Annotated in this window: 172 protein-coding genes and 2 pseudogenes (2 of these 174 only partly in view); 101 read left to right on the plus strand and 73 right to left on the minus strand. The window is 45.7% G+C overall.

The genetic code is table 11. The features are described from left to right. The 3 genes from QE390_RS11760 to QE390_RS11770 all read left to right on the plus strand — a co-directional run. A protein-coding gene (locus QE390_RS11760) for a TrmH family RNA methyltransferase (protein WP_307142274.1) crosses the window boundary here: on the plus strand, window positions 1-224 show its 3' portion. The gene continues 316 nt to the left of window position 1, outside the view; the window shows 224 of its 540 coding nt (coding positions 317-540); the start codon falls outside the window, past its left edge; its stop codon occupies window positions 222-224. Window positions 225-257: 33 nt separating this feature from the next. After that, window positions 258-728, plus strand: coding sequence for a hypothetical protein (locus QE390_RS11765; protein WP_307142275.1), 471 nt, complete (start codon window positions 258-260; stop codon window positions 726-728). Between the two features lie 74 nt (window positions 729-802). Continuing rightward, window positions 803-1,696 carry an SMP-30/gluconolactonase/LRE family protein gene (locus tag QE390_RS11770; RefSeq protein WP_307142276.1) on the plus strand — a complete coding sequence of 298 codons (894 nt, stop codon included), beginning with the start codon at window positions 803-805 and terminating at the stop codon, window positions 1,694-1,696. 125 nt (window positions 1,697-1,821) lie between these two features. Here QE390_RS11770 and QE390_RS11775 read toward each other — a convergent pair whose 3' ends face one another. Further along, a complete protein-coding gene (locus tag QE390_RS11775) occupies window positions 1,822-2,352 on the minus strand; it encodes an acyl-CoA thioesterase (protein WP_307142277.1) in 531 nt (176 codons plus the stop codon). Between the two features lie 199 nt (window positions 2,353-2,551). On the opposite strand from QE390_RS11775, the gene QE390_RS11780 reads away from it, so the two are divergent. Continuing rightward, window positions 2,552-3,190, plus strand: coding sequence for a DedA family protein (locus tag QE390_RS11780; protein WP_307142278.1), 639 nt, complete (start codon window positions 2,552-2,554; stop codon window positions 3,188-3,190). Window positions 3,191-3,267: 77 nt separating this feature from the next. Here QE390_RS11780 and QE390_RS11785 read toward each other — a convergent pair whose 3' ends face one another. Together QE390_RS11785 and QE390_RS11790 are read right to left on the minus strand one after the other, a co-directional pair. Further along, window positions 3,268-4,317, minus strand: coding sequence for a tetratricopeptide repeat protein (locus QE390_RS11785; protein WP_307142279.1), 1,050 nt, complete (start codon window positions 4,315-4,317; stop codon window positions 3,268-3,270). Between the two features lie 485 nt (window positions 4,318-4,802). Next, the gene (locus QE390_RS11790) at window positions 4,803-5,417 is read right to left on the minus strand and encodes a class I SAM-dependent methyltransferase (RefSeq protein WP_307142280.1); all 615 of its coding nucleotides are present in this window, start codon (window positions 5,415-5,417) and stop codon (window positions 4,803-4,805) included. A gap of 200 nt (window positions 5,418-5,617) precedes the next feature. Here QE390_RS11790 and QE390_RS11795 point away from each other — a divergent pair, with 200 nt between their 5' ends. The 5 genes from QE390_RS11795 (at window position 5,618) to rny (ending at window position 10,722) form a co-directional block, all read left to right on the plus strand. Next, window positions 5,618-6,421: a phenylalanine--tRNA ligase beta subunit-related protein gene (locus tag QE390_RS11795; protein WP_307142281.1), complete on the plus strand. Its 804-nt coding sequence runs from the start codon at window positions 5,618-5,620 to the stop codon at window positions 6,419-6,421. 13 nt (window positions 6,422-6,434) lie between these two features. Then, the gene (pheT, locus tag QE390_RS11800; protein ID WP_307142282.1) at window positions 6,435-8,045 is read left to right on the plus strand and encodes a phenylalanine--tRNA ligase subunit beta; all 1,611 of its coding nucleotides are present in this window, start codon (window positions 6,435-6,437) and stop codon (window positions 8,043-8,045) included. 86 nt (window positions 8,046-8,131) lie between these two features. Continuing rightward, window positions 8,132-8,491, plus strand: coding sequence for a hypothetical protein (locus QE390_RS11805; RefSeq protein ID WP_307142283.1), 360 nt, complete (start codon window positions 8,132-8,134; stop codon window positions 8,489-8,491). A 288-nt stretch (window positions 8,492-8,779) separates the two neighbouring features. After that, on the plus strand, window positions 8,780-9,061 hold the full coding sequence (zapA, locus tag QE390_RS11810) for a cell division protein ZapA (RefSeq protein ID WP_307142284.1): 282 nt from the start codon (window positions 8,780-8,782) through the stop codon (window positions 9,059-9,061). A gap of 89 nt (window positions 9,062-9,150) precedes the next feature. Further along, window positions 9,151-10,722, plus strand: a complete 1,572-nt coding sequence (gene rny / locus QE390_RS11815; RefSeq protein ID WP_307142285.1) for a ribonuclease Y — start codon at window positions 9,151-9,153, stop codon at window positions 10,720-10,722. Window positions 10,723-10,781: 59 nt separating this feature from the next. On the opposite strand, the gene QE390_RS11820 is transcribed toward rny, so the two are convergent. Beyond that, entirely contained in the window at window positions 10,782-11,576 is a 795-nt protein-coding gene (locus QE390_RS11820) for a hypothetical protein (RefSeq protein WP_307142286.1), read from the minus strand. A 1,092-nt stretch (window positions 11,577-12,668) separates the two neighbouring features. Continuing rightward, window positions 12,669-13,044, minus strand: a pseudogene (locus QE390_RS11825) (Rid family detoxifying hydrolase). Window positions 13,045-13,250: 206 nt separating this feature from the next. Between QE390_RS11825 and QE390_RS11830 the strand changes: the two are divergent. From QE390_RS11830 to QE390_RS11875, 10 genes and pseudogenes are all read left to right on the plus strand, one after another. Next, window positions 13,251-14,366 carry an AI-2E family transporter gene (locus QE390_RS11830; RefSeq protein ID WP_307142287.1) on the plus strand — a complete coding sequence of 372 codons (1,116 nt, stop codon included), beginning with the start codon at window positions 13,251-13,253 and terminating at the stop codon, window positions 14,364-14,366. Window positions 14,367-14,390: 24 nt separating this feature from the next. Further along, window positions 14,391-15,326: a DMT family transporter gene (locus QE390_RS11835; protein ID WP_307142288.1), complete on the plus strand. Its 936-nt coding sequence runs from the start codon at window positions 14,391-14,393 to the stop codon at window positions 15,324-15,326. A 286-nt stretch (window positions 15,327-15,612) separates the two neighbouring features. Further along, window positions 15,613-16,639: pseudogene (fbp, locus tag QE390_RS11840) on the plus strand (class 1 fructose-bisphosphatase). Window positions 16,640-16,810: 171 nt separating this feature from the next. Next, entirely contained in the window at window positions 16,811-17,287 is a 477-nt protein-coding gene (locus QE390_RS11845; RefSeq protein ID WP_106636174.1) for a PA2169 family four-helix-bundle protein, read from the plus strand. Window positions 17,288-17,623: 336 nt separating this feature from the next. Next, window positions 17,624-19,462 (plus strand): glutamine--fructose-6-phosphate transaminase (isomerizing), encoded by a 1,839-nt coding sequence (gene glmS, locus QE390_RS11850; protein WP_307142289.1) that lies wholly within the window; start codon window positions 17,624-17,626, stop codon window positions 19,460-19,462. A gap of 407 nt (window positions 19,463-19,869) precedes the next feature. Beyond that, window positions 19,870-23,007 carry a TonB-dependent receptor gene (locus QE390_RS11855; protein WP_307142290.1) on the plus strand — a complete coding sequence of 1,046 codons (3,138 nt, stop codon included), beginning with the start codon at window positions 19,870-19,872 and terminating at the stop codon, window positions 23,005-23,007. A gap of 11 nt (window positions 23,008-23,018) precedes the next feature. Further along, the gene (locus tag QE390_RS11860; protein WP_307142291.1) at window positions 23,019-24,866 is read left to right on the plus strand and encodes a RagB/SusD family nutrient uptake outer membrane protein; all 1,848 of its coding nucleotides are present in this window, start codon (window positions 23,019-23,021) and stop codon (window positions 24,864-24,866) included. A 1-nt stretch (window position 24,867) separates the two neighbouring features. Further along, on the plus strand, window positions 24,868-25,536 hold the full coding sequence (locus QE390_RS11865) for a DUF3823 domain-containing protein (RefSeq protein ID WP_307142292.1): 669 nt from the start codon (window positions 24,868-24,870) through the stop codon (window positions 25,534-25,536). Window positions 25,537-25,783: 247 nt separating this feature from the next. Next, entirely contained in the window at window positions 25,784-27,319 is a 1,536-nt protein-coding gene (locus QE390_RS11870; protein ID WP_307142293.1) for an alpha-N-arabinofuranosidase, read from the plus strand. Between the two features lie 19 nt (window positions 27,320-27,338). After that, window positions 27,339-29,300, plus strand: coding sequence for an alpha-L-arabinofuranosidase C-terminal domain-containing protein (locus tag QE390_RS11875; RefSeq protein ID WP_307142294.1), 1,962 nt, complete (start codon window positions 27,339-27,341; stop codon window positions 29,298-29,300). A 154-nt stretch (window positions 29,301-29,454) separates the two neighbouring features. On the opposite strand, the gene QE390_RS11880 is transcribed toward QE390_RS11875, so the two are convergent. Beyond that, window positions 29,455-29,790 carry a YegP family protein gene (locus tag QE390_RS11880; protein WP_307142295.1) on the minus strand — a complete coding sequence of 112 codons (336 nt, stop codon included), beginning with the start codon at window positions 29,788-29,790 and terminating at the stop codon, window positions 29,455-29,457. A gap of 467 nt (window positions 29,791-30,257) precedes the next feature. Here QE390_RS11880 and QE390_RS11885 point away from each other — a divergent pair, with 467 nt between their 5' ends. The 8 genes from QE390_RS11885 to QE390_RS11920 all read left to right on the plus strand — a co-directional run bounded on the left by QE390_RS11885 (window position 30,258) and on the right by QE390_RS11920 (window position 39,501). Beyond that, the gene (locus QE390_RS11885; protein WP_307142296.1) at window positions 30,258-31,190 is read left to right on the plus strand and encodes an arabinan endo-1,5-alpha-L-arabinosidase; all 933 of its coding nucleotides are present in this window, start codon (window positions 30,258-30,260) and stop codon (window positions 31,188-31,190) included. 89 nt (window positions 31,191-31,279) lie between these two features. Then, a complete protein-coding gene (locus QE390_RS11890; RefSeq protein ID WP_307142297.1) occupies window positions 31,280-31,975 on the plus strand; it encodes an NUDIX domain-containing protein in 696 nt (231 codons plus the stop codon). Window positions 31,976-32,049: 74 nt separating this feature from the next. Next, complete coding sequence (locus tag QE390_RS11895; RefSeq protein WP_106636183.1) at window positions 32,050-33,714, plus strand: ribulokinase; 1,665 nt, start codon at window positions 32,050-32,052, stop codon at window positions 33,712-33,714. Window positions 33,715-33,888: 174 nt separating this feature from the next. After that, window positions 33,889-35,373 (plus strand): L-arabinose isomerase, encoded by a 1,485-nt coding sequence (gene araA, locus QE390_RS11900; RefSeq protein WP_307142298.1) that lies wholly within the window; start codon window positions 33,889-33,891, stop codon window positions 35,371-35,373. 153 nt (window positions 35,374-35,526) lie between these two features. Further along, entirely contained in the window at window positions 35,527-36,228 is a 702-nt protein-coding gene (locus tag QE390_RS11905; RefSeq protein ID WP_106636185.1) for an L-ribulose-5-phosphate 4-epimerase, read from the plus strand. A 44-nt stretch (window positions 36,229-36,272) separates the two neighbouring features. After that, window positions 36,273-37,931: a sodium/sugar symporter gene (locus QE390_RS11910; protein ID WP_232793641.1), complete on the plus strand. Its 1,659-nt coding sequence runs from the start codon at window positions 36,273-36,275 to the stop codon at window positions 37,929-37,931. A gap of 197 nt (window positions 37,932-38,128) precedes the next feature. Next, window positions 38,129-38,785 (plus strand): HAD family phosphatase, encoded by a 657-nt coding sequence (locus QE390_RS11915; RefSeq protein WP_307142299.1) that lies wholly within the window; start codon window positions 38,129-38,131, stop codon window positions 38,783-38,785. 206 nt (window positions 38,786-38,991) lie between these two features. Continuing rightward, the gene (locus QE390_RS11920) at window positions 38,992-39,501 is read left to right on the plus strand and encodes a DMP19 family protein (RefSeq protein WP_307142300.1); all 510 of its coding nucleotides are present in this window, start codon (window positions 38,992-38,994) and stop codon (window positions 39,499-39,501) included. Window positions 39,502-41,092: 1,591 nt separating this feature from the next. Here the strand turns inward: QE390_RS11920 and QE390_RS11925 are convergent. The 6 genes from QE390_RS11925 to folP form a co-directional block, all read right to left on the minus strand. Further along, a complete protein-coding gene (locus QE390_RS11925; protein ID WP_307142301.1) occupies window positions 41,093-41,242 on the minus strand; it encodes a LuxR C-terminal-related transcriptional regulator in 150 nt (49 codons plus the stop codon). Between the two features lie 291 nt (window positions 41,243-41,533). Then, a complete protein-coding gene (locus tag QE390_RS11930) occupies window positions 41,534-42,700 on the minus strand; it encodes a metallophosphoesterase (RefSeq protein ID WP_307142302.1) in 1,167 nt (388 codons plus the stop codon). A 114-nt stretch (window positions 42,701-42,814) separates the two neighbouring features. Beyond that, complete coding sequence (lysM, locus tag QE390_RS11935; protein ID WP_106636188.1) at window positions 42,815-43,294, minus strand: peptidoglycan-binding protein LysM; 480 nt, start codon at window positions 43,292-43,294, stop codon at window positions 42,815-42,817. 110 nt (window positions 43,295-43,404) lie between these two features. After that, the gene (locus QE390_RS11940) at window positions 43,405-44,454 is read right to left on the minus strand and encodes a M15 family metallopeptidase (protein ID WP_307142303.1); all 1,050 of its coding nucleotides are present in this window, start codon (window positions 44,452-44,454) and stop codon (window positions 43,405-43,407) included. Continuing rightward, window positions 44,451-45,272, minus strand: coding sequence for an aminotransferase class IV (locus tag QE390_RS11945; RefSeq protein ID WP_106636189.1), 822 nt, complete (start codon window positions 45,270-45,272; stop codon window positions 44,451-44,453). Before QE390_RS11945 ends, QE390_RS11940 begins: the two co-directional genes overlap by 4 nt. Before the next feature lie 93 nt (window positions 45,273-45,365). Further along, a complete protein-coding gene (gene folP / locus QE390_RS11950; protein ID WP_307142304.1) occupies window positions 45,366-46,226 on the minus strand; it encodes a dihydropteroate synthase in 861 nt (286 codons plus the stop codon). A 176-nt stretch (window positions 46,227-46,402) separates the two neighbouring features. On the opposite strand from folP, the gene atpD reads away from it, so the two are divergent. The 4 genes from atpD to QE390_RS11970 all read left to right on the plus strand — a co-directional run bounded on the left by atpD (window position 46,403) and on the right by QE390_RS11970 (window position 49,627). Then, entirely contained in the window at window positions 46,403-47,920 is a 1,518-nt protein-coding gene (atpD, locus tag QE390_RS11955) for a F0F1 ATP synthase subunit beta (RefSeq protein WP_106636191.1), read from the plus strand. An 83-nt stretch (window positions 47,921-48,003) separates the two neighbouring features. After that, window positions 48,004-48,246 (plus strand): ATP synthase F1 subunit epsilon, encoded by a 243-nt coding sequence (gene atpC / locus QE390_RS11960; protein ID WP_106636192.1) that lies wholly within the window; start codon window positions 48,004-48,006, stop codon window positions 48,244-48,246. A gap of 135 nt (window positions 48,247-48,381) precedes the next feature. Further along, on the plus strand, window positions 48,382-48,972 hold the full coding sequence (locus QE390_RS11965) for a hypothetical protein (protein ID WP_307142305.1): 591 nt from the start codon (window positions 48,382-48,384) through the stop codon (window positions 48,970-48,972). A 16-nt stretch (window positions 48,973-48,988) separates the two neighbouring features. Further along, window positions 48,989-49,627, plus strand: a complete 639-nt coding sequence (locus QE390_RS11970; protein ID WP_307142306.1) for an OmpA family protein — start codon at window positions 48,989-48,991, stop codon at window positions 49,625-49,627. A gap of 384 nt (window positions 49,628-50,011) precedes the next feature. On the opposite strand, the gene QE390_RS11975 is transcribed toward QE390_RS11970, so the two are convergent. From QE390_RS11975 to proS, 9 genes are all read right to left on the minus strand, one after another. Next, on the minus strand, window positions 50,012-51,664 hold the full coding sequence (locus QE390_RS11975) for a hypothetical protein (RefSeq protein ID WP_307142307.1): 1,653 nt from the start codon (window positions 51,662-51,664) through the stop codon (window positions 50,012-50,014). Between the two features lie 66 nt (window positions 51,665-51,730). Continuing rightward, window positions 51,731-54,208: a hypothetical protein gene (locus QE390_RS11980; RefSeq protein ID WP_307142308.1), complete on the minus strand. Its 2,478-nt coding sequence runs from the start codon at window positions 54,206-54,208 to the stop codon at window positions 51,731-51,733. Between the two features lie 276 nt (window positions 54,209-54,484). Next, on the minus strand, window positions 54,485-54,655 hold the full coding sequence (locus QE390_RS11985; RefSeq protein ID WP_106636198.1) for a twin-arginine translocase TatA/TatE family subunit: 171 nt from the start codon (window positions 54,653-54,655) through the stop codon (window positions 54,485-54,487). A 163-nt stretch (window positions 54,656-54,818) separates the two neighbouring features. Further along, window positions 54,819-56,189 (minus strand): TolC family protein, encoded by a 1,371-nt coding sequence (locus QE390_RS11990; RefSeq protein WP_307142309.1) that lies wholly within the window; start codon window positions 56,187-56,189, stop codon window positions 54,819-54,821. Between the two features lie 80 nt (window positions 56,190-56,269). Next, a complete protein-coding gene (locus QE390_RS11995) occupies window positions 56,270-57,637 on the minus strand; it encodes an HlyD family secretion protein (protein WP_106636200.1) in 1,368 nt (455 codons plus the stop codon). A gap of 71 nt (window positions 57,638-57,708) precedes the next feature. Further along, window positions 57,709-59,835, minus strand: coding sequence for a peptidase domain-containing ABC transporter (locus QE390_RS12000; protein WP_307142310.1), 2,127 nt, complete (start codon window positions 59,833-59,835; stop codon window positions 57,709-57,711). Window positions 59,836-61,212: 1,377 nt separating this feature from the next. After that, the gene (locus QE390_RS12005; RefSeq protein WP_307142311.1) at window positions 61,213-63,672 is read right to left on the minus strand and encodes a glycoside hydrolase family 95 protein; all 2,460 of its coding nucleotides are present in this window, start codon (window positions 63,670-63,672) and stop codon (window positions 61,213-61,215) included. 115 nt (window positions 63,673-63,787) lie between these two features. After that, entirely contained in the window at window positions 63,788-65,302 is a 1,515-nt protein-coding gene (locus QE390_RS12010) for a sialate O-acetylesterase (RefSeq protein ID WP_307142312.1), read from the minus strand. A gap of 108 nt (window positions 65,303-65,410) precedes the next feature. Further along, complete coding sequence (proS, locus tag QE390_RS12015; protein ID WP_106636202.1) at window positions 65,411-66,883, minus strand: proline--tRNA ligase; 1,473 nt, start codon at window positions 66,881-66,883, stop codon at window positions 65,411-65,413. 229 nt (window positions 66,884-67,112) lie between these two features. On the opposite strand from proS, the gene QE390_RS12020 reads away from it, so the two are divergent. Both QE390_RS12020 and QE390_RS12025 read left to right on the plus strand, forming a co-directional pair. Further along, window positions 67,113-68,213 carry a hypothetical protein gene (locus QE390_RS12020; RefSeq protein ID WP_307142313.1) on the plus strand — a complete coding sequence of 367 codons (1,101 nt, stop codon included), beginning with the start codon at window positions 67,113-67,115 and terminating at the stop codon, window positions 68,211-68,213. A 153-nt stretch (window positions 68,214-68,366) separates the two neighbouring features. Beyond that, entirely contained in the window at window positions 68,367-70,013 is a 1,647-nt protein-coding gene (locus QE390_RS12025; protein ID WP_307142314.1) for an OmpP1/FadL family transporter, read from the plus strand. Window positions 70,014-70,749: 736 nt separating this feature from the next. Here the strand turns inward: QE390_RS12025 and QE390_RS12030 are convergent. Genes QE390_RS12030 through QE390_RS12045 form a run of 4 tightly spaced genes read right to left on the minus strand, consistent with a single transcriptional unit; the run spans window position 70,750 to window position 74,006 of the window. Beyond that, entirely contained in the window at window positions 70,750-71,271 is a 522-nt protein-coding gene (locus QE390_RS12030; protein WP_106636207.1) for a shikimate kinase, read from the minus strand. A 38-nt stretch (window positions 71,272-71,309) separates the two neighbouring features. After that, a complete protein-coding gene (locus QE390_RS12035; RefSeq protein ID WP_307142315.1) occupies window positions 71,310-71,900 on the minus strand; it encodes a hypothetical protein in 591 nt (196 codons plus the stop codon). A gap of 1 nt (window position 71,901) precedes the next feature. Further along, on the minus strand, window positions 71,902-72,912 hold the full coding sequence (locus QE390_RS12040; protein WP_307142316.1) for a hypothetical protein: 1,011 nt from the start codon (window positions 72,910-72,912) through the stop codon (window positions 71,902-71,904). After that, entirely contained in the window at window positions 72,909-74,006 is a 1,098-nt protein-coding gene (locus QE390_RS12045) for a BT_3928 family protein (protein ID WP_307142317.1), read from the minus strand. Before QE390_RS12045 ends, QE390_RS12040 begins: the two co-directional genes overlap by 4 nt. A 352-nt stretch (window positions 74,007-74,358) precedes the next feature. On the opposite strand from QE390_RS12045, the gene QE390_RS12050 reads away from it, so the two are divergent. Then, window positions 74,359-79,452, plus strand: a complete 5,094-nt coding sequence (locus tag QE390_RS12050; protein WP_307142318.1) for a translocation/assembly module TamB domain-containing protein — start codon at window positions 74,359-74,361, stop codon at window positions 79,450-79,452. 36 nt (window positions 79,453-79,488) lie between these two features. Further along, entirely contained in the window at window positions 79,489-81,828 is a 2,340-nt protein-coding gene (locus QE390_RS12055) for a BamA/TamA family outer membrane protein (RefSeq protein ID WP_307142319.1), read from the plus strand. A 435-nt stretch (window positions 81,829-82,263) separates the two neighbouring features. Here the strand turns inward: QE390_RS12055 and QE390_RS12060 are convergent, their stop codons facing one another. From QE390_RS12060 to QE390_RS12070, 3 genes are read right to left on the minus strand one after another with little or no spacing between them, the layout of a single operon-like run. Beyond that, window positions 82,264-82,974, minus strand: coding sequence for a phosphatase PAP2 family protein (locus tag QE390_RS12060; RefSeq protein WP_307142320.1), 711 nt, complete (start codon window positions 82,972-82,974; stop codon window positions 82,264-82,266). A gap of 18 nt (window positions 82,975-82,992) precedes the next feature. Further along, complete coding sequence (locus QE390_RS12065; protein WP_307142321.1) at window positions 82,993-83,544, minus strand: DUF1599 domain-containing protein; 552 nt, start codon at window positions 83,542-83,544, stop codon at window positions 82,993-82,995. Window positions 83,545-83,601: 57 nt separating this feature from the next. Further along, a complete protein-coding gene (locus QE390_RS12070; protein WP_307142322.1) occupies window positions 83,602-84,180 on the minus strand; it encodes a hypothetical protein in 579 nt (192 codons plus the stop codon). Between the two features lie 129 nt (window positions 84,181-84,309). Between QE390_RS12070 and QE390_RS12075 the strand changes: the two genes are divergently transcribed. After that, complete coding sequence (locus tag QE390_RS12075) at window positions 84,310-86,751, plus strand: lipopolysaccharide assembly protein LapB (protein WP_307142323.1); 2,442 nt, start codon at window positions 84,310-84,312, stop codon at window positions 86,749-86,751. A gap of 48 nt (window positions 86,752-86,799) precedes the next feature. After that, window positions 86,800-87,507, plus strand: a complete 708-nt coding sequence (locus tag QE390_RS12080) for an ABC transporter ATP-binding protein (RefSeq protein WP_106636217.1) — start codon at window positions 86,800-86,802, stop codon at window positions 87,505-87,507. A gap of 16 nt (window positions 87,508-87,523) precedes the next feature. On the opposite strand, the gene QE390_RS12085 is transcribed toward QE390_RS12080, so the two are convergent. From QE390_RS12085 to QE390_RS12095, 3 genes are all read right to left on the minus strand, one after another. Next, the gene (locus QE390_RS12085; protein WP_106636218.1) at window positions 87,524-87,910 is read right to left on the minus strand and encodes a response regulator; all 387 of its coding nucleotides are present in this window, start codon (window positions 87,908-87,910) and stop codon (window positions 87,524-87,526) included. A gap of 132 nt (window positions 87,911-88,042) precedes the next feature. Next, window positions 88,043-88,471 (minus strand): peptidylprolyl isomerase, encoded by a 429-nt coding sequence (locus tag QE390_RS12090; protein WP_106636219.1) that lies wholly within the window; start codon window positions 88,469-88,471, stop codon window positions 88,043-88,045. Window positions 88,472-88,502: 31 nt separating this feature from the next. Beyond that, window positions 88,503-88,640 (minus strand): hypothetical protein, encoded by a 138-nt coding sequence (locus QE390_RS12095; RefSeq protein WP_307142324.1) that lies wholly within the window; start codon window positions 88,638-88,640, stop codon window positions 88,503-88,505. 53 nt (window positions 88,641-88,693) lie between these two features. Here QE390_RS12095 and QE390_RS12100 point away from each other — a divergent pair, with 53 nt between their 5' ends. Next, window positions 88,694-90,019 carry a DUF4876 domain-containing protein gene (locus tag QE390_RS12100; protein WP_307142325.1) on the plus strand — a complete coding sequence of 442 codons (1,326 nt, stop codon included), beginning with the start codon at window positions 88,694-88,696 and terminating at the stop codon, window positions 90,017-90,019. A gap of 739 nt (window positions 90,020-90,758) precedes the next feature. Here QE390_RS12100 and QE390_RS12105 read toward each other — a convergent pair. Further along, entirely contained in the window at window positions 90,759-91,226 is a 468-nt protein-coding gene (locus QE390_RS12105; protein WP_307142326.1) for a hypothetical protein, read from the minus strand. Window positions 91,227-91,430: 204 nt separating this feature from the next. Here QE390_RS12105 and QE390_RS12110 point away from each other — a divergent pair, with 204 nt between their 5' ends. After that, window positions 91,431-92,927: a S41 family peptidase gene (locus QE390_RS12110; RefSeq protein ID WP_307142327.1), complete on the plus strand. Its 1,497-nt coding sequence runs from the start codon at window positions 91,431-91,433 to the stop codon at window positions 92,925-92,927. Between the two features lie 66 nt (window positions 92,928-92,993). Here the strand turns inward: QE390_RS12110 and QE390_RS12115 are convergent, their stop codons facing one another. The 6 genes from QE390_RS12115 to rplS form a co-directional block, all read right to left on the minus strand. Further along, window positions 92,994-93,512, minus strand: coding sequence for a DUF6702 family protein (locus QE390_RS12115; RefSeq protein ID WP_307142328.1), 519 nt, complete (start codon window positions 93,510-93,512; stop codon window positions 92,994-92,996). 3 nt (window positions 93,513-93,515) lie between these two features. Next, window positions 93,516-94,910, minus strand: coding sequence for an RIP metalloprotease RseP (gene rseP / locus QE390_RS12120; protein WP_307142329.1), 1,395 nt, complete (start codon window positions 94,908-94,910; stop codon window positions 93,516-93,518). 268 nt (window positions 94,911-95,178) lie between these two features. Next, the gene (gene fucP / locus QE390_RS12125) at window positions 95,179-96,534 is read right to left on the minus strand and encodes an L-fucose:H+ symporter permease (RefSeq protein ID WP_307142330.1); all 1,356 of its coding nucleotides are present in this window, start codon (window positions 96,532-96,534) and stop codon (window positions 95,179-95,181) included. Window positions 96,535-96,614: 80 nt separating this feature from the next. After that, entirely contained in the window at window positions 96,615-97,403 is a 789-nt protein-coding gene (locus QE390_RS12130) for an SDR family oxidoreductase (RefSeq protein ID WP_307142331.1), read from the minus strand. A gap of 108 nt (window positions 97,404-97,511) precedes the next feature. Then, window positions 97,512-98,339: an amidohydrolase gene (locus tag QE390_RS12135; protein WP_307142332.1), complete on the minus strand. Its 828-nt coding sequence runs from the start codon at window positions 98,337-98,339 to the stop codon at window positions 97,512-97,514. A gap of 134 nt (window positions 98,340-98,473) precedes the next feature. After that, complete coding sequence (gene rplS / locus QE390_RS12140) at window positions 98,474-98,830, minus strand: 50S ribosomal protein L19 (RefSeq protein ID WP_106636230.1); 357 nt, start codon at window positions 98,828-98,830, stop codon at window positions 98,474-98,476. A 214-nt stretch (window positions 98,831-99,044) separates the two neighbouring features. Here rplS and QE390_RS12145 point away from each other — a divergent pair, with 214 nt between their 5' ends. The 8 genes from QE390_RS12145 to QE390_RS12180 all read left to right on the plus strand — a co-directional run bounded on the left by QE390_RS12145 (window position 99,045) and on the right by QE390_RS12180 (window position 108,255). Next, on the plus strand, window positions 99,045-99,722 hold the full coding sequence (locus QE390_RS12145) for a head GIN domain-containing protein (RefSeq protein WP_106636231.1): 678 nt from the start codon (window positions 99,045-99,047) through the stop codon (window positions 99,720-99,722). Window positions 99,723-99,954: 232 nt separating this feature from the next. Further along, a complete protein-coding gene (locus QE390_RS12150) occupies window positions 99,955-100,191 on the plus strand; it encodes an acyl carrier protein (RefSeq protein WP_106636232.1) in 237 nt (78 codons plus the stop codon). Window positions 100,192-100,363: 172 nt separating this feature from the next. Further along, window positions 100,364-101,611 (plus strand): beta-ketoacyl-ACP synthase II, encoded by a 1,248-nt coding sequence (gene fabF, locus QE390_RS12155; protein ID WP_106636233.1) that lies wholly within the window; start codon window positions 100,364-100,366, stop codon window positions 101,609-101,611. A gap of 53 nt (window positions 101,612-101,664) precedes the next feature. Further along, window positions 101,665-102,444, plus strand: a complete 780-nt coding sequence (gene rnc / locus QE390_RS12160; protein ID WP_232793647.1) for a ribonuclease III — start codon at window positions 101,665-101,667, stop codon at window positions 102,442-102,444. Between the two features lie 75 nt (window positions 102,445-102,519). Then, window positions 102,520-102,996, plus strand: a complete 477-nt coding sequence (locus QE390_RS12165; RefSeq protein WP_106636234.1) for a DUF456 domain-containing protein — start codon at window positions 102,520-102,522, stop codon at window positions 102,994-102,996. A 94-nt stretch (window positions 102,997-103,090) separates the two neighbouring features. Further along, complete coding sequence (hemB, locus tag QE390_RS12170) at window positions 103,091-104,065, plus strand: porphobilinogen synthase (protein WP_106636383.1); 975 nt, start codon at window positions 103,091-103,093, stop codon at window positions 104,063-104,065. Between the two features lie 305 nt (window positions 104,066-104,370). Continuing rightward, complete coding sequence (locus tag QE390_RS12175; RefSeq protein WP_307142333.1) at window positions 104,371-106,857, plus strand: DUF3857 domain-containing protein; 2,487 nt, start codon at window positions 104,371-104,373, stop codon at window positions 106,855-106,857. A 27-nt stretch (window positions 106,858-106,884) separates the two neighbouring features. After that, the gene (locus tag QE390_RS12180; protein ID WP_307142334.1) at window positions 106,885-108,255 is read left to right on the plus strand and encodes a dihydroorotase; all 1,371 of its coding nucleotides are present in this window, start codon (window positions 106,885-106,887) and stop codon (window positions 108,253-108,255) included. Between the two features lie 126 nt (window positions 108,256-108,381). Here the strand turns inward: QE390_RS12180 and QE390_RS12185 are convergent, their stop codons facing one another. After that, complete coding sequence (locus QE390_RS12185) at window positions 108,382-108,609, minus strand: hypothetical protein (RefSeq protein WP_106636237.1); 228 nt, start codon at window positions 108,607-108,609, stop codon at window positions 108,382-108,384. A gap of 69 nt (window positions 108,610-108,678) precedes the next feature. Here QE390_RS12185 and QE390_RS12190 point away from each other — a divergent pair, with 69 nt between their 5' ends. The 3 genes from QE390_RS12190 (at window position 108,679) to QE390_RS12200 (ending at window position 113,135) form a co-directional block, all read left to right on the plus strand. Further along, window positions 108,679-110,088, plus strand: a complete 1,410-nt coding sequence (locus tag QE390_RS12190; protein ID WP_307142335.1) for a BatD family protein — start codon at window positions 108,679-108,681, stop codon at window positions 110,086-110,088. A gap of 90 nt (window positions 110,089-110,178) precedes the next feature. Next, entirely contained in the window at window positions 110,179-111,261 is a 1,083-nt protein-coding gene (aroC, locus tag QE390_RS12195) for a chorismate synthase (protein ID WP_106636239.1), read from the plus strand. Continuing rightward, the gene (locus tag QE390_RS12200) at window positions 111,261-113,135 is read left to right on the plus strand and encodes an ABC-F family ATP-binding cassette domain-containing protein (RefSeq protein ID WP_307142336.1); all 1,875 of its coding nucleotides are present in this window, start codon (window positions 111,261-111,263) and stop codon (window positions 113,133-113,135) included. Before aroC ends, QE390_RS12200 begins: the two co-directional genes overlap by 1 nt. A 58-nt stretch (window positions 113,136-113,193) precedes the next feature. Here the strand turns inward: QE390_RS12200 and QE390_RS12205 are convergent, their stop codons facing one another. From QE390_RS12205 to rsmH, 4 genes are all read right to left on the minus strand, one after another. Next, a complete protein-coding gene (locus tag QE390_RS12205; RefSeq protein ID WP_307142337.1) occupies window positions 113,194-114,687 on the minus strand; it encodes a capsule assembly Wzi family protein in 1,494 nt (497 codons plus the stop codon). Between the two features lie 267 nt (window positions 114,688-114,954). After that, a complete protein-coding gene (locus tag QE390_RS12210) occupies window positions 114,955-117,219 on the minus strand; it encodes a penicillin-binding protein (RefSeq protein WP_307142338.1) in 2,265 nt (754 codons plus the stop codon). A 26-nt stretch (window positions 117,220-117,245) separates the two neighbouring features. Next, window positions 117,246-117,632 (minus strand): FtsL-like putative cell division protein, encoded by a 387-nt coding sequence (locus QE390_RS12215; RefSeq protein WP_106636242.1) that lies wholly within the window; start codon window positions 117,630-117,632, stop codon window positions 117,246-117,248. A 46-nt stretch (window positions 117,633-117,678) separates the two neighbouring features. Next, entirely contained in the window at window positions 117,679-118,602 is a 924-nt protein-coding gene (rsmH, locus tag QE390_RS12220) for a 16S rRNA (cytosine(1402)-N(4))-methyltransferase RsmH (protein WP_307142339.1), read from the minus strand. Window positions 118,603-118,876: 274 nt separating this feature from the next. On the opposite strand from rsmH, the gene QE390_RS12225 reads away from it, so the two are divergent. Further along, window positions 118,877-120,088, plus strand: coding sequence for a TlpA disulfide reductase family protein (locus QE390_RS12225; protein WP_307142340.1), 1,212 nt, complete (start codon window positions 118,877-118,879; stop codon window positions 120,086-120,088). 199 nt (window positions 120,089-120,287) lie between these two features. Here QE390_RS12225 and QE390_RS12230 read toward each other — a convergent pair whose 3' ends face one another. The 4 genes from QE390_RS12230 to QE390_RS12245 form a co-directional block, all read right to left on the minus strand. After that, entirely contained in the window at window positions 120,288-121,538 is a 1,251-nt protein-coding gene (locus QE390_RS12230; protein WP_307142341.1) for an efflux RND transporter periplasmic adaptor subunit, read from the minus strand. A 16-nt stretch (window positions 121,539-121,554) separates the two neighbouring features. Further along, entirely contained in the window at window positions 121,555-125,895 is a 4,341-nt protein-coding gene (locus tag QE390_RS12235) for a CusA/CzcA family heavy metal efflux RND transporter (protein ID WP_307142342.1), read from the minus strand. 139 nt (window positions 125,896-126,034) lie between these two features. After that, window positions 126,035-126,370: a DUF6660 family protein gene (locus QE390_RS12240; RefSeq protein WP_106636245.1), complete on the minus strand. Its 336-nt coding sequence runs from the start codon at window positions 126,368-126,370 to the stop codon at window positions 126,035-126,037. 103 nt (window positions 126,371-126,473) lie between these two features. After that, the gene (locus tag QE390_RS12245; RefSeq protein WP_307142343.1) at window positions 126,474-127,298 is read right to left on the minus strand and encodes a T9SS type A sorting domain-containing protein; all 825 of its coding nucleotides are present in this window, start codon (window positions 127,296-127,298) and stop codon (window positions 126,474-126,476) included. A 377-nt stretch (window positions 127,299-127,675) separates the two neighbouring features. Here QE390_RS12245 and QE390_RS12250 point away from each other — a divergent pair, with 377 nt between their 5' ends. Both QE390_RS12250 and QE390_RS12255 read left to right on the plus strand, forming a co-directional pair. Next, window positions 127,676-129,547 (plus strand): sensor histidine kinase KdpD, encoded by a 1,872-nt coding sequence (locus tag QE390_RS12250; RefSeq protein WP_106636247.1) that lies wholly within the window; start codon window positions 127,676-127,678, stop codon window positions 129,545-129,547. An 88-nt stretch (window positions 129,548-129,635) separates the two neighbouring features. Further along, the gene (locus QE390_RS12255; RefSeq protein ID WP_232793650.1) at window positions 129,636-130,322 is read left to right on the plus strand and encodes a response regulator transcription factor; all 687 of its coding nucleotides are present in this window, start codon (window positions 129,636-129,638) and stop codon (window positions 130,320-130,322) included. A 355-nt stretch (window positions 130,323-130,677) separates the two neighbouring features. Here the strand turns inward: QE390_RS12255 and QE390_RS12260 are convergent, their stop codons facing one another. Then, window positions 130,678-132,063, minus strand: a complete 1,386-nt coding sequence (locus tag QE390_RS12260; protein WP_307142344.1) for a sodium:solute symporter family protein — start codon at window positions 132,061-132,063, stop codon at window positions 130,678-130,680. A 251-nt stretch (window positions 132,064-132,314) separates the two neighbouring features. Between QE390_RS12260 and QE390_RS12265 the strand changes: the two genes are divergently transcribed. The 8 genes from QE390_RS12265 (at window position 132,315) to QE390_RS12300 (ending at window position 137,230) form a co-directional block, all read left to right on the plus strand. Next, entirely contained in the window at window positions 132,315-132,623 is a 309-nt protein-coding gene (locus tag QE390_RS12265; RefSeq protein ID WP_106636385.1) for a helix-turn-helix transcriptional regulator, read from the plus strand. Beyond that, complete coding sequence (locus QE390_RS12270; protein ID WP_307142345.1) at window positions 132,607-133,428, plus strand: sulfite exporter TauE/SafE family protein; 822 nt, start codon at window positions 132,607-132,609, stop codon at window positions 133,426-133,428. The genes QE390_RS12265 and QE390_RS12270 overlap by 17 nt, the downstream gene beginning before the upstream one ends. A gap of 54 nt (window positions 133,429-133,482) precedes the next feature. Beyond that, on the plus strand, window positions 133,483-133,788 hold the full coding sequence (locus tag QE390_RS12275) for a co-chaperone YbbN (protein ID WP_106636251.1): 306 nt from the start codon (window positions 133,483-133,485) through the stop codon (window positions 133,786-133,788). Between the two features lie 113 nt (window positions 133,789-133,901). Then, on the plus strand, window positions 133,902-134,207 hold the full coding sequence (gene trxA / locus QE390_RS12280; protein ID WP_307142346.1) for a thioredoxin: 306 nt from the start codon (window positions 133,902-133,904) through the stop codon (window positions 134,205-134,207). A gap of 47 nt (window positions 134,208-134,254) precedes the next feature. Further along, window positions 134,255-135,652, plus strand: coding sequence for a rhodanese-like domain-containing protein (locus tag QE390_RS12285; protein ID WP_307142347.1), 1,398 nt, complete (start codon window positions 134,255-134,257; stop codon window positions 135,650-135,652). A gap of 47 nt (window positions 135,653-135,699) precedes the next feature. Further along, entirely contained in the window at window positions 135,700-136,260 is a 561-nt protein-coding gene (locus tag QE390_RS12290) for a YeeE/YedE family protein (protein ID WP_307143548.1), read from the plus strand. Between the two features lie 4 nt (window positions 136,261-136,264). Next, window positions 136,265-136,738 (plus strand): YeeE/YedE family protein, encoded by a 474-nt coding sequence (locus QE390_RS12295; protein ID WP_106636253.1) that lies wholly within the window; start codon window positions 136,265-136,267, stop codon window positions 136,736-136,738. 93 nt (window positions 136,739-136,831) lie between these two features. Further along, window positions 136,832-137,230, plus strand: coding sequence for a DUF983 domain-containing protein (locus QE390_RS12300; protein WP_307142348.1), 399 nt, complete (start codon window positions 136,832-136,834; stop codon window positions 137,228-137,230). Between the two features lie 114 nt (window positions 137,231-137,344). On the opposite strand, the gene QE390_RS12305 is transcribed toward QE390_RS12300, so the two are convergent. Then, the gene (locus QE390_RS12305; protein WP_307142349.1) at window positions 137,345-138,562 is read right to left on the minus strand and encodes an NAD(P)/FAD-dependent oxidoreductase; all 1,218 of its coding nucleotides are present in this window, start codon (window positions 138,560-138,562) and stop codon (window positions 137,345-137,347) included. A 560-nt stretch (window positions 138,563-139,122) separates the two neighbouring features. On the opposite strand from QE390_RS12305, the gene QE390_RS12310 reads away from it, so the two are divergent. The 5 genes from QE390_RS12310 to QE390_RS12330 all read left to right on the plus strand — a co-directional run bounded on the left by QE390_RS12310 (window position 139,123) and on the right by QE390_RS12330 (window position 146,341). Beyond that, entirely contained in the window at window positions 139,123-140,574 is a 1,452-nt protein-coding gene (locus tag QE390_RS12310) for a UDP-N-acetylmuramoyl-L-alanyl-D-glutamate--2,6-diaminopimelate ligase (protein ID WP_106636256.1), read from the plus strand. 110 nt (window positions 140,575-140,684) lie between these two features. Continuing rightward, the gene (locus QE390_RS12315) at window positions 140,685-141,686 is read left to right on the plus strand and encodes an FAD:protein FMN transferase (protein ID WP_307142350.1); all 1,002 of its coding nucleotides are present in this window, start codon (window positions 140,685-140,687) and stop codon (window positions 141,684-141,686) included. Window positions 141,687-141,828: 142 nt separating this feature from the next. Next, on the plus strand, window positions 141,829-142,812 hold the full coding sequence (locus tag QE390_RS12320; RefSeq protein WP_307142351.1) for an SUMF1/EgtB/PvdO family nonheme iron enzyme: 984 nt from the start codon (window positions 141,829-141,831) through the stop codon (window positions 142,810-142,812). Window positions 142,813-142,929: 117 nt separating this feature from the next. After that, window positions 142,930-144,252, plus strand: a complete 1,323-nt coding sequence (locus tag QE390_RS12325) for a Gfo/Idh/MocA family protein (RefSeq protein WP_106636258.1) — start codon at window positions 142,930-142,932, stop codon at window positions 144,250-144,252. Window positions 144,253-144,442: 190 nt separating this feature from the next. Next, a complete protein-coding gene (locus tag QE390_RS12330) occupies window positions 144,443-146,341 on the plus strand; it encodes a hypothetical protein (RefSeq protein WP_307142352.1) in 1,899 nt (632 codons plus the stop codon). A 69-nt stretch (window positions 146,342-146,410) separates the two neighbouring features. Here QE390_RS12330 and QE390_RS12335 read toward each other — a convergent pair whose 3' ends face one another. Further along, on the minus strand, window positions 146,411-148,864 hold the full coding sequence (locus tag QE390_RS12335) for a thiamine pyrophosphate-dependent enzyme (protein ID WP_106636260.1): 2,454 nt from the start codon (window positions 148,862-148,864) through the stop codon (window positions 146,411-146,413). 297 nt (window positions 148,865-149,161) lie between these two features. Between QE390_RS12335 and QE390_RS12340 the strand changes: the two genes are divergently transcribed. The 3 genes from QE390_RS12340 to QE390_RS12350 all read left to right on the plus strand — a co-directional run bounded on the left by QE390_RS12340 (window position 149,162) and on the right by QE390_RS12350 (window position 151,400). Beyond that, a complete protein-coding gene (locus QE390_RS12340; protein WP_106636261.1) occupies window positions 149,162-149,554 on the plus strand; it encodes a DUF1573 domain-containing protein in 393 nt (130 codons plus the stop codon). Between the two features lie 413 nt (window positions 149,555-149,967). Continuing rightward, window positions 149,968-150,558 carry an RNA polymerase sigma factor gene (locus QE390_RS12345; protein ID WP_106636389.1) on the plus strand — a complete coding sequence of 197 codons (591 nt, stop codon included), beginning with the start codon at window positions 149,968-149,970 and terminating at the stop codon, window positions 150,556-150,558. 5 nt (window positions 150,559-150,563) lie between these two features. After that, window positions 150,564-151,400, plus strand: a complete 837-nt coding sequence (locus tag QE390_RS12350) for an anti-sigma factor domain-containing protein (protein WP_106636262.1) — start codon at window positions 150,564-150,566, stop codon at window positions 151,398-151,400. Window positions 151,401-151,576: 176 nt separating this feature from the next. Here QE390_RS12350 and QE390_RS12355 read toward each other — a convergent pair whose 3' ends face one another. Continuing rightward, window positions 151,577-152,095 (minus strand): phosphoheptose isomerase, encoded by a 519-nt coding sequence (locus QE390_RS12355; protein ID WP_106636263.1) that lies wholly within the window; start codon window positions 152,093-152,095, stop codon window positions 151,577-151,579. 350 nt (window positions 152,096-152,445) lie between these two features. Between QE390_RS12355 and dnaG the strand changes: the two genes are divergently transcribed. The 5 genes from dnaG to nuoK all read left to right on the plus strand — a co-directional run bounded on the left by dnaG (window position 152,446) and on the right by nuoK (window position 158,057). Beyond that, complete coding sequence (gene dnaG, locus QE390_RS12360; RefSeq protein WP_307142353.1) at window positions 152,446-154,485, plus strand: DNA primase; 2,040 nt, start codon at window positions 152,446-152,448, stop codon at window positions 154,483-154,485. Window positions 154,486-154,564: 79 nt separating this feature from the next. Then, on the plus strand, window positions 154,565-154,996 hold the full coding sequence (locus tag QE390_RS12365; protein WP_307142354.1) for a hypothetical protein: 432 nt from the start codon (window positions 154,565-154,567) through the stop codon (window positions 154,994-154,996). Window positions 154,997-155,428: 432 nt separating this feature from the next. Continuing rightward, window positions 155,429-157,159, plus strand: coding sequence for a 4Fe-4S dicluster domain-containing protein (locus QE390_RS12370; RefSeq protein ID WP_307142355.1), 1,731 nt, complete (start codon window positions 155,429-155,431; stop codon window positions 157,157-157,159). Between the two features lie 2 nt (window positions 157,160-157,161). Further along, entirely contained in the window at window positions 157,162-157,698 is a 537-nt protein-coding gene (locus tag QE390_RS12375; protein ID WP_307142356.1) for an NADH-quinone oxidoreductase subunit J, read from the plus strand. Between the two features lie 53 nt (window positions 157,699-157,751). Next, window positions 157,752-158,057: an NADH-quinone oxidoreductase subunit NuoK gene (gene nuoK, locus QE390_RS12380; RefSeq protein WP_307142357.1), complete on the plus strand. Its 306-nt coding sequence runs from the start codon at window positions 157,752-157,754 to the stop codon at window positions 158,055-158,057. 164 nt (window positions 158,058-158,221) lie between these two features. On the opposite strand, the gene QE390_RS12385 is transcribed toward nuoK, so the two are convergent. Together QE390_RS12385 and QE390_RS12390 are read right to left on the minus strand one after the other, a co-directional pair. After that, on the minus strand, window positions 158,222-158,761 hold the full coding sequence (locus tag QE390_RS12385; RefSeq protein ID WP_307142358.1) for a DUF2911 domain-containing protein: 540 nt from the start codon (window positions 158,759-158,761) through the stop codon (window positions 158,222-158,224). Between the two features lie 45 nt (window positions 158,762-158,806). Further along, window positions 158,807-159,364: an acyl-CoA thioesterase gene (locus tag QE390_RS12390; RefSeq protein WP_307142359.1), complete on the minus strand. Its 558-nt coding sequence runs from the start codon at window positions 159,362-159,364 to the stop codon at window positions 158,807-158,809. Window positions 159,365-159,555: 191 nt separating this feature from the next. On the opposite strand from QE390_RS12390, the gene nuoL reads away from it, so the two are divergent. From nuoL to QE390_RS12440, 10 genes are all read left to right on the plus strand, one after another. Continuing rightward, complete coding sequence (gene nuoL, locus QE390_RS12395; protein ID WP_307142360.1) at window positions 159,556-161,409, plus strand: NADH-quinone oxidoreductase subunit L; 1,854 nt, start codon at window positions 159,556-159,558, stop codon at window positions 161,407-161,409. A gap of 9 nt (window positions 161,410-161,418) precedes the next feature. Then, on the plus strand, window positions 161,419-163,077 hold the full coding sequence (locus tag QE390_RS12400; protein WP_307142361.1) for a NuoM family protein: 1,659 nt from the start codon (window positions 161,419-161,421) through the stop codon (window positions 163,075-163,077). Between the two features lie 63 nt (window positions 163,078-163,140). Beyond that, window positions 163,141-164,007, plus strand: coding sequence for an NADH-quinone oxidoreductase subunit N (locus QE390_RS12405; RefSeq protein ID WP_307142362.1), 867 nt, complete (start codon window positions 163,141-163,143; stop codon window positions 164,005-164,007). Beyond that, window positions 163,928-164,602, plus strand: a complete 675-nt coding sequence (locus tag QE390_RS12410) for an NADH-quinone oxidoreductase subunit N (protein WP_307142363.1) — start codon at window positions 163,928-163,930, stop codon at window positions 164,600-164,602. Before QE390_RS12405 ends, QE390_RS12410 begins: the two co-directional genes overlap by 80 nt. Window positions 164,603-164,884: 282 nt before the next feature. Then, window positions 164,885-166,795 (plus strand): amidophosphoribosyltransferase, encoded by a 1,911-nt coding sequence (locus QE390_RS12415; protein ID WP_307142364.1) that lies wholly within the window; start codon window positions 164,885-164,887, stop codon window positions 166,793-166,795. Between the two features lie 94 nt (window positions 166,796-166,889). After that, window positions 166,890-168,071, plus strand: a complete 1,182-nt coding sequence (locus tag QE390_RS12420; protein ID WP_307142365.1) for a carboxypeptidase-like regulatory domain-containing protein — start codon at window positions 166,890-166,892, stop codon at window positions 168,069-168,071. Between the two features lie 334 nt (window positions 168,072-168,405). Then, a complete protein-coding gene (locus tag QE390_RS12425; RefSeq protein ID WP_307142366.1) occupies window positions 168,406-169,200 on the plus strand; it encodes an ABC transporter permease in 795 nt (264 codons plus the stop codon). A 4-nt stretch (window positions 169,201-169,204) separates the two neighbouring features. Continuing rightward, on the plus strand, window positions 169,205-169,975 hold the full coding sequence (locus QE390_RS12430; RefSeq protein ID WP_106636272.1) for an ABC transporter ATP-binding protein: 771 nt from the start codon (window positions 169,205-169,207) through the stop codon (window positions 169,973-169,975). Then, the gene (locus QE390_RS12435) at window positions 169,976-171,001 is read left to right on the plus strand and encodes an MlaD family protein (protein ID WP_106636273.1); all 1,026 of its coding nucleotides are present in this window, start codon (window positions 169,976-169,978) and stop codon (window positions 170,999-171,001) included. 393 nt (window positions 171,002-171,394) lie between these two features. Then, the gene (locus tag QE390_RS12440; protein WP_307142367.1) at window positions 171,395-171,940 is read left to right on the plus strand and encodes an NUDIX hydrolase; all 546 of its coding nucleotides are present in this window, start codon (window positions 171,395-171,397) and stop codon (window positions 171,938-171,940) included. A gap of 39 nt (window positions 171,941-171,979) precedes the next feature. Here the strand turns inward: QE390_RS12440 and QE390_RS12445 are convergent, their stop codons facing one another. Both QE390_RS12445 and ade read right to left on the minus strand, forming a co-directional pair. Beyond that, entirely contained in the window at window positions 171,980-172,633 is a 654-nt protein-coding gene (locus QE390_RS12445) for a peptidylprolyl isomerase (RefSeq protein ID WP_106636274.1), read from the minus strand. Window positions 172,634-172,644: 11 nt separating this feature from the next. Continuing rightward, window positions 172,645-174,282, minus strand: a complete 1,638-nt coding sequence (gene ade, locus QE390_RS12450; protein ID WP_373424559.1) for an adenine deaminase — start codon at window positions 174,280-174,282, stop codon at window positions 172,645-172,647. A 257-nt stretch (window positions 174,283-174,539) separates the two neighbouring features. On the opposite strand from ade, the gene cmk reads away from it, so the two are divergent. Continuing rightward, a complete protein-coding gene (cmk, locus tag QE390_RS12455) occupies window positions 174,540-175,226 on the plus strand; it encodes a (d)CMP kinase (protein ID WP_106636392.1) in 687 nt (228 codons plus the stop codon). A gap of 654 nt (window positions 175,227-175,880) precedes the next feature. On the opposite strand, the gene QE390_RS12460 is transcribed toward cmk, so the two are convergent. Continuing rightward, on the minus strand, window positions 175,881-177,794 hold the full coding sequence (locus QE390_RS12460; protein ID WP_307142369.1) for a M14 family metallopeptidase: 1,914 nt from the start codon (window positions 177,792-177,794) through the stop codon (window positions 175,881-175,883). A 281-nt stretch (window positions 177,795-178,075) separates the two neighbouring features. On the opposite strand from QE390_RS12460, the gene QE390_RS12465 reads away from it, so the two are divergent. From QE390_RS12465 to QE390_RS12480, 4 genes are all read left to right on the plus strand, one after another. Next, window positions 178,076-179,137, plus strand: coding sequence for an FAD-binding oxidoreductase (locus tag QE390_RS12465; protein WP_307142370.1), 1,062 nt, complete (start codon window positions 178,076-178,078; stop codon window positions 179,135-179,137). A gap of 60 nt (window positions 179,138-179,197) precedes the next feature. Continuing rightward, a complete protein-coding gene (locus tag QE390_RS12470; protein WP_307142371.1) occupies window positions 179,198-182,434 on the plus strand; it encodes a hypothetical protein in 3,237 nt (1,078 codons plus the stop codon). Between the two features lie 122 nt (window positions 182,435-182,556). Beyond that, a complete protein-coding gene (locus QE390_RS12475; RefSeq protein ID WP_106636279.1) occupies window positions 182,557-183,771 on the plus strand; it encodes a potassium/proton antiporter in 1,215 nt (404 codons plus the stop codon). A gap of 1,114 nt (window positions 183,772-184,885) precedes the next feature. Then, window positions 184,886-185,725 (plus strand): endonuclease/exonuclease/phosphatase family protein, encoded by an 840-nt coding sequence (locus QE390_RS12480; RefSeq protein ID WP_307142372.1) that lies wholly within the window; start codon window positions 184,886-184,888, stop codon window positions 185,723-185,725. A 158-nt stretch (window positions 185,726-185,883) separates the two neighbouring features. On the opposite strand, the gene QE390_RS12485 is transcribed toward QE390_RS12480, so the two are convergent. Beyond that, window positions 185,884-187,560 (minus strand): glutamine--tRNA ligase/YqeY domain fusion protein, encoded by a 1,677-nt coding sequence (locus QE390_RS12485; RefSeq protein ID WP_307142373.1) that lies wholly within the window; start codon window positions 187,558-187,560, stop codon window positions 185,884-185,886. 171 nt (window positions 187,561-187,731) lie between these two features. Here QE390_RS12485 and QE390_RS12490 point away from each other — a divergent pair, with 171 nt between their 5' ends. Continuing rightward, window positions 187,732-188,577 carry a universal stress protein gene (locus QE390_RS12490; RefSeq protein ID WP_106636282.1) on the plus strand — a complete coding sequence of 282 codons (846 nt, stop codon included), beginning with the start codon at window positions 187,732-187,734 and terminating at the stop codon, window positions 188,575-188,577. Between the two features lie 52 nt (window positions 188,578-188,629). Here the strand turns inward: QE390_RS12490 and QE390_RS12495 are convergent, their stop codons facing one another. Together QE390_RS12495 and QE390_RS12500 are read right to left on the minus strand one after the other, a co-directional pair. Continuing rightward, window positions 188,630-193,630: a C25 family cysteine peptidase gene (locus QE390_RS12495; RefSeq protein ID WP_307142374.1), complete on the minus strand. Its 5,001-nt coding sequence runs from the start codon at window positions 193,628-193,630 to the stop codon at window positions 188,630-188,632. A gap of 685 nt (window positions 193,631-194,315) precedes the next feature. Further along, complete coding sequence (locus QE390_RS12500; RefSeq protein WP_307142375.1) at window positions 194,316-195,398, minus strand: hypothetical protein; 1,083 nt, start codon at window positions 195,396-195,398, stop codon at window positions 194,316-194,318. Between the two features lie 516 nt (window positions 195,399-195,914). On the opposite strand from QE390_RS12500, the gene QE390_RS12505 reads away from it, so the two are divergent. The 5 genes from QE390_RS12505 to QE390_RS12525 all read left to right on the plus strand — a co-directional run bounded on the left by QE390_RS12505 (window position 195,915) and on the right by QE390_RS12525 (window position 203,019). Beyond that, window positions 195,915-196,256: a PadR family transcriptional regulator gene (locus QE390_RS12505; RefSeq protein ID WP_106636286.1), complete on the plus strand. Its 342-nt coding sequence runs from the start codon at window positions 195,915-195,917 to the stop codon at window positions 196,254-196,256. An 80-nt stretch (window positions 196,257-196,336) separates the two neighbouring features. Beyond that, window positions 196,337-198,880, plus strand: coding sequence for a PspC domain-containing protein (locus QE390_RS12510; RefSeq protein ID WP_307142376.1), 2,544 nt, complete (start codon window positions 196,337-196,339; stop codon window positions 198,878-198,880). A 149-nt stretch (window positions 198,881-199,029) separates the two neighbouring features. After that, on the plus strand, window positions 199,030-200,517 hold the full coding sequence (locus QE390_RS12515; RefSeq protein ID WP_106636288.1) for an NAD(P)H-hydrate dehydratase: 1,488 nt from the start codon (window positions 199,030-199,032) through the stop codon (window positions 200,515-200,517). 138 nt (window positions 200,518-200,655) lie between these two features. Beyond that, entirely contained in the window at window positions 200,656-201,168 is a 513-nt protein-coding gene (locus tag QE390_RS12520; protein WP_307142377.1) for a DUF4136 domain-containing protein, read from the plus strand. Window positions 201,169-201,615: 447 nt separating this feature from the next. Beyond that, the gene (locus tag QE390_RS12525) at window positions 201,616-203,019 is read left to right on the plus strand and encodes a BamA/TamA family outer membrane protein (protein WP_307142378.1); all 1,404 of its coding nucleotides are present in this window, start codon (window positions 201,616-201,618) and stop codon (window positions 203,017-203,019) included. 59 nt (window positions 203,020-203,078) lie between these two features. On the opposite strand, the gene QE390_RS12530 is transcribed toward QE390_RS12525, so the two are convergent. From QE390_RS12530 to QE390_RS12545, 4 genes are all read right to left on the minus strand, one after another. Continuing rightward, entirely contained in the window at window positions 203,079-204,518 is a 1,440-nt protein-coding gene (locus QE390_RS12530) for a SusD/RagB family nutrient-binding outer membrane lipoprotein (RefSeq protein WP_106636291.1), read from the minus strand. Between the two features lie 79 nt (window positions 204,519-204,597). After that, the gene (locus QE390_RS12535) at window positions 204,598-207,795 is read right to left on the minus strand and encodes a SusC/RagA family TonB-linked outer membrane protein (protein ID WP_106636292.1); all 3,198 of its coding nucleotides are present in this window, start codon (window positions 207,793-207,795) and stop codon (window positions 204,598-204,600) included. Window positions 207,796-208,149: 354 nt separating this feature from the next. After that, window positions 208,150-208,740: an LUD domain-containing protein gene (locus QE390_RS12540; RefSeq protein WP_307142379.1), complete on the minus strand. Its 591-nt coding sequence runs from the start codon at window positions 208,738-208,740 to the stop codon at window positions 208,150-208,152. A gap of 42 nt (window positions 208,741-208,782) precedes the next feature. Then, entirely contained in the window at window positions 208,783-210,156 is a 1,374-nt protein-coding gene (locus QE390_RS12545; RefSeq protein WP_307142380.1) for a lactate utilization protein B, read from the minus strand. A gap of 558 nt (window positions 210,157-210,714) precedes the next feature. Between QE390_RS12545 and QE390_RS12550 the strand changes: the two genes are divergently transcribed. Continuing rightward, the gene (locus tag QE390_RS12550; RefSeq protein ID WP_106636295.1) at window positions 210,715-211,104 is read left to right on the plus strand and encodes a hypothetical protein; all 390 of its coding nucleotides are present in this window, start codon (window positions 210,715-210,717) and stop codon (window positions 211,102-211,104) included. 61 nt (window positions 211,105-211,165) lie between these two features. Here QE390_RS12550 and QE390_RS12555 read toward each other — a convergent pair whose 3' ends face one another. From QE390_RS12555 to QE390_RS12580, 6 genes are all read right to left on the minus strand, one after another. Further along, window positions 211,166-211,900 (minus strand): (Fe-S)-binding protein, encoded by a 735-nt coding sequence (locus QE390_RS12555; RefSeq protein ID WP_106636296.1) that lies wholly within the window; start codon window positions 211,898-211,900, stop codon window positions 211,166-211,168. A 129-nt stretch (window positions 211,901-212,029) separates the two neighbouring features. After that, window positions 212,030-213,469: an FGGY-family carbohydrate kinase gene (locus QE390_RS12560; RefSeq protein ID WP_307142381.1), complete on the minus strand. Its 1,440-nt coding sequence runs from the start codon at window positions 213,467-213,469 to the stop codon at window positions 212,030-212,032. An 18-nt stretch (window positions 213,470-213,487) separates the two neighbouring features. Beyond that, the gene (locus QE390_RS12565) at window positions 213,488-214,768 is read right to left on the minus strand and encodes a TIM barrel protein (RefSeq protein WP_307142382.1); all 1,281 of its coding nucleotides are present in this window, start codon (window positions 214,766-214,768) and stop codon (window positions 213,488-213,490) included. Between the two features lie 146 nt (window positions 214,769-214,914). Further along, window positions 214,915-215,229, minus strand: coding sequence for an L-rhamnose mutarotase (rhaM, locus tag QE390_RS12570; protein WP_307142383.1), 315 nt, complete (start codon window positions 215,227-215,229; stop codon window positions 214,915-214,917). 99 nt (window positions 215,230-215,328) lie between these two features. Then, complete coding sequence (locus tag QE390_RS12575) at window positions 215,329-217,440, minus strand: bifunctional aldolase/short-chain dehydrogenase (protein WP_307142384.1); 2,112 nt, start codon at window positions 217,438-217,440, stop codon at window positions 215,329-215,331. Window positions 217,441-217,957: 517 nt separating this feature from the next. Next, entirely contained in the window at window positions 217,958-220,699 is a 2,742-nt protein-coding gene (locus tag QE390_RS12580; protein ID WP_307142385.1) for a family 78 glycoside hydrolase catalytic domain, read from the minus strand. A 144-nt stretch (window positions 220,700-220,843) separates the two neighbouring features. Between QE390_RS12580 and QE390_RS12585 the strand changes: the two genes are divergently transcribed. Beyond that, entirely contained in the window at window positions 220,844-221,881 is a 1,038-nt protein-coding gene (locus QE390_RS12585; protein WP_307142386.1) for a GntR family transcriptional regulator, read from the plus strand. A 261-nt stretch (window positions 221,882-222,142) separates the two neighbouring features. On the opposite strand, the gene QE390_RS12590 is transcribed toward QE390_RS12585, so the two are convergent. Continuing rightward, window positions 222,143-223,684 carry a magnesium chelatase gene (locus QE390_RS12590; RefSeq protein WP_307142387.1) on the minus strand — a complete coding sequence of 514 codons (1,542 nt, stop codon included), beginning with the start codon at window positions 223,682-223,684 and terminating at the stop codon, window positions 222,143-222,145. A gap of 1,190 nt (window positions 223,685-224,874) precedes the next feature. Between QE390_RS12590 and QE390_RS12595 the strand changes: the two genes are divergently transcribed. Continuing rightward, on the plus strand, window positions 224,875-225,246 hold the full coding sequence (locus QE390_RS12595; protein ID WP_307142388.1) for a BlaI/MecI/CopY family transcriptional regulator: 372 nt from the start codon (window positions 224,875-224,877) through the stop codon (window positions 225,244-225,246). Then, window positions 225,246-226,646 (plus strand): M56 family metallopeptidase, encoded by a 1,401-nt coding sequence (locus tag QE390_RS12600; RefSeq protein WP_307142389.1) that lies wholly within the window; start codon window positions 225,246-225,248, stop codon window positions 226,644-226,646. Before QE390_RS12595 ends, QE390_RS12600 begins: the two co-directional genes overlap by 1 nt. Window positions 226,647-226,700: 54 nt before the next feature. On the opposite strand, the gene QE390_RS12605 is transcribed toward QE390_RS12600, so the two are convergent. After that, complete coding sequence (locus QE390_RS12605; RefSeq protein WP_106636309.1) at window positions 226,701-227,537, minus strand: fumarylacetoacetate hydrolase family protein; 837 nt, start codon at window positions 227,535-227,537, stop codon at window positions 226,701-226,703. A 144-nt stretch (window positions 227,538-227,681) separates the two neighbouring features. Next, window positions 227,682-228,395: a Bax inhibitor-1/YccA family protein gene (locus tag QE390_RS12610; RefSeq protein ID WP_307142390.1), complete on the minus strand. Its 714-nt coding sequence runs from the start codon at window positions 228,393-228,395 to the stop codon at window positions 227,682-227,684. Between the two features lie 178 nt (window positions 228,396-228,573). Between QE390_RS12610 and QE390_RS12615 the strand changes: the two genes are divergently transcribed. Continuing rightward, window positions 228,574-229,023: a YcxB family protein gene (locus QE390_RS12615; RefSeq protein WP_307142391.1), complete on the plus strand. Its 450-nt coding sequence runs from the start codon at window positions 228,574-228,576 to the stop codon at window positions 229,021-229,023. A gap of 65 nt (window positions 229,024-229,088) precedes the next feature. Here the strand turns inward: QE390_RS12615 and QE390_RS12620 are convergent, their stop codons facing one another. Then, window positions 229,089-230,198, minus strand: coding sequence for a VWA domain-containing protein (locus tag QE390_RS12620; RefSeq protein WP_106636312.1), 1,110 nt, complete (start codon window positions 230,196-230,198; stop codon window positions 229,089-229,091). Between the two features lie 277 nt (window positions 230,199-230,475). Between QE390_RS12620 and QE390_RS12625 the strand changes: the two genes are divergently transcribed. Further along, window positions 230,476-230,686, plus strand: the 5' end (the start) of a protein-coding gene (locus tag QE390_RS12625) for an alanine dehydrogenase (RefSeq protein ID WP_106636313.1). The gene runs 1,022 nt beyond the window's last position; 211 of the gene's 1,233 nt are visible here — the first part of the coding sequence; it begins with the start codon at window positions 230,476-230,478; its stop codon lies off the right edge, out of view.

A 230,686-nucleotide genomic window follows, 5' to 3' on the forward strand; every position in this document is an offset into this window, starting at 1 on the left:
TAGAGGAAAGTCTGAAGCTTCCCGACTTCCAGCCCGAAGAAGGTAACTATTATCTTTTCGTTTTCGGGAATGAAGTTTTTGGAGTAAATGATAAAATAATTGAAATTGCCGACGAGTGCCTGGAAATCCCTCAGTACGGAACGAAGCATTCCTTAAATATTGCCGTTACTACTGGCATTGTTTGCTGGGACTTTGTCAATAAACGATTCGCATCAAAACCCTGATTTAAGCTTAATACTCTCGAAACAAGTACGTTTATGAAACCCGACAAAAAACTCACCTCCGAACTGACTTCTGTCTTAGCTGATAAACTAGCAGGTCTGAATCCTAAACATGGTAAAAAATTATCCAAGCAAATTGAAAAAGCCGCCGAAGAGCTAGCTAAAAAGTTTGGTAAGTTACAGCAAAAAGAGAAGGAGAAAGGAGAGAAAGAGGCAAAGGATGCGAAGAAGAAACTAGAAAAACAAGCCAAAAAAACGGCTGGAAAACCAGCACCAACTCCCAAAAAGAAAGAAGAGAAACCTTCGGAAGAAAAGGCTGATGCTGAAAACAAAGTAGAAGACGAGAAGCCATCACCCGCCGCCAAAGCTCCTGCTCGCAAACCTGCGGCACCCGCCGCAAAACCGAGCGGCTCAAAAGTACCCGCTACGGGAGCCAAATCGGCAGTGAATACGACAGATGAAAAAGTAGAACCAACGGATATCGAAACGCCAGAAACACCGTTATAATAGCTAGTCACTACTTGACTAATGAGGTTTTCATGCAAATGAGAACCTCATTATTTTTATTACCATAGACATCGATGAAACTTTCTTATCTAGTATTAATTCCGCTGGCCTTTGCTAGTTGTAACCGTCAGGCCAGTACGGCTCATTCTGCCGAAAAAGACCTGTACGTAAGTCGTGATTTTACGGCTGAAAATCAGTTTAGTACTAACATTGAAGGGCCGAGTTTTGACAAAGCGAGGCATCTTTACGTGGTAAATTTCAGGCAGGATGGAACTATCGGGAAAATAGATGCAAATGGACAGGGTGAAGTGTTTGTGACTTTACCTAACAAGAGTATCGCTAATGCCATTCAGTTTAACTCGAAAGGGGAGATGTTACTGGCCGACTTCGTAAATCATAACGTGTTGAAGGTGAATATGCAAACGAAGCAAGTAAGCGTCTTTGCTCACGATGATCGTTTTAACCAGCCTAACGACATTTGTATTACGAAAAAAGATGTAATCTACGCTTCTGATCCTAGCTGGAAGGATAATACCGGAAAGCTCTGGAAAGTAACGCCGGAGGGGAAGACGATCTTATTACTAGAAAACCTCGGCACAACGAACGGGATTACCTTGAGTCCCGACGAGAAAACGCTGTATGTGAATGAAAGTGCTCAGCGAAAAATCTGGAAGTATGATCTGGATGCAGAGGGTAACGTTCAGAATAAAACGCTCTTCCACGAATTTACTGATTTTGGAATGGATGGCATGAAGTGTGATAAAAAAGGAAACCTCTATTGCACGCGTCACGGCAAAGGAACCATTGCAGTATTGAGCCCGGCAGGAAAGCTGATTCGGGAAATCCCCTTAAAAGGAAAGAGCTGTAGTAACCTCGTTTTTGGAGGGAAGGATAAAAAAACGGTTTATGTAACTCTGCAAGACCGTAAAGGGATGGAGCAGTTTCGGGTAGAAACTCCGGGAAAATAGGCTAGAAGAGTTTGATATCGTTTGATGTTTTAGAAAAGTTAGAGGGTTTGAGTGGGTAATTAACTCCCGTTCAAACCCTCTAACTTTTTCAAACCTACTCAAACTAATGTCAAACCTTCTTTAACTTATAGGTTACTCGTCGGTAACTCGAATAACTTAGCCAGCTCGGTAGCTTCGGCGGGCGTCATGCGTCCGGCCAATACCAGACGTAACTGTCGGCGACGCAGAGCAGCTTCGTAGAATAGTTTTTCTTCGTCCGTCTGAGGAATGACGGCGGGTACTTCAGTCGGTTTCCCATCGTCTCCAATCGCAACGAAGGTATAAAAGGCCCGGTTCGTCATGATGCGTTCACCCGCAGGAATATTCTCGGCATGTACGTCAATGAAGACCTCCATTGAAGAATTAAAAGCCCGGGTAACAAAGGCCCGCAGCGTAATGACACTACCCAGCGGAATGGGATCTTTAAAAGCTACGTTATCGACTGAGGCCGTTACCACAATACGGCGGGAATGCTTCTGAGCGGCCACGGCACCGCAGATGTCGATCAGGCGTAAGAGGTTACCACCCATCAGGTTTCCCAAATTATTAGTATCGTTGGGAAAGACCATTTCGGTCATGGTGGTTAAGGAGTCGGAGGCAAATTTCGGTTCAATCAAAGCCGTTGATGTTCGGATAATAAATGCTGGTTGATGAAGTATGCAGTGGGAAGGTATAAACTTTTAGGGAACTGAGAACAAAAGTAGGAAGAACCTGAGAATAGAAATACCGCTGATGTAGTTTCTGCTAAAATTCAGGAAATTGAATCGTCTATAATCAGACAAGTGCCTACCTTCGTCAAAAATACGTTTTCAAACCATGAATTTACCAGACTGGTTGACTATGCTTACTGACTCCCAGGAGATTATCCGTACGGGAGGTTTGGTAGTCATCACCCTGATCGTTTTTGCAGAAAACGGTCTCTTTTTTGCCTTCTTCCTTCCCGGCGATTACCTGCTGTTTTTGGCGGGCGTTTTCTGCGGAACGGGTGTCTTGAATGTTACCTTACTCTTACTATTACTCTGCATTTTTGGAGCGGCGGTGATGGGTTCTCTTACAGGATACTTATTCGGAAAGTTTTTCGGAACGCAATTCGAAAATCGACCGGATTCGCTCTTTTTCAAAAAGAAGAATATTGAAACGACGCGTCAGTATTTTCGGAAATACGGTTCCAGCATTTTAATTATTAGCCGTTTCTTACCCGTTGTTCGCACGTTTGCTCCCATTCTTTCAGGCATGATCAAACTCGACTTTCCACATTTTATGACGTATAACGTCATCGGAGGAGCTTTGTGGAGTTTGTTACTGTGCGGAAGTGGTTTTTACCTGGGAGAGAAATTTCCCGGTATCATTAACTACGTGCATTACATCATCATTTTCTTCCTGGCTATTACGACTTTTACGGTGGTGAAAGGTTACTTCAACGCTCGTCGGGATATGGGTGGAGATAAGGCGTAAGTAATACGTTTAGAGTTTTGAAATTCGGGAAGTTAAAAATAAGAAGAGGTCAGCATTTTGGATGCTGACCTCTTCTCTTATTGACAATACTTCTTAAGCCACTTGGTTGCTTCTTTTTCTCCGGCTTTTTCCAGGAGCTTCCAATCTTTACAGGCATCCTGTGTTCGATTGAGCTTGAATAAAGCAGCCGCCCGGTTGAAGCGAATGGACACGTTTCCTGGATCTAAATCCACGCATTGGTTAAAGACCTCCAGAGCTTCGGCATACCGCTGGCGATTGAAATGCTGTAATCCCGTTTCAAACAAATCCTTTGCCTTCAGAGCCTTAATATCGTCCAGCGATAATTGTTTATTTTCAGGAATACCGTACGGAAATTCATAATTCACCTGCGTTCGCACGGGCTTGTTCGAAATCCGGGCCGGAATCCACATCCCTTCCGAGGCCTTGATGGCTTTGCGAAGGTTCGCGTCGTTTTTAGGATCGGAGCTTTCTACAATCTGAATGTTTTCAACCTGCCCGGTCGCATTAACGATAAAACTAACCCGAAAACGATCCCGTCGAGGACGAGCCAATTGCCGGAATGCATCTTCAATGAAATTGTAGGAATTCCGATACGATTCGTAAAAACTGCTGTCAATCAGACGGGTACGGAATTTCGGAAAGATCGTTTCGTTCATCACATAAAACGTGTCAGAATCAAAACGAGCCGCCGGTAAAATGAATTTTTTTCGGATGTAATCATCGTAACTGCTCGCATCCTGACGGGAACAAATGAAGCGTAACTGATCAGTTCGCATGACCGAAGAGGTTTGCTCCGATAGCTGAAGCTCAAAATCAGTTAGCTTGTCAATTTGATAAATAGCATTTTGAGCCGTACGAATGCGGGTACCACTGAGTGTATAACTCACGGATGTGGAACGTTCGTTCGTGTAGAAGCGTAAGCGTTTGTCTTCAAACACAAAAACGATATTGGATTGATCTACTTCCGTGTCGCTCATCATCTGGTAACCATTGCGGTATTCCACCCGCTTGGCTACCCAGACTCCTTTGAGCCGATCCGTAGTAATATCCTGAGCCAGCACTTGCTGGGTAAATACAAAGAGCAAAAACAAACAAAACGGTTTCATGGCAGTCGTTTTGGAAAATCAATAGGTCGTGAGTTAGAATTATAGGAGTTAATTTCCATCGCGGCCTATCAAAAAAACCGGATACCGAAAATGAACGACTATTCGGAATTCAGCAAATATACCTTTTAGTATTAACGAAAATTAACGTAAAATGATGTTCAATTAACCTTGTCGGACTTCAGAACTAGTTCAAATTCTGAAATTTTAACAGAGTTACCCAAAAGCATAACAGACTTTGTTTTCACTAAAAAGTAATAAAATCAAGCCAGGATCTTTTAGGAAATTAAAACGATTTAATGTGTATTAGTCAAAGCATTCAGGAGAACGCTAGCTAACCAACATCTCATTTTTTACAAAAAACGACTACAAATGTTCTTAAACCATAGATTTTTTTAATTCTCTTCAGTTCAACCGCTTTTTCATGAAAGTGTTTCGAGGGCTCCGGCTTAGAGCAGTAGCAAAGTAACTGATCTTGAGTATTGATTCTAAGGTAGGCATTGCCAGTAATAGAAAGTGCCCAGCCGGGTCAGAATAGGCTCGCTTCGGATTACCTTTTGAAAACCACACTTTAATAAACAGCCGGGCCATAAGTCAGCCGGGCCGTATCCGTTCTGAGTCGGGTCTATCCAGTGAACCAGTTTACTCAACCCGGCTTGAATAGGTCCCTGTGAAGGTCCCCAGTCGCCAAGCCAGAAAACACCAGTGGGTTTTAGAATTCTTCGAATCTCCTGGAAATAGAAGAGAACCTCTTCTTCGGAAAAATGCTGAAAGACCCAGGTGCTGGTAACAACATCAAATTTCTGATCGGGGTAGGGCAAACTACCCGCCGTATAGAAATCCACGGGAAGTCCTTTTTTTCGGGAAGTTTTCACCATGTAGGCATCCGTATCAAGTCCACAAACCGCTTGCGAGGGATTATAGGCGAGCAAATCTTTCAGAAATGTACCCGTTCCGCTGCCAAAGTCCAGAACAGAATCACCGGGTTTGATCCTGGAGATTAACTCTTCCCGAATTTTCTTTTCCGGAACGCCCAGCCAGATGGCCCATTCGTAAAAGGGAGTCAAAAAAGCATAACCCAAGGCTGGATGCGAAGCTGGCATGGCTAAAAAGGCTTGAAAAAGTGTAGATTTAGACGCAATTGATAAAAATAAAGGTAATAATTCAAAGAAACTCTGCGACTCTAAACACAAAAGGCTAAAGGCTAAACAGGTTTATTAGTTATTTTTGCAAAATAGACGTTTGTCTGCCCGGCCCATTACTCAACTATACCGGGCTTTTTTCAAGTGATTGTCTCAGTGTTATGAATATTTCCCTCAATTGGCTCAAACAGTATATTTCTCTGAACGAGTCACCCGAAGAATTAGATCAACTGCTCACCGGATGTGGACTGGAAGTTGAAGAAATTGAACGAATCGATTCGGTTCCTGGTGGCCTTCAGGGAGTCGTGATTGGTGAAGTACTGACCTGCGAGCCTTTTATGGTGAAGGAAAAACAACTCCACCTGACCACGGTGAATATCGGTACGGATGAACCCGCTACCATTGTTTGCGGAGCAGCTAACGTAGCGGCGGGTCAGCGAGTAGTAGTAGCCACGGTGGGAGCCACGATTTACCCAACGAATGGGGAGCCTTTTACCATCGGAAAACGAAAAGTATACGGCCATCCCTCGGAAGGCATGATTTGTGCCGAAGACGAACTCAGTCTCGGTACCAGCCACGACGGTATTATGGTGTTAACCACGGACGTACCTAATGGCACACCTGCGGCTGAATTTTTCAAATTAGAGCCAGATTATCAGATTGTCATTGGCCTGACGCCTAACCGGGCCGATGCGGCTTCGCACGTAGGGGTCGCTCGTGATTTGAAAGCTCTCTTGCACCGTGAAATAAAGTTACCTTCTACGGATAATTTCTATGCCGATTCCAATCAGCATCCGATTGGGGTAACCGTAGAAAATACCGAGGCTTGCCCTCGTTTCTGCGGTGTAACGATCGATGGCGTGAAAGTAGCTGAATCGCCGGATTGGCTGAAGCAGCGTTTGCTGGCGATTGGTTTACGCCCTATCAACAACATCGTAGACGTTACCAATTTCAATTTGCCATGAGTTGGGTCAACCCATGCACGCATATGACTGGCATGAACTGGCAGGACAGAAAATCGTAGTAAAGACCTTACCAACTGGCACCAAGTTCACTACGCTAGACGGCGTAGAACGCGTTCTGTCGGAGGAAGATTTAATGATTTGCGATGCTGAAAAACCCGTAGGCATTGCCGGTGTATTTGGTGGGCAGGATTCTGGAATCAAAGAAACCACGACTCGTGTGTTTCTCGAAGTAGCCTATTTTGCAGCGGACTGGGTTCGTAAAACGTCGATGCGTCACGGGCTGAAGACTGACGCCAGCTTCCGTTTTGAACGTGGTACGGATCCTAACTTCAAACTATATACCCTGAAACGGGCGGCATTACTGATTCAGGAAATTGCGGGGGGAAAGATTACCAGTGAAGTAGTGGATACGCATCCGGCTCAGTTCAAGCCTGCTCAGGTAGAAATGCGGTATCGGAATATTGATCGACTGATTGGTCAGAAAGTTCCTCACGAACAAATTCACCAAATCCTGACGGATCTGGACATTAAAGTCTGGAATGGTACGGACGAAGGCTTCACCGCTTCGATTCCGGCGTATCGCGTCGATGTAACGCGTGAAGCGGACGTTATAGAAGAAATTCTTCGTATTTACGGCCTGAACAACATCGCTTTATCGGATAACTTACAAACGGATTATCTGGCAAAGTTCCCAGTACCTTCAAAGGATCGGGAAAACGTTCCTTTCAAAATTTCTCAATTGCTGACAGGGGCTGGTTTTCAGGAAATTTTCACGAATTCTCTGACTAAACCCGCTTATGCTGAAAGTATAAAAGATAGCCTTCCTGGTGAAAATGTTGAGATTTTGAATAAATTGAGCGAAGATTTAGGCGTTATGCGTCAGAGTATGCTCTTTTCCGGTCTGGAAGCTCTGGCTCACAACGTCAATCGTCGTCAGCGTGACCTGAAGTTCTTTGAATTTGGTAAGACGTATCACAAAGTAGAGGGCGAATACACGGAAACCCGTCACCTCGCTCTATACATCACGGGTAATGTGGTTTCAGAATCCTGGCAGCAGAAAAGTCGCCCCGTGTCTTTCCACGACCTGGTATCGGCGGTAACCCGGATTTTCAAGAAAATGGGAATCAAAGGCGTTTCGGTGCAGGAAGTAGAAGCCGGTAATGTCTGGGCTTATGGTTTGCAATACCTGGTGGGTAAACAAGTACTGGCCACGATTGGTTTGGTAAGAAGTGACCTGGCGAAACGGGCAGAATTGAAGCAGGCAGTTTTCTTTGCCGATTTGAATTGGAACGCCCTGGTAGATCGTTATACGACGGAAGTGACGTTCCAGGAGATTCCAAAATTCCCCGAAGTACGTCGCGACTTATCGCTGGTGATCGATAAAAACGTTTCGTTCAAACAAATTCAGGAAGTAGCTCGTAAGTATGAGAAAAACCTCCTGCAAAGTCTGAATGTTTTTGACATTTACGAGGGGCCTAACCTGGGCGAAGGGAAGAAATCGTATTCAGTAAGTTTTACCCTGCTGGATTCTACCCAGACGCTAACAGATACGCAGATTGACAAAACCATGAATAAGTTAATGCTTGGTTTTGAGAAAGAATTAGAAGCAGTGATCAGAAAATAAGCTTAGCATTTTGAATGGCTGGTGATTCCTGACGGGGAGTTACCAGCCTTTACAGAATAACTAACTCTAAACACAAACCTTCAAACATGAATCCCCTAGATACCTCCCGCTCGGCGGATGAACTGGAAGACCGATTACGTGCCAAGGGGCAGCATCTGGAATTGAGAATACGCACGGTAATCTCTCAGGTGGAACAAATGAATATGGTGTTGCAGGATAAGCAACGGGAGCTAGAGGGGTTGCACGCCTTATTGAAAGAGCGGGATGAACTCATCAAGAAGCAAAAACTGGAGCTGGCCGATTTACGTAAACGAAGCGATCAAAAAGGCCGCATGAGTCGAATTGCTATGGATTCGTTAAACCCTGATAACCCAGAGGCCTTACGAATTCAGGTGGATCACTTCATTCAGGAAGTAGATAAAGCCATTAAGAAATTATCAGAATAGAAAAATTTCAGGGTTAATTTTAACTGGCAGGAAAAGAAATAATACCGATTCAGAAGGTTCACAATGAGTAAGGTTAAGGATTAAATAGACACTTAATCGCCTTTTTATTGTAACTTTAAATGAAGTCTGAAACGTAATAGACTGATTTCAATTTGTATTATTTCATTTTAAAGTACTAAACTTGTAAAAGTTTAGATTGTAATACAGGCCATCTGACCGGCCCCACAGCCGATTAAAAGACCGAAGAAAAATGCAGTTAGAGCGATTATAAGCCATAACTACCATTGCATGGGAACTAACCGTACCATCCACATACAGCTAGCAGGCACTCAATATGAAATGAATATTCCGAAGGAAGATGAACTCTACGTTCGGGAAGCAGCTAGATTATTGAACCAGCAAATGCAACAGTTACTCGAGAAGGAAAACGTACATAGCATGCACGAGCGGATGACGCGTGTAATGCTTTTTTGCATGGTCACTAACCTGAAACTTAATGCGTTACAGCATCAGGCTTTTGCCCAACTCGAAATGATGGATGAATTAGTCAGTCCGATTTTAAGGAACTGATTGATAAGGAAATAAGTCTCTCTTCTTTACTTTTGACGGCTTCCGGCAGAGGACTGTTTGGTTTCACTATAATATAACCATACAGAGAAATGCAGGATAGTAATGTTCTATCGTATTTACTCGATACCCTCGTTACTGCGACCATAGTGTTCTTGCTAACTCGGTACTTTTTAGGAAAAACGATTAAAAATCGGGATGCCGAAGCTGAGATCAGAGCTGTAGACATTATCAAAAACGCGGAAGAAAAGGCCGAGAATATTAAGAATCAGCGGATTCTTGAAGCAAAGGAAAATTTCCTGAAACGCCGGAGCGAATTCGAAGAAGAAACGAATAAACGGAAGCGTATTCTTCAGGAAAACGAAGCCAAGTTGAAGGACTTCGAACGTCAGATTAATCAGCAGCGTGAGCAGGCGAAGCGGAAAGAAGACGAGCTGGAAAAGCAAAAACAGCAGGTTTCTCAACAGCAGGATTCGATCAAAAAGAAGACGGAAGAAGCTGAAAAAGCTCGTTTAAACGCGATTGCTCAACTGGAACGCATTGCCGGATTAACCGCTGATGAGGCTCGCCAGCAATTGGTGGATAACCTGAAAGCAGAAGCAGAGACGCGGGCGACGAGTTATGTAAAGAATATCGTGGAGGAAGCCAAACTGACGGCAACCAAGGAAGCGAAGAAAATTGTAATCGAAACCATTCAGCGGACGGCTGCTGAACAGGCGATTGAGAACTGCGTATCGGTGTTTAACATCGAATCTGACGATATTAAAGGTAAAATCATTGGTCGCGAAGGACGTAACATTCGTACGCTGGAGTCGGCGGTTGGTGTAGAAATCATCGTTGACGATACCCCGGATGCCATCGTTATTTCGGGATTTGATCCTGTTCGTCGGGAAATTGCTCGCTTATCCTTACACCGCCTCGTTCAGGACGGTCGGATTCACCCCGCCCGCATTGAGGAAGTGGTAGCAAAGACGCGGAAAAACATCGAAGACGAAATCGTTGAAATTGGTGAACGTACGGTAATCGATTTAGGCATTCATGGCTTACACCCTGAGTTAATCAAGATGGTAGGCCGGATGCGTTTCCGTTCTTCTTACGGTCAAAACCTGCTTCAACACTCTCGCGAAGTAGCCAAGCTTTGTGCTACGATGGCTTCTGAGTTAGGACTGAATGCAAAACTGGCCAAACGAGCGGGCTTACTCCACGATATTGGTAAGGTCTGGCACGAAGAACCCGAGTTGCCTCACGCGATTCTGGGTATGGAAATGGCTCAGAAATACAAGGAACACCCCGAAGTATGCAATGCCATTGGAGCTCACCACGATGAGATCGAAATGACCAGCATGATTTCTCCGATTGTTCAGGTTTGCGATGCCATCAGCGGTTCACGTCCTGGAGCTCGTCGCGAGATGATGGAAAGTTATATTCAGCGTCTGAAAGACCTCGAAGCTTTGGCCCTGAACTTTAATGGTGTTGACAAATGCTACGCTATTCAGGCCGGCCGGGAGTTGCGGGTGATTGTTGATTCGGACAATGTAACCGACGAGAAAGCAAGCCAGTTGAGCTACGATATTTCACAGAAAATTGAGAAGGATATGCAATACCCTGGTCAGATTAAAGTGACCGTTATTCGGGAAATGCGATCCGTAGCTTACGCCAAATAGATTGAGCTAGTAAACCAAAAGAGAGCCTCGTATTCGCGAGGCTCTCTTTTGGTTTATACTTATCTACGACGTTTCTGTTTGACTAACTTTTGCTCGAATAAAAAGCTAATGGGTTCGGAAGTAACCGGATAGTCAATTCGGTAATAGGCGGCGTCCCGATTGGATTCCAGTAGCAGTTTGCCCCGCAATGCTTCCCCGGGATTGAGTACTGCTCTACGAAAGGTTTCCTGTTGAAAATTTCCCTTTTCCCAACTCAACTGATCCATCCGATTGGCAAATCGCTGATGATCGGCTACCCGTTTGATAGCCAGGGTTTGCCAGCCGCCTGCAATGCCTGCACTTTTGGAAGCAAATTCCCGGTAGCTCTGACGGGTATTCGTTTGATTGGAAACATCAGCGGCTACCAGGCCTATCAATAAAACGGTATTGAAGACTTTATTAAACTTCAGCACCTTCTGTTCCTGTCGCATCTGCTGATCTATCCGAACTAACTCCTGATCAGGATCCAGCCCTTTTCGGTTCCAGGATTCTGAGTAACCGTTGAAAGAGGGAAGTAGATTCTTTTTAGTATCAAGGGCAGAAATCTCAAAATCGCTAGGTTTAATCTCGATAGGATGCTCGCTGAGGTTGGTTACTTCCGTATCGAAAATAAGGTATTCTATCTTCGCTCCCCGCTGACGGCTTTCATAAACACTTTCAAAAGAGGTAACTACTTTCAAATCACGTCCTACTTGGCGAGCTACCTGAAGTCCATCTTCCTGATGGGTATCGGGAGTAAGCGAGTTAAGCCGAATAGCGGACCTTTGGCAGGCCGTACTGATTAAAAAGATAAATAAGTATAGGATGGGTTTCATAGCTAATGCAGATTAAGGTCGACTAGCCAAAGGTAACTGAATGTTAGTGGATTAGGAATGCAATTAACAGGTATTAACAGTTTTGAGTTTGGAGCGGCTGTCGCTGCGGTTTGGAGTTTGGAGTTTGGAGTTTGGAGTTTGGAGTTTGGAGTTTGGAGTTTGGAGTTTGGAGTTTGGAAAGATAAAAACCCATAAAGGTAGGGGAGAGGTTTGAAAATGGGAGTTATAACCCCAGCGGGGTTTAATATGGGTAGCCCCGGGTAAAACCCGGGGTAAACGTTGAACGGGCCCATACGCTAATCTTCCGCCCTGGCTGGTGTCCTCACCAGCCATTACTAAAAGCCTGGTAGTTGGTGAAGACACCAGCCATGACGGAGTTTTTGAGTTTACAATCCCCAATAACAGGCGATCATTCATGTAGAGATGCGATGAAGCCGCATCTGGGTAAGAGACGGTTAGCGTTGCTTTAAGGATTATAAATCCCTTACAGACGGCTTTCGGATTACAAATCCGAAAGAGCGTAGTAGGGGAGACGTTTGAAAAGGGAACCATAACCCCGGAGGGGTTTAACCTGAATAGCCCCGGATGATAATCCGGGGTTTTGGGTATGAGGTACATGCTCCCGCTATGGCTGGTGTCTTCATCAGCCAAAAGCATAGTAGTTGGTGTTCTCACCAACTAGGGCGGAAAGGTAGGGAAGAGGTTTGAAAATGGAGACCTTAACCCCGGAGGGGTTGAATCTGGATAGCCCCGGATGACAATCCGGGGGACGGGCGGGTAGGTTAACGCACTTACGAATTCCTCCCGCTATGGCTGGTGTCTTCACCAGCCAAAAAGCATAGTGGTTGGTGAGGACACCAACCACGGTGGATGATTGCCAATCCGACAAAAGCATAACAAACAAGCATTTCAGGCAGAGAAGCGACTTCATCGCGTCTGGGTAAGAGGCGGCTTTTGTTACGATTCAAATGATTTTTGTTTCCTAAACAGACGCAATGAAATCACGGCTCTATCCATAAAATAAAAAAGCGGCCTGTGGATTCCACAGGCCGCCTATACTACCTCAAAATCAACTGCCAGCGAAAGAAGAACTTAGTCTTCCATGGCAATTACTGAGATTTCTACCGATACATCTTTGGGCAGGCGAGATACCTGAACGGTTTCACGAGCGGGATAATCGCCCGAGAAAAATTCACCGTAAATACCATTGATTACGGTAAAGTCATTCATGTCCTTTAAGAAAATGCTGGTTTTAACAATGTTATGGTAATTCATACCAGCCGCCTGTAGGATTTCTCCGATGCTAATCATAACCTGACGAGCTTCGGCGGCTACCGCCGGCTCCACTAGAGGCTAAATCGGCTGCAATCTGGCCTGAAACATATACTCTACCGTCAATTTTTATGGCTTGGGAATAAGGGCCGATGGGTGCGGGAGCATTAGGGGTGAAAATAATCTGCTTTTTCATTGGTCTCGAAACAAGTAATTAAGGAGGCAAGATATAAAAATCCTCGAAGTTCTTCGGATAAACTCGACGAGATTGATTCCTTAAAACTTTCTAATTAGAATTGAGTTTTTGTTAAAATTTAAAACAGGTCAGGTTCATAAAAAACGCCTTTGGGGTGTCTATATTACCTAACCTTAGTATTCGGTTCCACATCTTACTGTAACGCCATGCCTTCGTCCAGTCGTCCTTTGTATCACCGTATGTCGCACGTGTTGATCATTCTTACCCTTTTGACGTACGGAATCTACATTGGTCAAGAAATAATTGTTCCGCTGGCACTGGCGGGTTTACTGGCCATCCTGTTACGCCCCGTCGAAGCCTGGTTCATGAAGCGGGGTTTTCATAAAGTCATTGCCATTTGTATGACCCTCTTTCTGGCCATGTCTTTTCTAATCGCCGTTGGTTTCTTTATTTCCGTACAAATCGCGGATTTTTCGGACGATATTCCCAAGCTTCAGGCCCATATCAATGACTTTTACCGCGATGCCCGCCGCTGGATTCGCAGTGAATACCGGGTAAGTTACGGCAAGCAGGCCCAGTACGTAAAACAGGTGCAGGAAAAAACGCTGGAGAGCTTGCAGAGTGACGGAGCTATTTCAGCCATCTCTGGTCCATTAGGAACGCTGGCCTTATTACCCATTTACATCTTTCTGTTACTCTATTACCGGGCTATGTTGCTCAAATTCATTGTATCCTTATTCGCTGAAGAAGCGGCGGAAAAAGTCTGGGAAATCATTGGGCAGGTGAAGACCGTGATTCAAAGTTACGTAGTTGGCTTATTGCTGGAAACGCTCTGTGTAGCGATTTTAAATGCGGTAGGATTACTGGCTTTAAAGGTTGAATACGCTATTATGCTCAGTGCTATCGCCGCCATCCTCAACCTGATTCCTTACATTGGCGGCATTATTGCCACCATTCTGGCCGTATTAATAGCCTTCGTTAATAACCCCGATCCTGGCGTGTTACTGGGAGTTGTGGGCGTTTTTCTAGTGGTACAGTTCATTGACAATAACATTCTGGTTCCCATGATTGTGGGTTCAAAAGTCAAAGTGAATGCTCTGGTTTCTATCGTGGGGGTTTTGGTGGGAGGTGCTCTGGCGGGTGTTTCAGGAATGTTCCTTTCCATTCCGGCTATTGCTTTAATGAAGGTAGTTTTTGATCGGGTAGAAGGCCTCGAACCCTGGGGTATATTGATTGGAGACGACCAGCCCGAAGATGCCAGACAGTCAATGTTTCCGCGTTGGATGCGTTTTTGGGAACGAGCAGGGGAGAAAATGAGTTGAGCCAATACCCTTTCTCCCTAGTTCATGATCGAAACTATTACTCCTGCGAAAAAGACTTTTTACCAACGCTATGCGTCCTCAGCCATTGCATTAATGTTACTGGCTTCGTTTCTGTTTGCTGGAATGACCTTGATAGCCAAGCAACTGAGTTCCCGATTTGAGGCCGTTGAACTGGTATTTTTCCGAAACCTCGTGGGAGTTATTTCCATCCTGATCAGCTTAAGACAGAAACCCATGCAGCAGCCGGGCGGAAAGCCACTGTTGTTAATCTTTCGGGGTGTAGTGGGAACGGCCTCTTTGTATATGCTTTTCTATTCCGTTCGGACCCTAAGTCTAGGAACGGCCTCGGCTTATCAATATACCTATCCCATTTTTTTAAGCATTCTTTCCTTTTTATTCTTCGGCGAGAAACTAAATCGTCGGGAATGGTTGGCTATCGGGCTGGGTTTCCTGGGAATTCTACTCATTTTCCGACCGGACGTTACCATGCCCCTCCGCTGGCATTTGATCGGGCTGAGTTGTGCGATATTAACTGCCGTTTCGTACCTGTCCATTCGCAGCCTGAATCGGTATTATGATACGCGGGCCATTGTTCTTTCCTTTATGTTATCAGGGCTGATTCTCCCGGCTCTCTCTATGCTAACGGGAAGTTTGTTCCCTGACGTTAATCACTGGCTGATTGGTCGCTTCGTCTGGCCTCAGGGTTGGGAATGGGCGATACTGTTAATGATGGGACTGGCCGCTTTACTTGCTCAATTATGCATGACCCGTTCACTAAGTATGGATAAAGCGGGTCGCGTTTCAGCGGTAGGGTACTCTAATATTGTCTTTTCTCTACTTTTCGGAATCATTCTGGGCGACCCCCTTCCTTCCTTCGTCATGAGTTTAGGCATTACTTTGATTATTAGTGGGGGCGTACTGATAGCCTGGAAGAAAAAAACAGATGGAAAGCTTTCCTGATACATGCTGTCATGCTTATTAGTATCAGTTTCTGTAAAAAAGCATTAGATTTTTCTTAGAAAAAGCAAGGGTATGGTAATTAATTAAACGTCTTATAATCAGCAGTTACTAGCCTCTTTCCTACAGTATATTATTTAATTTTTTTAATAAATCGATCAGGGTTATTTCTGTTCGCAGAAATCGATTGGGTCTGGGCTTTTCGAAGCTCTGCTCGTGAAATCATAGTGCTGAGTAAAATCCATATCTCTATAAACTATTTATAACCACCCAAAGACGAGCATAACCTATGACTTTTCTGGATGAAACCATCGCTCTTCCCGTAGGCGTTACTCTGGATCGCTTTATCAAACGTAACCAGGATGCTTTTCCCTTTGCTACTGGGGAATTGTCGCAGTTATTACGTGACATTGCCATCGCCGCCAAAATTGTCAATCGTGAAATCAACAAAGCTGGATTAGTGGATGTGACCGGTGCCATCGGAACGTCTAATGTTCAGGGTGAAATGCAGCAGAAACTGGATATGATCGCTCATATTCGCTTTATGCGGGCTCTACGTAATGGGGGAGAAGTGGCAGGAATTGTATCTGAAGAAGAAGAAAATATCGTAATGACGGGGAACGACGATGCCCGCTATGTGGTGGCAATTGATCCGCTCGATGGCTCTTCCAACATTGATGTGAATGTTTCAATCGGAACCATTTTTTCCATCTATCGTCGCCTGAGCCCTGTGGGAACGAAGGTAACCCTGGATGATTTTCTACAGGGTGGCGATGCTCAGGTAGCGGCGGGCTACGTATTATACGGTTCCTCAACCGTGCTGGTATACACTACTGGACACGGTGTGAATGGATTCACTTACGAATCCTCGCTCGGTGAGTTTTTTCTGTCGTATCCAACCATTAAAATTCCCGAAGACGGGTCCATTTATTCCATTAATGATGGGAACGCTCTGGACTTTCCAGAGCCTATTTCCGATTACCTGGACACCTGTCGTACCCGTCGTTATTCTTCCCGGTACATCGGTTCATTAGTAGGAGATTTCCACCGGAACCTTTTGAAAGGAGGGATCTATTTCTATCCTCCAACCGGCTAAAACCCCTAACGGGAAACTACGCTTATTGTATGAGTGCTATCCGTTAGCTTTTATCATTGAACAGGCGGGCGGTTTAGCTACTGACGGTAAACAGCGATTAATGGAGGTAAAAATTAAGAATTTACATCAGCGAAGTGCTTTATGCATTGGATCAACGAATATGGTAAAGGAAGTAGAAAAAGTTACGCTGCAAAAAGCAGAGATGCTGGCAGCTAAATAACGGGTAGATTGACAGAAGTCAATTGCCCACTTCTACTCGTTCGGGAACTGTTTTCTACAAATTTTTATATATTATATATAATTAAGTGTTTGATTTTCAGGGATTAATGAAATAGGTCTGCTTTTTTAACCTTTAGTATCGTGACTATCAACCACATAAAACTTATAAGTCATGGAAACTACAGTAACCAACGAAAAATTAGTAGATGTTTTAAATGATCTGGTACGTATTAATAACGACCGGATTTCAGGATACGAAAAAGCAGTAAACGAAACAGAACTCGAAGACGTAGATCTGAAGGCTCTTTTTAACCGCTTTGCGGATGAAAGCCGTACCTACCGCGATGAACTGAGCCGCGAAATCGTAAATCTGGGTGGTACGCCAACCGACGAAACGACTACCTCAGGTAAATTCTACCGGGTATGGATGGACGTGAAAGCAGCGTTTACCGGCAAAGACCGTAAAGCGATTCTGGAAAACTGCGAGTTCGGTGAAGATGCCGCTCAGGAAGCCTATCAAACGGCTCTCGAATCAGATGCAAACATGTCGACAGATATCCGTCAGTTAATTAGCACTCAGAAAGCTAAGCTTAAAGATTCGCATGATGCGGTGAAAAAATACCGTGATCTGCATGCTAAACTAGACTAGTAGATTCATAGGCATTTTGTCTTAAAAATAGAAGGCGATTCCAATAATGGAATCGCCTTTTTTATTGATAATCTGATACATAAGTGTTGAAAATAAAGCAATTTATTCTATTTAAATTTTTTTATTATTCCAAGATATAAATTTAAAATAATTAATTAATTGTTTGATTTTAAGGTATTTAAGTAAAATTATTGGCTTTTTGTTTTTGAATATAAACGGGATGTAGTTCTTTTGAAGCAACGAATTAGTAATTAAGAATATCTAATGATAATATGAGTTCTTTTCTTACTATCCAGCCCCGTTTTTATTAACTAAGAAGAGTCAAAAATTAAACGTATGTGTGGAATTGTAGCTTATGTGGGACACCGGGATGCCTATCCGCTCATTATTAAGGGATTAAAACGCTTAGAATATCGAGGCTATGATTCCGCAGGGGTCGCTTTAAATACCGGAGACGGTCTACAGGTATATAAAAAGAAAGGAAAAGTAAGTGATCTGGAGGCTTCGCTAACCGATGAAAATCTGAAAAGTAACGTCGGTATCGGGCATACTCGTTGGGCTACCCACGGCGAACCTAGCGACCGGAACTCCCACCCCCACTATTCTCACTCGGGAAACCTGGCCATTATTCACAATGGCATTATTGAAAATTACGGAGCTATTAAGCTGAATTTACAGAACAAAGGCTACGAGTTTCGTTCGGACACTGATTCAGAGGTTTTCGTAAATTTTATTGAAGACATTCAGAAAGAAACGTATAGTTCGATTGAAGAAGCCATCCGGTTAGCCATGCAGGAAGTGGTTGGAGCTTATGCCATTGTAGTAATGAGCAAAGAGCATCCCGATCAGCTCATCGCAGCTCGCAAAGGTTCCCCACTGGTGATTGGCGTAGGAGAGCAAGAGTATTTTTTCGCTTCCGACGCTACACCGATTATTGAGTATACGAACAACGTTATTTACCTGGATGACTTTCAGATTGCGGTGGTTCGCAATGGCGAGTTAACCGTCAAGAATATCGAAAATATTATTCAGTCGCCTTACATCCAGCATATAGAAATGGAGCTGGAGGCGATTGAGAAAGGCGGTTACGAACATTTCATGCTCAAGGAAATTTTTGAGCAGCCGCGTTCGGTGAAAGATTGTTTACGAGGGCGGGTGAATGCTGATGAAGGCCACTTGGTTTTGGGTGGACTTCGCGAATATTTGGATGACATTGCCAAATCTCAGCGAATAGTCATTGTAGCCTGTGGAACTTCCTGGCATGCTGGGCTGGTAGCCGAGTATATATTTGAAGAGCTGGCCCGGATTCCCGTTGAAGTAGAGTATGCCTCTGAATTCAGGTATCGAAACCCGATCATCCAAGAGGGGGACGTGGTCATTGCCATTTCACAATCTGGTGAAACAATGGATACACTGGCCGCCTTAGAGCTGGCTAAGTCAAAAGGAGCCATCATTCTGGGTATTTGTAATGTGGTCGGAGCTTCCATTCCCCGCATTTCTCACGCGGGTGCTTATACCCACGCCGGACCTGAAATTGGCGTTGCTTCTACCAAAGCATTTACCGCTCAGGTGTCGGTATTAACTCAGATGGCCATTGCGGTAGCTCGTCGGAAAGGCAGTCTGCACGAAGATACCTTCCGCCGATTCCTGTTCGAACTGGAACGCATTCCCGAGAAAATTGAGAAAGTGCTGAAGAATGCCGAAAAAGTCGAGCAGATTTCAGCCTTGTTCAGCAACGCCCGTAACTTTATTTACCTCGGTCGCGGACTCAATTTCCCGGTTGCTCTGGAAGGTGCTTTAAAACTGAAAGAAATCAGTTATATCCACGCCGAAGGTTATCCGGCGGCTGAAATGAAACACGGCCCGATTGCTTTGATTGATGAGGATATGCCCGTCGTTTTCATTGCGACAAAGGACCAGTCTTACGAAAAAATTGTCTCGAATATTCAGGAAGTAAAGGCCCGGAAAGGGAAGGTAATTGCGGTAGTAACGGAAGGCGACAAGCTAATTCCAACCATGGCAGACCACGTCATTGAAATTCCGATCACGCACGAGATTCTGACGCCGCTATTATCAGTAATTCCTCTGCAATTATTGTCTTACTATATCGCTGTCATGCGAGGTTGTAACGTAGACCAGCCGCGTAACCTGGCAAAATCAGTTACAGTAGAGTAACGAATCTTTCATGAAGTGTTTGAAACCACCTGCAAAGGTGGTTTTTTAGTGCCATAAGTAAATTTATGTGCAAAAAAATATAGTAATTATTATATAAATAATCAAAATACAGTCAGTGGATAGCAAATTTCAGGGAGTTAGAGTTAGCGTGGGATAATATATTTGCATAGTAGATAAGTTCACAATTTTCTTAGATAGTGAATATTATAAGAAGACGTCTACACCTCAAAAGGACCTGCCCAGGATTTTAACCTTTCCACTATGACTTAAAACCTGTTTTCCAAGAACCTGGAAAAACTAACGTTTTTCTCTTCTTGAACTTCACGCCTAATTACCTCTTTTCACACTTCGCCAGGCGGAGTGAGTAGAATCCTATTGCTTACAATTACTCTATAAACCTTATTTCTATGCGTCGACTTTTACGGAGGAGTGACCCCTTTCGCTGGTTACTTGTATTCCTCTTCTTCAGTCTTCATCTGGCCGTAGTGCAGGCGGCAGATGTCCCCGTTTCGGGAACCGTGATTAATACCAGTGGTGAGCCCTTGGTGGGCGTAAGTGTCTTATTAAAAGGAACAACCCGTGGAGTAGTTACGGATGTAGAAGGAAAATTCAGGATCAACGTACCGGATAGTGATGCTACACTCATTTTTAGCTTCGTGGGTTATACCCCACAGGAAATGGCGGTAGGGTCGCTGACGCAAATGACCATTACGTTACAGCAGGATACCAAAAACCTGACCGAAGTAGTGGTGGTAGGATACACCACCCAGTCGCGGGCAACGGTAACGGGTGCGGTTGGAACCTTGAAGTCATCCGACCTACTTCGTACGCCAGCAGTCACTACTTCTGGAGCTTTAGTGGGTAAAATTCAGGGGATTACGGCTCGTCAGACAGATGCTCGTCCGGGTGCCAGCACGAGCATTCAGATTCGGAACATGGGTACGCCTCTGTTTATCATTGATGGCGTTCCTTCGGATGCAGGTAATTTCAATAACCTCGGGCAGAATGATATTGATAACATTTCTATCCTGAAAGATGCTTCTGCCGCGGTCTACGGATTGAGGGCCTCCAATGGGGTAGTACTGGTAACAACCAAGCGTGGAAAAGCGGGCTCTAAGCCAGTAATCAACATCAATGGGTATTATGGCGTTCAGAATTTTACCCGTTATCCCAGACCTGCAAATGCCTATCAATACGTTCGTGGATTGATCGAATCAGATCAGAATCAGCGAATTACCACTTCGTGGACTCCCGAAGAACTAGCTAAGTGGAAAGCAGGTACTGAAAAAGGGTATCAGAGCTTCGATTATTATGATATGGTCATGCGACCTAACGTACCGCAGTATTCTTTGAATGCCAATGCCTCAGGTGCCAATGAAACGGTAAACTATTATGTGTCAATCGGACACCTGGATCAGCAGGCTTTAATCCCAGACTATAAATTCAACCGGACCAACCTGCAAACCAACGTAGAAGTGGCTCTGGCGAAGCGTTTTAAAATTGGTACTCAGCTTAGTGCCCGTCGGGAGTTACGTAGTCAGGTAGGGGTTCCGGGGTTGGACGACTACTTCAATCCTTTCCTGAGTATCTTCACCATGTGGCCTACGGAGCGTCCGTATGCAAACGATAACCCTAACTACATCAATCAGACTCACAACGTAAACGTAAACCCTGCTACATATAAAAAAGATGTGACGGGTTACGTCGATGAAGTATGGATGAACGGAAAAGGAAACTTCTACGCTCAGTACGATTTTGATTTCGGGCTGTCCGTAAAAGGAACGTATTCGTATGCTTTTACCAATTTCGATTTTGATGGATTTGAATATACGTATAATGCTTATCGTTATGATGAGCCGACGGATACCTATAACCTGGTACCGGGGGGTGGTAATCAGAATCCCTGGAGAGAACGTCGGAAACGTAATATTATCGACCGATTTGCTCAGATTCAGTTGAGTTATAACAAGCAACTGGGTGACCATAGCCTGTCAGCAGTGGCTGCGTATGAGCGGTACGATCAGGATAATAAATACATGGTTGTGCATACCGTGCCGCCCAATAACTACATCCCCATTCAGTATTTCGCCAACCAGGATTATCTGGCGGACGAGTGGAACGTACAGGCCCGGGCAGGTTACATTGGTCGATTTAATTACAACTACAAACAGAAGTATCTGGCTGAGATCGTAGGGCGTTATGATGGTTCCTTTCTATTTGCCCCCGGCAAGCGTTATGGCTTCTTCCCCGGTGTGTCTTTGGGCTGGCGGCTATCGCAGGAACCATTCCTGAAAGATCATACTGCCCATTTTCTGGATGATTTGAAACTTCGGGTTTCGTACGGTAAAACGGGTAGCGATCTGATTAACGACGGTTTTATTGTGGCTCCCTACAGCTACTCTCCAGGGTATAACTGGAACAGCGGAACGGCGGTATTTGATGGCAACCTGATTACAGGATTACAGCCTCGCGGATTACCTATTACTAACCTGTCATGGGTAACCAATACCAACCGGAACATCGGCGTTGATTTCTCGTTCTTCGACGGAAAATTCTCGGGGACATTTGATGCCTTCGAACGTCTTCGTCAGGGTTTGCCTGCGGCTCGTTACGATGTTCTGTTACCCAGTGAAGTGGGGTATTCCCTTCCTAATGAAAACCTGAATTCTGATTCTCATCGGGGTTTTGAGGGTATTTTAACCTATCGGAACAAGTGGAATGATGTGCAGTATTCCTTCAGCGTTAACGGAACAGTAGCTCGTCGCTGGGATGTGCAGGGGATTTACAAACCCCGTTTTGGTAACTCCTGGGATGAGTATCGTAACTCCTGGAATCAACGCTGGGCTAACATCAACTGGGGGTACCAGGTGATTGGTCGATTCCAGTCGCAGGCGGAAATTGATAACTACGGGGTAAACAACGATGGCCAGGGCAACCGTACCCAGTTACCCGGAGACTTCATCTATAAAGACGTAAACGGTGATGGAATCATTAACGGACTAGACGAACGCCCCATTGGTTTTGCCGAAGGAGCCAACCCGTATGTGAGTTTTGGTATCAACAGTAGTGTTTCCTGGAAAAACTTTACGTTACAGTTTGATTTTGCCGGAGCCACCATGCAGACTTTCCAGCGGGACTGGGAATTGAAAATACCTTTCCAGAACAACGGTAATTCGCCCGATTACATGCTGGAAGATCGCTGGCACCGCGAAGATCCCTTCAACCCCGACAGTCCCTGGGTACCCGGAACCTATCCTGCTATCCGCAAGGATAACCCTAGTCACGTGAATTTCCGCAAAAGTGATTTCTGGTTAACGAACGTAAGTTACATCCGCCTTCGGAATCTGGAATTGGCTTATAATATCCCGACTGAAGTGCTGAGGAAAATCAAACTTTCGGGTCTACGAGTGTACATCAATGGGACAAACCTCTTCTCGATTGATAACGTCAAGAAGTTTGGCATTGACCCCGAAATTTCTTCAGGAAATGGTTTGGTTTATCCGCAGCAGCGGCTGGTAAATGCAGGCTTTAGTTTAAATCTTTAATTGATATTTCCATGAAACTGAACTATAAACAACTCATTCTGGCCGCTTTAGTAGTACTGGTTTCCAGTTGTAAGGAAGGGGATTGGCTGGAGCGACAGTCACCCACGCTGATTACCGAAGAACAGGTTTGGAATGACGCAAAAATGATTACCAGCCTGCTGGCTAACTATTACAACCGTTTACCTGCACACACTCAGCTTGATAACGGGTGGGCCGAATTTGCATCTTATGATGAGGCCATGTGGTCGGGTAACGATGATGGACGAAACAACATCATTTCCTATGGTTTTGAACGTTGGCGGCTGTGGGATTATAGCCTGATTCGGGACATTAACCTGGCTCTGGAAAGTATTGAACGATACGGAAATACCCTCACTGCTGCCCAGAAGACTCAGTTTTCGGCGGAGTTACGTTTCTTGCGGGCCTATCAGTACTTCGAGTTAGTGAAACGTATGGGGGGTGTTCCCCTGGTAACCAAACAACTGATTTACGATTTCAGCGGCGATCCAACGCCTTTGCAACAGCCTCGCAATAAGGAAGCCGAAGTGTATGATTTCATTGCTTCTGAACTGGATGCCGTTAAGGATCAGTTGGGTAACTCAGGTAGTAACACCCGGGCTAACAAGTATACCGCTCTGGCTCTGAAAAGCCGGGCGATGCTGTACGCGGGATCTATTGCCAAGTACAATAACCAGATGCCCGCTCCCATTACTTTGCCCAACGGGGAAGTAGGCATTCCGGCCAATCGGGCGACGGACTATTACACGAAAGCTCTGGCGGCAGCGAAGGAAATCATCAATTCAGGAGCGTATACGCTGTATCAGTCAAATCCGAACCTGGGTGAAAATTTCTTTGAGGCGATTACTAAAAAAGTAAATAACCGCGAAGTAATCATGGCTCAGGACTTCCTGACGGCTAAGGATAAACGCCACGGATTTACCTACGATAACATCGCTCGTGGGGTTCGGGAGGATAACCTCGGTTCGTCGGCGGTAACGCCTACGCTAAATCTGGTAGAGGATTATGAATACCTGGATGGAAGCTCTGGTGAACTGAAAAATCGCACGGCTGATAACAGCGATTACATCTATTACGACCGTCCACAGGACATTTTTGCCAACAAGGACGCTCGTTTGTACGGAACAATTATCTATCCGGGAACCAGCTTTCGCGGACAGGAAGTACAGATTCAGGCGGGGGTAAAAGTCTGGAATGGGAGTGCCTATCAGAACGTAGAATCCAACACCCTGGGAGCAAACTATACGGATGGGAAATTGCTAACGGGAACCTCAGGCCCTCAGCGTTCACAAACGGAAGTGTCTAACACTGGTTTTTATCTGCGTAAATACATTGATCCTGCCCCGATGGCGAGCACACGCGGCGTTCGGAGCGATATGTGGTGGGTGCGTTTCCGGCTGGGCGAAATGTATCTGAACGCTGCCGAAGCCGCTCTTGAGCTCGGACAAACCGCCGATGCTCTTCAGTATGTGAATACCCTTCGTCAGCGGGCGGGTTTCCCGGCGAATAGTTTGAAAACGCTGAATATTCAGAAAATTCAGAACGAGCGTCGCGTGGAGCTGGCTTTCGAAGATCACCGTGTCTGGGATTTGAAACGCTGGCGGATTGCCCATGAAATCTGGAATGGCAGTACGAGTAACCCCGACGCCATGGCGTTTGCCCTGTATCCCTATCGCGTCGTGCGTCCGGGTGACCCGAAAGATGGAAAATACATTTTCGAGAAATTGGCGGCACCCCGGTATCGGGCTCCGCGTCTGTTTCAGTTAGGCAATTATTATTCGTCAATCGACCAGTCCGTTATCAACAATAATCCCAAAATCGTACGCAATCCTTTCCATTAATATGAAGAAGTTAATTCTGGGTAGTTTGCTGGCTTTAGTTGGGTTGGCGGGCTGCGTAAAAGATAATTTTGATGCTCCACAATCTAACCTCACGGGGCAGGTGGTGTACAATAACCTGCCCGTGGGGGTACGGAGTAACGGTGTGCAGTTGGAGTTATGGCAACATGGCTACGCTGCGTTCACGAAAGTCCCCGTCTATGTCGATCAGGACGGTTCGTTTTCGGCGACCCTATTTGATGGGGATTATAAGCTGGTCTTACTGAGAGGTAACGGTCCCTGGGTGGCTAACAGTGATACCATTCAGGTAAACCTGCGGGGGAACATGACCGTTAACGTGCCCGTGACGCCTTATTACACGGTCGGATCGGCTACTTACACGAAAAATGGAAATACCATTACGGCTACAACGAAAATCAATCAGGTAGTGGCTAGTCAAGCCATTGAGCGGGTAACCTTTTATCTGGGAGCCACGCAGTTTGTGGACATTAACAACAACGCCGCCCGTGTAGACTTAACCGGAACTGCTCTGGCTGACTTAAGTAAAAATCTGACCCTCACGCTAAACGTCCCCAATAATCTGGGTAAAGCTTACGCCTACGGTCGGATTGGAGTCAAAACGGCGGGTGTAGGGGAGATGCTGTATTCGCCCGTTCAGGAAATCAAGTGGTAGTTTAGTAGTTCAGGTTTTTCTTACTTCCCGAAAGTAATTGCTTTCGGGAAGTTTTGTTTAAAGCGGTTCTAACTACTATTTTGACAGTAAATAATATATTAATCAATATTGATGTCAAAATAAAGGAATTTAAAGGTAAATCATAGGGAGTCATGCCCTCGTTATTTGTCTAACTTTGGAGGAGTGATTATGACATGATCGAAATGTCTTTTTAATAAACCACTTGCCTCTTCCTTTTTACTACTGCATGAAAAAAATAGTTACTACCCTGGCTTTAGCTCTGGCTTCGAGCCTGACTTTTGCTCAAAATCAGTTGACGATCAGTAATTCTTCTGAGAACGTTACCATTAATAAACATATTTACGGCCATTTTGCCGAACACCTGGGCCGCTGCATTTATGGCGGGATCTACGTGGGTGAAGACGCCAAAATTCCTAACCAGAAAGGGGTACGGAATGATGTAGTCGAGGCCTTGAAAAAGCTGAAAATTCCAAACCTTCGCTGGCCCGGTGGTTGTTTTGCGGATACCTATCACTGGAAAGACGGCATTGGCCCCAAAGCAAAACGACCTTCCATAGTAAACACCTGGTGGGGAGGCGTGACGGAAGATAATAGCTTCGGAACGCACGATTTCCTCGATCTCTGCGAGCGTCTGGGCACAGAACCTTATCTGGCAGGAAATGTGGGCAGCGGCACGGTTCAGGAGTTAACCGATTGGGTGCAATACGTAAATTTCGACGGAAAAAGTCCGATGTCTAGTCTTCGGAAAGAAAATGGCCGGGAAAAGAGCTGGAATGTCAAATTCTGGGGCGTAGGGAACGAAGCCTGGGGTTGCGGTGGGAACATGAAAGCGGAATATTACGCCAACGAATACCGGAAATACGCCACCTTTATGTCGGATTGGAATAATACCGGGAAACTGTTCAGAATTGCTTCGGGAGCTAACTCGGCGGATTATCACTGGACGGAAGTACTCATGCGGGATATTCCTCACGAAATGCTTTCGGGGGTAGCTTTGCACCATTATTCCGTAACGAACTGGCAGCATAAAGGCCCATCTACCGAATTTGATGAGAAGCAATATTTCGGTACCATGAAGCAGGCTTTGTTCATGGAAGAACTCGTGCAGAAGCACAGTGCTATCATGGATAAGTACGACCCCAAGAAGAAAGTAGCCCTGGTGGTGGATGAATGGGGCGGCTGGTATGAAGTAGAACCCGGCACAAATCCCGGTTTTCTGTACCAGCAAAATACCATTCGTGATGCAATGATTGCCGGGGTAACGCTGAACATTTTCAATAACCACGCCGACCGTATTCGCATGGCGAATCTGGCTCAGGTAGTGAATGTATTGCAGTCCGTGATTTTAACGAAGGACGAAAAGATGTTACTTACGCCGACCTATCACGTCATGGAAATGTACAATGTGCATCAGGATGCTACCTTGCTACCAGTGGAGCTAAAAAGTAATGATTATTCCTTTGAGGCGGATAAGCTGAAGGCCGTATCAGCTTCCGCTTCTAAAGATAAAAATGGATTGACGCACGTTTCACTGGTGAATATTGACCCGAAAAAAGCACAGGATATAACCATTGATTTAAAAGGGTTGAATCTGAAAACGGTGACGGGTCGTGTGCTGACTTCGGCAAAATTACAGGATTATAATACCTTCGAGAATCCTACAAAAATACAACCCGCCGATTTCAAAGGTGCCAGCCTTTCGGGAGCTCAGTTGAAAGTGAAACTTCCCCCCACTTCTGTCGTAGTGCTGGAATTGAAGTAAGATCATTAACAAAAATCCAATGCAATTACCTAAACTGTATAAAACATTAATAGCCCTGGGACTCGCAGGGCAAGTAGCAGCCCAGACCCCTCTGGTGGTACAGGTGAATAAGCCCAAAGCGGATGTTCAACCTACCATGTGGGGGCTGTTTTTTGAAGATATTAACATGGGAGCCGATGGCGGGCTCTATGCGGAATTAGTCAAAAACCGTTCGTTTGAATTTACTACACCCTTAATGGGCTGGCGGGAAAGTAGAAGTACAAAAAGTACCGGTAGTGTATTGGTGATTAATCGGGCAGATCAGCCCGCTAATCCACGATTCCTTCGGGTAAAAACCGACGGGGAGAAATACGGCCTGATTAACGAAGGCTTCCGGGGAATGGGCATCAAACAGGGTGTCGGTTATGACTTCTCGATTTTATCTAAAAATGTAGAAGGAAACCTGACGCTGAAACTGGAACTGGTGAACGGGGAAGGTCAGGTGTTAGGCACAGCATCGCTGCCTTTGACGAGTAATGACTGGAAGAAACATTCGGTTAGCTTTACGGCCAGCAAGACTGAACCTAAAGCGAAGCTGAATATCTGGTTTGAAGGAAAAGGAACGGCTGATCTGGATATGATTTCCCTATTTCCGAAAGACACCTGGAAGAACCGTCCGGGCGGCTTACGGGCCGATTTAGTACAGTTACTGGCCGATATGAAACCTGGCTTTCTGCGTTTCCCCGGTGGATGTATCGTGGAAGGCTATGACCTGGATCGGCGGTATCAGTGGAAAAATACGGTAGGGCCGATTGAAGCCCGTAAAGGGGAAATTAACCGCTGGAATACTGAATTCAAACACCGCCTGACTCCCGATTACTTCCAAACGTTTGGCCTGGGTTTCTTTGAATATTTTCAGCTTTCGGAAGACATCGGTGCCGAACCTTTGCCCATCCTGAACTGTGGTATGGCCTGTCAGTATAACTCGGGTGAGGTAGTTCCTGTCGATGAACTCGATCCTTATGTGCAGGACGCTCTGGATCTGATTGAATTTGCAAACGGTTCAACGGATACGAAATGGGGAAAACTACGAGCTGAAATGGGCCATCCCAAGCCTTTTAACCTGAAATTATTAGGCATTGGTAACGAGCAGTGGGGCCCTCAATACATTGATCGTTACGTGGTTTTTGAAAAAGCGATCAAGTCAAAATACCCTAATGTACGTCTGATTTCCAGTGCTGGACCTAATCCCGATGGCGAAGTCTTCGGTTTTCTGAGCGGAAAATTACGTGAGTTGAAGGCGGACATTGTGGATGAGCATTACTACCGCAGCCCTCAGTGGTTCATGGAAAACGCCAATCGCTACGATGATTATGACCGCAAAGGTCCTAAAATCTTCGCAGGTGAATATGCTTCTCAAAGCAAAGATATTGCCAGCCAGAATAACAAAAATACCTGGTTATGTGCCTTGTCAGAAGCAGCTTTCATGACTGGTCTGGAACGGAATGCGGATATGGTTCATATGGCTTCCTATGCTCCCTTATTCGCTCATGCCGATGGTTGGCAATGGACGCCCGACCTGATCTGGATGAATAACCTGCAATCCTACGGAACGCCTAATTATTACGTTCAGAAATTATACTCGACTAATAAAGGAACGAAAGTGTTACCCATTACCGCTAATAACGAGTGGGTAGCGGGTAAAAATAAGCTCTACGCTTCGGCCACCTGGGATGAACCTACGAAGGAAATCATTCTGAAGTTGGTTAATACGTCCGATCAGGCTCAGACCGAAACAATTAACCTGGAAGGAGTGAAGAAACTGGACAGCAAGGCCAAACGATGGACGATGAAAGGAGCAGAGTTAGATTCTGAAAATAGTTTTGAAAATCCGAAACAGGTAAGTCCTACCGAAGAAGAATTAGCCGTGAAAGGTACCAAACTAACCCTGACCCTGGCTCCTCAATCCTTCTCCGTGATTCGGGTAAAAGTAGTGAAATAGTAGTTGGTTAGGTTGGTTAAGTGAAAAGGCCGGGTTTGGTAATCCCGGCCTTCGTTTTTGATGAAAATAAATAGGGATAAAACAGAGTAATACTCGTATAGGATTGAAATCTGATACCAGTGGCTGCATCCCTGAGGACTAACTTATGCACCGATTATGCACCGAGATCCTCCTCAACGGAAGCATCAGGAGCATTTTTCTTTACCGATTCGATGCCATTCTCGCGACCTGCTTCGCTTTCATACATTTCGCTGGAACCGATAATCTGGCCATTCCCCGCTTTTAAATTAAAATAAGGCTTTCCGTTAGACGACGTTTTCCGTTCATATTTACTGTCGTCAGAAGCGTTTTTCTTTACCGACTCAATACCATTTAAGCAAGCAGTTTTCGTAGTATACCCTTCGCTTGTTAAAATAGTCTGCCCATTCCCCGCTTTAAGATCAAACTGGAGCTCACCATTCCTGCGGTTTTTAATTACAAATTTTCCCATGATTGAAGATGATTAGTAGTAAGATAGATCGATACTATCTGGTGTTTTTAGAAGGTTTATTACTAGTCGAATATTAGGTTAAAATATTGTTAAATGATAATGTACGTAAGAATTTTAGTGAAATTTATTCATTTCACTAGCCTCATAGCCATACGATTGTGAGCGATTCATAACGGGATTAAGCAGAAGCATATGCGTGTGTAGGTACCACTGGTGCGAAATTCCATCTCGTTCCTACTCTGAGGCAGATTCCCACCTGCCCTTATAACCCGGCCTGTCATTCTGAGTAAAGCGAAGGAGCTTAGCAGAGGTGTAACGTTTCGGTGCTGGCTACATCTCATCCTCAGGTAATTCGTAAAGGTAATAAGGTCCCTAGCTTCGTTATGGATGATAATCTTAGGGTATAAGCAACCTTCCTCTTTTATATAAAAATGCCATTTTTAAACAACCTCTACATCTAAAAACTCATGTTACGTAGCCTCTTATTACTGGTATTACCGTTAAAAATGTTCGCTCAGGACCCTGCCTCGCACGATCCCAGCACAATCATTAATGACGCAGGCAAGTATTACTTTTTCTCAACGGGTCACGGCATTACGGTTCAAACTTCTACCGACCTGAAAAACTGGCAGCAAGCCGAGTCCGTCTTCAAAAAGGGAAGCTGGCCGGATTGGGTGAATACCAGCGTTCCGGGCTTTAAAGGACACTTCTGGGCTCCTGATGTCCTGAAAATGAATGGGAAGTATTACCTCTATTATTCCTGCTCAACCTTCGGTTCTTCTACCTCCGCCATAGGGTTAGCGACCAACGTAACCCTCGATCAAAAATCACCGGATTACCAGTGGCAAGACGAAGGAATGGTAATCGAATCCAAAGATCGGAAGGGTTTTAATGCCATCGATCCCAGCCTTTTGCAGGATATTGATGGACGGGTATATCTGACCTATGGTTCCTTTTTTGGGGGGATTGGAACGGTAGAGCTGGACGCTTCAACGGGAAAGATGAAAGACGGAGCCAGCGTCACGAGAGTAGCCGGAGGAAATGCCTCCGATTGGGAAGCTGCCTGTCTGATCAGGGAAGGAAACTATTATTACCTTTTTGTGAATAACGGCCAATGTTGTAAAGGGGTAAACAGCACGTATTACATTGTGGTGGGACGTTCGGAACATCCTTTGGGGCCTTTTCTGGATGCGGAAGGAAAGGATTTAACCAAAGGCGGGGGCACCCTGGTTCTTCGTACGTCGGGGCGATACATTGGTCCGGGTCACGTGGGTTTACTGAAGGAGAAGAAACAGGTGTCGATTCATTATTACGATGCGGAGGATAACGGCAAATCGAAGCAAAAACGCTTATCGCTATCCTATAAAAAGGGCTGGCCCGTACTTACGGAAAACAAATAATTTAATGGAATTTTTAAATTAAATTATGGTTTATTTCAAAATTAATGTGTTATTTCGACACGATTATTCCTCTATGTTGTATTGAATCTATGCTTCAACAGTATCCTCATGATAACCGCGTATTGGTCGCCACCGATTGTATCATCTTTGGCTTTGATGGAGAAGATCTAAAAGTCTTGCTCATCAAACGAAATTTTGAGCCCGAGAAAGGCAAGTGGTCGTTAATGGGAGGTTTTCTGAATGAGAACGAGGATCTTGAAGTAGGAGCGAAGCGTATTCTGCACGAATTAACAGGGCTGGAGAACGTCTACATGGAGCAATTGCAGGCTTTTGGAGAAGTGAAGCGTGACCCGGTAGAAAGGACAGTCTCTGTGAGTTTTTACGCCCTCATTAATATTCATGACCATGATACCGAGCTAGCCCGTGCAAACAATGCCTACTGGGTAAGTCTGGATAAAAAACCTTCACTCATTTTCGACCATGATCGAATGGTAACGATGGCCTTGCAGCGGCTTCGTTACAAAGCCGCCTTACACCCGATTGGCTTTGAATTATTACCCGAAAAATTCACCATTCCCCAGCTCCAGCGTCTATACGAAGCCATCTACAGTAACACGTTCGACCGACGGAATTTTAGTCGTAAAATTTTGTCTACCAAGCTTTTACTGGATACCGGTGAGAAGAACGAGCAGGGGGTTACTAAAAAAGCCATTCTGTATCGGCTGGATCAGGAGCGGTATCAGCGGCAATTCAATGCGTTCCTGAATTTTATCTCTGACTTTTAAGGTCATTTGAAATAAATGTAGTCTTTGACTAATGAAATACTTAGAATGTGTCAGCTTAACACTTTAAATGAATAATGGCAGCAAAATACGTGATTGGCGTTGATTATGGGACCGATTCAGTACGATCACTCGTGTTGAATGCTCAAACGGGAGAAGAAATCGGAACCGCCGTTTATGAGTACCCTCGATGGAAACAGGGTCTGTACTGCGATGCTCCGCATTCGCAGTTCCGCCAGCATCCGCTCGACTACCTCGAAGGGCTGGAATATACCATCAAGGAAGCCTTGAAAGGAGCTTCCGAAGAAGTGCGTCAGAACGTCGTAGGAATCTCCGTAGATACTACAGGCTCAACGCCCGGCCCGGTGGATGAAAATGGAACTCCGCTGGCTTTATTACCTGAATTTGCAGAGAATCCAAACGGAATGTTTATTCTCTGGAAAGATCATACGGCGAATAAAGAAGCACAGGAAATCAACGATTTAGCTCACTCCTGGGACCCTGACTTCACTAAATACGTTGGTGGCATTTATTCTTCCGAATGGTTCTGGTCAAAAATTCTGCGAACGCTACGGGTCGATGAGCAAGTAAGAGAAAAAGCCTTTTCCTGGATTGAACATTGTGACTGGGTATCCGCCGTTTTGACGGGTAACACCAACCCCTTAACCCTAAAACGCAGTCGTTGTGCGGCGGGCCATAAAGCTCTCTGGCACGAAGACTTCGATGGCCTGCCTTCCGAAGAATTCCTGACGAAGCTCGATCCCTTATTAAGTGGCCTTCGGGATCGGTTATTCCAGGATACTTATACTTCAGATGAAGCCATGGGCCAAATCTCGAAGGAATGGGCTGAAAAACTGGGCATTTCCGATCAGGCGATCATCGGCGTAGGAGCGTTCGATGCTCACATGGGTGCCGTGGGTGGAACCATTGAAGCGTATTCGCTTTGTAAAGTGATCGGAACGTCTACGTGCGATATGCTGGTAGCTCCAACCGAAGAAATAGGCAATCTGCTCGTTCGCGGCATTTGCGGACAGGTGGATGGCTCCGTTATTCCCGGCATGTTGGGCATGGAAGCTGGGATGTCAGCCTATGGTGACATCTATGCCTGGTTACAACGTCTGGTGCTGCAACCCGTGCGGGAATTACTCGGCGAGGAAGCCGCTGAAACCATCCGCAAGCAATTAATCCCGCATTTATCGGAAAAAGCAATTCAGTTACCCTTGACTGAAAATGATCCCGTGGCTATTGATTGGTTCAATGGTCGTCGCACGCCGGATGCCAATCACACGCTGAAAGGAGCCATCATGGGTCTAAATCTGGGCAGTGATACCGCTCGGGTATTTAAAGCCCTGGTAGAAGCGACGGCTTACGGTTCGAAAAATATTGTGGATCGTTTTGTAAATGAAGGCGTCCCCATCAAACAGGTCATTGCCATTGGTGGTGTGGCCCGGAAGTCTGCTTTTGCGATGCAAACGCTGGCGAACGTTCTGGATATGCCGATCAAAATTGCCAAGTCTGATCAGGCTTGTGCGTTGGGAGCAGCCATGTTTGCTTCCGTAGCGGCAGGTGTTCATGCAAACGTAGGCGAAGCCCAGGCGGCGATGTCTTCTGGCTTTGATGCGATTTATGAACCGCAACCTGAAAAGGTAGAAGTCTATAAAAAGCTCTACCAGAAATTCCTGGACTTAGGTCACTTTGTGGAGTTTGGGAAAGAAGAACCCGCCTTATTAGGACACGCTTAAAAGGCGTTTAAGAGGATTGCCAGTAAAACGCCTTTTTCCAGCGACGCAGTCGCGGAAGAAGCTCTTTCGGATTTGCAATCCGAAAGCCATCTGTCAGGGATTTGTAACTCCGAAACAGCATAAAAATTGCAACGATTTACTTAATTAATAAACTGATTTTCAGTAATCAAGATCATGCTCGATTTAAAACAGTTTGAGGTCTGGTTCGTAACGGGTAGCCAGCATTTATACGGAGAAGAAACACTCCGTCAGGTGGATGAACATTCCAAAACCATTGCTGAACATTTAAATGCTTCTCTTCCGGTGCGGGTCGTTTTCAAGCCCGTTGTTAAAACTACCGAAGAAATCTACCGCATCGTTCAGGATGCCAACGTAGCTCCTAATTGTGCGGGCATTATTACCTGGATGCACACCTTTTCTCCAGCAAAAATGTGGATTCTGGGTCTGAAAGCTCTTCAGAAACCCATGTTGCACCTGCACACGCAGTTCAACCGCGATATCCCCTGGAGTAGTATCGACATGGACTTCATGAACCTGAACCAGTCTGCTCACGGCGACCGCGAATTCGGTTTCATCATGTCGCGGATGCGGATGAATCGTAAAGTAGTAGTGGGACACTGGCAGCAGGAAGACGTGATTCAAAAAATCAGCGTTTGGGCTCGGGTATCGGTAGCTCGTTACGAAATGCAAGGCATGAAAGTCGTTCGTTTTGGCGACAACATGCGATATGTAGCCGTAACGGAGGGTAACAAAGTATCCGCTGAAATGACCTTTGGGTATTCGGTGAATACCCACGGGATTGGTGATCTGGTTCAAGTCGTTAATCAAATCTCCGACGCTGAAATTGATCGTTTGATTTCGGAGTACGAAGACGAATATAAAGTAGCTGCTTCGTTACGTCAGGATGGAGAATTCCGTCAGTCCCTTCGCGAAGCTGCCCGTATTGAGTTAGGCATGAAGGCCTTCCTGGAAGATGGAAACTACAAAGCTTATACGGATACCTTCGAAGATCTGCACGGCATGGCTCAGTTACCCGGCATTGCCTCGCAACGTCTGATGGCGGCGGGTTACGGGTTTGGTGGCGAAGGCGACTGGAAAACGGCGGCCATGGTTCGCACCATGAAAACGATGGCGAGTGGCTTGAAAGGGGGTAACTCTTTTATGGAAGATTATACCTATCACTTCAGTCCTGGTAATAACCTCGTGTTGGGCTCACACATGCTGGAAATCTGTCCTTCCATCGCGGATGGTCAGGCTTCCTGTGAGATTCACCCGCTGGGCATTGGTGGCAAGGCTGATCCTGTACGTCTGGTATTTAACGCAGCCGGTGGCCCCGCTCTGAACGTGTCTGTTATCGACGTAGGAAACCGTTTCCGGATTCTGGTAAACGAGGTAGAAGCCATGGCAGCTCAGGAGGAATTACCTAAGTTACCCGTAGCCCGTGTACTCTGGAAACCCCAGCCGGATATGCAAACGGGCTGTGCGGCCTGGATTTTGGCCGGTGGAGCTCACCACACGGTGTACAGCCAAAACCTGACGACCGAATACATCGAAGACTTCGCCGATATGTTTGGTACCGAACTGGTGGTGATCGATAAAGATACCAACCTGCGTCAGCTGAAGAATGAACTTCGCTGGAATGATGTAAGCTATAAGTAGTATCCAGCCAGCTTTTGCTGGCAGCATTACTTGAAGTAATAAAGTTATGAAGAAGAAAGGGGTGGGCTGCCAGCGAAAAGGCTGGCAGCGGCATTCCTAAGCCGAAGGACTGATCAAAATATTCAGCAATAACATTTAAAACTCCCCATTGGTATGAGTTATAAAAGTCTAAAAGAGGAGTGTTACGAAGCAAACATGATGCTTCCCAAACTGAATCTCGTGGTTTTTACCTTCGGTAATGCCTCGGTGGTGGATCGGGAAAAAGGTGTGTTTGCCATCAAACCCTCCGGTGTCCCCTACGAATTTCTGAAACCGGAAGACATCGTCATCTGTGATTATGAAGCTCAGGTGGTGGAAGGAACCAAGCGTCCTTCTTCCGATACCAAAACCCACGCCGTGCTTTTCAAACACTGGGAGAACATTGGCGGCATCGTGCACACGCACAGCATGTACGCTACCGCCTGGGCTCAGGCTCAGCTTGATATTCCCATCCTCGGAACTACCCACGCCGACCACCTCACCACGGACATTCCCTGTGCTCCGCCCATGGAAGACGAGATGATTAAGGGTAACTACGAATACGAAACGGGTTTTCAGGTGTTGAATGAGTTTGAGCGTCGTCAGCTTTCGTATGAAGAAGTAGAGATGATCCTTCTCGGTAATCACGCTCCCTTTACCTGGGGAAAAACGGCAGAAAAAGCGGTTTACAACGCCGGTGTTCTCGAAGCCGTTGCTCAAATGGCCTATCTGTCCTGCACGCTTCGCCCAGACGTTCCCCGACTGAAACAAACCCTGATTGACAAGCACTTTTTCCGTAAGCATGGCAAAGATGCCTATTATGGTCAAGGCTGTTAGTTAAAAAGCACTTATCTCTATCCTAACAAATCCTCTAAGCCTGCATGATAACGCTGGGACTTGAATCCATTGACTACGCGATCTTTCTGATTTATTTCGTGATAGTGGCCGTTTACGGTTACTGGGTCTTCAAAAATAAAGGCAAACAAACCGCCGATTCCAAGGACTTTTTTTTGGCTGAAGGGTCGCTTACGTGGTGGGCCATTGGTTCATCTATCATCGCTTCCAACATTTCAGCAGAACAGTTCATTGGCATGAGCGGGCAGGCCTTTCAATTAGGGCTGGCTATTTCAGTGTACGAGTTAGCCGGAGCTTTCTCGCTGATTATCATCGCCATTTACTTCCTGCCCATGTATATCAAAAACAAGATATACACCATGCCGCAGTTTCTCCAGATTCGGTACGACGGGCGACTAGCGACGATCATGGCGGTGTTCTGGCTGTTACTATACATTCTCGTTAACCTGACTTCTATCATTTACCTGGGGGCAATTAGTCTCGAAAAAATGACGGGTTTTGGCTTCATGCCGTCTGCCATCTTCCTGACGGTCTTTGCCGTATTTATTACCCTGGGTGGGATGAAAGTAATCGGTTACACCGACGTTATTCAGGTGGTTTGTCTGGTAGTGGGTGGTTTAGCCACTACGTATCTGGCTCTGGATTTACTTTCGGATCGCGTAGGTACGGGTTCCGGTGTGCTGGAGGGATTAAGCCTGCTGAAAGAAAAGGCCGACAGCCACATGCACATGGTATTTTCACCGGGGCAGTATAGCGTGCACGATGGTCGCGGCGGGTTTATTGATGCCTATAACCAGTTACCCGGTATGATGATGTTCATCATCGGCGGTCAGTGGATTGTGAACTTCAACTACTTCGGCTGTAACCAGTATATTACCCAGCGGGCTCTGGGTGCGGATCTGAGTACGGCCCGTAATGGTTTGCTTTTTGCTTCGTTTCTGAAAGTAATGATGCCTTTCATCGTGGTATTACCCGGTCTGGCGGCTTACGTATTGTTTCAGGAAAACGCCGATCCGTCCATCGTTCAGGGAATTACCGAGGGGGGGATTGTGAAGCCTGATAACTCGTACCCCGTATTGCTAAACTTATTACCCGCAGGTCTGAAAGGACTGGCGTTCGCGGCTCTGACGGCGGCTATTGTAGCCTCGCTGGCGGGAAAGGCAAACAGTATCTCCACTATTTACGTACTGGACATTCACAAGAAATTCTTCAATACTAATCTGGATGAGAAGCAAACCGTTTGGCTGGGTCGGGTTTCTATTGTGGTTGCTTTTGGTATCGCGTTAATCCTGAGTCCTCTGCTGCGGAATTTCGGTCAGGGTTTTGAGTACATTCAGGAGTATACCGGCTTCATTTCTCCGGGTATTCTGGCGATTTTCCTATTAGGTTTCTTCTGGAAAAAAGCGACTACCAATGGAGCTCTAGTATCGGCCCTGTTGAGTATTCCTTTGTCCACGCTGTTCAAATACCAGGCTCCTGATATGCCTTTCCTGAACCGCATGGGTACCGTATTCTGGATTTGCGTAGTCGTTCACGTAGCGATTAGCTTATTCGAATCCAAAGGCAAAGATAACCCCAAAGCCTTTATGGTGGAATCCAACTGGTTCAAGGTATCCACGCCCTTCCTGATCGGAGCCCTAACCATCACAGGCCTGATTCTGACAATTTACGGAGTCTTCTATTAGTTGTCAATTGTTGGTTTACCGTTTTCAGTTAGTTAAAATTAACTACAGAGTTCCTCAGAGTTATAACACAGAGTAACACTGTGCATAACTCTGAGGAACTCTGTGGTTAAGTACGGTAGGCCATGTACAGGATTAAGATTTCATTATTAACGTCCACAGAAAACGGTAAACAGCCAACTGAAAACTACCTTTACCTCATGAAAAAGAAAGCTTTAATCTTCGATATGGATGGGACGATGGTGGATAACATGATGGTTCACCACCACGCCTGGCAATCGAAACTGGCTGAAGTAGGGAAGGAGTTGACCCTGGAAGAGGTCATTGCTACCTGCCACGGCATGAACGATGATATTCTGGTACGGATTTTCGGTGATCAGTATACGTTTGAAGAAAGAGATCGTATTTCAGCGGAGAAAGAAGCCCGGTATCGGGAGATATTCCTGGAGCAGCTTCGCCTCATTGACGGCTTACCCGAGTTACTGGCGAAAGCCGCAGAACTGAATATTCCGATGGGCATTGGCACGGCGGCCCGCTACGAAAACGTGGATTATGTGCTCGATAACCTCAACATCCGGCACTACTTCAAAGCCATCGTTTGCGACCGCGATGTCAAGAAAGGCAAGCCTGACCCGAGCGTATTTTTTCAGGTAGCTCAGACGCTGGGCGTGGAGCCGGACGAATGTCTAGTATTCGAAGATTCTCCCACGGGAGCCCGCACGGCCTTCAACGCGGGTATGGAAGCCATCATCCTGACCACCACGCACAAAGCCGAAGAATTCGAAACATTTACCAGTGTTCGTAAATGCGTGAAGGATTATACAGAGATTGATTTGGAAGAGGAATTGGCGAAGTAAGAAAAACGATTTCGACGAACTACTACTGGAGCGAGATTCTATCTCGTTCCCACAATAATGGCAGGTTCATACCTGCCATTGGTATTTTAAACATCCAGAGGGCAGAGCGTCAGGCAGAGGACGAGTGGGGTTTGCAACTAAGAACGACTAGATAAGTGCCAACAGCAGCCTGGTCAAACTATCATCATACGAACATACATTAAAAAATGACCAATAGAACGTTGCCAATTCTAACTCGGGATGAAATAGAAGGGGCTAAAGATGATGCATGGGATTTCTTATTTCTATTCATTGAGCCTTACATCGAAATACTATCTTCAGACCCAAGTGGGAAGATAGTAGAAGAGTTTAGTGCGGAACAGCATACACTTTTGGCTTTTAACGACTTGTACGGGCAGGTAACCAATGGGGGTTTTCTTCAATTAATACAAAACGGTTATGGGAGTTATATTTTTGAGAATCCATTTTCGGAATACATAAGAAGCTGGGGAGCCTCAGAGATGGCAACTATTGTTGATGAGGCTAAGGTTATTTACGAGAAAAATAAGGAAGATCTCGAAAAAGAAACGACCATTGAAGAGTTTTCTGACATGTACAAAAAATACGATGTTTTCGAACCTCTTGATGATAAATTTTACGAAGTTATGGACGATGAGATTGATATAATAAAAGCATTTGTCGAGAATAACTTGAGTAATTTTGCAATTGTAAAGTAAAATACTCCTTTCTGATATTAGTGAAACCTACTCAAAGATAGAAAAGGGAATAGGTAAAGATTAATTGTTTTTCTTATTTTTTAGGTCTTAAGTTTAAGCAAAGTATTGATTAGTAACAATATTATTAGACCCTAAGTTACAAATAGTAGTAGGTTGTATATGGAAAATTGCTTTCAATATATGATGAGTAGAGTTTTGAAATAAAACAGCTATTTATTTTTTAGAAGTCTTATTAAAAATTTAAAAATAAAAAATAAAATAAGAAGAAAAATGCCGCCCACGAATGCCTGCCATAGTAGACCTGAATAACTGGTTGGCATAGCTATACTAATGTTTTTTGTAAAGTATGAAGTATAATAAACTGATTATTGTGATTTATTATTAACTTGATTATTTCCTGCTAAAGTGTGATCTTATGTAGTTTTCTACTTTAGTAGCCATATATTCTTTCTCGTATTTTTCTTTTATAGGACTTAAAAAATAACTTAAAAGAAGTATGAAGGAAATGAACCCAATAGCAAACATTCTAAAAGAGTTTGATTGGACACTAACTAATATTTTAATAAAAATTAAAATGATAACAGACAAAAACGTGAGTGATACAATTGGTAAGTAAGCATTTTTTACGAAAAAGGAGGATACAATCATACCTATAATTAGGGCGAATAGATAGGGGCTATGAGTTCTGATTATAGATTGTGTTTGTTTGTCAAAGTTTATCTCCGGCCAATTCATGAAGAAGGATGATTTGTTTGAGTATTAATTTATTGTAATACTAAGTGTTAGGTTGAGATTCTATTCTTGATGGATTAATATTAATGTTTAAACGATAGTTGAAAAGTTTGCAGGTTATTGCTTCTAAACTCTATTCTCAAATATGGTAATCATACTTGCCTTTGAGGAATTACCAATGAATTACTTCTTTCTTAAAAAAAACATAGAGAAATACCTGCTATAAATCCTAATAGAGTATCCATATTTAATATTGATTTTAATTTGGTATATGAATTCGTTCCGTCAAAATAAGAAAAAAGAAAGGCACTTATTACAACGATTATTCCCAAATTAGTATAACTTTTTCCTTGGCTCATGTTATAATGATTATCCGTTGTATGGATTTATTTTATTGAGAGGAAGACCAATGTGTGTTATGGTTTAAGTATCTAGAAAGCACCTAAATATTTTATTACTTCTACTTGTTACTTCAATTATTAAAGTAAAGAATTAAAAGTATGTAACTCTTTACTTAAATAATTGAAGTGATCAAGTCACTATTTACCCCTGCAAAAAAATAGGTAGTTTATGCTATATTATAGAATAATAAATATAAATGGTAATAATAAGTATTATGCCTATAATTATAGATAACGTATTAATCTGAGTTCTATCGTGGTTGTATTTTTTTTCGTTTTTGATACGAAAAAAATAAACTATAAATGATAAAGGTAGCCCAATTAAAGCTAAATACTTCCAATGAATATTAAAGCCATAGAAAGCTATTAAGATAGCCAATGGTAAAAAAAATGCTAAAAAATCAAGTGCTGTTATTTTCATAAATATCAAAAGGATATGGTTTATTCATTGTCGTCTTCTAAGTAGCCAAGTTATTTACTGTTGTTGTACGTGCTACCGTATGAACAGAGAGATATAACTGTTCCGCAATTTGTTCTGTTGTCATGCCCTGAGCAACATAGTACAGAATCTCTATTTCACGTCTGGTTAGGGGAGTGATAAGATCCATTGGGAATAAGTATTATAAGGTTGGTGGATATATAGATTAGTGTAATTATACTTATATCAATTGAAATGTCAAAATGTAACCTCTATAGAGCAAATTTTTGTAACACAGTAGTGTAAGTGTATGATTAACAGTAGGCGGGTATTGATATTGGTTATTGAAGTTTAGCGGAAGTTACCCAAAAATAAAAGGCCTAATAAGCTCAAAAGGAAAGATGAAATAGATGCTTAATTAGAATGGCTTGTTTAAACACCAGCCAGTACAGAAAAAATTAAGACGCGAATCATCGCGTCTCTACACCGCATCCGCCTTTTCCACAATCACTTTTCCATCTTCCACCCGCCAGCTTTCCTGAAAAATCATGGTGTCCTCCATGTCGATGTATTTCATGAGGGCTTTGGGGCCTCTTAATTCCAGATAGGCAAAGCCGTTGTAGCTGACATTTTTACGGCGGAGGCGTTCGCGGATGCGGTCGTCCATGAAGTAAATCGGATCGTGGGTTTCCGGGGCTTTGAGTTCCACGGGCATACCGCCGTGACCAATGCAACGACCATGAACGGTTAGGCTATTGGGCAGATTTTGGGTATGGTAAATCACCATGCGGTGTTCATGGCCCCAAATCCAGACGACGGGGCGATTGGTGTCGCCTATTAACTTCCGAAGTTGTTCACCGGGTTTGGGAAAGGCATTTCTGAATACGGAGAAAACGGGATGATGGCTTAAGAAAATAATCCCGCGTGGATCGTTCGGATCATCGAGCTTGACTTGTTCTTTTAACCACTGGATTTGCACGTCTTTCAGGCGGCAATCCGGTGGATTGAGGATTTCCATGATCGGATTCCGAACGGAAGTATAACCCGTATCTAGTCCAATGATCCGCCAGTGTTCGTTTTCCAGACAGAAAAAACCTGCCTTTTGACTCACCCGTACGCCCGCCTGATCAACGCCCATGCGGGGTAATAATTCTTCGAAATAACCCCGTCCGTTGGAGTACATTTCATGGTTACCTGACAGGGCCAGACTTCCGTTCTTTCCCCAGGGCCAGGAGGCATCGGGGTTCAGGAAGTTGGCCCGAATTTCCTTCGGTGCTCCTACAAAATAAACATCGCCCAGGTGCAGGGTATAATCGGTGTTGTAGCGTGCCGCGAGTCGTCCCACCAAATCCGATTCAACGGTATCCGTTGCCCAGTCGGAAAGCAGAGCCAGGGTCGTGTTTTCCGGGATTTGGTAAACCCCCGAATCGCCGTCTTTCGGATAAGACTGGTAAGGATAGCGTTTGCCGAAACGACTTTTGAAGTAATGGTATACAAAGCCAAAGAAGTTCGACCAGAAAAACTGACGTAGTTTATAGGTAACCGTATCCGTAGGGGTAACCGTTTCCTCAAACTCGTTTTGTAAGGTTTTGAGGTGATTTTCAACTTTATTATGACTGAGATTAACGTATTGTTTGGTTGAACGCATGGGCCGTAGGGGAATAGATGAATCCGTATAATAAAGCCCAAAATCTGAGAAGATGTTTAAAACAAAACGTCCCGTTTCAGAAAAACAGGACGTTTAATTGAATAGGTTATAATCCTAGCTTTCCAGCGGTGGAATCCGTAACACCTGACCAGGATAGATCAGATCAGGATCTTTCAGCATCGGTTTGTTCGCTTCAAAAATGATGGGGTATTTCATGACATCGCCGTAGAATTTACCCGCAATTTTTGACAATGAATCGCCTTTTTCAACGGTGTGATACTGAGCTTCGGGCTTGGGAGCCGTTACCCGGATGCGGTTGTCTACCTGCTCTACTCCGGTAACATTACCCACCGTCAAAGCAATTTTTTCGGCGTCTTCCTGGTTGTCTACTTCACCTTCCAACACGACCGTAGAACCGGCTGTTTTGATGGTTAAGTTTTTGTAAGTCAAGCCCAGACTTTTTACTTTTTGTAGTAAAGCTCCAGCCCGTAGCGGTTCTACTTCTTCGGGCTTTGCCTGAGCTACTTTCGTTTCTTCTTCTTTACTGCCGAAGAGGTTCTCGCCGACTCCCTTCATGAATGAGATCAATCCCATGATACTACTGTGTTAAGGTTGAATTTTTATTACCGTTCTGATTTCTGGAAAATAGTATTCCAGAAACAGAACTGCGGAAAATTAAGTATTATTTTTCAAATCTTAACATATTACCGCCAGATTCCAAGGCGGTAAGAAACTAGTAAATGGCTTCCTCGCCAGATGTTTAAACGCTGTTCCTTTAAATCACCCACAATGACTAGATCATCAGCAGAAAGGGTAGCTATTTTTGGCGATTGCAGCCTGGTCGTATCCATAACCGCAATGGACTGGCAGGGACAGGGAAACTGACTTCGATACTCATTGAGGGTGGATAATAACTCTTTGGTATCTTCTACCTCGTATTCCTTGTTTGCCTCGATTTTTTGCTGAACGCGTTGGAGGTAACGATCATAGAAAGGCTCAAATTCAAAGCGTAACAAAGGGAAGTCTTTCAGGAAAGCGGCAGCATTTCGGTATAGCTGAAAATGCGGCGGATCAATAAAGCCCACGAAATTTCCGCCCCAGATTAACTGGTAATAAGGGGTTAGGTCACCAATAGCCTCGTAAGGCCCGGCGTTACGAACGAGTCTGCCATGCCGGAAGAAGCCTAAATCTGCCGCCAGCCCTAACTGATGAAAGGAAATGGGAGCCATACTGCGGCCTCGTCCCAGCAGTTTGGTTTGTAACTCCGCACTTCGTAAATCAGAAATAACCTTCACTTCATAATTCGGTAATTGCCGCCGAAGTGAATCCACCAGTGAGTCGCGACGAACCAGAAAAGCCTGGCGGGTGGTATCCAGTAGCCAGGCCCAGCGATTGTACAGATACAGTGGGTCTTCGGTGATGGCCGTAAAATAGGCGTGTCGCTGCATACTATCCAGTCGGGAGGTAGGGGCAGGCAGAGAGTCCGTAGGTGAGCCGGAACGATGCGAACCCAAAAAATGGAAAGTGCCGGGTTCGTCTTTGACAAAAGCCAGCACGCGACTCACGCCCAGGGTCTGCTCGCGTAAACTGTCGGTTTTATAGACGGGCGTAATGAGGTCGTATAAACTCAGGCTAGTTACTTGCCGGGAACTATCGCAGGTACTGGACTGCCAGGAAGGTAAGGTTGGGGGAGCTTGCCCGCAGGCTTGAAAAATAGCTCCCCAAATCAGGTATAGGCCAATAAATCGCTTCAATTTGTTTCTTTTTCGTACGTTAAAAACCGCTCGTACAACTGACGTGTAATGGGACCAGGCTGGCCTGAACCAATGGGACGATTATCAATTTTGGTAACCGGAACAATGCGTTTGGTTGAACCCGTGGTGAATAATTCATCCGCCTGTAGAGTCTCTTCGAGCGTTACTTCACGTTCTTCTACTTTCAGTTCACGCTGAGCAAAATTCAGGATGTGCTTCCGGGTAATCCCGCGTAACATTCCCTCGGCAGGGGTAATCAGGGTATCGCCTTTGACCACAAAAACATTGGAACGTGAAGATTCAGTAATCAGACCGTTTTCATAGTATAATACGTCGTCGGCTCCCATTTCGCGTTGCTTCCGCAATAAATAAATGGGAAGCAGGTAATCCAGTGACTTTACTTCGGCGAGTTGTCGCTGGTGTTCTACGCTCATAAAGTGCAGCCCTTTTTCGGGATCTTTAAACTCAAAGGGCTTGGCAATTACAAAAAAATTCGATTGCTCGGCGGGGGCAAAACCATCGGGAGAATACCCGCCCGTCAGTACCAGTTTCAGACCTAATAAGGCATGAGGATTGAGGCGAATCAGCTCGGCAATGATTTCCCGTAGCTGCTCGCGACTGGCTGGAATGTTCAAGCCCATTAGCTCCGCCGAACGATTAAAGCGGTCGAGGTGATCTTCCTGAAAAATGGGTTTCCCGTCGATACACCGGAAAAAATCGAAGATTCCGTAGGCCCGCAACAGGCCTAAATCCGTGATGTTAAGCTTGGCTTGTTCTTCGGGAAGAAATTCGCCATTAAGGAAAAAAGTAGCTGCCATGAAAGAAGAAAATAATTGGGGCTAAAGATAATTCTTTTGGTGTATAAACTGACGGAAGCCTGATAAACCCCAGCGGGGTTTTGTGAGTAACGATTAATACCGATTTAGCCATTGCATAATCTGAATTGTTTCCATGGCTTCCCGGACATCGTGTACCCGCAAAATAGTTGCTCCTTTTTGCAAGGCGATGGTATTCAGAACCGTCGTTCCATTGAGAGCTTCGGAGGGTGGAATTCCCAGTTTTTTCCAGACCATGCTTTTCCGTGATAGCCCAATTAATAGGGGTAAACCAAAGACGCCGAAAGCTTCCGCCTGAGCCAGTAACTCATAATTCTGATCGGCGTTTTTCGCGAAGCCGAAACCAGGATCCAGAATAATATCCTTAATGCCCGCTTCCCGAGCCAGAGTTACCCGAACCAGTAACTCATCTATTACTTCGGTTACCAGATTTTCGTACTGATTCAGGCTGGCCATGTTTTGGGGAGTGCCCCGCATGTGCATCAGCACGTAAGGAACTTGCAGCTCGGCGGCTGTCTGAAACATGGCGTCATCGAGCAAACCACCCGAAACGTCGTTAATCAGGGATGCTCCGGCTTCGATAGCTCGGCGGGCTACGTTCGACCGGAACGTATCAATGGAAAGCAAGGCATCCGGGAAATGTTTGAGAATCGTTTCCACGGCCAGTAACACCCGTCGGATCTCTTCTTCTTCGGGCACATCATCCGCTCCAGGTCGGGTAGAATAGCCACCGATATCCAGAAAAGTAGCCCCTTCGGAAAGCATTTTTTCGGCCCGTTGTCGAATCCCTTCGGGATCGCCAAATCGATTTCCAGCGTGGAAAGAATCGGGGGTAATATTGATAATACCCATCACTACGGGCGTCTGAATCGAAACTAATCGACCCCGGCAGTTAAGGGTCGTCGGAACGAAAGAAGAAAAAACAGGTTCTTGCATAGGGTAAAAATACGTTCAGAAAGGCCCTTAGGATAACTTTGAATACAATTCTACGTACCTTATTATAGTTATTCAGTTTTTTTCGCGGAAATATCCAATATTGACTTTGGGATTACGCGAATCGTAATCTAATTTTGCGGGAAAATTTGCAATCTCCCAGTAACTATTCATATTCAATGGCAAACGCAGTCAATAAAGGTAAGATTACCCAAGTGATCGGACCGGTTGTGGACGTGAGTTTCGAAGAAGAAGGTTCATCCCTGCCGGCTATCCTTGATGCCCTCGAAGTAACGAAATCCAACGGTCAGAAAGTTATTCTGGAAGTTCAGCAGCACTTAGGCGAAGACCGCGTACGTGCGATCGCTATGGACGCGACCGAAGGTCTCTATCGGGGTATTGAGGTACTTCACCATGGTAAAACCATTGTCATGCCCTCAGGCGATGCCATTCGTGGCCGTCTGTTCAACGTCGTTGGTGAGGCTATTGACGGTATGTCACAGCCCAGTGGAGAAGGCAGCCTTTCTATTCACCGGGCGGCTCCTAAGTTCGATGAACTGGCTACTTCAACCGAAGTATTATTTACAGGTATTAAAGTAATTGACTTGTTAGCTCCTTACGTAAAAGGGGGTAAAATTGGTCTTTTCGGTGGTGCCGGGGTAGGTAAAACGGTATTGATTCAGGAATTGATCAACAACATCGCGAAAGTATACGGTGGTCTTTCCGTATTCGCTGGTGTTGGTGAGCGTACGCGTGAAGGAAATGACCTTCTCCGCGAATTCATCGAGTCAGGCGTAATCAAGTATGGTGAAGCGTTCAACCATTCCATGGAAGCAGGCGGATGGGATCTGTCTAAAGTAGACGACGAATCTCTGAAAGATTCCAAAGCTACGCTCGTGTTCGGACAGATGAACGAACCTCCGGGAGCACGTGCACGGGTAGCCCTTTCAGGTCTGACCGTAGCGGAACACTTCCGTGATGGCGATGGTGAAGGTCAGGGTCGCGATATCCTGTTCTTTATCGATAACATCTTCCGCTTTACTCAGGCTGGTTCTGAGGTATCCGCTCTGTTAGGTCGTATGCCTTCAGCGGTAGGTTACCAACCTACGCTGGCTACGGAAATGGGTGCCATGCAGGAGCGTATTACGTCAACCAAGCGTGGTTCTATTACTTCTGTACAGGCCGTTTACGTACCTGCGGATGACTTAACTGACCCCGCTCCAGCGACGACTTTCGCTCACTTGGATGCAACCACGGTATTGAGCCGTAAACTTTCTTCGCTGGGTATCTATCCTGCGGTGGATCCTCTGGATTCTACCAGCCGTATCCTGAGCCCCGAAGTATTAGGTGATGCTCACTATAACTGTGCAATGGCCGTGAAAATGATTCTGCAACGCTACAACGAATTGCAGGATATCATCGCCATCCTTGGTCTGGACGAATTATCCGAAGAAGATAAGCAAACGGTATCACGGGCTCGTCGCGTACAACGCTTCCTGTCTCAACCTTTCCACGTCGCTGAACAGTTTACGGGTCTGAAAGGGGTATTCGTTTCCATCGAAGAAACGATTAAAGGCTTTAACAAAATCATTGCTGGTGATTACGATCACCTGCCTGAAGCAGCCTTTAACCTCGTAGGTACGATTGAAGACGCAGTAGTAAAAGGCGAGAAATTACTGGCCGAAGCTTCTAAATAGTCTTGAGTTTAGGGTTTAGAGTTTTGAGTTAGAAATGAACTCGAAACCCTAAACTCGAAACCCAAAACTCCAAACTCCGGATCATGTTCATCGAAATTATTACTCCCGATAAAAAGGTGTTTGCTGGTGAAGCGGTTTCGGCTTCTTTTCCGGGCACCCAGGGTTCGTTTCAGATTTTGAATAACCACGCTCCTTTAGTGAGTACGATCGGTAAAGGTCCGGTGGTTGTCGAGACGAAAGACGGACAAAAGACGTATACAGTAGATGGCGGTGTCGTAGAGGTATTGAACAACAAAATCCTCGTATTGGCAGAAGCCATTCTGTAACGCTTAAGAAAAAAGACGAGTCCCGTAGGTAAGCTTTACCTGCGGGACTTCTTTTTTGCCCATTCCTGAGTAAATTTAGCCTGAAAATATTCAACCTGAATTTACGTTAATACCCGTATGTTGTTTGATTTAACCATGAAAAAGCAAGTATTCATCGCTCTATTCAGCATCTTGTTCGCAACTATCGCTCAGGCTCAGGTTACGCTAAACCCACGGGTGGAAGGTCGAACGTCCGAAGATGTGACGATTACCAAAGTGGAGTTGACTAGCCAATACACGATCATCTCCCTGCGGTATGAGGATCCCGTCCCAAGTATAAAAGATCGGTACCTGCGACGAATGAACCCCAGTATGACGGCATCCAACATTGCCATTGATCCGGAAAGTGATCTGCAAGTCAACAGTAAGGGTAAACTCTATTCGTTCAAGTTTATTAAGGCGGAAGGCATTCCGGTAAGGCCCGCCAAACGAGACGTTCGCCCTGGCGATGTGGTGTCATTTGTCGTGTATTTCGAACGACTTGATCCGGGACTGGAAGACTTCAATCTTTTTGAATGTCGGGATGGTATGGATAACTGGCACTGCTGGAATTTCTACCATATCCACGTAAAAAATCCGGCTCTTAAGAAAAATGCAAAGAAAACGCCTGCTCCGGTAGTGGCGAAGAAAAGAAGCGGGATCCACTATTCCTCCTCTAACCGTTTTAATAAGTGGACAGGTCTATGATGCCACGACCAAAGAGGTGATCGACGGACGGATCGTTCTTCAAAAACCGGGAGCTAAAAACGATACGTTGAAAACCATCAGTAGCACAGGCGTTTACCGAAAAAATGTGAAGCCCGCTACGTATCAGGTAACCGTCATTGCTCCGGGTTATGAGCCCGCTACGGCGACGGTAACTGTCAAGGAAAATGCGGTTGAGAAGGATTTTTACCTAAGAGCCACGGGGGCTAAACCCGCAGCGGCAGAAGTGACTCCACCGCCCGTTGAGCCTACCCCTAAAGAAGCCCCGGCGGAAGAATTGAAGGCTGAAGTAGGGGCCAAGGTTGAACTGAAAAATATTCTTTTTGAAACCGGAAAAGCGGACCTGTTACCCGAATCCATTGAAGGGCTAACGCAGGTAGTAGAATGGCTAAAAGCAAACCCAACGGTAGAGATTCGGCTGGAAGGCCACACGGATGCCATTGGAGATTCTAAAGCAAACATGAAGCTGTCGATTGATCGGGTCACAACGGTGAAGCAATATTTAGTTGACAATGGAATTGAAGCCAGCCGTATTGAAACACAGGGTTTTGGCGATACAAAACCATTAGTAAACTCAACTAACGATCAGCAACGAAGACAAAACCGCCGGGTAGAATTAATTGTGACCAAGAAGTAAGGTAATTAAAGTAGTAAGGCAGAAAGTAATAGAGGCCAGTGTTTCCACTGGCCTCTATTACTTTCTGCCTTGGTTGGTGTCCTCACCAACCACTGTTCATGGCTGGTGAGGACACCAGCCAGGGAGGAAGTAACAAAAATCGCGTCTGGCCGGGAAATGAGAATAATTTAGATAGTAACAAAATGGCCTCTTAAGCATTGAAATTTAATGGGAGCAAAGCCTCTTAAATTCTTTCCTCCCTGGTTGGTGTTCTCGCCAACTACTGTTCATGGCTGGTGAAGACACCAGCCAGGGAGGGAAAAACACTGAATATTAATCTATTAACCAACAACCAAAAACTATTAACTATTTACCCAGACGCGATAAAGTCGCGTCTCTACGGCCTTAGGGTTGAATTTTAAACCCATCCTGAAGGGTTGCTCCTCTCATACTCAACGCCGGATTATAGTAAGGACTACAGGGTAAAGCCGCATCCTGACAGTTACTCCAATACCCTTTGATGCCATGCACTACTCGCGGGTCGTCGTTGGCTACGTATAGTTGAAGCGGAGGCAAGGGGTAAACCGTCACGGAAGCCTTTGGATAAAAATCAGGAGTTACTAGGGGGGGAAACTGCCTTTTAAAGGAAGCATATACCAAGGCAAGGCTAAGGAATCCAACTGCTCCCAAACTGAACAGCTTGGGAACGGGTCTGCGAAAAGGAGCATACCCAATCAGCAAGGCGGCAACGATAAAGCCCATTCCGAACCGGAATTCTGGAGCATTAATAAACCAGAAAATTACTCCCGCAAAAGACATCAATAATAACCAGAACCAGTTAGGATATTGCATGAGAAACTGCACCGTCCGCTTCCACTGGATCATTGCCGCCAGCGGCCAGCCAAAGAGAAAAATAAGTAATACCTGATCGGGGAGTAACTGCGAAGCGAACCAGTGAGGTATCCAGCTAAAATCAAATAAACCGTTGACCGGACTCAATTTGGTTCCCCCAGAAAGATTAATTAAGCCTTGCTCAATAACGGAAGTTGGGACTTTCCAGTCAAAAGAAAACCAGTCGATTAATGGTGAAGTGGTGGGGTAAAGAATATAGCCCGTTAAAATCAAATTGGCTCCCAGCCACCAGAGAAGCGGAATAAGTCCGACCACGACCAGTAAGCTAGCCTGACGATAACTCCTTTTTCGAAAGCAATCAACAAATAGGACGACCGGAACCAGCAAGGCCATAAGCGTGCTCATTTTTATGGTAAAGGCCAGCAGCGTTAACCATACGATCAACAGGCGTTCGGACGATGCACCAGAGCCTTCTACTTGCCGGGTCATCAAATAAAAGACGAGTCCGACGAGAATCTGAGCGGGATGATCGGGACTGGGCGAGGCCAGCCGCCAGTGAGCATGCCAGAGAAAGAGAACCCCCATTCCTAGTATCAGCCAGTCGCTCATTCGCTGGGGTTTATGAAGAATGGACTTCAATCCCCACCCGAAAAGTACCAGCATCAGCCAACCATTCAGCACGTGATACGATTCTCCGGTAAGAAAACGAAGACTGAAAAAGGCTTCCGTCAGAAAGGAGGCGTTATTAAATCCAAAGCGATAATTAACGTTTGCCAGTCCGGGGACGACGGCATATTCCGAAATCCATCGAATCATCGGAGCATGGTACCCCCCCGTATCGGCCACTCGTGGCAGGTGCGTAGTACGGGTAAGAATGACCAGAAAGCCTAGCAGAAAGGTTCCCCAGAAATAAAGTGATTTAGGCAAAGTAATCGTCTGTATTCGAGTGCTCCAATACGAACGTCGATGGATTAACCAGCCCATTAATGCGATAAAAAGCCCTGCATGAACCTCCATTCCAATCGCACTGAAGAGCCAGAAATAACCTAATACATTGGTTAATCCGGCCCAACCGATGAAGGCTAGAGCGGGGAGTGGTAACTCCTGAGGAGAACGTCCCAAACGTTGGAAGGCTAGCCATACTAAATCACCAGCCGCGAGGCAGAGGATGGACATGTATAGCCAGAGGAGCAGGGTAATAAGCATACGGGTTAACTAAATGGAAAATGGCTGATGCATGCACCAGCCATTTTCAAGTGAACATTCGATGGATTATCGTTTACGAACTTCAATGACCACGCCCGCAATCACTAATAAAATCAGGGCAATGTTGGAAATCAGGTCGATGGTCATGCCTTTTTTCCAGACGGGAGGATCGAATTTGAACTCAATTGTATGGGTACCCGCCGGAACGCGTAAGCCTCGCAACAGATAATCAACCCGAATGTGAGGAACTTCTTTACCATCGATAAACGATTTCCAGTCGTTATTACCTTTGTAGAAAATTTCCGAGAAAACAGCCAGTTGTTCACTGCCCGCCTTGCTCTCGTATTTCATCCGATCAGGTTCGTAAGCAACCAGTTTAATCGAATTGGTAGAATCTGACTGGATGGAGGTTAATCCTTTCAAGTCGTTTGCGTAACGTTGATCAATGACCGCGGTCTGTTTTGGATTGAGGGTTTCCATCGCCTTCATTTCTTCGTTGGCATTAGGCACGAGTCGGTAATTCTGAACGAACCAGGCATTCCCCAACGCTTCCGGGTTTTGCTGAACCACATCCTGATTCGTTTGCGGATCGCGTTGAATCACATACTTGGCATTGAGCATGTTAATCACACCCATAAAGTTTTTCGGCAAAGCGTACTCCATTAACTCCGAATAACGCTTCAGCTTGGCCGCGTGGTAACCCCCGAGTGATTTATGGAAATAGGATACACTCGCATCGCTCATGAAGTAACCTCGATTATCCAGTACCCGGTAACTCAGCCCTTTATCCTGAAGAATTTGCTCGTCTACCGGAGTAGGAGTAATACGGGCCTGAGCTTCGCTCTTGCTGGAGAAATCTTTGTTATTAAAGTAACGCTTGTCAACGAAGAACAAATCGAAGTAAGCAATCACGCCCAGACCAACGATCAGAATAGTTTCCTTGATCTTATTCGTTACGTATAACCAGACCAGAGCCGCCGCAATCAGTACAAAAATCAGCGTGCGGAGAGAATCCGAACGTAATAAAGAACCCCGATCTTCGACCAGAGCCCGCAGAACTTCCGTACCGAAAGCAGGATCACCGAACATTTGACCTAACTGTACGCTTTCGTTCGGCTTGCGTAACTCCATGATGGAAGGCCCAAGCAACCATACCAACAAAGCCAAACCACCCGTCAGGGCCACACTGGCAAGCAAAGCCGGACGGAGTTGAGCAAAGGTGGGTTTACGGTCAATCAGGGTTTGTACCGCTAAAACGGCGAGTAACGCCACTAAAAACTGAACGATACTTAACGTCATGGTAACCGCCCGAAACTTATTATAGAGCGGGAAGTGATCGAACATGAAGTTACCAAAGGCAGAAAAATTACTGCCCCAGGCAATGAAGAGCATTAAAATTGTAGCTTCGGCAATCCACCATTTCACGCGGGTATTGACGATGAACAAACCTAATACGAAGAGGAAAAGCACTACGGCTCCGGCGTAGGCGGGTCCACCATTGATGGGTAATCCTCCCCAATAGGTATAAAATCCATTCTCTACAATTTGCTTGGCCTGAGCCGGATCCATGCCCCGTTGGGTCATGATTTTGTAAATCTCGGAATCCGTGGTAAGCGGCTCCGCCGAAGCACCACCGTAGACGCGGGGAATTAGCAGCGTTAACGTTTCACCAATCCCGTAACTGTATTCAAAAGCATAGTTATAATCCAGCCCATTTTGAGTATTTGCAGCAGCGGCGGCTCCGGGAGCGGCGGGTTTGGGCAGTGAAAGCTCAGAGGTACCCCGAGTGGTTTCCTTCGTATAATCCAGCGTAACCATTAAACGACCGCCATAACTGCCTACGCCCACAGCGGCAGCAATGGCCAGAACCACACCCGCCGTAGTGAGATTTTTCAGACGACCTTCCTTGATCTGCACGATGGTCTCCATAATGATATACGGAACCAGAGCCAGAGCGAAGTAATACGTGATTTGTAAGTGGTTAGCGGCCAGTTCGAGACAGACAAATAGAGCGGTAACGGCTCCACCAATCCAGTAACGTCCACGAAGGGCCAGCATCACCCCAGCCAGAATTCCCGGCATGTAAGCTAGTGCGTACATTTTAGAAACGTGACCGGCCTTAATGAAGATCATGTTGTAAGAACCGAAGGCGAAAGCTAGAGCTCCCACCACTGCCAGCCAGCGACGAACGCCCATGGTAGTCAGTAAGATGTACATGCCTAGCATCATCAGGAAAATGATCCGAATGGCTTCTGGAATGATGGATAGAGCAATGGAAACGGTTTTACCGACGAATGTATATGGGTAATCGCCTGCAACCATGTAGGCAGGCATTCCGCTGAACATGGAGTTGGTCCAGAGAGCCCAGCGGCCCGTGGCTTTGTGGAATTCGTTGAGTTCCTGAGCTCCGGCCTGAGCCTGCTGAATATCGTGCATGCCCAGAACTTTGCCCTGAAGACTAGGCGAGGCATAGAGAGCAGCCAGTACAAACAGAACCAGAACGGCGAGTAAATGAGGGAGTAACTTGCTAAGCGTGGATTTCATGCGTACAGAGATAGAAAGCACAAAAATAGAAGATACCGCAAACTGTGGTGCGTTATGGGCCAAAAAGGTTTGGCTAGCGTGAGATAATGTTGGATTACCAATTCAAGGCAGATCGCTATAATTCCAGCTCTTCTGCGTTGAGACGCAATGAAGTCGCGTCCAGATGCTCTTTCGGATTTATAATCCGAAAGCCGTCTGTGGTGGATTTGCAATCCACCAAAACCAAAAAAGTCAGCTCCACGATTGAAGCTGACTTTTATATGGTTAGGAGAGCAATTACTCTTTCCCTGGATTTTCGATGTTCTCTCTGATCTCGCGAGAAGCGTCTTTGAACTCGCGGATTCCTTTTCCTAGTCCCCGAGCCAGTTCAGGAATTTTCTTGGCTCCAAATAACAGTACGAAGGCTACAGCAATAAGTGCAACTTCGGGTCCTCCCATTCCAAACATAATGATGGTCGTTTTTAGTGAATAAGTTCTAGTTATAAAATTAGACACTAAAACCTTTGGTTGTTTAGTGTTCGTCGAAATTAAATACCAAAAATAAGCAAATTAGTTTCAAAACCATCCGGTTTTAAGGAGATGTTAAGCTTCGAACTTTACTAAAACGGGCTTATTGAGGGTTACTACCGGCGGCATACAGGCTGTTAGCCCAGGCTTTGGCGTATTTGGTTCGTAGCGATTCCGTCTTGATTAGCATGTCGATCAATTTCGTTTCCTGCGTGTTTACCAGGAATAAAGTACTCTCCCCAATAGTAAATTTCTGCTGTTCCGCTCGCACCAAAACCGCCTGGTTTTCGGTAGCCAATCGTTGAAATTCAGCCTGTTGCTGATAGGATCGGGCCTGATTAAAGACCTGACGTACCGTAGTAGCAATGGTTCGCTGAGTTTGTTGCTGATCAAAGCGGAGGTCCTGTTGCTTGATACGAACCTGTTGAAGTTTTCCGCGTTCTTTTCTCAGAAACAGTGGGAAACTAACTTCGGCTCCAACTTTGTAATTGTTGGTCATCCACCAGCCCGCATCGTACGAACCCATATTAACCGGCTCACGAATGAAGTTATAACTCACATTAACGACGGGTAGTAACTGGTTCTGCCGAAACCGTCGCTCGATGTCCAGTTGCTGTAACTTGAAATTGAATTTAATTAGCTCCGGGTGTTGTTGATTGGCCCGGGCCAGTAAGTTGTTCAACTGTTCTTCGGTTGGTTCGGGTAAGGTAACACCGCCCGGAATCGCATTCTCGGGTAGTTCGGCGGGTTCGTCGTTTGCTGTCCAGAGGTTATTGGAAATGCCCAGCCGCGTGTTCTGAAATTCCATGAGAGCCTCCTGATAGGACGCCTGCCGTTCCTGAACCGTAATTTTAGCCTGTACGGAATCAATCGGAGCCAAATCACCGATTTCTACGCGTTGCTTCACCGCCGTAAACCGAACCTGAGCCAGGTCTAACCCTTCCGAAGTAAATCGAAATTGCTGATACGCAAAGTACCAGTCCCAGTAAGTTTTGGCGGCATCGTACATGATCTTGATAACCAATTTCCGACGATCAGCTTCGGCAATGTCCTGTAATAATCGGGCTTGTCGAAGGGTAGAACGGCGGGCATCAATCAGTAACCCCTGGGCCAGCGGAACGCTCAGACCCGCGTACACTAAACCCGCGTCGGGTGTGCGATACTGAGGGTTAATATACGGACCCGTATTTCGATCAAAACCGGCCTTCAGGTCAATGCCCGGCCAGGTTGGGATCTTCAGCGAGTTTTCCCAGTGGTTGTAATACTCCCGGTCCTTGTATTCTTTTCGACTAAAATCCGAAGCCAGTTTAGGATCGAACATCCCCCGAGCCTGCATCAATTCCGTACGGGCATCCGCCGGAATCAGCTCGGATTGTTTGATCACGGGATGGTTTTTAACGATCAAATCCGCATAATCCGAAAAAGTAAAAATCCGAACCGAATCCTGAGCAGAAGCAAAACTGTAACTTCCCATCAGGATCAAAAGAAAAAAGAGCTTTCGGAAAAAATTCCAGTAACTGAACACTGAACACCGAAAACGGAAGCCTGAATTCATCATTTTTTACCTCCCTTCCCTTCGTAGTCTCCTTTCGGTTCTTCTTTCAGGCTAGGTGGGAAGCCATTCAACTGACGCCAGATTTCATACCATACCGGAACGCTATCCAGCATAACCCAGCCGTATACACCTGAGCCTAAACGTAACTGCTTAGGCCAGGGGTGATCCCGACGTTCTTCCAGCTTGGGTGTTACCAGAATCCGGTATTCACCATTGGGAGAGTTCACCTGGTCAATAACCACGACGCGACCACCAAACGTACCCACGCTGACCGAGGGCCAACCCGAGAATTGCAGAGCGGGCCAGCCGTCAAAACGAATCCGTACTTCCCGGTTTTTCTGAATCAGCGGAACGTCCATGGCTTTTACGTACAGTTCTACTGCCATTTGCGGGTTTTGCGGTTGCAGCGTACAAATCGGCTCGCCTTCTTTGATGGTTTCGCCCACCCCAGCTTTCAGAGTTTTAACGACAATACCATTTTGAGGAGCTCGTAATACGTACTGATTACGACGAACCCCGACATTCGCTACTTTATTCCGTAACTCTGAAAGCTCTTTGCGGCCATCGCCTAGGGAAGAAACTGCCGAACTACGGTCAGAAAGCGATTTGGCTATTTCTTTCTGATAATCTGCATTAATCGAGTTCAATTCGATGCGGGAGTTAATCAAATCCTGACGGGAAATCGCCAGTTTATTTTGGGCCGCAACTAATTTAGCCCGCGAGCCCTGAAAGCTTAATTCACGGGTTTCGAGTTCTGTTTTCGAGAAAAGCCCCTGAGCGTACCCTTGCTGGAAACGTTCAAAACGAACTTCGGCGATTCGGAACTGAATCTGCTCATTTAACACGTCTACGCTGTCTGATTGCACTTTCGCCTGGGCTTGCAATACTTTGTTTCGAGCTTTGTCCAGACTTAGTCGCAGGGCATTTCGCAGGGCACTTAACTGATTGTCAACCGCGTCAATTTTACTTTCGTAACCGTCTACTGCCGTTTCTTTAGCTCCAACCTGTTCCGTTAATCGCTCGGGCAGATTCGGGTCGAAGTATTCATCCTTAACCTCGGAAAGCGTCAGAATGGTATCGCCTTTCTGGACAACCTGACCTTCCCGGACGTGCCATCTTTCGATCCTTCCGGCAATAATGTTCTGCACCGTTTGGGGCCGATCCTGCGGGGTAAGGGCCGTCACCGTACCCGTACCGTTGATGTTCTGCTGCCAGGGCATAAACAGAACAATGAACAGAATGAGTAGAATCCCAATAATCCAGCGGGCCAGTTTGCGGCCCGTCCGGTGGGTCGAAAGCGTTTTTAGTGAATTGATTTCGATCTCAGACATATCTGGATCGACTCGCTTGGGAGATATATTCAGCATCTTTATAGAATAATTGACTGTGGGTAGTTTCTGTGTCAAACAGGTCTGTAAACTACACGGGAGCTAGGAAATCAATAAGGTCCGTCACTAACAATTTTGCCATTTTCCAGAATTAAAACCCGGTCGCAAGCCGACAGAATTTCAGGGTCGTGGGAAATGGTAATGAATGTCCAGGGATGAGAAGGATCGCACACAAACTTGATGAGCTGTATTTTTTCTTCCCGATCCAGTAATCCGTAAAAATCAGAGAAAATCAACAACTTAGGCCGCTCCACGATGCAACGGGCTACGGTAATCTTAGCGTTGAAACTTTCCGAGAAACGTTGTCCCGAAGACAGCATCTGAGTGTCCAGACCATTGGGTAACTGACTGATTTTTTCCGTTAGATTCAGACTTTCAATAACCCAGCGAACATCTTCTATGGTAATGTTTGTCCGGCCCATGGTAATGTTTTCCAGAATAGTACCGTCGAAAATTTCTTCGTGGGAAACGTTTTTGGCCACGGCGTTGCGGAAATCATTTAATTGAATGTCCCGCAACGAAAACCCATTTACCGAAATACTGCCTTCGTAATCATTCAGAATACCGCTTAAAACCCGGAGCAGCGTATTTTTCCCACCGCCGTTTTTACCAGTGACGGCAATGCGTTCACCTGCTTTGATGGAAAGGTTGAGGCCCTGGAGAATAGCCCGTTTACCATCGGGGTAACGATAGGAAAGATTGTGCGTCTGCATCGAAAATTCCTGATCACGAATGGGAACGTTAATACCCCCGGTTCTTTCTAGTGGTAAGTCCGTTACTGCACTCATTTTCTCCGTTGCTGTGACCAAGTCAAAAATCGTGTCAATACTGGTAATTAACTTTTCTACGGAGCTTACAATCAGGACGATAATGATGTCAGAAGCCACAAATTGTCCTAACGTAATCTGACGATCTACGACCAGGAAGATACCCAAAATCAGCAGAGCCGCGATGACCAGCGTTTTAAAGGCAACCATATAGTAGAAAATGCGGAGCAGGATTTTGAAGTGCTTCTCACGATACAGCAGATAGCGACTCACCAGATCGTCCATTTTCTGTAAAGGAAGATTGGTTTTTCCCACCACTTTAAAGCTATTCAGCGTTCGGGCGATGTCTTCCAGCCATTGAGCTACTTTATACTTGTACTTGGATTCATTAAGGCTGGTCTCCAGACCTTTACTGGCATTCACCCGAAAGATAAAGAAGATCAGGATAATGGTCATTACTCCGAAGACGATGAACATCGGGTGATACGCAAAGAGCAGTAACAAACCGAAGGAAATCTGAATGACGGCTCCTGTAATATCAATCAGTACTTTCGGCAGGGCTTTTTGAATCGTGAGGATATCGAAAAAGCGGTTCATCAACTCGGGAGCATAATACTTGCTCAGCGACTCAATCTTAATGCGGGGAATGCGGTAGACGTATTCAAAAGCAGCTTTGGCAAAAATGCGTTGCTGAAGAACCTCCACAATCGAAACCTGAACGATCTGTAAGATACCTGTGATTAAGGTTCCCACAATAACCAGAGCGGCTAGCAGGTATACGGAAGAAAAGACCAATCCTCCCTGAATCAGACCTACAATAGCCTGACTTCCCAGGGGTAAGCTCAAGGCGATTAAACCCGAAACAATAGCGTAAAGATAGAGGTAATAGATATCCCGACGTTCGTTTTTGAAGAGCTGTAAGGTGCGTCGCCAGGGGTTGACGTGTTCGGCCTCTTCGTTATTACCGCCTTCTTTCGTGAGCGGGTGCATAGGAAACGCCGTGAGAAAGACTACTTTACCATGTTTGTTTTTGACGGGATTAATCCCGTCTCCGGTGATGGTTTGCTCGCCCGATTCTTCAATCGAAAAATGGTAAGGCTTCCCCTTTTTTAGATCTTTTCCGGCAATGATGGGTCGATAACCATCCTCCGTTTTCTCGAAAAAGACAAAAGGGTGTTCACTTTCTTCTTTCCATTTCCAGAAATCGTCTTCGGTTTTTTCGTGCTTTACTAAAGCCAGATCAACGGTGAAGGCCTTTTCTGTTAAATCTGCAATGAAAGCCTCCAGCGATTCCGCCTGATAAGCTTTTGCCGATTCAATGAGATGTTTGGTTGAAGAATGAGTGAGCTTATCTGGGAAAAACAGCTCGGCCAGTTTCCGAACTGTGTGATTTAATACATGAATCGTCATAATTTTTAAAGAATCAATGCGAGGGTAGTAGTTGTACTAAAAACATGGGAAACAAAACTTCAGCAGGCTCAGAAATGAAAAGTACTAACATTCTTTGCCATTTACCATAACGACAAAACTAAATCTGGCGGTTCCTAAAGAAAAGATTCTCATCAACTTCTAATAATTTCTGGGGTGTTTGTAATGACGTAAAAACCCTAAAAAAAGATAGCCAGCAGTGGTGGATTTTGGCGTTTGAAAGGTTTGAAAACAGTTAGAGCAGGTTGATTTGGTTTGACTTTTATTTGATCTGGTTTGAAAAATAAGGTTTCAATAAAAGTAGTAAGCCTCTATCTACTTCTGGGGACGATTAGAGGAAGAGTTTAGGGTGTAATCTGTGGTTGAGAGTGAAAGGGAGCCTTATGAATGTTGCCTCCCCGGATTTCATCCGGGGCTCGGGGCTATTCGTGTTTAACCCTCTCCGGGGTTATTTGAAAACTATTGTAATAGAAACCCCAGCGGGGTTGAATATGAGTAGCCTCGGATGAAATCCGGGGACACGGTTAGTATGTAAGGTCATTGCATGCCTGAAGCAGACATCAACACTCATCATAATCGTCTGTCATTCAGAGCGAAGCGAAGGATCTTATGACCTTTGTCGTCTCGAGCTGGTTGAGTTATACGGTAACTTGACTAACCCCGCCCCGTCCCATTCCTCAGAAGGTCTCTCTCTTCGTTCGAGATGACAGGTAAAGAAATAAGCCTGCTACCCTCTGGTGTGAGTTTCCATCTCGTTCCTACCCTAAAGCAGGTTCCACCTCCGCAGTCGCTCGGCTCTAGCCGAGTGACTACCTGACTCTAGGCCTCTGGCCGGTAGACTGCGAACCAGTAGGGGGTCATCCAATAATTTTTCCCTAATCAAAACAGACTTGCTACCATCGGCCAGAGGCCTGCCAGACTACAGCGTCACTTGGCTAGAGCCGAGCGACTGCCAAGGAAGGATCTTATGGCCTTTGTCGAGCTGGTTGGGTCATGCGGTAACTTGACTAACCCCGTCCCATTCCTCAGAAGGTCTCTCTCTTCGTTCGAGATGACAGGTAAAGAAATAAGCCTGCTACCCCCTAGTGTGAGTTTCCATCTCGTTCCTACCCTAAGGCAGGTTCCACCTACCGTTATCCCTCAAGCCTGCAGAAGCCCTGATTCGAAATAGGGTCTTTGATTATAAATTTTAGACAGCTTCTGAAAAGTTCTCTTTGTAAGAGACTTTGGTAAGGGATAGAAAGCTTGAAAGGGTTTGAAGGTTGGATGATTACTCCAACCTTCAAACCCCTTACTCATTCAAACGATGTTCAAACAAAGCCAGATTTCTCAAGCAGAATCAAACTTCTCAAACGATAACTACTTCAAAGCACTAATCTCATAACTCTTCCCTTTCTGGGTTGGGAAGGTTAGCAGGTAATAGCCGTTTTCCTGTTGTGGTTTGGCAGAAACGCCTTTCACCTGAATGGGATGATCGGTCCTTACTTTACAGGGCTCTCCCTGAAGCGAAAGGATGCGACCCGATTGTAACTGACCGTCTTTCCAACGCATATCTACCTCAAAACCGCCGCGAGCCTTCAACCCCGTTACCCGGCCTTCAGACCAGGCTTTGGGTAACGCGGCTAATAAATGCAGCTCGTGCAGGTGACTTTGCAGTAACATTTCGGTCATACCAGCGGTACCACCAAAGTTACCGTCAATCTGGAAGGGGGGGTGAGCATCAAAGAAGTTAGGATACGTGCCGCCACCGCGTTGGTAGGCGGTGCCGTTTTCGCGGGTATAATGCAGTAATTGACGAATCAGCGAATAGGCATGGTCACCGTCGAGCAGTCGGGCCCAGAAGTTAATTTTCCAGGCTTTACTCCAGCCGGTTCCTTCGTCGCCGCGAAGTTCGAGCGAGGTGCGGGCAGCCTTGGCAAAATCGGGGGTAGCCAGGGGCGAGATCTGCCGACCGGGGTGTAAGCCAAATAAGTGCGACACGTGACGATGATGCGGATCTTCGTCTTCCCAATCTTTGTACCATTCCTGCAAGTTACCCTTGTGCCCAATGTGCAGGGGTAGTAATTTCTTCTTTTTCTCAATTAATACCTTTCGGAATTCTGCATCAGTGCCCAGCGTTTCCGAAGCTTCAATGAGATTCGTAAATAAATCCCAGATAATAGACATATCCATCGTCGAACCGACGGTTACATAAGCCCGTTTCCCATCGGAATTAATGAATGAGTTTTCGGGAGAAGTGGAGGGCGATGTGATGAGGTAACCGTCTTTGTCTTCGATCAGGTAACCTAACAAAAACGTAGCGGCCCCTTTCATGACCGGATATGCCGTTTCTTTCAGGAACTTTTTATCGCGGGTAAAGGCGTAATGTTCCCACAAGTGCTGCGAAAGCCAGCCGGCGGCTTCGTTCCAGTTGGCCCACATGGGATCGCCATCGCCCACATCACCCACGGCGTTAGAGGCTGCCCAAATGTCGGAGTTGTGGTGAGCCACCCAGCCGGGCAGGTTATAATATTCTTTGGCCGTCTGAACACCCGTCTTCGAAATGTTTTTCGTCAGTTCAAATAAAGGCTGATGCAGCTCGGAAAGGTTAGTAACCTCTGCCGGCCAGTAGTTCATCTGGGTATTAATGTTGATCGTATAATTTGAACTCCAGGGAGCCCGCATGTGATGATTCCAGATGCCCTGCAAGTTAGCCGCTGCACCGCCCGGACGAGAGCTGGAAATGAGCAAATACCGACCGTAATTAAAGTAAAGCGTTTCCAGGGAAGGATCTTTCGCTCCCTGAGAATAGGCATCCAGTCGCTCGTTGGAAGCTAAAGTAGAAGGTGTATTCGAATCGTTTAGCTGAAAGGTAACCCGTTTGTAGTACTTCTGATAATCAGCAATATGGCGGGCGAGTAACGTTTCATAAGCTTTAGAAGCGGCCTGATTCAGGTAAGTATCAGCTAACTTTTTTTCGTCTTTACCTTCGCTGTCGGGGCATTTGTCAAACCCGTTGAAACTCGTCGCAGTGGATACTAACAACACCACTTCACTGGCGTTTTTGACATGAATTCCAGCCGTATCCGCCTGAACCTGACCTGTTTTCGTAAGGGCTCGAACCTGAAACTGAAATCGCATGCCCTTACAACCCGAAGCGTCTTCGTAAATGATGGGTTTGCGTGAAGGCGAGTTATAGTAGTTAGGGTCTACCTGAGCAGGAGCTTTTCCATGGATAACCAGTTCGTTCGTGCCTCTGGAACTTTTACTGAACCGCAATGGGCTACTGCTCTGAACATCAAAAGAAAGAGCCCCCGGCTTGCTGGCTTTTAGCCGAATAACCATGACCTGATCGGGAGCAGAAGTAAAGATCTCACGGGTATACGTAACCCCATTACTCGTAAAACGGGTAGTGGCCAAGGCCTGATTAAGATCCAGATCGCGGTAATAATTCTGGGGGGAAGATACCGATTGAATAATCTTCAGATCACCCATGGGCATATAGCTCTGGGTATAATGACCCTGCATTTTCTTGAGCAAAGCCACTGCTTTGGGGTAATCTTCCGCCGCCAGAGCTTCCCGAACCTGCGGTAAGTATGAGGCTGCCTGAGGATTGACACCCGGCTGAACAGGCCCGCCTGACCAAAGCGTAGACTCATTTAATTGAATAAGTTCCTGCTCGGGGCGACCGAAAATCATACCGCCGATTCGTCCATTACCCACGGGCAAGGCTTCTGTCCATATTTCGGCGGGGGCTTTGTACCAGAGTTTTTCGGATTGTCCATAACTAACCAGCGAACTAGTGATCAGCAGGGAAAAGGTGAGTAACTTTTGAAACATAAGGCTGTGATAGGTAAAGATTTAGTTTTACGATTGATAGTTCCAGAGATGCTAAGCAATAGTTAAGTAACACAGAGAAAATAAACAGATAGATACCCTTTTGATGAAAACGATTTCATTCGTTCCATCCATCCGTCCGAAAGGGTGAAGCAGGTAACCCTTCTTTGTTGTAGAGATTCACGTCAGGCACTTGCGTCCAGCCGTAGCGAACCGCAACGGGATTGGGTACTCTTTCACTGAAAACAAGTACTGTCTTTCCCTTGATTCGGGCCTGAGCCGGCACGAACTTCTGATCGGCTCCAGCGATGGTAAATCCTTTCAACGCGGTATCAGGGGTTATTAGTCCCCTGCCTGTGTGACTGAATTTAAGGATAACCAGATTCCCTTTTACTCGCATGGACTCATAAATCGGGCCGGAGTATTCCATTTTTTCACCATAAGCCAACACCTTGGCTGCCCGGCTCAATCGCTCACCTACGGGCTTTTTATTCGTAGGATGAATATCGTTTGCGTCACCACAGTCGGTAGTCACGACCATCGCCGTATTTTTCGTCTTTTTTAAACTAATCAACTGGGCTTCCCGAATTTCGGGTGGCATCATCTTAAATGGAGCAATTTGTACGAATAAAAAAGGAAAATCCCCCTGCTGCCATTCCGACCGCCATTGGGCAATCAGGGCCGGGAACATGGTCTGATATAACTTCGACTGATGAGCATTATTTTCACCCTGATACCAGATTACCCCTTTGATTGCATAAGGAATCAGCGGCTTGAGCATTCCGTTATATAAACCGCTGACGTAAGATCCCTGCTGCGTATGGTAAGGCTGTACGGGGCGTTTGGGTAAGGACTTTTGCTCCTGAACCGCCTGTAAAGAATCAGTCCGGTATTTAGCCCAGAGGGGTTCCATTTTTTTATTCAATGAACTGACAGTATTGGGTTCGTATCGCAGCGATTTATCGTAGGCTTCTACCAGCTTTTTCAGTTCGGGCGTAGCTTCCAGGGCTTCCCGGCTCATCCAGTTTTGAGCCGGAGAACCGCCGTAAGCCGTCAGAATAATACCGATGGGTACCTGATAGGTCTTGTATAAGTCACGGGCAAAGAAGTAGCCCACGGCAGTAAAATCGCTCACGGTTTTGGGCGAGCAAACGACCCACTCGTGGTAGGTGTCATAAACCGGAGCCGGGGCGTAATTTTTGGTTAGGGCATATTGCCGAATTTGCGGGTAATGAGCCGCGTCGCGTTCTTTTTCCCAGTTATCAATCAGCTTCTGCCCTTCACGCGGGCCTAGTTGCCGCTCCATGTTGGACTGCCCGCTGGCAATCCAGACGTCCCCTACGAGTATGTCTGAAATAGTGATCAGGTTAGAGCCCTGAATGGTCATGGTATAAGGCCCACCGGCGGGTAAGGGTTTGAGTTTTACCATCCATTTGCCGTCTTTCGCCTGTGTCCGAATGCTTTGTCCGGCAACTCTTACCGTGACCGATTCATCGGAAGTAGCGGTTCCCCAAATGGGCACCTCAACGCCGCGTTGTAATACCAAATGATCGCTGAACAAACTATTCGGTGTTACGGTGGCGTGTAGCGAAAATGAGGGCAACAGGACTAAAGACAGAAAAGCCCATTTCATAGAACAAGTGTTTAGAGTTCTAAAACAAAAATAGCCTCTGCCATGTACAGAGGCTATTGAAATATTAGTTTTCATAACAACTGAAAACTAACCATAGAAAACGGTAAACTAGTACGCTCTGGCGAAGATGACGCGACGCTTGGAAGGTTTACCCGAGAAGATACAAACGCCTTCTTCTTCGGGCGAATCCAGAGGGATACAACGGATGGTTGCTTTCGTTGCGTCCTTGATCTGATCTTCGGTTTCTGAGGTTTCGTCCCAGTGAGCCAGCAGGAATCCGCCCTGTTCGATTTTCTCCTGGAATTCTTCCCAGGTATCGACTTTGAACGTGTTTTCTTCTCTGAATTTCAGAGCTTTGTTATAGATGTTTTGCTGAATGTCTTCCAGTAAGTTCTGGATGGTTTCAACGATGCCGTCAATGGCAACCACCTGTTTCTCCTTGGTGTCGCGACGAGCTAATTCCGTCGTTCCATTTTCGAGATCACGAGCCCCAATGGCCATCCGAACGGGTACGCCGCGAAGCTCATATTCAGCAAATTTCCAGCCTGGTTTTTCCGCAGAGGAATCATCAAATTTCACCGAAATGCCTTTGGCTTTCAGTTCTTTGATGATGGGTTCCAGACGATCATAGATAGCATTCAATTGCTCATCATTCCGGAAAATAGGAACGATAACTACCTGAATTGGAGCCAGTTTGGGAGGTAATACCAAACCCTGATCATCCGAGTGAGCCATAATCAACGCACCCATCAGACGCGTAGAAACGCCCCAGCTTGTTCCCCATACGTATTCGAGTTTATTATCTTTCCCGAGGAACTGCACGTCAAACGCTTTCGCAAAATTCTGACCCAGGAAGTGCGAAGTTCCCGCCTGAAGAGCTTTTCCATCCTGCATCATGGCCTCGATACAGTACGTCTCCACGGCTCCGGCAAAACGCTCGTTCGGCGTTTTGACCCCGCGAATCACGGGTAGAGCCAGCCATTCTTCCGCAAATTTAGCATACACTTCCAGCATTTGTTCCGCTTCTGCTACGGCTTCCTCTGAAGTAGCGTGAGCGGTGTGGCCTTCCTGCCAGAGAAACTCTGCCGTGCGAAGGAACAGACGCGTACGCATTTCCCAGCGAACAACGTTGGCCCACTGGTTAATCAGCAATGGCAGGTCACGGTACGACTGCACCCAGTTTTTATAAGTACTCCAGATCACTGTTTCAGAAGTAGGACGAACAATGAGTTCTTCTTCCAGTTTAGCCTCTGGATCAACGATTACTCCCGAACCATCCGGGGCATTCTTCAGACGGTAATGGGTAACAACCGCACATTCCTTGGCGAAGCCTTCGACGTGGCTCGCTTCTTTTGATAAGTAAGATTTAGGAATAAACAGCGGGAAGTACGCATTAACGTGTCCAGTTTCTTTGAACTTGTCGTCGAGAGCCCGCTGCATTTTTTCCCAAATGGAATAACCATAGGGTTTGATGACCATGCAGCCCCGTACCGCAGAGTTTTCAGCGAGATCGGCCCGTTTGACCAAGTCAAGGTACCACTCGGAGTAATCTTCATTGCGGGATGTAATGCCTTTGCTCATGGAATTTTTCTGAGAAATTGACTGTTAGTTAATTAAACTTAGTAGATTGATTGTCAATCGGTAACTAAGTGAAATCAATGCTAACGAAGTCAAATGTTAAAATTGTCGTTAATAAAAGTTAAAGTCTTTTTAGAGGATTGCAAAGATACGTTTTAGCATTAAGTTTGTAACAGTCGCAACGAATACTGTCACATTGAAGGTAAAAATTAACTTCAAAACCCATAAGATCATGAAAATGAGGAATGTTTCAAAATACCTGGCGGTAGCCCTTCTGGCGGGTGTTTGGGGATGTAGTCCATCTACCCAACGTTCCTTCGTGTATGACGACCTTTATTCTTCTTCTTCGGATGTCCGGGCCATGGCCTACAGTAATAAACAAAATGACGTTGTAGAAGATCAGACCAAAGGGCAGAACCTCGCGGGGAACGAATATTACAACCAGACACTGGCCGATAAATATAACAATCGTCATTACGCAGGAAACGGCGTATACGACAATCTGTACGGCTATAATAATTACAATAACAACTACGCCTATAACTCAGGCTTTGGGAACTGGAATCCATATGGATGGAATTCCTGGAATAGCTATAGCATGTTTGGCTCGCCTTATTACGGTGGGCTGTACAATGGCTTTGGTGGTTTCGGCCCCGGCCTTTCGATTGGTCTAGGCATTGGCAGCAGCTTCTACCGTCCCTGGAGTATGTGGGGCATGGGTGGAGGTTACTGGGGCAGCCTGTATGATCCCTGGTATGGCAGTAGCTGGGCTTACAATCCCTATGGCTTTGGTTATGGTGGATGGGGTAGCCCTTACTACGGTGGCTGGGGTTATGGTGGCCTGGGTTATCCTTATTATGGAGGGGGTTATTATGGCGGCGGAACAGTCATAACGCAACCTATTGATAATGGTAATAGCTCTTACAGCCGTCCAAGAAATGCTAACTATGGTCGTTCACAATCGGCTTACAATGGCGATTTTAACCGGAATTCAGCAAGTGTAGGAACAAATAATGCCCGTGGTGGTCGGAGTGCTTACAACGGCTCTTCTGATAACAACAGCTATTATTCACGTCCTCGACGTGAGACGCAAGGCTACTCTGGTTCAGACAATTCGAATAGCTACCGTAGTGGAAACGGAACGGTAGATCGTCAGAATAACACGTACTCACGTAGCTGGAATAATGACAACAACAGCCGTTCGAATAGCTGGAACAATAACTCGAATTCCTGGAATAACTCAGCTCCGGCCCGGAGTTACTCAGCTCCAGCTCCTTCCATGAATAGTGGCGGCGGTGGTGGTGGCGGAGCTCGCTCCCGTGGACCGAGATAATTCGCTTAACAAACTTTAACGCACATTAAACCCCGTTAATTCAACAGAATTGACGGGGTTTTCGTTATTTAACCGTGTAGTTGGCCTGGAGTATATCTGGCACTGCTTTTTCCGTAAGCTATTTTATATTTTGATCGAGCCTATATATTGACCATGAAACGTCTTCTCTATGTCGCTGCTTTGTTAGTAGTATCACAGGCAGCAATGGCACAGGACAATAGTTATGAATCATTGTCCCGTCTTTTTTCTCAGAGTAATCCACAAGGTTCGGCTCGTATGCAGGCTATGGGTGGAAATCACTCGGCTATTGGTGCAGATATTAGCAACATCACCGGTAACCCGGCGGGTTTGGGCTTTTACACTCGTTCAGAATTGAGCATTACCCCTCAGTTCAATCAGATTACTAATTCTTCTCAGTATCTCAATAACACGCAGAATAGTAATGCCAGTCAGTTTTCTGTTGGAAACCTGTCGGCTGTTTTTGCGGGAAGAAACCGTAATCCGGTTCAGTCAGGGGGCTGGCAGGGAGGAGCCTGGGGACTTGGGTATTCAAGACAGAATTTGTTCAAAAATTCAATCAGGTTTGGCGGACGTAACAACCAAAGCTCCATGGCTGACTATTTTGCTGAACTAGCTAATAACGAAGCTACGGGTTCACAGCAGGGGGTTGTGGTAGATGATTTTAGAAGAGATTTAGAGAATAACGGTAACGTTTTCGATTACCCAACGTCCATGTTTTATTATGGCCTATTGATTGATCCAACTAGCCAGAAGGGGTATCCCTATATAGGGACAGAGCAGGGAAAAGCTGCTAACCAATCTTTCCTTTCAACCAGTACAGGATTCACCAGTAGCTGGAATCTTTCTTACGGAGCTAACTATCGTAACAAACTTTATGTAGGGCTTGGTCTTTCCTTGGCTCGAATGAATTATACCAATACGAAAACCATGAATGAAAGCTTTGAAAACGCAGCAGCCATCAGTGGTTTTTCTTATACCAATGACTTGACGACTTCTGGGAATGGTTTTACCTTAAAAGGGGGCCTTATTTATCGTCCGAATGATGTGATTCGATTAGGCGTTTCTGTAACTAGCCCCACTTGGTATACCATTAGTGAATCAGCGGGTCAAAGCTTGCAAACAAGTCTGGCACGGCCTTTCCTGATTAATGCAGAAACTAACCCGGAGTATACCAATAATTTACCAACTGCGTTGCGGTCAGCGGGATACGGTATTAGCTATCAGGGAACTTCTGCATTAATTACTAGCGTACCAAACTTATCTATCCTTCCTTTTGAGTCTCGTTACCGACTTCGTACGCCTATGAGGTTGAACGGTGGTGTTGGAATTTTCTTCGGCAAATCAGGTTTCATCTCTGCCGATGCGGAGTACGTAGGATATTCTGGAATGAAATTATCTTCGAATGATAATAATGCTGATGGCGGTTTACGGGATGGCTATTACACAGGTGTAATCAAGAGAACCTATCGTAACGTTGTTAATCTGAAAGTAGGAGGTGAATACCGAATCAACAATGTTAGTGTTAGAGCGGGAGCAAGCTACTATCAGGATCCCTATCAGCAGATAGCTCAATTTAATAACCTGGATCGGAGTCGTGTTGTGTATTCGGGAGGGGTTGGTTACAAAACTAATAACTTCTACATCGACGGAACGGTGCTGTATAGTCAGCAAAACTCGGCTTACTCACCTTATATTCTGGCGGATGCTACTACCTACGCTTCGGCTCGTATCAAAAACCAAACGACCAGTGCCGTTTTAACCATTGGAACGTATTTCTAATTCAGAGTTACAATACAAGTAAAAAGACGCTGTGATCATTTCACAGCGTCTTTTTTATGGCCCCTTTGCAGTTGCTCGGCTCTAGCCGAGTGACGCTGTAGTCTGGTAGGCCTCTGGCCGATGTTAGCAAGTCTGTTTTGATGGGGAAAAAATTGTTGGCTGATCCCTATTGGTTCGCAGTCTACCGGCCAGAGGCCTAGAGCTAGGTAGTCACTCGGCTAGAGCCGAGCGACTGCGGATGGGGTTCTCCGAACGCAACAAGAGACCTTGGGTAGAATGGGGCGGGGCTGGCTTAGTCAAGTTTTTGCATGACCCAACCAACTTGAAAAAGGTCATAAGATCCTTCGCTTCGTTCGGAATGACAGACGCTGATGATCACGTAATGACGTATCCTTGTAGGTATGAGATAATTATCATTATCAACCGTATGGCCGCGTTGTCCCCGGATTTCATCCGGGGCTATTCATAATTTAACCCCGCTGGGGTTGTTGTTACAATAGGTTTACGAGAAATAACCCCGAAGGAATTCAACACGGATAGCCCCGGTCTGGATAGTCCCGGATGAAATTCGGGGACATTCTTCATAAACTCTTCCATCCAATGGTCCCCCAAAGCAGGGAGAGGCTTTCTTAATTTAGTTAAATCTTATTTTAGACAGCCTCTAAATTTTGTAATTAGTTACTACGCTACGGTCCTGTTATAAAATGTTGACTATCAGTTAATAAGCTGAAAACTATCAACTACTTATTACCTGAAGGTGCCTCAAAATTTCCAGCATCGTTTGCACATCGGTTTCTCCGGCGATGGTTACGTCTGCCTGTTCGTAGTAGTTTCGACGGTTAGCAATTTTAGTTTCCAGGGCCGCTAGTAACTCCGCCGGGTCTTCAGTAACCAGCAGAGGCCGATCATTTTTTTTGGTGTGAAGGATCCGGTCCGCCAGAATTTTCGGGGGAACATCCAGAAAAAGGCTAACGCCATTTTCCTTAATAAAGGCCATGTTATCATGAAAACACGGAACGCCACCACCCGTCGAAACAACCAGGCCCGCATCAGCCGGAAAGCTCCGAAGCATTTCACTTTCTACGGTTCGGAAATAGGGTTCTCCTTTTAAATTGAAAATTTCAGCAATTGTCAGTAACTCACGAATCTCAATTCGCTTATCCATGTCCACAAACTCGTAGCCAATTTCACGGGCCAGGCTTCGTCCCAGCGTGCTCTTGCCGGAAGAGGGCATACCTAGTAAAAAAATATTCTTCATGTAATACCTTTTAATTCTGTTAGGCTGGTTTAGAGATCCTAATCTGTTTTTGTAAAGTACTGTGGTAACCAGTATAACTTATGCTGTTGAACAAGCCCTAATTGATACATGCCCCGAGGTAAGGATTCCGTCATGAACTGAGCCGTACCACCCTGAAACAAAGGCTTACCCGTTTTCAGAAACTGAACCTTGCCATTCGGTTTAGCCAGAAAGGGAGCCAGCCATTGACTGTTCGCGGATTTCAGAATCAGATAAACCGGGCCTGAATTTAAATCAATCTGCTCAGATTTGACAGTAATAAGTTTTCCAGGAAAAGAAGGATCATACTGAAGGGCAAGGGTGTCTTTCAGAACCGTTGATGCCGCCGAATCAGGAATGGAAATAGCCGCTGGGAACTGGTAAATCTGTTTGGTAATGAGGGGAACGTAGGCATATTGAAAAGCCTGATTATGGAAAAGTAATACATCCAGAAATCTGCCATTTCGCTGCCAGTTGGAGCTTTCACAGAGGAGAGAATCCCGGCATTTAATCAGGAGCGGATACTTTTCGTACCAGGCTGAAATCCAGAAAAGAATGGAAGCAAAAATAGCGGCTACCCCCATGCTATTCCGAAGCGAAGGACGCAGCAAGTCAATAACAAGCAGGGTAGGCCGCCGTCAGAGCAAATGCGGCGTAGATCTGATAACGATCCGTAATAGCAATGCCGCTCCAGGAACGGGAAAGGGCTACGGCTCCAGCGGACATCGCCAGAAAAAGTAATAACCCCAGCGTTGATAAGGATAGCGTTTTGCGGGTAACCAATAAGAGAGACAGCACAAGAATCAAACTGATGACTAACCCTAATCCGATTGCTGGAGCATTGGCCAGGCTAAAGGCTGAGGTCATGCCGCCCAGAAAAACGGCTGCACATTTAATGACTTCCAGGGGCTGGGAAAGACTCTCTTTAATGTGCGTTTCCTGACTGGTTTGTAGGCCAACAAAATACAGGATGCCACCGACCCCGACGATCACTGCCCAAAGGCCAGCCCAGCGGTACTTTTTCTGAATGAGTAATACGAGCAATCCGGGTAACCAGAGGAACATGCCGTTTCCGCCCGAATAAGTAGCCGCCAGAGCAGCAAGAATGGCCAGAATAAAAGCCCAGGCCCGTGAAAACTGTAAGCACTCCAGAGCTAGTAATACCCAGAAAATAAGAAAATTATGTTGATACACACAGATCGTCCAGAGGGAATCTACGTAGTGAACAGGCTGAAAAATAAGGAAAGAAACGGGCACAAATAACCAGAACCGATGACCGCTACGACGAAAGGAACGGTATAATAAACCCACCGAAGCCAGCACACTTAGGTTTCCAAGAATAATTGTTGTGCGAAAATTCAGTTCGCCCTGAAGCAGAGTGGTCAGCCAGATCAATAATCGAGGCGTGGCAATGCGGTGGTCAATGTGCTGGCGGAAGGTATCCGCCCAGAACGTAGCCCAGGTATCGCTCGGTAATGAACGATGATGGATATACAGCATAAAAGCCGAATCATCCGCCCAGGGAAGATTAATTGCAAATGCATTCAGAAACCAGCCATAAGTAAATATGGGGATCAGAAACAAAAGGTAGGCAGGCCAAAGGTAACGAACGGAAGGCCTCATGGATTCACTTTTTCAAGGATGGTTTCTTTGGAAGGAACGCTGGCGAAGCTCCATTTACCCCGAACCGTACCATTGGATAACAGCCACAAACCGGGATTACTACGGACAATGGTTTTAAGAACCTTGAAATCAGCGAAATAATAAGGAACGGCTAATTGATACTCGTGACGGAAAGCGTTGAAATCGTCTTCGGGGGAGGAGGTAAGAATGGCGGGTTGCACGGATGATCCTTCCAGACTTTTCAGCAAAGCCCGAAGGTTATCAATCGTACTGAGATTGGCCTTGTTAACGTCCTGAATAATCAAAAATAAATGATTTCCCTGAAAAGAAGCCTGGGTGAAATCGGTGTCCCCATTCCATAAACGGTAGTCGGTAATGCGGGGGCCAGCCTCTGGATTGAGCGGACCAATCATTTCCTTGAACTGGTACGTAGTGTCCGTTGGATACTGATCAAATTCGGTTTCTTTGCCGTCTTTTGTGACCAGGTATTTAAAACGGAAGGGTTCCCGATTTTTCATGTTGGCAGGAATATTCTCACCAATGGCGTAAGCTAGCCCGTCGTAAGGCGGCAGGTAACGAACGGCATAAATAGCCAAACCGAGGCAGAATAATACGGCCAGAACCATTACTGCTGTAGTGTGGGTATCCCGGAAGAGGTTTCTTTGCCAGAGGACAACTAGTAATAATACCAGCAAAACAATGTCTTTCCAGAAAGAAGTCCAGGGCTGAAGCTTGATCATTTCTCCGAAACAGCCGCAGTCGGTAACTTTATTGAAGTACGCAGAATAGAAAGTCAGAAAAGCAAAAAAGGTGCAGAGTAACACCAGAAACCAGGCCGTTCGGCGTAGTTTCCACTGCACTAATAGGGCTACTCCGGCCAGAATTTCCAGCGAACACAGTACTATTGAAAAGTAGAGAGCATAGGGAACGAGAGCTTCCCAGAAGGCCGCCATACCGGAGAAATCCTGAGCAAAAACTTCGAAGTATTCTTCCAGTTTAATCTGGGTGCCAACGGGATCATTCAACTTGATTAATCCCGAAAAGATGAAAATGACACCAACCAGTAGTCGGCAAAAATGGGCAAAGATTTTCATAGGTGTTCAAACGCAACTTTGGAGGCGAAGCTGCTTTCTAATTCATCAACGGAAATCATACTCCTCGAACGGAAGTAGACAAAGGTAAACTCGAAGCATTTAGAAAGAAAGGAAAAGCGGACCTGAATGCACATTTCTGGTTAAGCAAGGTGAACAGAGCACCCGCTTAACGAAAGCCTTTTCAAAAATCAATTTGAACTAGATTGTAAAAAATAGTGTAAAAAAATCCACAACTTGAGGTGATGGTTCATATTATATCTAGCTATTTCCCCAGTTTTACGGTTTATTCCGGAATGGATTACCCCTTTAGACAAAAGTAGGGTCTCGGCTTCCCGCTGTCGAGTTGACACATATGAATATAAGAAAAATACTTAAAATTTCGCTGGCTTCCATTGGTGGGCTCTTACTGCTAGTAATTGCCTTTCTGCTGGTTTTAGGCCTAACCACTTGGGGGCAGAACTTTGTTACCAAACAGGCCAATCGCTATCTGTCCAGTAAACTCAATACCCCTTTTCGAATCGGTAAAATCAGTTACCAGATTCCCGACTGGATTCAGTTGGAGGATGTATACTTCCAAACGCCCAAAGGCGATACCTTACTCAGCGGTGGTCGCTTGCGGGTCGATCTGGATATGCTGGGTCTGATTCAGGGTCGGGTAGCTTTGAATCAGATTGAGCTTGACAAGATTCGTCTGAACATAACCCGAACGTTGCCAGATACGGCTTTTAACTTCAATTTCTTAATCGACGCATTTTCTTCCGGTGCTCCTGCCGATCCGGCGGATACGTCATCGGCTCCCCTAGCTCTAAGCCTGTCGGGAGTAGGGATGAACGACGTTCGGATTCATTACGTCGATGATATCGCCGGGGCTGATATTCATTTTGCCGTTGATACGCTTACCGGAAAATTTGATGAAATCAACCCCGCTGAATCCCGTTACCATGTGAATGAAATCAAGTCCAGTGGTTTGGTAGCAAAAGCCCGGATTTATAAGGGAATAGACATTCCCGGAAAAGTGAACGATGCAGCAACCGTACCGGGCGATACCATGGATTTACGCATGGGCGACTGGCAACTCAGTCGTACCGCCTGGAATATCAGAGCCGAAGAAGCGGGATTCAGTAGTACTGGAAAAGTAGGACAACTGAACTTGGCCGGAGATCAGTTGTACCTGGAAGGACAACAGGCTCTTATTCGTTCGCTGGAGTTAATGAATTCCCAGATCACGGCAACGTTGGGTAAAACAGCTCCGCAACCCGAAGCCCCTCCCGCTCCAAATAATAAAGAAAAACCCCAGGACCCCAATGCGGGTTGGAAGGCTAAAATTGGTCGGGTTCGCTTTGCTAATAATGACATTAAGTTCGATAATGATAACAACCCCCGGCAACCCAAAGGGCTGGATTATAGCCACATTGATATTAAAGGATTTACGTTGGCGGGAGAAGAGCTAGTGTATCAACCTAACCTGATCTCTGGAAAATTGCGTCAGGGTAAATTCCGGGAAAAAAGTGGGGTGAACCTCCAGCGTTTTGATGCCGATGTCTTCTACAGTCCGCAGCAAATTGGGTTAACGAACTTTATAGTACAGACGCCAGGTACGCTGTTGAAGGATAAATTAATCATAAAATTCGATTCGCTTGGACAACTTACCCGAGCGGCTGAGGCCAAACGAGTGCTGGTGGATGTAAACATGACGCAGAATAGGATCTCTTTTGCGGACATTATCACACTGGTACCGAGTCTGGCTCAAACCACGCCCCTCAAAGGCAATGAAAAGGCCGTCTTAAATGCCTCCATTCAGGCCAAAGGCTCACTGGCGGATTTGAATTTACCCCTGGTTGAATTCTCCATTCTGTCTTCTACAAAAGTCAAGGCTCACGGGAAGGTGTCGTATCCGACTGATCCCGAAAAAATGGGGCTGAACATCGTGCTGGAGAATGCAACGACGAGTTCGGCGGATGTGAAGAAACTGGCTCCTAAAGGTTCTCTGCCCGATTCCATCAGTATTCCGGCTCAATTGAAACTGGCCGGAACGGCAAAAGGTCGATTGAATGCGATTGATCTGGACATTGCCATGAATTCTTCTTACGGAAATCTGTCTTTTGACGGACAGCTTAAAAATTTCGTAACCGGGAAAAATCAGGCCTATGCCGGGACGGCTAACATTCAGCAATTGGATTTAGGAAAATGGTTGATGCAACCGCAACAGTTTGGAGCAATCACTGCAACGGCAACGGTTAACGGAAGGGGAATTGACCCCAAAACCATGAGTACTACCTTTGATGTAAACGTACCCGAGGCCACGTTGCAAGGGTATACTTATCGTCAGTTTGCGGCGAAGGGAAGTTTAAATCAGGGTTTGCTTGATGTAAAAGGGGGGATTAACGATCCCAATGCCCGCTTAAATCTGGTGGCAAATGCCAACATGAAGGGAGAGTTTCCGACGGTAAAGGGTACCGTAGCAATTGAACAATTGGATTTACACGCCCTGAAATTGTACACCGATCCGTTCCAGGTACAAGGAAATATTCAAATGGATTTTGCTTCAACCAATCCTGAAAAATTAATTGGAACGCTGCGGACGGAGAATCTGAATATTAACCTGAAAGGGGAAAATTATCCGGTGGATTCGTTATACCTGACGGCGAATGCTGAAGGAACGAGCAAAACCATTATCGCTCGCACCCCTTTCGCGGAGCTTGATCTGGGCGGTAACTTCCAGTATGCCGATCTGGCAGCGGCGGCTCTGACGGAGGTTAATAAATACGTGACGATTCCTGATATGAAGGTGGAAGCTCCCAAAGCTCCAACGGACTTTACGCTGAAAATGCGGGTTCGTCAGCATCCTCTATTACTTGCTTTCGTTCCTGGCTTAACTCGCCTGGAGCCCGTTAAAATTGAGGCTACGCTGGATAGCAAACGAGCAGATTCTACCCTGAATATTTCCGTTACTGCCGGGCCTATTGAGTACGATTCGATGTTGGTTGCGGGAGCTAATCTGAAACTGGCTTCTACGGACGGGAAACTGGTATTACAGGGACAAGTCGGTGAAATCCGCAAACAGTCGCTTCATTTATACCCAACAAATATCACGGCGTCAGCGGCTCAGAATCAGTTACAGTTTAAAGTAATGAACAAGGATTCCGTAAACAATGATCGTTTCGGAATTGCGGGTCGGGTGGGGATTCAGGGCGACTCCTATGAATTACATCTGGATCGGCAGGCTTTATTAACCAATTATCAATACTGGAATTCTGATACCACGGGTTATATCCGATATAGCAAAGCAGGCGTAGTGGCGGAAAAATTCCGGCTGGAAACCAATAATCAGGCCTTGATTGTGAACAGTACCGAGCCCACCCCGAATGCTCCTTTACACGTAGAACTGAAAAACCTGGTTATTGGTGATCTGCTGAAACTGGCGAATCAGGATAGCACGATGGCTGGTGGTTTGCTGAATGGCGACGTGGTAGTAAAAGATTACCTCGGTACCGAAGGCACCAACAAAAAGCTGAGCTTCACGGGCGACCTGAAAGTAGACAGTCTGAATGTCATGCAAAAGAACCTGGGTAACCTTCAGGCGAAATTTGCTAACATGACTGACGACCGGATTCAGGCGGATGTAACCCTTGTGGGCGAAATGAATGATGTTCATGTGGGTGGTTTTTATAACCCAAGTTCCACCGACCAGGCTCTGGATTTGAATGTAGAATTACGTCGATTGGATACTCGTACCATCGAAGCCTTTAGTTTCGGTCAGTTACGCGAGACGAAGGGAGCCTTGCAGGGCGAAATGACGGTGAAGGGAGCCGTGGATAAACCCCGACTGAATGGTCAGATTAACTTCAATGATGTAGGTTTCAATGTCAAGTTTGTGAATGAATCGTACACCATTAATGACGAGGCTATTGTCTTCGATAACCAAACGATTCGATTCAATAAATTCGATTTAAAAGACCGCGAAGGCCACGCCTTTACGACGGACGGAACGGTGAATATCGCCAACTTACCTGACGTTAGTTATAGCCTTCAGGTAACGGCCAATCAATTCAATGTGCTGAATGCCTCTCGCCGGGATAATGAACTGGTATATGGAAATGCTTCGTTAACAACTAATCTTCGGATTCGTGGAACTGGGTCAACGCCTTCGGTTACCGGGAATCTGAAAGTAGAAGACGGCAGCAAAATTACGATGGTAATTCCTGACTCGGGACCATCCGCCGAAGAGTCGGCGGGCATCATTACCTTCATTCAACCCAATGACAGTACGGCTTTAGCCAAGTACCTCCGCAAGCCTAAAGCAGATACACTTAATACTAAAATAACCTTCGATCAGCTCGCAAATTCGAACATTTCCATTGACGTAGAAATCAATGATGCTACGGAATTCAATGTCATTGTAGATGAGCAAAGCGGGGATAACCTGAGAGCCAAGGGTAATGCCCGTCTGAACGTAACGATGGATGATGCTGGTAATATTGGCCTCTTCGGACGCTATGATGTGACGGAAGGAGCTTACTCGTTAACTTATCAGGTATTAAAGCGGGACTTTGAAATCGAAAAGGGAAGCAGTATCGTATTCTCTGGAGATCCTTTGAAAGCTACGTTGGATATTACAGCCTTATATCGCATTCAGGCTCGGGTTTCGGAGTTGATCGCAAGTCAAACGGATGGCCAAGATATTGGGACCAGTCGTAACCTTTATGCCAATAAATTACCTTTTGATGTAGCCCTAAAGATGGAAGGTAATTTAGCTGCTCCAGAATTAAGTTTTGATGTAATACTACCTGAAGGAGCAACAGTTCCCTCGGTTGAGATTAAGGAAGCGGTACAGGCTAAACTGGTGCAATTCAGAAAAGATCCTTCGGAAATCAATAAACAGGTTTTTGCCCTGTTAGTCTTAGGAAGTTTCTTACCTGAAAACTCTTTTGATTTCTTCTCCGGTAGCGGTGGGGGTGGTAGCTTAATTAATGCCGAAAACATAGCCCGTACTAGCGTAAGTAAGATTCTTTCTCAGCAATTAGATCGGCTGGCTTCTAATGTGATTAAAGGAGTTGACTTAAATGTAGGTCTGAATTCCTCCAGTGATTATGCCAACAATAACACAGGCCAGACTGCCCAAAATGCTGGTTCAACTGCTACCAAAACGGATTTGAATATTGGTTTATCGAAAAGCTTTTTCAACGGTCGCCTTTCAGTGAGTGTTGGTAAAAACTTCGTTTTAGAAGATAATACGGGCGTTCAACGGAATAATGCTCAGGTGTTTGATAACATTTCTGTGAACTATAACATCACTCGCGATGGTCGTTATATGGTTCGGGCCTACCGGGTAAATGAACTTGAAAACGTATTAGAAGGATATGTTATTGAAACAGGTCTGGGCTTTGTGATTAACCTGGATTACAATACGTTCAATCAAATCTTCGGCAAGAAGAAAGTGGAATAAAAGTATTTTGATTAACTCGTTTAACCCTTTCATCCATTGAAGTACTCTCTTAAAATATATCTGATTTTACTCAGCTTTGCTGCTCTGGTATCGGGCTGTAATGTGGCGAAGCATTTGCCCGCCAATGAACGGCTTTATAGCGGAACGGAGATTGAAATGTTACCTTTTGACGGGGTAAGCAGTAGCGATCGGAAGGCTCTTAAAAGTGAGTTGGAAGGCCTGGCCCGACCTAAGCCCAATAGCACCATCTTTGGATTTCCTTACCGGGTCTGGCTGTATTATGTCATTGGAGAGCCTAAAAAAGATTCCAGCTTTCGGGCGACGCTTCGCCGGAAACTGGGCCGTGAACCTGTGTTTGCCAGTGCTCGCTCCGTAGTAACGAACGCGAATGTGTGGAAGTCTTTTCTGGAAAACGAAGGATACTTTCACTCGGAAGTAGCCGGAAAAATTGAAGAAGATAAAAAAGGCTATAAGGCCAAAGGTGTTTATCAGGTAACGGTACACCGCCGTTATACTCTGGATTCGGTTCAATTTATTACCGACACTGCTCAGGTTGGGAAAGACTTCAAACTGGCCCAGCAGCAAACCTTACTCAAACCACCCGTTCCTTACCGACTGGAAAATCTGAAGCTCGAACGCGAGCGAATCAGCCAGGAAATGAAGCGAAAAGGGTATTATTACTTTATTCCTGATTACGTAGCCATTTTAGGCGATACGTCCCGCAACAATTACAAAGCAAAACTATACCTGGCCTTGAAGCCAGAAATGCCCGTGGCGGCTGGACAGCAATACTACATCAGGAACGTTTATATCTATCCTAATTTTACGTTAAATACCGCTGCTCAGGATACCAATAGGAGTGAAGCTTTTCGAACGATTTCCGGTTTTCAGGTAGTGGATCCAGACCGTACCTACGATGATCGACTTTTTCAGGATGTCATTGGGTTCAAGCCGGGCCGTCGGTACAATAGCCGGGTTCAGGATATTACACTTTCTCGTCTGATTAACTTAGGGACATTCAAATTCGTTCGAAATCGGTTTGCTCCGGCTGTTCAGGGGGATTCTACCGTGCTGGATGTACATTATTACCTGACTCCATATCCCAAAAAGTCTTTACGTTTAGAAATTGCCGGAACGTCTAAATCCAATAGCTTGACGGGTTCGCAGGCTACGATTAGCTGGCGAAACCGAAACATTTTCAAACGAGCTGAGCTGTTAACCATTAATGCAACCGGGGGAATTGAATCTCAATTTGGTGCAGGAGGGCAAGGCTTAACCAATATTAGTTACGGTCTGAATGCTTCGATTACTTTCCCGAGATTAGTGAGTCCCATTCGGATTGATTATGATCGTCGGCAGGTATTGCCTAAAACTGAAGTAACACTGGGCTATCAAGCCATTGCTCGTAGTCAGTTATATAGATTGAATTCATTTACAGGTACTTTTGGCTATTCGTTCCGGGGTAATCAGAAAGTAGAACACACGATTATTCCATTGAGTATGACGTACGTCTATGTGCCAGCCAGCAGTTTAGGTGATCGTTACTATCAGGCATTAACTGATACTGTTAATACATCATTAGCTGCTCAATATAATGCAGTAGTACAAGGAGTACAGCTCATCCCAAGTAGCTTATATTCTTTACATTTTAATTCTTCATTACAAAATCAGAGCCGTTACTCCCAGCAACTTATCTTTAATTTTGAACCTGCGGGTAACTTAGCAGGACTCTTGTTTAGGGATAGTGATGGGAATGGGAAAAAGGAAATATTTAATTTGGCTTTTTCTCAATATGTACGAGCAGACATCGATAGTAGACATTATTTAAAAATATCTAGACATTCAACGTGGGCTTCTAAAGTCTTCGCAGGTGCAGGTATTCCTTATGGGAATTCCAGTAGTTTACCTTTTGTAAAACAATACTTCATAGGGGGTAGTACAAGCGTTAGGGCATTTAGGCCAAGGGGAATTGGGCCAGGAAGCTTCGCACGTCAGGGCCGAACCATATTATTGCAAGATGGTGGAGGAGATATTAAATTAGAAGCAAGTACAGAGTTAAGAACCCAGTTTAATAAATACTTACAGGGAGCTCTTTTTGTGGATGCTGGGAATGTTTGGATGTTTAAAGACCCAACCCAGTACGATGAACGAGCGGTAATATCTAAGAACTTCATGAAAGAAATAGCGGTAGGGGCCGGGGTTGGTTTGCGAATCGACGTTACCTATTTTGTACTACGTTTTGATCTGGCAACTCCTCTCCGTAATCCTACTTTTGCTGAAGAAAATCGTTGGGTACTAGACAAAATCAACTTCCGTGATCGGAACTGGCGGAGAGAGAACCTGGTCCTGAACATTGCCGTAGGTTATCCTTTCTAATACCATAGAATGGATTAAAAAGGCCCGGAATGCTTAAGCGTTTCGGGCCTTTTTATTGTAGGGACGCGACTTCATCGCGTTTGGCTCTCCCCTTACGCCATGGCTGGTGAGACACCAGCCATTTGTACGCAAACAGTGGTTGGTGAGACACCAACCACTGTTTGCGTAGGTTATCTTTTCTAATCAATAGGATTTGATCAAAAGGACTTCAAACGCTTAAGGATTTGTAGAGCCACGACTTCATAGCTCCGCCATGGCTGGTGTCTCACCAACCACTGTCTGCGTAAGGCTTGATAAAAACTCCATAGGGGTTAAATGTAATAGTAGCCCCGGATGCTAATCCGGGGAATCTGTAAACGCAAACAGTGGTTGGTGAGACACTAACCACGGCGTAAAAGAATAACTGAAAACAGTAAACCGACAACTGAAAACTACCTAAAGTGGTGCAACCATCGCGAGCCCATACGTCTGCCCCGAGTAAAAAGGCATAACGGCGAGTTTGTTTTGCTTGAAGATTTTCCGCTGAATCCAGGGGTAAACGGCATACACGGCTTCGGTAGAAGCGATGCCTAAACCGGCACTGAATAAAACATCAGCGACCCAATGCTTGTCATTTAGCACCCGCATCCCGGCCACACTCGTGGCGATGCCGTAACCCGCAATGCTGTACCAGACGCTTTGTTCGCCGTATTCTTTTGATAACACCGCCGCTCCTGTAAACGCTACCGACGTATGGCCGGAGGGAAAGGAAAGGTTATCATCCCCGTTGGGACGGGGATATTGAATAATCCGTTTTAAGCCATACGAGAGGGAGTTAGCTACCCCCTGCGATAACACCATCAATACCAACTGATCTTTGAACGCGTGTTTCCCTTTAACGCCGAGTGCTCCCAAACTCAGTGGAACAAGCGTCGGAACAAATTCCAGGTAGTTATCGGCTTTGGTCTGAAAGTTTGGAAATTCCTGCCGAACGCTCCGACGGATTTCCCGGCTGATACTTCCCTGAGTTACCAAACCTGCCGTCATCAGACTGAATGGAGCGATGAACGGTTTCCAGACGGGTTTCCGACGTGTGGAGTCAAGTTGAGCCAGTGAGGTACCGAAGAAAAACAGTACCAGCCAGCAGGAAAGTAAAAAACGGATCATGTAGCGGCGGTTGAAAAGTTATTGCTCGGATTGTTGCTGAGCCATCAGAATGAGACAGAAAACGGAATAGTTAACCATATCCCGGTAATTGGCATCCACGCCTTCCGACACCAGCGTTTGTCCGCCGAGGTCTTCAATTTGTTTGGTACGAAGGAGTTTCATCAGGATAATATCTGTCATCGAACTCACTCGCATCGCCCGCCAGGCCTCGCCGTAATCGTGATTTTTGTTGAGTAATAAGTGAATGGTTTCGTTGATTTCCTGATCGTACAGAGCCGAAAGCTCATCCGTTGGAATATCCATTCTTGGATCGTCGGCTAACTGAAGCTGAATCAGGGCCATCACGCAATAATTAATAATGCCGATGAATTCCGGTGTAATCCCTTCTCCCACGCGGGAAACGCCCGTTTCCTGCAACTGCCGGATTCGCTGGGCTTTGATATAAATCTGATCCGTCAGGCTGGGCAGGCGTAAAATCCGCCAGGCAGTGCCATAATCCCGATTTTTTTTCAGGAAAAGATCTTTACAATTCGCAACAACGTGACGGTATTCTACTTCAGTCTGTGACATATATTCCATTTAATAAGGCTGAAAAGGAGTAAAATAATCAACCAATTTCCGACAAAACTAGGAGCGTTTTCGTAAAAGCTGGTAACCTGTATTGCCAAAAATCACAAGAAGGATACCTAAAGCCATCCAGTAGGGCCAGTTCCAGTCAATGGAAAAGAGGCGAATAAACTGTAAATCTTCCTTCGACAAAGGGTTAAGGTCTACCGTAGCCGTGTTTAGGATGGTATCAAAATCTGACAAAAAGTAACGCAGCATGACCAGCAGAATAATGCTTAAGCCAGAAGCGATACTGTTACCATACAGAGTAATTTTTTCGGGAGCCCAGCTCATGCCAATGCCTAATACACACAATAACACCACGGCAGCGGCGGCGGGTTGCATCGGAATCCGGCGGGATTGGGTAAGGGCCGCATTTCCGTTTTGACCCAATTCTTTGATATCCTCGTTACTTAATCCCTCCGCCCATTTGGGCACGACGGCTTGTGGCTTTCCGCCCTTTACCAAACTCCAGCCCGTAATCGTGGCTACGGGTTCGTGATTGCAACTGATGGTCATGAAGTTGAAGAAGAAGCAGAGAACCACCAGTAAAAAACCACTGGAACTGAACAGGCGGGGGAGGGATTTAGTTAAAAACATGATTGAACGGGAGGAAATTATAAAAACAAAGTACGTCAACCGAAGGGCTAATAGTCAATAGAAACGTTCTTTGTGTCGTTTTAATTACGAATAATTTTATTACCACCGGAAACGGTTACCCCTACTTGCATGCAGGCAGCTATTTTTTGGAGTGCATGGCCTCGACCTTACCAGAGGCTTTTTTACATTGGATTGTTCGGATTCGTAGTTGGTTTAATAGCATGGGCCTTTTTTGCCTATCAGGGCGTTGACTCGGTTATTCATTGGGACGTGCTGAGTGAGCTGGGAGAAATGCCTTTTGGGTTGGATCAATTTGAGGCCAATGGTTCAAAATTCCAGATTCAGGCGAGGGCTTATGCTCTGACCGAGCAGTTTGTGGCTTCCCCCATGTCAGTAAACCATCCTTTGACCGATTGGGTTTGTCTCATTCTGGCTTTAGTGGGCGTGGCTATCACCTTAATGGCAACGTCGGCCTTACCCCGGCTCTGGTATTTCGGAGCCATGACGGCTTTTATTCTGCTAACCAGTTCCTTACAAATAGATGCCATTCTGGGCCGCACCGACCGACTGGCTACTATAATCCTGGTTACCGTCTTTGTGGGCGTTAGCTTTTACTTTCAAGCCTTTAAACGGGACGCAGGTTTACTCATTCGATTTATTGTTTTTAAAGTATTAATTGTGGTCAGCGTGGCCTTGCTTTGTACGGTTGGAAAAGCAACGCCCGCTGATCTTCTGGCCTACGGTTACCCTGCCGGAATGGTGCTGGTTATTCTGGTAGCTTTCTGGGTTTCTTTTGAAATCATGATTGGGTTAACCTGGCTGGCTACCAATCAGTCGGGACGAAACAGCCTGCCTAGTTTTACCGTCCTGAGTCTGTTTTACCTGGGTAACTTACTCTTAACGGACTTGCATACCAGTCGCCGAATCGATTGGGATTTGTTATACCTGAATCCCTTCGTGGTTTTTACGATTTCTATCATTCTGGGATTGTGGGGACAAAAGAAAAGAGACGACCAACGAGCCAGTTACTGGTCTTTTCAGCCGCAGGGAGCCAGTTTATATCTGGGGTTAGTAACCATTGCCGTCTCCGTTCTGGCCTACGTAAATAGCACGGCAAATGATTCCGCGATTGAATCCCTTTCTCAGGGAATTAACTATGCTCATTTGACGGGCGGCGTTCTGTTCTTCTTTTACGTATTACTCAACTTCGGGCCGCAGATGCGTGAAGGGAAACCCGTGCATATTGTGCTGTTCAAACCCGCTTACATTGCCAGTTTCCATGCTCGCGGACTTTCCGTCATTCTGTGCATGGTGTTGATGTATTACAACAACTATTACGTCTTTCAGCAAGGAGTGGCTGGTTATTATAATACTCAGGGCGATCTGGCTGCAGCCAGGCAGGATTATCGCCTGGCCGAGACCTTCTATCAACAGGGGGCGGAATTTGATTTTCAAAACCACAAATCTAATTACGGACTGGCTTCCCTGGCCTGGATTCAGGGCGATTTTGCTTCAGCTGCGGGTTTCTTCCGTCAGGCTGTGGCTAAAAATCCATCGCCTTATGCCTATGCCGGGTTAACCCGAAGTTTGACAAATGAAGAACTGGCGTTTGATGCCTTCTTCACCGCTCGGGATGGACAGAAACGGTTTCCCAACAATGGTGAATTAATGTCCAATCTGGCGTACTTACACGCTAAGGCGAACGGTCTGGATTCTGCTCAGTATTATTACGCAAAAGCCATTGAACTAACGAGACAAGCAGGAGTACCTGCGACAAATCTGATGGCTTTGTATCTGCGTAAAGGAGACCTGCCAGCGGCTGAAAAATTAGCCAGTGAACAGGCTTCGGATTACGTTTCGGTGCAGGTAAACCAGAAAGCCGTTGAGTTATTGAATGGAAAATCGTCCGAAACCAAGATTAGTATCGGGGCGGATTCGGTGTTGACTCTCGCTCAGTTCGCTTTAGTATCAAATGCTACTTTATCGGATATTAAAGCCGGAAAAACGCCCCCCGTGACAGGTTCAGCGTTACGTACTTTATCTGAGAAAGAAGGTAATGCAGCTTATTTTGACGATTTACAGTATCTGCATGCCCTGGTTTCGTATTATGACGGCAATAAACTGGAGGGACTGGACATCCTATCTGCCCGAGCGATGGCCGATACCGCCGCTTCCGGTGATCGATGGAGGAAGCCGCTGGCGGCCTTTTTGAATCGGGAAGTAGCGAACGAACAGGCTCCGCCCACCCGTTGGACGGGTGATGGTTCGGAAGAATTGATGCGTAATCCGCTTAACATTAAAGTGCTGGAACGCTACACCGCCGAAGCCAATCAGCGAAAAGAGCCGCAGAAAGCGTATAATGCTTTGTACAACGCCTTGAACTATCGTCAGGATTCGCCCGAAATTCTGAAGTTGTACATTTTGCAAAGCCTGGAATTAAGCCTGACCCAGTACGCCGAAGAAAAACTGAAAATACTGCAAAATGATTTTCCAGGACAATACGAAAGTTTCCTGCCCGTCTATCAGCAAAAACGAGCTTTAATCGAAAAACGTCAGCAAGACTTTCAATGAGTCAGTAAGTTTATCCAATCGGGTAAGCCGATAACTGGACTTGGGTTTATGAACATCATTGAAACCACACACATACAGAAACGCTACGTCATGGGGACCGAAGTGGTCGAGGCGTTAAAAGATATTACCATTTCTATTCAGAAAGGGGAATACGTGGCCTTTATGGGGCCGTCGGGCTCAGGGAAAAGTACGCTGATGAACATTGTAGGTTGCCTGGACACGCCAACTTCAGGAACTTACGTATTGAATGGTCACGATGTAAGTCGGATGGGAGAGAATCAACTGGCTGAAATTCGCAATAAGGAAATTGGCTTTGTTTTCCAGACCTTCAACTTATTGCCCCGTCAAACGGCCCTCGAGAACGTGGCTTTACCGCTGATTTACGCGGGTTATTCCAAAGCCGACCGTATTGAGAAAGCCATGTTAACGCTGAAAGGAGTAGGGCTGGAAAACCGGGCTCATCACCGCCCGAATGAGCTTTCGGGTGGACAGCGTCAACGCGTAGCGGTGGCTCGGGCTTTGGTAAATGATCCTTCGATTTTGTTGGCTGATGAGCCCACGGGAAACCTTGATACCAAGACCAGTTACGAGATTATGGATCTGTTCGACCAGTTATACTCCAAGGGGAACACCATCGTGATGGTTACTCACGAAGAAGACATTGCTCTGTATTCGCATCGAATCATCCGACTTCGCGACGGAATTATTGAAAGTGATTTAATCAATAAAGACGTGCGTAAACCGGATTTATTATAGCCTACTGCTTGACCAATCAGGCTTTCCAGCAGGAACTAATAGAAGTTAATACTTCATTCAGCCGATTAAAATTGTCAGGTTTGGTGAGGAAATCATCAGCCCCCAGGCGAGCCGCCTTTTCCCGATCCCGCTCATGGTCGGAAGTGGTTAAGATAATGGCTGGAATATGTTTCCATTTTTCTTTAAGAATCGCCAGGGTTTCAAAGCCATTCATCCGAGGCATATTCAAATCCAGAAAAATCAGAGTGGGTTGCTCGCTAGTGGGAAGTTTTTCCAGGTGATGAATCAAATCTTCGCCATTCGTAAAAAGCGTAAGCTCGCAGTCTGCGTCAGGGTTTATACCCTGGGTTGCGAAGAAACGGTCATCTTCATCGTCGTCCGCCAAAAAAACGCGTTGTTTCATAGACTTTACTTAGGGGGCAAAAAAAGGGCCTACTAATTTACGAAAAACGCGGAAGGAAGAGAAGGCCTGAAACAAAAAAATAGCGGAAGCTTTTATTTTCCGCTATTTTCTGTTCCAGAACTGAGATAGGAATTAGTTAATCCCTACTAATTCAATTTCAAAAACCAGATCCTGCCCAGCCAAAGGGTGGTTGGCATCTACTGAAATTTTATCATCAGCAACGCTGGTTACGGTTACAGGAACAACCTGACCTTCGCCATCTGCGTGCATATTGAGTTGCATACCTACTTCAAAAGGAATGTCTTTGGGAAGGTCACTGCGGTTAAACTCAAAAACCAGATTATCATCAGAAGGGCCATAGGCTTCAGCCACAGGAATGTGAACGGTTTTCTTTTCGCCCACCTGCATTCCGGTGATACCTGAATCGAAACCGGCGATAACCATACCGCTACCCAGCGTGAATTCAAGGGGGTCGCGACCTTCAGAAGAATCGAAAACAACACCGCTGGTGAGTTTACCTGTGTAGTGAACGCGAACCTTGTCGCCAGATTGAGCTGCCATGAGACTAGTAATTAGGGTTTGTATAAAAAAATCAGCCGAAGATGTGCATAATCATGCCCAGTTCAAGCCTGTTGTTGTTTTCTTTTCTATAAAAAAGCTTTTCCAGCCAGGGTAACCATAACGCTGTCCAGGCTAGAGGAACGGGGCAAAGGTAGAGGTAAATTTTCATTCCGGCCTTTTGTGATTACTTTTGAGGACCGTAGAAAGTATGAACCGCCTTCCATGAAAATCAGAAAATACGCCTTATTAAGCCTGTTGATTCTGGGCCTGGGTGCCTTCCTAACCTCCTGTAAATTAACCCTGGACCCGGCTTTGGACGCTACGGATGTGCAAATTCAGATCGAGCTGGAAGAAAGTCTGAAAAATGCGGGCCTATCTCCGGTAAATACGCAGGTATTACTTCAGGACCGGAATGCCGGACAGCAGTGGATGGCCACAACGGATGCTTCGGGGAGAGTCACCTTTCCGGGAGTAGTAGGCGGGGTGTATTCGGTCATTGCCCGGCGACTTGTTCAAATGCAGGAATATTCAAGTTATACGGGCATTCCCGTTGATCAGGACGTGGTGCTGATAGATTCGTTGATCAACGTAAATTTTACCGCCAGTAACACGATTCCGACAAGGCTTACGCTGAAAGTAAATCCGATGGGGAACTGGGTTATTAAGCAAGTCTATTACGCGGGGTCAGACACCCTGAATGGAGCTGGAATTCGGGACCAGTTCATTGAAATTTATAATAACTCGAACGCCGAATTATACGCTGACAGTTTGTGTGTGGGCTTATTGCAAGGGGTGCGAAGCCGGAGTATTTCGTCTGAGTTTCTGGTAGCCGAAACCGGGCAGTATGACTGGAGTAAATCCTTGAATATCCCAGCTGCTTGGAGAGATAAGGCTAATACCGATTATGTCTACGCTCATACGTTAGTGATGATTCCGGGAAATGGTAGTCAGTATCCCGTCAAGCCCGGAGAAAGTATCATTATTGCTCAAAATGCTCAAAATCATAAAACGGGTTATGTGGGTCGGGACGGAAAAATGATCCCCACCAAAACCGCAGGCCTGACGGTAGATCTAAGTCAGGCAAATTTTGAATTTTACCGGGGTATTCGTCCTTCTGACGTGGATAATCCAGCCGTTCCTAATGTTGCTATCATCAATGCCAATGCCAGCGATTTGGAAATGGCTCCGCAGGGACTGGATGCGGTGGTGATTTTCAAAGCTCCCCAAAACCTTCTGGAGTGGCCCCGAATACCACTGCCTACGGTTCAGACGATTACGGTTAATACACTCTACAATTTCCAGATTCCTACTACTTATCTGATTGATGTCGTGGAGCTACAGCCTTCGTCAACCCAAACGTATCCCCGAAAGGTACCCGTCCGCCTGGATGCTTCTTATAAGTACGTTCCCGGCGGAGCGTATTCTTCACAATCCATTATTCGAAAAACGGTGAAAACCATTAATACCCGGCGAATACTGGCTACTACCGCAAATTCACAAACTGATTTTGGTTACTTCGAAAGAGCCCAGCCTCGTGGGTTTCAATAGGTAAGTCCATTTTATATTGATCATCAGCGTCTGTCATTCAGAGCGAAGCGAAGAATCTTATGACCTTTTTCGAGCTGGTTAGGTCATGCGGTAACTTGACTAAACTAGCCCCATTCTACCCAAGTCTCTTGTTGCGTTCGGAAACCCCCATCCGCAGTCGCTCGGCTCTAGCCGAGTGACTACCTAGCTCTAGGCCTCTGGCCGGTAGACTGCGAACCAGTAGGGGATCTGAGAATAATTTTTCCCCAATCAAAACAGACTTGCTAACATCGGCCAGAGGCCTGCCAGGCTACAGCGTCACTCGGCTAGAGCCGAGCGACTGCGAGGGAATCTTATGACCTTTTTCGAGTTGGTTGGGTCATGCAAAAACTTGACTAAACTAGCCCCGCCCCATTCTACCCAAGTCTCTTGTTGCGTTCGGAAACCCCCATCCGCAGTCGCTCGGCTCTAGCCGAGTGACTAGCTAGCTCTAGGCCTCTGGCCGGTAGAGGGCGAACCAGTAGGGGATCAGTCAACAATTTTTCCCCAATCAAAACAGACTTGCTAACACTGGCCAGAGACCTACCAGACTAGAGCGTCACTCGGCTAGAGCCGAGCGACTGCGAGGGACTGGACCAACAAAAGAAACGCCACTGGTGCGAGATTCCCTCTCGTTCCCACCATACGGCAGTTTCCCGCCGCTCGGCTCCAGCCGAGTGACTACGATATTTCAAACCTCATCAAACTAATTCAAACCCACTCAAACTTCCTCAGCAACGGGCAGTAACTCGGGCAGCTGAACGTTTTTAAGCAACTCTTCTTCGAGCAAATCCGCCCAGGTTTTCATATATAAAACCACATCTTCCCGAACGTTATGCCGCATCTGATTTCTCCGTTCCAGAGGAATCAGGGCTTTGATTTTAGGGTCAGAGAGCCGTTCCAGGTGCTGGAGATCAGAGGTGGTTAAGCCATGATTTAATAAATCTGCAATTAACAGATCCATGGGTAATCCGCTGGTGGGGCAGTATTCTTCTATTTGTTCCCGCCAGTCTCCCCGGCCTTGTAAAGCAAATTCGTGAATATCCGCTTTGGTTAGCTGAGTTAATTCCTGAGCGAGGTTACCGCAGTTGCAGCAACCCATGTGCCCCCACATATAAGGAGAACCCTGCTGAAGTTTCTGAGCTGTCCGGCGAAGAGCCGTTAGTAAGCGAAGCGATGCATTGGCCATAGTGCGTTGCTGAAAGTGACTTTAATAAAATTAACAAATGCCCGGAATTATATTGCTGAAAATGGGTTACTTTTTGTAAATTCAAAAGGAATTTATTCAATATTGGGGACTTCCTGTTACCTTGTCTACCAGGAAAATACAATAGTTGAATCAGGGAACGTTACTAAATCATACCTACGGTTTTCTGAAGTATCATTAGGGTGTATGAAAAATATCTTCTGGCTATTTCTTATTCTGCTCAGCATTTCAGCCTGTTCCCGAAGAGCCTATGCTCCGCAACGAACTTTTGAAGTAAGTCAACTTCAAAAAGACCTGAAGATTATGCGGAAAGGACTCGAGTCGGGACATCCGGGTTTGTATTGGTATACCCCCAAAGCCCAGTTGGATTCGGCTTTTGACGCTACTGCTCAGGCCATCACGCAACCCATGACGGAAGCAGATTTTCGTCGACTGCTGGATCCGCTGATTGAAATGGTGCACTGCGGGCATACAACCGTTCGGGGTTCTAAAGGCTTCGAACGCTGGCGGAAGCACCATACGCCAAACGACTTTCCCCTGAGTGTTTTCGAGGTAGACAACCGAATTTTTATCTCCTCGAATATGAGTAATCAGCCGGAGCTTTATAAAGGCAAAGAAATCGTGAAAATCGAAGGCCGTCCGGCATTAGATACCTACCACTCGTTGCGGAAAATCGTGATTTCGGATGGATATAACCAAACGTTTAAGAATACGACTATTCTTAACAATTTCCCGATGTATTACCGCTACTGGTACGGTGAAAAAGATAAATATGAGGTAACTATTCTGGACTCGCTGAAGCAGGAGAAAAGTTATTTCGTAGCGTTAAAGAAAAACGAGAAAAAGGTTAGACCTGCGAACATTCCACTCACACCCACCACGCCCGTTACGGGGCAGGTGCGGCCTCCTGAGCCTGCCATGATTCGAATATACGGCAGCAAGAATGCCACATTATCGATTTCCAAACGCGATTCCAGTCTGGCCTTGCTGGACCTGAACACGTTTAGTATGGGTAATTACCGCAAACTATACCGGAAGTTATTCCGTGAAATTGAGCGGAATCACATTCAGCATCTGGTTCTTGATTTACGTAACAACGGGGGAGGCAAAGTAGCCGCCAGTAACCTGCTGATGCGGTATCTGATGCAGGAGCCGTTTCAGGCTTACCGATCCGTAGAAAGTTTACCGATTAAAAAAGAGTACAATCGTTACACCAATGAGCGGATTGCCCGAATGATCCTGATGAAGGTAATTTGCAAAAAAATGGACGATGGGCGGCTCGTTATTCGCAGTGCCACGAGAGTGCAAAAGCCTAAGAAAAAACACGGTTTTCACGGCGATTTATACATCCTTACCAATGGAGGCTCATTCTCTGCTTCTTCTATAACCACGGCCAATCTTCAATTCTGGAAACGGGCCGTAGTTATCGGACGAGAAACAGGCGGGGGGCGTAACGGCTGTACGGCCTGGGCCATTCCTTACATGACCTTACCCGAAAGTCAGGTTCGTATTCGGATCCCACTTTTTAAGGCTCTAACTGCGGTAACAGATACTAACCAAGGTCGGGGCGTGATGCCTGATTACCCGGTCGCTTTCACTTCGATGGATTTCATGGGTAACCTTGATCCAGATCTGGAGAAAGTCTATGAGCTGATCCAGAAGACTACACTGGTAAAGAAATAGGATTCTATAAAAAGAAAACGCCTCATTCAATTAATGAATGAGGCGTTTTCTTTTTATAGAATGAAGCTACTCAATTACCCGAACGAGCACTTTTTCATTGAATAGAAAATACTTCTTATCGCCGTTAAAATTCAGATTAACGATGTTCTGCTGATCATCGAAAACGTCGGTTAAGGCCGATTGCTGAAGTTTACAACCTTTGATCGGATCGCTGAAGGGCATTTCGATGAATACCCAGGTGGCATCCATTTCATTCTGCTTGCCAACGTACTGATAAGGTTTGATAGCTCCCGCTGCGTTGGTAAACTTGTAATGTTTCCGAACGTAGGCTTCAACTAACTTGTCGTTCGCATCTTTATCCAGAATACGAATTTTTGGGCCTTTATTACCCCGATTCAAAGCCGTTTCCAGATCGTCGGTAAAGAGCTTGATCTCTACTTCAAAAGCTTTGTTTTTCGGATTATAACGCATTTCAGTCAGGCTATTATGAAAATCATGCTTGCCCGAATCAAAAGCGGTAATCCCCGAAAACCCAATGACCAGCAGGGAATAAATCAGCCAACGGTTTAGCTTACTCACCATCATCTATTACTTAAACAGGTCATTTCCGACAGCAAATACCATTAACCCTAACAGCAGGATGGTACCGATTTGCTGAGCACGTTCAAGGAATTTCTCGGAAGGAGCCCGGCGGAAAATCATTTCATACAACAGGAAGATAACATGGCCCCCGTCAAGAGCCGGAATGGGTAAAGCATTCATGAAGGCCAGAGCCATGGAAAGCAAACCCGTTACCGTCCAGAAGTGATTCCAGTCCCAGATTTCTCCGTAAAGTTTACTAATACCCACCGGACCGCTAATGGCGTCGCTGGCGGCTACTTCACCTTTAAAGATTTTACCAAAGCCTTTTACATTTTTTGCTACTACATCAAAGGCATCATACGTACCTGCTGCCACGGACTGACCGAAGTTGTAGTCTTCGTGAGCAGGTTTCTGCAAAGGAGTGCGGTTTAGGTATAATAACAGCTTTCCTTCGGGGGTAACTTTAGGCTTCAGCGTTTGAGTTTTACCTTTTCGGTTAACCACGACGTCCACTACTTTACCTTTATTAGCCGCCAGAGCGTCCGAAAATTCGTGGTAATACTTGATGGGTGTGCCGTTAATGGAGAGAATTTTATCACCCTCCTTAAACCCTGCTTCGAAAGCTGGGAAGCTCTGTTCTTTTTTACCCAGAATGCGAGCAAAAAGACCGGGTTTTTCGGGTTCGGCTACGCGGGCTACGTCATCAAGCGTAGCAAAGGTGCTCAGGAAGCGTTCGGGGTTGTTATCGCGGGCCAGTAAACCAGCCAGATCATTACGAACAGGGATGGTTAACTCCTGACCATTGCGGTCGATCGTATAGGTGCTATTGGATTCCAGCAATACCTGGCCCACTACATCCTGCCGGAAATCTTTAACGGGCTGACCGTTCACTTTCAGAATTTTATCACCCGTACGAAGGCCAATTTCGCGGGCTAATTCACCAGCCACAATCCCGTTTTTATTTACCTCTGAAACGGGAATATAGTTGTACCCATTCTGGTAGGAAAGGGCTGAGAAAATGATAATCCCCGTAATGATATTCACAATAATACCACCCAGCATTACCAACAAACGTTGCCAGGCGGGTTTAGCCCGGAATTCCCAGGGTTTCGGCTCCGAAGAAAGCTGGGTTGCATCCTGCGTTTCATCCACCATGCCCTCAATCTGCACGTAACCGCCCAGAGGAAACCAGCCAATACCGTATTCGGTATCACCAATTTTCTTTTTCCAGAGAGCAAAGTTTCCGACGTTGGGAAGCGGGAAAAGGAAGTCGAAAAAGATGTAGAATTTATTAACTCTAATTTTGAAGAGCTTGGCAAAGAAGAAGTGTCCAAACTCGTGTAATCCTACCAGTATTGAAAGGCCAAGCAATAATTGCCCTGCCATAATCCATCCACTCATTCGATTTGTTTTGCGTTTTTTTGAGTTGTCAGTGTACGGTTTTCTGTTTTCAATGATCCATTCATGAATCACTAGGTTAACAACGAACCGTACCTGTATATTCTTCTAAATAATCGGTAAACTGAAGACAGTAAACTATTGAGATAACACAAAGATAGGGGGAAAGGATTCTCTTTAAGAAAAATTTAGAGATAAGGAAAGGTATTGAGCAAAAGAAGCCAGAGGGTTCATCTGACTTCTTGGAATAGAGATGTATCTAATTATACGATTAATAATCGGCACGATATCCTTTTACGGCAAAGAATACTACATAAGCAAAACAAACAAAGGGTACCAGCAAGGCTGCTGCTGCTCCAGAAGGGAAAAGTAAGCCAGCGACCAGCGGTAAAACGGCACCGCCTACGATACTCATAATGATCAGTGACGAAGCCATCTTCGCCTCTACGCCCAGGTTTTTAGTTGCCAGTGCAAAGATGGTTGGGAACATAATAGACTGACAAAAATAGGTAAAACTCAGGCAGATAACCGCAACCAGACCACCAGAGAGGGCAGCAATGGCCACAAATGCTACCGCAGCGGCGGAGTAAATCGCCAGCACGCGTTGAGCAGGCATGCGAGCCATGAGGGAAGTGCCTACGAAACGGCCCAGCATGAATAAAACCAGAGCAAAGGACGCGTGAAAACCGGCAATTTGAGTATTGGAAAGCGAAGAAGCATCCAGTCCGCTGATGCTACTGATGATTTTCATCCATCCTTCCGCCAGTACCCAGTGTTTTTCCCGGGAAAAATCAAGTTTAAAGTCTACGAAGTATCCCCATAAAACGGATTGAGCTCCCACATTGGCAAATTGGGCAATGATACCGTATACCAGATGTTTGTGACGGAATAAATGCGTAATGGAAATTTTTCCGGCTGACTTCTCTTCTTCAGCTCCTACTTCCGGCATTTTCACTACGGCAAAAACCAAAGCCACAAAAGCCACAATGGAACCAATGGCCAGATAAGGTCCCTGTACGGAAAGTGCTTCCTGCACCCGGATTGCTTCTACTTCGGCTGCGGGTAGCTTAGCCAGCATTTCGGGGGTGTATTCCGTTTGGGAAAAAATAAAGAGAGCACCAATGATGGGACCAATAATGAGACTAATGCCATTAAAAGACTGCGAGAAATTAAGCCGCCATTCGGAAGTTTCAGGATCTCCCAGAACAGTTACGTAGAGGTTAGCCGCTGTCTCCAGAAATGCAATGCCGCTCGCAATCATGAACAGGGCAAAAAGGAAGAAACCGTACACGCGGGCACTGGCCGCAGGATAAAACAGAAAAGCTCCGGCGGCGTATAAAATCAGGCCCAGAAGGATTCCCTTTTTATAGCCGAACTTTCGCATGACGTAACCTGCGGGCAGAGCCATGAAAAAGTAACCGAGATAAAAAGCAAAGTCAACAATACCGGCCTGAAATCGACTTAAATCCAGGGCAATTTGAAATTGTTTGATCAGTGAGCCATTGAGTGAATTGGCCAGACCCCATAAAAAAAACAAGCTCGTAACGAGAGCCAGAGGTATCAAATAACTGCCGGAAGCAGAGCCATTTTTAATAGTTACTTTTTCAGACGAAGGTCCAAGTGCCATGAAAATTAGGATTAGAGGAGGTATAAAATGATTAATAGGGTTGAGCTAAATGAAATAGATGAATCGAATTCATCTGAGTATTAGGCATTAGCCAGAGCTCTATCCAGGTGAACATAACCACCATCGACGTGAATAAGCTGTCCCGTCGTATGGCTGGATTTTTCCGAAAGCAGAAACGCGACGGTATTCCCTAATTCTTCGGTAGTCGTCATGCGTTGCTCGAAGGGAATGGTACGGGTAATTTCTTTCAGCTTTTCTTCGGGATTAGGCAAGCCGTTAATCCAGCGTTCGTAAAGAGGCGTCCAGCTTTCCGCCACAATGACGGCATTGACCCGGATGCTGTATTTTAGTAACTCCACAGCCCATTCGCGGGTTAAGGCATTCCGACCGCCATTGGCAGCGGCATAGGCCGAAGTACCACCCTGACCCGTTTCTGCCGTTTTGGAGCCAATGTTAACAATAGCTCCCTTGGATTCTTTCAAGGCAGGGAGGGCGTGTTTGGCCATCAGGAAATAATGAATGACGTTTTTATGAAGTGAGGCAACGAAGTCTTCGTAGGTGCCATTTTCCAGTCCTACGCCATCATTGACCCCGGCATTATTAACCAGTCCGTCAATTCTTCCGAATCTATCCAGCGTTTGCTGAACGGCTTTTTCGCAGGAAGAAGGCTGCGTTAATTCAGCAGGCACCTGAAAAGCCTGTCCGCCTGCGGCTTCAATTTCGGCGACGGCTTTCAGATTATCAGCCTCACTACGCCCTACAATCACGGGAATGGCCCCCTCAGAGGCTAATACTTTACTAATGCCTTCGCCAATGCCTTTGGCACCGCCCGTAACGATAATGACTTTATTGGTAAGGTTTAGATTCATTAGAGAATGCTTTTGATCTTGCTAGTTGAGTACGTCAAATCTCCGGTCAAAATTTCATTAAACCTCAATTTCTTTCCTAAAGAAGATCAAAAGCATAGAATGATAACCTTATAAACTATAAAAATCTTTAGCATTACCGCCCCAGAACTTCTCCTGTTCGTAACTGGATAAAGAGCCCGTATACTCCTGTAATACCTGCACCCAGCGTTCGTAAGAAGAAGCCACCAGGCACACGGGCCAGTCGGAGCCAAACATAACCCGCTCGGGACCGAATGCTTCAAAAACTACGTCCAGATAGGGCCGTAACTGTTCGGGAGTCCATTGCTCCCAGTCGGCTTCCGTTACCAGACCCGATACTTTACAGCAGACGTTTTCGCGTTTAGCCAGGCTTTGAATATCTGCCGCCCATTTTTCAATTTCACCCGCTTTCACGTAAGGTTTTGCCAAATGGTCGACCACAAAAAGCTGATGGGGTAAACGGGTAACAAACTCGCGGGCGGTAGGTAAGTGCCTAGGATAGATGAGAATGTCGTAGGTATATCCGTACGTTTCTAGAGCTCTGATTCCGTCCATGAATTCCATACGAAGCAGAAAGAGATCATCCGGCTCCCCCTGAACAATATGACGGAATCCTTTTAATTTGGGAAATTGCCTGAAGTATTCCAGGCGTTCGCTCACGAGTTCAGAACGAAGATCTACCCAGCCGACTACTCCTTTAATGAAGTCATTTTGCTCGGCCAACTGAATTAAGAAATCCGTCTCAATTTCAGACTGACTCGCTTGTACGGCCACGCATCCATCGATGTTATTTTGTTGAAGAACGGGCTGCAAATCATTCGGTAAAAAATTCCGGCGAATGGGCTCCATGTCGGAAGTAATCCAGGCGTCGCGTACAGGATCAAACACCCAGAAATGCTGATGCGAATCAATTTTCATCCGTAGAAATTAGCTGAATAGTGGGGTAAAGCAATATGATTTAAGGTAAAAGTACAATCAAAAACTGATAAATTAGAAAAAAACAAAGGCCGTCCCGAAAGAGACAGCCTTTATGAAAACCCGTAAGAAGGTTCTTATTTCTTCTTTTCCTTGATCTTCGCAGCTTTACCTTGTTTGCCACGCAGATAGTAGATACGTGAACGACGAACTAAACCGTGACGTACTACTTCGATTTTGTCGATGTTAGGAGAAAGAACAGGGAAAATCCGCTCTACACCAACGCCGTTAGATACTTTACGAACGGTAAACGTTTCACCGTTTGTACCTGAGTTTTTGCGTTGGATCACCGTACCGGTGAAAACCTGAATACGCTCTTTGTTACCTTCACGAATTTTAACGTGAACATTAAGGGTATCACCAGATTTGAAATCGGGGATGTCGTTCCGGCGAGCTGAATTGTCAGCTTCAACCAGTTTGATCAGATCACTCATGACCTCTGTAAGAGTTTTGTTAAAATGGTCTAACTCATTGATAGATCGGCAACATCGAATCCCACAGGTCGAGCGGTTGCCGAAATGAGCCGCAAAAATACGGTAATTTTCTGGGACTGCAAGAGTTTTATTTTATTTAATCACCTGTGCAACAGTTTTTTCCAAAGTATCATCCTTGAGTTTTGTAACGAGCATTTATCAAACCTTTTCAATAATGAAAAAGAACCTTTTAACCGGACTTATCCTGATTAGCAGCCTTGGAGCCTCTGCTCAGGCCAGCAAAACCTTTAATGTTAGTAATTTCGACCAACTGGATTTAGGTTCTGCCTTCATTATCGATGTACATCCCGGTAAATTCAAGGTAGAAGTAGAAGGGCAGGAAAGTGACATTAATGATCTGGAGGCGAAAGTAAGCAATGGGAAATTACGCATTCGGTATAACGATTCTGACCGTTACTCCAATCGGAAACGGGTGGAGGTGCACATTACCATGCCGGCTTTGAAAGGCGTAAGTTTTAGTGGTGCGTCGCGTTCATCCATAACGGGTTTTGGAGCCGAAAACCAAATGAGTGTCGATATTTCCGGAGCCTCTCAGGCCAGCATTGAAGTGAAAGCCAAAACGTTGGATGTAGATGTATCTGGAGCCTCGAATGTAACCCTGACGGGCAACACTCAAAAATTTCAGGGAAATATATCAGGAGCTTCGTCTTTTAAAGCGGAAGGGCTCGAAGTGAGCCAGGCTACTATCGATGTGTCGGGAGCCAGTAATGCTCGCCTTTACGTAAAAGAAAAATTATCAGCCGAAGCCAGTGGGGCCAGTCGGGTGCGTTACCGGGGAAATCCGAGCGTAAATGCCAATACATCAGGGGCTAGTTCGGTGAGAAATGAATAATTTTTCAAATTTTAAACAATATTCCAAAAGTTGCATTCAACCAAAGTTTGAGGAGGTAAAGAATTAGATTGTCCTTAAAAATGAGGTGAATAAGCCCCTTAAAAATGATTTAAGTGTGGTTTTTCCTGATCGAACATTGGAGAATAAAGCTTTGCCAAAAAAATTATGTTTGACAATCTGACATCAAGTCAGTTTCTTTGCGACGTTTTTTGAACCAAATCACTCAAACACAATGTCAGAAATCGCAGCTAAAGTCAAGCAGATTATCGTTGACAAATTGGGCGTAGAAGAATCTGAAGTTACTCCAGAGGCTAGCTTCACGAACGATCTTGGAGCTGACTCGCTCGATACCGTGGAACTCATCATGGAATTTGAAAAAGAATTCAATGTGTCTATTCCCGATGATCAGGCTGAAACGATCACTACGGTCGGTCAGGCTGTTACCTATCTTGAAGAACACGCCAAGTAAGTAACATCTATCTGCGGTGCTAATTTGAAAAAGGGCATATTTATGTCCCTTTTCGGATTAGCACATTTTTTTGATTTTGTGGCTCAGGTTTTTTCTTGTTTACTTGTAGGTTCTATGTACCCGTCGTAAACAGGTAAAAACAACCTGACCTGATTACCAAAAACTTTAAACTATGCAATTAAAGCGAGTTGTTGTCACTGGACTAGGAGCTCTTACCCCCATAGGAAATACGGTAGAGGAATACTGGGATGGCCTGATTAACGGGGTCAGCGGTGCCGATACGATTACTCGATTCGATGCCACCCGTTTCCGTACAAAGTTTGCCTGTGAGGTTAAAAACTTTGACGTACAGGCACACATTCCTCGCCAGGAAGCCCGTAAGATGGACTGGTTTACCCAGTATGCAGTGGTTACCGCTGATGAAGCCATCAAAGATGCGGCTTTCGATAAAGAACAAGTAGACCTGGACCGCATTGGTGTGATCTGGGGTGCTGGTATTGGTGGATTAAAAACGTTTGAAGAAGAAGTGCTGAACTTTGGCGGTGGCGATGGATCTCCCCGCTTCAATCCGTTCTTTATTCCTAAAATGATCGCTGATAGCTCAGCGGGTCTGATTTCCATTCGTCATGGGTTCCGTGGCCCTACTTACGTTACTGTTTCTGCCTGTGCTTCTTCAGGAAATGCCCTGATTGACGCGTTTAATTATATCCGTTTGGGTAAAATGGATATTTGCGTATCAGGGGGTTCGGAAGCCGCCGTTACGCAGGCGGGTGTAGGTGGATTTAACGCTCTGAAGGCACTTTCGGAACGGAATGACGATCCTAAAACAGCTTCCCGTCCTTACGATAAAGGCCGTGAGGGTTTCGTATTAGGCGAAGGTGGGGCGGCTCTTATTCTGGAAGAATACGAGCATGCTAAAGCCCGTGGAGCTAAAATTTATTGCGAAATTATGGGTGGTGGCATGTCTTCGGACGCTTACCACATTACGGCTCCTCATCCCGAAGGACGCGGGGCTTATATGTGTATGAAACTGGCTCTGGAAGATGCAGAATTGCCTCTGGAAGCGGTGGATTATATCAACACCCATGGTACGTCAACGCCGATTGGTGATCCTCAGGAACTAAAAGCCATTGAGCGTCTGTTTGGCGAGCATGCATCGAAGCTGAATATCAGCTCAACGAAGTCGATGACGGGCCACCTGTTGGGAGGTGCTGCTGCGATTGAAGCCGTAGCGGCTATTTTGGCCATCAAAAACCAGCTTGTGCCTCCAACGATCAACCATTTTGAGGATGATCCGGAAATTAATCCTAACTTGAACCTCACGTTCAATAAGGCACAAGCTCGTAAAGTAGACGTTGCGATTAGCAATACGTTTGGCTTTGGTGGACACAACACTTGCGTTGTATTTAAGAAAATATAGTCGGGAGAGCCGTAGGCTTTTGGCATACGGCTCTTCTCATAAATTTTGATCCTGTGCTGCTACCGTTACCGCTGCTTGTTTCAACGGTCTTTGACCCACTGACCCAACTTTTCAGATCTAAATCCGACAAGGAGAAAAAGCTGAAGCAGGCGGTAGCTACGCTTATTGGAACCCGACCGTCTAATGTGGAGCTATATCGGCTCGCCTTTATGCATACCTCGGCTAGCAAAGCCGTGGCGGGTAAGGATCTGAGACTATCCAATGAGCGACTGGAATACTTGGGTGACGCCGTGCTGGGCATGGTTGTGGCTGAGTATCTTTTCAAAAAGTATCCCTACAAAGACGAAGGTTTTCTGACGGAAATTCGCTCACGAATCGTAAACCGGGAGTCACTGAACCTGGTGGCTCGCAAACTGGGGCTTGATACCTTGGTGGAATACGACCCCAATCGACGGACGGTACTGGCTCGCACGTCTATGTATGGCGATGCACTGGAAGCCTTTGTTGGAGCTATTTATCTGGATAAGGGATTTCCTTTCACCAAGAAATTTATCCTCAAGCGTTTGTTATCTAGTTATTTTGATCTGGATAAAGTCGTTGAGACGAACATTAACTACAAGTCCCAGATCATTGAATGGGCTCAACGCGAAGGACGCGAGCTTCGGTTTGACGTTACCGAAAAAGGTTCGGCCCGTCATAAAGAGTTTATCGCGGAGCTAGTGGTAGATAACGAAGTTTTCGCCACCGGAACGGGCTTTAACAAGAAAAAGGCTGAGCAATCGGCTTCTGAAAAAGCGGTTGAGAAACTCAATCTGGCCAAACCGGTGAGTTAATTGGTATTGATTTTTAGCAAAGCTGCCTTAGTTAGGCAGCTTTTTTTATATGAAATCTCAGCACCTCTATCACCTATGGAAATCTTGTTAGTGATCCTCGGGATCATTGCTTTGCTGGTCGGATTAGCCGGAGCCGTCTTACCTTTACCCGGCCCACCGTTAAGCTATCTGGGTTTATTATTATTGCACTGGTCCGGTCGGGTTACGTTCTCCACGACCACCCTGGTTGTTTTAGGAGTCTTTACAGCCATCGTTGCAGTGCTGGATTACCTCGTACCTATTTGGGGAGTAAAGAAATTTGGCGGAACAACCCGGGGAGCCTGGGGCACGACTATCGGCTTGCTGGTTGGATTAATCTTACCCATTCCCGGCGGGATTTTCGTAGGAGCCTTTGTTGGAGCTTTCGTGGGAGAAATCTTCGGCGGGATGGCCTCTGGTCGAGCCATGCGAGCGGCTTTTGGTTCTTTTCTGGGCTTCATGGCAGGGATATTCATGAAAGTGCTACTCTGCTTGGTAATGATTGGTTATGCCATCGCGGGCATTTGGAAGTAAAGAATTAGCCTTCCAACGAATTCAAATTTTCTATCCTGACCAAAGGCAAGCTACCGTACCTTTGTGGAAGTTTTCACGCTTACATTTCATAGCCATGCATATATTACGTCGCCCTCGTCGGTTGAGAACCAGTGCAGCCGTGCGGGCTTTAGTGGAAGAAACTACGGTTTCAGTAAATGATTTAATTCTACCCGTTTTCGTGGTGGAAGGAACAAACGTAAAGCGAGAAGTAGCCTCCATGCCGGGAGTATATCGGCATTCGCTGGATAACCTGCTGGACGAAATTGGTCGCTGCCAGGATTTGGGAATTAAAGCTTTTGACCTGTTTCCCGGACTGGATGAGTCCAAAAAAGATAAAACGGCAAGCGAGAGCTGGCGGGAAGGCAGTATGTACCTCGAAGCCATTCATGCCGTCAAGAGTAAATATCCTGAGGTAGTGGTTATGACCGACGTAGCTATGGACCCTTACAGCTCTGATGGTCACGACGGTTACGTTGAGAACGGAGAAATTCTCAACGATGAAACGCTGGAATATCTGGGCAAAATGGGTATCGCCCAGGCCCAGGCGGGTGCAGATATTCTGGGGCCCTCGGACATGATGGATGGTCGGGTAGGTTACCTGCGGGAAAAGCTGGATGACGCGGGCTTTACCAAAGTAGCTATTATGTCGTACACGGCTAAGTATGCTTCAGCTTTATACAGCCCCTTCCGCGATGCTCTGGAGTCCGCTCCGAAGTTCGGGGATAAGAAAACGTATCAGATGAATCCGGCGAACATTAAGGAAGCGTTGATTGAGGCTGAGCTGGATTTTGCGGAAGGTGCCGATTACCTCATGGTAAAGCCTGCCATGTTATACCTCGACATCATCAAAATGCTGAACGATAACTTCGCTTTACCGATTGCGGCCTATAATATTTCCGGTGAATACTCCATGATTAAAGCAGCCGCTCAGAAAGGCTGGATTGATGGCGACCGGGTGATGCTGGAAACGCTTACCTCCATCAAAAGAGCCGGAGCTAAAATTATTCTTACGTATTTTGCGAAAGAATTTGCTGAGCTAAGTCGATAAGATACCTATTGATAAATAAAAAAGACCGCACGTAATCTTTACGTGCGGTCTTTTTTATTTATCAATAATCAAAGTGTATAAAATCATACTAAAGTTGAATACATAAATTTTATAAAGGGGTTTAATGAAAAGAATTAACTTTACATACGTATCCATTGTATTTTGAATAATTCTGAACAAGTACTCATTGTTCTGGCTCTATGCGTGTTTCTTTACTTCTCCTCGTTATCTGTCTGATTTCTCTTTCAGAAAGTGTTTTTGCAACTGTTCCTCAATTAAAGAAATCTGTAAAACCTACTTGGATTTTGCCTTTACCCAAAAGTAATCAGCAGGTGAATCTTCGGCAGGTTCAATATGGATATTATATCAAGCTTTGGGAAACACAAACGCAGGTTGAAGAAAAAACAACTTATTATCAGGAAATTAGAGCTATTCTTTCAGAAGAAGGTGTACAAAATGGATCAGAAGTTTCCATTGAAGTTAACCCCTCTTATGAAAGTTTAATTTTCCATGAAATAAAAGTAAAAAGAGGTAGTGAATTACAAGACCGTCTGGATCTAAAAGCGTTTAAATTAATTCAGGAAGAATCTCAGCGGGATCAGTTTATTTACCGAGGTACTTATACGGCCAGTCTTACCCTAAATGATATACGAAAAGGGGACGAAATAATTATTTCTTATAGCCTAAAAGGACGCAATCCGATCTTTGGAGATCGTTACTTTAATGAAATGTATTTCTATACTTATTCCCCCTTTGGGCAGATTTTTAAAAGTCTGATACATTCCTCTAAACGTGACCTCCAGTTCAAGCGATTTAATAATGCTCCGGCAGCTCATAAAGAAATAAAAGGAGGTCAGGTCTCGTATAGCTGGAATCTGGATAAACCTGCTGTGCTGGAAAATGAAAAAAATACGCCGAGTTGGTATAACAATCTACCCTTTTGGCAGATCACGGAGTATAAGTCCTGGGAAGATGTGGTAAACTGGGAGCTAAGCATTCTACCCTCAATGGGTCAGTTACCTGCTGAGTTGTTGAAAAAAGTAGAAAGCTGGAAAGCTCAGTCATCAGGTAATTCAGTTTATTTGCTGGAATTGGCCACGCGTTTTATTCAGAACGAGATTCGGTATACGGGTATTGAGATTGGAGAATATTCGCACCGTCCTCATGTTCCGTCTGAAGTATTTCGGAAGAGATTAGGAGATTGTAAAGACAAATCATTATTGCTGGTAACCTTACTGCGAAGTGCTGGGATAGAAGCAGCTATTGTGGATGTAGATACTTATTATGGAAAAAACCTGAATCAGTATTTACCTTCTCCAGGGGTCTTTAATCACGTTATTGTCTGGGCTAAAATTGGTGAGGAAGTTTACTGGATTGACCCGACAATTTCTCATCAGAAAGGCTCGATTAAAGCTAACTATATTCCTGATTACGGTAAAGTTCTCGTTATTAAGACAGGCGAAAAATCGCTTCAGACCACTCCGGTTGTACCCGGGGGAAATGTTACTGTCGAGGAAGACTATTACCTTGGTTCAAGGAATAGTAAAGGTCGTTTATTCGTAAAATCTACTTATTGGGGCCGGGCAGCCGACCAAATGCGAGCGAATCTTGCCCAAAAAAGTATGAATGAGCTAGAGAAAGACTATAGGGATTATTATCAGAATATGTATCAGGGCGTATCCATAGAAATGAAAGATTCCCTGCGTTTTGATGAACATAAAACTGAAAATAAAATTACGGTTTATGAAGAATATGTTCTGGAGAAAGTCTGGAAACTGGCAGATTCTTCGGAACGCTTATTTACGACTTCGGTTATAGCGGACCAGATTCGAAATGTTTTTTATGAAATGCCTGATAAACCCCGTAAAAACCCCTTTGCCTGGAACTATCCCAATCAGATGGATTATGTAGTGAAAGTACATTTTCCGGAAGAATGGAGCCTTGAACCATCTCATTTGACACTCAATAGAGATGCTTATCAGCTTCATTACGAAGGAAGTTATAAAAGTTTGGGGTCTATATTTACCATGTCTTTTAAATATACTGCTAAAAAAGATTTTATCGAAGCAGGAAAATTAAACGAGTACGTTAAAGATCGAAATGATTTAGTTAATGTAAGCGGTTACGAGTTTACCTGGTATCCTGAATTAGGTCAGTCTGATCTTGGTAGCAGGGCAAAATATTATATCGGGTTACTGATTCTTCTTGGTATTGCTTTAGCTGTTAGATTAATTCGCCTACACCGTTCCCGTTCACTTCCAATTGACGAATACCGAATCAATTCTCCGGAAAAAATTGGGGGTTGGTTGGTTTTACCAATGCTGTCGTTAATAATAAGTCCACTTTTACTTATCATTACTATATGCGGTATCGTTACTCCTGAAATCTGGGCAGCGATGGACGTTTTACCTAATTCGGGAATTTTAAAACTGACTATATTACTGGAGCAAATCGCTAATGTTTTCCTTTTGGAGTGGACTATTCTGTGTCTGATTCAATTTTTTCAACGGAGAAATACGCTTCCTCATTACATTATCATTCTTTATGGTAGTAATCTGCTTCTTTGCTGTTTTGATGTGATGATCACAGAGTTTTTGATGCCAGCAACTACTAATGGTAAAGAAAGCTACAATGATCTTTTAAGAGCCATCCTTATCGCTGCCGTATGGATCCCTTATTTCTTACGGTCAACGCGGGTCAAACGGACATTTGTTTTTCCCTATCAGTATATACCTTCGTTAGAAAATGTAAAGAACTCGCTGGAGCAGGAAGGAAGCGATGTAAATTTGTAGCACTCTACTACTTAAATACATTTTGCATTGAACTCCATTCTTCTTCTTAATACTCGACTCGTCAATGAGGGCCAAATCCGGGAAGCGGATGTTTTTATCAAAGACGGTTTTATTGAAAAAATCGGCTCGGGTTTGTCTGGGCTCTCGGCAGATCAGGTCATTGATGCCCAGGGAAAATACCTTCTTCCGGGAGTTATCGACGATCAGGTGCACTTTCGTGAACCTGGATTAACCCACAAAGCTACCATTCGTTCGGAAGCCAGAGCGGCAGTTTCGGGTGGGGTAACAAGCTTTATGGAAATGCCCAATACTGTTCCGAATGCCCTTACGCAGGAATTGCTAGCCGATAAATACGCTATCGCGAAGGCTACGTCACTGGCGAATTATTCCTTCTTCATGGGAGCTTCCAATGATAATTACGAGGAAGTCATGAAAACGGACCCTACTCAGGTATGTGGACTGAAGATTTTCATGGGTTCTTCTACGGGTAACATGCTCGTGGATAGTCGTCCCGTTCTGGAGAAGTTATTTGCCAATGCCCCTTACCTGATCGCTACGCACTGCGAAGATGAAGCTACGATTCGAGCGAATGTAGCCGCTTACAAAGAAAAATACGGCGACGACGCTCCGGCTCGGGTGCATCCTGAAATCAGGAACGAAGAGGCTTGTTATAAGTCAAGCTCGATGGCGGTTGAGTTAGCCAAAAAATACAATACTCGCCTGCACATTCTTCACTTGACAACGGGGGAGGAAACGGAGCTTTTTGAGAAAGGTTACTACGGCTACACCGATGCTACGAGTAACGAACGGAAGAGCCAGAAGCGTATAACTTCAGAAGTTTGCGTGCATCACCTCTGGTTCGATGCCCGCGATTACGAGCGACTGGGTAATCAGATTAAATGTAACCCCGCCGTCAAAGCGGATGGTCACAAACAACGTTTATTACAGGCTTTGCTGGACGACCGCATCGACGTCATTGCGACGGATCACGCTCCGCATACCTGGGAGGAAAAGCAGCAATCTTACTGGCAGGCTCCCTCGGGTTTACCGCTCGTTCAGCACCCTTTATTGATGATGCTGGAATTCTACAAGGACGGAAAAATTTCCCTGGAAAAAATCGCCCAGAAAATGGCACACGCGGTGGCTGATTGTTTCCGAATTGATAAACGGGGGTACATCCGGGAAGGGTATTGGGCGGATCTGGTGCTGGTAGATCTGGATCGTCCGAATCTGGTTACGAAAGATAGCCTGCATTTTCAGTGTGGCTGGTCTCCGCTGGAGGGATATACCCTGCGTTCGGCTGTAACGCATACCATTGTATCCGGTCACTTGGCCTATGCGGATGGAAACTTCTACGAAAGCAAACAGGGTAAGCGTATGACCTTCGCGGCTCTGTAATACTTTCAAAAAGAAAAGTGAAGAATGATATTATTCAATATCCTGAATATAAATACGTTATCCAGGTAACAAAAATCCTCACCGGAATTCCGGTGAGGATTTTGGCATCCCTAAAATCATCACAAACTATTCTTGAGCGAGCTTCAGGCGACGGAAACGAACCGTAGCGAAGCATCGGCGTAAAATACGGTAGTATATTTTTCCAAACAGTGAATAACACCACAGTTTGAGTTCTTTCACCTGAGCCGGAACAAGTTGGCGTAAGGCTTTGCGGAGTTCTTTTTCAAATAGCTTTGCGTCGAAACTGACTTTCTGAAGAATGATCTTAATATATTCTAATAAGGTAATAGACATGACGATGCGGTGGTTTAAGGTTAAATCAATGACAATTAAGCCAAAGTTTTTAGGCCTATCTTTGTAACGATGAAGCCTCAACAAATATATTTAATTATAATAATTTTTTATTGTTCTTTTTCAAGAATTTTTGTTTTTGCCCAGCAAAACAATATTCGCATTGAATTAGGGGCCTCTTCGGTGCCTTTAGGTAAGCCCTACACGATTTCTGTAGTCATTACCGGTAGCGAAGATCGCGAATATGATCGCTTCCCAGATATCATTGGCATGAGTCGCAGGGGCACTACTACAACCACTTCAACAACGACTGTTGGCAATCGTTCTGAGATAGTACAACGAATCACTCAAAATTATATTCCAAACCAACCCGGAAATTATGTAGTCACGCCATTTACAATGAATGTGAATGGACAAAGCGTGCAATCAATGGGTGGAATTGTCATTGTGACCGATGCCATTGTCAAAGAGGCAGACTTGGAAGAGGAAGAAGAGGTCGTTGAACCTATGCTTCCTGACGCCAAAGCTTCGGCCTTTCTCTTGCTGAGTGCCAATCGTAATCAGGTATATACAGGCGAAGGATTTAACTTGAGTCTGGGATTTTTTGTTGCGGATGATAACCCTTTAGAAATGGATTTTTATGCTCTTAACTTACAATTAGGAGCTATTCTTAAGCAAATTCGTCCGGCGAACTGTTGGGAAGAAAATTTTGGTATTCGCGGAGAACCCCAAATTTTTGAGACAACCATTAAGGGCCGTAAATACACGGAGTATCGCCTGTTTCAGGCCGTCTATTTTCCGCTTAATACGGAAAGGATCCGGTTCCCATCGGTCAGTTTGAAAATGATTGTGAAGAATGAAAAAGCGGGAAAACAGGAGTTTCTAACCTTTTCAAGTAAGCCCATTTTTATTCAACCCATTGCCTTACCGAAAGACCCGCAGCAAAACCAGGCTGTGACTGGGGATTATACCGTTCGGGATGAGCTCAGTACTCAGGTGGTACAAACGGGCAAAAGCGTTCAATATAAAATCATCATCAGCGGAACGGGTAACCTAACGCCAATTCTAATTCCAACGCCCGAAAACGATAATTTTTTCGATTTTTATCCACCCTCCATCCAGCAGTCCGTTGTCCGTCGGCGGGGGCGGGTCAGTGGTGAGAAAACATTTACCTTTCAGATCATTCCCAAACAGGCCGGAAACTTCCCATTAAGCACGTATTTTCGCTGGATATTTTTCAACCCCCGTACGAAAGCGTACCAAAGGTGGAAATCAGACCTGGTTCTGAAAACGCAGGGAGAGCGGGTAACCAACACTGATACCGACGGCCTGGCTGGCACCATTTTCAGTAACCTGGAAAATGTGGATAGTACAAAACCGTTTGTCAATGTTCAGGCGACAATTATGAGTCTGGCGAACGGCTTGCTAGCAATCATGGTTTTAGGGATGGCCTATATTTTCGTACGAAGTAGACGGGGCTAACGCCTCCTTTTAATAGTTGGAAATCCCCCAAGTGGATTTAAAATCTTACGTATCTGCACCGTTCGGATACGAATAAAATGTCAGGAATTTATGTCTAGTACATACGGTACTTTATTTAAAATCAGCACCTTCGGTGAATCGCACGGAAAGGCTATTGGCGTAGTAATCGACGGATGCCCCGCTGGGATTCCGTTTGACGAAGCGTTCATTCAGGAAGAGTTAGACCGCCGCAAACCCGGCCAGTCGCGTATTACTACCCAGCGTCGGGAGGCGGATGAGTTTCAGGTTCTTTCCGGAATTTTTGAAGGAAAAACCACCGGAACGCCCATTGCTCTGGTCATTCCCAATGAAGATCAACGGTCAAAAGATTACAGCCACATTGCCGAGCAATTCCGCCCCTCTCACGCCGATTATACCTACACCAGCAAGTATGGTTTTCGGGATTATCGGGGTGGTGGTCGGTCCTCCGCCCGCGAGACTGCTGCCCGTGTCGCCGCCGGAGCTTTGGCTAAACTGGTATTAAAAGAGCTGGGTATTAGTATTCAGGCCTATGTTTCGCAAGTGGGTAAGCTAAAGCTCGAAAAATCGTATCAGGAGTTGAACCTGGCTTTAGCCGAAGAAAACGCCGTTCGTTGCCCCGATCCAGAGATGGCTCAGCAAATGTTCGACTACATTGACGAAACCCGCAAAAAAGGAGATAGCATTGGTGGAGTCGTGGCGTGCGTTTGTACGGGTGTACCCGTAGGACTGGGCGAACCGGTTTTCGATAAGTTACACGCCGAATTAGGCAAAGCCATGCTGTCAATTAATGCGGTAAAAGGCTTCGAGTATGGCTCGGGCTTTGCAGGAGTTGAATTATTCGGCTCCGAGCATAATGATGCTTATTATACCGACGAAGCCGGAAAAGTTCGTACGCGGACCAATCTGTCTGGGGGCATTCAGGGGGGGATTTCCAATGGGGAGGATATTTACTTCCGCGTGGCTTTCAAACCCGTGGCCACGATTATGCAGGACCAGGAATCGGTAGATTTACAGGGCAACGCCGCGGTCGTTTCCGGCAAAGGACGGCATGACCCCTGCGTAGTGCCCCGGGCAGTGCCGATTGTGGAAGCCATGGCGGCCTTGGTATTAGTAGATTTTTATTTGTTGAATCAGGCTAGGAGGGTTAACTAATGAATTACTTATCCGCCGAGAATCTCTCGAAATCAACGGGAGAACGCTGGCTGTTTAAAAATATAACGTTCGGGTTGAGTAAGGGCGATAAAGTAGCCCTCGTTGGCCGGAATGGTACCGGAAAAACGTCGTTAATGGATGTTTTGGCGGGCTTACAGACGGCTGAAGAAGGAGTAATCAGTATCCGAAAGGAAGTTCGGCTGGGCTATCTCAGCCAAAATCCGGCTCTGGACGAAAATCAAACCGTTCTGGATATTCTTTTTCTGGGAGACAGCCCTTTATTACAGGCCATTCGCTCGTACGAAAAATCTCTGATTGATGGAAATGATCAGGAAATTTCGGATGCAGCGGAGGAAATGGAAGCTCAGAAAGCCTGGGATTACGAATCGAAAGTAAAGCAAGTGTTAGGGCGTTTAGGAGTTGCCGAAGAAAACTTTACCAAATTAATCGGTCAACTTTCCGGAGGGCAGCGTAAACGCGTGGCTCTGGCGAAAGTCCTGCTGGAAGAACCCGATTTACTGATTCTCGATGAGCCTACCAACCACCTGGATCTGGAAGCAATCGAGTGGCTGGAAAATTACCTGGGTACTGCAAATACCACGTTATTACTGGTGACCCACGACCGATACTTCCTGGATCGGGTGTGTAACGAAATTCTGGAACTGGCCGATGGGTCGATTTATCGGTACAAAGGCAACTATTCCTATTTCCTGGAGCGTCAGTCGGAACGTTATGCTTCCGAAGCTTCCAGTGTAGATAAGGCTCAAAACCTGCTTCGAAAGGAGTTGGAATGGATGCGTCGTCAGCCGAAAGCCCGAGGAACGAAGGCTCAGTATCGTATCGATGCTTTTTATGATTTGCAGGACAAAGCCAATCAGGGCCGGAAGGAATCGAATGTTGAATTAAACATTGGTATGGCTCGGTTAGGTAGTAAAATCATCGAGCTGGATCATATCAAAAAAGCATTTGGGCCCCTAAAAATCGTCGAGGATTTCCAATACATTTTTCGGCGGAGAGAACGAATTGGTATCGTTGGGAAAAATGGCGTTGGTAAATCAACGTTTCTGGACATTCTGACGGGCGAACAGCAGGCAGATTCCGGCGAAATTAGTGTGGGTGAAACCGTTCGTTTCGGTTATTATACGCAGAGTGAACCCACCTTCTTGCCCGGCCAGCGAGTCATTGATGTGGTGAAAGATATTGCTGAAGTGGTAACGCTGGGATCGGGAGAAACCATCACGGCCAGCCAGTTTCTGCAACACTTTTTATTCGAACCCAAGCGACAATATACCGACGTTAAGAAACTTTCAGGAGGGGAAAAACGCCGCTTGCAGTTACTGCAGGTATTAATCAAAAACCCGAACTTCCTGATTCTGGATGAGCCTACCAACGATCTGGACATTCAGACCCTGAACGTGCTGGAAGATTACTTGCTTCAGTTCTCAGGCTGTTTGGTATTGGTGTCTCACGACCGTTACTTCATGGATCGGCTGGTCGAACACTTGTTCGTTTTTGAAGGTCAGGGAAAGATTCGGGATTTCCCCGGTAACTATACCGATTATCGCGAATCGCTCAGTAATGCAGCTCCGGTGGAGGCTAGCAAGCCTAAGTCGGAAGCTCCCAAAACCGAGCCAGTTCCAGCGGCAGTAACGCCAGCTCCAGCCAAACGAAAACTGAGTTTTAAGGAGCAAAAAGAACTGGAAAGTCTGGATAAGGAAATTCCCGAGCTGGAAAACAAGCGAGCCGTATTAACGGAACAAATGAACTCTGGTAGTGCAGATTACCAGCAGATTGCATTGTGGGCCAAAGAAATAGAAGAGATCAATGCCTTACTGGAAGATAAAGAATTCCGCTGGATGGAATTATCTGAGTAAGGTCTTTACCTCTGAAGGCAAGAGCCTGATCGTTCTTGAACGATCAGGCTCTTTTGTATTATCGACGATACCGTAGTCGATACCGCTCCAGTTCAGGGATACTTTCGTCAACAAAACCCCAGCGTTTTTTAATACTCACGGAAAAGGCCAGAGAGCTGGGGTAAAGATTGCCCGCGTCTCCGGCCATGCTGGCGTGAAGAGCGGAGCCTTTAAGAAACCATATCATTCGCTGAGCTTCAATCAGAAAGCAAAATTGCTGCCTGGGATGTGTATAGAGATGATCGGAATTACCCCGTGAGGTTAGATACGATAGTCGGCCAGTAACCTGCCATTGACTCGTGAGCCAAGCTTCTGCCGCCAAGTGGTAAACGGTGAGAAAATTGTTATTATTGAAGTAACTCTGGATGGTGGAGGGATTGATAAACGGTACGCCAATCGTTCTTCCCAGATACGACCAACCCTGTTTGTACTGAAGGTGATTAAAATATTGCTCCGTCCAGATGGGTTTAGTACCCCAAAGCGGCCCTTTTCGACCCTGATCCTGCGTTGATAATACTTCAAAAACTACGTTTCGGAGGCCGGTCTGAAGGTAGCCTGTTGCATGAGTATGGATACTAATCCCCCAAAGTCCATCTCGCAAATTAGACAGATACATTAGGGAGGGCATCTCGTAGGGCTGCTGGCGGTAAAGGCATATCCTGTGAGCATCAGACTGGATTTGCAGGGCTAAATCAACTGAGCCCAGATGATTTCCTACTCGCTCCTGATGATCGTAGGGGTTATCGTTTTTTCCGAACCCTCGTTTGCCGGTTAGTACACTCAGAAAAGCCGCAGCATCCCGGGGAAGACTGCCGTCTAACTGAAAGTAATTGGTATTTGCTGGAACTACGGATGAAGTGCCCGCCCATTGCACCTGATGGTTGATCCCCAAAAAGCCTAATACATTTGCCTGAAGCTTACCGAAGCGAAAATATAGATTTTTCTGATGCAGATACGCACGGCGAACGTAAGCTTCGCGATCATCCAGCCAGCCGTGGGCCATTGACGCCTGAATGGCAAGATGAGGTGTGAAAAGAGAAGTCCATTGCGTCAAACCCAGTTGAATTTTAGGAACTGGCATGGCATTACCCGACCAGCTATAAGGCCCCATGCCTAAAGTAGAATCGGCAATACCTATTAACTCCTTGCGTTTACCCGCGTACAACTCCATATTTTTGTACTTGAACTTAAGATGAGCCTGCGGTAAAAAGAGCTGAGGATTTCTTCCTACGTTACCCGTTACTTCCAAGGCATATCCCCAATCCAGACGTTTGTTTTGGAGGTAAGGCCGCGTTTTGCTGGGCTTCTGGTAATCGGAATGAATGAGAAAAGAAGTCTGTAAAAAAGAGCCTTTCGATGGCATTACTCCGTATTGACGGGCTTGCATCCAGAACGGTACGGAACCTGCGGCGGTTAAGCGGACCGACGTTTCATACGTCTCCGCATTCGTAAGAATACCTTGTGCGTGTACTAATACTGGCGACAAAACCAGTAGGTAAATCCGAAATAGCATGAATCAAGTGTAAGTAGGTTGGATTAACTTGACTCAATGTATTGGTAATTTAATAGGTATTAATACTTATTTTACTTTTATTAGTTAACGGTTGTTAATGAGAGGCACTAAAGAGAGAAGTAGCCGCAAATTGTGAAGTGGGGCAGTATCAAGGTTACCGACTGGTTATAAATAAAAACTGCCAGCAAAAGGCTGGCAGTAGAAAGTAGCTTTCAATAAATGCTGCTAGCAGAAAAGCTGGCAGCGTGGAGTAATCTTAACGAAATACTAATGCAGTTCTAAAGAAATGCGGCGATCAAGGGGTTCAGTGCCGGGTTCCAGCGATTGATTCACGACGTGACCCCGACCGTGATAGGTAACTTTGTAACCCCTGTTTTCCAGCACGTATAAAGCATCCCGCAGGGTCATTCCCTTTAAATTTGGAACCTTCTTCGTGCTTCCTCTTGGAGCTTCATCCCAGCCACTGGCGTTGGTACGAATCTGAAAACTGCTGGAAATGATCCGTACATCGTTCGGGTGAGAGTTCCCTAATTCGGCCTGCCATTCGCTGGCAAAGGCGGGGTTCCCGCGTAAGGTTCGGTGCATTTTTAAATCCAGGGCGTGTACTTTATCCGCAATCTCACGGAAGACCGGAGCGGCTGCGGTACCACCGTAGGCCGAGGTACCCGTTTCTGGGTTATGTGGCTCATCCAAAGCTACCAGAATGGTATAACGCGGCTTTTCAGCGGGGAAGTAACCAATGAATGAGGAGTAATATTTATTGGTTTTTAGCTTGCCGTCAAATTTCTTAGAAGTACCCGTTTTTCCCGCAATGCGATAGTTGGAACTCCGAATACTACGAGCCGTACCGTGAGGGCTTTCCAGCACCCCTTCCAGCATTTTTTTGACGATTTTCAGCGTCTTATCCGAACAGATTCGTTCGGAATCGCGGCGTTGGGTCTTGGTATAATCAATTTCAACCAGATCACCGCGTTTGGCGGTTTTCACTACAATGGGCTGAACCCAGTACCCATCGTTGGCCACGGCGTTATAAAAAGCCAGCATTTGCAGAGCCGACAGACGCATTTCTTCGCCAATGGACATGGTAGGAAGCGTCTTTTTACTATACAACCGATGATCCATTCGGTGAAACTCCGGCATTTCATTCCCCTTGCTTACTTCTACCTGAAAACCAAGCTTGTCGGCGAGGTGAAACTTCTCCAGATAGTCGATAAACTTATCGTGCTTATTCGAAAAATGCTGCACCAGTACCCGGGCCATTCCCGTATTGGAAGAGCGGACAAAGGCATCTTCAATCGTAATGACACCATATCCCATATTATTGGAGTCATGCAGGTGCAGGTACTGACCTGTTGTGGATACCAAATCATTAGGAGATACATTCGTTTCCTCAAAAACTGCCATCATCGTAGCCAGTTTAAAGGTTGATCCTGGAGCAATGCGATAATTAACCGCAAAGTTCTGATCATCTACATACGTAGTATCTTTGGTATGGTGAAGGTTCGCAATGGCTTTAATTTCACCGGTTTGCGTGTCCATCACAATCGCCGTTCCGTACTTGGCCTTGTAGTATTTCACCGCTTTCAGTAAGGCCGCTTCCGTAACGTCCTGCATGTTGATATTCAGGGTAGTATACAGATCCAGTCCCGGAATGGGATGGTGTTCTTCAGATTCGTTCAAGGGTCGCCAACTGCCGCGTAAGTTCTCAAACCAGCCATGCCCTTCCTGTCCGTATAGCTCTTTGTTAAAGCTTTTCTCAATACCTGTCATCCCTCGCATTACCTCCATTCCCTGACCGTTGGGATCTTTAATAATGATGTCATCCGTCTTGCCTAGCAAACGGGAAGCTGTATTTCTGAAGGGTTTATCCCGGTTTGGAACCAGTTCGAAATTGAGCCCGGTGGAGAATAACTTCACGCTATCCAGCGGCATCCATTTGAATCTGAATTTCTTGCGATTCAGAGCCTGGTCCTCTAGTTTTTCCTGCTTCGTAGCCTTGCGGATAGCTGCCCACTTGGTGTTTTCAAAAAGCCACTTTTTCTTTTCGTAAGTAATGGGTTTAGGGCTGATCGACAGGTAACGAGGTTCCTGTTTCCAGAGCGAAGTATCGGTCTGGGCTTCGTTGTAAGCCATGACATTCAGCAGTTTCCGACGAGCGGATAAAATGCGTTTTTCAATGGCCTTGGGCGATTCATTGAGCATATAACCCAGATGAATCGTTAGTGAATCGAGGTTTTTGAAAAAATGGGCTGAATCAGCAGAATGGCGAACCGTAACACTGAGATCAATCCCGACGCGATACTCGGGTACCGAAGTCACCAGCAGGCTTCCATCGTCCGAGAAAATATTCCCTCGGGTGGCCGGAATGATTCGGTATCGGGTGTTTTCGGCTCTACTTTTCCATTCAGGACCTTCCACCTGCTGCACGTAGGCAATACGGGTAGCAATGGCGATGCTAAAGACCAGCAAACCAGCCGATACCAGGATGCTGCGAAGAAAAATCCGACGTTTAAGATTCAGAGCTTCAGGCATAGAAATAAATCAAAAATAGGTTGGTTCTAGGGGTTGACAGCTTGCTGGTCAGCCTTGTGAGTAGGCATTACTACTTTAATGGGAGGTTGCTCGTTACGGTAATCACGCAAACCCAACGGAGCCACTTTCTGGATGATCCGGGACTGACGGGACTCCTGCATTAACTTCGATTTTTCGTAGGTTAACTCCGCATTCAATTCACTGATTTTACGACGGTTCGTATCGGTCTCCCGAATCAATGATTCTCCGTGTAAGACCCAGGCAACGTAACTAATCATCAGAACCACCACCAATAAGGCGTTGAATAACTTCTGATTGGGATTGGACTGACCTTTCCACTGACTGACCCGCAGAAGCTTAAAGAGCGGTTCAAGCCATTGAATGGGCTTCTTTTTTTCGGAGTTGGATGACATCTATTGAAGGTTGTTTTGGAGTCGTTTTTCAGAGGGTAATGAATCGTTAATTAGGCTCTGCTATTCGCAAACGTGCACTGCGAGCCCGGGAGTTCAGGGCAATTTCATCCGCCGTAGCTTCGATGGGTTTGCGGATGACTGACTTCAAAGGCTTCAGTTCATTGCCGTATAAATCTTTCTCGGCCTCTCCTTGAAACTTGCCCGAGCGAATAAAGTTTTTCACCAACCGATCTTCGAGCGAATGGTAACTCATGACTACCAATCGGCCTTCGGGAGCTAATACTTCCGGTACCTGTTCCAGAAATTCTTCCAGCACCTTCATTTCTTCATTGACTTCAATCCGAATGGCCTGAAAAACCTGGGCGAAATATTTGAATTCTTTCCCGCGTGGAGCAAATTTCTGAAGCACGGCTTTCAGCTCCTGAACGGTCTCAATGGCTCCGTTTTGTCGGGCGGCATACACGGCATTGGCCAGTGTGCGGGCATTTTTTACTTCGCCGTATAATCCAAAAATCTTGTGAAGCTGAGCTTCGTCGTAAGTATTGATTACATCTTTCGCTGAAAACTCGGCCTCCGGGTTCATCCGCATGTCTAACGGACCATCGAAGCGAGTAGAAAACCCTCGTTCGGGTACGTCGATCTGGTGGGAAGAAATGCCTAAATCTGCCAGAATGCCGTCTACTTTTCGAACGCCATTCAAACGCAGAAATTTTTTCAAGTAACGAAAATTGGCTTCTATGAATGTAAACTGCTTATCTTCAATAAATTTAGATTCGGCTTTCGCATCAGGGTCCTGATCAAAACTTAACAGGCGACCCTCCGGCCCGAGTTGCTTGAGAATGGCTCTGGAGTGTCCGCCGCCGCCAAAAGTCACGTCTACGTATATACCGTTCGGACGAATGTTGAGTCCCTCCAGACATTCCTGGAGCATAACGGGCTGGTGGTAATCGGGCGTTGGCGTTGAAGACATGAACTTAGGGTAATAAGGCTTTAAAAGTGAATGCTTTAGAGCGATAAAAGCAGAACGCTTTTGCACGCTAATCTAAAAATTCTTTAAAAATAATACGTCCTCCTTCGCAATGGAACTTTCATTGCTCATTTTTGACTTCTTTAAAAAATTTGGTGGAGAGTAAAAGAGATTACAAGATTAACAAAATTTACAAATGTAAATCAAGTTTGATTGAAATCATTTTTCGAAATCAGGTTATTAATGCACTTAACTATTTGAAAATCAACTTCCCTGTATGAAAAAAATCTTTTCGATTGGTTTAAGTTTATTGTTATCACTCTCGGCGTTTGCCCAGACTTCGGTTCAGAAAGGAACCTGGCGGGCGGTAGTCGTAAATAAAGGAGGAGAGCTACCCTTTGGACTGGAGATCGAACCCGCTGGCAAGGCTAATACCTACACAGTGTATGTCATCAATGGGAAAGAACGCCTGAAAATGGACCCATCAACGCTCAAAGGCGATTCTTTACACATTCCTATGGAATTGTTTGATGCCGAGCTGATTGGTAAAGTTTCGGGAAAAGAACTGACGGGTGTTTATAAGAAAAAAAGAGGTAAACAATACGTGACGATTCCTTTCCGGGCTCAATACGGCAAAAGCTATCGTTTCGCTCCAACCCCTCAACCTACGACCTGGAATGTTGCGGGTAAATACGCCACAACCTTTGGCGAAGCTTCTAACGCGGTGGGCGTATTCGAACAGAAAGGAAGTAAAGTGGCCGCTAGTTTCCTGACACCAACGGGGGATTATCGGTATCTGGACGGTGATATTATTGGCGATAGTCTTTTCCTCTCTACCTACGATGGTTCGCATTTATTTCTCTTCAAAGCTAAGCTGGAGAAAGATAAAATTTCGGGTGATTTCTTTAGCGGTCCTACCGGGAAATCGACGTTCGTTTCAGTAAAAGATGAATCGGCTTCACTACCCGATGAAAAGTCACTGACGTTCCTGAAACCCGGCTACGAGAAAGTTACATTTGAGTTTCCCGAAGCGAAAACGGGACAAAAATTAAGTCTGGATGATCCCCGATTTAAGGGTAAAGTAGTGGTGTTGCAAATCATGGGTTCGTGGTGCCCCAACTGCATGGACGAGACGAATTTTATGGTACCCTGGTACAACAAAAATAAAAAACGTGGGGTAGAATTTGTAGGTCTTTCTTTTGAACGAAGTGCAGATTTCAAGGAATCACAACCCAAGTTAATCAAGATGATTGATCGTTTTAAAATTCCTTATCCTGTGGTGTTAGCGGGCGTACCGGATCAGTCTGCTTCGGCGAGCTTACCTATGCTAAATAAAATTATGGGTTATCCTACAACGATTTACATTGATCGTAAAGGAAATGTCCGCGAAATTCACACGGGCTTCTCTGGCCCTGGAACGGGTAAATATTACGACAAATTCGTCGAAGATTTTAACTTATTAATGGACAAGTTAATTGCTGAAAAGTAAGAGATTATTTATCGTACTTACCCGAATAAAAAAGACGCGATTATGTCGCGTCTTTTTTATTTACAAATCTTCGTTTAAATAACTTAAATTGGAATTGGGTGGTTGGTGAGGACACCAGCCACAGAAGTAGGAAAGTTACATAGTCGGATGAGACGCGATCAATCAACGTCTCTACAAACAACCAACAACAAAAAACCTGTTAATGCGAATGCCCGTGTTCGCTATTATTCATCACGGATAATAAATCGTAAGCTCCTTTGACAACGATGGTATTGGCCTTTACATCGGCAGGAGGGAATACTTCTACGTATCCGTTCTGACTTATTCCCGTACGGATTTCTACCCGTTTAAAGGGATAATGCACGCTGCCTTCTTCGTTGTGTCTCCCTTCCGAAACGAAGATATATTGCTTATCCCCCGAACGAACTACGGCGGCATCGGGTAGGGTCTTCACCTGCGTTCCGCCCGTTTCAAGATGAGCCGTTAGATACGTACCCGGAACCAGATTCCGGTTGGTTTGACTGAGTTTACACAAAACTTTTACCATGCGTTCGGGTGAGATTTCGCGGCCAATGAGGTAAATCGTAGCCAACCGATCGGTAGACTCATTCCCTAACCGAACGTGTACCTGCTGACCGATTTTCAGACGCGATAAATCCTTCTCAAAAATGTTCAGTTCTGCCTGGACAAAACGAGTGTCTGCCAGTTCTGCCAGCATTTCGTTGGCCTGAATGGCCTTACCCATGTTCACATTTACGTGTGTCACGTAGCCGCTGGCAGGAGCAACAACCGCTACGGTTCGACGAATGCCTTTTCCTAAGGCGTTAGTGTTGATATTAAGCAAACCGAGCCGCTGTTTTAATCCTTCCAGACGAGCGTTTAGCGTTTTCAGTTCTGAATTGGTTCGCTGGAAAACTTTAGCGGCGGCCACGTTTTCACGGCTCAACTCATCCTGACGACGGTTTTCCTGTTCGAGATACGTCAACTGACTGGCCGCTTCCAGGTATTCCTGTTGAAGGGTAATGAATTCTGGATTTTCCAGTGTAACGACGGTTTCGCCTTTATTGACCCATTTACCGGGTAATAAGGTGGTCGAACGAACAATACCGCCGTAAGGAAACGAAAGGCTAATTTGTTGTTGAGGGGGCATGACGAGTGAGCCCGTCGCCTGAATAACTCCCGAGAGCGAGCGACTTTCTACGGAGCCCAGCATTACGTTAATGGCTTTATACTGACTTTCCGTTAACTCGGCTTCCTCTTCTTCATGTTCGCTGTGCCCTTCTTCATGGTGGTGATCGTGTTCGCCGTGCGTATGGCCTTCTTGGCTTGCTTCTTCGTGCGAATGTCCCGAATGATCGTGTCCTTCATGGCTGTCGGCTTTTTCTTTGCAGGCCGGAAAAGCCATCATTAAGCCCGAAAGAAGGAGATATGTTAAAAAATGCTTTTTCATGTTTGAGAAGATTAAACTACTGAATGCCTAATAACCATTCGAGGCGGATGATGCTCTGGTTGTATGACTGAACCGTTTGCAGGTAACCAAGTTGAAGCTCGTTGGCCGTGCTAATACCTTGCAAATACTCCACGTAACCAATTTCACCCGCCTGAAAACCACGGTTAGACTGCCGTCTGATTTCCTGAGCCTGAGGTAAGGCCGAGCTTTGGTAATAATCCAGGTTTTGCTGAAGCTTCTGTACTTCCTGTACCACCGAAGCAATCTCACTTTCAGTGTTTTTCTGTTGCTGGTCAAACTGCTGTTGCTGAGCCTGTTGGTTTAGTTGAGCGGCATCGATGCGAGCCCGGTAAGCTTTTCCGAACAAAGGGAAATTAATACCGACCTGTCCACCGTGAAAGCGATTTGCACTTGAAGTAGCATCCGTCGTGGGTGCTCCGATTTTGACGGCTCCGATCAAACTCTGGTTGAAGTATCCCACTAAAAAATCCGGTTTGCGATTGGCTTTTTGCAGGTTTTTTTCCGTTTCAGCCAGCTTAATTTGCTGAGCGTACCAGGCTACTAATGGATTGGTTGCATGATTCAGGGTATCGGGTAACTTCCGAATCATTAGATTCGCGTTACTCGTAATTTCCGGGGGCACCTCTGCAAATAGTAAGGTCTGTAGCCGCCGCTGAACGATGGCTACATCCGCTTCATTCTGCGTACGTAAGGTCTGAATCTGACGCAAACGCGTTTGGGCAACTGTCGATTCCAGCGAGCCTGCCTCGCCCGTACGCAGGCGAATCTGGGCCGCCCGCAGGAAGTTCGCATACAGCGAATCCTGTGACTGGTAATAATTTTGCAGGTTACCGAGATAAGCCAGTTCATACCAGGTTGATTTTACCTGATAGGCCAGATCATTTTCGGTGACGTGTACCTGTAACTGAGCACTTTGGGTTTGAGCCTGCAAGGTTTGTGAACGGGCTTTAAAAACCGCCGGATTCGGAATACTCTGATTCAGGGTAACATTCTGATCGAATTTGTAGCTGTTGTATTGTCCCGCCAAAATCGAAAGCTCGGTTTTAGGTAACTCCTTCGCGGTTCGTTCCAACATCTGACGACTTTTTACATCGGTTCGGGCGGCGGCCAATGAGCGGTTATTTTCTAACGCGAGTTTGACGGCCTGCTCCGGTGAAAGGGGGCTCTGAGCCTGACTGAGTACTGGTAAGATGAATAAGAAAGCAATCATTGTTACGACCTTATGTTTCAGTCGAACACCTTTTTCGAGATACATATACAAGATGGGAATGACGAAAAGGGTTAATAACGTAGAAGTAACCAGACCGCCGATGACGACCGTTGCCAGTGGTTTCTGCACTTCACCACCCGCTCCCGAGGAGGTAGCCATGGGTAAAAAGCCGAGTGAAGCGACGGTGGCCGTCATGAGAATGGGGCGTAAGCGAGTCTCGGTTCCTTTCAGAATAATTTCGGTAATGTCCTGAATGCCTGATTTTTTCAGGAAATTAAACTCACCAATTAATACAATTCCATTCAGAACGGCCACTCCGAACAGAGCAATAAAGCCCACCCCAGCCGAGATACTAAAGGGCATATCCCGTAGAACCAGAGCGAAAACGCCACCAATGGCTGCCATAGGAATGGCCGTAAAAATCAGCAAGGATTGCCGAATGGAATGGAATGTGAAGTAGAGTAGGGCCAGAATAAGCGTCAGGGCGATGGGAACGGCAATGGATAAACGACCCGTGGCTTCCTGTAGGTTTTCAAACTGTCCGCCATAGCGAACATAATAACCCGGCGGGAAGGTAACCCGACCATCAATCTTGGCCTGTAACTCTCGAACGACGCTTTGCACGTCACGGCCTCGGACGTTGAAACCGATGATAATGCGGCGTTTGGCATCCTCGCGTTGAATCTGATTCGGCCCCAGTTTTAACGATACATCCGCAACCTGTTGTAAAGGAATATGATTTCCGTTAGCCGTGGTCACAAACAGATTCTGAACATCTTCAATGCGTTGACGATGGTCGGGAGAAAAACGCACCACCAGATCAAAACGCTTTTCGCCTTCGTAAACCAGTCCCGCTACTTCTCCGGCAAAAGCCGTGCTAATGGCCCGGTTTACGCTTTCAATGTCGAGTCCAAACTGAGCCAGTTTATCGCGGTTAATGTTGACGATGATTTGCGGTAAACCAGAAATTTTTTCCTGATAAATATCTTTAGCTCCGTCTACCGAAGAAACCAGACCAACGATTTGCTGTTGAAGTCGGCTTAGCTCGTCCAGATCTTCGCCAAAAATCTTGATGCCTACATCCTGACGAACGCCGGAGATTAACTCGTTGGAACGAAACTGGATGGGCTGGGAAATGCCGAAATTGACGCCGGGAATGTCTTCCAGGGCTTCAGTCATTAAGTTGGCAAGTTCTTCTCGGGTATGGGCCGACGTCCATTCCTCTTTGGGTTTGAGTTTAATGGTCAAATCACAGGCTTCCATGGGCATGGGGTCAGTAGGGATTTCAGCCGCTCCAATTTTTCCAATGACCTGCGATACCTCCGGGAAACGCTTCATTAATAAATCCGAAGCCTGGGTTACTTTATCGACCGTCTGAGTCAGGGAGCTGCCCGTTAACAGCATGGTTTCGGCTACTAAATCGCCTTCCTCCAGCGTGGGTAAAAACTCACCACCTAAGCGGGTGAACATCCAGACCGAAATGCCAAGTAAGCTTACAGAAAGGAGTACAATGGCTAATTTGAAACGTAGAGCGGCCTTGATAAGAGGGGTATATTTTCGGTGGAAGAAGCCCATCAGGCGATCCGAAAGGCTGACTTTGTGGGTAATGTTCTTGTTCAGAAACAAAGCCGTCATCATCGGTACGTAGGTTAGCGAAAGAATAAAAGCTCCCAGGATGGCGAAGCTGACAACCTGAGCCATCGGCTTGAACATTTTTCCTTCTATACCCGAAAGCGTCCACAAAGGGAGGTAAACGATGAGAATAATAATCTCACCGAAAGCCGCCGAACTACGAATCCGGCTCGCTGATTCGTAGACTTCATCATCCATTTCCGATTGGGTTAACCGACCGGATTTTCGTAAGCTAAAATGATGCAGCGTAGCTTCCACAATGATGACCGCTCCATCGACAATCAGTCCAAAATCAATGGCTCCGAGACTCATCAGGTTACCCGAAACGTTGAAGAATTTCATCAGGGTAAACGCAAAGAGCATGGCCAGAGGAATCACTGAAGCGGTAATTAATCCCGCCCGCCAGTTACCCAGAAAAACCACAAGTACGAAAATGACAATCAAGGCTCCTTCCACGAGGTTCTGGGTTACCGTCCCAATGGCCCGCCCCACTAATTCACTCCGTACGAGAAAAGGATCAATCACCACGCCTTCGGGTAAGGTCTTCTGAATCTGGGTAATGCGTTCCTGAACCCGCTTGACGACTTCGTTGGAGTTCTCGCCTTTCAGCATCATTACCAGACCGCCAACGGCCTCACCTTCGCCGTTGCGGGTGAGGGCTCCGTAGCGATTGGCATACCCAAACCGAACCTCGGCGACATCTCGAATCAAAACGGGTGTGCCACCGCTGGTGTTTTTAATGACAATTTTGCCAATGTCGTCCAGCGAGTTAATTAAGCCTTCCGAGCGAATGAACAAAGCCGTTGGTTTTTTGTCGATGTAGGCTCCGCCGGTGTTCTGATTATTTTTTTCCAGAGCAGCGAAGATGTCGCTTACACTCAGGTTATAACTCCGCAGTTTTTCGGGTTCTACAGCTACTTCATATTGCTTCAGAAAACCGCCCCAGCTATTCACCTCGGCCACCCCGGGTGTCCCGATGAGCTGCCGCCGTACGTACCAGTCCTGAATGCTACGAAGCGACATGGCATCGTACTTGTTTTCGTAGCCTTTTTTGGCGTGAACGGTATACTGATAAATTTCTCCAAGTCCGGTTGAAATGGGGGCTAACTCGGGGTTACCGACATTGGCAGGAATGAGCGTTTTCGCTTCATTCAATCGTTCGCCTACTTGTTGCCGGGCCCAGTAGATGTCTACGTCTTCGTGAAAAACGATGGTTACTACTGAAAGACCAAAGCGGGAAATCGAGCGAACTTCTTCCGTTTCGGGTACGCTCGCCATCGTTTGTTCAATGGGAAAGGTAATGAGCCGTTCCACCTCGGGAGCCGCCAGCGAAGGCGTGAGGGTAATGACCTGCACCTGATTGTTGGTAATGTCAGGCACGGCATCAATGGGTAATCGACTCAGCGAATAGGCACCGCAGCCAATCAGAGCCAGCGTGAAGAGGCCTATGATGAGTTTATGGTCAATCGAAAATCGAATGATTTTATCCAGCATGGAAAGAAAATTAAGGTACTAAAATGAACCGTAGGAAAGCGTAAGAAAGATCAGCGAGCGTAGTTCAGAAAGGCTCAAACGGGCCTGAGAAGGCCTGATTAACCACCAAAAACGTAGCGTATGGACACACTGATCCCTGCTAGGCTTGCATGGGCGGTTGCCAGATGGCGAAGGAATATCCCTGAGGCTGGGAAAGCGTGTACCAAAAGGTAGCCTTGGGATGGAAGGAATAGGATTCAGTAACCGTTAACTCGGGTAGTTGCAGGACGCTGTGAATGAAAATTCCCGTGCAATGACAAACACAAAAGGGCGAGCAAAGGGCATGTTCGCAGTCGTTGTGATGGGGATGATCAGCCGGAGTTAACTGGGTAAGAACGATTGAACGCTCAGGTACAGGCTCATGGTGATGCTCGGTACAGGGAGCTACCGAAAGCATCAGAATGTAGAAAGCCAGCAAGAGTGAACAAATCCGCATGGGGCAAAGATAGCCGATTGGGGCATGCAACAGGGAGGCAAAAAATTTAAAAAAACGCTGAGCAGTTGTCCTGTCAGCGTTTTGTATCGATGAATTTCCAGTTTTATTCAATCACTACTCGTTTCACAGTTCCGTCTTCGCCCTGCGTTACCGTAACGAAGTAAGTACCTTTTTCCGCTTTTTTCGACAGCGTAATCTGACCTACGTATTCGCCTTCAAAATCCTTCACGGTTTCTTTCGCCACTTCCCGACCTTTTACGTCCGTTACCATAATCGTTACATCGCCTTTGGTGGGAGAGGTAAAACGAAGATTCAGGGTTTGATTAAAGGGTCGGTTGGGATACACATTCAGACTACGGACGGTCTTGGATGAACTGGTGCCTTCCCAGGTGAAAACCTGCGGCGAAAGCTTGGGTAAGGAGTTTCGATTGGGTGCATAGTAGCGGAAAGACTGGCTGAATTGATCGCCAAAGTTCTTGCCCCAGCGTTCCATGTTTTGGCCAAAACGTTCCATTTCCTTATCAAACTTTTCCCATTCTCCGCGAGCTAAAGGCTCATCATCGCGGTAAGCTCTGGGAGCACGCGGAGCTTTAGGGGTTCTGGGTGGGGTTGGAGTTTTCGGAGAACGGAAAGACTGAATGCTGAATTCCTGGTTTTCCTGATTAAAATTAGAATCTCCCTCAGATCCAACAGTAATCCGAACACGATCATTATCTGAAGAGGAAGTAGCGTTTAGTGAGTCCAGGAAAGCGTCCAGCTTTACCTGATTTTCAAAGGAACGATCAATGATGTGGCTACGACCATTCCCCGAACGTTCGTAATGGAGACGAAGTTTTTTATTTTCTTTGGATGACTCTTGCTGAGCCAGAGCCGTGCCGGCGGTAGCAATAATAGTAGCGAGAGCTAACATGGGTAAACGCATAGTCATATCGGTTTGGTTATAGATGCCTCAAAGACAAGCCTGCCGTTGATGACGTTGCATGGGAAGGAGGATTTTCTTGAGTACCCTGCCTGCATACTTGTTAAAAATGCTTAAAGGTATAACTTTGACCTGTTCTCCTTGAGAGATTCAGGGGGTAAATTCGTTGTTTAGAGGATAGTTTAATAATGGTTTGAATGTTTGATAGAGTTTGAGGAGGTTTGATAAGGTTGAGTTTTTGAGAAGGTTCGACAGTGCGGTAGCTAAATCTTTTTCTCGAAAGTTTAAAACCGGGGCACACGGCCCTTGGGGAAGTTCAGATGGGTAAGTATCATCAAACCTTCTCAAAAAAAATCAAACTCTTTCAAACGGTTAAGTACTAAAGAATGACGCAGCAGAAGATCCGTTGGTTAGTAGCTCTGATGTCGCTGGCTCTGATTGGGCTGGTGGCCTTTCAGGTGTTTGGCCTGCGGGAAACGCTAAACGCCAAAGCCGAACAGTTTGATGCGACGGTAACTGAGGCCATGGATGCGGTAGTGCATAAACTGGAAAAAACGGAAGTGAGCGTTTTGACGAATAAAAAAATTGAAGCCGAACGCCGCCGGGAGCAGTTACAGCACATCGCCATTCCTCAGGTTCCTGAGAAAGCTCCGGTCATTGCCCAGAAGAAAAAACGCTCGAAGCATGCCGAGAAAACGGATAAGTCGGCAGATCCGGCGACGATCTTACGATACGCCACTTCATCTCCCATTGTGCAGCAGTTTGAGTTTTATGGACGGACCAAGGTTTCTTCAGACGTATTAGGCCGGCCCGGAGGTGTATTAACCGATGCAGAATTACATTACATCGAAGAATATTACCGGAATGACATTCCTACCCAGTCAACCGAACGTTCGCGGGAGGAGCTGGAAAAAACCTATGAGGAAACGGTGTTCCGAAACCTGCCCCGGGACCTACAGATAGCCAAAAGTAGAAAGGATTCGTTGGGACGACTTTTATCAAGTCGGGTGATTGGAAAGAGTAAAAGGGCCGCCCCGAAAGAGCAAAAAACGACAAGAACCACTACTGCTTCTAAATCCAAAACTGCGGTAACCCGCCGACTGAAACGTATTGATTCTACCAGAAATCTGAAGAAAACGGAATACGAAAAAGCGACGCAGAAATCGCAGATTATGCGGGAGGTCTTTCTGGACCTGTTGACGAATGACCGACCTTTAGATCAGCGGATTGATACGGATATTCTCGATTCATTATTACGGCATGAATTCGTGGCCCGGGGCATTGACCTGCCTTTTGAGTATGGGTATCGCTCCGATGATCATCCCCACGATTTTGTTTATACGTCATCGCCCGGTTACCGGGAAGATCGTTTGTTAGCAGGGTATAGCATGCAGCTTTTCCCTTCTGATTTATTGGCAACCGACAATGTACTGTTTGTGTATTTTCCTGAACGCCAAAGTTATCTGGCGGAACAAATCTGGACGACCTTGATAAGCTCTGTCATATTAATTCTAGTCATGGGAGGCTGTTTTTACTTCGCCATGAGCACCATTCTTCGTCAGAAAAAACTGTCTGATATGAAGAATGATTTTATCAATAATATGACCCACGAATTCAAAACGCCGGTTTCGACCATTTCTCTGGCTACGCAAATGCTGGAGGATGACGCTGTTGCCGCGTCGCCGACGATGCTGCGGCGTTACTTGGGTATTATTCGTGATGAGAACCAGCGGTTAGGCTCTCAGGTTGAAAAGGTATTGCAGGCAGCTCGTTTTGATCGGGGAGAAGTGAAAATGAATCGGGAGAAAACCGATATGCATGAGCTGATTGAAACCGTAGTTCATAGCTTAAGCCCGCAAATTGAAGCCCGAAATGGTAACTTGCAAACTTACCTAAGAGCAAGTAACCCCACGATTGTGGGCGATGAAGTGCATTTAACCAATCTAATTTTTAACTTGCTCGATAACGCCATTAAGTATTCCGGCGAAGTAACGGATGTGCTGGTAAGTACTGACAATACCAATCAGGGCTTAAGAATTACGATTGCTGATCAGGGAATCGGGATGAATAAAGAAGCGTTGAAACACATTTTCGAACAGTTTTATCGCGTTCCCACGGGTAATGTGCACGACGTAAAAGGCTTTGGTTTAGGGCTTAGTTACGTTAAAAAGATCGTAGATGAACACAAGGGCACGATCAAAGTAGACAGCACGCCCGGCAAAGGAAGTACTTTTGAGATTACCTTACCGTTTGAATAATAAAAAGTGTTTTGACACTACCGATTGATAACAAGACAACCTATTTTTTGATAAGTGTCTACATCGGAGTTAATTAATGACAGCAACTATGAAAATCCTGCTCGCTGAAGACGACCCAAACCTCGGAACCTTATTACAGGAATATTTGACTTTGAAGGGTTATCCCGCTGATCTGGCCCGTGACGGGGACGAAGCCCTGAATCAGTTTGTCAAGCAGGAGTATGATCTCTGTATTTTCGACGTAATGATGCCTAAGAAAGACGGCTTCACGTTGGCGAAAGAAATCCGTCAGGCGAACGCCGATATTCCCATTATTTTCCTGACAGCCAAGGCAATGAAAGAGGATACGCTGCAAGGTTTCCGACTCGGTGGGGATGATTATCTGACGAAGCCATTCAATATGGAAGAACTGGTCGCCCGGATGGAAGCCATTCTTCGACGGAGTCAGAAAAATGATCAGAAAGACCAGAAATCGAACCGTATTTTCCAGATTGGTAACCTGACTTTTGATTCGGAACGGCAAACCCTGACGCACGGCGAAGAGTCGCAAAAACTGACCAGCCGGGAAGCGGAGTTACTAAAGATTTTCTGCCAGCACCTCGGGCAGCCGCTGAGCCGTAGTTATATCCTGAAAGCCATTTGGGGTGATGATAGTTATTTCAACGCCCGAAGCATGGATGTGTATCTGACGAAAATTCGTAAATACCTACGGCCCGACGAACGCATTCAGCTCATTAATCTTCACGGCGAAGGCTTTAAAATGATTGTGGATTAATGGAATTAATAGTTGCTGGTTATTCGTCTCAACCTATTTCTTTATTATCTCTGGCGTAGGTTAGATATAATTTGTGCACGAAGGTAGAGACGCGACTTTATCGCTTCTGGGAAGAGGCGGTTTTAGTTACTAATTGGGATTAAAAATCCTTGGCAGATGGCTTTCGGATTACAAATCCGAAAGAGCGTGCTTGACCCTTTATGTATAGACGCGACTTCATCACGTCTGGCCGGCAAATGAGAATACGTTAAATCGTAGCAAAAACCGGCCTCTACCCAGACGCGATGAAATCGCTTCTCTACAGGAATGCTCGATGCTATCAAAAAAAATAGGATGCTAATCCGGGGAAGCGAGATTAGGGCGTTTTTAAAGAAAATTTCCATCCAAACGAACCCACTACCATTCCCAGAACACTTCCGGCCAACCCGTATAAAATCGGGTTAATACTGGTTTCTGCGGCGACGGCTACGAGCCAGGCTATAAGCCCTACACTCATGGAAAGCAGGCAACCCGCAAGCGAGGCTTTCTTCCAATATAAACCCGCTGTCATGGGAATAAAGAGCGAAACGAGACTAAACGCCGAGGATTCGCCCACCAACTCAAACACATTCTGACGGTCCAGAGCCATCAGGACCGAAGCTGCTGTAACGCCGATTACCGAAAGACGAATGGTCAGTAATAATTTCTGATCGGATAAAGAGGGGAGAAAAGGGCGAACCAGATTTTCACCAATGACGGCTGCCGGAGCCAGAATAGCCCCCGAAGTGGTACTTAGTAAAGCCGAAATCAAGGCTCCGAAAAACAGAATCTGAACGGCCATAGGGGCGTGCTGTAAAACCATATTGGGCAGTAACATCTGCAAATCGCCCTTTAATAAGTCGGGGTGTAATTGCACAGCCATCAAACCAATGAAAAGTGGGAATAAAGCAACCGTCCAGTATAATACTCCCGCAGTTACGGCGGAGCGAACGGCGGTTTTCGCATCTTTTGCGGCCATTACCCGCTGAAAAACATCTTGCTGGGGAATGGAACCCAACCCGATGGTAATCCAGGCTACGAAATATTCCAGAGATTCGTTCAGGGAAAAACTTCGCGGAATAACCCGGAAAAAGCCTTGGGGTTGTTGCTGAATAACCGCCGAAAGCCCATTCGATTCATTTAAAAGAATAACGGCGAGAATGATTAATCCGGTAATAAGAATGATGTTATGCAGAAAGTCCGTAATCGACACGGACCACATACCGCCCGTTAAGGTATAAATCATCACCAAACCCGCTCCCGCCCAGATACCCGTGGTCATGGGTAAATCAAAAACCGTTTGTCCAATGATACTCATCGAAACCAATTGAGCGGCAATCCAGCCAAAATAAGAGGGCACAATGAGTAAAGCCGAAAGTAGCTCAGCAGATTTGCCAAAGCGTAAACCAAAGAAATCGCAGAAGGTAATGATGTTCCAGCGGTAAAAAATTCGGGCGTAAAATAAACCGACCAGAATGAGGCATAACCCTGCCCCGAACGGGTCCTCAATGACACCCAGGAACCCTTCTTCCACAAATCGTCCCGGTGCTCCCATCATGGTTTCGGAACCGAACCAGGTAGCGAAGGTTACCATCGAAGCCAGACCAAACCCCAGTTTCCTTCCCGCTAATACAAAGTCCTCCGTATTACTAACCCGCCGAGAAGCCCACAGCCCCACGCCGAGGTTCAGGATTAAATAAAGAATAATGGAGGCAATGAGCATCGGGAAGGAGTTAATGCTTTCAAACGAAAAGTAAAAATAATAGCAATTCCATAGACTGGTGCGAGATGGCCGTCTTGTCCCCACAATTCGGTAGTTTCTTCATTACTTTCTGGTTTTACGGCCGATAGAAATCAGCCATAGATCAGGTAATAGAATAAGAATCTCGCACTAGCGGGTATAAGTTACAATCACAGGAATATGATTATATGAAAATATGTTCATATATTTGGGGCGATTGTTACGCACTATTTATGACGATTACCGAAAAAATTAATAGTAAAGAGAAGCTTGAAAAAGCAGCCTTTATTCTAAAAACCGTCGCCCATCCGACTCGATTGGCGATTATTGAACTACTGGGAACCAACGATCGACTCAGCGTGAATGAACTCAGTCGCTTGCTGGATTGCGAGCAGTCGCTGTTGTCGCATCATCTCATTAACATGAAACTCAAAGGAATCCTACAGGCTGAACAGGAAGGTCAGAGTCGATATTATTCGCTGAAAGAACGCGACGTACTAAAGCTGATCGCCTGCATTGAGAACTGTGAGTGTAGTATGTAGGATGGTGGAGTTAGTAGGATTAGCAATAGCCGTCCTGATTGGACTGTTATTGAGTTTGTTAGGTGGCGGTGGGTCCATTCTGACGGTGCCCGTGCTGGTATATTTATTCAAGGTACCTCCACCGATTGCCACGGCGTATAGCCTCTTAATTGTAGGCTCGGCCTCACTGATTGGTTCGATTGATTATTTGCGACGGGGATTATCCAGCCCGAAAACGGCTTTATTCTTCTCGTTTCCATCCTTTATGATGGTCTTTATTTCGCGAAAATTTCTTGTTCCGGCTTTGCCCGAAGTGATCTGGCAGTCTGGAAACTGGGTACTGACGAAGGATTTATTAATGATGTTACTCTTTGCCGTGCTGATGGTATTATCGGCTCAGTCGATGATTCGCGGACGGCGGAAGGAACGAGTGGATACGGGCGAAGAAATTCGCAAACGGCTGAATTACCCACTGATTTTCGTGGAAGGTTTATTAGTAGGAACCTTAACGGGTTTTGTGGGCGTGGGCGGTGGCTTTTTGATTATTCCGGTATTAGCCAACTTCGTAAAGTTACCGATGAAACTCGCCGTTGGAACTTCTTTGCTGATTATCGCGATTAACTCCTGTATTGGTTTTCTCGGCGATCTGGGTCAGCATGAGATGGACTGGCTGTTTTTGCTGAAGTTTACCAGCTTAACCTGGCTGGGGGTAGTCGTCGGAACGGGCTTGTCCCGGCAAATTCCGGGACAGGTATTGAAACCCGCTTTTGGCTGGTTTACGCTCCTGATGGGAACGGGGATTCTGATAAAAGAGTTAGTCTTTTAAATCACTTTTAAGTATAGATTTTGTAATTGAAAAGGCCACGGCCTACGGATTAATATGAACGGAACATTTGAAGAAATTATCAACTCAGAAGAGCCTGTATTACTGGAGTTTTACACGGAATGGTGTAAACCCTGTAAGAAGATGGCCCCGCATTTGAATACGGTTGCCGAGATTTTCGGGCAGGATCTGACGATCATCAAGATTGATGCTGAGAAGAATATGACGTTGAAGAAGCACCTGAAAGTCGATTCAGTACCTACGCTGATTTTATACCAACGGGGTAAATTACTCTGGCGTCAGGCGGGTGGTGTGTACGCTGATAAGCTGGAACGAATCATTCGCGAAAAGGTACGATTTTAGTAGAATGAGTTTAGGGTTTGTGGGTTTTGTGTTGTTATTCAGGAGTCATGCTTCTTAAACTCAAAACCCTAAACAGATAAACCCAAAACATCAATTCTTAAACGAATAAAGCCATGAATGGTAACTTTCAGCAACTCATCGCTTCTGAGAAACCCGTATTAGTTGACTTTTTCGCCGAATGGTGTGGGCCTTGTAAAATGATGGCCCCTTACCTCAAAGCGGTAAAAGATAAAATGGGAGAAGAACTGACGATTGTCAAAATTGATATTGACAAAAACCCGGCTCTGGCTTCCCAGTTAAAAATCCAATCGGTTCCCACGATGGTGTTATACCAGCGGGGCCAGCAGCTTTGGCGACAGTCGGGCGTGTTATCTGCTCAACAGATCGAGCAGGTGGTCCGACAAAATGCGAGGAACTAACCTAGGGGCAGGAGTAGTTGCCTGCCTCACCCTTCATCAGTTACCTTATGATCATCGAACAATTATATACCGGATGTCTGGCTCAGGGAGCCTATTACATTCAGGTAGGAAATGAAGCGGCCATTATTGATCCGCTTCGCGAAGTTCAGACCTACATTAACAAGGCTTCTCGCAACGGAGCTACGATCAAGTACATTTTTGAGACGCATTTTCACGCTGACTTCGTGTCGGGCCACGTGGATTTGTCGGCTAAAACCGGAGCTCCCATTATTTATGGCCCGAACGCCAAACCCGCTTTTGAAGCCACGATTGCAACGGACGGGCAAGAATTTAAATTAGGTGATCATACCCTGAGATTACTGCATACACCCGGACATACGATGGAGTCCAGCTGTATTTTATTACTGGATGAAACGGGTAAGGAAAAAGCCGTTTTCACTGGCGATACCTTGTTTATTGGAGACGTAGGCCGGCCCGATTTAGCCCAGAAAGCGGATCTTACGCAGGATGATTTGGCGGGATTTTTATATGAATCCTTGCGTTCCAAACTGTTACCGTTACCTAACGAGGTAATCGTTTATCCGGCTCACGGAGCGGGCTCGGCTTGTGGTAAAAATATGAGCAAAGAAACCTTCGATACGCTGGGTCACCAGAAAGAGGTTAACTACGCTTTGCAACCACAAACCAAAGAACAGTTCATTGAAGCCGTGACGGATGGGTTAACTCCACCACCGGCTTATTTCCCGGAAAATGTTCGTCTGAACAAAGAAGGCATTGAACCCGTGGAGAAAGTATTGAAGCGTGGCAACCAGCCTTTGTCCCCCGAAGCGTTCGAAGCCGTAGCTAATACTGAAGGAGCGTTGGTGCTGGATACCCGCAAACCGCAGGAATTCAGTAAAGCGTTCATTCCAAGAAGTATTAACATTGGCATTGACGGCGATTTTGCTCCCTGGGTCGGAACGCTCATTCCCGATATTAATCAGCCGCTATTGCTGGTGACTGCCCCTGGTCGGGAGGAAGAAGTAATCACTCGGCTGAGTCGCGTAGGGTACGATCAGGTATTGGGTTTCCTGCAGGGCGGTATGGATAGCTGGCTTGCGGACGGGAGAGAAACCGATGCCATTGAATCTATTCACGCGGAAACATTTGCTGAACGATTTGCAAACGAAGAGGTAATCGTCAAAGACGTTCGGAAGCCGTCCGAATACGAAGTCGCTCACGTAGCGGGTGCGGAAAATACGCCTTTAGCATCCTTGAGCGACCATATGGCTGAATTTCCCAAAGATCAGCCTTTCTACGTACACTGTGCCGGCGGCTATCGATCTATGATTGCGGCTTCTATTCTAAAAGCTCGGGGATACGATCAGGTTCGGGAAGTAGCCGGCGGATTTGGAGCTATTGCGAAAACGAGTGTAGCAACCGAAAGTGGAGAAATGATTTCCTAAAACTCACGGCCCGTATGTTTCATGCGGGCCATTTTTCTAACAAAATGATGGAATGGCTCACCCGACCTTGGCCCTGGTATGTGGCCGGGCCACTGATTGGACTAACAGTTCCGGCTTTGCTTTTGCTAGGCAATAAAACCTTCGGAATTTCTTCTTCCCTGCGTCACATCTGTGCGGCCTGTCTGCCCGCCGGAATTCCTTTCTTTCAGTATAACTGGAAAAAAGAAAGCTGGAATCTGGTGTTTGTAGTTGGGGTTTTGGTGGGTGGTATCCTCGCCGGACTTTTCCTGAAAAACCCAGAGCCTATCGTAGTAGCTTCAGCAACGAAAGCAAGCTTACAAACGATGAACGTGCATGATTTTCAGGGATTGATACCGGAAGACGTATTTAACTGGTCGGCGTTAACAAGTGTTCGCGGCTTTATTCTAATGGTAGTGGGTGGTTTTCTGGTGGGATTCGGAACTCGCTGGGCGGGAGGCTGTACGTCTGGTCATGCCATTATGGGCTTGTCTAATTTGCAATGGCCTTCGTTAATTGCAACCATTTGCTTTATGATTGGTGGATTTCTCATGACCTGGTTTGGTTTACCTTACATTTTTACTCTCTAAAAATATGGAGACAAAAACGGAAGAATTTACCCCGGAAGTGAAGACGCAACGCCCAAATGAGGTTTCATTACGATCGCTCTGGGCGTATGGAGTCATCGGCATCCTTTTTGGTATTGTTTTTGTGAAGGCAGAAATTGTTTCCTGGTTCCGAATTCAGGAAATGTTCCGGCTGGATAGTTTTCACATGTATGGGGTGATTGGCTCGGCAGTGATGACGGGTATGATTTCAGTATTCCTCATCAAACGCTATCATGCGAAAGCCTTAACGGGCGAGAAAATCGTAATCCCGGCGAAGGTATTTCAGCCCGGTCAGATTTACGGAGGTTTATTATTCGGCTTCGGCTGGGCTTTGACCGGAGCTTGTCCTGGCCCGTTGTTCGCTCAAATCGGAGCGGGTTATAGCGTGGTAATCGTTACCTTGTTTGCTGCTTTGGCAGGAACCTGGACGTACGGAGCTCTACGGCGGTATTTACCCTAAAGTGATATTTATCATTGATTAAAATGATGATCAGCCGTAACCTTGTAGCGTATTCCACGGCGATTGAAACCCAACCGTCAAACATCAGAACTTATGAAACGGAGTAAATTAGAAGCCGTAGCAGGCGGGTGTTGTCCCCGTTGTCGCGAAGGAAAGCTATTTAAATACCCTGTCTGGAAACTGACAAAGTTCGACCAGATGCACAAATATTGTCCTACCTGTGGTTTACGTTTCGAACGCGAACCGGGCTTTTTTATCGGAGCCATGTACGTTAGTTATGGGCTAACAACAGGAATCATTCTGGCTACGGCTGTCGTGCTCTTTTACTTATTCAACGACCCTTCTCCTTTTGTATACATTGGCGTTTCTATTAGTTTAATCATTCTGTCCGTACCTTTTACTTTTCGAGCCTCAAGGATTATCTATATACACCTGTTCTCAGATGTGAGTTATGAGGAAAACCCTCCAAAAATTGAACATGCCGATTCCTGAACTAATACGTAGAGACGCGATTGATCGCGTCTTTTTTGCGTCAAGTCTTTGGGGAATCATTTAAAGTAAAATGCTCCTAACCCAGACGCGATCAATCGACGTTTCTACGATTGATTATAATCCAATAGATTGACCCGCTATCCAGGCCGTTGTCCAGGCAGCCTGAAAGTTATAGCCCCCGGTAATGCCGTCAATATCAAGTATTTCACCCGCGAAAAACAAGCCCGGAACAATCTTGCTTTCCAGCGTTTTAGGGTTAATCTCGGAGAGCGTTACGCCGCCGCAGGTAACAAATTCCTCCTTGAACGTTGTTTTACCCTGTACCTCAAAAGCATTATTGGTAAGCATTTCAAAGAGGCGATTGAACGGTTTTCCGTTGAGATCAACCCACCGTAACTGTTCTGAAATTTCTACCTCCGCCAGTAACGTTCGCCAAAGTCGATTTGGAATCTGAAAAGGAGCAACGGTACCTAATTGTTTGGCCGAATTAAGTTTCTTAAACGCTTCGAGAGCCGTTCGAGCATCTTCCGACTTCTGATTCGTCCAATTTACCAGACAAGTAAATCGGTAATTATTCTCTTCCAGTTCGCGAGCTGCCCAGGCCGATAGTTTCAGAACCGCCGGGCCGCTTAATCCCCAATGGGTTAAGAGCACAGGTCCTTCGTGCTGGAACTTGGTACTGGAAATACGAACGAGAGCTTCATTGACCGAGATTCCTGATAAATCACGTGTAAAGGAATCCGGTAGATTAAAAGTGAAAAGGGAAGGAACGGGAGGTGTAATGGCAATCCCAAGCTCACTCAGCCAGTCGTACCCGGTTATCTGTGGATGTCCACCCGTGGTAACCAGCACGCGATCCGCCTGAAAAATTTGTCCTTCATTAAGCGTTAACCGAAAACCTTCTTCCGTTTTCTGGATGGCTTTAATAGCCGTACTTAGATGCAATTCAACACCCGCGTTTTTGGCCTGAAGCTGTAAACAGCGAACAATGGTTTCAGAGTAGTCGGAAGCGGGGAACATCCGGCCATCGGGTTCCGTTTTGAGGGGAACACCCCGGCTTTGAAACCACTCGATGGTGTGTTGATTGGAGAAACGAGGGAAGAGATTTTTGAGAAATTTAGCTCCTCTGGGGTAACCCTTGAGCAAATCTGGAATAGTCGCCGCGGCATTGGTCACGTTGCAACGCCCGCCGCCCGAAATCCGCACTTTGGAAAGTACGTTTCTACTTTTTTCAAATAAGACCACCCGAGCTTCTGGAAAGGCCTCAGCAGCACTGATCGCCCCAAAGAATCCGGCAGCTCCACCACCAATAATCGCAATTGTTTTTTTCACGAGACAAAGGTAAGGGGAGTTTTCAGTTTTCAGTTTTGGGTTTTGAGTTTTGAGCGGCCGCCGCTGCGGTTTTGAGTTTTGAGTTTTGAGTTTTGAGTTGGAAAGAGAAAACCCGTAAAGGTAGGGGAGAGGATTGGAAATGAGAATAGTAACCCCGGAGGGGTTTAATATGAATAGCCCCGGGTGCAACCCGGGGTGAGATGAAAGGTAAATAGACCGGGTCTGGATGGACCCGGTCTGGATAGCTCCGGATGTTAATGCGGGGGGACAGGCGGGTAGGTTAACGCACTTACGAATTCCCCCCGCCCTGGGTAGTGTCCTCACCAGCCATTACTAAAAATCTAGTGGTGGGTGAGCATACTAGCCAGGGCGGAGAGGGGGCTTTCGTTACGATTTAAATGATTTCCATTCCCCAGCCAGACGCGATGAAATCGTGTCTCTACAAAAGCGGATAAACCGTTCATTCAACGGAAAACTGCCTACCGAAAACAGCAAACTTAAAAACTGCTCCGTACTTTTGAGCATCCCACAGCGTCACGCTGTGGATCAACGCCTGTATTATGCTTCTAAAAGACATCCTTTATAAAGTTTCACTGGAGGCGGTGGCGGGTTCCACCGATCTGGAAATCCATACCATTACCTTCGATTCGCGTAAGGTCGTTCCCGGAAGTTTATTCGTAGCCATTCCCGGAACGCAGGTCGATGGCCATCAATTCATTCCAAAAGCGATTGAACTGGGAGCCAGTGCCATTTTGTGCGAACACCTGCCCGAAGAATTACACGAAAACGTTACCTACATTCAGTCGAAGGATGCCTCCCGAGCGATGGGCTTTGCGGCGGCTAATTTCTACGGTCAGCCTTCCACCAAATTAAAGCTCATTGGTGTTACCGGAACGAATGGAAAAACGACCACGGTAACCCTGCTTTTTCGCTTATTTCGGGCCTTAGGCCACCGGTGTGGGTTGATTTCTACCGTTCAGAATCAGGTAGAAGACGAAGTAATACCAAGTACACACACCACCCCGGATTCGTTAACACTCAATGCCTTACTGGCAGAAATGTTGAGCAAAGGCTGCACGCATGTGTTCATGGAGGTATCTTCCCACGCCGTAGTGCAGGAGCGTATTGCGGGCGTGCAGTTTGCGGGCGGCATCTTCACCAACATTACCCACGATCACCTCGATTTTCACAAGACATTCGACAGTTACATCAAAGCCAAAAAGGGCTTTTTCGATCAGTTGCCCAAGACAGCTTTTGCACTGGTGAATGCTGATGATCCGCGAGGCCGGATTATGGTGCAGAATACAGTAGCTCGCCGCGAGACGTTCTCTTTAGAAACCGGAGCCAGTTTTAAAGGTAAAATTCTCTCCGATTCCATCTACGGACTGGAAATGGAAGTAGACCAAAAACAGGTTCATTTCCAGTTAATAGGCAATTTCAACGCCTATAACATACTCGGTGTGTATGGAACGGCAATATTGTTAGGTGAAGATCCCGAAGAAACCTTAACCCAATTATCCGCCATTCATCCACCCGCCGGACGTTTTGAGCAAGTCGTTTCTCCCGATCATATCGTCGGCATCGTGGATTATTCCCACACGCCCGATGCCCTGAAAAATGTGTTGGAAACCATCGTTGAATTACGCGAAGGCAACGAGCAAATCATCACTGTGGTGGGTTGTGGCGGAAATCGGGATGCCACCAAACGTCCTGAAATGGCCCGCATTGCCTGCCAGTTTTCTGATCAGGTTATTCTGACATCGGATAACCCTCGCAATGAAGAACCGGAAGCCATTCTGGAGGATATGAAGAAAGGAATTCCGTCGGATACCTCCGCCGAAGTTACCATTTTGGTGGATCGTAAAGAGGCGATAGCTAAAGCCGTTGCGATGGCTAAACCCAAAGATGTCATCCTGGTAGCTGGAAAAGGACATGAAACCTACCAAGAAATCAAAGGCGTAAAAAATCACTTCGATGATCGGGAGGTATTGCGTGAATTATTCCAGAAATAAGTAATTATATAAAGAATTGAAGAAAAAGTTACCTGTATTCGCGGGTAACTTTTTCTGTTATACGCTCACTTATCTGTACTTTCGTAGGCTTAAATCCTCTGATCTAACCAGTGAAAAAAATTCTTTGCCTCGGAGTTATCTTGCTCTGCCTGAATAATGTAACGTGGGCTCAACGCCGTAAGCTTATCTTCCAGCAGCCTAAAATGGGCTCAATGTTTACCATTCAGGTGTGGTCCTCCGATTCCCTTAAAGCCGCCACCGCTGCCAGCCAGGCTTTTCTGATGGTTGACTCCCTAAATCAAGTATTTAGTGATTACAATCCTGACTCTGAATTAAGTAAGTTAAACAGAACGGCGGGTTCCAGTACCGAAGTAAAGGTTTCGCCTGCTCTGTGGGATATTTTAAGTATATCCAAAGAAGCATGGGAGAAAAGCTCAGGGTGGTTTGATGTAACCGTTGGACAGTTAACCCTGCTCTGGCGACAATCCCGAAAAGAGGAAAAGTTGCCTCCGGTAGAAACCTTGAAAAAGGCTATTCAAACGGTTGGAGCGGAGTCTTTGCTACTAAATAAAGCCAAACAAACCGTTCAACTGAAACGACCTGGAACGAAACTGGATTTAGGGGGGATTGGCAAAGGATATGCTGCTCAGCGAATGCTGGAAATGATGAAAAAGGCGGGTTTCGAGGAAAGCCTGTGTGATGCCGCGGGGAACATGGCCATTGGCAAAAATCCTTCAGGTGGCTGGAAGATTGGCGTGGAATGGCCCGGACAACGGGATCAGTTACTGGAAAACTGGTTGGTATTAAACGAAACGGCGATCTCTACTTCCGGCGATGTCTATCAGTCGGTGACCATTAACGGCAAGACGTATTCTCATATCGTTTCTCCTAAAAATGGATTGGGCGTTACGTATCAGCGTCAGGTGACGATATTGTCGAAAGATGCGGCTCATGCCGATTGGTTATCAACGGCCTGTTACCTTTTACCCGCTGAAAAAGCTATGCAACTGGCGAAATCCGAACGGGCCGAAATTCTGATTATCGATAAGCAAAAATCAGGTTTTAAAACTATAGCCTCCGAAGGTTTTAAAAAACTGCTCAAAGAAGAGTAGTTTTCAGGCAGTGTTTTCTATTACTGACATAGAGTTGTGAGTTTGGAGTTTAGTGTTTTGAGTTCAGGGTTGCCAGAGGTAATGAACTCAAAACGCTAAACTCCAAACTCACAACGTTCGTAAACCTCTTAAACATTTTATTGTGTTCACTTTTGCTCGAAATACGTTTCGCATGCTCTCCTGCGGTGCGTTTGTACTAGGATTATCATATTCAAATGTTCAGGCTCAGGCGGTTGAAGGAAAACCTTACGAACAGGAACTTCCGGGCTTACCGATCAAAATAAAAATGCAGCCCATCCCTGCTGGAGAATACCTGATGGGAAGTCCGGCGACGGAAACGGGTCGACACCCCGATGAAGGACCACAGGTAAAGGTGAAAGTTGAACCGTTCTGGATGGCCGCCACTGAAATTACGCACGATCAGTTTTTCCCCTTCCGTTTTGACGATAAAGACGCTCAACCCAAGCCCGACGCCATTTCCCGGCCTACGGCTCAATACATTGACTTAACCTGGGGCATGGGTAAAGAAGGTGGTTTCCCCGCCAATTCCATGCAGCCTTACACGGCTATTACCTATTGCAAATGGTTATGGAAAAAAACCGGAATTTTCTACCGCTTACCTACCGAAGCCGAGTGGGAATATGCCTGCCGTGCGGGAAGCAAAACCATGTATCCTACGGGTGTGCAGGCTTCTACGATGGCTCAGTTCGCCTGGTATGAAAGCAACAGTAAGGAGGCTTACCACAAAGTAGCTCAGAAAAAACCGAATGCCTTTGGTTTGTACGACATGCTCGGAAACGTCGCCGAATGGACGATGGACATGTACGACGCAAAATATTTTGAGAAACTAGCTGCCAAACCTGAAAGCAGTTTCTTCATTCAACGCACTTCACCCCGGGCGTATCACACCGCTCGCGGCGGGAGTTATCAGAGTAAAGCCGCCGACTTACGTTGTGCCGAGCGTTTAGCTCAGGTGGAAGAATGGAACCGTCGGGATCCGCAGGTACCCCGTTCCAAGTGGTGGCTTACCGATGGTGATTACGTGGGTTTCCGGATTGTCCGCCCGGTGAAACAACCCAGCCAGGAAGAAGCCGAAGCCTTCTTCGCCAAAATGCTTGGACAGTAATTCTCGTTGATAGTTATTGGTTGAGAGTGGTTAGTAAAATTTCAGTAGATGCTTCATTGGCACCCAACAACTCATTAACCAGCAACCTCAAAAGTATCTTCTAAACCAAACCGTTCTATGAACAAAGATTTTCAATCTCGCCGTGATTTTGTGAAAGCAGGATCATTTCTAGCGGGCGGACTTTTAGCCGCTCCGCTAACTTCAAACGCTGGTAATCTCTTCAATAGCAGCGTTGCCGACGAAATCAAAGTTGCCCTGATTGGTTGCGGGGGCCGTGGCTCTGGAGCTGCCGTGCAGGCCTTGTTAACCAAGCAAAACGTAAAGCTGGTAGCGGTAGCCGATGCCTTTGCTGATCGTCTGGAAAATGCCGTTAAGAATATTACCGAAAACCTGACGGCTTCTGGTAATGCCAACCGCATTGCCATTGGTGATAACAAATTCGTTGGTTTCGATGCCTACACCAAAGCCATTCCATTGGCTGATGTAGTGATTCTGGCCACGCCTCCTGGTTTCCGCCCCATTCATTTTGAGGAAGCGGTGCGTCAGGGAAAACATATTTTCATGGAAAAACCCGTAGCGACCGATCCGGCGGGCGTTCAGAAAGTATTAACGGCGGCGGCTGAAGCGAAGAAGAAAAAGCTGAACGTCGTGGTGGGTTTACAGCGTCATTATCAGAATTCGTACCGGGCTTTGTTGAAAAATAAGGCTATGATCGGAGACATCGTTTCGGGGAATGTATACTGGAATAACGACGGTGTTTGGGTAAATCCAAGAAAAGACGGCCAGACCGAAATGGAATATCAGATGCGTAACTGGTATTACTTCAACTGGTTATGTGGCGATCATATCAACGAACAGCATATTCACAATATCGATGTATTTAACTGGTTCAAAGGTGGTTATCCCGTTCGAGCTAAAGGTACAGGTGGACGCGAAGTGCGAAAAGGAAAGGACTACGGCGAGATTTTCGATCACCACCACGTAGAATTTGAATACGCCGACGGAACCATTCTGAATTCAGAGTGTCGGCATATCAAAGGTACCTGGGCGAAAGTAGACGAAATCATCTTGGGTACTAAAGGAAAAATCCTTTGCGATGACGCCAAGATCGTGGATTACAAAGGAAAACCTTTGTTCCAATTCAACAAAAAGACGGATAATAACCCGTATCAAACCGAGCACGATGAGTTATTCGCCGCCATTGCCAAAGGTGAATACAAATTCGCCGATGCCGAGAATGGAGCCAAGTCAACGATGACGGCCATTCTGGGCCGGCTGGCAACCTATTCAGGTCAAATCATCGAATGGGATACGGCTCTGATGTCAGGTTTGAGTTTGCAACCTTCTGAATACAGTTGGGATGCGAAAATGCCTTTAAATCCCGATTCTAATGGCTTATATCCAGTAGCAGTTCCGGGGGTTACCAAGTATTTTGTATAGTCCTTTTCATGGGACCGAAAAGAGCGTAGCCTGGATACAGGTTATGCTCTTTTTTTATGTCTGGTCGTGACCGACTGGGGCTGAAAAGACGGAAAAATGAACCAACGTTTTACTAATTTCCGGGAAGAGTGTTTTTTTGTACCACCACGGATTTAAGGTCCGTATTCCACTACCTAACCCGGTCTGACTTTTGAAACGTATCATCCCCATCCTCTTTACGCATCCGTATGCCCGGCTGGGCTGGTGGACGGGAGCCCTCGTGTGCCTGTGCCACGTTTTGTTTTACGCTTTTGCTGAGGAAATCTGGTCCGTGTGGATTCCTCCCAGACCCGAAACGCTGACGCCTACCATTGCATATGGCATTACGGGGCTCTATACTTCCCAAACCGAACCCGACGGCATTGAGGCATTCGTACTGCACGGAATCCTTTGGCTGATCGTGGGGTGGGGCTTTCTTCAAACTACCTATTTCAATAAATGGCCCGTATGGCCCGCCATTGGGCTTTGTCTGCTGATCTTAGTGCGAGCGGGTTTCCACATGCCCGCCGATGGCTTTCTGTTCGGATCGGGCGTTAAATTTTATCCCGTATCGATAACGGCCTTGACTGCTTTCATGCTTTTGGTGTACGCAGCGGCCCGTCGCTACAAACCGTGGCAGGTAGGGCTGTGGCTGGGCCTACTCGCCATCCCGTGTTTTGTAGCCGGTGCTGCTCCGTCAGAATGGGATTATTCGTTCATTTTTGCTCCGGCATACGCCTGGATTTCCGGAGCATCGCTCCCGGATATTTACTTTCAATATGACCTGCTGCTGTCGGCAATAGCTGCCCTGTGGATGAAATCAGGCCTGGACCTGAGTCGGTTTCAACACCTGGGGCAAGCCTCTTTGTGGCTGTTCAGTACGGGGGTATTCTGGCTGGGAAAGGGCTTATTCAAAGAAACCCAACTGGCTCTGTATCTGCTCATAGTGGCTTTCATCATGCGGGTTTTTCCGTATTACACGGATGCTTACGCCGAGTTTCAGATGAGTCCGTTACGACTCGACTGGTGGCTGCCGGTGATTCTGGTCGCGTGGAAGAAAGGTACTCAGCACTGGGCCGTCGGACTGTTGCTGGCGGTGCTGGTATGCGTACACCGAAGTTTCGGAATCTTTTTCTCTATTGCTTACGTAGAATACATCGCCTTCCTGATCCTGACGGAATGGGCTGAACGTCAGTTCAACGTAACTGTTCTGAAGGAGATCGTACGGAAAGCCATGCAAACGTACGCCCTTTCCATTTCGTTGATTCTAGTCGGATTTTTAACGACGTATCTGATTTTCGGGAATATTCTTCCCACGGGTATGCGGATCTACCAAAGTCTGAAGATTGGCTTCATGCGGGTACATGAAACGTCCTTTTTCTGGTATGTTGCCGGAATTTTGGGCTTAACTACGGCCACCCTTTGGTCGTGCCGAGCCCGTCTGTCTGCTACCTATTTCCATACGGCGTTATTGCTCATCATTCTTACGATCAGTAATTTATTGTATTTCCTGGGACGAAGTCACGAACACAACTTGCCGAACAGTTCGGGGCCCGTGGTGGTCGTTTTGTTTATCTGGATGGATTTACTGTGGAGAGCATCTGAGCATAAGCCATCGGACAACCCCGTTTTTCGAATGATACGGTTCCTGCCCCTCGCCGTCATCTGGTTTGTGGGAATCGCTTACACGGTGGGAATAAAAGATAAGGTACGGGGCATGGCGATCAACCTGCGGCAGGGACACCTCATTTATCCATTCATCCGTCCTACGGAGCAACGGCTGCAGCAGATTCGATTACTTACGAATCATAGCCCGAAGGTGTATTTTTACGATAAAAGTCTGGGAAAAGATTTCTGGTATACCTTCGACGGAGGTTACCAGCCCGTTGGGTATTTTCAACCTTATTCGGCATGGGCACTCATGCCGGACTTACTTTCCTTTCTGCAAAACCTGCTCGATCAAGGTTATTATCTGGTCACTGAAACATCTACGGAAGCCGATGCAATCTTACCGCATCTTCACTTTAGAACGAAGGTTACTAAAGATGGATTTATTGTCGTCTCCAATTAAGCAATAAGACTTTGAGTCAAAACAAAGCGGGAGCTACTTCGGTAGCTCCCGCTTTGTTTTGACTCAAACTTAGGGATTATTCCACCAGCGACCGCCTGAAAAAGTCCAGTCGCTAATTTCATAGCCCAGGGCCGGAAAGCGACGAGGATCGCATTCGTGCATGATGTTGTACGCTACGTCAAACACGTCTTCGGTATTGGGTTTCGAGAAATAATCACCATCGGTGGTATAAGCCGGGCGATGCGGATGAGCCGTGAGCGTTTGCGGGCTGGCATCCAGATACCGAAATACCTTTTGTTCGTCCAGAATTTTGTGTAGCATAAAGCCTGAAGCTCCACCGGGCATATCTTCATCGGCTACAATCAGACGATTGGTTTTCTTCACTGACTCTGCGATGGTATGTGTTAAATCAAAAGGTATTAAGGTCTGTACATCAATGACTTCTGCCTCAATTCCAGCTTTTGCTAACTGCTCGGCTGCTTCCAGCACAATTCGGCACATCGATCCGTAGGTAACAATGGTAATGTCGGTTCCTTCCCGAAGAATCTCAGGTTTTCCCAGAGGCAAACAGAATTCTCCCAGATTGGAGGGTAACTTCTCTTTGCTACGGTACATATTCAGAGGTTCAACAACCAGAGCAGGATCGTCGCCGCGTAATAACGTATTATAAAAGCCAGCGGCTTGCGTCAGGTTTCGGGGAACAACGAAGTGCATGCCGCGTAAGGCATGGAGTAGCACCGCCATGGGGGAGCCGGAATGCCACACACCTTCCAGTCGGTGCCCACGGGTACGGACAATAACCGGAGCTTTTTGTCCACCCGCAGTGCGGTAATGCAGACAGGCCAGGTCATCCGAAAGTGTAGCCAATGTGTAGAGCATGTAGTCTACGTACTGAACCTCTACAATCGGGCGTAACCCACGCAAGGCGGTTCCAATTCCCTGACCAATGATCGTGGTTTCGCGTATACCAGTATCAGTTACCCGAATTTCGCCGAATTTGGCCTGCAAGCCCGCCATGCCCTGATTTACATCGCCGATTCTACCCACGTCTTCGCCGATAGCAAAAATGCGGGGGTCATTGGCGAAAAGAGCTTCAAAATTTTTATTGATGATTTCCCGGCCATCCAGTAAAGGAGCGTCATCGGCATACACAGGAGCGACGGTAGGCACCTGCAAAGGCGATTCGTCGGACTGGCTGTATAAAAACGTATTGAAGCGTTTCCAGTTGTCTTTCTTCGTTCGGTCTAACCATTCCGTCAGGATGTGCTTGGCGGGCGAGTCTTCGAATCGTAGCATACGAACGGCCCGTTTTACGCCTTCAATAACATCGGAACGTACCGGATTCGCTTTTTGCTGAATTTGGGTCCGAATAGCCAGAATTTCATCCCCTGAACGGCTGGATCGGGCGGCCTTTGCCAGAGCTTCCAGAGCTTCGTTCAGATCGGGTTGGAGAGATTCAAGATAGGATTTCCAGGCGGCATCGCGGCCTGCTTTAGCGGCTTTGGCGGCTTCGGCTTCAATGGCTGCGAGTTCTTCTTCCGTAGCAAAACCATTTTCAAGAATCCAGCTTTTGAACTGACGATTACAGTCCATTTCCACTTCCCAGGCCAGTCGCTCGGCGGATTTATACCGCTCGTGTGAGCCTGAGGTCGAGTGGCCCTGTGGTTGAGTTACTTCCTGCACGTGAACCAGACAGGGGACGTGTTCGGTGCGGGCCAGTTCGGCGGCTTTTTGATAAGCCTCTACTAACCCCGCGTAATCCCAGCCTTTTACTTTTATAATTTCCAGACCCGGTTTTTCGGCTGTACGCTGAAAACCAGCCAATGCTTCGGAGATACTTTCTTTAGTGGTTTGGTAACGTACCGGAACCGAAATGCCGTAACCATCGTCCCAAACCGAGAAAACTACCGGTATTTGTAAAACACCAGCGGCATTAATAGCCTCGAAAAACATGCCTTCGGAGGTCGAAGCGTCGCCGATGGTAGCAAAACAAACTTCATTTCCATGAATGGAAAAGTCAGTAATCGAATGTAATTCAGGATTTTCGCGGTAGAGCTTTGATGCATAACCTAAACCAATGGACCGGGGAATTTGCCCGGCTGTGGGAGAAATATCAGAAGCGATATTATAGCGGGGCGTTTGCGGTAACCAATGGCCCTGCTCATCCAGATGACGCGAGGCATAATGGCCATTCATCATTCTGCCGCCCGTGTTGGGTTCAGCTTCAACGTCGGTATGAGCGTAAATCTGAGCAAAGTACTGTTGCCAGGTTAATTCGCCCAGGGCTGCAACAACGGTTTGGTCGCGGTAATAGCCTGATCTCCAGTCACCTTTGCGAAAAGCATGGGCGAGTGCAATTTGGGCCAATTCTTTGCCGTCCCCTGTGATTCCGAACTTTGCTTTGCCCATGAACACTTCCTTACGGGCTAACAAACTGGCATGACGACTTTCCCAGGCGATGCGGTAATCGAGGAGAACTTGCTCTTTAGAAAGTACAACGCTGTCAAGGGTGGCTTGTTCCATCGAAAAAAGCGGTTTGTCAGGTGAATACAAATCAGGCAAATGAATTTCAACATGAAAAGTTTGCCCTGTAACCTCGTGTTAAAAAGATTTTCCTTTAGCAAAAGGAATTTTTAAACCCAGGTACGATGTTTGTAAAAGTAAAAATAAAGGAAAAGAATCGAGCATTCCAAACGAGAGGGTTCTACCGAAAATATCCATTAACATATCATTAACACCCGACGATTTTGTGTGGGATATAGTTCCCCTTACTTTTGTTTCGATCATACTCTTGTAACCAAACCATTTTATTTCAATCTAATGAAAAAGCAACTTTTCTTCTTACTGGCCTTTTTCCTTATTTCAGCTGGTGCTTTTGCTCAGGGCAAAATTAAAGTAGACGCGGAGACGAAAGATTTCGGCAAAATTGCTCAGGGCACGCCCGTAACGCATGAATTCGTGGTAACGAACACGGGTAAAGCTCCTGTCGTAATCAGTAACGTAACGGCTTCCTGCGGTTGCACTACTCCGAAATGGTCACAGGCTCCAATCCTTCCTGGTAAAACCAGCAAGGTAAGTGCTACCTATAATGCCGCTTCTGTAGGGCCTTTCAACAAGCAGATCACGGTATATAGCAATGCAGAAAATAGCACAGTGACCATGTTCCTGAAAGGTGAAGTTCAGCAGAAAGCTGCTGCCAAAGGAGTCAGATAATAAAAGTTTACCGCTAGTAAAGGTATAAAGGAGATAAGTTTTGAACTTATCTCCTTTTGTTTTGTATTGATAGTCAGGTATTTAATGATGATTTTGAATATTTTATGAAAAAATTTAGCATTTTATTAAATCCGACAGGAAAAGAAATCCCGTATCTATAATCGGACAACCGAAACTGCTCAATGGTTTACTTCGGTAAGGCTTGAGTAGTAAATTAAAGGTGTGGGTTAATTCATTTCCGGTACAAAGGGCTTCTCTATAGGGGCCCTTTGTCTTTTTTAGGCTTATGGAGTTAAAAATTTAAAAAAGGAGATCATTATTAAAACTAAGCAGGACCTGAAATAGTATGATTAATTGAATTTTTACCTCTCATCCTGTTAGTTTTGTTCAGAATATCTTAAGTGAGCTTTCTTTTGGGAAAAAAACGCATTGTTGTCGCTGAAAATGATCTAGTTGGCCTGCTCCGTGAGCGGGATCAACGTGGATTTACTATCTTATATGATAATTATTCTTCCGCCCTCTACGGGGTTATTTTTAAGATCGTCAAGTCTGAAGAAACAGCCGCTGACGTCATGCAGGAAGCATTTGTAAAAATTTGGCGAAATATCGATTCCTACGAGCGTTCAAAAGGCAGTTTATTCACCTGGATTTTGAATGTAGCCCGAAATACAGCCATCGATAAACTAAGATCTCAGGATTATCAACAAAATACTCAAAACCAACCGCTTGAGTATTTCGTAAGTGTTGTTGAAGAAGAGAATCCAGTAGAGCATCAGGTTGATGCCATTGGAGTTCGAAAAGTGGTCAGCCAACTTCGTCCTGAGTACCGCTCTATTATTGAATTGGTTTACTTTCAGGGTTATACTCAAGCCGAAGTTTCTGAAGAACTCGATATTCCCCTTGGTACGGTGAAAACTCGGGTTAAAGCGGCCCTGGCTCAACTCCGAACACTGATTACTCTCCTTTTGATGTTTTTGTATTTCACCACCTACATTAATTCTTAAAAAAATTGAATGAGCATGAAATAGTTTCGTCTGGCTTGCTGGAAAGCTATGTGCTGGGAATTACTTCGCAAGAAGAAACCACGCAAGTGGAAAAACTTTTATCAACGCACCCTGAATATCAGTCACAGGTCGACGACATTCGGGAATCACTGGAATCCTTCGCGTGGCAGCACGCCATTGAACCTCCGGTGGCTGTACGGGAGAAAGTACTAGGAAGTATTCAGGAGTTGGCAGCAGGCAAGGTTATTCCGATGACGAGGTCATCTTTGCATAATCTGACCAACCAACGTCCCGGCCTATCGGTGACCAAAACGCTGGTGTCTTCCCGTAACTGGGTAGCTGCCGCTGCGGTAATTATGGTATTGAGTGTTGTAGGAAATATCTTTCTTTTCAAAGAATTAAAGGCTTCGGAAGATATGGTAGCTACGTTGGAATCTAATAACACCCAACTGGCTAAAAACCTTGAAGTAAACAAAGCCAGCTTTATGCAGGCCCGCCAGGAAATTGCGGTATTACAGAACCCTGGTACGAAAATGATGAAGCTCCAGGGTGAACCGATTGCTCCAACGGCCTTTGCGATGTTATACTGGAACGATGCCAAGCGGGAGACGTATATGGCTAATGTACAGTTACCATCGGCTCCAACGGGCAAGCAGTATCAAATCTGGGCCATCGTGGATGGAAAACCTGTAGACGCCGGGTTATTCGATCAGGCCACCAGTATGCAGAAAGTAAAAAGTATCAACGGAGCTAGTGCCTACGCAATTTCTCTGGAACCCGAAGGAGGAAGTCCGCAAGCTGGCCCAACCGGACAGGTTTATCTGAAAGGATCGTTGAACTAGTCTGTTTGAATAGGTAGTAAAAAAGGTGACCCCAACATAATGGGGTCACCTTTTTTGTTTGAGAAAATTTGAAGTGAATAAAACTTCCCGAAAGTTTAAGTCTTCTGGAAGTTACCTCTTAATGGATAAAGCGAAAAAATAATCCAACCTTATTTAACCCACTCAAACTCTATTCTTTATTTCCGCTGGAAGTCATCCTGAACGCGAACGATGTCGTCTTCGTCAGAAGGATTCGTTGGATCGGTGTGTTGCCAGATTTCGGCTACGATACCCCAGTTTTCCAGGCCAATCAGACGGTGGCGTTCGCCTTGTTGCAGGGTAATTAATTCGCCGGGTTCGTAGCTACGCGTTTCACCTTCTTCGTCGGTAGGGCTGGTCATTACCGCAACCGTTCCAGCTACTACCCGCCAGATTTCTGCCCGACGGAAGTGGTACTGCCAGGAAAGACGTTTTTCGGGACCTACTACCAGAATTTTAGGGCTCAGTTTGGCGAAACCTTTCAGGTCTTCCATTTGAACCATAGGAAAATACGTGCTGACAAACTGCTCCGTTTGGGCTTCATCAATAACGAAAAAACCGCCCCAGGGACGAGTCTGATCCTGAGTAGCAATAGTTAGTCCGTGGCTGGCAAGTTCGGCAGCGATTTTATCGAACAGTTCAGCTTTAGAAGTTTCAGCAGAGAAAGACAGATTCATGGATGTTATAGAATGATTAATGATAAGCTAAAGAGGAATGAGCTCTAGTTCGTTTGCAAAGTACTAAAACTTTCACGGCACCCGTACCGAACCAAGAACAGAAATTTTCAGAAAAGCCCATACCATGCCCCGTAGAGATACGATTCATTGCGTCTGGATATAAAGGCGGTTTCTATTGTATTGGCATCTTTGGTAGGAGATTGATTGGGTCTATTTAAACGATGATTTCTGTTTTGTTTAAAACGATTCCCATTCCCGGTCAGCCGCGATGATTCGCGTTTATACCAGAATCTGGAAATTTTCAAACGGCAAACGGCAAACAGACAACCCTCAACTCACTATCTTTGATTATGCGAATACCTCAGGAAACGGTTCAACTGATTCAGGAAACCGCCGATATTGTTGATGTTGTGAATGATTACGTCACCCTAAAAAAGCGGGGGGCGAATATGATTGCCTGTTGCCCTTTTCACAATGAGAAAACACCCTCGTTTAACGTGAACCCATCCCGGGGCATTTTTAAATGTTTTGGTTGTGGAAAGGCCGGGGATTCCGTTAAGTTTATCATGGAAATCGAGGGTATTGGTTACCCCGAGGCTCTGCGTCATCTGGCCAAAAAATACGGCATTGAGTTAAAAGAAACGGAGCAAACGCCCGAAGAGGTTCAGTCGCAGAATGAGCGGGAGAGTTTATACATTGTTCTCGATTACGCAAAAAAATTCTATCAGGATAAGTTACTGAAGTCGGATGAAGGGCAATCCATTGGCCTGAGTTACTTTCAGGAAAGAGGCTTTCATACGCAGACGATTAATCAGTTTGAACTGGGGTATGCTCTCGAAAGTTGGGATGCCTTTACTAAAGATGCTCTTCAGCATCAGTTTCAAATTGAGTTATTGGAAAAAGCAGGCTTATCCATCCGCCGTGATTTGGATGGACGGCCCGATGCCCGCGTGTTTGACCGCTTTCGGGCGAGGGTAATCTTCCCCATTCATAACGTTTCGGGGAAGGTCATTGCCTTTGGTGCCCGGATTCTAAAAGCCGATAAAAATCAGCCGAAATACCTTAACTCGCCGGAAACGGAAGTTTACCACAAGTCCAATATTCTGTACGGAATTTATCAGGCTAAAAATGCCATCCGTAATGAAGACGTGGCTTATCTGGTGGAGGGGTATACTGACGTTATTTCGCTGCATCAGTCGGGTATTACGAACGTCGTGGCTTCGTCAGGAACGGCCCTGACTGTTGAGCAAATCCGTCTGATTAGTCGCTTTACCCAGCATATTACGGTATTATACGACGGGGATGCCGCTGGTATCAAAGCTTCCTTACGCGGACTGGATCTGATTCTGGAAGAAGGCCTGAACGTAAAGCTCTGCACCTTTCCCGAAGGCGAAGACCCGGATAGTTACGTTCGGAAAATTGGCGGAGAAGCGTTTAAAGCCTATTTACAAAAAAACTCCGTTGACTTTATTCGGTTCAAGGCCGAGGTATTATTGCAGGACGCCGGAGACGATCCCTTTCGAAAGGCAGGCGTGATCAAGGAAATGGTGGAGAGCATCTCCAAAATTCCCGATGCCATTACCCGTCAGATTTTCTTCCAGCAGACCGCTCGGTTGATGGATTTATCCGAAGAAACGCTCATTGCAGAAGCCAACAAGCGGGTGCGGGAGCGAATCAAGAGCGATAATAAAACCCGTGAGCGGCAGGAGCGGCAACAGGAATCTCCTTCGCCACCCATCGACTTGCCACCCGGTGTGAGTGGCTTTAATAGTGATGACGAGCCGGATTTTGCCGAGTTAATGGCAGTTGAGCAGGTGAAGCAACCTACCGCTCCACCCAAGCGTTCGCCTTTATCTTATCAGGAAGAAGAGTTTTGCCGATTGCTGGTTTTATACGGTACGATCATTATTGAAACAGAAATTCGGGAAGAGGGTAACCATGAGGTTTCACTGATGGAATACATGGTTGGGCAGACTTATGATCTGGAATTTGAAACGCCTGTGTATCAGCAATTCATGACCATATTTCGAGCAGCGGATCAGCAACAGATGTATCCTGATACTAATTTTTTTCTGAACCATACTGAAGAACTGATTCAACAAACCAGCATTGATTTTGTCTCAGAACGCCATCCTTTAAGCGAAAACTGGGCAAAAATGCACGAAATCTACATTCCACACGAACGGGATTTACTCGATAAGATTGCTCACGGTTGTATTCTGCGATTAAAGAAAGCGTTCAACGATCAGCGGATGAACGAAATCAAACATAAATTGACGGTAGTAACCCAGGCCAATGAACAGGAAGAGTTACTAATTCAATTCATGAAAATGAAACGAATTGATCAGGCTTTGGCAAAAGAATTGGGAATTGTGGTAACGGGCCATTAACTAAGTTATTCGACTGCTTTGAATAAGCGGTAATGTCTGGGAGTGAATTCATCGCTACTTATGTAAAAAATAATAGCTTATGAATGCACTCCTTTTTCATGATAAAACGCAGCCCGTGCGTTCAGTAGTCAAAGCTTTGGTTATTATGCTCTGGTTCATGAGTGGCATTACAGGCTTTTACACCTATTCGCTTGGGGTATGCCTCACTCCTGATATTCAGCTAAACGTCGCTATGGTGGTAATCAGCTTATATTGGGTATATAGCTTGCAGTTCACGCGAAAATTAGCTCTGAGTTTTTTGGTAACAGGCTTATTATTACTCTGGGTAAGTGATCTGTTATGCCAACAAAATGCGATGTTAGTACGCTGGGTTTCCATAACAATTTTCACAGCAACCAGTATGAGTCATCTGGGAATAGCTACAGGTAACGCGAATTTCTGGTCTCTACTAAGGATACAAATCTTTCACGGGCCACTGGAATTGCTGGACTGGGTAATGAAGAAAGCTTAATAATCTATCGTGAGAAAACCTATTTACTTGACCGCTAGCAGCGGCAAACAGGGTAGTGTTAACTTAACTTACGATTGCCCATAAAAGCTATTTACTTAACCGCTACCAGCTTTTTCGCTGGTAGCAACAACGTCTTTGAGGATAGTAGTTTCACTGTTGTCCAAGCTAAGTGCTGTCAGCAAAAAGCTGGCCGGGCCACGTTGGCAGCGGCAGATAGAATGGTTCCGTAGACTAACTATACAAATCCTTCTATTAAGAACTATTCTAAAAAAGATTAACTATGGCTATCTAAAAGGGTGGGCATTTGTGTTTATAAGTGTACTTTTGCGAAGAAGGTGTATTTAGAATATAGGGTAAGTCGACTCAAGAAATGGGGGAACTCCCCAGCCGGGCCAGGGGTTAACTATAGATGAGTCGAAATTAGTTTATCTGATGCAAGAACGAGATGAATCTTACTGGGGTACGATCAAACGGGGAATCCAGACGAGCCTGAAAGGGCTTCAAATTTCACTGCGACATTTGAAGGATTCGACCCGTCGTCGTAAACCTATATATGTAGACGATCCCAATTATTTTAAGCAGGATACCGGAATGGTCACCCTGCGTTATCCTTACGAGGCCATTCCCGTACCGGATAATGGACGCTACCGTTTGCACAATGAAATGGACGATTGCATCGTCTGCGATAAATGTGCGAAGGTTTGCCCCGTGGATTGTATTGAAATTGAGCCCATCCGGGCAACCGGTGAAGTAGGTAAGGCTTCGGATGGCTCGTCCATACGTTTGTATGCTGCCAAATTTGATATTGACATGGCTAAGTGCTGCTACTGTGGACTTTGCACGACGGTGTGCCCCACGGAATGCCTGACCATGACCAAAACCTACGACTATTCGGAGTTTGACATTCGGAATATGGTGTACCATTATACGAATCTGACTCCCGAAAAAGCCGAAGAGAAAAAACAGTTATATGATCAGTTCCTGGCGGAAAAAGAAGCGGCTAAAGTAGCCAAGCCTGCTGCCAAAGCAGTAACGGAAGAAGTAAAACCCGCCGCCCGCCCGGCGTTTAAACCCGGCTTTAAGAAAACGACCGAAACCGAAGCTCCTCAGGAAGTAGAGGCAAAATTGGAAGAGGCGAAACCCGCTCGTCCGGCGTTTAAGCCTGGTTTTAAGAAAAATGTAGAAGAACCCGAAGCAGAGAAAACCGCTTCTGAGGAAGTGAAACCTGCGGCTCGTCCTGCGTTTAAACCCGGCTTTAAGAAAACGTCGGCTGCTGAAGAACAGACTTCCGAACCCATAAAAGCTTCGGGAGAAGAAACACCAGCCATCACGGAGGAACCGGCTAAGAAATCGACGAGTTTCAAACCCTCGTTTAAACGAAAAGAAAGCGAACCTTCGGCGGATAAAGAGGCATCAGCAGAAGCCCTCAAACCAGAAACAGAAACTCCCGCCCCTAAGAGTTTTAAACCCGTCTTTAAAAAACCGGAAGCGGAGCCAGTAGAGCCTACGATTGAAGAACCGAAAACGGAAGAAAAACCTGCTACTGGCGGTAAAAGCTTTAAGCCGGTCTTTAAAAAGGCCAATGCTGAATCGGTAGCTCCTGAACCAGAGGAAACATCAGAAGAACCAGCGACTACCGGCGGCAAAAGTTTTAAACCCGTTTTCAAGAAAAAAACGGCAGAACCAGAGTCACCCGATCTTGTAGCAGAGATTGCAAAAGTTGAAGAAAAACCAGCCGAACCGATTGCGGGAGGGGGCAAAAGCTTCAAACCCGTCTTTAAGAAAAAGACTGTAGAGGAATTATCGGAGTTACCCGCAGAAACGAAAAATGAAGAACTGGAGGCTCCAGCAGTAACGGAAGAACCGGTTCGAAAAAGCTTTAAACCCGTATTCAAAAAGCCTGCGGTGGAACCCGTTGAATCTCCTTTACAACCTTCATCACCTGAGAACGAAGTGACGGAAGAGCCGAAAGAAGAACCTGTTCGGAAGAGTTTTAAGCCTGTATTCAAGAAAAAAGTAACAGAAGAACCTGCCGCTGAAACGCCCGTGGAACCAGCTTCCGGGGGAAGTGAATCGGATGCCGAAAGGCCTGCGGAAGAAGCTTCGAAGCCAAGTGGTGGTAAGTCTTTCAAACCCGTTTTCAAACGTCCCAAACCTGAGTAACGATGCAGGCTTTTGTGTTTTTGTTTTTCATGATACTAACGCTCGGTTCGGCGGTATTTGTGCTGGTGAGTCGGAACGTACTTTATTCGGCTTTTAGTCTGATGGTTACCTTTTTAGGAATTGCAGGCTTATACGTCTTCGCTGGAGCTGATTTCCTGGCGGTTACTCAAATTATGGTGTACGTTGGGGGGATTCTGGTATTACTCGTTTTCGGAATCATGTTGACCCGTAATAAAGCCGACCGGGGTACGAATCAACCAAATACTGTAAAAACTGAACACCGTCGAACCTTTTGGGGAATTCTGGCGGCTGGTGGAATTTTCGCGATCTTATCGACAATCCTGTCGAAAGCTCATTTTCAGCGAGTTGAGCTGGATCATTACGAGGCTATCGAACGAAAAACAACGGTTCATGACTTAGGCGTTGGAATAATGACGAATTACGTTTTGCCCTTCGAAGTAGCCGGAATCTTATTAATGATTGCTCTGTTAGGGGCTGCCTATTTATCCGGTAAGACCCAAAGTATAGGCAATAAGTAAAGAAAAAAGAAGAGGGGGACTTAGTAACTCAAAACCCTAAACTCAAAATACTGATGATCATTCCTTTATCCTATTTTTTGCTAACGGCGGCGTTGCTCTTTAGTATTGGACTAGCGATTGTCATCATCAAACGCAACGCCATTGTAGTACTGATGGGAGTGGAATTGATGCTGAACGCTGCTAATCTGAACCTCGTCGCTTTCAGCCGTTTTGATCCTGATTTGACGGGGCAGTTTTTCAGCCTATTCGTCATCATCGTAGCCGCCGCCGAAATTGTGGTAGCCTTAGCCATCGTGCTCAAAGTCTTCCAGCATTTCAATACCGTCCATCTGGATGAAGTCGCAGAAATGAAAGATTAAGCAGGGTTTGAATTGAGGTTTGAGTATTTGATGAAGTTAGACGCAGTGCTCTCCGTCCAAAACTCCGTAATTAATTAAAAGGAAGCGGTCGTTAGAATCATCTCTAACGACCGCTTCCTTTTTAACTCAAAATCCCAAACACGAGACTCAAAACCTATGAACTCTCATTGTACTCTAATAGGCACCCTTACTTCCGTATGGTCCCAGTGGAGTAACATATTCGTACCGTCCAGTTCTGGAACGAAGCTTATTTCGAATAACTCCTGCGATTGAGAAACCTGATAGGCAGGAACCGTCGCCCGAAACAAATCTTTACTGGCATCGTATTCCGTGCCCCATTGCCCTGTTTCCTGATTGATTACCACTTGCCAGTTCTTAGGGCCGGGAATAGTCCAGATGGTATATTCTCCGGCTTTCAACGGCTTTCCAGCTAAACTTACATCTTTATTAATCACCAGCAGAGTAGCTTCATTAGCTCCTGTCCGCCATACTTTGCCATAAGGAACCAAGGCCTTGGATGAATCACCAAAAATCAATCGGCCTTTTTTGGCGGGCTGGCAGTAGTCCACCTGTACTTTCAACCCAGCCTGATTAAACTGAGCGTGAGATTCCTGACTGAATGACTTGGTATAATGTTTATAACTCCAATATCCGGTCCCGGTAAGGGTAAGTATGACGACTAGAGTAATTAATACTTTTCTCATGGATGCTGATGTATGCAAAAGGCAATGAAAGCGGATACTGACTATCTAACGTTCAAATTCCGAAAAAACGCAGCGTTCATTTGCCAGTAAAGGTAAACTTTCTTCTACCTCCAGAATCGTTTTAGCATTGTTTAATTCATCTTGATACATTTTCCGAAGTTCCTTTCGCTTGACAGCTTCCAGAAAACGCCGGGCTTCTTCGCGGGTTTCAAGTAATAAAGGAGGCACCAGTGTGGGTTGATTCGTTTCCTCATCTTTTGCCACCATCGTGAAATAACTGGTGTTGGTGTGCACTTTTACCCCCGTTTTAATAGACTCTGCGATGACACGTATACCCACAATCAGCGAACTTTTTCCAACGTAATTTACGGAAGCGAGCAAAGACACCAGTTGCCCAACCTCAACGGGCTGAAGAAACTCGACGTGTTCCACTGCTACCGTAACTACGTAAGTACCAGCGTGCTTGGATGCACAGGCGTAGGCCACTTTATCCATTAATGACAAAAGAATACCGCCGTGAATCTTACCGCCAAAATTAGCGTAACTCGGAATCATCAATTCGGTAATGGTGGTCTGGGAATAAGAAATAGGTTTTGGTTCCAAGGGCTTGCTCGTTAGGTGACACTCAAGGGATTAATTTATACATAGACTAAATAAATAAAAAAGAACTGCTTTTGTCTACTAAATCAATTGGTTTTACCAGCATCAGAACGGATATTTGCCAGCGAATTAACAAGCTTTACGGGACATTATTTCCCATGTAATGTTCTAATATCTCTGAATCGTTTCTATTCATGAACCCCGAACTACTGCTCTGGATTATCCTTCTCCTGCCGTTCGCTGGGTTTTTACTGCTCATACTTTCGGGAAAAAGTGCTAATACCTGGGCGGGTTGGCTGGGACTGGGCTTTTCTCTAGTTGGCTTTGGCTTAAGTTTCAGCACTACTCAACTTCCGACCATTGAAGTTACCCATACCTGGATTTCAGAAGCCTTACCCTTTACCCTCCGGGCAGACGATTTAACCCAGAAAATGCTATTACTGGTGTTATTTATTGCCTCCCTCGTGCAGTTATTCTCGCTGGAATACATGCGGGAAGATTCATCCCGGTTTCGGTATTTCGCTTTCCTGCAATTGTTTGTGGGCTCAATGCTGGGAATTTTACTGGCCAATAACCTTTTGATTCTCTATGTTTTCTGGGAGTTAGTAGGCTTAAGTTCATATTTACTCATCAGTTTCTGGTATACCAAACCTGAAGCCGTGCTGGCGGCAAGAAAAGCCTTTCTGGTCAATCGCATTGGTGATGTAGGGCTTGCTTTGGGCATTTTTGGTGTTTATAATCGCTTGGGAACGCTTGATTTTACAGCATTAACCACGCCTGAATTCATCGCCGACCCTTACTGGACGGCCATCGGTTTATTACTTTTCTGTGGAACCCTGGCCAAATCGGCTCAGTTTCCGTTGCACGTCTGGTTACCCGACGCCATGGAAGGTCCCACGCCCGTCTCGGCTCTGATTCACGCCGCGACGATGGTAGCCGCTGGCGTTTACCTGCTCGCCCGGATTTTCCCTATTCTCACACCGGAAGCCCTGATCGTAATAGCCATTATTGGTACGATTACGATGGTCATGGGAGCCTTATACGCCCTGACTCAGACGGATATTAAGAAAACGATGGCCTATTCTACCGTTTCCCAGTTGGGATTAATGGTATTGGCCGTTGGCGTAGGGGCCCCCCACGCAGCGATGTTCCATTTGTTTACCCACGCCTTTTTTAAAGCCGGGTTATTCCTGTCTTCGGGTTCGGTTATTCATTCGTTGCACCACGCTGGACACGGTTTTGATGCTCAGGATGTGCGGCTTATGGGTGGGCTTCGTAAAAAATTACCCGTTACTTTTATTGCCTATACCGTTTGTGCGGCAGCTTTATCGGGCTTGCCTTTCACATCTGGATTTTTATCGAAAGACGAGATTCTGCATGAAGCTTTCCACGCAACCGCTCATTCCTGGAAACTTGTTTTTCCTGTAGCGGCTACGATTTCGGCGGGCTTGACGGCCTTTTACATGGCTAAGCAATGGCGGCTGGTATTTTTTGGAAACTGGCGGAATGACCACCTTTCGTTGGAGAGTGTCCATGAATCATCCTGGTTACAGAAACTCCCGCTGGTATTACTGGCAGCTTTGTCCCTGCCTTTTCTGTTTTCATGGAATCCTTTAGGAGAACACCTGAATTTAGGCGTGGCTCTGGGATCGACAGCGGTGGCCCTAATCGGAATTGTGATGGCCTGGATTCGTTATCGATCCATTGAGCGATTGGACCAGATAAGAGATGTGCCTTTACTGACGCTGGATCAGTTATATCATACCCTTATTGTTAATCCCTTTCTGAAATTCGCTGATTTCTGTACCTGGGTTGATCGGGTTATTGTGGATGGAATCGTGAATGCCAGTGCCAAATCGCAGGTGATTCTGGCACATTTGCTAGGGTGGCTGGATCGGTACGTTGTGGATGGAATCCCAACCGGGACGGCCTATGTCGTGGGTACAGTTGGAAAAGTAACCCGTCGTTTTCAGGGCGGACAAGTGCAGTCTTACATCGTGGCAACGATGCTGGGCTTAGCAGCTTTATTAATTTGGTGGACCTGGTAATTTGAAACAATGCCTATACTGACTACACTTATATTTTTACCCATACTTGGCTCCCTGCTCCTGCTTGCTCTTCCGCAGGCACTCAGGGCTACGTATCGCTGGATTACGGTTGTCCTTTGCGTTTTACATCTGGTCTTAAGCAGTTGGATCTGGCATACCTTTGATCCGCAATTGGTAGGGCATCAATTCATCGAAAATACCGACTGGATTACCATGGCTCTCGGGCAGTTTGGAATCGTCTCTATCGACTATTCTTTAGGGGTAGATGGGCTAAGTTTGCCGATGGTCTGGCTGACGAGCTTGGTGATGCTGGTAGGTGCCGTTTCTTCTTTTGAAATAAAAACGAACGAAAAGGCTTATTACGCTCTGTACCTGTTGTTAATGGGAACCGTCGTAGGCTGTTTTGTGGCTCTGGATTTATTTCTGTTCTTCCTCTTTTTCGAGTTCATGCTTTTGCCGATGTACTTCCTCATCGGTTTGTGGGGTGGGCCTCGTCGCGAATATGCGAGTTTGAAATTCTTTATTTACACGCTGGCTGGTTCGGTATTTATTCTATTGGTGATGATCGGTTTATACCTGTCCGTCATCGATCCGGCGGAAACGGGCCTGAGCATTGGACTGGTCTCCAACCCTTCAGAAATTACGCAAGATGTGGTTGCTCAGGTGCAAACGATGATTGCCCGCCAGCAAATCGACCCGGCTCAGTTAGTGCATACCTTTGAGATTCCGTACCTGAATGACGGTCGGAATTTCGTACCTGAATCGCTACTAAGCACCCTAGCCGGACACGAAATCTTTGGCTTGTCGGCCCGACTGGTTGCCTTTCTGCTTTTATTCATTGGTTTTGCCGTGAAGCTACCCATGGTGCCCTTACACACTTGGTTACCTGATGCTCACGTGGAGGCCCCTACGCCCATTTCGGTAGTACTGGCTGGTATTTTGCTGAAAATTGGGGGCTATGGGTTCTTCCGAATTGCCTATGAAATTTTCCCTGATGGAGCCATTTATTTCGCTTCCTGGATTGCGGGTTTAGGCGTATTAAGCATTGTGTACGGAGCCTTCAACGCCTTAAGTCAGAAGGATATGAAGCGATTAATCGCTTATTCGTCCGTTTCACACATGGGCTTTGTGTTACTGGGTTTAGCCGCTTTAACGCCCGAAGGAGCCAACGCCGCGATTTATCAGTTATTCTCACACGGCATCCTTTCGCCTATGTTATTCCTCGTCGTGGGAGTAGTGTACGCCCGTACGCACGACCGTAACATCGATCATTACCAGGGCTTGGCTTTAAGCATGCCCGCGTATACGGGCTTAACGGCTATTGCCTTTTTTGCTTCCTTAGGATTACCCGGGTTTTCTGGTTTTGTAGGCGAATTTTTTAGTCTTTTAGGAGCGTTTAATTCCATTTATATCCCGGTTTGGATGGTAGTTTTAGCGGGGTTTGGATTAATTCTTGGAGCAGGTTACTTCCTCTGGACCTTCCAGCGAGTATTCTTAGGAAAACGCTGGTCTTTATACGAAGAGAGTCTGTTACCCGATCTGAATTTCCGGGAAAAGATAATGCTGGTGCCCCTGGCTCTGCTTTCCCTTTTCTTCGGAATTTTACCCGGAACCGTCTTTAGTATTACCGAAGGGTACGTCATGGAATTCATGAAGCATTTCGGTTAGCCGCCAGAAATTCAAATTTCTTCAGATTTAACAGCCTTCGCGAAAGCCACGGCGATTGAATACATGCTTGAACAACTCGACCACATCATAGCCAGTTTGGCCCGCTTCACTCCCGAAGTCTGGCTGATGGCGGCATTTGTGGCTCTTATTAGCTGGGATTTAGTAACAACTGAAGTAAACGAAGAGGGGCGTGGTGGATTTTTCCATTTTCTTACCTTTCTCGTTTTTATTATTCTGGGCCTATTTGTTTACCACCAATGGCAAACCCAGTCGCCGGGTCCTTTATTCAACCAGATGCTGGTACTGGACGGTAAAGCTCTGTTCTTCAAAGCACTCATTACGTTTTCAGCCTTGATTGCGGTGCTGCATAGTTGGGTAATGAAACGTCGCTGGTCGGGGGAGTTTTTCTCCATTTTGGTGGGGATGGTCTTCGGTTTATTTCTGCTTTCCATGGCTACGAATCTACTGATGGTGTATGTATCGCTTGAAGTAGTTTCCATCTCCAGCTATATCCTTACCGCCTTCCGTGGCGATCGTAAAAGCTCAGAAGGAGGGATGAAATACGTGCTGTTTGGTTCCGTAGCTTCGGGACTCATGCTGTATGGCATGAGCTTGCTCTATGGCTTAACCACCACGCTTGATTTTACCAATCCAGCCTTTGGACGAATCCTGGTAAATGTTGATCCGCTGGTATCGGCTTCGGCTCTGATCCTGGCGATGAGCGGGTTACTATTCAAAATCTCGGCTGTGCCTTTCCAAATCTGGAATCCTGACGTGTACGAAGCGGCAGACACGCCCGTAGTCTCGTTCTTTTCAGTGGCTCCCAAGGCAGTGGCTTTTTTTGGTATTAATGCGTTTGTTCAGTGTATTACCGCTGAATTTTCAGCCCGTGCTGGCCGTTATCTCGTTGGTAACCATTACCATTGGTAACTTTTCCGCTCTCTGGCAAACCGACGCTAAGCGGCTCATGGCGTATTCATCCATTGCTCAATCGGGTTTCGTTTTGGTAGGCTTGGTGGCTTTTTCAAGTCTGGGGAACCAAACTGCCATCTTTTATCTGGCTACGTACTTATTCGGAACCATGGCGAGCTTCTTATTGATTGATGCCTTATCGCCTTCCCTGAGCAAAAACAGCGTATCCATTTCCAGTTTTAACGGCATTGGAAGGCAACAGCCGCTGGCTGCTGTCCTTTTAACCATTGCTTTCCTGTCCCTGGTCGGCTTACCTTTAACGGTGGGCTTCTCGGCCAAACTTCTCGTATTTAGTTCTTTGTGGGAAGCTTACCAGCAAAGTAGCCAAAATCTGTTCCTGATCCTTTTCGTTTTTGGGTTACTGAACACCGCTGTTTCGCTGGCCTTTTACCTGAAGATTCCTTTTGCTTTGTTTTTCAGAAAAACAGCTGAAGAAACGCCAGTCGTAACGCTGAGCTGGGGAGTAACCGTCTTAAGTCTGGTATTGACTCTCCCCATCATTCTGCTATTCCTCAAAACCGATTGGCTGATGAACTGGATATCGGGGTTATAGGGATATTTTATTGGGATAATGACATTTTTTGCGGTGGAAATATTTGGTTGGTCTGATTATTTTACTGAAATTTCTATTAAAAATACAGTCGTGTGGAAGTAAAGTAGATGCTTTTAGAGCTGAAGGTTACGAAAATTGAACAATTCCAAGTCCAATTCGGACGTTGAAGCGAGTGTGAATTTTTTGTGAACATTTCTTGAACCATTCCGAGCTTAAAGTTGTAATTTCGATTCATCGAAAACAGATTACTTCATTAAGCGAGCAGTCAAAACGACATCCTAAATGTCCGACGAAATCAAACACGAATGCGGGATCGCTCTTCTCCGTCTCCGCAAACCGCTCCAGTATTACATCGACAAATACGGCACGCCTTTGTACGCCGTAAACAAGATGGCCCTGCTCATGAACAAGCAGGCCAATCGTGGACAAGATGGTGCCGGGGTGGCGAATATTAAGCTTAATGTTTCTCCAGGGTATCGCTTCATCAGTCGGTATCGTTCGGTAGAAGCGAAACCCATCGAAGACATCTTCGAGAAAATCAACAAAAAATACCGGAAAGCAGAAAAAGAAGATCCGAAGCAATTCATGAATGCCGAATGGCTTCAGGAAAACTACGGCTTCACGGGTGAAGTTTGGCTGGGCCACCTGAGATATGGTACGCACGGCAAAAACGAAATCGAAAACTGCCACCCTTTCCTGCGTCAGAATAACTGGCGGAGCCGGAATCTGGTCGTTGCGGGTAACTTTAACATGACTAACGTTGACGAGCTTTTTGATAAGCTGGTTTCGCTGGGTCAGCACCCCAAAGACAAAGTAGATACGGTAACGGTAATGGAAAAAATTGGCCACTTTCTGGACGAAGAAGTGCAACGCCAGTTTGACCGTTTCAAGCCTTTATTCCCTGAAGATAATCAGCAGCTTACGTCTTTAATCGAATCTAATATTGACGTTGCCCGTATGTTGCAGCGTTCCTGCCGGGATTTCGATGGTGGATATACGATGTGCGGGATGTTAGGTTCGGGAGCGGCTTTTGTTGCCCGTGACCCCGCCGGCATTCGCCCCGCTTATTATTATGCGGATGATGAAGTCATCGTGGTTGCTTCAGAAAAGCCTGCTATCAAAATGTCGTTTAACTGTGACTATGATGAAATCGTTGAAATTCAGCCTGGTAATGCGTTAATCATCGAAACCAACGGTGATTTCCGCGAACAGGAATTCCGCGAGCCTCTGGAGAAAAAATCCTGTTCATTCGAGCGTATTTATTTCTCAAGAGCATCTGATCCAGACATTTACCGGGAACGTAAAAATTTAGGTAAACTCGTATTACCCCAGATTCTCAAGGAAATTGATAATGATCTGGCGAATACGGTTTTCAGTTATATTCCTAACACTGCCGAAACCGCTTTCTTCGGTCTGGTGGAAGGCTTAGACGAACATCTGGTTCAGGAACGCAAGCGTCACATTCGCGAAGGTGTCCTGTTTGAAGAAGACCTGGATCGTTTGTTATCCTTCCGTCCCCGTACCGAGAAAATCATTTCAAAAGACGTGAAACTGCGTACGTTCATCACGAACGATACGGCACGCGACGAGATGGTTTCAAACGTGTATGAAACAACGTTTGAGGTAATCCAGAAAAAACAGGATACGATTGTTCTGATTGACGATTCTATCGTTCGCGGAACTACTCTGGAACGTTCGATCCTCCGCATGCTGGATCGTCTGGAGCCTAAGAAAATTGTCATTGTCAGCTCCGCTCCGCAAATTCGTTACCCCGATTGCTACGGAATTGATATGTCAAAAATGAAAGATTTCGTGGCTTTCCGGGCAGTATTGAAGTTACTGGAAGAACACAATCGCGAAGAGCTGCTGGAGGAAACTTTTGCTCGTTGTAAAGATGCTCTTGAAAATGGGTACGCCACTCAGGAGAACTACGTGAAAGCTCTTTATGAACCTTTCACCGACGAACAGATTTCCAAAAAAATTGCCGAAATCGTAACGCCTAAAAACTGTCAGGCTGAAGTATCTATCATTTATCAAACGGTTGATGGATTACACACGGCTTGTCCAAACCATACGGGCGACTGGTACTTTACGGGTAATTACCCAACGCCGGGAGGTAATAAAGTGGTGAACCGGGCTTTTGTAAATTACATGATTGGCAAAGGCAACGAACGAGCTTACGGAGCTTTCTAACGAATACATGGGAGAACCCTGGTTTAACGCCGGGGTTTTCTTTTACAGAAGAATTACGAAATTTTAGTAATATTACGAAAAAATCGTAATTGCTATGAAATACCTGTTTACTCTTCTCTTTTGCTGCTTTATTCATTCCTTAGGGGCTCAGGATCAGATTTTAAAGGGGAGAGTGCTGGACGAAAAGACGAACGAACCCGTTGCTTTTGCATCGGTGTTCATTAATACGACTACGACGGGCACGTTAACCAATGAAAAAGGAGAGTTTTCTTTGTCGGTGAAAGCGGGTAACTACGAAGTCATTGTTTCCATGGTAGGTTACGAACCGCTGGTCTATGCTCTGGATACCCGCCAGAAACGGGCGGTTTCTTACCTGTTTAAAATTCAGCCGAAAACCTATTCACTTCAAACCGTTGGGGTGAAGGCGAAACGCGATAGCTCGTGGTACGATAACCTCAAGCTTTTCAAAGAGCAGTTTCTAGGTAGTAGCGAAACAGCTCAGCAATGTCGCATACTCAATGAAAACCAACTCGTTATTGTCTTTGATCCCCAAACAGCTTTTTTGGAGGTAAAGTCCGACGAAGTACTGAAAATCGAAAACCGGGAACTGGGGTATCGTATCAATTATCTGTTGGCGGAATTCAAATACGACATGCGGCAGGGGTATGTTACCTACCTGGGTTATCCGAACTTTCAGCTCATGGAAGGAAATAAGTCCCGGCAAAGACGTTGGGCCAAGAATCGGCAGCGGGCGTATAAAGGCTCGATCATGCATTTTGTACGAAGCCTGCGAAATCAGCAATTAGAAGCAGAAGGCTTTAATCTTCGAAGACTGATTCGGATGCCCAATCCCAATCGGCCCACGGAGGAAGAGTTAAAAGCAATCCGTCAGAAAATCAGAGAGCAGGGTGGTTTACGAAAAGATGACCCACTGGAGAAAATCCTGGCGAAGGCTAGTTTGCCAAAAATCCTGGAAAAACTGGATACGGCCCGGGTTGCGTATGATGAATACCTGAAAAAGGACCAACTGACTTTTGAGGGATTTTTTCAGGTGGTATACGTTGGCGAAAAAGAAGAACCCGCTTATGTCATGAGCCAGAGCCGTCATCGAAACCGTCAGCCCACGTTTCAGACTTCGGTATTTTCCCTGAGAACGGAATCTGTGCTACTGGAAGAAAACGGAAGTATATTACCTCCACTAGGCGTTATGTTTGAAGGTTACTGGGGTTGGGAGAAAGTAGGAGACCTCTTACCGCTCGATTATTTGGATCAGTAAAGGCTGTCTTCCAGGTAACGATTTATGTCTCAATCCATACTTATTTTAGAAATTCAATAGTAAAGACACGCTTAAAATAGACCACTAGGCGTGGAAATTCGACAGCCCATAGTAGAGCCATTGCCACCTCGTCGTATCTTCGCGAGATCAATAGAATTCCGTTTCATTACTGACAGGTTTTTCAGCTAGCCGATTAGGTATGATTTTTTATTATAAAAAGTCAAGAAAAAACTGACAGTATCTGGCGGGAAATTATTGACAAATTGCAGCCGTGAAAATCCCCGGAGGCGTTGAGTGCTTACTCAACTGTGCTCTATTTTGACCATCCTATCGAATGAATAAAACTGATACCCAAGATGGCAGCAAACGCGTAAGCCGGATTAATCGCTTTTTCTTGGATTTGCATGACGTCTTTCTATTTGTTGTCCGAATTTTTAAGGAAGCGTTCTTACCTCCCTACGAGTTTAAGGAAATTGTTAAGCAGTGCTTTGAAGTAGGTGTAAAATCGCTTCCGCTGATCTCCCTCACTGGTTTTATTACGGGCATTGTATTCGTAAACCAGTCGAGACCTTCGCTGTCTGAGTTTGGAGCTGTTTCTTGGTTACCCTCGCTCATTGCCATTGCTATTGTGCGTGCTCTGGCTCCTTTGGTTACCTCATTGATTGCGGCGGGTAAAGTAGGTTCAAACATCGGAGCCGAGTTAGGTTCGATGAATGTAACTGAACAAATCGACGCGATGGAAGTTTCTGCTACGAATCCGTTCAAGTTTCTGGTCGTGAGTCGGGTCATTGCTACCACTACCATGATTCCCATCCTTACTGTCTATACCACGATGTTAGCTCTCTTGGGGGGATTCATTAATATTCATCAGAACGAGGCCACGAGTTTTCAAACCTACTTTACGCAGGTGTTTAATACCGTCACGTTTACGGATGTATTTGCTTCGCTGGCTAAATCCGTTGTGTTTGGATTTACTATTGGAGCCGTAGGTTGTTATAAAGGGTTTCACTCTTCTAAAGGAACGGAGGGCGTCGGAAAAGCGGCCAATACTTCGGTGGTACTTTCCATGTTCCTGATTTTCATTGAAGAGTTACTTTCCCTACAAATCGTAATGGCATTAATCTCCTGATCCTATGAAGAGAAAAGCAAACATAGATACCAGCGATAAAGTCATTTCAATTCGTGGGCTGAAAAAATCCTTTGGTAGTCTGACGGTATTGAGAGGGGTGGATCTGGACATTTACAAAGGCGAAAACCTGGTGGTATTGGGTCGTTCCGGCACAGGAAAATCCGTTTTGATTAAGATTATTTCGGGTTTACTGAAAGCCGATGAAGGGTCCGTTAAAGTATTGGGTCAGGAAGTCGGAGAGTTATCTGCCAAAGAGCTGGATGCGTTGCGACTGAAAATTGGGTTTTCCTTCCAGAATAGTGCCTTGTACGACAGTATGACGGTGTACGAGAATCTGGAGTTTCCCCTGATTCGTAATGTGCGTAATCTGACCAGAAAAGAAATTGATCTGGCTATTGAAGAAGCACTGGAGGATGTAGGTTTATCCCAGACGATCCGTCAGATGCCTTCGCAGCTTTCGGGCGGACAGCGGAAGCGAATTGGTATTGCCCGCACGCTGATTCTGAAGCCAGAAATTATGCTTTACGATGAGCCCACTGCTGGTCTGGACCCGATTACATCCGGAGAGATCAATAATTTGATTAATCAGGTTCAGGAACAGCATAATACCACTTCGATCATCATTACCCACGATTTGACGTGTGCTAAAACTACGGGAGATCGGGTCGCCATGTTATTGGACGGCCAGTTCCAGCGTCAGGGCACTTTCGAAGAAGTTTTTGCTTCGGACGAAGAGCGGGTTAAACAATTTTACGAATATAATTTTATTGACTAAATGAGCACAGGAGAAAACAAACGATCAGTTCAGGTAGGAATTTTTGTATTCCTGGGCCTCGTCATATTTATTGTCGGCGTATTGTTTTTAGGCGGTCAACAAAAACGCTTTATCAAAAGTATTGAGGTAGCAGCCATCTTTGATGATGTAGGAGGTTTGAAAACGGGTAATAACGTCTGGTTTTCCGGGGTAAAAGTGGGTACTGTAAAATCGGTAAAATTCTACGGAAAATCGCAGGTGGAAGTGACCATGAACATCGAAAAAGAAGCTCAGCAATACATTCATAAAGATGCTCAGGCGGAAATTAGCTCGGAAGGTTTCATTGGCAATAAAATCGTGGTTATTGAAGGAGGAACGCCCCAACTGGCTTCGGTTGACGATGGGGATGTCATTCGGGCAAAAGCCGTTTTAGGCACCGATCAGATCATGGAAACCTTGCAGGAGAATAACAAAAACCTGCTGAAAATTACGACTGATTTCAAAGGACTCGTTTCAAAAATTGCCCGTGGGAAGGGCACCATTGGAGCCGTTCTGACGGATTCAATTCTGGCCGAGCAATTTAAAGCTACGGTTAATCACCTTGAACGAGCCTCTCAGAATGCTAATCGCATGTCGAGTTCGCTGGCGGCTTATTCCAATCGTTTAAATACCAAAGGAAGTCTGGCCCACGAGTTGGTAACCGATACGACGGTTTTTGCCAGCATCAAATCTTCGGCTAATCAATTGAAACAGATGAGTCAGTCGGCTCAGCAAGTGGTAGACAAAGCCTCTGTAGCTACCGATAACGTAGTAACTGCTACGAAAAAACTGAATCAGAATGACAATGCTCTGGGCTTGTTACTCAACGATCAGAAAACTGCTGGTGATTTGAAAACGACCTTACAATACCTGGAAAGTAGCAGCCGAAAACTGGATCAGAACATGGAAGCTTTACAGCATAACTTCCTGACACGTCCGTTTTTCCGCAGACAGGAAAGAGCGGCAGAAAAAGCTAAGCGTGATTCCCTGAAGAATGCTGGGCAATAGTTTTTGAACAGATTAGGGGCTCCATGCTGCCAATATTTGTTTTAGGCCAAACTGCTTTATAGAAAGAGAGTCATTGCTGCCAGCGAAAAGCTGGCAGCAGTCGTTTTAGGACAAGTTAGTTTATAGAAAAGCTGGCCGGGCCACGTTGGTAGCGGTTGTTCAAGTGGCTTCCATTGCTCTGAAAATAATTGAGACATTTCAACAAGTTATTATGCCTAAGCTACCAGCTTTTCCGCTGGTAGCAGTCGTTTTAGAACATGTTAGTTTATAGAAAAGAGTCATTGCTACCATCGGAAAAGCTGGCCGGGCCACGCTGGCATTGTAATCCCTGATAGGCGAAGTGTTTCTTTTTTGAAAATAGGTTACTTTGCAGGCTCAAGTGTAGAAAATAGAATGCAGCAGTTACTCGATTTATTAAAGCAATACCAAACTACCGACACGAACGAAGAGGCCATGCGGTTGCGTCTGATGGAATTCATTCAAACGCACGAAAACTGCTTTGATCGAACCTTATTAATCGGTCATGTCACCGGATCAGCCTGGATTTTGGACGAAACCGGAACGCAGGCCTTACTCATGCACCACCGAAAACTTGATCGTTGGTTTCAGCCAGGAGGACATTGTGATGGGGACCCGAATGTGCAGGGAGTGGCTCAGCGGGAAGCTTGGGAAGAAACCGGAGCCGAAGTAACTCCTGCCGGCGACGGCATTTTTGATATTGACATTCATACCATTCCCGCTCGTAAGCAGGAACCGGAGCATTTGCATTATGATGTTCGTTTTCTTTTCCGGGCCGATGCCACGAAAGAGTTACTCATCAATGAAGAATCTAACGAGATCAAATGGATTCCTTTAAACGAAGTTCGCCTTCATAACGACGAAGAATCCATGATGCGAATGGTGCAGAAATCAGTGCTGAATAGTCGAATGAGTGAATGATAGAGTAACAAAAAGGGAAGGCTTGCCTTCCCTTTTTTGTTACTTACTGTTGATTGAAAACTTTACGATTTCGGTGGGTCGTTCGAAGTCGCCGAGGGGTATCTTGGCGATTTTTTCTACGATGTCCATACCTTTCGTGACTTCACCGAAGACGGTATATTCCTGATCGAAAATGATTTCTCCGCCCTGTTTTAGGTAAATATCTTTCAATGCTGGCGGGTACTTTGCCAGCTCTTCTTCATTGTAATAAATACCTTTAGTAACAATGAAAAACTCCGTTGACGAAGAGCGTTTCTCGGGATTATTCTCCGAATAACGAGCCATCGAGACGGTTCCTCGTTTATGAATTAGATTCGGACGTAATTCGGCGGGAATGGTATAGCTGAGCTGATCGCGTTGCTCGCCGCCGCCCTGAATGCAAACACCCTTTACCGAACGATAAAAGCCTCGGTCATCGTAATAGCCTTGATTGGTTAACCGTAGAAAATTAGCCCGGTGGAGGGGCGTTTCCTTATATAACGTAATTTCAATATCACCGAATCGGGTATGGATGTTTACTACATTTTCGGGGTGCTCTTTTCCGTAATCGGTTAGCGTTTGGGTAACCTCATCCTGCGGAATTTCGAAATTACTACAGGAGCTAAGACCTAATCCAATAACAGCCAGAAACAGACCTAATCGATTCATTTTCATACAAAAGAGGGTTAGGCAAAGACGGAGGTAAACTGGAAGGTTTCCCCGTCAAATAAGCCTTTGTCACTTAATTTTAAACTGGGAATGACGAGTAAAGCCATGAACGAAAGCGACATGAAGGGCGAGCTCAGCGTACAGCCCAGTTGTTGCTTGGCAAAAGCGTCGAGCGTGGCGTATTGAGTAGCTACCCAGTACCCATCTTCGCCGCTGAGAATACCCGCAACGGGCAGGGGCAGCACCAGCTCTTCTGCTTCGTGGACCGCTGCGATCCCACCTTTTTCACGAATAATCAAATTAACGGCCTGAGCGATGGAATCGTCATCCACACCAACGGCTACGATATTATGCGAATCGTGGGCTACACAGGAAGCCAAAGCTCCTTTAGTTAGGCCGAAATTTCGGATAAAAGCTACTGCTGGCGGAGCGTCAGCGTACCGATTAACGACGGCAATCTTCAATACATCCTGTTCGGTATCAGAAGTTAACTCGCCGTTCTGAACGTTTAATTTTTCGATTCGGGCGGGGGTTATCAACTGACCGTCCAATGCTTCGATGACCCGAACGGAAACTTCTTTTTCTGATGAAGTGATCTGAAAATCAGCGGGGGCTTTCTCCAGAGCATTAAACTGATTAATAGGCTCGCTGAGGTAACTCGTGAGAAGTGAAGTACCGTTTTCGGCAACCAGCTCCCCTTTAATATAGGTTTGAAGAATAGTAAATTCTTTCGGAGAATCAATAACGATAAAATCAGCCAAATCACCTTCGCGTAATTGCCCAACCGCCAAGCCATAATGTTCTACCGGATTCAGACACGCCATTTGAAGAATTTCAAACAAATGATCGGGATATAACGCCAGAGCCCGTTTGACCAACAGATTAATATGACCCAGTACAAGACCATCGGGATGTTTATCATCCGAACAAAACATTAGGTTCTGGTAATGCTCGGGTAACAGAGGAATCAGGGCATCAAAATTCTTTGCTGCTGAACCTTCCCGAATTAACACCTTCATGCCGAACGAAAGCTTATCGAGGGCTTCTTCAGCGGTAAAACATTCATGATCCGTCTGGCAGCCTGCTTCGATGTATCGGCGGGCGGCATCGCCCCGAAGTCCGGGGGCGTGCCCATCGACTGGGTAACCTAATTCCTGAGCAACGCCGATTTTGGCGGTCATGTCCGGGTCACGATTGAGCACGCCGGGAAAGTTCATCACTTCCGCCAGATAACCTACTTCCTGATAATTCGTTAATAAATACCGTACATCTTCAGGCGTTACGATGGCTCCTGCCGTTTCAAAAGGCGTCGCCGGAACGCAGCTAGGGGCTCCAAAACAGAAGTGAAAAGGGACTTTACGACCGTTTTCAATCATCCATTCTACTCCTTTTACCCCCAGTACATTCGCAATTTCGTGCGGGTCCGAAATAGTGCCAACCGTTCCGTGCACCACTGCCAACCGGGCAAACTGAGCCGGACTGAGCATGGAGCTTTCCACGTGTACGTGAGCATCCACAAAACCCGGTAACAGGTATTGTTCGGGAGCCTCAGGGTTATCCTGAATGCGAGTGATGGTATGGTTATCAATCGTTATCGTAACCGGACGAATTTGCCGACCGGGAATATCCAGAAGCTGGCCACTAATCTCTTTCATCATTTTTAGTTTTCAGTTGTCGGTTTGCTGTTTTTAGTTGATAACAGATGCCCCTCTTGCTTGCCCGAAGGATCGTAATGTGCACCAACGGAGAAAGTAACTAAAGCAATCCGGTATCAAACTTTTCTAACGAACTCAAACCTTTCAAACTTTATACGCAGCATAAGCCCTGCATCACTCCTCTAAACTTTTTACCTTTGCCAAAGTTCTACAATGAAATGACTTCCCGGTTGCTTTCAGTAGCAATTTCTGATAAAATGTCTAAAATCATCATCGCCATTGACGGCTATTCAAGCTGCGGAAAAAGCTCAACGGCTAAAGTTCTCGCGGCTCAGTTAGGATACGGTTATATCGATACTGGTGCCATGTACCGGGCGGTTAGCCTGTATTTTTACCAACATTATGTAACCATCACTAATCCTCATGAGGTTCAAAAGGCCCTCGAAAATATTCACATTACGTTTCAGTTTAATCCCGAAAAACGGTTGAACGAAACGTATCTGAATGGGTTGTGTGTGGAAGATGAAATTCGAAAAATGTACATCTCGCAGCGGGTAAGCGAAGTAAGTGCCGTGGTAGAAGTGCGTCGGGCGATGGTGGCTTTACAGCAGAAAATGGGAAAGCAGAAGGGTATTGTCATGGATGGTCGGGATATTGGCACCATGGTATTCCCGCAGGCAGAACTAAAAGTATTTATGACGGCAGATCCGTTGATTCGGGCTCAGCGACGGCAAGCGGAGTTACTCGAAAAAGGAGATCTGATTTCTCTGGATGAAGTACTGGAGAACTTAACCAAACGCGATCACATTGACATGACTCGCTCCGAAGGACCGCTGCGGCAAGCGGAAGATGCATTGGTACTGGATAACTCATTTATGACCTTCGACGAACAGGTGGCTCTGATTAAATCCTGGGCGGAAGAACGAATGGGGAAAAGCGTTTAGGGTTTTCAGCTTGGAGTTTGGAGCGGCCGCCGCTGCGGTTTGGAGTTTGGAGTTTGGAGTTTGGAGTTTGGAGTTTGGAGTTTGGAGTTTGGAGTTTGGAGTTTGGAGTTGAAAAGGAAAACCGGTAAAGGTAGGGAAGAGGTTTGGAAATGAGAATCATAACCCCGGAGGGGTTGAATATGGATAGCCCCGGTCTGGATGGACCCAGGCTGGATAGCCCCGGATGTCAATTTGGGGTAAATGTTGGACGGGCTCATACGCCAATCTCCCGCACGGGCTGGTGTCCTCACCCGCCTTTACTAAAAGCATAGAGATTGGTGAGAACACCAGCCAGGGCGGGGTTTTTGAGTTTACAATCTCCAATAACAGGCGGTCATTTCTGTAGAGATGGTTAGTGTTACTTTAGGGATTATAAATCCCTTCCAGAGGGCTTTCGGATTACAAATTCGAAAGAGTGTAGGGAGTTGTTTGGAAATGAAAGTAATAACCCCGGAGGGGTTGAACCTGGATAGCCCCAGGCTGAATAGCCCCGGATGCTAATCCGGGGTTTTCTGTTGATTGTTCCAGTTAAGAATCCAAGCTTCACTTCTCGTAACTATTAATTAACCCCTCCCGAAAGCTTCAAAACTTTCGGGAAGTTGATAAACAACTAACTTACTTCCCAACCACAATCTCCTTCTCCACATATCCGCCTCGGGTGGAAAGTAATTTTACCTTCGCTTTAATCGAGCCAGACTGGTTTACTTTTACTTTAAACGTTGCTTCTTTCTGTTCTCCAGCGGTGGTATAACCTGCGTAAATAGTTTTATCGAACAAAGCTGGTTCCGTAATTACTACTTTTGCCTCAGGACTTTCTTTCAATAAAGCCTTATCAATGTCGAGTGTTACCCGATCTTCCTGAACAATTTTGATGCGTTTCGCCTGTTCCAGGGCAACGGGCAGCTTACCAGTGTTTTTCCAGCTTACCTTTATTTCGTACTCATTATTGGCAAGTGGCTTCACGTTTACGTTCGTTAGTTCAATTTGCGGTAACTCGAAGGCCATGCCGAGGTTGAATTTAGCCTGCCGCGAAATCCACATTTCTAATACTGAGGCCGGACCATTCTGAGCGAAGAATTTCGGATGAAACCCACCCAGCTCGACCTCACCCAACTGCGGATGCGTAAACTTCGTCCAGGGTTTGAAGCCCCTCTTTCCGTTTGCTTCATCATCCCAGCGAATCCCGTCATATTCATCGTATTGCCCGTCGCCGTCATAATCTTTCATGGCTCCGCCGTTCCATAACTCATCCCCGTACCAAATCGAACCGTAATAAAAGTAGCCAAAATCCGGACCGTGACCGAACAGCGGTTCGGGTTTCGTTGGATCGCCCGTTAAGCGATTGGTCTTGCTACGAGTTGCGTACGTATTGTAGACATCGCCTGCCCAGGGGTAACCCGTGTTGGCTAAGCCCAGACTGTCCATGTGACGGTAAATCTTCAAGTCCTCGGGGAACATGCTTTCCGTATCTTTGGAAGTTGAAGGTGGTCGCAGGTGCATCGGAACGCGGGTATCCATGGAGTTGACAACCGAAATATTCGGATGTCCCAATAGCCATAGTACCGTCGAACGCGTTTCTATTTCACTCAATGGGTAAGCTCCGGCTCCATTCTGGGTATAACCCCGACCCGTGAAGTCTCCGCCCTGATCGGGTCGCCAGTTTTCGGGGTAATTCCGGTGAATATCCAGCCCGCCAATACCGTCCTCATTATATTTTCCGTCGCCGTCGTTGTCAACGCCTTCTGTATAAACCAACCATTGCCCTTTGCCTTCCTGCACCCGTTTCATCAAGCGAGAGTCGCGGGGATCGAGTACGTAATTGGCTTTCTCAAGATCGGCCTTGGTCGTTGCTTTTTTGCGAATCTGATAAATGACTCCATCGCCATCCAAATCTTCCTCGGGATCTTCATCGAATAAGCCATCCCGGTCGTCATCATGCGGACGAATGGAACTACGGTTTCGCTGAGCCGTGAAGAGATACATATTCGATCCATCCGGGTTATTCTGCGGACGGAGGTAGACGGTTTTGGTATCCAGTAATTTCGTAATCGCTGGGTCTTTTCCGTAATTATCTAAAAGATATTTGGTCAGCCAAAGTACTGATTCACTACTGGTTACCTCACCGCTGTGCCGACCGCCTTCAAAATACGCCGCTGGTTTATCCGTATGTTTTCCCGTCTTCTTATTGGTCAGCGTCAATTGCAAAATAGGGCGACCTTCATAACTCTTTGCTACCTCATACAAATCAACCAGATTGGGATGCTGCTCGGCCCATTTTTTACACCAGTAATACATCACATCAGGCGAATGATAAGTATTGAACGCGAGCGTTTTTCCAGGCTGATATTCGACGTCTTTGAACTGATGCTTTTTAAAGAAACTAATACCGTGTCGTTCGCCCCTGACGCTGTAAAACTTACTGGTGGTGTCCTGCTCAGGCCATTTTTTCTCCGTTTCATAGTACGAACGCTGGGCATACGCACCAGCCATCTGACTGAGGCAAAAAAGGAAAGTAATACGTTTTTTCATGCGTAAAATGATAAAAGAAGTGGTAATTATTCAATAGGGGCGAGAGCAACCAACGAAACACTGATGTTAGGAAATTATTCGTATTTAAACAAAACTTAAAAGTCAATTATGCCATATAAATTTTCACTATAGCGGTAAATTTTAGTTTTATGTATGGATAATTGCGGATTGGATAAAATAAGATTCTGAATTGCTAGCTATTGAGTAAAAGGCTTGAAAAGTAGTCAGAAGCGTTACTAAGATTTTCTGCCGTATTTTGAAGCATCATTGAGTAGAATCACATGCAAAAAATAGACTATCTGATCGTAGGTCAGGGCATTGCGGGGTCAATGCTGGCTTGGACTCTGCGGAGTCGAGGATGTAAAATCCGGGTCATCGACGATCAGCGACCTTCGTCTTCGCGGGTGGCCGCGGGGATATGCAACCCGGTTACCGGACGAAAGCTGGCGAAAACCTGGCTCGCGGATGAGTTGTTCCCATTCTTACATTCTTTCTACAGTGCACTGGAAGAGAGCTTACAGGCTCGATTTTTTTATCCGGTTCCTCTGTATCGTCCTTATCAATCCATTGAGGAACAGAACTTCTTCATTGCTCAGACGGCCAATCCGGTTTTGGAAGGTTACGTCAAACCTTCCGAGCAAAATGAAGCCTATTCTCCACTGATTCATAACGAATTAGGCGGGCTAGAGACCTTACAGGCGGCTTGGGTAGATTTACCCGTTTTATTAACCGAAATTCATAAAATTTTAGAGCAGGAAGATTCGTTTGAAGAAACGGAATTTCAGTGGGACGAAGTGCAATTAACCCCTGAAACCGCTCGCTGGCGTTCGTATGAAGCGAAGATGATTATCAGTTGCGAAGGGGCTTATGGTCGATTCAATCCTCATTTCAACTGGCTACCCTGGGCAGTGGTGAAGGGTGAAATTATGAACCTTGATATTCCGGGGCCATCGTTTCCGGGCATTGTGAACCAGAGCGTCTGGATTCAGGCTCATCCCAACGGAAAATACCGGGCAGGTTCCAATTACGAATGGAACGATCTGACCTGGGAGCCTTCAGAAAAGGGCAAAACGTATTTATTGGATAAGTTTTCGAAGTTAATTAAAGTGCCTTTTAAGATCGAAAAACACGTGGCCGGGATTCGGCCAGCCACGCAGGGACGGCGACCTTTCATCGGGGTTCATCCGGGCCATTCGACCCTCGGAATTTTTAATGGATTAGGCTCAAAAGGCACCTCTATGGCCCCTTTTTTAGCCAAACAATTCGCTGATTTTCTGGTTGATAGGAAAGAACTTCATCCCGAAGCGAATATTCAGCGATTCCATACGTTATATTTCAGCTAAATCAACGAATAGCCGTATGCTTCAGCGGGTGAGTATGCGGAGTACCCTAAGCCCTAAGCCATGGATTGGACCAATACTTTTAAAGTTTCTTTGTTGAGTGGATTACTTCTGGGGGCGGTTACCGTCCAGGCACAGGTCTATATGCCAACCATGGAAGAGTTCGGAAAGAACAGAATTCAGCGGGAACGATACGATTGGCAGGTGCTGACCACCTCTAACTTTGAAATTTATTTCCACGGGAATAGTCGCTCGCTGGCCACTTATACAGCCCAGATGGCCGAGTCAGAATTTGACCGCATTACCGATCTGCTGAGTTATACCCCTTACAGCCGCACCAAGATTTTTCTCTATGATTCTCCCGCGGATTTAAAGCAGAGTAATATCGGCGTTTCGCTGAACTCTATTGCTGAAATCCGGGAAGAAAACCTGTCCAAGTCCCGTGTTCAGATTGCCTTTACGGCCAATCACATGGAATTCCGCAAGCAACTCGCGAAAGAGGTTTCTTCGGTGTTTGTGTACGACATGCTGTACGGTGGAAGCCTGAAGGATGCCCTTCAAAGCCAATTGCTACTTTCCTTACCCGAATGGTTCATTTCAGGAATCACGGCTTACGTTGCCGAAGGCTGGAGCCGGGATCTGGATGATTACATGCGGGACGTGGCGTTGAACAAGAAATTTAAAAAACCAACGCAGTTAACGGGCGATGAGGCTACTCGCATAGGGCAGTCCATCTGGAATTTTATTGCCGAACGTTACGGACGGGATAATATCTCCAATATCCTCAACCTGACCCGCATCATTCGCACGGAGCAAACCAGTATTTCCAGCACGCTTGGGATTTCCTATGCTCGTTTTGTGAACGACTGGAAAGATTATTATACCCAGATGGCTACTTCCACCGCAGGTTCTTTTCAGCCTGCCGGAGGTACTAAACTGGCGGGTTATCATTTGTTTTCTGGTCAGCAAATTGAACAGGTCAAACTTAGTCCTGATCGTCGCATGGTGGTTTATTCCATGATTGATCACGGACGTTATCGGGTATACGTTACAGGCACGCAGGGAGGTAAACCCGAAGAGTTACTGGTAGGGGGTGATCGTTTTTTAACGCGAGAATTGCCCATTCATGCCCCCCTCTTAGCTTTTCAGGATAACGGAACACTGAACATTCTAACTCAGCAGGATGATCGCATCCTGTTGTCGCAGTACGTACCAGGTTCTAAAAAAGGATTACGGCTGAAAGCCCGCCGCTTCGTTCGGGGCTTTAATCAGATTGCTGGTTTTGATATTTCGCAGGATGGCTCAACGCTGGCCATCAGCGGCGACCGCAAAGGACAAAGCGATTTATTCCTATATAACATCAGCCGCAATGGCGTAACTCAACTGACGAACGACTTATATGACGACTTAACGCCGTCATTCGTAGGGCGTTCGAATAGTAAAGTCTTGTTTACTTCCAATCGGACCACGGATACGCTTTCTACCAAGCCCGTTCCTACGCCTTTACCAACCAGTTTCAATCTGTTCCTGCACGAAGGAAATGCCCGGGCCAATACCGTACAGCGACTGGCATCCAGAGCGACTCAGCCCTTCTCTACGAATGGTGAAAAAGTATTTTTCCTGAGTGACGAACAGGGTATCCAGAACCTTTACGTACTGGATACTACCGCTCAGCAGGTTCGTCCTCTGAGTCAGTTTGCCGAGAGTATTAATGCTTTTGATTATAACCCCAACAGCGGAGCTTTAGCATACGTAAGCCTCGAAAAAGGGCAGCAGGTATTGAAATTCCTGCCTGGATTATCCTCGTCAGCTATTAACCCCGACGCTTCAACGATGCGTAATATCCGTCTGAATGGCGGTGTAAATAAAGCTCAGGGAGCCGCAGTGGCAGATCCTACGAAAGCTCCCTTGGGGGTAGGAAATGCTTCGAGAATTAAACTAAGACCGGGAGAAGTCGATACCGACAACTATCAGTTTGATCTGGAAGGTTTGAAAGTAACCGAACGCCGAACGAATCAGCCTGCTGGCAATGCTCCCCGGGTTATTACCAATTCGAGAAGCCGCACCACGGTCGTTCGTCGGGATGCCACCCGTCTCAAAGGGCCAACCAATTACAAAGATGTGTTTGTGGTGAACAAGACAGATAACCAGTTTCTGGTCTTGCCTTATTTAACCACACCCGGCAGCGGTTTTGGCTGGCAAAATACCATTACCATCAATGATATGCTGGAAAACAACATCATCAAAGGTGGTTTGTTCATTACGCCAACGTTCCGTACCAGCGAAATTTTTGCGGAATATCAGTATCTGGCCCATCGCATTGATTTTAGTGCCCGCTTTGATCGCCGGGCTTTCGCTGATAACACATTCACCGTCGGAACGGGAATGTTTACAAAATACCGCTATAACCGACTGACGCTTACGGCATCTTATCCCATTAACGAAGCCCTTCGGGTTTCGGCCTCGCCCATGTTTACGCTGCTGAATCGGGTAGATGGTTCGCAGGGAAGTTCTGGAATACCCAATGCTTCGTCCAGTTTCGTAGGCTTGCAGGGCGAAGTGGTGTTTGATAACACCCGCACCAATGGCCGAAATTTGCTGGAAGGCTCTCGCGTCAAACTGCGGGCCCAGCAGCAACAGGGAATGCGACTGAGTTCGGAAAGCTTTTATAAAATCACGCTGGACGCCCGGAATTACACCAAGATCTATCGCGATCTGACGCTGGCAACGCGAATTTCCTTCGGTAACTCTGGCGGAGCAGCTCCCAAACAAAGCATTCTGGGGGGCGTTGATAACTGGATTCCTTTTGGCAATGTTCGGGAAGTGCGAAATGCGGAAAACCCGCTTAGTCCTTATACCACCGATTATCGGAATGTATTCTTCACCGATTTCGTAACGCCTCTGCGGGGTTTCCGCATGAACAAGTTATCCGGCGAAAGTTATCTACTGTTCAATGCCGAGTTACGCTGGCCCGTGTTCCGTGTGTTAAGTCGAGGCCCGCTTACTTCAACGTTCCTGCAAAACTTCCAGTTAACGGCCTTTACGGATGTGGGAACGGCCTGGACCGGAAATGGCCCTTTCAGTCGTCAGAACAGTTTGAATACGGAAATTGTCAGTGCCCCCGGAAGCGTTTGGACGGCAACGGTTAATAACTTCAAAAATCCGTATCTGATTGGGTATGGTGTGGGTGTTCGGACGTTGTTCCTGGGTTATTACGTCAAAGGTGATTTTGCCTGGGGCGTAGAAGACAAGACGACTCAAACCCCAATTTTACATATTTCGTTGGGACACGATTTCTAGAAAATGCATCGTGAATTGCGATAACCCGGAAGCTTCAGCTCCCGGGTTATTCTTTTTTAAGAGGTAATAATTCGGGCTACTGGCATACATTTTACGCACTACCAATGTTTACTAGTACGGCCATGATGCTCACCTTTCCCTGGATTTGTTTATTACTTGGATTTTTTCTGTTATCGGGAATTTTGTTAACAAAATCTTCCCATCGCTTTGGCGTGCCTAGCCTTCTTCTATATCTGGCTTTGGGCGTGTTTATCGGGAATGGTGGTCCTTTCGATTTTGTGTATGATTTCCCGGAGTTTACCCTTTCTTATAGCAACGTCGCCCTAGCTCTGATTCTTTTTATTGGAGGATTAGAAACGGATTTCAAGCACATTAAACCAATTCTGGGCCGAGGTTTGGCCCTGTCAACCGTCGGTGTTATGCTGACCGCGGGCCTGATTGCGGTTTTTCTGCATACCCTTTTCGGAATTCGATATCTCGAGGGCTTACTCGTGGGTTCGGTCTTGTCTTCAACGGATGCAGCGGCAGTCTTTTCCATTCTGGATTCGAAAGGACTGCGTTTGAAAGAACACATTTCGGAAACCCTTGAATTAGAATCGGGTACGAATGACCCCATGGCTTTCTTTCTTACTACGGCCTTTACCAGTCTGTTAAGCGATTCGGATACCAGCATTGTTTACTGGATTGAAATGTTCTTCAAAGAAATGGCCGTAGGCTTAATCATGGGTGGAATGATTGGCTGGATCGCGAGTGTTATGCTCCAGCGAATCCGACTGAATACCCGTGGAATGTACCCCGTATTCATTCTGGCCGTTATCCTGATGGGAGTTGGTGGAATTACGATTCTACACGGGAACGTATTACTGGGCATGTACGTAACAGGAATGGTCCTGAGCAGTTACCGCGAAAAATGGCTGGGCCGGAAAGAAACGTATCTCTTTTTTGAAAGTATCTCCTGGCTTATGGAAATTAGTCTGTTCGTAATTTTGGGTTTGCAGGTTTTTCCAAGAAACATGCTGGATTTTCTGCCCCAGGCTCTGATTATCACTGGATTCCTGGTCTTAATAGCCCGACCCATAAGTGTGTTTGTAACGCTCACGCCTTTTCGGGCTAGCTTGCAGAAAAAGATCTTCGTTAGTTGGGTAGGCCTTCGCGGAGCTACGCCCATTGTGTTTAGCCTCATCCCGCTCATCTCCCGCGTCCGGGTAGCGGATGTAATCTTCAACACCGTTTTTGCGGTCGTCATTATCTCAGTGCTATTACAGGGAACCACGCTGGGCTGGCTGGCTAATCGGCTGAAACTAAACGAAAGTCAGGCAGATGCTAGCCGATTGTGAGGTATGCGTCCATTATCGGAAGAAAATTGCATTGTTAGATTTCCCTGGGTGCAATCAGCGAAAAGGATTCTAAATCTGGCTAATACTTATATAAAATCGTACGCTCTTTAAAAGTTATCTAAAATTTAGAACCTTAATTCAATCCTTTGCTAGGGCTGACAGGCTTGGGAGAACGGCAGGTGGAACCTGCCTTCGGGTAGGAACGGGATGGAATCTCGCACCCGTGGGTAGTAGGCGTATTTCTTCACCTGACCTCTCGAACGAAGTGAGAGAATTTGGGGTTCCTCGCAGTCGCTCGGCTCTAGCCGAGTGACGAGGTAATCTGGTAGGCCTCTGGCCGGTATTAGCAAGTCTGTTTTTGTTGGGGTAAGATGTTCTCTCAGAGCCGAGCGAGTGCAGCAACAACCCCGGATGGGTTCAATATGACTAGCCCCGGTCTGGATGGACCCAGGCTGGATAGCCCCGGATGAAATCTGGGGAAACAATATTCGTCAACAGAAACTCTCCCAAGACCAAGTAAAGTCGCAAAGGTCATAAGATCCTTCGCTTTGCTCTGGATGACAGATGCTGATGATAAAGTATTGATGAATCATTTAAGTTGTCATTATCAACCGTGTACCCGGATGAAATCTGGGGAAATTCTTTTATTAAAGACTTATTTTAGGTAACAATTTAATAATTGAACTTAATGTTAGGGTAATATTTCAGGTCCTTTGCTTCCCTAATTTTGTGGCTTCGTTTTGACCTTCTCCTCTTATTTCTCAATTGAAGTCTATAAAAGGTTATTTCATTACCGTATGAACTTTGCTGCCAGAGTACTTCTAATGCACTACTAAATCATCTTATTTTCTATTAGAACAATCGCTTCTCCGCAATCCGAGAGGCTAATTCTATGGTCCTTTAAAACCAATTCAATCAGGATGGATCGCTCTTTATCGACTAAAACGAAAAGCATTTGGGCTGTGAGTCTGATTTCGGAGGCAGATCGTCTGATGAATCTGGCTTTAGGTCAAAACTCCGGTTGGTAATGGGCGAAGATTGGTACGTTTGTAGTTCTAAACCCTACGCATTGGCGGCTGATGATCGCAGTTGATGCGTTTTTTGAATTTCTTATATGAAAAAAGTACTCGTTCTTTTATGGTGGGGAATGACTTGGATTCCCGGTGCTTTCGCACAAAAAACGTCAACGCTGACGGTTGCCTCCTATAACTTGCGTTACAATACGCCCAACGACGGCGTGAATGCCTGGCCCAATCGGAAAGAAAATGTAAAAGCTCAGGTTCGTTACCATGATTTTGACATTTTCGGAACGCAGGAAGTCTTAATCGGGCAGTTGAAGGATTTATTGGAAATGAAAGAATACGCCTACTTCGGTGCTGGTCGCGATGATGGAAAGGAAGGCGGTGAGCATTCGGCTATTTTTTACAAAAAAGATCGTTTCAAAGTACTTGATTCGGGTAATTTCTGGCTAAGCGAAACGCCCGAAAAACCTGGTAAAGGCTGGGACGCTACCTGTTGTAACCGCATTTGCTCCTGGGTGAAGTTGCAGGATGTACAGTCAAAAAAGCAGTTTTACCTTTTTAATGTACACTTCGATCATGAGGGCGTAGTCGCTCGTCGGGAGTCAGGCAAACTGATGGTGAAGAAGATTAAAGAAATAACGAAAGGAGCTCCCACCTTTCTGACGGGAGATTTCAATTCGACGCCCGACACCGAGCAAATCAAGGAAATTCAAACCTTATTGAATGACTCCCGTAGTATAACAGAAATGGCCCCCTACGGCCCTGAAGGCACGTTCAACGCTTTTAAATTTGATGCTCCGCTGAAAACCCGTATCGACTATATTTTCACAAGCAAAGGAATTAAAGTGCTGAAATACGGCGTATTGGTAGATGCGAAAGACCAGAGATATTTCTCCGATCACCAACCCGTAGTCATTAAAGCAGTTTTATAAAAGGAGAGCATAGACTAAAAAAGCCGCGACTGACAATCAGTCGCGGCTTTTTTAGTCTATGCTCTTGTAGTTAGTTAATAATCTATGGTTCAGTTGTAAAGTGTTGACTATCAACTGAAAACTGACCGCCGTTGCGGTGGCCCCAAACGATCAACTACTTATTTCTTCTTCTGATCTTTCGCCCAGGAGTCTTTCAAACCTACGGTGCGGTTGAAAATCAGACGTTCAGATGAAGAATCGGAATCAAGGCAGAAATAGCCTTTTCTCAGGAACTGATACGTACCCGTTGCTTCTTTCAGACTGGGCTCGGCAAAGGCATGTACAATTTCCAGCGAATTAGGATTCAGGTGATCTTTGAAATCGCCTTCGGCTTCGCTCAAATCTTCGACCTGGAACAGACGATCGTAGAGACGAACTTCCACAGGAAGGGCCGTCGCTGCGTTCACCCAGTGAATCGTTCCCTGAACTTTCAGTCCAGAGGTATCCGATCCTGATTTACTTTCGGGAACGTACGTACAGTGCAGTTCGGTTACTTTGCCTTCGCTGTCTTTAATTACGTCGTTACATTCAATGATGTACGCTCCTTTCAGACGAACGCGATTACCGGGAGCCAGGCGGAAGAATTTCTTCGGCGGGTTTTCCATGAAATCTTCGCGTTCCACCAGAATTTCGCGGGAGAATGTTACATTCCGGCTGCCTTCTTCGGGTTGTTCCGGGTTATTCTCAATCGAAAGCTCTTCGGTTTGCCCTTCGGGATAGTTGGTAATAACGACCTTGATTGGATCAGGATCGAGTACTACCATGACGCGAGTGGCAATCTTGTTCAGGTGTTCGCGAACACAGAATTCCAGTAAACCTACGTCAATCAGGTTATCGCGTTTGGCCACGCCGATCCGCTCGCAGAAATCACGAATGGCTTCGGGTGTATAGCCGCGACGACGCACACCTGAAAGCGTTGGCATTCGGGGATCGTCCCATCCCGCTACGTGCCCTTCTTCCACCAGTTGTTTCAGCTTCCGCTTACTCATCACGGTATAAGTCAGATTCAGGCGGGCAAATTCGTACTGATGCGAAGGGAAAATATCCAGCTTATCAATGAACCAGTCGTAGAGCGGACGGTGCGGAATAAATTCCAGCGTACAGATCGAATGCGTGATTTGCTCGATTGAGTCGGACTGACCGTGAGCGAAATCATACATGGGATAAATACACCACTGATCGCCCGTGCGATGGTGATGAGCGTGTTTGATTCGATAAATAACCGGATCCCGGAAGTGCATGTTGGGCGAAGCCATGTCAATTTTGGCTCTCAATACGCGACTACCGTCGGGATATTTTCCGGCTTTCATGCCTTCAAATAATTCCAGGTTTTCTTCTATCGAACGAGTACGGAAGGGGCTATCCTGGCCGGGTTCCGTAGGAGTACCCTTCTGGCTGGCAATGGCTTCAGCCGTCGAATCATCTACATAAGCCAGGCCCTGCTGGATCAATTTTTTTGCGAATTCATACAACTGAGCAAAGTAGTCAGAAGCGTATAATTCGGCGGCCCATTCAAAACCCAGCCAGCGAACGTCAGCCTTGATCGAGTCCACGTATTCGGTATCTTCCGTAATCGGGTTCGTATCATCAAAGCGTAGGTTGGTCTGTCCACCATATTTTTGGGCTAAACCAAAATTCAGGCAAATGCTTTTTGCATGGCCTAGGTGCAGATATCCATTCGGCTCGGGTGGAAATCGGGTTAACAGGCGTCCTCCGGTTTTACCTTCTCGGAGGTCGTTTTCAACAATTTCTTCTAGGAAATTTAAGGACTTAACTTCTTTTGTATCTTCCGTCATACGCGGTGCGGCTCGTTAGGAAAGGCGAAATTAAGCACCTTCCCGAAATTAAATATGAATTACATCATCATATCCTGTGATTTTAGTGAAATGATGATAATTTTTTAATCGTATATCTTTGTTATACTAACGAAAAAAGTATTCTTTTCGGCCATTAATCTTCAAACTACCATGAAAAATATCCTCGTTGCAACCGATTTTACTGAAAATTCTCGTCCGGCTTTGGAAACAGCCGTTTATTTGGCCTCCAGACAGTCCGCTACTATACACCTCCTGCATACGTACCTGCCGGTTTATCCCATGACGGAGACCTTAACGGGCCCGCCGCTAACGGTAGAGTGGGAGGAAACTTACCGAAATTCTGCCCAAGAGCAAATTGATAAATTAACAGAAGAATTAAAAGCCAGAAACGTAATCGTGACGGCGTATCTGGAATTAGGACCTTTGACGCCCGTTGTTAAGGAATTTACCGAAGATAAGGGTGTTGATCTGGTCATTATGGGTCGCACGGAGTCCAGCGAATCGGGTGGTTGGTTTTCTGACTTGTTTGGCAACTCTTCAACGCAGCTTTTCGATGAAATTGGCGTTCCTTTATTGGTCGTCCCCGGTGAAGTAACGCACTATGGGTTCAAAAGAATCGCCTACGCCACCCAGCTTGAATTTGAAGAGACACAAAGTCTGGCGAAAACCTATCAATGGGCTAATGCCTTGGGAGCGACGGTTCAACTCATTAACGTACAGTCGGACCACGAACCCAATGTGAACTCGGATGACGAGATGCTGGCGAATATTCAGGCTCAGTTCCCTGAACACCATATTACCTTGCTTCAGCGTAAAACCAGTTCGATTCAGGAGGGAATTCTGGAACTAGTGAAGGATACCGAAGCTGATTTATTAGTGATGAGTACGCATCACCGTAATTTGTTTACGCAACTGGTAAACCCCAGCAAAACGAAAAAATTACTGCTCCATAGTCCGGTACCCGTACTCATTTTTCCTTTACCGGATCTTGATTAGTAACTACATGAGTCATAAAAAAAACGGAGATCACTCTCCGGTTTTTTTATGATTAGCGGACGATAATCACCCGGCCTGACGTCTTCGTATGAGGATCAAGGAAGGGGTAACTCTGCCCTTGTTCCTGAATCTTTAATTTATAAATGTACGTCCCAATCGGTAGGCGACTGCCCCGCTGGTCGGTGCCATCCCAGTAATAATCGTTTTGTCCGATCTGGAGCTTCTGATTTTCATTGGAAATGATCCGTAGCAATTGTCCCTGAAGGTTATAAATCTCAATGGCCATCGCATCGGGAACGCTCGTTCCGGCCAGGTTTAGACTGAAGCGGGTATAATACGTCAGCGGATTCGGACTTACCACCAATTGCTGAATTCCTGTTTCGTTTTTAACGACAAACGTGATGTTATACGGGGTTGAACCGGCCAGGTTACCCGTTGCATCCGAACCATTCACCTGGAAATAATACGTGCCTTCGGGTAAATTCTTAGGCTGATAGGTAGCCCGGAAATCATTTTCGGATACCATTTGCCAGCTAACGTTGGGATTTTGAAACGAAATCCGTTGCAGGGCAGTGGTGTCAGGGAAGCGACGTTGCAGATACATGTCAATACCTGAAGTATCCTTTCTGAGGACGTATTTATTTTCGTCTTTTAACCGAATGGCAATGGTTGGATTTGCCGAAACGAAAGACCCATTCGGAATGGTTTTTCCATCAAAGGTAACTTCCAGAATCGGAGCCGAGCGGTCGGGCTGGACGTGGGCGATCAGGGTAATCAGGTTATTCGTATAGCTTACTTCCGGTAAAACTTGTGGGTTCACGGTTACGGCAATGCGGTTTTCTCCAGTGGCCAGATTAGCATAGGCAATGCTAAGCGGAATAGTCTTGGCCGAATTGACTTTATACTGTCTGGTCTGGTTCAGGCCGGAAGTGGCATTCGTAACTACTTCCGTGACTGTCAGCGAATCAGCAAATAGCTGCGTACTGGCCAGGTCAAAGCTCAGGTTTTGCGTGTAGGGGGCTCCTTCCGTAAGGTAAGTTGTTGTATTGGGTACATACGCCGACTGCCCCTTCAAGTGGAGGGCTCCTTCGGGTACTTCCTGATACGATACTAACCACCGATTGAGCTGCGGGGCCGTTGGGCCGCTGATCTTTTCACGCAGTCGCAGGTAAGGATATTTTTTAGCATCAACACCATTTTTAATATCGGTCAGACTAGAAGTCAGGTTGGCGTAAAGCAGCGTTTCATTTCCCTGGTTATCCACGCCATACACGTCTAACGATGATTTCTGCTGAGCATTCCGGGTTACCTGCTGACGAATAGCACCCCATTGATTAGTCGGGCCAATGAGGGCCGAACTCAGCGTCGCTGCCGTTGCCGTTCCGGTGAAACTCCAGCGGTTATTCTGAAGCACGGCGAAATCCGTAAGTACGTTATCAAACTGGGTTGCATTACTTTGAGACCAGCCGCCCGTGCTGCCTTTAATGTAGGTAAACGAAGCAGTGGACCATTGATTATTACTGCTCAAAGCCTGATCAGCACTCCGAACCCGCCAGAAATAAACCGTGCTGTCAGTAGCTAATAAAGACACCTTCCAGCCTTCGGTATTGCTAATGGGTAAAGTCGTCGTCTTCTTGAACGAGCTTGTAAAAGCTGCGGAAGTGTCCAGTTCGAATATAATCTGAGGCGTACCGCTGATAGTAGTGGCTGGTGTGTATTCGGCTACGAGTCGAGCGGTAGGCGTGTTATTTTCCTGAGTACCTACAATGGCAAAGTCATGAGGTAACAAAGGCCGGGCCAGCGAGCCGGGAAGGACTACATTCAGACTGGCTTTATTGTTCTGTTTTGAAATTTCGTCGAGTTGATTGTTCGCGTCAATAACTACATCGAAACGGGTGTTACCACCCGCATGGGCCTGGTTATTAACCGTAAAATAAACCGTATCCTGATAGGCAATAGGGGCGTATTGCTTTGTTCCCAGATCAATTTCACGACCATTGGAAAGTGTTCTTTTCAGGCTTACCGAAAAAGGTTTCTTTACATTTTTACCCAGATTGCTAATGACAATACCTACCCGGAAAGAGTCGGCTGGGGTGGTTAGTGCTTTCTTGTCCAGGCCCTGAACAAAAAGCGTTTGGGACTTGATGGCATAATCCAGCTTGGAAGCCGGATACAAAACGATAGCTGGGTCTCCCTGAAGGGTAAATTGTTCGGCGTGAGCAACGTGGTAAAAATCGCTATTGTTTGCCAGAAAGCGTTTCACGGCCTGTTGCTGAATGTAGCCGAAAGGTTTGGCAAACGTGGTGCTGTCTGAGAACAAACCATTGTAAATCTGGTCCGCATATTCTTTCAGAACAAAAGGATAACCAATGTCAGTTAACGCTAAAAATAGAATCGCTCCTTTATTAGGGGTGTTTACCCAGTCTGTCCCAAAGGTTTTAGAATTCTGGAAGTAAAAGTTACCAGAGGCACAACCATTCATAAAGATAAGTGGATATTTCCCGTTATTACGATACCCTAACTGCTCATTTGAGGCCATGCCAATCTCAATGTCCGAAACCGTTGGGCTGGAATGTCCGAAGAAAGTAATCATCGATAAACCACTATTAACCTGTTCCTGAATGTTCAAAAACTCAACAGGTTCATCGGTTTTCTTGCCCATTAATTCTACCCGGGTGCCTAAGAGCTTATTCTGTGCGGTTTGCTGTAACTGATTTAAGTTGTTTCGAAAAGAAAGCAATTCATACGAACTACGTCCGCCGCTCAAGTGTAAAATGTTTTTTTGCCACAAGTCGGTCATGGGTTTGGACTCATGCTCCTTGACTTTAGCCAGATAGTCTAAAACGGTTTGTGGACTATTGGTTTGAAGTCTTCCAATGGGGATAGCGGGCTCGTAAATTCCTTTTCCATTTAATCCCATAGTCATGGTAATATCGGAGCCAGGCCAGCCTGAACTAGGAACCATGTCAATCTGATTCCGATTAGGATTAAATCTTAACCCTTGCGGATCGGTAGATTGGCCGATTAGGAAAACAGACTGGGGATTTCCTTTTCTGAGCATAAAATCCAGAAAACGCCGAATGGCCAGCGGACTCGTTTCTCCGTAATTGAACTGATCGTATAACTGAAAAATGGAAACCGTTAAGGTATCGTATTTTCCACCCGCTTCGGAGGCTCTGTAACGAGCATACGCCTGAACCGCATCTGACTCACCACCCGCAGGTTTTTGTAAAGCCGGATGCGTAATGATTAAATAGTTGTGTGATTTGGGATTGATGTTTCGGAAAGAGGTCCGTGAAATAAGAGGTACAGATTTAAACTCCCGCGTAATCAGAACTTTTCGGGCCGCTTGAGTTCCTCTGACAATAACCTGAAAATCAGTATCTGATGGTAAGCCGCCAATTCGGCGAACTTCATTTTTATCCGTAATATCGTAGGCAAGGAGCGAAGCATTATTACTGCCGGGAATTGAAAGATAAGAGCGGCCGGCTGATTGAGGAATCAACTGGAATGTCTTAGAACCCAAGCCATTCATGCGAGTGAGCTGCGGATAGGTTACTCGGGCGTAGGTAGCTGAGTACGCATCCCGAGAGCCGTTGTTAATCCCTTTGGAAACCGTTTTTAAGACTAACGTCTGGTTACTGATGTCTGAAAACTCAAGTGGGAAACTGAATTTTTTTGTATAGTAATAGTCAAAAAGACCTTCTCCGAGCGTTCGGGAAGTGGAGCCTGCTGAAAAAACAAGTCGGTGATTATCAGGTAATCGCCCCGTCATCAGCCATTCTACTCGGGGTTTTGTTGCCGCAGAGGTAGCCAGATCGGTAATGGTAAAGTTTTCCTGCCATTCTTCGTTTATAGACCTTACGGGACCTGTCCAGCCTTCTCCGTAATCATAATGGCTGAAAAGCATGGCTCCTGCCAGCGTTCCTACGGGGCGGGCAAAACCAACGGGATAGTCAGACGTATAAAGTTTCAGAATCTCTTCCAGATGATATGCTTCGGGAGTTAAAGAGGAATAATCCGTATCCCGGTACGAATCCATTCGTTTCCCGGCTTTTCCAGTGGTAGAGTAGGTTAGAAAATAAGCCGTCGAATCGGAATAAAGACTAAAGTAAGGATGAGGCTGAGCACTATTGGGAATGTATAATAATGAGTCGGGAGCTCCATCATTTCCTTCGGCATAAAACTCGATATAGTCGGAGGCATCGAGTTTTCGGTCTTGTTCGCCTTCTACAAAAATCGACTGTTCTTTTCCTCGCCAGTACAACTGGATCATGCGGGGATCAATGCCCGTATTGAATCCGGCCTTCTGTAATTCAGCAGAGGTAATTCGATACACTCCTTTTTGAGCAATTGGAATCCTGAAATAGGATTGCTCATAATTGATCCATTCATTCCCGAAAGTCTGAGCCGATGCCAGAAACGGGGAAAACAGGCCGATTAGGATGAATAGTAAATAAATCTTCTGGGTGGGGATGGATAGTTTTTCCAAAGGCTTTAATGGATTGAATTTTTTAGGTAAAAGGGCACAAATGGATGATAGGGCAAATATAAAAAATATATAGCGTTGAACTTTTCTCCAGTAGATAGGTAAAGCTGCAAAATGCCCGAGAACGAAGAGAAGCAGAAAAAAAGTGGAAGGAGCCATTAAGCGAATATCCAGAGGATCAAAAGGAGAAAATGCCCGTAGGATAATTAATGTAACGCCTAATACCAGAGCTACCACTAAGTACCAATAAGTAAGTTGAATGGAATGGGGATCGGCTTTTTCAGGAGTGGACACTCTAATTTTTAAAAGCTTATAGATGATATACCCCTGAATAAAAAAACCTAGTAAACCTATAAAATCAACAGAATAAAAGTTATCCCAGTCTCGAATAAGTAACAACTCATTCGCTAAAGAACTTAAAACCATTAATGTCCATTCAGGCCAGGGTTCAACGGCAATAAAACGAGTACCGCCCCAAATATGATTACTGAGTTTTTCACTAATAAAAAAATATCCGCCGAAACTTAAGATTAATAGTAACCATAAAATTAAGAACTGAAACATTAAGTTTTTTTTATTAGTAAAGTACGCAAGTAAAGCAGCTATAAAAATTAATCCTGCTGAAATACCTCCAATGTATTTGGTAAAGAACATACCAAATCCAGTTATGAAAATCCAAAAGAATAGACGGAAATTCATTTGGTTATGGAAGGCATGCCAGATTCCATGAGTAAAAGAAAGCGTAAAAGCGAATAATAAGGATTCTGACCAACTGAAAGCTAATACTTTAATGAAAGCAAGCAGCGATAAGGCCAGGATAGGAGCTTTGTCTGCCCAGGTTTTATTTAATTCATACAATACCCAAATAATGACGATCAGGTTGACAAGTTTTGAAGCCCATATACCATTTAGTCCGAGATATAACCCAATTAGAATGAATGATGGATAACCAAGAGGCCAAATGGAATTGTATACAATTTCACCACTTTCTAATACAATCGTTGGCCCCAACCCTGCTTTAAACCTCTCCGCAGTCTGGATGTAATAATGAGAGTCATTTACCAGACAATAATCACTAGACATTAGTATCCTTACTAGTGATAATGCCGTGACTAATATAAAAAGAAGCAAGAGCTTACGTTGACTGGTTAATAACATATTAGTTGCTTAAGGTTTAGAATATAAATAGGGGATTGTTAATAAAATAGGTATCCTAATACCATAAACTATTGTTGTACTTTGAAAATGGTTATAATTTATTAAACAAGGCTTCTATTTTAGATAAATTTTTAGGAAGCAGATTAGTAATAGTCGTTGTTAATAAAAACAAAGTAATCGGGATTTCTACTTTCTGCCAGAGATTAGAACGGACGGGATTAGAGAGCCAGTCTAGCCCCGCAATTAACCAAAGAAAGGTTGTTGGGGCCAAAAGACGATAGGATAGCATATCAAAGGCACTAAAGAAACGTAAATAAAAAATAATTGATAGATAGAGTAACCCAGCCAGGAATAGGAGCTTGGGCCTGGATAAGGTAAATGAAATACCTAGTAATTCTTTTCTATAAATTTTAATAATATAAACCATTAATGTAAGCTGAATGACTAATCCTATCCAGGCGAATGGGTCGGGTAAACTTACATCTCTTAACAAGATAAATTCATTGATTAGTCCTGGAATAATTAAGATAAGGACTTCCTTCCAGGGCTTAATTTCATCAATTCTATTGCCTCCCCAAACTAACTGACCTTTGTATTTATTAAGTAAAAAATATGCATAGTAGCCTACGAAAAGTAAAATTGAATTTAAGAAGGTCCATTTGGCTCTTTTAAAATTTCTTTTCCAAAGGTAGTAGACCGATAAAGTTCCTGTAAAGATTCCCATGAAAAGCCCAATGTATCTGATCAGGAAAGAAGCATAAGCTACTATGAAAAATTTTATTCGGTTAAATAAAAATACGTTGTTATCGTTTTTAAGGTAATCATGCAATGTATAAATACTAACAGTAAGAACAACAATGTAGGCAGTTTCAGACCACGAATAAGCAGCCATTTTACATAAATATCCTACGGGTAATGCAAAAACGAATGCTCTTCTAGGGTGTTTTTTATAGAAGAATAATATCATTAGTAATAAAAAGATGATATTGACTACTTTAGACGCCCATAAGACAGATATAGGAAGAATGGAATAAATGACTAATATGCAAGTTGAGTAACCGATAGGCCATAAAGAGTTCCAGATCGATTTGTATTGATAGCCATTTCCTTCTGCCATAGAAACAGCAGATTCTAAATACCCGTAAGAATCTGGAGTTCTTCCGTAGTCAGGCATAATAAAAACGGTTCCTATAACTAAAATTGTGTAAAATATACTCAGTAATAGTAGCTTATAGTTATTTATTAATTTTAGCATAAAAATCTTATTAAGTTAGGTGAAGTTAATTATGACTTAGTTAATGATTGCCTTTACAAAAATGTACTTTGAATACACCATGCGATGCTAGACTGCAATTCCTATGCTTGGTCTTGTCTAAGCTTGGCAACTTATCCTATACTATCTTTCCTCCTAAAAGCTATACTGTTCTGAATGCAAGATTAGTACCAATTCATGAGTATAACACGCTGAGTAACAGATAAGATAAAGTAAGGGAGGGGCATAACATCCCTTCAAAAATACTTCCCTGTTTTTGACATTTGATAGTAGCCTAAAAAAATATTTTACCAACTACCTTGCATTGCAAAGTACCTGCTATTACTTTTGTCTCAGAAACCGGATTAGGATTCTGGCTTTGATGAAATCCTTAGTACTGAGGTCATCGAACCCGAACCTGTTTAAACAATACGCGAAATGAACCTGGAAAATGCTCAAGTGCAAATGCGGAAGGGAATCCTTGAATTCTGCATTCTGCATATCATCTCGCGGGGAGAGGTTTATGCCTCAAACATGCTGGAGGAACTAACAGCGGCAAAAATCATGGTCGTTGAAGGGACGCTTTATCCACTGCTCACCCGACTGAAAAACTCAGGGCTGTTGGATTACAAGTGGGTAGAGTCCTCGTCGGGCCCCCCACGAAAATATTATATTCTGACGGATAGTGGCCGCGAATTCCTGGTACAACTTCAGACCACCTGGGAGGAGCTCCAAACGTCAGTAAATCAAATTGTTACAAACGAATCGAAGGGCGAATAGTGGAAGAGAATGCAGCGATAACCCCACTTCTCTTCTCGGATTCTACCATTCCATCATGCTAACATTCATTCGTTGAACCAATGAAAAAGACTATATCCATCACCATTGCAGGAGTTGTTTTCCACATTGAGGAAGACGGCTACGACCGTCTGCAAGGCTACCTGGAGTCCATTAAACGCTATTTTTCTGCGTACGAAGGCAGTGCCGAGATCATTGAAGATATCGAAGCCCGTATTGCGGAGAAATTTTATGACAAGGTCAAAAAAGAAGAAAAACAGGCCATTACCTCCGAAGACGTCGATCAGTTGATTCAGTCTATGGGAACCGTAGCCGACTTTGAGGCCATCGAAGAAGAAGAAGATTTTGGTGCTTCGAAATCAGCGTATACGCAGACCAGTGCAGAAAATCAGCAAACGTACGCCCACGCAGAGGCTGGTTCAACCTTTACGAGTGCACAGCAGGCGTTCCCACCAGCTCAGAAACGGCTGTATCGGGATACCAAGCGTAAAGTGTTAGGTGGCGTTTGTGCGGGCATCGCCCATTACCTTAACTTCGACCCGTTGTGGGTTCGGCTGGCAACTTTATTCCTGTTCATTGGACTGCCTATTTTTGGCGGATGGTCCCATACAGAAGACTTCTTTGGTCCGCTGAGTGGTATTGTCTTCATTATTTACATTGCCTGCTGGGTTTCATTTCCCGGGAATGCGAATCTGGAAGAAGACGAAAAATTGCGTAAACTCTACCGCGATCCCGAGCGAAAAGCTCTGGGCGGCGTTGCTGCCGGGGTAGCCGCGTATACAGGCTGGGATTTAGCAATCATTCGCTTTGTTTGGGTCATTAGCATACTGTTTTTCGGCACGGGTCTGATTCTGTATTTAGTCTTGTGGATCATTACTCCAACGGCAAAAACGCTGACAGATCGTATGAAAATGCAGGGCGAACCCATTACGCTGAATAACATCGAAACCAATATTAAGCGGACTCTGAATGTTGAGAATCAGACGGTTGAAAGTACGGTTACGAAAGTGCTATTGTTTCCCTTTCGGGCATTAGCTGCGATTTTCGAAGGTCTGGGACCATTCTTTCGTTTCCTGCTGGTATTAGCACGTATCGTCGTGGGACTTATTCTGCTGGGTTGCGGGATGGCCTGTGTGATTTGCCTGCTGATTGCCCTAGGTGCCGCCATTGGATTGTCAGGGTGGGAAGATGTCCCCATAACGGTAGGTATGCCCATTAAATTCATTCGGGATGCCTCCCCCTGGATGTTCGTGTTAACATTTCTGGCGGCGGTGGTGCCTGCTCTGGCGATGGGCCTGGCTGGTTTATCACTCTTAACGAAACAGAATTATTTTAAACCGCTGGTTTGGCAGACTTTACTGGGTTTATTTCTGGTTGGCTCCATCGGTTCAGGAATTATGATTCCACAATACATTTCTAATTTCGCCCGTCGGGGAGTCGTAGAGAAAACACGATTTATTGATGGGGACAAAACACCAGTTTTTGATATTGATGAACAGGTTGACGACGAGTTTGATGATTTGTACAGCTCACAGGTAACCTTAGAAGGGTACGAAGGCACGGAAATTAAGTTAGTAGAAGAATTTTCAAGCCGGGGTCGTACCACCAAAGAAGCCCGAGAGCGAGCAGCTCAGTTAAAGCATCAGATCACGCAGAAGGATTCTCTGGTAACCATTGCAAAAAATTTTGAGGCTCCTGATGACATTCCTTTCCGTAAACCTGAATTGAACATAAAGGTGTTCATTCCCTATGAGAAAGAATTCAGCATGACAGAGTCTTTTGCGAGATACGTAACGAATCGGTTCCCGAATGAGATGTTTAATGAGAATATGTTTGCCGGATCAATCTGGAAGTATACTCGCGACGGTGAATTGATCTGCCTGAATCGTTCGGTGCCTCAGGAGGAAGATACGTATATGAGTGATGATGACAGTGACCACTCTTACGAGTCGAGCATTGGCCGAGGTGTACCGCAGGAGTATAACCTGGAAGGCTTTACAAATCTGGACATTTCGGGCGGGTATGCTGTGGAAGTCAAACGCGGATCGGCTTTCAAGGTAACGGTCTACGCTGAGAATGAACGTAAGCTGGATGATGTAAGCGTGAAAGTTTCGGGTAATACACTGGTTATCAAACGCAAAAATATACTAGGGTTTAGCTTTAAAAGCAGCCGGGAGAGCATTCGCATCGAAATGCCAGCGTTGGAAGAGGTTGAGTTTGTGGGAGCAATATCAGCAACGGTGAAAGGTTTCGATCAGGTGAAAAAAATCGAACTGGCCGGAGCTTCCAAGTCTACTTTCTCTGGCTTGAATGCTGAACAAGTGGATGTAAATGTGCACGGAGCCGCCCGCCTGACTTTACTAGGATCAGCCCAGCAGTTGAAAGCCGATATTTCCGGAGCGTCACGTTTGGAGGCCTTTGCTCTTAAAGCCAATGATGTGCAAGTGGATGCGTCAGGAGCTTCCAAAGCTCACGTAACCGCGAATACGAATCTGAATGCTACGGCTTCAGGAGCTAGCCAGATTAACTACAAAGGCAACGCGAAAGTGGAAGAAAGCCATTCGGGTGGCAGTTCCATAAATCACGAAGAAGAAATGCAGGAATAATAAAAAGTAAAGTAACCGTCAAAAAGAAAAACCCTGCCAACGCTCCAAAAGCGAAGGCAGGGTTTTTTCGTTAGTATAGGTATTGATTTGAATAAAGTCTTGAGACCTGGGAACTCAAAGCCTAAACCCTAAACTCAAAACATTAACCTATGAAAATCTTCTCTGTCGATCAGATCCGCCGTTGGGATTCTTATACTATTGAACACGAGCCTATTACTTCCATTGATCTCATGGAACGAGCCGCTCTTGCTTTTACCGAATGGTTGCTCCGCACGGGTATGGTGGAAACGCATCATGACATTTCAATTGTTTGCGGACTGGGTAATAACGGTGGCGACGGTCTCGCTATCGCCCGATTACTGAAGCAGGCGGGGTATCTGCCTAAGGTATCTATCGTTAAACACACCGACCGAAGTTCTGAGGACTTTGAAGTCAATTTGGGCCGTTACGAACATTTGGATACGGTGCATTGGGTGAGCCAGAGCGACGAGTTACATTTCTCACCCAGTGGCGTAATCATTGATGCCTTAATGGGCTCAGGTCTGAGCCGCGGATTGACAGGTTTACTGGCAGAAGTAGTTCAGAAAATAAATAACAGCGGGGCAGAAATTATCTCAGTGGATATTGCCTCTGGTTTATTTGCCAATCAGGCCAATGCCGAAGAAGATGTCATTATTAAACCTACTTACACCGTAAGCTTTCAGGCCCCCAAACTGGCTTTTCTTCAGCCCAAAAATGTGCAGTACGTAGGCAAATGGCAAACGGTAGATATTGGTTTGCATGCGGTCTATGCAGAACAAACCCCTACCAACTGGTTCTTTACCAATGCTTTAGCCTTGCCTCAATTACCCGAACGGAGTGGGTTCGCAAATAAGGGAAACTTTGGTCATGCTTTATTGATTGCAGGAAGTTTAGGTAAAATCGGAGCCGCTGTACTAGCCTCCCGTTCCTGCCTGCGGAGTGGCGTGGGTCTGCTCACCGTTCAGGTACCTCGGTGCGGGTATGACATTATGCAAACCTCCGTACCGGAAGCGATGTGTATGGTTGATGAGGACAGGGAAGAAATAACAACTAGCCAGGATTGGTCGAAATATTCGGCCATTGGGATTGGTCCAGGTCTGGGGAAATCAGAGAAAACCAAAGCTTTTATGCGTCATTTTCTTTCCAAAACTCAGAAAATCCCCTGTGTAATTGATGCGGATGCTTTGAACATACTGTCAGAAGAGCGGGATTTATTGAATCTATTACCCGAAAAAACCGTCCTTACTCCTCATCCTAAAGAGTTTGAACGCTTACTCGGCAAGCCCTGGAAAAACGATTACGAAAAACTGGAGTTACTGCGGGAATTCTGCGAAAAACATCAGGTAACAGTAGTATTAAAAGGGCAGCATACCGTGGTAGCAACGCCTGATGGCCAGTTCCATTTTAATTCAACGGGCAATCCTGGCATGGCCACGGGTGGCACGGGTGACGTTCTGACTGGCGTTATTACCGCTTTGCTGGCTCAGCAACTAGAACCCAAGGAAGCTGCCATACTAGGCGTTTATCGCCACGGCGAAGCAGGGGACCGGGCAGCGGCAAAATACGGCTTTGTAGCTCTAAAGGCCGGAGATGTTGCCGAATCACTTCGCTGGTAATGTTCTGATCAATAGATAATTAGGCCTTTGTGATACTTTTTCAATATTAAATTTTACTTTCAATGTTATCAAATTGTTAATTTTTGATGAAATTATGGTTAAGTTCGAATATCAATCCGGGTTAACCTAAGTTTCGCGATGAAGACAATTTTCTATACAGCCTTATGCCTTTTTGCTTTAGCCTCTTGCACCACTAGCAAAGTTCGTGTAGAGACTACCCTCGATGAGCGGGTTTCATTAGCCTATAATCGGACCTATTCTATTCTGAAAAGTTCTGGACTACAGGGTTTTGATGAAGAAAATCAGCAGATCATTGTGGATGAAATCGAGCGACAAATGCGTGCTCGAGGATATACCTATCAGGAGGAAAAAGGAGATTTATCCGTACTCTTTTCGGTGTATTCAGACGCGTTCCGACTTAAACAAACGGACCCGGCTTACTCGGCCAGCAAATTGAAAAAAGGTACCTTATTAATTCACCTGGTAGACGAAACCCTGAACCGTTCGGTTTGGATGGGGTATGCTTCCGGGCTGTTTGAAAAAACGCAGGCAATACCTGAAAGTCAGGTTCGCTCGGCCACTCGTCGCATCATGGACCAATACCCCGCTTTGGCGTATGGATACGTGCCCATGAAAATGGCTCAACAGTAACATTTGTTTGAAGTTTGATTTTGTTTGAAAGTTTGAATAAAGCGAGCTGGGTTTTACCTGGCTCGCTTTTCGTTTTCGATCCTTATTAGGAATGGCATTTCGATTTGAATCGAAGACCAACAGGAGATTTTTAGTTAACTCATCTATAAACAAAAATTCGCCGAACCCAGAGGGTTCGGCGAATCCGTTATTGGTCTTTCTTCCCATTTGAAAACCATATTTTGAACGTTACTAATGTGCATGAATAGCAACGTGAATAGGCATTCCAATTTTCTGGTGCTTTTAGCTGTCCCAGAAATATCTTATGCAATAATACATACAATATTGAATCATACAAAGAAATATTTGAATTTTTTTGCGTAATTTTTTTCAGTGTTCGAATCAATTAAAGTGGTAAGGAGCTCGAACTGAGATTAATGGATACTTTTGAAGACTTGTTCGTCCCTTATGCTTGCTACTTTACTTAGTACACTTCTTCATTTTCAGTCAGTTAGCACTTCGTTACCTGATTCAAGTTATGTTATTGTTCAGGAAATCAAGTTTACGGGTAATCGCCGAACCAAAGAATTCATTATTAGAAGAGAGTTGGATTTTCGGGAAGGTGATACGTTAGCTACCGCGACCTTAACGGATCGGCTGGAGCGAAATCGGCGAAAAGTCTTTAATACCAATCTCTTCGTTACCGCTGAAACGAAAGTTAATGTTCACCAAAGCCCTGATTCTACCGCCCTTGCTCAGATTGAATTCGACTTACGCGAGCAATGGTATATTCTTGGTTTTCCGGTGTTTCAATTAGCGGATCGGAATTTCAATGAATGGTGGACGGAGCGAAACCGTGACTTAAGCCGAACGATTTACGGTGTTAACCTACGGCATTATAACGTTCGGGGTAGGGCAGAGCAACTGAAAATTAATCTTGAATTTGGCTTTGCTCAGTATTACGACCTGTCGTATTACATTCCTTATATTGATAAAAAGCAGAAAATTGGCGTGACGCTGGGCGTTTCTTACAACACCACAAAGAACTTACCTTATCGAACCAATCACGATAAGCTGGTGTATTTGCGAAGCGATGAACTATTAAGGGATCGTTTTTATACCAACATCATCTTCCGGCGTCGAAACCATTACTACGATTTTCAGACGCTGGAATTGCGTTATGCCTCAAACGTGGTTGCGGATACCATTGCGGCTTTAAATCCTAATTATTTTCTGGAAAGCCGAACGCGGCAAAAGTACTTTCTGGCTTCCTATGGCTATACCTATGATTTTCGGGACAAGGCCCAGTATCCGCTCAGAGGTTTTGTATTCGGAGCCTTACTCAATCGGTATGGGCTGTTACCGGGCGATGATATCAACCTGACGGATCTGACGGTAGGCTTTGCCCGGTATAAGCCGCTGGGTGGGAAATGGTATTACGGAGCCGTAGTCGAAGGAAAAACGTCCTATCCGCAGTTGCAACCTTACTTACAGACGAGAGGCTTGGGTTATCTCAGCGATCTGGTGAGGGGATACGAGTTATTTACCATAGATGGCCAGCATTATTTTTACCTGAAAAACACGTTTCGGTATCAGTTGCTCGATAAAAAGATTTTCCTGAAACCACTTCGAAAAATCCGGCAGTTTAATACCATTCCACTGGAAATTTACCCCAATGCCTTCATCGATGCGGGACAGTCCTGGAATCAGTACCGAGGGTATTATAACAGCCGTTTTGCGAATAAATTTCTTCTGGGTTATGGCGTAGGCGTCGATTTTGTAACCTGGTATAATGGCGTTCTCAGAATCCACTATGCCTTTACCAAAGATGGCGTAGGCGGTTTTCGATTTAACTTAGCCAGAGAGTTTTAGAAAACAAAACAGCCGGGTGGAAGCCCGGCTGTTTTGGTAAACTGTAGTACAGAAGAATATTACTTATCCCACCAAACAGGTGTAGCATCCGTATCTGGACCTTGACGGGAAATAACTGCGTTATAATTATCTGAGTTCAAATCACGCTCAGTCGTAGGGTATGCCTGACGTAAAGGAATCTGTTTGGTCGCATTAACTGCTCCGGGTGCAGGCTTGAGGAAGTTAGGATATCCTGTTCTACGCCATTCTGACCAAGCTTCGTAACCTTGCATGTACAGGGCCACCCATTTTTGGGTACCAATCAGTTCCAAAGCCTTATCATCTGAATAAGCAACGTTAGCATTAGTAATATAAGCCGTGTATGTCGCGTCTGAATATACTCCCCATTGATCCATAGAAGCCTTAATAGCGGCTTCGTACAGAGTTTTGGCATTGCCCGTAATCCAGCCTAATTTAACCGCTTCCGCCTGGCTGAACAGCACCTGCGAGTAGGTCATAACATTGGCCGGGGCAGAAATGACTGTACGTAATGAAGCAGCTGGTAATGAAACGTCTGCAGCTTTTACACCAGGGTTTGTGATACCGTAAGGCATCCCAACGTAGTCTTGTTTACTAGTCGATTTGTCAGCAAATGCTGGTAAACGAGGATCGGAAAGTGGCTTGATGTAGTTAATCAAAGGTGCACTAACCGCAAAATCCAAACGACCTGAAGTCACAAAACTGGAAAACCAGGGGTTAGGGTACGTATCGTTGTAATTGTAACGAACGTTGTCAGAATTAGAAGCCAGTGGGCCATCTTGCATAGCAGCTACAAACTCAGATTTACCTTTGGTTGGATCAACTTTTGACAAGCGTAAAGCCAAAATCATTCGTAAAGAGGCTGCGAATTTCTTCCAGCGAGTAGCGTTTCCACTTAAAATGATATCTCCTTTTACCGCTGTTCCGCCGTCGAATTGAGCTGCTGCTTCTTTCAACTCTTTGAACAAATCCGTATAAATATCTTTCTGAGCATCAAAAGAAGGCGTGAAATCCTGACTGCCTTTTAATGCTTCTGAATACGGAATGTCACCAAAGCGGTCGGTGAGTACGGAAAAGAAGTAAGCACGAATAATTCGGGCTACAGCAATCTGGTTGGCATTAGAACCATTGGTCGTTACACCAGATTTAGTGGCATCATCTGAGTTTACCTTGATGATGTAATTGAGAGCAACTAACGGACCGGTATAAAACCCATTATAGTTGAAAGAAGTACCTTGATAACGAGAGTTTTGCGTATAAGTAATTTCAGACCAATGCTGAGCATATAGAATGGGCTGGGCATCACTTGCTGTAACTGCTGCACCAAAATTAACTTCTGCTCCTGAAAGTAATGCGGCAGTACTGGCGACCGAAGCTCGGTTAGGATCTACGTTCATGTTGCCAAAATCGCTACAGGACGAAACAAGAGCCATTAAGCCTAATAGACCAACAATGGGTTTCTTGAATGCTATTTTTTTCATATTATTTTTTATGTCTAAAAGACTTGATAGAGACCATGAAATATTCCTGAATACTCTATCAAGCCTTTAAATGCAATGATTAAAGTCCAAATTTCACGTTGAAACCAACTGAACGAACTGGAATTTGCTGACCACCTTCGCCCCAGAATGTTTGCGTTTCAGAGGGATCAATTCCACCACCTACTTTGCTGTAGATTAAGAAAGGATTGCGAACCATAAAGGCTACATAAGCCGTTTTGAAGGGGGTATTACGAATCCAGGCTACGGGCAGATTATATCCCAAGTTAACTTCACGAAGTTTGACATACGTTTTGTCGAAAATCCAGTTTTCATTCAAATCAAACAGGCGTGTTTCGTAGAGTGACTGAGCATCTGCGTAGGTTGTATTAGGTGTTCCGTCAGCTTTTACCGAATTAGGGAACAAGACACCACCACCATTAGCGGGATCATCACGCTTGGGGTTTCCTTTATCATTCAAGCCAGCCGTTTCTGCACTTATGCCCGAACCAGCCGAGAACATGCGTGTGGTTGAGTAAAACTTGCCACCTAATAACCAGTCAATGTTAAAACGCAGTGTAACACCTTTGTAGTTAAACGTACTAAGGAAACCACCTTTCATTTTTGGTAACACAGTAGCCAGATCCTGGCCGGCTGTTGAGAGAGGCAAACCATTTGCATCTACTAGGATTTTACCGTTGCTTGGGCTGTCAATCTTATTACCGTTAGCATCAACAGCTTGATACCGCTGGAATTGACGTCCAACGATAGTACCCCAGTCTGAGCCTTCTCTGGCAATGAAACCTAAACTGGTACCACCGAAACGAGGAACTCCATTAAATAACGAGTTCTGGAGTAAATCATAGGTTTTTAAGCCAGCGGCTAGTTCAACAACCTTTGAACGACTGCGATCTAAGTTAATATCAAAGTCCCAGGTAAAGTCTTTAGTCTTAACTGGAACAGCGTTGATGTGTAATTCCATCCCTTGTGAGCGAATGTTACCTGCATTGACCAGAGCAGTACTGTAACCACTAGAACCGGGAACGGCCAAGGGAAGAATCTGATTCGTGTTATCCTGACGGTACACCGTAAACTCTAAACCAATTCGGTTATTAAGGAACTTCAGGTCAATTCCTCCTTCATAACCGCTGGATAATCCTGGCTTAAGGTTTTGGTTAGGTAATTGAGTCGGGATAGATTGCGTCGTATTACTACCGTATTTTGTACCGGTATTAAATACCGTATAGATTTGATAGGGGTCCAAATCTGAACCTACTTGAGCAAAGGATCCACGAATTTTTCCATAAGAAAGAATACGTTTGTTACTCAGGAATTCAGAGAAAATCAAACCAGCTGTTACGGATGGGTAGAAATACGAGTTATTATTTACAGGCAGCGTTGAGGACCAGTCGTTACGGGCAGTTGCTTCAATAAATAACAGGTCATTGTAATCTAAGCTCAACAAACCATAGACACTTCTAACTTCTCTTCTGGAGTTATAATTAGTGAATGACCCTGGAGTAGCAGAGTTAATGATGTTATAGTAGTTAGGAATCGAAAGCCCACCGTTCGTATTCATCGCCAGATAATCCCGGGTATTTTTCCGAATGTTTCCACCCGCATTGGCATTCACGGTGAATTTGCCAAACTTCTTATTGTAAGAAAGTAACGTTTCGTAGTTATCCTCCCGACGACTATCATTTGATGTTCCGTAGTATGCTGTTCCTTTAGTAAAAGAAGCTATACGACGATCATAATAAGCGTTCAGGAAGTCACGACGAGCTACTACCATAAGGCTCAGAGCCTCCGAAAACTTGTAAGTTAGACCAAAGTCACCGAAAAGGCGTTCATTCTTTTCGTTATTAATGTTTTCGTATACTTGCGTATAAGGGTTATCCCAATATAAAGGGGTAGTATTTTCAGGACCTGTGATGTTCCAACTGCGATAAGTACCATCTGGGTTTTTGTAATTACGGAGCTGGGTCATATCCAACTGACGTTGGAACCACTGGTTGAATGAACCAATGGTCTGGTTTTGCCCACTGTAGCCATCAGCAGGCCGATTACGCGTTTTTTCCGTTGAATAGTTAACATTCAAATTAGCCGTAAATTTGGGCGTAATGTTGATACCTAACTTACCAGAAAGATAGTCCCGATGTTGTTGGCTGTTAGGAATAGTACCTTTTACATTGTAATTGGTATAGGACACACGGGCGTTGAAAAGTTCCGTCGACTTACTGATAGCAATGTTTGTGTTTACAGTTGCTCCCGTTTGGAAGAAGCTGCGAACGTTGTTAGGCTGGGGAGAAAAAGGAACCTGCTTTCCGAAATCCGGATCTGAAGGGATCCAAGAATACCAGGGTCTATAGAGTGTACCATCCATGCGAGGTCCCCAGCTTTCATCAGCTGAGTAATCAATCAGATTCTGGCCGTTAAATGAAGCCCAACTAGCAGGGTGAATGGCAGGATTGTATTCGAATTTACTAAATTCCTGCGAATAACCACCGCCATATTCGTTCTGATACTTAGGTAACAATGAAACATTGTCGAAAGTGGTGCTGTGGTTAACATCAATTCCTAAGCCTTGTTGGTTCTTACCCTTTTTCGTAGTAATGACTACTACCCCGGCAGAAGCCCGGTTACCGTATAAAGCAGACGCAGCAGGGCCTTTGAGTACGTTCAATGATTCTACATCATCCATGTTGACATAGTTCACATCTGTAACCGTACCATCTACCACATACAGAGGGTCACCACCAGTGAGGGAGTTTACACCACGAATACGGATAGCAGGGGTACCAAATTTAGCACCAGATTGGCTAAATACCTGTACACCAGCAACTTTACCGGCCAAGGCATCCGCTACGTTATTGTTACGGGCAATGGCAAGGTTAGCACCTTTTACTTCCTGAATAGCGGAGTTAATAGCTTTTTTTTCACGGCCAATATTCAAAGCCGTTACTACTACTTCCTGCAGGTCGTCATTGCTAATTTTAAGAGTAACGTTGACTTCGGTACGATTCTCAACAGCTACTTCCTGCTTGAGAAACCCAATCGCTGTAAAAACTAAGATAGTGTTGTTTGTAACGTTGAGCTTGTATTCTCCATTCGGGTTTGTAGAGATACCGCGTGAAGTGCCCTTAATGGTTACGTTTACACCAGGGATAGGAGCTCCATCATCACTTGAAGTAACTTTGCCTATCACAATTCGATCCTGGCCATACGCATGCATAGCAAGCGTACTGAGCAACATGACTGTCGCCAGTAGAATTTTTCTCATATTGTTTGGTTAAGGAGTTGTTGATTATTTTGGATAATCTAGTGCAAACGTAGTAAATAGTTTGTTTAATTTCAAAAATTAAAATTACCTAGAGGTGATTGTTTTGTGATTTCTTCAAAAAAGTGCCCTTTTTATTAAAAAAATGATATGAAAAACACTTTTATGGTAAGTAGATATATAAAAAAAAAAGAATAATCAAGACTAGATTTTTAATCTCAATTTTATTTATTAACTATAACTTTTTTGTTAAATTTTAAATGATAATTATTATTAAGATACGTGTATGAAAACAAAACCCCCGGCTCGCTGTCAATTAGCGAGCCGGGGGTTTTTATCGTTAAATGCGTAAGCTCCTTACTTAATAATAAACACTACCAGACTTCTGGCTCCGTGAGCTCCTACTACCAGCGACTGTTCTATATCAGCCGTTTTGGATGGACCTGCAATGAAGGTGCCGAAGCCCGTTTCATCTACCTGAATTCGTTCATAAGCCTCGTGCATGTTCGGAACGATGGTTTCCGCCCGAATTACCAGTACCAGATGTTGCGTAATGAAGGGTAAGGCCCGCTGTTTCATTTCCTGTTCGGTTACCCAGATGGCTCCGTTTTCGGCTACGCCGTAACGCCCGGGGATAATCGCCAGGTTAATATCTTCCAATTCATGGGGATCAGTTATGTTTTCCAGATCTACATCAGCGAGATAACGTAGGTCAGGAACCGTGACGGCTACTTCTTTAAAATTGGGAAATAACTCACCAATGCGTTGCGATACGGTGGGTAAGTCAGGAGCGACCTCTACCGTTCCGCCAATCATTTGTAAGGTTTGCTGGTATTGCTCCAGCACATCGGGGTAGTTCGATTCGAAGGTGAACTTGTCGGGCAGGGGTAATAAATCCGGCTTGTTTTTTCGAATGGCACTTAATATAGATTCACGACTCGTTGACATATACCTAATAATATAGAAGGCATGGGCCTTCAGATGAGGATATTACTTTCGGTTCTTTTCGTACCACTGCCGGAAGCTCTCCTTCGGGGCATCGGGTAATTCGCGGTGGATACTCCAGGCATTCAGCGGGTTATTAGCTGCCCAGGGAGCCATTCGCAGAGCCGCCCGAGCCGTATTAAAACTGAGCTTGAACAGGGTAGGCGAGGCGAGTACTTTCGCAGCTAATTGTAAGCTGGTTTTCTTCATGCCCCCCACGTAGCCTTCCTTCGCTAAAACCTGCCGCCACTTATAAAGCTGGTCGTGAATGTCGATTTTTACGGGACATACGTTACTACAACTGCCACAAAGCGTACTGGCAAAGGGTAAGTCTGCATTTTTTCGCATGTCGAGGTTCGGGGCCAGAATCGAGCCAATTGGACCAGCCACGGCATTGTGGTAACTATGCCCGCCGCTGCGACGGTATACTGGACAGGTATTCATGCAGGCTCCGCAACGTATACACTTCAAAGAGTTACGGAAATCTTCACGACCCAACTGTGTACTCCGACCATTGTCTACAATTACAATGTGCATCTCCTGGCCGGGGCGAGGACGATGGAAGTGACTGGAATAAGCGGTAACCGGTTGTCCTGTCGCACTCCGGGTTAACAGCCTCAAAAAGACGCCCAAATGCTCGGCTTTGGGAATAATCTTCTCGAAACCCATACTTGCAATGTGAATTTCGGAAAGGTGAGCTCCCATGTCGGCGTTGCCTTCGTTGGTGCAAACTACGAAACCACCCGTTTCGGCAATGGCGAAGTTCACGCCCGTCAGAGCCGCCCGGCGGGTCAGAAACGTTTCCCGCAAATGCTGACGAGCGGCTTCAGTCAGGTACTGCGGATCGGTGGCCCCTTTTTCGGTACCGAGGTGTTCGTGAAAGGTATCGCCTACGTCCGATTTTTTGAGGTGAATGGCGGGTAATACAATGTGACTCGGAGGTTCCTGTCGTAACTGAACGATGCGTTCCCCCAGGTCGGTATCAATGACTTCGATGCCTTTGCTTCGCAGAAAATCATTGAGGTGACATTCTTCCGTTAACATGGACTTGGACTTGATCATCCGATCAATGCCTTTTTTAGCCAGCAGCGAATGGATAATCTCGTTGTGCTCCTGAGCATTGGCTGCCCAGTGAACCGTCACCCCATTGTTCTGAGCATTCCGTTCGAATGTTTCTAGCAAAACGTCCATGTTCGAAAGTACATGGTGCTTGATTCGCGAAGCTGCTTCGCGAAGGTCTTCCCATTCAGGAATGCCTTTAGATGCCCGGTCACGTTTCTGGCGAACCCACCAGAGCGTTTCATCGTGCCAGTCGACCCGGGGTTCGTCCCGGTTGAACACCTCGGAAGCGGCGGCGTGATCCAATGTATGCTGACTCATAGTTGTTGTGCTCAAAGGGAAAAGGGCCTGTAAATTGCACTTTTCCTTATTCAGATAAAAAACGAAGCCTAATTTTAGTCCTGAACGCTAAAACGGAATATTTAACTTTTCCTGGATTGCTTCCCGGTTAAAATTTATAAGCTCTATTTTGAAAAAGTATTAGTTTCCAATAAAAATGGTGTCGAATCATAAGATATAGCCATAGTAAATAATTAAAAATCAGCCTTTGGCATAATAGGTTAACCTGTTATAGGAAAATAGAAATTGTACTTTAGTTAGTTATTCTTGTTTAATTAACCTACCTCTTTTCGGAATTAATAAATTTTATTAAAAAAAAGCATTGTACTTTTTAAACAACTTGCATAATAAATAGTATAATCATTGTACTTTTTCAAGTTTTGGGTGGCACCGTGAAAGGAACTTTTCGTTCTTAACATTTAGGTAATTGACTCATAATCAAATAGTGTGCAACTTTGTATCAACCAAACGGCAGAAACAAACTTTCAAAAGCCGATTTGATTTGTTTTGTATTATTCCCATTTGAAACTCATACATCCCATGAAAAAGTCAATCAACTTCATCCTTGCAGCTTTCGTAGCATTTAGCTCATTAGCATTCAATGCAACTGCTGCCATCACTTCTGATCCTGCGAAGGAAACGGTAAAAGCTAATCCTTACAATGCTCAATTAGCTCAGGATTCTCAACTGCGTTTCCAACTTACGTTCCAAAACCCTGATAAAAAGAAATTAACAATCGCTATCAAGGATAAGGAAAATACTACGCTGTTTACTGAAACGACCACTAGCGAAGCTTACCTGCGTTTATTTGATCTTTCAACGTTAGGTGATGGTAAATACACTTTCGAAGTATTAGGAGGCAAAAACCGTTACACTCAATCGTTCGAAATCTCTACGCAAACCAACCGCGTTGTTTTAGCTCGTAACTAATCTAGAATTGAATTCCCCCATACAAACGTCCCGCTGGTGAAAACCGGCGGGATGTTCTTTTTTAGAGCTGAGCGTTCAGAATTTCAGCAATGTGCACGACCCGAATCGGGCTTTTCTGACGTTTTAAAATTCCCTCCATATGCATGAGGCAGGAAACATCCCCGCCCGTGATGTATTCCGCTCCGTGACGCTGGTGATCAGCCACGCGATCTTTCCCCATTTTCGAAGAAATGGCTTCTTCACTGACGGCAAAGGTGCCGCCAAATCCACAGCATTCGTCCTGCCGATCCAGTTCAACCAGTTCCAGATCCTTCACCATACTCAATAACTTGCCTGGCTTGGAAAAAGCAGGGCAGTTCAGTTCGGTCATTTGGGATGTTTTCAGCCCACGTTGACCGTGGCAACTCTGGTGTACGCCCACTTTATGCGGAAACCGAGCCGTAAGATTTTCGACTTTCAGAATATCCGTTAAAAATTCGGTAAGTTCATAAACCCGGTGCCGGACGGTATCGGCTACGGATTGGTCAGGAGCGTGCAGGTGTTCCTTAATGTGCAAAACGCAGGAGCCGGAAGGTCCCACGATGTAATCATATCCTTTGAAGTTGGCAATGAAGTTGGCATCGCAACCCGTGTTTAAATGCTCAAAGCCGGAGTTGGCCATGGGCTGCCCGCAACACGTCTGATTTTTCGGGAAATCTACCTCACAGCCTAATTTTTCTAATAATTCCAGGGTTGCAATGGCTACCTGAGGATAAAATTGATCGACGTAGCAGGGAACAAAAAGAGCAACTTTCATCAGCTTTTAGCTTGTCGCTATTGGCTTTTGGCTAGGGTACCTGCGTACTCGATTGATTCGCTATCGTTAACTAAGACTGACCTGAGATCAGTGGAAGCCAGGAGCTAATCGCCAATGGCCAATAGCCATTTATAATTCCGTGTAAACTGTTTTCTTTAACGTAAATAAACTTCCGTCAAAAGGTTTTTCCTTATTCCAGGCCTCTTCAATAACCAGGGCGGCTCCAAGAGCCGAGGCCTGGGCAATTTCAGAAGCTAGCACTTCACTTTCCGGGAAAGCCTGAGCCAGCAGATGCAGGTAAATCTCGTTTCGACTAAAACCGCCATCCACAAAAATCCGTTTCACGTCGGTGGTGCCTTTTGCCAATTTTACGGAAGCAATTTGCTGAGCCATCAAATCCATTATGAGCTGATGGTAAGCTTCTTCGTAGCTGGTGAACTCGTTCAGATTACGTTCTGAAAAGGTAGAATCCTGTAAAGTTCCTAACTGAACGTGCTCGGGCGAGGCCTGACGGAAACGGCTACGTAAGGACAAAAGAAGGCTTTCATCGAAAGATACCCGTTGGTAATGCGAAAGTTCAGTACCAAAATATTCCGACAGATGCTTGACGGCCCGTTCGTGCTCATTCCCAGCAAATAAGCGGGAGGCTTTCACGGCGTCGCTCCGATAGGTTAAGTAACTCAGACAATCCTGTCGTAACTCGCCAATAGTTAACTCATCTTTACTGAATGGATTCATGGTAATGCACCAGGTTCCGGTCGAGATTAACAGAAAAGGTTCTTGTCCAAACACCCGCAAGTAAGGGACCAGAGCCGCCGAGCTATCATGAATGCCTACACCCACCTGCATATCGGGATTAGTCAATGCCGGGGAAGTAACAAAAGAAGGTAACACCATCTGGCCGAGCGAATGAAAAGCTTCGTCAAACACCCAGCGGTGATACTTGCGTTGTTTATAATCCCAAAGTCCGGTATGACAACCGACACTGGTAATTTCAGAAACGGCTCGTTTGGTGAAGAGGTAACTAGCGTACTGGGGTAAGTGCAACGAATGCTCAATCTGCCAGAATTTATCCGGTTTCTGATACTTCAGCCAGTATAACTGCATGCCGGAATTGAGCATTCCTAATACGGGTGAAGCCGTATTCGCCGCCCACTCCAGTTCAGGCCCGTAATGATCGTTGAAGCGTTGCTGAAGCTCAAACGGGAACGTCTTCAGGTAATTATAGAGAGGCGTAACGGGCTTGCCTTCGGCATCCACATGAACAAAGCTTGCTCCGTAAGCAGAAAAGTTCAGAGCTTTAATAGTAAACTGACCTTCATTGAGCAGCTCTGCCAGGCTATCAATCATCCAGTTAGTCAGCAGCTGCAAATCGTCTCCGTGAAATCCATCGTCATCGGGAATTTCCTCAAAAGGCGTCTGTTTTTGATACACAATCTGGTAATCCTGATTAAAAACCAGGAGTTTTTTATTGGTCTTTCCAATATCAAAAATGGCAACGCAGGGAGACGACATAATGTTATGAAGGCAGAAGTTGGATAATAAACGGCATAACACAGCAGTTGTCATTATGCCGTTTTAGTGTGATTAAAGACCCGTAGAAACGGCTTTCATGCCACGGGTTTCGATTAGTTTTTTACGAAGCGATTGTTCACGGAACAGGCCTACGGGATTCAGAGCCGCGTCCACGCGAAGACGGGCTTCCGCCAGTAAAGGACGTAAATCCGTGCGGAAAGCATTTTGCAGAATTTCCTGAGCCGTTACGACATCATTGTTATTCCGGGCGTCTTCCAGAGCCACACGGTCTACTAATAAGGCCTGAGCGTAAGCCAGTTTGATGGCTTCTACGGATTGTAGTAAGTCTTCCAGCGGATCTTTGACGTTATGAGACGCATCGATCATCCAGCCTAAATCGGTCGCGTGATTCATACCGCGAGCATCCATGCCCTCTACCAATTCATTGAAAATCAGGAATAACTGGTAAGGCTTCATACTACCCGCCGTTAAATCGTCATCCCCGTACTTGGAATCGTTGAAGTGGAATCCACCCAGTTTTTCTTCCATCAAGAGCAGCGAAACGATCTGCTCAATGTTGGCATTGGGCAGGTGGTGTCCTAAGTCAACGAGGGTATAGGCTTTAGGGCCTAACTTGCTGGCGTAGAGGAAAGATTGGCCCCAATCCCCAACGGTGGTTGAGTAGAAGTTAGGTTCGAAGGCTTTGTATTCCACGAAGAGTTTCCAGTCTTCGGGTAATGCGGCGTAGATTTCCTGTAAACCTTCCAGCGTGCGTTGGAACGCTTTGCGGAAGTTTAACTGACCGGGAAAGCTGGAACCATCTGATAGCCAAACAGTTAACGATTTGGAGCCTAGGGCTTCGCCGTGACGAATGACGTCGATGTTATGCTGAATAGCCTGCTTTCGAACGGTTGCGTCCGTGTGCTGAAGCGAACCAAATTTGTAGCTCCATTCCTGATTGGCCTGGTCCTGGAAGGTATTCGAGTTCATCGCATCAAAAACCAGCCCATGACTGGCTGCCAGTTGCTTGATCGCCTCCCCATCTGTTGGAATATCCCAGGGAATGTGAAGTGAAATCGCTCCGCTGGAGCGGTTGAGGGCGTGTAATAGACCTACGTCTGCAATTTTCTCTTCGAGACTGCGGGGTTCCCCACCTCCAGCAAAACGACCAAAACGGGTTCCGCCCGTACCTAAAGCCCAGCTAGGAATGGCAATCTGAAAGTCAATCAGCTTCGACAGTATGCGTTCGGTAAGGTCAGCTCCGAGTTCTCCGGCCAGAAATTCAAATTTCCGGCGGTGAGCCGCTTCATGTTGCTGGTTATATTGAGCAATTTGATAAGATTCGAGAGGCATATGTGGTTAGTGTTTTTGAAGAGTTTAGGGTTGGGTGTTTAAGGTTTTGAGTTAAGGGTTATTACTACTTCATTTTTGTTTTAACGTTCTCTGTATAAAACACTTTAGTAGCATAAACTCAAAACCTGAAACCCAAAACTCCGAACTCACTTTAGGTAAAAAACTTCGGGTAAAGATACCTGTACGGGCGATTGATCTGGGTTGGTTTCCATGAGATCGGCCATGTATGCCCACCACTTCTTCATGACGGGATTTTCGGGTAATTTCCCTGTAACTTCGAGGTCATCCACTTCCTGAACGCCGAACAGCGTATTCGTGCTTTCGTCCAGAAAAATGGAGTAGTGATGAATGCCACTGGTTCGCAGTAATTCTACCAACTCCGGCCAGATTTCATCGTGGCGGCGTCTGTATTCATCCACATTTCCAGGAAACAACTGCATCTTAAAAGCAACGCGAGGCATAAGCTTGTAAGTTTAGGGTTTATTGGTTTGGAGTTTAGAGTTATGGTTACCCCTGTGTTAAGTTATCCTAAAAAAAATAGTAACCCCCAACTCTAAACTCTATCGGTAAAAGCCCATGGCTACGCCGCCGTCTACGTTGAGGGCGTTGCCGGTGGACTTGTTTAGTAACCCTCCAGTAAACGCGAAGCAGGCGTTGGCGATGTCTTCGGGCAGGATGATTTCGTTCAGTAAAGTGCGTTTTGCGTAGAAAGCGGGTAACTCTTCTACCGTAATGCCATAGGCTTTTGCACGACCCTCGGCCCAGGCACCTGCCCAGATTTTAGAGTCAGCAATGACTGCGTCGGGGTTAATTGTGTTGACGCGGATTTTTTCGGGACCCACTTCCGCCGCCAGCAGGCGGGTACCATGGGCCTGAGCGGCTTTCGCCGAACCATACCCCAGGTTATTAGGACCGCTTACTACGGCGTTTTTGGAAGCGATGTTAATAATATCGCCACCTAAAGCTTGTTTCCGCATCATGGCAACGGCAGCCTGAGAAACCAGGAACTGGCCTTTGACGAGGATGTCGAATAACAAATCCCAATCTTTTTCCGTGTGATCGGCGATGGATTTAGAGATGGATATACCGGCATTATTAACCACGATATCTACGCCACCGAACGCCAGAGCACAGGCATCGAATGCTTTTTCGATGGATTCAGCAGAAGTTACATCCAGTAGTTCTGCGTTGAAAGCATCTTTACTGTAGTTTTTCTGGAATTCTTCTTTTGCTCCTTCCAGACGGCCAGAGTCGTTATCATTCAGGAAAATAACCGCACCTTCTGCCTGTAATTTCTTGGCGATGGCCTTGCCAATACCTCCCGCAGAACCCGTAATCAGGGCGATTTTCCCCGACAAAGGTTTCGGTTTGGGCATACGTTGCAGTTTTGCTTCTTCGAGTAACCAGTATTCAATATCAAAAGCTTCCTGCCGAGGTAAGGAGGTGTATTCAGAGATGGCTTCTGCTCCACGCATCACGTTGATGGCATTCACATAAAACTCAGAAGCAACCCGAGCCGTTTGTTTGTCTTTGGCAAACGTAAACTGACCTACGCCCGGCCACAGAATCACTACTGGATTTGGATCACGCATGGCAGGGCTGTTGCTGCGTTTGCAGTTTTCGTAATACTCCGTATACATCTGACGATAAGCTTCAAACGCCGGAGCCAGCTTTTCCTTCAATACTGAGGTATCTGAAAGGTCAGCATCCGCGGGTAAGTCGAGAACAAGCGGCTGAATTTTGGTACGAAGGAAGTGGTCAGGGCAGGAAGTCCCCAGCGGAGCCAGTTTGTCCAGATCGTTAGAGTTGATGAATTGCAGCACGCGTTCATCATCGGTAAAGTGACCGACCATACGAACATAACTTGAGCAAAATCCGCGTAACACGGGAGCCAGTTTGGCAGCCTGTTCTTTACGATTCGCTACTGTTTCTACTTTTTGCCCCCCGAAAACGGGGCCTTTTTTGCCGTAGTTTTCTTCCAGGTATTCAGCACAACGCTCGATTACTTCCAGTGTGTTAAGGTAGCTTTCGTAAGCTGTGTCACCCCAGGTAAATAGTCCGTGACTACCCAGAAAAATGCCGCGAATGCCAGGATTTTCAGCCAAGCAACGCTCTAGTTGCAAACCGAGGTCGAAGCCAGGACGTTGCCAGGGAACCCAACCTAGAGTTCCACCGAATAAGTCTTTAACGATTTGTTCGCCGTCTTTGGCCGCCGCAATGGCGATGGCTGCATCGGGGTGCAGGTGATCGACGTGCTTGAAGGGTAAAAAAGCGTGTAAGGGCGTATCAATCGAAGGAGCTTTGGAATCCAGGTCGTAGATGCAATAGTTAAATAAGTTGACCATTTCATCTTCAAATTCCAGCCCCCGGTAACGGTTTTTCAGAGCGTGCAGACGGTCCAGATACAAAGCCGCCAGACCTGATTTTTTCAAAGTTCCTAAATCACCACCAGAGCCTTTTACCCACATTACGGGCGTGTCCTGGCCTGTCAATGGATCGGGAGAAGTGACCTTACAGGAAGTATTACCACCGCCGTAATTCGTCAAGCGAAGATCCGCTCCAAGGAGGTTGGAACGGTAAATGAGGAGAGCTACTTCATCGCCAGCGAGTTCAGCTGCTTTCGCGTCGTCCCACAAATAACTTACATGTTTAAAAGAGGTAGTCTCAGTCATGATTGTATATAAAAATGAAACAGATTCTTAGTTAGCGGTACAAATGAACCAAAGGAAAAAGAATGAGCCGTCATGGTCTGTTAGGGTGAACTGTCCTGCTCTGTGAAGGTCAAGGTTCCCTGAGGGTCGCTCTTTCGGATTGTAAATCCGAAAGCCATCTGTATGGGATTTAGAATCCCGATAAGCGGATCATAGATCCGCAACAGACGGGTTCCGGATTGCAAATCCGGAACAGCAGGAGAATGAAAAGGGCCATTCCTACGGCGTGGTTGGTGTCTCACCAACCACGGTGGGGAGAGCCAGACAAGATGAAATTGCGTCTGTCGCTGTTTCGGATTTGCAATCCGAAAGCCATCTGTATGGGATTTGTAATCCCAACAAGCAGATCACAGATCCGCAACAGACGGGTTCCGGATTGCAAACCCGGAACAGCGGTAACACACCTTTCCGAAAGTTTTAAACTTTCGGAAAGGTGTGTTAGAAATTTCGTAATCGAAGAAAGTTGCAACCGTGACAGTTACTGAATCAAAATCTGATAAGAGCCTGGCTGAAGCTTGGAAACGCCTTTCTTTAACTTCTTGCCTTCCAGCGAAGCCGATTGTCCCGCCTGTAAGGGTAACTCTAGATCTGCTACCGTGTTAGGCGGAATGGTTACGTTTAGAATTAACTTTCCATCTTTACGCTCCCAATTCGAAACAATTGGGCCGTATAAAGACTGATACGAGAAGTTAACCCTATTCAAACCCTTCGGGGGCTTAGGGGCGATGCGGAAGGTTTTGAACCCCGGCTCAATGGGTTCTACCCCAGCCAGGTAACGGAAGTACCATTCAATTACCGAACCATACGCAAAGTGATTTCGGGAGTTCATGCCTTCAGGACGTTCCTTGTCTGAATTCCAGAGTTCCCACATGGTTGTCGCTCCATTTTCGGCCATGTAACCCCAGCTTGGATAGGTTTTCTGAGTGGCCACTTTGTAGGCCAGGTCATTATACCCGTAATCCGTTAATCGGGGTAAAATCTGCTGCGAAGCAATAAAGCCCGTCGTCAAATGATCCTGATGAGCTTTGACATCATCGGCCACGTTTTTCGCAATGACGGGTTTCAATTTTTCAGGAACAATGCCAAAGGAAAGCGGCATCAAATTGGCTGCCTGCGTTTTTCCTTCGTAGTTATTATCCTTGAAATACAGTTCATTATATTTTGTAGTATACTGTTTAGCTAAAGCCGCATAGGTTTCAGCCTCCTTCGTTTTTCCTAATACGTGGGCCGCTTTGGCTAGTAAGGTATTGGAATAAATCTGATACGCTCCGCCGATAGGCTTGCCCGGAGAAGCCACGACGGGAACCCAGTCGCCATAACCAAACCATTTTTCATCAGGATCAGAGAAGTAATAGATCCCTGCTTTTTTGGTGGAAGTGTGGGTATTCATGTACTCCACCCAGGCTTTCATGCTTTCGTAGTTCTTTTCGAGAATGCGTTTATCACCGAAAAATTCATACGTCGTCCAGGGAACAATCAGCGTTGCATCGCCCCAGGCGGGTTTGGAAGGACCACCCACTACCATCTTCGGATTTACATCGTAGACATAACCGGAAGGGTGCTGAGAATCCGCAATGTCACGAGCGTATTTCGCCCAGAAACTATTGATGTCCATCAGGTAACAGGAGGATGCCACGAAAATCTGGGCATCGCCCATCCAGCCTAATCGTTCATCCCGTTGGGGGCAATCGGTGGGGATGGATAACGCATTACTCTTCAGGGTCCATTTCGCGTTGGAGTAGATTTTATTCAGGATTTCTTCGGAAGCCGAAAACTCACCAATGGGCTGGAAATCGGTATGAATTACCTTGGCTACTACATTTTCAACGGTTGGTTTACCGGGGAATCCGACGACTTCTACGTAACGAAAGCCGTGGTAAAGAAACATCGGCTCCCATTCTTCTGCTTCGCCGTTGCTTTTACAGATGTAGCGATCCGTTGACTTGGCCGAACGCAGGTTTTCCTGAGCAACGGTGCCGTCTTCGTGTAACAACTCCGCAAAATGCAAGACCACTTCCTGACTATACGTAGCCTTCGGAATACTTAAATGGACAATTCCGGCCATATTCTGACCGAAATCAAAAACGAAATGACCCGGTTTGGGCTCGGTTACGGTCACCGCTTTTTTCGTTTCTGTGACCCGAATGGGCGGGGCTTCCTGAGCCACTACTTCCATTTTCTTCATGTCGAAAATGTCCGCTTTTTCGCCCACGTTCGGATCTTTATTCGGCCCAAAAAGCGTCGTTGGGTTTTTGGCATCATTTAACACCACAGGCGTAACCCATCCGTCGGCGTCTGTACCTTTGGCTTCCAGCCGGGCGTCGTAATGTTCGCCGTGATACATGGCATCGTAAATCACGGGCGAAAGGCGAATTTTCCAGTCTTTATTCGATGCAATTACTTCCGTGCTACCGTCGGCATAGGTCAATTCCAACTGGCATAATAAACGGAGTGGCCCCTGAGAATAGCGATGAAAACCGCCGCCCCAGCCCAGTCCACCGCTCCACCAACCGTTACCCAAGAAAGCATCCAACTGATTTTCACCACTTTTTAATAATGAGGTAACGTCGTAAGTCTGGTAGTATACTTTCTTCAGATAATCCGTCCAGCCGGGGGCGAGAAGTTGATCGCCTACTTTCTGATTATTAATCTTTAACACATAATCGCCTAAACCCGTGGCATAAATCCGGGCCTTGACGAGGTTATTCTTTACCGAAAAATCTTTGCGAGCCTGCGTCGAGCGAGGAGGCTCGCCAATAATTCCAGCCATCCCAATCCAGTCGGCTTTCCATTCTTTTTTATCAAGTAAACCCATTTCCCACCAATCTGCCGAAGACCAGCCCGAGGCGGTCCCTTTTTCGTCCCAGGTTTGCACTTTCCAGAAATAACGCTGCCGACTTTCCAGCGATTTACCCTGGTAATCGACATACACCGACTGGCTGGTTTTAACCTTGCCCGAATCCCAGAGATCGGCTTCATTTTGGGCTAGTTTTTCGGGTGAAGAAGCCACTAGAATCTGATAAGCCGTTTGTCGAACGCCGGGGTGTGTATTAGCGAGTTGCCAGCTCAACCGGGGTTGGGTTACACCCGTGCCCAGCCGAATATCGCCGTATTCAAATCGAAGTTTTTGGGGAGCATTTTGAGCTTGGAGTAACTCACTCACGAAGAGGCAGCAACCAAGCAGGAACCATCGACTGAGACGTAATGAATAAGGGATCATAGTTTAGAGAGTTAAGAACAGCTAGTTCAAAGTAGCCATAACCCAAAGGAAAGAATCTATTCAGAACCATACAAAAAAAGATAGTACTCATTCCATTTCCGGTTAACTTACGGCCTTTACAGCTAGTTAGCACACAGGTAGTCTATGAAACAAACGGTTCGGCAGGTTTTCGAAATTATTCAGATTGACGAGTATTCGACTACTCCTAAATACAAACAAATCGTCAATTCGGTTATCTCGGCTATTGAACGCGGGTTAGTGAAAACGAACCAGGGGTTGCCGTCGATCAATGAATTGTCGATGTTGTACGACATTTCCAGAGATACGGCAGAAAAGGCTTATAATGAGCTAAAAAAGCTGGGAATTCTGGGTTCGGTACCAGGAAAAGGTTTTTACATTGCTAGTGCGAGTTACCGTCAGAAACGCCGGGTTTTTTTACTGTTTAATAAACTAAGCCCCCATAAAAAGATCATTTATGATACGATGGTTGAAGTGCTGGGCGAGGAAACAGCCGTCGATTTTTACGTCTATAATAACAACTTTCGACTTTTCAAGGAGCTGATTCAGAACCGGGCTGGTCATTATACCCACTACGTCATTATTGCTCACTTTCTGGAAGGAGGTGAGTCAGCAGCCGAGCTGGTAAATCATTTACCCAAAGAGCAGTTATTGATTCTGGATAAATTGATTCCGGGGGTAGAAGGGGATTACGCGTCGGTGTATCAGGATTTTGAAAAGGACATTTTTACGGCACTGACCGAAGGAGAAGAGTTACTGCGGAAGTATCAGACATTGAAGTTGATCTTTCCGTTACATACCTATCACGCCCGCGAAATTCTGATTGGTTTCCAGAAATTCTGTACCGAATTTGGGTTCCCTTATAAAATTATTTCCGACGTTTCGAAGGAGTTAATGTCGCCCGGCGATGTGTACATTAACCTGATGGAAGATGATCTGGTAACGCTGGTGAAACAGGCGAAATCGAGTGGACTCACGGTAGGGCAGGACGTGGGAATTATTTCATACAACGAGAGCCCGCTCAAGGAAATTATTCTGGATGGTATCACTGTGTTGTCTACGGATTTTGAAGCCATGGGCAAGCAGGCGGCTGAGTTAATCCTGAAAAATTCAACGGAACAGATTGCAAATCCATTTAGGTTAATTGTGCGAAAATCAGTTTAGTTATAGTGGTTAGTTGATGGTTGTTTGTTGGTAGAAACGCGATTAAGTCGCGTCTGGGTAGAGGCAGTTTCGAATCCCAATTAATTACATTTCATTGGTTGAGAGGCAGTTTTGTTACCAGTTAAACAAGTTCTCATTTCCCAGCCAGACGCGATAAAGTCGCGTCTCTACGTCAATTAGGTTATAGAAAAAGGACGGCTCTGCAAGAAGCCGTCCTTTTCACTAACAATAAATAAGTAACAACTAACAACGAATTGATAACTAACGACGTCGGCCAAAATCTTCATCATCATCTTCCTCTTCATCATCGTCAAAGCTTAAACCTGACATGAGACTATCGGTAAGGTCTTTAAATTGCAAACCAGTATCGAGTGGTTTTTTGCTGATGAGCGAAAATTCCGCCATGCCGTGGAGGACGAATTCCATGAAGAAGAACTTCTCGTTGCTTGTGATGTCGGTATGAAATTCTTCCACCAGATCATCCAGCCCATCAATGGCCAGCAGTCGGTTTTGATAATCCTTATCCGACAAATCACTCAGTAAGTCCAGCGAGTTTTCGCTGAACCAGTTCTGAATTTTCTGGAAGGGATTTTTCTTATTCTTGATCTGCTTTTTAAGCTTTTCAGGATCGGGGAAGTAATTCAGAAACTGCGTTTTGATGGCCTTACTGACCAGGTTCATGGCCACAATGTACGGGCCTTCAACTTCGCCTTCGTAAACCAATTCTACCTTACCTGTAATGGCGGGAATAACGCCGTATAAATCAGAAATGCGAACAAATGTGTGTTCTTCATTATTCAATAAAGCCCGACGTTCGGCAGCCGATACCAGATTTTCATAGGCTGAAATCGTCATCCGGGCGGATACTCCCGATTTCGCATCAACATATTCGCTCTGACGGGCTTCAATGGCAATTTGTTCGATGAGGTCTTCCGTCACTTCATTAATCGTCACGATTTCCTGACCTTCTTTCACCTTGGCCTCTTGCTTAGTAATACGCTTGCCAATTTCCAGGGTACGTGGGTAGTGGGTCAGAATCTGGCTATCGATCCGGTCTTTCAAAGGCGTTACAATGCTGCCCCGGTTCGTATAATCTTCCGGGTTAGCCGTGAAAACGAATTGAATGTCCAGCGGTAATCGCAGTTTAAACCCGCGAATCTGAATATCGCCTTCCTGTAAAATATTAAATAACGAAACCTGAATACGAGCTTGTAAATCAGGTAATTCATTAATGACAAAAATACTCCGGTGCGAACGGGGAATCAGCCCAAAGTGAATCACCCGCTCGTCAGAATAGGGTAACTTCAGCGTTGCGGCTTTAATGGGGTCAGCGTCACCAATGAGGTCGGCTACGGATACGTCGGGTGTGGCCAGTTTTTCGGTGTAACGTTCTTCCCGGTGCAGCCAGGTGACGGGTGTGTCGTCGCCTTTCTCCGCAATAAGGTCTACTGCAAAGCGAGACAGCGGTTGCAGTGGATCGTCATTCAATTCAGAGCCTTCTACGACAGGAATGTACTCGTCGAGCAGATATACCATTAAGCGGGCAATCCGGGTTTTGGCCTGGCCCCGAAGACCTAGTAGGTTAATGTGGTGCCGGGAAAGAAGAGCACGCTCCACGTCGGGAATTACCGTGTCTTCGTATCCATAAATACCGGGGAAAACAGGCTCGCCTGAACGCATTTTAGCAATTAGATTCCGGCGAAGTTCGTCTTTAATAGATTCGGGTTGGTAGCCAGCCGCCTTAAGCTGACCGAGCGTAGTAAGTTGTAATTTATCGGAAACAGGAAGCGAGTGATACGACATCTAAAAGGGGTTTAGCTAGTAAATGGGTAACGCTGACAAAGTAAAAAAGGTTTGAATAGGGTTTCTCTATTCCTGAGGCTAATGATCGAATACTTTGGCTGGTGTTCGCACAACCTTCGCTAGACACTTACTAAAACTGTCATTCAGAGCAAAGTGAAGAACCTTACTTAGAATTGATAATACTTTCTTACTGGAAGTTAAGCCGTCTCTGCCGCAGTCGCTCGGCTCTAGCCGGGCAACTGCGGGGGACGATAGTTCCTACCTTTCATCAGAAGGGGCTACCAGCGAAAAGCTGGCCGGACTACGCTGGCAGCAATAACGTATTTCCTTTTCCTGTCATCCAGAGCGAAGCGAAGGAACTTACTTAGGGTTGAATAGCCCTTTCTGACTGGGCATTAATTAGCCTTGAGCAAAGTTGGTTTCCGCAGTCGCTCGGCTCCAGCCGAGTGACCACTTGGCTCTAGGCCTCCGGCCGGTAGGATGCGAACTACTCTCTGGTAAGAGAATCCCTTTCCCTAATAAAAACATACTTACAACTATCGGCCAGAGGCCTGCCAAGCTATATCGTCACTCGGCTAGAGCCGAGCGACTGCGGCAGAAAAACTGGTCGGGCCACGTTGGCCGGGGCACGTTGACCGCAATAACGTATTACCTTTTCTGTCATCTAGAGCAAAGCAAAGAAAGTTACTCAGGGTTGATAATACTTTCTTACTGGAAGCTAAGCGGTCTCTGCCGCAGTCGCTCGGCTCCAGCCGAGTGACCACCTGGCTCTAGGCCTCCGGCCGGTAGGATGCGAACTACTCTCTGGTAAGAGAATCCCTTTCCCTGAATAAAAACATACTTGTAACTATCGGCCAGAGGCCTGCTAAGCTATACCGTCACTCGGCTAGAGCCGAGTGACTGCGGCAGAAAAACTGGTCGGGCCACGTTGGTCGGGCCACGTTGGCAGCAATAATGCCTTTTCTTTTCCCCTGTCATCCAGAGCACAGCGAAGGAACTTACTTAGGATTGAATAACAGGTCCTCTGCTTCAGCCACCTGTATTAATAACGTCTCCTTTCATGTTCGTGCCCCTAACCACACGAATAGAAATTTAAAATCTATCGTAAGCATATAAAAAAACACCCAGTTGTTTGGACTAGAAATTTTATATTCTACATTTGTAGAGTAAGATCTATAAATGTAGAATAAATGCAGTTAACGAAAGCCGAAGAACAGCTCATGGAACTGATCTGGAAACAGGAAAAAGTATTCATGAAAGACCTGCTGGAATTATATCCTGAACCCAAGCCTGCCGTTACTACCGTTGCTACTTTATTGAAACGAATGCAGGAAAAAGGATTTGTGGATTATACCGTATACGGAAATTCCCGCCAGTATTATGCTCTGGTCAATAAGAATGACTATTTCGCTAAACAGGTAAAGGGAATAATCAAAAGTTACTTTGAGAATTCAGCGTTAAAGTTTGCTTCCTTTTTCACGGAATCATCCGATTTATCAGTGGATGAATTAGAAGATTTAAAGAAAATAGTTGATGAAGAAATTACTAAAAAGAAAAAGTAATGGAATACCTCCTCAAATCTATTTTATGTTCATTCATCTTTCTGGTGGTCTATCAGGTATTGCTGGAGAGAGAAAAAATGTTCGTATTTAATCGGTTCTACTTACTGCTAAGTCTGGCTGGTTCACTGCTGATTCCATTCATAACCTTCCAGTTACCTGAAGCAGTAATTCCTTCTGCATCAGAAGATTTGGGTGGAGTGACATATTATGCAGACCTGAATCAAACGAATGTTTCAGTCGATTCAGGTTTTGAAATAGATTGGCGAATAGGATACGGAATCGTTACAGTGGTATTACTCGCTCGATTTATGAAAAGCCTGCTAACGATTGGTTATGTAAAGAATTCGAACGTAATAGTTCAGGATTCAATAAGGATTGTTTTACTACCAAGAGAGACGTTACCTTACAGCTTTTTGAATTACATTTTTGTTAATAAAAAGGCTTACGATAACCATACAATCGAACCTGAAATATGGCGACATGAATTCGCACACGTTCGACAAAAACATACACTGGATATTTTGTTTATAGAGCTTATACTGGTATTCTGGTGGTTCAATCCCTGCGTTTACTTGTATCGGAAAAATATAAAAATGAATCACGAGTTTCTGGCGGATGAGGCGGTTTTAGTGGCGTATCCCGAAGTGAAAAATTATCAGCGTTTATTATTAAGTAAAGTCAGTCAACGTGTATCGTTTACCAGTGCTTTTAATTATTCAATCACTAAAAAAAGACTACAGATGATGACCAGAATGACCTCCCGCTTTCGCACGTTTGTGATACAACTGAGTGTGCTTCCAGTGTTTGGAATCGCCATTGCTTTGTTTAGTTCCGTCGAATACGCTGAAGCTCAGACCGCTCCAACGATGGTACGGCCGGATACTGATGGCGTTACTAAATCTCAGAATCCCGCCAGTAAGGAAGGAGCATCGGATGAGTTACTGAAAGAATACCAGTCGATTATAGATCGATGTTTCGTCAAGAAAACGAACCGTTTCTTTGCTAAGCATCTGACAAAATCAGAGGAAGAGAGGTTAGTAACTATTTTTAGTCAAATGAGTCAGCAACAACGGGATAAGCAAGACATCATTGTGATGAAGTTACCTCCACAAAAGAAAGAATCACCTACTCAAAAGGAGCTGGATATATGGAAAAACCCCAAAACCAGTGGAGTCTGGATTGATGGAAAACGAGTACCTAATGAGGTATTGAATAAGTACAAACCAGAAGATTTTTCTTATGCTATGGCCAGTAAATTATCTGGAAAGGCTAAAAACCCTAACTATAGCTATCAGATTGATTTAATGACGAATGCCTGCTTTGACAAGTACGTAAAGGAAAGTAAAGCTCATCCCTTATACATGGTCCGGGATAAAGCCTGGGGAAAGCCAAGCAAGTAAATTTATTCCCTGCCGTAACGGATGAATCTAACAGCTACGGCAGGGAGAGCGTATTTAAGCTACCGGATTAATCAACGTGCCAATGCCATCAATCTGAATATGAATTTCATCGCCGGATTGTAAAGTGAAATCATCGGGAGGAACGATGCCCGTACCCGTCATCAGGTAACAGCCATAGGCAAAGGAGCACTCGCGGAACAGAAAGGAAACGAGCTCCGTGTGCTGGCGTTTCATCTGACTAATAGCAATCTGCTGATCAAAAACCGGAGAATCATTTCGTAGAATAGTCAGACGAATAGCTGTGCCGGGATCAATAGGAGCGGAGGGTACGTACAAACAGGGACCAATGGCTGCACTGCCGTCGTAAGACTTGGCTTGGGGAAGATAGAGCGGATTTTCGCCTTCAATATCCCGTGAACTCATGTCATTGCCGCAGGTATACCCTACAATTTTTCCCGAAGAGGTAATGAATAACGTTAACTCGGGTTCAGGAACGTTCCACTGCGAATCTTTTCGAATGCGAACCTGACCCAGCGGATTCGCCACGCGTTCAGGAGTGGCCTTGAAGAAAATTTCAGGACGTTCGGCGTCGTAGACCCGATCATAAAAACTGCCTCCACCTGCATCCTGCGATTCTTCCATACGGGCATCACGACTGCGGAGATACGTAACTCCCGCCGCCCAAATTTCCTGCCGTCCCAGCGGAGCTAGTACATCAGTAGTGAGCCAGAGTTTATATTCATCGGAGGCTGTGAGGGTTTGAGTGTAGGAAGTCAGCGTTTCGTGCAGGTTATCCTGATTAATTAGCGTATCCCAATCAAGATCGGAGAGGAAATAAAACTGATTTTCGGCTTCAAGAACGATGCCCAGACGGGTTTTGTAGAGCTTCATAAGGTTTAGAGAATGCTTAACGGATGGTTAAGTATAAAAGAGACGAGTTTGATTGACTTACCCTGAATCTAAGGATATTCGAAGTAATAGTATTATTATCTAAAAAAACACCCCGACTGTTGCTGGCAATCGGGGTGTTTGGAGTTATTTACGATTAAGCTTGGCGAGTAGTTTCAAAATTTCGAGATACAACCAGACGATCGTTACGAGTAAACTGAAGGCCGAATACCATTCCATGTACTTGGGAGCCTGCTGTGCTACACCTGCTTCAATAAGGTGAAAGTCAACCAGCAAATTCATCGCAGCGATTCCTACCACTACCAGCGAAAAAATAATACCAATCCAGCCAGCTTCGTGAATGTAAGGTACCATGATACCAAAGAAGCTCAGAGCAAAGGTTAGTAAGTAAAGCAAAGCTACGGCTCCGGTTGCCACGAGTACTCCCTGCATGAATCCCTGCGTTACCCGAATAAGGCCTGTATAATAAACTACTAACATCAGGGCCAATACGCCAAAGGTTAATACCGCAGCCATAAAAGCCAAACCGGAAAACTGGCTGGAAATACCACCCACAAATGCACCCTCCAGAACAGCATATACGGGAGCCAACGTGGGAGCCAGTGTAGGTTTGAACACCAGAATCAGGGCAATGATTAAGCCGCCAATGGCCCCTACGGGTAACATGAGCATACTCCAGGGCTGTCCCTGAATGGCCGCGTAAAAGGTTACTGCTGCTACACTTATGGTAACCGTCAGTAAGAGAGCAATTTTGTTTAAGGTACCCTGCAACGTCATGACATCATCCGACGCAAGGGTAATTTTGTTAAAGGTTTTTTCTGAAAAAAGCGGGTTTGCCATAGCAATAAGGGAAAAGTTAAAGATTACGCTGCCAAGAAAAGGGGATTTTATGGGAATTCAAACCCGGCAGTGAGTAAAGGAAAATAAGCGTTAAAAGCGGAACCTAGATGAGTTGACTTAATAAATGAATAAGTATATTTGAAGTCTACTCTATTCAAATCTACCATTGATTTTTACTATGATTGAAGTTCGTACCCGAGTTGAATTTATGGCTTATCTGAAGTTAATGTATGAGTTGACGTATCGAAAAAAAGTCAATATATTTTTGGGAATCGTAGGTGTTTTGCTCATTACTATAGCGGTTATAAAACCGGCTCCTTTCAATTTTGAATTCTTTCTGGGATGTTTTTTCATCCTTTTTATCCCCTTGTTAACTTTTTGGGGTTCTCGAAAGTCTTTTCAGGTTAGCCCAATATTGAACAGTGAAGTGATTTACACCTTTTCTCCTGATCGAATAAAGATATCAATTGGTGAAATGAAGTCGGAGTTACTAAAGAAAGAGTTAAGTAACATAGAGGAAACGAAAGACTTTTTTCTACTTCAACTCAATAAAGCTAATCTTTACCCCATTCCTAAAAAAGATATATCTGAGCAAGAAAGGGAAAAAATCAGACATTTACTGTTTTAATAAAAGACCCGGTTAGAATCTTCTAAACGGGTCTTTTATTAGAAACCGAAGGGCTTAACTATGAATTATCGCACATTTTTCTTCCGATTTCGCTCGAAATCTTCGAAGATAAATTCCCCTAAACCCTTTAGACTGGAGTAATACGCCCGACCATTATTAGTTTCCGTAAATTTGCGAACAAAATCCTGTAAATACGGATCGCGGGCAATCATAAAGGTGGTAATCGGAATTTTAATTCGACGGCATTGGGCCGCTAACGTCAGCGTTTTATTCAGAATTTTACGATCCAGTCCGAAGCTGTTTTTATAATACCGAATGCCTTCTTTCAAACAGGTAGGTTTTCCATCGGTAATCATAAAAATCTGTTTGTTTTTGTTCTTCCGACGGCGTAATAAATCCATCGCCAATTCCAGCCCCGCCACGGTGTTGGTATGATACGGACCTACTTCCAGGTAAGGTAAATCCTTGACCTGAATCTGCCAGGCATCGTTCCCAAACACGATAATATCTAGCGTGTCTTTCGGATACTTCGTCATGATTAACTCCGACAAAGCCATCGCCACCTTTTTAGCAGGAGTAATGCGGTCTTCACCGTAGAGAATCATCGAGTGACTAATGTCGATCATTAATACGGTACTGGTTTGGGCCTTGAATTCCGTATCGACAATTTCCAGGTCGTTTTCGGTCATCATGAACTCACCAATTCCGTTGTTAATCTGGGCATTACGAATGGATTCCGTCATGGCAATGGATTCCAGTGAATCCCCAAACTGGAATGAACGGCGATCTGACGTGGCTTCATCACCCTGACCCGCCTGCGATGTACGGTGATTACCACCCGAACGGGATTTTTTCAGTTTCCCGAAAATCTCATCTAATGATTGCTTGCGAATGGATTGCTCGCCTTTCGAGGTTAATCCGACTTCGCCTTCGGCGTTTTCTTCGGTGATGTACCCCTTCTTTTTCAGATCTTCAAAGAAATCACCGATGCCGTAATTTTCGTCGGTGAGTTTGTATTGTTTATCCAGTTGCGTCAGCCAGGACATCGCCTGAGCCACGTCGCCACTGGTCATGGTTAGTAATTGATTGAAAATATTGAGCAGCTGGTCAAACTTGGCCTGCTGGGAATCCTGTTGAATATCAGGTACAAAATCAGAAAAACGATGGCCGAGCATAAACGTTGATCAGGTTAAGCTTGTGGTTGGAAAAGAGCCCTTGCGATAGTTACCAGAGAACAGGAGGCAGTAAGCTACGGTTCCCTTACTAAAATTAACCCCATTTTTATGGATTGAGTTTATCGGGAGCCAAAAACTTAAACGAGCCTTCCCGCGTAAAAGCGTATCTTTGCCAAAGTAAAGCCGATCGGGCAGCGTCCAGATCGGACTATAATTATTACTTGGATACCTTTTTAGCATACAGCTATTCTAAAGAAAACGGGTTAAATGCTTCATTATGAGCGTTCCTAAAGTACAACAAACAGGTTTTGAGGCTTTGGCCCAGCAGACGCTTTTGTATCCGCAAGAGCAATTGGCTCCTCTCAAGACCCAAGAGCATACACTACAAATAGGGTTACCTAAAGAAATTTCCTTTCTGGATCACCGGATTACTTTAGTTCCTGAGGCGGTTTCCTTACTGGTTCGTAATGGTCATCATGTGATCGTGG

It is taken from the genome of Siphonobacter sp. SORGH_AS_1065 (assembly GCF_030818595.1).
In the GTDB taxonomy this organism is placed as follows: Bacteria; Bacteroidota; Bacteroidia; order Cytophagales; family Spirosomataceae; genus Siphonobacter.

What these genes read in the sequence shown, in the direction of transcription:
- QE390_RS12025 (WP_307142314.1), top strand. Translation starts at nt 68,367, where the DNA reads ATGAAACGTCTTCTCTATGTCGCTGCTTTGTTAGTAGTATCACAGGCA.
- QE390_RS12185 (WP_106636237.1), bottom strand. Translation starts at nt 108,609, where the DNA reads ATGTCTATTACCTTATTAGAATATATTAAGATCATTCTTCAGAAAGTC.
- hemB (WP_106636383.1), top strand. Translation starts at nt 103,091, where the DNA reads ATGCATATATTACGTCGCCCTCGTCGGTTGAGAACCAGTGCAGCCGTG.
- cmk (WP_106636392.1), top strand. Translation starts at nt 174,540, where the DNA reads ATGTCTAAAATCATCATCGCCATTGACGGCTATTCAAGCTGCGGAAAA.
- QE390_RS12385 (WP_307142358.1), bottom strand. Translation starts at nt 158,761, where the DNA reads ATGAGAAAAGTATTAATTACTCTAGTCGTCATACTTACCCTTACCGGG.
- QE390_RS12070 (WP_307142322.1), bottom strand. Translation starts at nt 84,180, where the DNA reads ATGTTTTTAACTAAATCCCTCCCCCGCCTGTTCAGTTCCAGTGGTTTT.
- QE390_RS12595 (WP_307142388.1), top strand. Translation starts at nt 224,875, where the DNA reads ATGCAGTTAACGAAAGCCGAAGAACAGCTCATGGAACTGATCTGGAAA.
- QE390_RS12265 (WP_106636385.1), top strand. Translation starts at nt 132,315, where the DNA reads ATGACGATTACCGAAAAAATTAATAGTAAAGAGAAGCTTGAAAAAGCA.
- QE390_RS11855 (WP_307142290.1), top strand. Translation starts at nt 19,870, where the DNA reads ATGCGTCGACTTTTACGGAGGAGTGACCCCTTTCGCTGGTTACTTGTA.
- QE390_RS11845 (WP_106636174.1), top strand. Translation starts at nt 16,811, where the DNA reads ATGGAAACTACAGTAACCAACGAAAAATTAGTAGATGTTTTAAATGAT.
- zapA (WP_307142284.1), top strand. Translation starts at nt 8,780, where the DNA reads ATGGGAACTAACCGTACCATCCACATACAGCTAGCAGGCACTCAATAT.
- QE390_RS11785 (WP_307142279.1), bottom strand. Translation starts at nt 4,317, where the DNA reads ATGAAACCGTTTTGTTTGTTTTTGCTCTTTGTATTTACCCAGCAAGTG.
- QE390_RS12620 (WP_106636312.1), bottom strand. Translation starts at nt 230,198, where the DNA reads ATGCTCGGCCATCGTTTTTCTGATTTTGTACCTGATATTCAACAGGAT.
- QE390_RS12490 (WP_106636282.1), top strand. Translation starts at nt 187,732, where the DNA reads ATGAAAAATATCCTCGTTGCAACCGATTTTACTGAAAATTCTCGTCCG.
- rseP (WP_307142329.1), bottom strand. Translation starts at nt 94,910, where the DNA reads ATGAGTGGATGGATTATGGCAGGGCAATTATTGCTTGGCCTTTCAATA.
- QE390_RS12075 (WP_307142323.1), top strand. Translation starts at nt 84,310, where the DNA reads ATGCAGGCAGCTATTTTTTGGAGTGCATGGCCTCGACCTTACCAGAGG.
- QE390_RS12300 (WP_307142348.1), top strand. Translation starts at nt 136,832, where the DNA reads ATGAAACGGAGTAAATTAGAAGCCGTAGCAGGCGGGTGTTGTCCCCGT.
- QE390_RS12535 (WP_106636292.1), bottom strand. Translation starts at nt 207,795, where the DNA reads ATGAGAAAAATTCTACTGGCGACAGTCATGTTGCTCAGTACGCTTGCT.
- nuoL (WP_307142360.1), top strand. Translation starts at nt 159,556, where the DNA reads ATGAACCCCGAACTACTGCTCTGGATTATCCTTCTCCTGCCGTTCGCT.
- QE390_RS12430 (WP_106636272.1), top strand. Translation starts at nt 169,205, where the DNA reads ATGAAGAGAAAAGCAAACATAGATACCAGCGATAAAGTCATTTCAATT.
- QE390_RS12130 (WP_307142331.1), bottom strand. Translation starts at nt 97,403, where the DNA reads ATGAATCTAAACCTTACCAATAAAGTCATTATCGTTACGGGCGGTGCC.
- QE390_RS12005 (WP_307142311.1), bottom strand. Translation starts at nt 63,672, where the DNA reads ATGTTTCAAAAGTTACTCACCTTTTCCCTGCTGATCACTAGTTCGCTG.
- atpC (WP_106636192.1), top strand. Translation starts at nt 48,004, where the DNA reads ATGTTCATCGAAATTATTACTCCCGATAAAAAGGTGTTTGCTGGTGAA.
- QE390_RS11835 (WP_307142288.1), top strand. Translation starts at nt 14,391, where the DNA reads ATGATCGAAACTATTACTCCTGCGAAAAAGACTTTTTACCAACGCTAT.
- QE390_RS12245 (WP_307142343.1), bottom strand. Translation starts at nt 127,298, where the DNA reads ATGACTATGCGTTTACCCATGTTAGCTCTCGCTACTATTATTGCTACC.
- QE390_RS12275 (WP_106636251.1), top strand. Translation starts at nt 133,483, where the DNA reads ATGAACGGAACATTTGAAGAAATTATCAACTCAGAAGAGCCTGTATTA.
- QE390_RS12250 (WP_106636247.1), top strand. Translation starts at nt 127,676, where the DNA reads ATGACGCAGCAGAAGATCCGTTGGTTAGTAGCTCTGATGTCGCTGGCT.
- rsmH (WP_307142339.1), bottom strand. Translation starts at nt 118,602, where the DNA reads ATGTCTTCAACGCCAACGCCCGATTACCACCAGCCCGTTATGCTCCAG.
- rplS (WP_106636230.1), bottom strand. Translation starts at nt 98,830, where the DNA reads ATGAGTGATCTGATCAAACTGGTTGAAGCTGACAATTCAGCTCGCCGG.
- QE390_RS12200 (WP_307142336.1), top strand. Translation starts at nt 111,261, where the DNA reads ATGAATTACTTATCCGCCGAGAATCTCTCGAAATCAACGGGAGAACGC.
- QE390_RS12580 (WP_307142385.1), bottom strand. Translation starts at nt 220,699, where the DNA reads ATGATCCCTTATTCATTACGTCTCAGTCGATGGTTCCTGCTTGGTTGC.
- folP (WP_307142304.1), bottom strand. Translation starts at nt 46,226, where the DNA reads ATGCAAGAACCTGTTTTTTCTTCTTTCGTTCCGACGACCCTTAACTGC.
- QE390_RS12550 (WP_106636295.1), top strand. Translation starts at nt 210,715, where the DNA reads ATGAAAAAGTCAATCAACTTCATCCTTGCAGCTTTCGTAGCATTTAGC.
- QE390_RS12575 (WP_307142384.1), bottom strand. Translation starts at nt 217,440, where the DNA reads ATGACTGAGACTACCTCTTTTAAACATGTAAGTTATTTGTGGGACGAC.
- QE390_RS12110 (WP_307142327.1), top strand. Translation starts at nt 91,431, where the DNA reads ATGAAAAATATCTTCTGGCTATTTCTTATTCTGCTCAGCATTTCAGCC.
- fucP (WP_307142330.1), bottom strand. Translation starts at nt 96,534, where the DNA reads ATGGCACTTGGACCTTCGTCTGAAAAAGTAACTATTAAAAATGGCTCT.
- QE390_RS12440 (WP_307142367.1), top strand. Translation starts at nt 171,395, where the DNA reads ATGCAGCAGTTACTCGATTTATTAAAGCAATACCAAACTACCGACACG.
- QE390_RS12000 (WP_307142310.1), bottom strand. Translation starts at nt 59,835, where the DNA reads ATGACGATTCATGTATTAAATCACACAGTTCGGAAACTGGCCGAGCTG.
- QE390_RS11870 (WP_307142293.1), top strand. Translation starts at nt 25,784, where the DNA reads ATGAAAAAAATAGTTACTACCCTGGCTTTAGCTCTGGCTTCGAGCCTG.
- QE390_RS12465 (WP_307142370.1), top strand. Translation starts at nt 178,076, where the DNA reads ATGCAAAAAATAGACTATCTGATCGTAGGTCAGGGCATTGCGGGGTCA.
- QE390_RS11905 (WP_106636185.1), top strand. Translation starts at nt 35,527, where the DNA reads ATGAGTTATAAAAGTCTAAAAGAGGAGTGTTACGAAGCAAACATGATG.
- QE390_RS12285 (WP_307142347.1), top strand. Translation starts at nt 134,255, where the DNA reads ATGATCATCGAACAATTATATACCGGATGTCTGGCTCAGGGAGCCTAT.
- QE390_RS12515 (WP_106636288.1), top strand. Translation starts at nt 199,030, where the DNA reads ATGAAAATCTTCTCTGTCGATCAGATCCGCCGTTGGGATTCTTATACT.
- QE390_RS12415 (WP_307142364.1), top strand. Translation starts at nt 164,885, where the DNA reads ATGTCCGACGAAATCAAACACGAATGCGGGATCGCTCTTCTCCGTCTC.
- nuoK (WP_307142357.1), top strand. Translation starts at nt 157,752, where the DNA reads ATGATCATTCCTTTATCCTATTTTTTGCTAACGGCGGCGTTGCTCTTT.
- QE390_RS11805 (WP_307142283.1), top strand. Translation starts at nt 8,132, where the DNA reads ATGAATCCCCTAGATACCTCCCGCTCGGCGGATGAACTGGAAGACCGA.
- QE390_RS11925 (WP_307142301.1), bottom strand. Translation starts at nt 41,242, where the DNA reads ATGGATCTTATCACTCCCCTAACCAGACGTGAAATAGAGATTCTGTAC.
- QE390_RS11795 (WP_307142281.1), top strand. Translation starts at nt 5,618, where the DNA reads ATGAATATTTCCCTCAATTGGCTCAAACAGTATATTTCTCTGAACGAG.
- QE390_RS12485 (WP_307142373.1), bottom strand. Translation starts at nt 187,560, where the DNA reads ATGACGGAAGATACAAAAGAAGTTAAGTCCTTAAATTTCCTAGAAGAA.
- QE390_RS12260 (WP_307142344.1), bottom strand. Translation starts at nt 132,063, where the DNA reads ATGCTCATTGCCTCCATTATTCTTTATTTAATCCTGAACCTCGGCGTG.
- QE390_RS12040 (WP_307142316.1), bottom strand. Translation starts at nt 72,912, where the DNA reads ATGAGGCCTTCCGTTCGTTACCTTTGGCCTGCCTACCTTTTGTTTCTG.
- QE390_RS12525 (WP_307142378.1), top strand. Translation starts at nt 201,616, where the DNA reads ATGCTTGCTACTTTACTTAGTACACTTCTTCATTTTCAGTCAGTTAGC.
- QE390_RS12295 (WP_106636253.1), top strand. Translation starts at nt 136,265, where the DNA reads ATGGAGACAAAAACGGAAGAATTTACCCCGGAAGTGAAGACGCAACGC.
- QE390_RS12475 (WP_106636279.1), top strand. Translation starts at nt 182,557, where the DNA reads ATGATGCTCACCTTTCCCTGGATTTGTTTATTACTTGGATTTTTTCTG.
- QE390_RS11820 (WP_307142286.1), bottom strand. Translation starts at nt 11,576, where the DNA reads ATGAAACCCATCCTATACTTATTTATCTTTTTAATCAGTACGGCCTGC.
- QE390_RS12405 (WP_307142362.1), top strand. Translation starts at nt 163,141, where the DNA reads ATGCTTGAACAACTCGACCACATCATAGCCAGTTTGGCCCGCTTCACT.
- QE390_RS12555 (WP_106636296.1), bottom strand. Translation starts at nt 211,900, where the DNA reads ATGAAAGTTGCTCTTTTTGTTCCCTGCTACGTCGATCAATTTTATCCT.
- QE390_RS11790 (WP_307142280.1), bottom strand. Translation starts at nt 5,417, where the DNA reads ATGCCAGCTTCGCATCCAGCCTTGGGTTATGCTTTTTTGACTCCCTTT.
- QE390_RS12095 (WP_307142324.1), bottom strand. Translation starts at nt 88,640, where the DNA reads ATGAAAATTTACCTCTACCTTTGCCCCGTTCCTCTAGCCTGGACAGCG.
- QE390_RS12020 (WP_307142313.1), top strand. Translation starts at nt 67,113, where the DNA reads ATGAAAATGAGGAATGTTTCAAAATACCTGGCGGTAGCCCTTCTGGCG.
- QE390_RS12150 (WP_106636232.1), top strand. Translation starts at nt 99,955, where the DNA reads ATGTCAGAAATCGCAGCTAAAGTCAAGCAGATTATCGTTGACAAATTG.
- QE390_RS11830 (WP_307142287.1), top strand. Translation starts at nt 13,251, where the DNA reads ATGCCTTCGTCCAGTCGTCCTTTGTATCACCGTATGTCGCACGTGTTG.
- QE390_RS12495 (WP_307142374.1), bottom strand. Translation starts at nt 193,630, where the DNA reads ATGTTTCAGTTCTTAATTTTATGGTTACTATTAATCTTAAGTTTCGGC.
- QE390_RS11890 (WP_307142297.1), top strand. Translation starts at nt 31,280, where the DNA reads ATGCTTCAACAGTATCCTCATGATAACCGCGTATTGGTCGCCACCGAT.
- QE390_RS12505 (WP_106636286.1), top strand. Translation starts at nt 195,915, where the DNA reads ATGAACCTGGAAAATGCTCAAGTGCAAATGCGGAAGGGAATCCTTGAA.
- QE390_RS12370 (WP_307142355.1), top strand. Translation starts at nt 155,429, where the DNA reads ATGCAAGAACGAGATGAATCTTACTGGGGTACGATCAAACGGGGAATC.
- QE390_RS11945 (WP_106636189.1), bottom strand. Translation starts at nt 45,272, where the DNA reads ATGGCAGCTACTTTTTTCCTTAATGGCGAATTTCTTCCCGAAGAACAA.
- QE390_RS12065 (WP_307142321.1), bottom strand. Translation starts at nt 83,544, where the DNA reads ATGTCACAGACTGAAGTAGAATACCGTCACGTTGTTGCGAATTGTAAA.
- QE390_RS12540 (WP_307142379.1), bottom strand. Translation starts at nt 208,740, where the DNA reads ATGTCAACGAGTCGTGAATCTATATTAAGTGCCATTCGAAAAAACAAG.
- QE390_RS12510 (WP_307142376.1), top strand. Translation starts at nt 196,337, where the DNA reads ATGAAAAAGACTATATCCATCACCATTGCAGGAGTTGTTTTCCACATT.
- QE390_RS11780 (WP_307142278.1), top strand. Translation starts at nt 2,552, where the DNA reads ATGAATTTACCAGACTGGTTGACTATGCTTACTGACTCCCAGGAGATT.
- QE390_RS12560 (WP_307142381.1), bottom strand. Translation starts at nt 213,469, where the DNA reads ATGACAACTGCTGTGTTATGCCGTTTATTATCCAACTTCTGCCTTCAT.
- QE390_RS12060 (WP_307142320.1), bottom strand. Translation starts at nt 82,974, where the DNA reads ATGATCCGTTTTTTACTTTCCTGCTGGCTGGTACTGTTTTTCTTCGGT.
- QE390_RS12090 (WP_106636219.1), bottom strand. Translation starts at nt 88,471, where the DNA reads ATGGCAGCTCAATCTGGCGACAAGGTTCGCGTTCACTACACAGGTAAA.
- QE390_RS11985 (WP_106636198.1), bottom strand. Translation starts at nt 54,655, where the DNA reads ATGTTTGGAATGGGAGGACCCGAAGTTGCACTTATTGCTGTAGCCTTC.
- atpD (WP_106636191.1), top strand. Translation starts at nt 46,403, where the DNA reads ATGGCAAACGCAGTCAATAAAGGTAAGATTACCCAAGTGATCGGACCG.
- QE390_RS12480 (WP_307142372.1), top strand. Translation starts at nt 184,886, where the DNA reads ATGAAAAAAGTACTCGTTCTTTTATGGTGGGGAATGACTTGGATTCCC.
- QE390_RS12605 (WP_106636309.1), bottom strand. Translation starts at nt 227,537, where the DNA reads ATGAAGCTCTACAAAACCCGTCTGGGCATCGTTCTTGAAGCCGAAAAT.
- QE390_RS12530 (WP_106636291.1), bottom strand. Translation starts at nt 204,518, where the DNA reads ATGAAAAAAATAGCATTCAAGAAACCCATTGTTGGTCTATTAGGCTTA.
- QE390_RS11980 (WP_307142308.1), bottom strand. Translation starts at nt 54,208, where the DNA reads ATGAAATCCACGCTTAGCAAGTTACTCCCTCATTTACTCGCCGTTCTG.
- QE390_RS12190 (WP_307142335.1), top strand. Translation starts at nt 108,679, where the DNA reads ATGAAGCCTCAACAAATATATTTAATTATAATAATTTTTTATTGTTCT.
- araA (WP_307142298.1), top strand. Translation starts at nt 33,889, where the DNA reads ATGCTCGATTTAAAACAGTTTGAGGTCTGGTTCGTAACGGGTAGCCAG.
- QE390_RS12210 (WP_307142338.1), bottom strand. Translation starts at nt 117,219, where the DNA reads ATGCCTGAAGCTCTGAATCTTAAACGTCGGATTTTTCTTCGCAGCATC.
- QE390_RS12400 (WP_307142361.1), top strand. Translation starts at nt 161,419, where the DNA reads ATGCCTATACTGACTACACTTATATTTTTACCCATACTTGGCTCCCTG.
- QE390_RS12460 (WP_307142369.1), bottom strand. Translation starts at nt 177,794, where the DNA reads ATGAAAAAACGTATTACTTTCCTTTTTTGCCTCAGTCAGATGGCTGGT.
- QE390_RS12610 (WP_307142390.1), bottom strand. Translation starts at nt 228,395, where the DNA reads ATGGCAAACCCGCTTTTTTCAGAAAAAACCTTTAACAAAATTACCCTT.
- QE390_RS11895 (WP_106636183.1), top strand. Translation starts at nt 32,050, where the DNA reads ATGGCAGCAAAATACGTGATTGGCGTTGATTATGGGACCGATTCAGTA.
- QE390_RS12585 (WP_307142386.1), top strand. Translation starts at nt 220,844, where the DNA reads ATGAAACAAACGGTTCGGCAGGTTTTCGAAATTATTCAGATTGACGAG.
- QE390_RS12590 (WP_307142387.1), bottom strand. Translation starts at nt 223,684, where the DNA reads ATGTCGTATCACTCGCTTCCTGTTTCCGATAAATTACAACTTACTACG.
- QE390_RS12030 (WP_106636207.1), bottom strand. Translation starts at nt 71,271, where the DNA reads ATGAAGAATATTTTTTTACTAGGTATGCCCTCTTCCGGCAAGAGCACG.
- glmS (WP_307142289.1), top strand. Translation starts at nt 17,624, where the DNA reads ATGTGTGGAATTGTAGCTTATGTGGGACACCGGGATGCCTATCCGCTC.
- QE390_RS12565 (WP_307142382.1), bottom strand. Translation starts at nt 214,768, where the DNA reads ATGCCTCTCGAATCTTATCAAATTGCTCAATATAACCAGCAACATGAA.
- QE390_RS12010 (WP_307142312.1), bottom strand. Translation starts at nt 65,302, where the DNA reads ATGAAATGGGCTTTTCTGTCTTTAGTCCTGTTGCCCTCATTTTCGCTA.
- QE390_RS12335 (WP_106636260.1), bottom strand. Translation starts at nt 148,864, where the DNA reads ATGGAACAAGCCACCCTTGACAGCGTTGTACTTTCTAAAGAGCAAGTT.
- QE390_RS12080 (WP_106636217.1), top strand. Translation starts at nt 86,800, where the DNA reads ATGAACATCATTGAAACCACACACATACAGAAACGCTACGTCATGGGG.
- QE390_RS12225 (WP_307142340.1), top strand. Translation starts at nt 118,877, where the DNA reads ATGAAAAAAATCTTTTCGATTGGTTTAAGTTTATTGTTATCACTCTCG.
- QE390_RS12135 (WP_307142332.1), bottom strand. Translation starts at nt 98,339, where the DNA reads ATGAAAATTGATTCGCATCAGCATTTCTGGGTGTTTGATCCTGTACGC.
- QE390_RS12045 (WP_307142317.1), bottom strand. Translation starts at nt 74,006, where the DNA reads ATGAAAATCTTTGCCCATTTTTGCCGACTACTGGTTGGTGTCATTTTC.
- QE390_RS12615 (WP_307142391.1), top strand. Translation starts at nt 228,574, where the DNA reads ATGATTGAAGTTCGTACCCGAGTTGAATTTATGGCTTATCTGAAGTTA.
- QE390_RS12340 (WP_106636261.1), top strand. Translation starts at nt 149,162, where the DNA reads ATGAAAAAGCAACTTTTCTTCTTACTGGCCTTTTTCCTTATTTCAGCT.
- QE390_RS12100 (WP_307142325.1), top strand. Translation starts at nt 88,694, where the DNA reads ATGAAAATCAGAAAATACGCCTTATTAAGCCTGTTGATTCTGGGCCTG.
- QE390_RS12105 (WP_307142326.1), bottom strand. Translation starts at nt 91,226, where the DNA reads ATGGCCAATGCATCGCTTCGCTTACTAACGGCTCTTCGCCGGACAGCT.
- QE390_RS12230 (WP_307142341.1), bottom strand. Translation starts at nt 121,538, where the DNA reads ATGAAAAAGCATTTTTTAACATATCTCCTTCTTTCGGGCTTAATGATG.
- QE390_RS11865 (WP_307142292.1), top strand. Translation starts at nt 24,868, where the DNA reads ATGAAGAAGTTAATTCTGGGTAGTTTGCTGGCTTTAGTTGGGTTGGCG.
- QE390_RS11875 (WP_307142294.1), top strand. Translation starts at nt 27,339, where the DNA reads ATGCAATTACCTAAACTGTATAAAACATTAATAGCCCTGGGACTCGCA.
- QE390_RS12085 (WP_106636218.1), bottom strand. Translation starts at nt 87,910, where the DNA reads ATGAAACAACGCGTTTTTTTGGCGGACGACGATGAAGATGACCGTTTC.
- QE390_RS12600 (WP_307142389.1), top strand. Translation starts at nt 225,246, where the DNA reads ATGGAATACCTCCTCAAATCTATTTTATGTTCATTCATCTTTCTGGTG.
- QE390_RS12235 (WP_307142342.1), bottom strand. Translation starts at nt 125,895, where the DNA reads ATGCTGGATAAAATCATTCGATTTTCGATTGACCATAAACTCATCATA.
- QE390_RS12410 (WP_307142363.1), top strand. Translation starts at nt 163,928, where the DNA reads ATGCGTTTGTTCAGTGTATTACCGCTGAATTTTCAGCCCGTGCTGGCC.
- QE390_RS12255 (WP_232793650.1), top strand. Translation starts at nt 129,636, where the DNA reads ATGAAAATCCTGCTCGCTGAAGACGACCCAAACCTCGGAACCTTATTA.
- QE390_RS11930 (WP_307142302.1), bottom strand. Translation starts at nt 42,700, where the DNA reads ATGCGTTCAACCAAACAATACGTTAATCTCAGTCATAATAAAGTTGAA.
- rhaM (WP_307142383.1), bottom strand. Translation starts at nt 215,229, where the DNA reads ATGCCTCGCGTTGCTTTTAAGATGCAGTTGTTTCCTGGAAATGTGGAT.
- QE390_RS12325 (WP_106636258.1), top strand. Translation starts at nt 142,930, where the DNA reads ATGAACAAAGATTTTCAATCTCGCCGTGATTTTGTGAAAGCAGGATCA.
- QE390_RS12375 (WP_307142356.1), top strand. Translation starts at nt 157,162, where the DNA reads ATGCAGGCTTTTGTGTTTTTGTTTTTCATGATACTAACGCTCGGTTCG.
- QE390_RS11765 (WP_307142275.1), top strand. Translation starts at nt 258, where the DNA reads ATGAAACCCGACAAAAAACTCACCTCCGAACTGACTTCTGTCTTAGCT.
- QE390_RS12545 (WP_307142380.1), bottom strand. Translation starts at nt 210,156, where the DNA reads ATGAGTCAGCATACATTGGATCACGCCGCCGCTTCCGAGGTGTTCAAC.
- QE390_RS12240 (WP_106636245.1), bottom strand. Translation starts at nt 126,370, where the DNA reads ATGCGGATTTGTTCACTCTTGCTGGCTTTCTACATTCTGATGCTTTCG.
- ade (WP_373424559.1), bottom strand. Translation starts at nt 174,282, where the DNA reads ATGAAAGAGATTAGTGGCCAGCTTCTGGATATTCCCGGTCGGCAAATT.
- QE390_RS12445 (WP_106636274.1), bottom strand. Translation starts at nt 172,633, where the DNA reads ATGAAAATGAATCGATTAGGTCTGTTTCTGGCTGTTATTGGATTAGGT.
- QE390_RS12290 (WP_307143548.1), top strand. Translation starts at nt 135,700, where the DNA reads ATGGAATGGCTCACCCGACCTTGGCCCTGGTATGTGGCCGGGCCACTG.
- QE390_RS12470 (WP_307142371.1), top strand. Translation starts at nt 179,198, where the DNA reads ATGGATTGGACCAATACTTTTAAAGTTTCTTTGTTGAGTGGATTACTT.
- proS (WP_106636202.1), bottom strand. Translation starts at nt 66,883, where the DNA reads ATGAGCAAAGGCATTACATCCCGCAATGAAGATTACTCCGAGTGGTAC.
- QE390_RS11920 (WP_307142300.1), top strand. Translation starts at nt 38,992, where the DNA reads ATGACCAATAGAACGTTGCCAATTCTAACTCGGGATGAAATAGAAGGG.
- QE390_RS12115 (WP_307142328.1), bottom strand. Translation starts at nt 93,512, where the DNA reads ATGATGGTGAGTAAGCTAAACCGTTGGCTGATTTATTCCCTGCTGGTC.
- QE390_RS12420 (WP_307142365.1), top strand. Translation starts at nt 166,890, where the DNA reads ATGAAATACCTGTTTACTCTTCTCTTTTGCTGCTTTATTCATTCCTTA.
- QE390_RS12365 (WP_307142354.1), top strand. Translation starts at nt 154,565, where the DNA reads ATGAATGCACTCCTTTTTCATGATAAAACGCAGCCCGTGCGTTCAGTA.
- QE390_RS12050 (WP_307142318.1), top strand. Translation starts at nt 74,359, where the DNA reads ATGAATATAAGAAAAATACTTAAAATTTCGCTGGCTTCCATTGGTGGG.
- aroC (WP_106636239.1), top strand. Translation starts at nt 110,179, where the DNA reads ATGTCTAGTACATACGGTACTTTATTTAAAATCAGCACCTTCGGTGAA.
- fabF (WP_106636233.1), top strand. Translation starts at nt 100,364, where the DNA reads ATGCAATTAAAGCGAGTTGTTGTCACTGGACTAGGAGCTCTTACCCCC.
- QE390_RS12310 (WP_106636256.1), top strand. Translation starts at nt 139,123, where the DNA reads ATGCTTCTAAAAGACATCCTTTATAAAGTTTCACTGGAGGCGGTGGCG.
- QE390_RS11880 (WP_307142295.1), bottom strand. Translation starts at nt 29,790, where the DNA reads ATGGGAAAATTTGTAATTAAAAACCGCAGGAATGGTGAGCTCCAGTTT.
- QE390_RS12500 (WP_307142375.1), bottom strand. Translation starts at nt 195,398, where the DNA reads ATGCCTGACTACGGAAGAACTCCAGATTCTTACGGGTATTTAGAATCT.
- pheT (WP_307142282.1), top strand. Translation starts at nt 6,435, where the DNA reads ATGCACGCATATGACTGGCATGAACTGGCAGGACAGAAAATCGTAGTA.
- QE390_RS12520 (WP_307142377.1), top strand. Translation starts at nt 200,656, where the DNA reads ATGAAGACAATTTTCTATACAGCCTTATGCCTTTTTGCTTTAGCCTCT.
- QE390_RS12145 (WP_106636231.1), top strand. Translation starts at nt 99,045, where the DNA reads ATGAAAAAGAACCTTTTAACCGGACTTATCCTGATTAGCAGCCTTGGA.
- QE390_RS11995 (WP_106636200.1), bottom strand. Translation starts at nt 57,637, where the DNA reads ATGCTGAATATATCTCCCAAGCGAGTCGATCCAGATATGTCTGAGATC.
- QE390_RS12215 (WP_106636242.1), bottom strand. Translation starts at nt 117,632, where the DNA reads ATGTCATCCAACTCCGAAAAAAAGAAGCCCATTCAATGGCTTGAACCG.
- QE390_RS11915 (WP_307142299.1), top strand. Translation starts at nt 38,129, where the DNA reads ATGAAAAAGAAAGCTTTAATCTTCGATATGGATGGGACGATGGTGGAT.
- QE390_RS11770 (WP_307142276.1), top strand. Translation starts at nt 803, where the DNA reads ATGAAACTTTCTTATCTAGTATTAATTCCGCTGGCCTTTGCTAGTTGT.
- QE390_RS11885 (WP_307142296.1), top strand. Translation starts at nt 30,258, where the DNA reads ATGTTACGTAGCCTCTTATTACTGGTATTACCGTTAAAAATGTTCGCT.
- QE390_RS11975 (WP_307142307.1), bottom strand. Translation starts at nt 51,664, where the DNA reads ATGCTTATTACCCTGCTCCTCTGGCTATACATGTCCATCCTCTGCCTC.
- trxA (WP_307142346.1), top strand. Translation starts at nt 133,902, where the DNA reads ATGAATGGTAACTTTCAGCAACTCATCGCTTCTGAGAAACCCGTATTA.
- QE390_RS12205 (WP_307142337.1), bottom strand. Translation starts at nt 114,687, where the DNA reads ATGCTATTTCGGATTTACCTACTGGTTTTGTCGCCAGTATTAGTACAC.
- rny (WP_307142285.1), top strand. Translation starts at nt 9,151, where the DNA reads ATGCAGGATAGTAATGTTCTATCGTATTTACTCGATACCCTCGTTACT.
- QE390_RS11965 (WP_307142305.1), top strand. Translation starts at nt 48,382, where the DNA reads ATGAAAAAGCAAGTATTCATCGCTCTATTCAGCATCTTGTTCGCAACT.
- QE390_RS12165 (WP_106636234.1), top strand. Translation starts at nt 102,520, where the DNA reads ATGGAAATCTTGTTAGTGATCCTCGGGATCATTGCTTTGCTGGTCGGA.
- QE390_RS12425 (WP_307142366.1), top strand. Translation starts at nt 168,406, where the DNA reads ATGAATAAAACTGATACCCAAGATGGCAGCAAACGCGTAAGCCGGATT.
- lysM (WP_106636188.1), bottom strand. Translation starts at nt 43,294, where the DNA reads ATGGGATTGATCTCATTCATGAAGGGAGTCGGCGAGAACCTCTTCGGC.
- QE390_RS12435 (WP_106636273.1), top strand. Translation starts at nt 169,976, where the DNA reads ATGAGCACAGGAGAAAACAAACGATCAGTTCAGGTAGGAATTTTTGTA.
- dnaG (WP_307142353.1), top strand. Translation starts at nt 152,446, where the DNA reads ATGCGAATACCTCAGGAAACGGTTCAACTGATTCAGGAAACCGCCGAT.
- QE390_RS12355 (WP_106636263.1), bottom strand. Translation starts at nt 152,095, where the DNA reads ATGAATCTGTCTTTCTCTGCTGAAACTTCTAAAGCTGAACTGTTCGAT.
- QE390_RS11910 (WP_232793641.1), top strand. Translation starts at nt 36,273, where the DNA reads ATGATAACGCTGGGACTTGAATCCATTGACTACGCGATCTTTCTGATT.
- QE390_RS11990 (WP_307142309.1), bottom strand. Translation starts at nt 56,189, where the DNA reads ATGGGAAGTTACAGTTTTGCTTCTGCTCAGGATTCGGTTCGGATTTTT.
- QE390_RS11860 (WP_307142291.1), top strand. Translation starts at nt 23,019, where the DNA reads ATGAAACTGAACTATAAACAACTCATTCTGGCCGCTTTAGTAGTACTG.